208 protein-coding genes, 1 tRNA gene, 1 pseudogene and 5 riboswitches (1 of these 215 only partly in view) are annotated in these 200,843 nt (G+C 41.5%); of the genes and pseudogenes, 78 read left to right on the top strand and 132 right to left on the bottom strand.

Features of this window, described 5'->3' with window-relative positions; all coding sequences use genetic code 11:
* Positions 1-419: 419 nt before the first annotated feature.
* Complete coding sequence (locus tag ACIQXN_RS06180; RefSeq protein WP_402963288.1) at positions 420-608, top strand: hypothetical protein; 189 nt, start codon at positions 420-422, stop codon at positions 606-608.
* Positions 609-650: 42 nt separating this feature from the next.
* On the opposite strand, the gene ACIQXN_RS06175 is transcribed toward ACIQXN_RS06180, so the two are convergent.
* Entirely contained in the window at positions 651-1,541 is an 891-nt protein-coding gene (locus tag ACIQXN_RS06175; RefSeq protein WP_402963285.1) for a DMT family transporter, read from the bottom strand.
* Between the two features lie 139 nt (positions 1,542-1,680).
* Between ACIQXN_RS06175 and ACIQXN_RS06170 the strand changes: the two genes are divergently transcribed.
* The gene (locus tag ACIQXN_RS06170; RefSeq protein WP_402963282.1) at positions 1,681-2,388 is read left to right on the top strand and encodes an MgtC/SapB family protein; all 708 of its coding nucleotides are present in this window, start codon (positions 1,681-1,683) and stop codon (positions 2,386-2,388) included.
* A gap of 117 nt (positions 2,389-2,505) precedes the next feature.
* A tRNA-Ala gene (locus ACIQXN_RS06165) sits at positions 2,506-2,578 on the top strand.
* A 164-nt stretch (positions 2,579-2,742) separates the two neighbouring features.
* On the opposite strand, the gene ACIQXN_RS06160 is transcribed toward ACIQXN_RS06165, so the two are convergent.
* The 8 genes from ACIQXN_RS06160 to ACIQXN_RS06125 form a co-directional block, all read right to left on the bottom strand.
* Complete coding sequence (locus tag ACIQXN_RS06160) at positions 2,743-2,907, bottom strand: hypothetical protein (RefSeq protein ID WP_402963279.1); 165 nt, start codon at positions 2,905-2,907, stop codon at positions 2,743-2,745.
* Between the two features lie 304 nt (positions 2,908-3,211).
* Positions 3,212-4,666, bottom strand: coding sequence for an alanine/glycine:cation symporter family protein (locus tag ACIQXN_RS06155; RefSeq protein WP_402963276.1), 1,455 nt, complete (start codon positions 4,664-4,666; stop codon positions 3,212-3,214).
* Between the two features lie 190 nt (positions 4,667-4,856).
* Positions 4,857-6,509, bottom strand: coding sequence for a glycerol-3-phosphate dehydrogenase/oxidase (locus tag ACIQXN_RS06150; RefSeq protein WP_402963273.1), 1,653 nt, complete (start codon positions 6,507-6,509; stop codon positions 4,857-4,859).
* 243 nt (positions 6,510-6,752) lie between these two features.
* Positions 6,753-8,243, bottom strand: coding sequence for a glycerol kinase GlpK (gene glpK, locus ACIQXN_RS06145; RefSeq protein ID WP_402963270.1), 1,491 nt, complete (start codon positions 8,241-8,243; stop codon positions 6,753-6,755).
* Positions 8,244-8,267: 24 nt separating this feature from the next.
* Entirely contained in the window at positions 8,268-9,092 is an 825-nt protein-coding gene (locus ACIQXN_RS06140; protein WP_402963267.1) for an MIP/aquaporin family protein, read from the bottom strand.
* A gap of 181 nt (positions 9,093-9,273) precedes the next feature.
* Positions 9,274-9,819, bottom strand: coding sequence for a glycerol-3-phosphate responsive antiterminator (locus ACIQXN_RS06135; RefSeq protein WP_402963264.1), 546 nt, complete (start codon positions 9,817-9,819; stop codon positions 9,274-9,276).
* Positions 9,820-10,029: 210 nt separating this feature from the next.
* Complete coding sequence (locus ACIQXN_RS06130; protein ID WP_402963261.1) at positions 10,030-10,476, bottom strand: hypothetical protein; 447 nt, start codon at positions 10,474-10,476, stop codon at positions 10,030-10,032.
* 254 nt (positions 10,477-10,730) lie between these two features.
* Entirely contained in the window at positions 10,731-10,955 is a 225-nt protein-coding gene (locus ACIQXN_RS06125) for an SH3 domain-containing protein (RefSeq protein ID WP_402963258.1), read from the bottom strand.
* 213 nt (positions 10,956-11,168) lie between these two features.
* On the opposite strand from ACIQXN_RS06125, the gene ACIQXN_RS06120 reads away from it, so the two are divergent.
* The 3 genes from ACIQXN_RS06120 (at position 11,169) to ACIQXN_RS06110 (ending at position 13,856) form a co-directional block, all read left to right on the top strand.
* The gene (locus ACIQXN_RS06120; RefSeq protein WP_402963255.1) at positions 11,169-12,179 is read left to right on the top strand and encodes an outer membrane protein assembly factor BamD; all 1,011 of its coding nucleotides are present in this window, start codon (positions 11,169-11,171) and stop codon (positions 12,177-12,179) included.
* Between the two features lie 128 nt (positions 12,180-12,307).
* On the top strand, positions 12,308-12,838 hold the full coding sequence (locus tag ACIQXN_RS06115; protein ID WP_402963252.1) for a sigma-70 family RNA polymerase sigma factor: 531 nt from the start codon (positions 12,308-12,310) through the stop codon (positions 12,836-12,838).
* On the top strand, positions 12,831-13,856 hold the full coding sequence (locus ACIQXN_RS06110; RefSeq protein ID WP_402963249.1) for a DUF4179 domain-containing protein: 1,026 nt from the start codon (positions 12,831-12,833) through the stop codon (positions 13,854-13,856). The genes ACIQXN_RS06115 and ACIQXN_RS06110 overlap by 8 nt, the downstream gene beginning before the upstream one ends.
* 63 nt (positions 13,857-13,919) lie before the next feature.
* Here the strand turns inward: ACIQXN_RS06110 and ACIQXN_RS06105 are convergent, their stop codons facing one another.
* The gene (locus ACIQXN_RS06105; protein WP_402963246.1) at positions 13,920-14,957 is read right to left on the bottom strand and encodes a PTS sugar transporter subunit IIC; all 1,038 of its coding nucleotides are present in this window, start codon (positions 14,955-14,957) and stop codon (positions 13,920-13,922) included.
* A gap of 216 nt (positions 14,958-15,173) precedes the next feature.
* Positions 15,174-15,273: riboswitch (SAM riboswitch) on the top strand.
* A gap of 83 nt (positions 15,274-15,356) precedes the next feature.
* Between ACIQXN_RS06105 and ACIQXN_RS06100 the strand changes: the two genes are divergently transcribed.
* On the top strand, positions 15,357-16,460 hold the full coding sequence (locus ACIQXN_RS06100; protein WP_402963243.1) for a 5-methyltetrahydropteroyltriglutamate--homocysteine S-methyltransferase: 1,104 nt from the start codon (positions 15,357-15,359) through the stop codon (positions 16,458-16,460).
* A 37-nt stretch (positions 16,461-16,497) separates the two neighbouring features.
* Here ACIQXN_RS06100 and ACIQXN_RS06095 read toward each other — a convergent pair whose 3' ends face one another.
* Together ACIQXN_RS06095 and ACIQXN_RS06090 are read right to left on the bottom strand one after the other, a co-directional pair.
* Positions 16,498-17,025: a hypothetical protein gene (locus tag ACIQXN_RS06095; protein ID WP_402963240.1), complete on the bottom strand. Its 528-nt coding sequence runs from the start codon at positions 17,023-17,025 to the stop codon at positions 16,498-16,500.
* 276 nt (positions 17,026-17,301) lie between these two features.
* A complete protein-coding gene (locus ACIQXN_RS06090; RefSeq protein WP_402963367.1) occupies positions 17,302-18,693 on the bottom strand; it encodes an amino acid permease in 1,392 nt (463 codons plus the stop codon).
* 487 nt (positions 18,694-19,180) lie between these two features.
* Here ACIQXN_RS06090 and ACIQXN_RS06085 point away from each other — a divergent pair, with 487 nt between their 5' ends.
* Entirely contained in the window at positions 19,181-19,582 is a 402-nt protein-coding gene (locus ACIQXN_RS06085; protein ID WP_402963237.1) for an SET domain-containing protein, read from the top strand.
* 146 nt (positions 19,583-19,728) lie between these two features.
* On the opposite strand, the gene ACIQXN_RS06080 is transcribed toward ACIQXN_RS06085, so the two are convergent.
* The 4 genes from ACIQXN_RS06080 to ACIQXN_RS06065 all read right to left on the bottom strand — a co-directional run bounded on the left by ACIQXN_RS06080 (position 19,729) and on the right by ACIQXN_RS06065 (position 24,129).
* The gene (locus tag ACIQXN_RS06080; protein WP_402963234.1) at positions 19,729-19,917 is read right to left on the bottom strand and encodes a hypothetical protein; all 189 of its coding nucleotides are present in this window, start codon (positions 19,915-19,917) and stop codon (positions 19,729-19,731) included.
* An 85-nt stretch (positions 19,918-20,002) separates the two neighbouring features.
* Positions 20,003-22,432 carry a bifunctional diguanylate cyclase/phosphodiesterase gene (locus tag ACIQXN_RS06075; protein ID WP_402963231.1) on the bottom strand — a complete coding sequence of 810 codons (2,430 nt, stop codon included), beginning with the start codon at positions 22,430-22,432 and terminating at the stop codon, positions 20,003-20,005.
* A gap of 159 nt (positions 22,433-22,591) precedes the next feature.
* Positions 22,592-23,929, bottom strand: a complete 1,338-nt coding sequence (gene nagZ / locus ACIQXN_RS06070) for a beta-N-acetylhexosaminidase (RefSeq protein WP_402963228.1) — start codon at positions 23,927-23,929, stop codon at positions 22,592-22,594.
* Positions 23,926-24,129, bottom strand: coding sequence for a hypothetical protein (locus ACIQXN_RS06065; RefSeq protein ID WP_402963225.1), 204 nt, complete (start codon positions 24,127-24,129; stop codon positions 23,926-23,928). The genes nagZ and ACIQXN_RS06065 overlap by 4 nt, the downstream gene beginning before the upstream one ends.
* A 346-nt stretch (positions 24,130-24,475) precedes the next feature.
* On the opposite strand from ACIQXN_RS06065, the gene ACIQXN_RS06060 reads away from it, so the two are divergent.
* The 6 genes from ACIQXN_RS06060 to ACIQXN_RS06035 all read left to right on the top strand — a co-directional run bounded on the left by ACIQXN_RS06060 (position 24,476) and on the right by ACIQXN_RS06035 (position 30,120).
* Positions 24,476-24,841 carry a hypothetical protein gene (locus ACIQXN_RS06060; protein WP_402963222.1) on the top strand — a complete coding sequence of 122 codons (366 nt, stop codon included), beginning with the start codon at positions 24,476-24,478 and terminating at the stop codon, positions 24,839-24,841.
* Positions 24,842-24,979: 138 nt separating this feature from the next.
* A complete protein-coding gene (locus ACIQXN_RS06055) occupies positions 24,980-25,918 on the top strand; it encodes an oxidoreductase (protein WP_402963219.1) in 939 nt (312 codons plus the stop codon).
* Between the two features lie 122 nt (positions 25,919-26,040).
* Entirely contained in the window at positions 26,041-27,162 is a 1,122-nt protein-coding gene (locus ACIQXN_RS06050; RefSeq protein ID WP_402963216.1) for a GerAB/ArcD/ProY family transporter, read from the top strand.
* A 40-nt stretch (positions 27,163-27,202) separates the two neighbouring features.
* Positions 27,203-28,693 (top strand): spore germination protein, encoded by a 1,491-nt coding sequence (locus tag ACIQXN_RS06045; RefSeq protein ID WP_402963213.1) that lies wholly within the window; start codon positions 27,203-27,205, stop codon positions 28,691-28,693.
* Positions 28,690-29,895, top strand: coding sequence for a Ger(x)C family spore germination protein (locus ACIQXN_RS06040; protein ID WP_402963210.1), 1,206 nt, complete (start codon positions 28,690-28,692; stop codon positions 29,893-29,895). The genes ACIQXN_RS06045 and ACIQXN_RS06040 overlap by 4 nt, the downstream gene beginning before the upstream one ends.
* A 3-nt stretch (positions 29,896-29,898) precedes the next feature.
* Entirely contained in the window at positions 29,899-30,120 is a 222-nt protein-coding gene (locus ACIQXN_RS06035; RefSeq protein ID WP_402963207.1) for a hypothetical protein, read from the top strand.
* A gap of 38 nt (positions 30,121-30,158) precedes the next feature.
* Here the strand turns inward: ACIQXN_RS06035 and ACIQXN_RS06030 are convergent, their stop codons facing one another.
* Complete coding sequence (locus tag ACIQXN_RS06030) at positions 30,159-30,599, bottom strand: peptidylprolyl isomerase (protein WP_402963204.1); 441 nt, start codon at positions 30,597-30,599, stop codon at positions 30,159-30,161.
* A 159-nt stretch (positions 30,600-30,758) separates the two neighbouring features.
* On the opposite strand from ACIQXN_RS06030, the gene ACIQXN_RS06025 reads away from it, so the two are divergent.
* A complete protein-coding gene (locus tag ACIQXN_RS06025; RefSeq protein WP_402963201.1) occupies positions 30,759-31,751 on the top strand; it encodes an NADPH:quinone oxidoreductase family protein in 993 nt (330 codons plus the stop codon).
* Positions 31,752-31,791: 40 nt separating this feature from the next.
* Here ACIQXN_RS06025 and ACIQXN_RS06020 read toward each other — a convergent pair whose 3' ends face one another.
* The gene (locus ACIQXN_RS06020; RefSeq protein WP_402963198.1) at positions 31,792-33,258 is read right to left on the bottom strand and encodes a PAS domain S-box protein; all 1,467 of its coding nucleotides are present in this window, start codon (positions 33,256-33,258) and stop codon (positions 31,792-31,794) included.
* Between the two features lie 329 nt (positions 33,259-33,587).
* On the bottom strand, positions 33,588-33,857 hold the full coding sequence (locus tag ACIQXN_RS06015; RefSeq protein WP_402963195.1) for a DUF1292 domain-containing protein: 270 nt from the start codon (positions 33,855-33,857) through the stop codon (positions 33,588-33,590).
* Between the two features lie 208 nt (positions 33,858-34,065).
* Between ACIQXN_RS06015 and ACIQXN_RS06010 the strand changes: the two genes are divergently transcribed.
* From ACIQXN_RS06010 to ACIQXN_RS06000, 3 genes are all read left to right on the top strand, one after another.
* Positions 34,066-34,641, top strand: a complete 576-nt coding sequence (locus ACIQXN_RS06010) for a sigma-70 family RNA polymerase sigma factor (protein ID WP_402963192.1) — start codon at positions 34,066-34,068, stop codon at positions 34,639-34,641.
* Entirely contained in the window at positions 34,641-35,339 is a 699-nt protein-coding gene (locus tag ACIQXN_RS06005; RefSeq protein ID WP_402963189.1) for a DUF3600 domain-containing protein, read from the top strand. Before ACIQXN_RS06010 ends, ACIQXN_RS06005 begins: the two co-directional genes overlap by 1 nt.
* 157 nt (positions 35,340-35,496) lie before the next feature.
* Positions 35,497-35,883, top strand: coding sequence for a VOC family protein (locus ACIQXN_RS06000; RefSeq protein WP_402963186.1), 387 nt, complete (start codon positions 35,497-35,499; stop codon positions 35,881-35,883).
* 189 nt (positions 35,884-36,072) lie between these two features.
* Here ACIQXN_RS06000 and ACIQXN_RS05995 read toward each other — a convergent pair whose 3' ends face one another.
* The 8 genes from ACIQXN_RS05995 to ACIQXN_RS05960 form a co-directional block, all read right to left on the bottom strand.
* The gene (locus ACIQXN_RS05995; protein WP_402963183.1) at positions 36,073-36,426 is read right to left on the bottom strand and encodes a hypothetical protein; all 354 of its coding nucleotides are present in this window, start codon (positions 36,424-36,426) and stop codon (positions 36,073-36,075) included.
* Between the two features lie 306 nt (positions 36,427-36,732).
* Positions 36,733-37,002 carry a 30S ribosomal protein S14 gene (rpsN, locus tag ACIQXN_RS05990; RefSeq protein WP_402963180.1) on the bottom strand — a complete coding sequence of 90 codons (270 nt, stop codon included), beginning with the start codon at positions 37,000-37,002 and terminating at the stop codon, positions 36,733-36,735.
* A 45-nt stretch (positions 37,003-37,047) separates the two neighbouring features.
* Positions 37,048-37,197 (bottom strand): 50S ribosomal protein L33, encoded by a 150-nt coding sequence (rpmG, locus tag ACIQXN_RS05985; RefSeq protein WP_402871234.1) that lies wholly within the window; start codon positions 37,195-37,197, stop codon positions 37,048-37,050.
* 223 nt (positions 37,198-37,420) lie between these two features.
* The gene (locus tag ACIQXN_RS05980; protein WP_402963177.1) at positions 37,421-39,112 is read right to left on the bottom strand and encodes a methyl-accepting chemotaxis protein; all 1,692 of its coding nucleotides are present in this window, start codon (positions 39,110-39,112) and stop codon (positions 37,421-37,423) included.
* 335 nt (positions 39,113-39,447) lie between these two features.
* The gene (locus ACIQXN_RS05975) at positions 39,448-39,822 is read right to left on the bottom strand and encodes a nucleotide excision repair endonuclease (protein ID WP_402963174.1); all 375 of its coding nucleotides are present in this window, start codon (positions 39,820-39,822) and stop codon (positions 39,448-39,450) included.
* Positions 39,823-40,085: 263 nt separating this feature from the next.
* Entirely contained in the window at positions 40,086-40,238 is a 153-nt protein-coding gene (locus ACIQXN_RS05970) for a YpzG family protein (RefSeq protein WP_402871217.1), read from the bottom strand.
* A 104-nt stretch (positions 40,239-40,342) separates the two neighbouring features.
* Positions 40,343-40,993, bottom strand: a complete 651-nt coding sequence (locus tag ACIQXN_RS05965; RefSeq protein WP_402963171.1) for a DUF4352 domain-containing protein — start codon at positions 40,991-40,993, stop codon at positions 40,343-40,345.
* 18 nt (positions 40,994-41,011) lie between these two features.
* The gene (locus tag ACIQXN_RS05960) at positions 41,012-42,385 is read right to left on the bottom strand and encodes an alkaline phosphatase (protein WP_402963365.1); all 1,374 of its coding nucleotides are present in this window, start codon (positions 42,383-42,385) and stop codon (positions 41,012-41,014) included.
* A 228-nt stretch (positions 42,386-42,613) separates the two neighbouring features.
* A riboswitch (TPP riboswitch) is annotated at positions 42,614-42,717 on the top strand.
* Between the two features lie 77 nt (positions 42,718-42,794).
* Between ACIQXN_RS05960 and ACIQXN_RS05955 the strand changes: the two genes are divergently transcribed.
* On the top strand, positions 42,795-43,559 hold the full coding sequence (locus tag ACIQXN_RS05955) for a 3-oxoacyl-ACP reductase (protein ID WP_402963168.1): 765 nt from the start codon (positions 42,795-42,797) through the stop codon (positions 43,557-43,559).
* A 3-nt stretch (positions 43,560-43,562) separates the two neighbouring features.
* On the opposite strand, the gene ACIQXN_RS05950 is transcribed toward ACIQXN_RS05955, so the two are convergent.
* Positions 43,563-43,931 carry an AbrB family transcriptional regulator gene (locus ACIQXN_RS05950; RefSeq protein WP_402963165.1) on the bottom strand — a complete coding sequence of 123 codons (369 nt, stop codon included), beginning with the start codon at positions 43,929-43,931 and terminating at the stop codon, positions 43,563-43,565.
* A gap of 62 nt (positions 43,932-43,993) precedes the next feature.
* On the opposite strand from ACIQXN_RS05950, the gene ACIQXN_RS05945 reads away from it, so the two are divergent.
* A complete protein-coding gene (locus ACIQXN_RS05945; RefSeq protein ID WP_402963162.1) occupies positions 43,994-44,314 on the top strand; it encodes a hypothetical protein in 321 nt (106 codons plus the stop codon).
* Positions 44,315-44,482: 168 nt separating this feature from the next.
* On the opposite strand, the gene purT is transcribed toward ACIQXN_RS05945, so the two are convergent.
* Together purT and katA are read right to left on the bottom strand one after the other, a co-directional pair.
* A complete protein-coding gene (gene purT / locus ACIQXN_RS05940; protein ID WP_402963159.1) occupies positions 44,483-45,640 on the bottom strand; it encodes a phosphoribosylglycinamide formyltransferase 2 in 1,158 nt (385 codons plus the stop codon).
* A gap of 719 nt (positions 45,641-46,359) precedes the next feature.
* Entirely contained in the window at positions 46,360-47,814 is a 1,455-nt protein-coding gene (gene katA, locus ACIQXN_RS05935; protein WP_402963156.1) for a catalase KatA, read from the bottom strand.
* A gap of 521 nt (positions 47,815-48,335) precedes the next feature.
* Between katA and ACIQXN_RS05930 the strand changes: the two genes are divergently transcribed.
* The 3 genes from ACIQXN_RS05930 (at position 48,336) to ACIQXN_RS05920 (ending at position 51,705) form a co-directional block, all read left to right on the top strand.
* A complete protein-coding gene (locus ACIQXN_RS05930; RefSeq protein WP_402963152.1) occupies positions 48,336-48,668 on the top strand; it encodes a phage holin family protein in 333 nt (110 codons plus the stop codon).
* Between the two features lie 219 nt (positions 48,669-48,887).
* The gene (locus ACIQXN_RS05925) at positions 48,888-50,033 is read left to right on the top strand and encodes an endonuclease (RefSeq protein ID WP_402963149.1); all 1,146 of its coding nucleotides are present in this window, start codon (positions 48,888-48,890) and stop codon (positions 50,031-50,033) included.
* Between the two features lie 304 nt (positions 50,034-50,337).
* Positions 50,338-51,705 carry an amino acid permease gene (locus ACIQXN_RS05920; protein ID WP_402963146.1) on the top strand — a complete coding sequence of 456 codons (1,368 nt, stop codon included), beginning with the start codon at positions 50,338-50,340 and terminating at the stop codon, positions 51,703-51,705.
* 64 nt (positions 51,706-51,769) lie between these two features.
* Here the strand turns inward: ACIQXN_RS05920 and ACIQXN_RS05915 are convergent, their stop codons facing one another.
* A complete protein-coding gene (locus ACIQXN_RS05915; protein WP_402963143.1) occupies positions 51,770-52,246 on the bottom strand; it encodes a GNAT family N-acetyltransferase in 477 nt (158 codons plus the stop codon).
* A gap of 157 nt (positions 52,247-52,403) precedes the next feature.
* On the opposite strand from ACIQXN_RS05915, the gene ACIQXN_RS05910 reads away from it, so the two are divergent.
* On the top strand, positions 52,404-52,862 hold the full coding sequence (locus tag ACIQXN_RS05910; RefSeq protein ID WP_402963140.1) for a TspO/MBR family protein: 459 nt from the start codon (positions 52,404-52,406) through the stop codon (positions 52,860-52,862).
* Positions 52,863-52,963: 101 nt separating this feature from the next.
* Here the strand turns inward: ACIQXN_RS05910 and ACIQXN_RS05905 are convergent, their stop codons facing one another.
* The 5 genes from ACIQXN_RS05905 to ACIQXN_RS05885 form a co-directional block, all read right to left on the bottom strand.
* Complete coding sequence (locus tag ACIQXN_RS05905) at positions 52,964-56,761, bottom strand: bifunctional 2',3'-cyclic-nucleotide 2'-phosphodiesterase/3'-nucleotidase (RefSeq protein ID WP_402963137.1); 3,798 nt, start codon at positions 56,759-56,761, stop codon at positions 52,964-52,966.
* 206 nt (positions 56,762-56,967) lie between these two features.
* On the bottom strand, positions 56,968-58,515 hold the full coding sequence (locus tag ACIQXN_RS05900) for a BCCT family transporter (RefSeq protein ID WP_402963134.1): 1,548 nt from the start codon (positions 58,513-58,515) through the stop codon (positions 56,968-56,970).
* A gap of 359 nt (positions 58,516-58,874) precedes the next feature.
* A complete protein-coding gene (locus ACIQXN_RS05895) occupies positions 58,875-59,336 on the bottom strand; it encodes a DinB family protein (RefSeq protein WP_402963131.1) in 462 nt (153 codons plus the stop codon).
* 63 nt (positions 59,337-59,399) lie between these two features.
* Positions 59,400-60,227, bottom strand: coding sequence for a GNAT family N-acetyltransferase (locus ACIQXN_RS05890; protein WP_402963128.1), 828 nt, complete (start codon positions 60,225-60,227; stop codon positions 59,400-59,402).
* Between the two features lie 389 nt (positions 60,228-60,616).
* Complete coding sequence (locus tag ACIQXN_RS05885; RefSeq protein ID WP_402963124.1) at positions 60,617-60,778, bottom strand: YvrJ family protein; 162 nt, start codon at positions 60,776-60,778, stop codon at positions 60,617-60,619.
* Between the two features lie 158 nt (positions 60,779-60,936).
* On the opposite strand from ACIQXN_RS05885, the gene ACIQXN_RS05880 reads away from it, so the two are divergent.
* Positions 60,937-61,557, top strand: a complete 621-nt coding sequence (locus tag ACIQXN_RS05880) for a sigma-70 family RNA polymerase sigma factor (RefSeq protein ID WP_402963120.1) — start codon at positions 60,937-60,939, stop codon at positions 61,555-61,557.
* On the top strand, positions 61,550-61,768 hold the full coding sequence (locus tag ACIQXN_RS05875; RefSeq protein WP_402963116.1) for a hypothetical protein: 219 nt from the start codon (positions 61,550-61,552) through the stop codon (positions 61,766-61,768). The genes ACIQXN_RS05880 and ACIQXN_RS05875 overlap by 8 nt, the downstream gene beginning before the upstream one ends.
* 105 nt (positions 61,769-61,873) lie before the next feature.
* On the opposite strand, the gene ACIQXN_RS05870 is transcribed toward ACIQXN_RS05875, so the two are convergent.
* The 3 genes from ACIQXN_RS05870 to ACIQXN_RS05860 all read right to left on the bottom strand — a co-directional run bounded on the left by ACIQXN_RS05870 (position 61,874) and on the right by ACIQXN_RS05860 (position 66,214).
* Entirely contained in the window at positions 61,874-64,240 is a 2,367-nt protein-coding gene (locus tag ACIQXN_RS05870; protein WP_402963112.1) for a penicillin acylase family protein, read from the bottom strand.
* A 423-nt stretch (positions 64,241-64,663) separates the two neighbouring features.
* Positions 64,664-65,101: a hypothetical protein gene (locus ACIQXN_RS05865; protein ID WP_402963108.1), complete on the bottom strand. Its 438-nt coding sequence runs from the start codon at positions 65,099-65,101 to the stop codon at positions 64,664-64,666.
* A 246-nt stretch (positions 65,102-65,347) separates the two neighbouring features.
* Positions 65,348-66,214 (bottom strand): STAS domain-containing protein, encoded by an 867-nt coding sequence (locus ACIQXN_RS05860; RefSeq protein ID WP_402963105.1) that lies wholly within the window; start codon positions 66,212-66,214, stop codon positions 65,348-65,350.
* A gap of 164 nt (positions 66,215-66,378) precedes the next feature.
* On the opposite strand from ACIQXN_RS05860, the gene ACIQXN_RS05855 reads away from it, so the two are divergent.
* Positions 66,379-66,528, top strand: coding sequence for a hypothetical protein (locus ACIQXN_RS05855; RefSeq protein WP_402963101.1), 150 nt, complete (start codon positions 66,379-66,381; stop codon positions 66,526-66,528).
* Between the two features lie 41 nt (positions 66,529-66,569).
* On the opposite strand, the gene ACIQXN_RS05850 is transcribed toward ACIQXN_RS05855, so the two are convergent.
* From ACIQXN_RS05850 to ACIQXN_RS05830, 5 genes are all read right to left on the bottom strand, one after another.
* The gene (locus tag ACIQXN_RS05850) at positions 66,570-67,823 is read right to left on the bottom strand and encodes a methyl-accepting chemotaxis protein (RefSeq protein WP_402963097.1); all 1,254 of its coding nucleotides are present in this window, start codon (positions 67,821-67,823) and stop codon (positions 66,570-66,572) included.
* Between the two features lie 168 nt (positions 67,824-67,991).
* Entirely contained in the window at positions 67,992-68,321 is a 330-nt protein-coding gene (locus ACIQXN_RS05845) for a hypothetical protein (protein ID WP_402963093.1), read from the bottom strand.
* Positions 68,322-68,428: 107 nt separating this feature from the next.
* Positions 68,429-69,613, bottom strand: a complete 1,185-nt coding sequence (locus tag ACIQXN_RS05840) for an MFS transporter (protein WP_402963089.1) — start codon at positions 69,611-69,613, stop codon at positions 68,429-68,431.
* A 148-nt stretch (positions 69,614-69,761) separates the two neighbouring features.
* Complete coding sequence (locus ACIQXN_RS05835) at positions 69,762-71,081, bottom strand: APC family permease (protein ID WP_402963085.1); 1,320 nt, start codon at positions 71,079-71,081, stop codon at positions 69,762-69,764.
* A 497-nt stretch (positions 71,082-71,578) separates the two neighbouring features.
* Positions 71,579-72,406 (bottom strand): undecaprenyl-diphosphate phosphatase, encoded by an 828-nt coding sequence (locus ACIQXN_RS05830; protein WP_402963081.1) that lies wholly within the window; start codon positions 72,404-72,406, stop codon positions 71,579-71,581.
* A gap of 151 nt (positions 72,407-72,557) precedes the next feature.
* Between ACIQXN_RS05830 and ACIQXN_RS05825 the strand changes: the two genes are divergently transcribed.
* Positions 72,558-73,298, top strand: coding sequence for a glycerophosphodiester phosphodiesterase (locus tag ACIQXN_RS05825; RefSeq protein WP_402963077.1), 741 nt, complete (start codon positions 72,558-72,560; stop codon positions 73,296-73,298).
* 72 nt (positions 73,299-73,370) lie between these two features.
* Here the strand turns inward: ACIQXN_RS05825 and ACIQXN_RS05820 are convergent, their stop codons facing one another.
* Positions 73,371-73,574, bottom strand: coding sequence for an alpha/beta-type small acid-soluble spore protein (locus ACIQXN_RS05820; RefSeq protein WP_402963074.1), 204 nt, complete (start codon positions 73,572-73,574; stop codon positions 73,371-73,373).
* Positions 73,575-73,739: 165 nt separating this feature from the next.
* Here ACIQXN_RS05820 and ACIQXN_RS05815 point away from each other — a divergent pair, with 165 nt between their 5' ends.
* Both ACIQXN_RS05815 and ACIQXN_RS05810 read left to right on the top strand, forming a co-directional pair.
* Positions 73,740-75,026 carry a glycosyl hydrolase family 18 protein gene (locus tag ACIQXN_RS05815; RefSeq protein ID WP_402963069.1) on the top strand — a complete coding sequence of 429 codons (1,287 nt, stop codon included), beginning with the start codon at positions 73,740-73,742 and terminating at the stop codon, positions 75,024-75,026.
* A gap of 211 nt (positions 75,027-75,237) precedes the next feature.
* A complete protein-coding gene (locus ACIQXN_RS05810) occupies positions 75,238-76,236 on the top strand; it encodes a potassium channel family protein (protein WP_402963065.1) in 999 nt (332 codons plus the stop codon).
* Here ACIQXN_RS05810 and ACIQXN_RS05805 read toward each other — a convergent pair.
* From ACIQXN_RS05805 to ACIQXN_RS05790, 4 genes are all read right to left on the bottom strand, one after another.
* A complete protein-coding gene (locus ACIQXN_RS05805) occupies positions 76,233-76,637 on the bottom strand; it encodes a YugN-like family protein (protein WP_402963062.1) in 405 nt (134 codons plus the stop codon). The genes ACIQXN_RS05810 and ACIQXN_RS05805 overlap by 4 nt on opposite strands.
* Before the next feature lie 65 nt (positions 76,638-76,702).
* Positions 76,703-77,041 carry a FlxA-like family protein gene (locus tag ACIQXN_RS05800; RefSeq protein ID WP_402963058.1) on the bottom strand — a complete coding sequence of 113 codons (339 nt, stop codon included), beginning with the start codon at positions 77,039-77,041 and terminating at the stop codon, positions 76,703-76,705.
* Positions 77,042-77,165: 124 nt separating this feature from the next.
* Positions 77,166-78,512 carry a glucose-6-phosphate isomerase gene (locus ACIQXN_RS05795; RefSeq protein WP_402963055.1) on the bottom strand — a complete coding sequence of 449 codons (1,347 nt, stop codon included), beginning with the start codon at positions 78,510-78,512 and terminating at the stop codon, positions 77,166-77,168.
* A gap of 146 nt (positions 78,513-78,658) precedes the next feature.
* On the bottom strand, positions 78,659-79,822 hold the full coding sequence (locus ACIQXN_RS05790) for an iron-containing alcohol dehydrogenase (protein ID WP_402963050.1): 1,164 nt from the start codon (positions 79,820-79,822) through the stop codon (positions 78,659-78,661).
* A gap of 199 nt (positions 79,823-80,021) precedes the next feature.
* On the opposite strand from ACIQXN_RS05790, the gene ACIQXN_RS05785 reads away from it, so the two are divergent.
* Positions 80,022-80,255 carry a DUF378 domain-containing protein gene (locus ACIQXN_RS05785; RefSeq protein WP_402963046.1) on the top strand — a complete coding sequence of 78 codons (234 nt, stop codon included), beginning with the start codon at positions 80,022-80,024 and terminating at the stop codon, positions 80,253-80,255.
* Between the two features lie 107 nt (positions 80,256-80,362).
* On the opposite strand, the gene yugI is transcribed toward ACIQXN_RS05785, so the two are convergent.
* Positions 80,363-80,767: a S1 domain-containing post-transcriptional regulator GSP13 gene (gene yugI / locus ACIQXN_RS05780; protein ID WP_402871118.1), complete on the bottom strand. Its 405-nt coding sequence runs from the start codon at positions 80,765-80,767 to the stop codon at positions 80,363-80,365.
* A gap of 331 nt (positions 80,768-81,098) precedes the next feature.
* Between yugI and ACIQXN_RS05775 the strand changes: the two genes are divergently transcribed.
* Both ACIQXN_RS05775 and ACIQXN_RS05770 read left to right on the top strand, forming a co-directional pair.
* The gene (locus ACIQXN_RS05775; RefSeq protein ID WP_402963042.1) at positions 81,099-82,448 is read left to right on the top strand and encodes a sodium-dependent transporter; all 1,350 of its coding nucleotides are present in this window, start codon (positions 81,099-81,101) and stop codon (positions 82,446-82,448) included.
* Between the two features lie 140 nt (positions 82,449-82,588).
* Positions 82,589-82,951 (top strand): helix-turn-helix domain-containing protein, encoded by a 363-nt coding sequence (locus ACIQXN_RS05770; RefSeq protein WP_402963038.1) that lies wholly within the window; start codon positions 82,589-82,591, stop codon positions 82,949-82,951.
* A gap of 161 nt (positions 82,952-83,112) precedes the next feature.
* Here the strand turns inward: ACIQXN_RS05770 and ACIQXN_RS05765 are convergent, their stop codons facing one another.
* Positions 83,113-84,285: an aminotransferase gene (locus ACIQXN_RS05765; RefSeq protein WP_402963035.1), complete on the bottom strand. Its 1,173-nt coding sequence runs from the start codon at positions 84,283-84,285 to the stop codon at positions 83,113-83,115.
* Entirely contained in the window at positions 84,282-84,782 is a 501-nt protein-coding gene (locus tag ACIQXN_RS05760) for an Lrp/AsnC family transcriptional regulator (RefSeq protein ID WP_402963031.1), read from the bottom strand. The genes ACIQXN_RS05765 and ACIQXN_RS05760 overlap by 4 nt, the downstream gene beginning before the upstream one ends.
* A gap of 311 nt (positions 84,783-85,093) precedes the next feature.
* Here ACIQXN_RS05760 and ACIQXN_RS05755 point away from each other — a divergent pair, with 311 nt between their 5' ends.
* Complete coding sequence (locus tag ACIQXN_RS05755) at positions 85,094-85,924, top strand: alpha/beta fold hydrolase (RefSeq protein WP_402963027.1); 831 nt, start codon at positions 85,094-85,096, stop codon at positions 85,922-85,924.
* 44 nt (positions 85,925-85,968) lie between these two features.
* Here the strand turns inward: ACIQXN_RS05755 and ACIQXN_RS05750 are convergent, their stop codons facing one another.
* On the bottom strand, positions 85,969-86,238 hold the full coding sequence (locus tag ACIQXN_RS05750) for a DUF1871 family protein (RefSeq protein ID WP_402963023.1): 270 nt from the start codon (positions 86,236-86,238) through the stop codon (positions 85,969-85,971).
* A gap of 106 nt (positions 86,239-86,344) precedes the next feature.
* Between ACIQXN_RS05750 and ACIQXN_RS05745 the strand changes: the two genes are divergently transcribed.
* The gene (locus ACIQXN_RS05745) at positions 86,345-87,520 is read left to right on the top strand and encodes a MalY/PatB family protein (protein WP_402963019.1); all 1,176 of its coding nucleotides are present in this window, start codon (positions 86,345-86,347) and stop codon (positions 87,518-87,520) included.
* A gap of 43 nt (positions 87,521-87,563) precedes the next feature.
* Here ACIQXN_RS05745 and ACIQXN_RS05740 read toward each other — a convergent pair whose 3' ends face one another.
* A complete protein-coding gene (locus ACIQXN_RS05740; protein ID WP_402963015.1) occupies positions 87,564-88,316 on the bottom strand; it encodes a TraR/DksA C4-type zinc finger protein in 753 nt (250 codons plus the stop codon).
* A gap of 142 nt (positions 88,317-88,458) precedes the next feature.
* On the opposite strand from ACIQXN_RS05740, the gene ACIQXN_RS05735 reads away from it, so the two are divergent.
* Positions 88,459-89,316, top strand: coding sequence for a manganese catalase family protein (locus tag ACIQXN_RS05735; protein ID WP_402963011.1), 858 nt, complete (start codon positions 88,459-88,461; stop codon positions 89,314-89,316).
* A gap of 49 nt (positions 89,317-89,365) precedes the next feature.
* On the opposite strand, the gene ACIQXN_RS05730 is transcribed toward ACIQXN_RS05735, so the two are convergent.
* The 4 genes from ACIQXN_RS05730 to ACIQXN_RS05715 form a co-directional block, all read right to left on the bottom strand.
* Positions 89,366-89,980: a PH domain-containing protein gene (locus ACIQXN_RS05730; protein ID WP_402963007.1), complete on the bottom strand. Its 615-nt coding sequence runs from the start codon at positions 89,978-89,980 to the stop codon at positions 89,366-89,368.
* Positions 89,981-89,994: 14 nt separating this feature from the next.
* Entirely contained in the window at positions 89,995-90,471 is a 477-nt protein-coding gene (locus tag ACIQXN_RS05725; RefSeq protein WP_402963003.1) for a GNAT family N-acetyltransferase, read from the bottom strand.
* A 152-nt stretch (positions 90,472-90,623) separates the two neighbouring features.
* Positions 90,624-90,848 carry a hypothetical protein gene (locus tag ACIQXN_RS05720; protein WP_402962999.1) on the bottom strand — a complete coding sequence of 75 codons (225 nt, stop codon included), beginning with the start codon at positions 90,846-90,848 and terminating at the stop codon, positions 90,624-90,626.
* 117 nt (positions 90,849-90,965) lie between these two features.
* The gene (locus tag ACIQXN_RS05715) at positions 90,966-91,556 is read right to left on the bottom strand and encodes a peptidylprolyl isomerase (protein WP_402962996.1); all 591 of its coding nucleotides are present in this window, start codon (positions 91,554-91,556) and stop codon (positions 90,966-90,968) included.
* Between the two features lie 179 nt (positions 91,557-91,735).
* Between ACIQXN_RS05715 and kapB the strand changes: the two genes are divergently transcribed.
* A complete protein-coding gene (gene kapB / locus ACIQXN_RS05710; RefSeq protein ID WP_402962993.1) occupies positions 91,736-92,122 on the top strand; it encodes a kinase-associated lipoprotein KapB in 387 nt (128 codons plus the stop codon).
* Between the two features lie 40 nt (positions 92,123-92,162).
* On the opposite strand, the gene kapD is transcribed toward kapB, so the two are convergent.
* On the bottom strand, positions 92,163-92,786 hold the full coding sequence (gene kapD, locus ACIQXN_RS05705) for a 3'-5' exonuclease KapD (protein ID WP_402962989.1): 624 nt from the start codon (positions 92,784-92,786) through the stop codon (positions 92,163-92,165).
* A gap of 292 nt (positions 92,787-93,078) precedes the next feature.
* Between kapD and ACIQXN_RS05700 the strand changes: the two genes are divergently transcribed.
* Positions 93,079-94,941: a transglycosylase domain-containing protein gene (locus tag ACIQXN_RS05700; RefSeq protein ID WP_402962985.1), complete on the top strand. Its 1,863-nt coding sequence runs from the start codon at positions 93,079-93,081 to the stop codon at positions 94,939-94,941.
* A 26-nt stretch (positions 94,942-94,967) separates the two neighbouring features.
* The gene (locus ACIQXN_RS05695) at positions 94,968-95,246 is read left to right on the top strand and encodes a SunI/YnzG family protein (protein WP_402962981.1); all 279 of its coding nucleotides are present in this window, start codon (positions 94,968-94,970) and stop codon (positions 95,244-95,246) included.
* Between the two features lie 71 nt (positions 95,247-95,317).
* On the opposite strand, the gene ACIQXN_RS05690 is transcribed toward ACIQXN_RS05695, so the two are convergent.
* On the bottom strand, positions 95,318-95,875 hold the full coding sequence (locus ACIQXN_RS05690; RefSeq protein ID WP_402962977.1) for a DUF5366 family protein: 558 nt from the start codon (positions 95,873-95,875) through the stop codon (positions 95,318-95,320).
* 327 nt (positions 95,876-96,202) lie between these two features.
* On the opposite strand from ACIQXN_RS05690, the gene ACIQXN_RS05685 reads away from it, so the two are divergent.
* Genes ACIQXN_RS05685 through mnhG form a run of 7 tightly spaced genes read left to right on the top strand, consistent with a single transcriptional unit; the run spans position 96,203 to position 101,925 of the window.
* Positions 96,203-98,602: a Na+/H+ antiporter subunit A gene (locus ACIQXN_RS05685; protein ID WP_402962973.1), complete on the top strand. Its 2,400-nt coding sequence runs from the start codon at positions 96,203-96,205 to the stop codon at positions 98,600-98,602.
* On the top strand, positions 98,599-99,021 hold the full coding sequence (locus tag ACIQXN_RS05680; RefSeq protein ID WP_402962970.1) for a Na(+)/H(+) antiporter subunit B: 423 nt from the start codon (positions 98,599-98,601) through the stop codon (positions 99,019-99,021). The genes ACIQXN_RS05685 and ACIQXN_RS05680 overlap by 4 nt, the downstream gene beginning before the upstream one ends.
* Positions 99,021-99,362, top strand: a complete 342-nt coding sequence (locus tag ACIQXN_RS05675; protein WP_402962966.1) for a Na(+)/H(+) antiporter subunit C — start codon at positions 99,021-99,023, stop codon at positions 99,360-99,362. Before ACIQXN_RS05680 ends, ACIQXN_RS05675 begins: the two co-directional genes overlap by 1 nt.
* The gene (locus ACIQXN_RS05670) at positions 99,355-100,836 is read left to right on the top strand and encodes a Na+/H+ antiporter subunit D (RefSeq protein WP_402962963.1); all 1,482 of its coding nucleotides are present in this window, start codon (positions 99,355-99,357) and stop codon (positions 100,834-100,836) included. Before ACIQXN_RS05675 ends, ACIQXN_RS05670 begins: the two co-directional genes overlap by 8 nt.
* A 6-nt stretch (positions 100,837-100,842) precedes the next feature.
* Complete coding sequence (locus ACIQXN_RS05665) at positions 100,843-101,319, top strand: Na+/H+ antiporter subunit E (RefSeq protein WP_402962960.1); 477 nt, start codon at positions 100,843-100,845, stop codon at positions 101,317-101,319.
* Complete coding sequence (locus ACIQXN_RS05660; protein WP_402962956.1) at positions 101,319-101,603, top strand: Na(+)/H(+) antiporter subunit F1; 285 nt, start codon at positions 101,319-101,321, stop codon at positions 101,601-101,603. The genes ACIQXN_RS05665 and ACIQXN_RS05660 overlap by 1 nt, the downstream gene beginning before the upstream one ends.
* Positions 101,587-101,925: a monovalent cation/H(+) antiporter subunit G gene (mnhG, locus tag ACIQXN_RS05655; protein ID WP_402962953.1), complete on the top strand. Its 339-nt coding sequence runs from the start codon at positions 101,587-101,589 to the stop codon at positions 101,923-101,925. Before ACIQXN_RS05660 ends, mnhG begins: the two co-directional genes overlap by 17 nt.
* Before the next feature lie 66 nt (positions 101,926-101,991).
* Here mnhG and ACIQXN_RS05650 read toward each other — a convergent pair whose 3' ends face one another.
* The 6 genes from ACIQXN_RS05650 to ACIQXN_RS05625 all read right to left on the bottom strand — a co-directional run bounded on the left by ACIQXN_RS05650 (position 101,992) and on the right by ACIQXN_RS05625 (position 106,083).
* Positions 101,992-102,378, bottom strand: coding sequence for a hotdog fold thioesterase (locus tag ACIQXN_RS05650; RefSeq protein WP_402963362.1), 387 nt, complete (start codon positions 102,376-102,378; stop codon positions 101,992-101,994).
* Positions 102,379-102,527: 149 nt separating this feature from the next.
* A complete protein-coding gene (locus ACIQXN_RS05645; RefSeq protein WP_402962949.1) occupies positions 102,528-103,091 on the bottom strand; it encodes a 5' nucleotidase, NT5C type in 564 nt (187 codons plus the stop codon).
* 16 nt (positions 103,092-103,107) lie between these two features.
* Positions 103,108-103,320 carry an FAD-dependent monooxygenase gene (locus ACIQXN_RS05640; RefSeq protein WP_402962945.1) on the bottom strand — a complete coding sequence of 71 codons (213 nt, stop codon included), beginning with the start codon at positions 103,318-103,320 and terminating at the stop codon, positions 103,108-103,110.
* Positions 103,317-104,201 (bottom strand): FAD-dependent monooxygenase, encoded by an 885-nt coding sequence (locus tag ACIQXN_RS05635; protein WP_402962941.1) that lies wholly within the window; start codon positions 104,199-104,201, stop codon positions 103,317-103,319. Before ACIQXN_RS05635 ends, ACIQXN_RS05640 begins: the two co-directional genes overlap by 4 nt.
* 16 nt (positions 104,202-104,217) lie before the next feature.
* Positions 104,218-105,318, bottom strand: coding sequence for a bifunctional diaminohydroxyphosphoribosylaminopyrimidine deaminase/5-amino-6-(5-phosphoribosylamino)uracil reductase RibD (ribD, locus tag ACIQXN_RS05630; protein WP_402962937.1), 1,101 nt, complete (start codon positions 105,316-105,318; stop codon positions 104,218-104,220).
* Positions 105,319-105,333: 15 nt separating this feature from the next.
* Positions 105,334-106,083, bottom strand: a complete 750-nt coding sequence (locus tag ACIQXN_RS05625) for a GTP cyclohydrolase II (protein ID WP_402962933.1) — start codon at positions 106,081-106,083, stop codon at positions 105,334-105,336.
* A gap of 238 nt (positions 106,084-106,321) precedes the next feature.
* On the opposite strand from ACIQXN_RS05625, the gene ACIQXN_RS05620 reads away from it, so the two are divergent.
* On the top strand, positions 106,322-106,717 hold the full coding sequence (locus ACIQXN_RS05620; protein WP_402962929.1) for a YuzC family spore coat inner layer protein: 396 nt from the start codon (positions 106,322-106,324) through the stop codon (positions 106,715-106,717).
* Positions 106,718-106,758: 41 nt separating this feature from the next.
* On the opposite strand, the gene ACIQXN_RS05615 is transcribed toward ACIQXN_RS05620, so the two are convergent.
* Together ACIQXN_RS05615 and ACIQXN_RS05610 are read right to left on the bottom strand one after the other, a co-directional pair.
* Positions 106,759-108,264, bottom strand: a complete 1,506-nt coding sequence (locus tag ACIQXN_RS05615; protein ID WP_402962925.1) for a leucyl aminopeptidase — start codon at positions 108,262-108,264, stop codon at positions 106,759-106,761.
* 104 nt (positions 108,265-108,368) lie between these two features.
* Complete coding sequence (locus ACIQXN_RS05610; RefSeq protein ID WP_402962921.1) at positions 108,369-108,902, bottom strand: GNAT family N-acetyltransferase; 534 nt, start codon at positions 108,900-108,902, stop codon at positions 108,369-108,371.
* A 315-nt stretch (positions 108,903-109,217) separates the two neighbouring features.
* Between ACIQXN_RS05610 and ACIQXN_RS05605 the strand changes: the two genes are divergently transcribed.
* Complete coding sequence (locus tag ACIQXN_RS05605) at positions 109,218-109,700, top strand: divergent PAP2 family protein (RefSeq protein ID WP_402962918.1); 483 nt, start codon at positions 109,218-109,220, stop codon at positions 109,698-109,700.
* A gap of 11 nt (positions 109,701-109,711) precedes the next feature.
* Complete coding sequence (locus ACIQXN_RS05600) at positions 109,712-110,500, top strand: cobalamin-binding protein (protein WP_402962914.1); 789 nt, start codon at positions 109,712-109,714, stop codon at positions 110,498-110,500.
* A gap of 58 nt (positions 110,501-110,558) precedes the next feature.
* Here the strand turns inward: ACIQXN_RS05600 and ACIQXN_RS05595 are convergent, their stop codons facing one another.
* The 4 genes from ACIQXN_RS05595 to ACIQXN_RS05580 all read right to left on the bottom strand — a co-directional run bounded on the left by ACIQXN_RS05595 (position 110,559) and on the right by ACIQXN_RS05580 (position 113,624).
* A complete protein-coding gene (locus ACIQXN_RS05595; RefSeq protein ID WP_402962910.1) occupies positions 110,559-111,248 on the bottom strand; it encodes a 3D domain-containing protein in 690 nt (229 codons plus the stop codon).
* A gap of 136 nt (positions 111,249-111,384) precedes the next feature.
* A complete protein-coding gene (locus tag ACIQXN_RS05590) occupies positions 111,385-111,702 on the bottom strand; it encodes a YuiB family protein (RefSeq protein WP_402962906.1) in 318 nt (105 codons plus the stop codon).
* Positions 111,703-111,806: 104 nt separating this feature from the next.
* Positions 111,807-112,286 (bottom strand): NUDIX domain-containing protein, encoded by a 480-nt coding sequence (locus ACIQXN_RS05585; RefSeq protein WP_402962902.1) that lies wholly within the window; start codon positions 112,284-112,286, stop codon positions 111,807-111,809.
* A gap of 120 nt (positions 112,287-112,406) precedes the next feature.
* Positions 112,407-113,624 carry an NAD(P)/FAD-dependent oxidoreductase gene (locus tag ACIQXN_RS05580; RefSeq protein WP_402962898.1) on the bottom strand — a complete coding sequence of 406 codons (1,218 nt, stop codon included), beginning with the start codon at positions 113,622-113,624 and terminating at the stop codon, positions 112,407-112,409.
* Positions 113,625-113,940: 316 nt separating this feature from the next.
* Here ACIQXN_RS05580 and ACIQXN_RS05575 point away from each other — a divergent pair, with 316 nt between their 5' ends.
* Positions 113,941-114,933, top strand: coding sequence for an NAD(P)/FAD-dependent oxidoreductase (locus tag ACIQXN_RS05575; RefSeq protein ID WP_402962895.1), 993 nt, complete (start codon positions 113,941-113,943; stop codon positions 114,931-114,933).
* Positions 114,934-115,114: 181 nt separating this feature from the next.
* Positions 115,115-115,756: an SDR family oxidoreductase gene (locus ACIQXN_RS05570; RefSeq protein WP_402962890.1), complete on the top strand. Its 642-nt coding sequence runs from the start codon at positions 115,115-115,117 to the stop codon at positions 115,754-115,756.
* Between the two features lie 839 nt (positions 115,757-116,595).
* On the opposite strand, the gene ACIQXN_RS05565 is transcribed toward ACIQXN_RS05570, so the two are convergent.
* Positions 116,596-116,958 (bottom strand): HesB/IscA family protein, encoded by a 363-nt coding sequence (locus tag ACIQXN_RS05565; protein WP_402962886.1) that lies wholly within the window; start codon positions 116,956-116,958, stop codon positions 116,596-116,598.
* 191 nt (positions 116,959-117,149) lie between these two features.
* Here ACIQXN_RS05565 and ACIQXN_RS05560 point away from each other — a divergent pair, with 191 nt between their 5' ends.
* Entirely contained in the window at positions 117,150-117,887 is a 738-nt protein-coding gene (locus tag ACIQXN_RS05560) for a DUF2225 domain-containing protein (RefSeq protein WP_402963359.1), read from the top strand.
* Positions 117,888-117,955: 68 nt separating this feature from the next.
* Here the strand turns inward: ACIQXN_RS05560 and ACIQXN_RS05555 are convergent, their stop codons facing one another.
* Complete coding sequence (locus ACIQXN_RS05555) at positions 117,956-118,198, bottom strand: YuzB family protein (RefSeq protein ID WP_402962882.1); 243 nt, start codon at positions 118,196-118,198, stop codon at positions 117,956-117,958.
* Positions 118,199-118,475: 277 nt separating this feature from the next.
* Here ACIQXN_RS05555 and ACIQXN_RS05550 point away from each other — a divergent pair, with 277 nt between their 5' ends.
* The gene (locus tag ACIQXN_RS05550; protein ID WP_402962878.1) at positions 118,476-119,543 is read left to right on the top strand and encodes an NAD(P)/FAD-dependent oxidoreductase; all 1,068 of its coding nucleotides are present in this window, start codon (positions 118,476-118,478) and stop codon (positions 119,541-119,543) included.
* Positions 119,544-119,618: 75 nt separating this feature from the next.
* On the opposite strand, the gene ACIQXN_RS05545 is transcribed toward ACIQXN_RS05550, so the two are convergent.
* Complete coding sequence (locus ACIQXN_RS05545; RefSeq protein ID WP_402962874.1) at positions 119,619-119,945, bottom strand: YuzD family protein; 327 nt, start codon at positions 119,943-119,945, stop codon at positions 119,619-119,621.
* A gap of 63 nt (positions 119,946-120,008) precedes the next feature.
* Between ACIQXN_RS05545 and ACIQXN_RS05540 the strand changes: the two are divergent.
* A pseudogene (locus tag ACIQXN_RS05540) lies at positions 120,009-120,336 on the top strand (NifU family protein).
* 186 nt (positions 120,337-120,522) lie between these two features.
* On the opposite strand, the gene thrB reads toward ACIQXN_RS05540, so the two are convergent.
* From thrB to yutH, 5 genes are all read right to left on the bottom strand, one after another.
* On the bottom strand, positions 120,523-121,467 hold the full coding sequence (gene thrB / locus ACIQXN_RS05535; protein WP_402962871.1) for a homoserine kinase: 945 nt from the start codon (positions 121,465-121,467) through the stop codon (positions 120,523-120,525).
* The gene (thrC, locus tag ACIQXN_RS05530; protein ID WP_402962867.1) at positions 121,464-122,525 is read right to left on the bottom strand and encodes a threonine synthase; all 1,062 of its coding nucleotides are present in this window, start codon (positions 122,523-122,525) and stop codon (positions 121,464-121,466) included. Before thrC ends, thrB begins: the two co-directional genes overlap by 4 nt.
* Positions 122,522-123,820: a homoserine dehydrogenase gene (locus ACIQXN_RS05525; RefSeq protein WP_402962863.1), complete on the bottom strand. Its 1,299-nt coding sequence runs from the start codon at positions 123,818-123,820 to the stop codon at positions 122,522-122,524. Before ACIQXN_RS05525 ends, thrC begins: the two co-directional genes overlap by 4 nt.
* Positions 123,821-124,009: 189 nt before the next feature.
* Positions 124,010-124,927, bottom strand: coding sequence for a L,D-transpeptidase family protein (locus ACIQXN_RS05520; protein WP_402962859.1), 918 nt, complete (start codon positions 124,925-124,927; stop codon positions 124,010-124,012).
* Positions 124,928-125,047: 120 nt separating this feature from the next.
* On the bottom strand, positions 125,048-126,049 hold the full coding sequence (yutH, locus tag ACIQXN_RS05515) for a spore coat putative kinase YutH (RefSeq protein ID WP_402962855.1): 1,002 nt from the start codon (positions 126,047-126,049) through the stop codon (positions 125,048-125,050).
* A 149-nt stretch (positions 126,050-126,198) separates the two neighbouring features.
* Between yutH and ACIQXN_RS05510 the strand changes: the two genes are divergently transcribed.
* Positions 126,199-126,696, top strand: coding sequence for a phosphatidylglycerophosphatase A family protein (locus ACIQXN_RS05510; RefSeq protein ID WP_402962851.1), 498 nt, complete (start codon positions 126,199-126,201; stop codon positions 126,694-126,696).
* 78 nt (positions 126,697-126,774) lie between these two features.
* On the opposite strand, the gene ACIQXN_RS05505 is transcribed toward ACIQXN_RS05510, so the two are convergent.
* Genes ACIQXN_RS05505 through ACIQXN_RS05495 form a run of 3 tightly spaced genes read right to left on the bottom strand, consistent with a single transcriptional unit; the run spans position 126,775 to position 129,322 of the window.
* A complete protein-coding gene (locus ACIQXN_RS05505) occupies positions 126,775-127,542 on the bottom strand; it encodes a TIGR01457 family HAD-type hydrolase (RefSeq protein WP_402962848.1) in 768 nt (255 codons plus the stop codon).
* 24 nt (positions 127,543-127,566) lie between these two features.
* Positions 127,567-128,004, bottom strand: coding sequence for a DUF86 domain-containing protein (locus tag ACIQXN_RS05500; protein WP_402962844.1), 438 nt, complete (start codon positions 128,002-128,004; stop codon positions 127,567-127,569).
* Between the two features lie 22 nt (positions 128,005-128,026).
* Positions 128,027-129,322: an EAL domain-containing protein gene (locus ACIQXN_RS05495; protein WP_402962841.1), complete on the bottom strand. Its 1,296-nt coding sequence runs from the start codon at positions 129,320-129,322 to the stop codon at positions 128,027-128,029.
* Positions 129,323-129,549: 227 nt separating this feature from the next.
* Here ACIQXN_RS05495 and ACIQXN_RS05490 point away from each other — a divergent pair, with 227 nt between their 5' ends.
* Both ACIQXN_RS05490 and ACIQXN_RS05485 read left to right on the top strand, forming a co-directional pair.
* The gene (locus tag ACIQXN_RS05490) at positions 129,550-129,816 is read left to right on the top strand and encodes a DUF3055 domain-containing protein (protein WP_402963356.1); all 267 of its coding nucleotides are present in this window, start codon (positions 129,550-129,552) and stop codon (positions 129,814-129,816) included.
* A gap of 67 nt (positions 129,817-129,883) precedes the next feature.
* Complete coding sequence (locus tag ACIQXN_RS05485) at positions 129,884-130,177, top strand: cytosolic protein (protein WP_402962837.1); 294 nt, start codon at positions 129,884-129,886, stop codon at positions 130,175-130,177.
* A gap of 39 nt (positions 130,178-130,216) precedes the next feature.
* Here the strand turns inward: ACIQXN_RS05485 and ACIQXN_RS05480 are convergent, their stop codons facing one another.
* Positions 130,217-130,492, bottom strand: coding sequence for a YutD family protein (locus ACIQXN_RS05480; RefSeq protein ID WP_402962833.1), 276 nt, complete (start codon positions 130,490-130,492; stop codon positions 130,217-130,219).
* A gap of 124 nt (positions 130,493-130,616) precedes the next feature.
* Here ACIQXN_RS05480 and ACIQXN_RS05475 point away from each other — a divergent pair, with 124 nt between their 5' ends.
* Entirely contained in the window at positions 130,617-131,270 is a 654-nt protein-coding gene (locus ACIQXN_RS05475; protein ID WP_402963353.1) for a YhcN/YlaJ family sporulation lipoprotein, read from the top strand.
* 55 nt (positions 131,271-131,325) lie between these two features.
* On the opposite strand, the gene lipA is transcribed toward ACIQXN_RS05475, so the two are convergent.
* Positions 131,326-132,240, bottom strand: coding sequence for a lipoyl synthase (lipA, locus tag ACIQXN_RS05470; protein ID WP_402962829.1), 915 nt, complete (start codon positions 132,238-132,240; stop codon positions 131,326-131,328).
* Positions 132,241-132,397: 157 nt separating this feature from the next.
* On the opposite strand from lipA, the gene ACIQXN_RS05465 reads away from it, so the two are divergent.
* The gene (locus ACIQXN_RS05465; protein ID WP_402962825.1) at positions 132,398-133,411 is read left to right on the top strand and encodes a M23 family metallopeptidase; all 1,014 of its coding nucleotides are present in this window, start codon (positions 132,398-132,400) and stop codon (positions 133,409-133,411) included.
* Between the two features lie 91 nt (positions 133,412-133,502).
* Positions 133,503-134,252, top strand: a complete 750-nt coding sequence (gene yunB, locus ACIQXN_RS05460; protein ID WP_402962821.1) for a sporulation protein YunB — start codon at positions 133,503-133,505, stop codon at positions 134,250-134,252.
* Between the two features lie 15 nt (positions 134,253-134,267).
* Here yunB and ACIQXN_RS05455 read toward each other — a convergent pair whose 3' ends face one another.
* The 23 genes from ACIQXN_RS05455 to ACIQXN_RS05350 form a co-directional block, all read right to left on the bottom strand.
* Positions 134,268-135,374, bottom strand: coding sequence for an HD-GYP domain-containing protein (locus ACIQXN_RS05455; RefSeq protein ID WP_402962816.1), 1,107 nt, complete (start codon positions 135,372-135,374; stop codon positions 134,268-134,270).
* 143 nt (positions 135,375-135,517) lie between these two features.
* On the bottom strand, positions 135,518-135,820 hold the full coding sequence (locus tag ACIQXN_RS05450) for a YunC family protein (protein ID WP_402962813.1): 303 nt from the start codon (positions 135,818-135,820) through the stop codon (positions 135,518-135,520).
* Positions 135,821-135,881: 61 nt separating this feature from the next.
* Positions 135,882-137,267 carry a bifunctional metallophosphatase/5'-nucleotidase gene (locus tag ACIQXN_RS05445; RefSeq protein WP_402962810.1) on the bottom strand — a complete coding sequence of 462 codons (1,386 nt, stop codon included), beginning with the start codon at positions 137,265-137,267 and terminating at the stop codon, positions 135,882-135,884.
* A 15-nt stretch (positions 137,268-137,282) separates the two neighbouring features.
* Entirely contained in the window at positions 137,283-138,110 is an 828-nt protein-coding gene (locus ACIQXN_RS05440; RefSeq protein WP_402962806.1) for a sulfite exporter TauE/SafE family protein, read from the bottom strand.
* An 84-nt stretch (positions 138,111-138,194) separates the two neighbouring features.
* Complete coding sequence (locus ACIQXN_RS05435) at positions 138,195-139,043, bottom strand: DUF72 domain-containing protein (protein WP_402962801.1); 849 nt, start codon at positions 139,041-139,043, stop codon at positions 138,195-138,197.
* Between the two features lie 247 nt (positions 139,044-139,290).
* Positions 139,291-139,470 (bottom strand): hypothetical protein, encoded by a 180-nt coding sequence (locus ACIQXN_RS05430; RefSeq protein WP_402962797.1) that lies wholly within the window; start codon positions 139,468-139,470, stop codon positions 139,291-139,293.
* Between the two features lie 229 nt (positions 139,471-139,699).
* Complete coding sequence (gene sufB / locus ACIQXN_RS05425; RefSeq protein ID WP_402962793.1) at positions 139,700-141,097, bottom strand: Fe-S cluster assembly protein SufB; 1,398 nt, start codon at positions 141,095-141,097, stop codon at positions 139,700-139,702.
* A gap of 56 nt (positions 141,098-141,153) precedes the next feature.
* Positions 141,154-141,582 carry a Fe-S cluster assembly sulfur transfer protein SufU gene (gene sufU / locus ACIQXN_RS05420; protein WP_402962789.1) on the bottom strand — a complete coding sequence of 143 codons (429 nt, stop codon included), beginning with the start codon at positions 141,580-141,582 and terminating at the stop codon, positions 141,154-141,156.
* Positions 141,572-142,801 carry a cysteine desulfurase gene (locus tag ACIQXN_RS05415; protein ID WP_402962784.1) on the bottom strand — a complete coding sequence of 410 codons (1,230 nt, stop codon included), beginning with the start codon at positions 142,799-142,801 and terminating at the stop codon, positions 141,572-141,574. Before ACIQXN_RS05415 ends, sufU begins: the two co-directional genes overlap by 11 nt.
* Entirely contained in the window at positions 142,801-144,102 is a 1,302-nt protein-coding gene (gene sufD / locus ACIQXN_RS05410; RefSeq protein ID WP_402962780.1) for a Fe-S cluster assembly protein SufD, read from the bottom strand. Before sufD ends, ACIQXN_RS05415 begins: the two co-directional genes overlap by 1 nt.
* A gap of 15 nt (positions 144,103-144,117) precedes the next feature.
* Positions 144,118-144,903: a Fe-S cluster assembly ATPase SufC gene (gene sufC / locus ACIQXN_RS05405; RefSeq protein ID WP_402962777.1), complete on the bottom strand. Its 786-nt coding sequence runs from the start codon at positions 144,901-144,903 to the stop codon at positions 144,118-144,120.
* Positions 144,904-145,336: 433 nt separating this feature from the next.
* Positions 145,337-145,477 (bottom strand): YuzK family famiily protein, encoded by a 141-nt coding sequence (locus ACIQXN_RS21530; protein ID WP_483878334.1) that lies wholly within the window; start codon positions 145,475-145,477, stop codon positions 145,337-145,339.
* A 165-nt stretch (positions 145,478-145,642) separates the two neighbouring features.
* Positions 145,643-146,485, bottom strand: coding sequence for a MetQ/NlpA family ABC transporter substrate-binding protein (locus tag ACIQXN_RS05400; protein ID WP_402962773.1), 843 nt, complete (start codon positions 146,483-146,485; stop codon positions 145,643-145,645).
* A gap of 15 nt (positions 146,486-146,500) precedes the next feature.
* The gene (locus tag ACIQXN_RS05395) at positions 146,501-147,169 is read right to left on the bottom strand and encodes a methionine ABC transporter permease (RefSeq protein WP_402962769.1); all 669 of its coding nucleotides are present in this window, start codon (positions 147,167-147,169) and stop codon (positions 146,501-146,503) included.
* Complete coding sequence (locus tag ACIQXN_RS05390; protein ID WP_402962765.1) at positions 147,162-148,196, bottom strand: methionine ABC transporter ATP-binding protein; 1,035 nt, start codon at positions 148,194-148,196, stop codon at positions 147,162-147,164. The genes ACIQXN_RS05395 and ACIQXN_RS05390 overlap by 8 nt, the downstream gene beginning before the upstream one ends.
* Positions 148,197-148,331: 135 nt before the next feature.
* Positions 148,332-148,443, bottom strand: a riboswitch (SAM riboswitch).
* Between the two features lie 108 nt (positions 148,444-148,551).
* A complete protein-coding gene (locus ACIQXN_RS05385) occupies positions 148,552-149,862 on the bottom strand; it encodes an O-acetylhomoserine aminocarboxypropyltransferase/cysteine synthase family protein (RefSeq protein ID WP_402962761.1) in 1,311 nt (436 codons plus the stop codon).
* Positions 149,863-150,166: 304 nt separating this feature from the next.
* Positions 150,167-150,475 carry a thioredoxin family protein gene (locus ACIQXN_RS05380; protein ID WP_402962757.1) on the bottom strand — a complete coding sequence of 103 codons (309 nt, stop codon included), beginning with the start codon at positions 150,473-150,475 and terminating at the stop codon, positions 150,167-150,169.
* An 18-nt stretch (positions 150,476-150,493) separates the two neighbouring features.
* Positions 150,494-150,844 (bottom strand): toprim domain-containing protein, encoded by a 351-nt coding sequence (locus tag ACIQXN_RS05375; protein WP_402962753.1) that lies wholly within the window; start codon positions 150,842-150,844, stop codon positions 150,494-150,496.
* Positions 150,845-150,906: 62 nt separating this feature from the next.
* Positions 150,907-151,287, bottom strand: a complete 381-nt coding sequence (gene gcvH, locus ACIQXN_RS05370) for a glycine cleavage system protein GcvH (protein WP_402962749.1) — start codon at positions 151,285-151,287, stop codon at positions 150,907-150,909.
* Positions 151,288-151,379: 92 nt separating this feature from the next.
* Positions 151,380-151,736 carry an arsenate reductase family protein gene (locus tag ACIQXN_RS05365; protein ID WP_402962745.1) on the bottom strand — a complete coding sequence of 119 codons (357 nt, stop codon included), beginning with the start codon at positions 151,734-151,736 and terminating at the stop codon, positions 151,380-151,382.
* A gap of 133 nt (positions 151,737-151,869) precedes the next feature.
* Complete coding sequence (locus ACIQXN_RS05360; protein ID WP_402962742.1) at positions 151,870-153,657, bottom strand: acyl-CoA dehydrogenase family protein; 1,788 nt, start codon at positions 153,655-153,657, stop codon at positions 151,870-151,872.
* A gap of 75 nt (positions 153,658-153,732) precedes the next feature.
* Positions 153,733-154,911: an acetyl-CoA C-acetyltransferase gene (locus ACIQXN_RS05355; RefSeq protein ID WP_402962739.1), complete on the bottom strand. Its 1,179-nt coding sequence runs from the start codon at positions 154,909-154,911 to the stop codon at positions 153,733-153,735.
* A gap of 76 nt (positions 154,912-154,987) precedes the next feature.
* Positions 154,988-157,378, bottom strand: coding sequence for a 3-hydroxyacyl-CoA dehydrogenase/enoyl-CoA hydratase family protein (locus ACIQXN_RS05350; RefSeq protein ID WP_402962735.1), 2,391 nt, complete (start codon positions 157,376-157,378; stop codon positions 154,988-154,990).
* A 202-nt stretch (positions 157,379-157,580) separates the two neighbouring features.
* Here ACIQXN_RS05350 and ACIQXN_RS05345 point away from each other — a divergent pair, with 202 nt between their 5' ends.
* Positions 157,581-157,712, top strand: coding sequence for a YuzL family protein (locus ACIQXN_RS05345; protein WP_402962732.1), 132 nt, complete (start codon positions 157,581-157,583; stop codon positions 157,710-157,712).
* 47 nt (positions 157,713-157,759) lie between these two features.
* Here the strand turns inward: ACIQXN_RS05345 and ACIQXN_RS05340 are convergent, their stop codons facing one another.
* On the bottom strand, positions 157,760-158,677 hold the full coding sequence (locus ACIQXN_RS05340) for a proline dehydrogenase family protein (protein ID WP_402962730.1): 918 nt from the start codon (positions 158,675-158,677) through the stop codon (positions 157,760-157,762).
* Between the two features lie 132 nt (positions 158,678-158,809).
* Here ACIQXN_RS05340 and ACIQXN_RS05335 point away from each other — a divergent pair, with 132 nt between their 5' ends.
* Both ACIQXN_RS05335 and ACIQXN_RS05330 read left to right on the top strand, forming a co-directional pair.
* Positions 158,810-159,091 carry a hypothetical protein gene (locus ACIQXN_RS05335; RefSeq protein ID WP_402962727.1) on the top strand — a complete coding sequence of 94 codons (282 nt, stop codon included), beginning with the start codon at positions 158,810-158,812 and terminating at the stop codon, positions 159,089-159,091.
* 13 nt (positions 159,092-159,104) lie between these two features.
* Positions 159,105-159,440 (top strand): spore coat protein, encoded by a 336-nt coding sequence (locus tag ACIQXN_RS05330; protein WP_402962725.1) that lies wholly within the window; start codon positions 159,105-159,107, stop codon positions 159,438-159,440.
* Between the two features lie 42 nt (positions 159,441-159,482).
* Here the strand turns inward: ACIQXN_RS05330 and rodA are convergent, their stop codons facing one another.
* The 5 genes from rodA to ACIQXN_RS05305 form a co-directional block, all read right to left on the bottom strand.
* Positions 159,483-160,652, bottom strand: coding sequence for a rod shape-determining protein RodA (gene rodA, locus ACIQXN_RS05325; RefSeq protein ID WP_402962723.1), 1,170 nt, complete (start codon positions 160,650-160,652; stop codon positions 159,483-159,485).
* Positions 160,653-160,795: 143 nt separating this feature from the next.
* Positions 160,796-161,677 (bottom strand): metal ABC transporter permease, encoded by an 882-nt coding sequence (locus tag ACIQXN_RS05320; RefSeq protein ID WP_402962719.1) that lies wholly within the window; start codon positions 161,675-161,677, stop codon positions 160,796-160,798.
* Positions 161,674-162,597 carry a metal ABC transporter permease gene (locus ACIQXN_RS05315; protein ID WP_402962716.1) on the bottom strand — a complete coding sequence of 308 codons (924 nt, stop codon included), beginning with the start codon at positions 162,595-162,597 and terminating at the stop codon, positions 161,674-161,676. Before ACIQXN_RS05315 ends, ACIQXN_RS05320 begins: the two co-directional genes overlap by 4 nt.
* A 10-nt stretch (positions 162,598-162,607) precedes the next feature.
* The gene (locus ACIQXN_RS05310; RefSeq protein WP_402962714.1) at positions 162,608-163,360 is read right to left on the bottom strand and encodes a metal ABC transporter ATP-binding protein; all 753 of its coding nucleotides are present in this window, start codon (positions 163,358-163,360) and stop codon (positions 162,608-162,610) included.
* Between the two features lie 12 nt (positions 163,361-163,372).
* On the bottom strand, positions 163,373-164,296 hold the full coding sequence (locus ACIQXN_RS05305; protein ID WP_402962711.1) for a metal ABC transporter solute-binding protein, Zn/Mn family: 924 nt from the start codon (positions 164,294-164,296) through the stop codon (positions 163,373-163,375).
* Between the two features lie 306 nt (positions 164,297-164,602).
* On the opposite strand from ACIQXN_RS05305, the gene ACIQXN_RS05300 reads away from it, so the two are divergent.
* From ACIQXN_RS05300 to ACIQXN_RS05285, 4 genes are all read left to right on the top strand, one after another.
* Entirely contained in the window at positions 164,603-164,803 is a 201-nt protein-coding gene (locus tag ACIQXN_RS05300) for a helix-turn-helix transcriptional regulator (RefSeq protein ID WP_402962708.1), read from the top strand.
* Positions 164,803-165,102 carry a hypothetical protein gene (locus ACIQXN_RS05295; RefSeq protein ID WP_402962703.1) on the top strand — a complete coding sequence of 100 codons (300 nt, stop codon included), beginning with the start codon at positions 164,803-164,805 and terminating at the stop codon, positions 165,100-165,102. Before ACIQXN_RS05300 ends, ACIQXN_RS05295 begins: the two co-directional genes overlap by 1 nt.
* A gap of 248 nt (positions 165,103-165,350) precedes the next feature.
* Positions 165,351-166,313: a LacI family DNA-binding transcriptional regulator gene (locus ACIQXN_RS05290; protein ID WP_402962699.1), complete on the top strand. Its 963-nt coding sequence runs from the start codon at positions 165,351-165,353 to the stop codon at positions 166,311-166,313.
* A gap of 227 nt (positions 166,314-166,540) precedes the next feature.
* Positions 166,541-166,723: riboswitch (Lysine riboswitch) on the top strand.
* A 96-nt stretch (positions 166,724-166,819) separates the two neighbouring features.
* The gene (locus ACIQXN_RS05285; RefSeq protein ID WP_402962696.1) at positions 166,820-168,271 is read left to right on the top strand and encodes an amino acid permease; all 1,452 of its coding nucleotides are present in this window, start codon (positions 166,820-166,822) and stop codon (positions 168,269-168,271) included.
* A gap of 53 nt (positions 168,272-168,324) precedes the next feature.
* Here the strand turns inward: ACIQXN_RS05285 and ACIQXN_RS05280 are convergent, their stop codons facing one another.
* The 4 genes from ACIQXN_RS05280 to ACIQXN_RS05265 form a co-directional block, all read right to left on the bottom strand.
* Positions 168,325-170,007, bottom strand: coding sequence for a glycoside hydrolase family 13 protein (locus ACIQXN_RS05280; protein WP_402962692.1), 1,683 nt, complete (start codon positions 170,005-170,007; stop codon positions 168,325-168,327).
* 155 nt (positions 170,008-170,162) lie between these two features.
* Positions 170,163-170,702: a YhcN/YlaJ family sporulation lipoprotein gene (locus ACIQXN_RS05275; RefSeq protein WP_402962688.1), complete on the bottom strand. Its 540-nt coding sequence runs from the start codon at positions 170,700-170,702 to the stop codon at positions 170,163-170,165.
* A gap of 53 nt (positions 170,703-170,755) precedes the next feature.
* Positions 170,756-171,076, bottom strand: coding sequence for a quaternary ammonium compound efflux SMR transporter SugE (gene sugE / locus ACIQXN_RS05270; protein ID WP_402963350.1), 321 nt, complete (start codon positions 171,074-171,076; stop codon positions 170,756-170,758).
* A 46-nt stretch (positions 171,077-171,122) separates the two neighbouring features.
* Positions 171,123-171,219, bottom strand: a riboswitch (guanidine-I (ykkC/yxkD leader).
* A gap of 44 nt (positions 171,220-171,263) precedes the next feature.
* Entirely contained in the window at positions 171,264-171,593 is a 330-nt protein-coding gene (locus ACIQXN_RS05265) for a DUF948 domain-containing protein (protein WP_402962684.1), read from the bottom strand.
* Between the two features lie 273 nt (positions 171,594-171,866).
* Between ACIQXN_RS05265 and ACIQXN_RS05260 the strand changes: the two genes are divergently transcribed.
* The 4 genes from ACIQXN_RS05260 to ACIQXN_RS05245 all read left to right on the top strand — a co-directional run bounded on the left by ACIQXN_RS05260 (position 171,867) and on the right by ACIQXN_RS05245 (position 175,179).
* Positions 171,867-172,406 (top strand): PadR family transcriptional regulator, encoded by a 540-nt coding sequence (locus ACIQXN_RS05260; protein ID WP_402962680.1) that lies wholly within the window; start codon positions 171,867-171,869, stop codon positions 172,404-172,406.
* A gap of 185 nt (positions 172,407-172,591) precedes the next feature.
* Positions 172,592-173,713, top strand: coding sequence for an ABC transporter permease (locus ACIQXN_RS05255; protein ID WP_402962676.1), 1,122 nt, complete (start codon positions 172,592-172,594; stop codon positions 173,711-173,713).
* Complete coding sequence (locus ACIQXN_RS05250; protein WP_402962673.1) at positions 173,713-174,393, top strand: ABC transporter ATP-binding protein; 681 nt, start codon at positions 173,713-173,715, stop codon at positions 174,391-174,393. Before ACIQXN_RS05255 ends, ACIQXN_RS05250 begins: the two co-directional genes overlap by 1 nt.
* A gap of 165 nt (positions 174,394-174,558) precedes the next feature.
* Positions 174,559-175,179, top strand: a complete 621-nt coding sequence (locus ACIQXN_RS05245; RefSeq protein ID WP_402962668.1) for an RraA family protein — start codon at positions 174,559-174,561, stop codon at positions 175,177-175,179.
* Between the two features lie 58 nt (positions 175,180-175,237).
* Here ACIQXN_RS05245 and ltaS read toward each other — a convergent pair whose 3' ends face one another.
* From ltaS to ACIQXN_RS05230, 3 genes are all read right to left on the bottom strand, one after another.
* Complete coding sequence (gene ltaS, locus ACIQXN_RS05240; protein ID WP_402962664.1) at positions 175,238-177,211, bottom strand: lipoteichoic acid synthase; 1,974 nt, start codon at positions 177,209-177,211, stop codon at positions 175,238-175,240.
* A gap of 171 nt (positions 177,212-177,382) precedes the next feature.
* The gene (locus tag ACIQXN_RS05235) at positions 177,383-177,508 is read right to left on the bottom strand and encodes a hypothetical protein (protein WP_402962660.1); all 126 of its coding nucleotides are present in this window, start codon (positions 177,506-177,508) and stop codon (positions 177,383-177,385) included.
* A gap of 531 nt (positions 177,509-178,039) precedes the next feature.
* Positions 178,040-178,999, bottom strand: coding sequence for a siderophore ABC transporter substrate-binding protein (locus tag ACIQXN_RS05230; protein ID WP_402963347.1), 960 nt, complete (start codon positions 178,997-178,999; stop codon positions 178,040-178,042).
* A gap of 262 nt (positions 179,000-179,261) precedes the next feature.
* On the opposite strand from ACIQXN_RS05230, the gene ACIQXN_RS05225 reads away from it, so the two are divergent.
* The 4 genes from ACIQXN_RS05225 (at position 179,262) to ACIQXN_RS05210 (ending at position 184,787) form a co-directional block, all read left to right on the top strand.
* A complete protein-coding gene (locus tag ACIQXN_RS05225) occupies positions 179,262-179,534 on the top strand; it encodes a DUF1450 domain-containing protein (protein WP_402962653.1) in 273 nt (90 codons plus the stop codon).
* A 119-nt stretch (positions 179,535-179,653) separates the two neighbouring features.
* Positions 179,654-181,309, top strand: a complete 1,656-nt coding sequence (locus ACIQXN_RS05220) for a M14 family metallopeptidase (RefSeq protein ID WP_402962650.1) — start codon at positions 179,654-179,656, stop codon at positions 181,307-181,309.
* A gap of 122 nt (positions 181,310-181,431) precedes the next feature.
* Positions 181,432-183,327: a squalene--hopene cyclase gene (gene shc / locus ACIQXN_RS05215; RefSeq protein WP_402962647.1), complete on the top strand. Its 1,896-nt coding sequence runs from the start codon at positions 181,432-181,434 to the stop codon at positions 183,325-183,327.
* Positions 183,328-183,707: 380 nt separating this feature from the next.
* A complete protein-coding gene (locus tag ACIQXN_RS05210) occupies positions 183,708-184,787 on the top strand; it encodes a tetratricopeptide repeat-containing glycosyltransferase family 2 protein (protein ID WP_402962643.1) in 1,080 nt (359 codons plus the stop codon).
* 92 nt (positions 184,788-184,879) lie between these two features.
* On the opposite strand, the gene ACIQXN_RS05205 is transcribed toward ACIQXN_RS05210, so the two are convergent.
* The 10 genes from ACIQXN_RS05205 to ACIQXN_RS05160 all read right to left on the bottom strand — a co-directional run bounded on the left by ACIQXN_RS05205 (position 184,880) and on the right by ACIQXN_RS05160 (position 195,139).
* Positions 184,880-185,431, bottom strand: a complete 552-nt coding sequence (locus ACIQXN_RS05205; RefSeq protein ID WP_402962639.1) for a PepSY domain-containing protein — start codon at positions 185,429-185,431, stop codon at positions 184,880-184,882.
* 65 nt (positions 185,432-185,496) lie between these two features.
* Positions 185,497-186,852 (bottom strand): sensor histidine kinase, encoded by a 1,356-nt coding sequence (locus ACIQXN_RS05200; protein ID WP_402962635.1) that lies wholly within the window; start codon positions 186,850-186,852, stop codon positions 185,497-185,499.
* Positions 186,849-187,544 (bottom strand): response regulator transcription factor, encoded by a 696-nt coding sequence (locus tag ACIQXN_RS05195; RefSeq protein ID WP_402962632.1) that lies wholly within the window; start codon positions 187,542-187,544, stop codon positions 186,849-186,851. The genes ACIQXN_RS05200 and ACIQXN_RS05195 overlap by 4 nt, the downstream gene beginning before the upstream one ends.
* 161 nt (positions 187,545-187,705) lie before the next feature.
* The gene (gene msrA, locus ACIQXN_RS05190; protein WP_402962627.1) at positions 187,706-188,227 is read right to left on the bottom strand and encodes a peptide-methionine (S)-S-oxide reductase MsrA; all 522 of its coding nucleotides are present in this window, start codon (positions 188,225-188,227) and stop codon (positions 187,706-187,708) included.
* A 118-nt stretch (positions 188,228-188,345) separates the two neighbouring features.
* Positions 188,346-188,954: a response regulator gene (locus ACIQXN_RS05185; RefSeq protein WP_402962624.1), complete on the bottom strand. Its 609-nt coding sequence runs from the start codon at positions 188,952-188,954 to the stop codon at positions 188,346-188,348.
* A gap of 11 nt (positions 188,955-188,965) precedes the next feature.
* Positions 188,966-190,087: a sensor histidine kinase gene (locus tag ACIQXN_RS05180; protein WP_402962620.1), complete on the bottom strand. Its 1,122-nt coding sequence runs from the start codon at positions 190,085-190,087 to the stop codon at positions 188,966-188,968.
* Between the two features lie 91 nt (positions 190,088-190,178).
* Complete coding sequence (gene desA / locus ACIQXN_RS05175) at positions 190,179-191,231, bottom strand: Delta(5) desaturase DesA (RefSeq protein WP_402962616.1); 1,053 nt, start codon at positions 191,229-191,231, stop codon at positions 190,179-190,181.
* A gap of 330 nt (positions 191,232-191,561) precedes the next feature.
* A complete protein-coding gene (locus ACIQXN_RS05170) occupies positions 191,562-193,631 on the bottom strand; it encodes a Na+/H+ antiporter (protein WP_402962612.1) in 2,070 nt (689 codons plus the stop codon).
* 287 nt (positions 193,632-193,918) lie between these two features.
* Entirely contained in the window at positions 193,919-194,716 is a 798-nt protein-coding gene (fdhD, locus tag ACIQXN_RS05165; protein WP_402962608.1) for a formate dehydrogenase accessory sulfurtransferase FdhD, read from the bottom strand.
* 66 nt (positions 194,717-194,782) lie between these two features.
* A complete protein-coding gene (locus ACIQXN_RS05160) occupies positions 194,783-195,139 on the bottom strand; it encodes a Na-translocating system protein MpsC family protein (RefSeq protein WP_402962604.1) in 357 nt (118 codons plus the stop codon).
* A gap of 334 nt (positions 195,140-195,473) precedes the next feature.
* Between ACIQXN_RS05160 and fdhF the strand changes: the two genes are divergently transcribed.
* The 3 genes from fdhF to ACIQXN_RS05145 all read left to right on the top strand — a co-directional run bounded on the left by fdhF (position 195,474) and on the right by ACIQXN_RS05145 (position 200,080).
* Positions 195,474-198,407 (top strand): formate dehydrogenase subunit alpha, encoded by a 2,934-nt coding sequence (gene fdhF / locus ACIQXN_RS05155; RefSeq protein WP_402962600.1) that lies wholly within the window; start codon positions 195,474-195,476, stop codon positions 198,405-198,407.
* A 17-nt stretch (positions 198,408-198,424) separates the two neighbouring features.
* Positions 198,425-198,898, top strand: coding sequence for a helical membrane plugin domain-containing protein (locus ACIQXN_RS05150; RefSeq protein ID WP_402962596.1), 474 nt, complete (start codon positions 198,425-198,427; stop codon positions 198,896-198,898).
* 132 nt (positions 198,899-199,030) lie between these two features.
* Positions 199,031-200,080: an Mrp/NBP35 family ATP-binding protein gene (locus ACIQXN_RS05145; protein ID WP_402962592.1), complete on the top strand. Its 1,050-nt coding sequence runs from the start codon at positions 199,031-199,033 to the stop codon at positions 200,078-200,080.
* 57 nt (positions 200,081-200,137) lie between these two features.
* Here the strand turns inward: ACIQXN_RS05145 and ACIQXN_RS05140 are convergent, their stop codons facing one another.
* Positions 200,138-200,843, bottom strand: the 3' end of a protein-coding gene (locus ACIQXN_RS05140) for an FAD-binding dehydrogenase (protein ID WP_402962587.1). The gene runs 950 nt beyond the window's last position; 706 of the gene's 1,656 nt are visible here — the last part of the coding sequence; the start codon falls outside the window, past its right edge — the gene reads right to left on this strand; the stop codon is at positions 200,138-200,140.

Below are 200,843 nucleotides of genomic sequence, written 5' to 3'. Positions count from 1 at the left end.
GAAATGTTTGACTTGCTCATTTTGCTTTTTTAATAGTGTGTGCTCACTCAAAATTTACGTTGGCGCTTTGTTTTGTTCAGTTTTCAAAGAGCAATTTCGTTATCGTTTCTCTCAAAGCGACTTCGTTAGTTTATCATGTTTAATCGCTTTTTGTCAACAACTTTTTTAAAATAATTTTCAACAGCTTGTTGAGCCGTTCAAGTTGCTGTCTTAGCGACAAGAAATAATATACCATGGGCAGAAAATGTTTGCAACATGTTTTTAAAAACTTTTTTAAAAAAGTTTTTCTTCTCTCTTTACTTCTATTGTAAACCTTTCTAAGCTTCCGTTTATTTGATTATCTTTGCCTCCAAATATATCGCATATTTAGTTGGGGTTTTAATATATATAGATTGATATCATTTTTATGAGGTGAAACGATGGACCTTTTATTGATTGCCTTACTCATTTCTTACATCATGGCACTTTATTTATTCTGTACGGCTTTTTATGAAGCCATTAAATTCAGTAAAGAAAAAGGGAAAGTCAACGGCACGACCTTCCTATTCAGTTTCATTTTTGCTTTGATTTTCACAAGAATCACCTATTTATTTTATCCCTATGAATAAAAGCAGTAAGTCGGATTCCCGGCTTACTGCTTTTATATGAGTCTATTTCATTACCACTTTATTTCTTTCTCTTTTTAGAAAAATCATCAGACCAGCCAATATTATGGCGCCTCCGAGAACTTGAGTCCATAGAATTGGCTCATTCAGGATAAAGTACGCAAGGATCGTCGCCCCAACAGGCTCCAATAATATCGCCATTGAAATGGTTGAAGCACTTAGCCATTTTAGTGACCAGTTGAATAACGAATGTCCTAATAAAGTCGGAAATATTGCAAGGAGAATGAAATATATCCAATCAGTAACGGGATAAGGTCCAATAGCCTCCCCCTTTACGAGAACATAGAAGAACAAGGTAACTGCACTCATGCTATACACGACAAATGTGTACGTTATAGAAGAAACACGTCTTACAACACTTTGACCAAATAATAAATATCCCGTTACTAACGCACAAGCTACAAGAGCTAGGATATCTCCCCAAAGTGCCAGACCGCTGATTCGAAAATCTCCCCAACTAATGATAAAACTTCCGGCAACCGCGATGACGCCACTCGCTATCGCTTTCAACGTGAACCTTTCTTTAAAAAAGAAATAAGCCCCGACAAAAGCGAACAGTGGCTGAAGTGTAACAAGTACGGTCGAGCTTGATACCGATGTGTAATTGAGCGATTCAAACCAAAGTATGAAATGGAAGGCAAGAAACACACCTGCCGCAATTGAAAACATCCAGTCCCTCTTCTTAATGAGCTTGAGCTCATGCCGGTACTTCATGAGAAAAACCGGAAACATTAAAAGAACGGTAAATAATAACCGATAAAAAGCAATGATTCCCGAAGGCGCTGATGCTAATTTGACCAGAATCGCCGAAAATGAAACCGTAACGACTCCTATAGCCAAGGCAAAATAGGGATTTATTTTTGGCTTATCTTGCATTCTCAATCCTCTTTCCCTGTGTAATTCCAAGTTTATAGTTTATTTTACTATGGTAGAATTACTAGGGATAGTTAATTTTAAGTGGGCAATAGTGAATAGGTTATTATTTCTTCTATCTTTTTCTTGGGAGCTGAACTATATGGAATGGATTTTCGAACCTCAATCTGAACTGCAAATACTTATGAAGTTAGGGATTTCAGCTGTCCTGGGATTAATCATTGGGTTAGAGAGGGAAATGAAACGGAAGCCAGTCGGATTGAAAACAAGTCTGGTCATTTCCATCGTCAGCTGTTTATTAACAATTGTCTCTTTGGAATCGGCCTATAAATTTCCAGGCAGTGACGATGTTAATATCACGATGGATCCCCTTCGACTTGCAGCGCAAATCGTATCAGGCGTTGGATTTATCGGGGCAGGCGTCATCCTTCGTCGTGACAATAACAGCATATCCGGTTTAACTACGGCTGCCATCATCTGGGGCGCAGCAGGAATTGGGATTGCCGTTGGGGCCGGTTTTTTCCTTGAGGCGATTGCCGGAGTCATTCTGTTAATCCTCAGCGTCGAATTAATTCCTTCCCTGGTCACCTGGTTAGGACCGAGAAAACTGAGGCAAAAGGAAATCTTCTTAAAACTAGAAATTAAGGGTAAAGATGATATCGCTACCGTCCTGAAGAAAATTAAAGAAGAAAAGATTTACATTAAAACACTTCGAATCAAAGATGTTGAAGCAGACCTACACCTATTAACATTAAAAGTGTTGGTCGACTATAAAGTAAAAACATCTGAAGTGTATTACACTGTCTCTAAATTCAGTGAAATATCAAGAGTAGAAATCGAGAATGGCTAAAGTACAAAACCCGTTTGAATCATACCAAACGGGTTTTCTTATTCTCATTACAATTAATGAAATTTATTATTGACTTTTCCCAGAAATCCGAATAGAATAATTATTGTAACATAACCCGGGGGCTTAGCTCAGCTGGGAGAGCGTTTGGCTGGCAGCCAAAAGGTCAGCGGTTCGATCCCGCTAGTCTCCATACTCCAAAACCTTTGCGTAGCAAGGGTTTTTTTTCTGTTTGTTTTTCCCGGTTTATGAATAGACCAATACAATTACACTGGTTATCGCGGAGTGGTCTTTTCACACTCCGCTTTTCTTTTTTCTACTTCATATAGTGATATCTCATCCGAACACACTTTAAAGCTAACTTCTATTCATCATTTTCTTTATCCTTCGTACAGCCGGTAGTAGAATGGCTTCTTGAAACTTCGTGATGCTCAGACCCAATAGGCCAAGTAGCATTAACGCGATAATCAAACCGAATATTAAGCTCAGTATTTCTCCAAGTTCTTTAAGCACAGCAACCATTTCATACGCCTCACTTTACCACCACTGTTATTTTATGTACCTTTCATCAAACTTGGACTTGACGGTTCTTTTCTTTTCCGTGACATTAACTGAACCCACCGATTGATTTGAGATAGTTTCATTATAACCAAATGTATAAAATTGGTCTAATTACCACCTTTAAATGATCTCCCCCTTCTTCTCCCCCACTCCATTTCTTTTCTCATAGTATGTGTTTACATTCCAGCTAATGACATCAAAAAAACTAGCTCAGTAACCCGAGCTAGTTTAATAGGGATATAAATGTTCCTATTCTTCATGTAAATTAAGAAATTTTCTCATCATCTTTTATATATTCATGCTCCCAGAAATCCGCATTTTTAATTCCCAAAGCTTTCGGGTCGAAAACGGGATCCAGTCCTTGTTTCTTTTGCTTCTCGTAATCTCGCAATGTAATGAGTGCCGGTTTTGCGAGAAGTAGAATGGCTGTGACATTGAGCCAGACCATGATTCCTAATCCGGCATCCCCTAATGCCCAAGCCAATTCCGCCGTACGGATCGTTCCATAAAAAGTAGCGGCAAGTATGATGATCTTTAAGACATGCATCGCCCATTTGCTGTTCCGGTTGCGCATGAGATAGGCAATGTTCGTTTCCGCGATATAATAGTAAGCCATGATAGTCGTAAAAGCGAAGAAGAACAGGGCTACAGCAACAAAACCTGCTCCAAATCCAGGAATTACACTATCAATGGCCGCTTGTGTATAACCCGGACCAGGTTCCACCTCTCCTAAGTTATTGACGATAGATGTTCCATCCTCTGCTTGTGTATTATACATACCTGTGAATAAAATCATGAATGCAGTAGCTGAACAAACAAATAACGTATCGATATAAACAGAAAACGCTTGTACAAGTCCTTGCTTGGCTGGATGGGATACTTCAGCCGCGGCTGCAGGATGAGGTCCCGTACCTTGCCCTGCCTCATTCGAATATACCCCACGTTTCACTCCCCAAGCGATTGCCATCCCGATCAACCCGCCAAATGCAGAGTCCAAACCAAAAGCACTCCTGAATATTAATGATAAAACAGCTGGTAATTCTGTAATGTTCATAAATATGATAATAACGGATAATAGAATATAACCGAGTGCCATAAACGGAACGATTAGCTGTGCTGCGTTAGCAATCCTCTTCACGCCACCGAATATGATGAACCCTAGTAAAAGAACAACCCCGATTCCCGTAATGACCGGATCAATGCCAAAAGCATTTTCCACTCCTGCCGCAATCGAATTAGACTGGACCCCCGGCATGAGAATCGCCATCGCGACAAGTGCCGCGACTGCAAAGAGAACGGCAAACCATTTCCACCCTATCCCTTTTTCAATATAATAGGCTGGACCACCCCGATATTGACCATCTTGTTTCACTTTATAGATTTGGGCTAAAGTAGACTCCACAAATGCACTCGATGCCCCGATAAAAGCAATGGCCCACATCCAAAAAACGGCACCCGGACCACCAAAAGCGATTGCAGTCGCTACACCCGCAATATTACCTGTCCCGACACGGCCGGAGAGGGCAATGGATAGGGCTTGGAACGAAGAGACCCCTGCTTCCGAACTCTTCCCCTGGAACATCAGTGTAATCATTTCTTTGATATGCCTAACTTGTAGAAAACGCGTCAAGACGGAAAATAACAATCCTACTCCCAATAAGATATAAATGACCGGCGAACTCCATAATACTCCATTTAAAGCATCTATGAATTCCTTCAATTAAGTTTCCCCCTCTTTATCAATTAGAATATTCAAAATTATATAACAACTAATCATTCTTCACAATATCTTTATGTAACATTTTCTTACATGTCTAGTTATTTGGGCATATTATGGAGGAGGAACCGTATTTCAAGCATAAAAAAAGAACCGCCAGCAATTCTCTGACGATTCTTCTTCCTTATCTCTATTATGAAACGGATGTAGCACCTTGTATTGCTTGTTCTAGTTCTTTTGTTCTTTTCACCGTAACGGATTCGTTCCAACCAAAATATTCAGCCATATATTTGATTACAGCTTCTTTATGCGTTTGAACCAAATCGATATCAAATAGTAGTGTTCCGGTTCTGCGGAAGAAGAAATCTACCGGAGTGGCAATCATTTCATGCTCTAATGCGTATTCCAATTGCAAAAATAACACTTGAGGCATGCCTGTCCGTTTTCCACCGTCTTTTTCATTGATGGCAATATTAAATAACGCCGGAGCATTAGATCCGTACATAGCCAAAACTTTTCTGGATTCTTCAACAGATAGTCCTGCATCCACACCCATTTGGATATGATTCTTAATATATTCAGGGAAGTTGCTCGATCCGCCTACATCCCCACCCGAAACACGGATTTTTTTTGTACTATGATCAGCAAACAGCTTGTTCTTGTCTTCCGAAAACTTCTTGGCCACAAGATCGACTGTCATTTTAGCCATCTTACGGTACCCGGTCAATTTCCCACCGGCAATCGTAATAAGGCCTGAATCGGACACCCAAATCTCATCTTTACGTGAAATTTCAGAAGGGTCCTTTCCTTCTTCAAGAATCAACGGTCTTACACCGGACCAAGTTGATTCGATATCGGCATCCGTAACCTTCACATCAGGGAACATGAAAGCTATCGCCTTTAAGATATAATCACGGTCTTCTTGTGTGACACCCGGATTTACCGGATCTCCCTCGAAGAAGGTATCCGTCGTTCCTACATAAGCTTTACCTGCACGCGGAATCGCAAAGACCATCCGTTTATCTGGCGTATCGAAATAAATAGCCTGTTTCAACGGGAATTTAGATTGGTCGATAACGACGTGAACACCTTTGGAAAGCTTGAGCGTTTTCCCTTTTTTCGAATTATCTTTCTCCCGAATTGAATCTACCCATGGTCCAGCGGCATTGACCACTTTTGTACCAAGGACTTCATATTCTTCATCTGAAAGCATGTCACGAACTTTGACACCTGTAACTTTGCCATCTTCATAGACCAAGTTTTCTACCTTAGTATAATTGATAGGAGTTGCGCCTTTATCAACAGCAGTCTTCATGACTTCAATCGTAAGACGTGCATCGTCGGTCCGGTATTCAACATAATACCCTCCACCTGTAAGTCCGTCTTTCTTTACAAGTGGTTCTTTCTGCAACGTTTCCTCCACAGAAAGCATTTGTCTCCGTTCGCTTCTCTTGACCCCTGCTAGGAAATCATAGACACGAAGACCGATAGATGTGCTGAATTTACCGAATGTACCACCTTTATGCATCGGAAGTAGCATCCATTCCGGCGTCGTTACGTGCGGGCCATTTTCAAAAACGATTTCTCTCTCTTTTCCAACCTCTGCAACCATTTTCACTTCCAGCTGCTTAAGGTAACGTAAGCCACCATGGACTAACTTGGTTGACCTACTTGAAGTTCCTGCAGCGAAGTCTTGCATTTCTACTAAAGCCACTTTCATTCCACGTACTGTAGCATCCACTGCAATACCTGCGCCTGTGATTCCCCCACCAATTACAACTAAATCAAATTTCTCTTTTTTTAATTTATCAATCGTTTCTTGTCTATATTTATTTGAAAACCTCATATCTAACTCCTCCTCTAGGTGTTATCTTGTTGGTTCTTCTTTAATAAGTTCATATTCTATTGTTTTCCCATTCTATATAGTTAATAACCATTTTGAGGATAAAAGTATAAAAAGAGACCACAAATGCACATCATCGATTTCCCGATAACGCATTCATGGTCTCTCCTGTTCTCCGGCCGAGTTATTAACTTGTATTCAGTATATCATAGTGTTGCTTAAATATGAAATGAAAGATTTACTATATTATTTAAAGACCATGGCAGCTTGAACCGCTTTTTTCCAGCCTTCGTATAATTTTTCACTTTCCTTCTCTTCCATGGAGTGTGTGAACGTTTTGCCTATTACCCACTGTTGCGAGATTTCCTCTTGGTCCTTCCAATAACCAACAGCAAGTCCTGCCAAGTATGCAGCACCAAGCGCTGTCGTTTCGTTCAGTACAGGTCTTTCAACCGGAACCTGTAATAGGTCGCTTTGGAATTGCATCAAGAAGTCGTTTTTCACGGCCCCTCCATCCACTCGCAATGTCTTCAAGGCGATGCCTGAATCTGCTTCCATTGCATCCAGGACATCTTTCGCTTGATAGGCCAAGGATTCAAGAGTGGCCCTGACAAAGTGCTCTTTAGTAGTCCCGCGAGTCAGTCCAAATACAGCACCGCGTACATCGCTGTCCCAGTATGGGGTTCCCAGTCCGACGAATGCTGGTACAACATACACACCTTCCGTACTGTCCACTCGTTTTGCATATGCCTCACTATCTTTGGCATCATTAAGCATCCGCATGCCATCACGCAACCACTGGATAGCAGAGCCGGCAACAAATATGCTGCCTTCCAGCGCATACTCCACCTTGCCATTCAATCCCCAGGCAAGGGTCGTCAATAGGCCGTGCTCGGACTCGACTGCTTTTTCACCCGTATTCATCAGCATGAAACAGCCTGTGCCGTACGTATTTTTAGCCATTCCCTCTTTAAAACAAGCTTGACCGAATAAAGCGGCTTGTTGGTCACCCGCCGCTCCGGCGATTGGAATCGACTGGCCAAAGAAATGGTATTCAATCGTGTTAGCGTACACTTCTGAAGATGGTCTTACTTCCGGTAGCATCGATTTAGGAACATCTAATATTTCCAAAATCTCTTCGTCCCACTCCAAATCATGGATGTTATACATTAACGTCCTCGAAGCATTGGAATAGTCCGTTACATGGGCTTTTCCTCCTGAAAGTTTCCAGATTAACCACGTATCGATTGTGCCGAATAACAGCTTGCCTTCCTCAGCTTTTTGACGTGCACCTTCCACATTATCAAGAATCCATTTCACCTTTGTGCCGGAAAAATAGGCATCTATTAACAATCCAGTTTTTTTACGGAACATATCACTATGGCCATTTTTTTTCAAATCTTCACAGATTTCGCTCGTTTGTCTAGACTGCCAAACGATTGCATTGTAAATTGGGACTGACGTTTCCTTATCCCAAACGACAGTCGTTTCACGCTGGTTAGTGATTCCTATTCCAGCAATTTGTTCTGGCTTAATTCCTGATTCCGATATCACGCTTGCAATGACGGCTAAAACCGATCCCCAAATTTCATTGGCATCATGCTCAACCCAGCCTGGTTTTGGGAAATGTTGTGTAAACTCCCTTTGGGCTACATGGACCAACTCGCCCTTTTCATTGAATAAAATTGCGCGTGTACTTGTTGTTCCTTGATCCAAAGATAAGATATATTTTTTCATAGTGTTTTCCCCCAACCCTTTAAATTAACTGGCTATTTTGCTTCTTTCTATTTCATGTGACTGTTTTTTGCCAAATACGTAGGCTAGTACTAATAATATCAGGCTTCCTGCCAAAACAGACCAAAATGCTATCGTAATTTCACCTAAGAAGAATGCTTTATAAAAGACGGCGCCAAGAGCTCCCCCTACAAGCGGGCCGACGACCGGTATCCATGAATATCCCCAGTTCGAATTTCCCTTACCTGGTATCGGCAAGAAGAAGTGTGCGATACGAGGACCCAAATCACGGGCAGGATTTATGGCATATCCCGTTGTCCCCCCTAGGGACATCCCAATCACCACAATCAACAAACCGACGGCAAATGGATTTAAACCTTCCGTGAATTTGTTGGCACCAATAAATAGTAAACCAAGAATAAGGACAAATGTACCAATCATTTCACTCATCAGATTGGAAAAAGTATGCGGGATGGCTGGTGAAGTAGCAAATACACCAAGCTTGGCACCCGGATCATCGGTACCTTTCCAATGTGGTAAATAATGCAAGAATACTAGTGTCGCTCCTATAATCGCACCAATCATTTGGCCTACAATATAACCTGGGACATCTGCCCAAGGAAATTCTCCAATGAGGGCAAACCCTACAGTAACAGCTGGATTTAAGTGGGCACCACTAATCGAGCCGACTGCGAAAACCCCCATTGTTACAGCAAGTCCCCAAGCTATCGTAACGACAATCCATCCGGCATCTTTAGCATAAGACCCCTTTAAGGAAGACCCCGCTCCAATACCTGCACCAAAAAGCACGATAATCATTGTACCTATTACTTCTCCCCAAAATGGCGACATATTAAAACCTCTTCCCTCTCTAGAATGAAATACACATTTAAAAATAAAAGGAGGCCCACAGCAGAACTACCCCCATAAAAATGGGGATTTTCCTTTGTGAGTCTCCTTATCTCCGTCACATCTATTAACTTGTATTGTAGTTTAATATACTAGGTTGTGAAAACGCTGTCAAACGTTTTTTCTATTTAAACATATTCCATAATTCGGTTTTAGAAGTCGTGATCGACGTTGCTCCCGCCTCTAGCGCATTAAGGACTTCATTTGAATTACGTATCAACCCGCCAGCCAAAATGGGCGTTTGTAAATGTTCTTTCACCTCTTTGATCATCCATGGCATGGCACCCGGCAATACCTCGATATAATCTGGCTGGGTTTTCTTTACCAGCTTATAGCTTTTCTCTAATGCATGGGAGTCTATCAAAAAAATCCGCTGAATGGCAACAACGCCTTTTTGCTTTGCTTTTAAAATCACGCTGGACTTTGTCGATATCAACCCATACGGATTGAACTCCTGGCAAATGAACTCAGTCGCATACTCGTCACTTTTAATTCCCTGAATCAAATCGACATGAAAAATCATTTTCTTGTTACGTTGCTTGGCCATCAGGCTTACATTTTTCAACTGTGATATATGTAAATCAAGAAAAACTCCTATCTCATAGGAACTCTCCAAGAATCTCTCAAAATCCTTCATGCTTGCCGAAGCAGGCAAAATCTTCTGATCCATCATATCCCCTCCTCGTAACGCTAACAAACACATCTTAAGCAGAACCTGTCGTAAAAATAATAGGTCTCTTACATCACCCTTAGATGAAAGCTACTATTAACATACCCATTTTACATAACCATTTAACATACCCATTTGCGAATACTAAGCATACAGAAAACCTAAATAAAGAGCTAATATTTAGGTTCATCCTCTTATTATTTTACATAGTTATAGAGACAATTTGATGTTCAGCGCCCCTTCAACCAGCTCAAACGATCTAATCTGGCCTACAGGCACTTTCTTCACAACATCCCACGAATTAAAATCAATCTTAATTCTCCGGTTATGATATTCAAAAAATGGAGGTCTGTTAAACAACTTATTATTGATGAATTTTATATCGAATGGCTTCATGTGAACAAGCTGAAACAGAATCGTTCTTTTATCACTCTGCACCGGTTTCAATGTAATCGTGAACGCGACCTTTTTCGTCAACATCAATTTCTTTATCTCTGTCGTCCCCCGTAACACGATATGCTCTGGAGTAATGTGGACATCGATATCTTTTTCACCTGTTTTCTTCTCTATCAATCCCGCAATCATCTTGGATGTAATCGGTATCGAAAAACCCTCCGTCGCAGCCTTAGTTATTTTATCTTTAAATTTATCAAACATGGTTTCCCTCCCCTTACCAAGAATCCGAAAACTCCGTTGAATCATCTTATTCAAGATTGAGTCTTGGCGGAACAACTTGTATATTGTCCCTATTCTTTTTCCCTTATTTTATCAATACCTCTCCTGATCTAACAGTTTGGTAAACCTTTTTGATTCCCTGACAATCTGCTTTTACGAACGCTTTCTTATATTAAATAAAACTGCCACTCAGGATGAGTGGCAGTTGCCTACTTACTTTCTCTTCTTCAACTCGACTAATTCACTGATTTTGTTTTGGAATAGACCTTCACGTTGGTTCCCTTTTTCAGTGACCCCACTTTTTTTGCCTTGATTGAGGCCTTTTCTCTTACATTCAAATTGCTTGCTGTCACAGTGGCACTTGAGGTACTCGCAGCGTTGGCTGTTGACGTGAACGGAAGTGCCAGACTACAAATGAAAATGATAGCGACCAATGCTTTGATGAATTTACTTACATTCATTTTAATATCCCCCTGATTTCTTTCTCTATATGACATAGGTATTTTATCATAGATGATTTCATGATTATGCTTTTTTGGTAAAAAATGTACGTTTTTTCAATATACTTGGTAACATTTTAGATATTAATTTTCCGAAATCACCTACAATATTTAAATTCTGGTAAAATTTAAATCATACAAAAAAATTCAGACTTTAGGATAGGAGATAATAGGATGTACAAACTCATTTCATTGCCCCTTACTCTCCTCTGCTTATTCGTACTTACTTCATGTTCGAGTGATGGATACCAGGATGCTATGGATAAGGGTATCGAAAAGCTAGGAGAACGGGATTACCATCAGGCAGCCATTCAATTCGAATTAGCCTTAAAGGAGAAAAACGGGGACGAGGATGCCTCTAGCTATCTTGAGCAGGCGAATCATATGGATGAGGCAGTCTCTGCTTATGAGGAAAAAGAGTATGGAGCTTCCCTTGAATCGCTAAACACGGTCCTTGCGAATAAGAGCACGTTGAAAACCTTGCAGACCGAAGCTGAAAAACTAAAAGATGACGTCCTTGCTGATCAGGAAATGACTTCTTCTTTTGAAGACACCATGAAGATGGTGAAAGAACTTATGGCAAAAGAGAACTACAGTTTAGCACGGAAGAAATTGCAGCTTTTAGAAAAAAGTCTGGAATCGAATGACTCACTATCCGACTATCAACCTGAACTGAATAAACTCACGAAACAAATAGACCTTGCCTCGAAAGACCAGGAAGTTGCACAACCTGAAGTAAAGAAAACCGTAGAAAAATCTGATAAGCAGCACGATACGTATCAACTATACGAAAACGGCCGCTACGGGTTTTCCATGTACTATCCCAAAGGCTTAAGAATGGATCCCCCTCCTACCAATGGGGATGGAGCCAGGTTCTATAATGAAGAATTTGAGATTACCGCTTATGCTAGCCATACGAATGTAATCAACGATGAAGAAACAATCGAAATGTATTATGAAGACGATTTGAAAAGCATCACTGAAGAAATCGCCTATCAGCGCATAACAGAAGATTGGTATGTCCTTTCCTACGAAGAAAACGGGAGAATCATCTATAAGAAATTCTACTTTAATGATCAGGTTGGCACGACCTTTATCATTACCTATCCCGCTAGTGAACAAGAGAAGTACGGTCCAATCACTTCTCATATTGCAGAAACCTTTGTTCCATCCGCCAACTCATAGTGATAACAGTGAAGCAAGTTGCCATGACCCGTCTAAACAACTGGACGGATCATGGCTTTTTCGTATTTTTTCTGCAACCGATGTCATGCTTCATTCGACTATATAGTAAAGGGGGGAAAAGTAGAAGAATGGATACGACCTATTTAGTAAAGCAAGCACGAAAAGGCAATGACGAGGCGTTTGAACAATTGATTGCCTCTGTCCGCAATAAACTATACCGAACTGCTTTTTCCTACGTTCGAAATGAGCAGGATGCACTGGATTTATATCAAGAAACCATTTACGAGGCTTATCTTTCTTTAAAAAAATTAAAAAAACCTGGACAATTCCAGAGTTGGATAACAAAAATCATAATATTTAAGTCGATTGATTTTATTAGAAAATCATCTAAACACTTTCTAGCAGCCGACGAACTGTTCGAGCAGTTAATGTCCGTTGAAGGATTTGATAATTTGGATCAATCACTTGATTTAACCAAAGCTTTTGAATCGCTGGACGTAACGTATAAAACGATGATTCTGTTGAGGTATTATCATGATCTTTCTATTAAGGAGATAGCGGAATTCATGGATTATCCCGAAGGAACCGTCAAATCCAATTTACATCGGGCAAAGCAAATCTTACGCCCCATTTTAAAGGAGGGTTATCTGCATGGATAAAGGGGACATCCGCCAGTCTATTGATGACATTTCCATCCCAGAGGAATTATTGAAACAAAGAGAAAAAACAGCCATTTATAAAGCGAAACGAACAAAACGCAAGAATATCAAGAGGCTTTCCAGCTTAATTGCCAGTGGATTGTGCATATCCGTACTTGGAACAGGTTTTCTATCCCCTGCTCTCGCGCAATCTTTATCACATATCCCTATTATTGGCCCAATCTATGCCCAATTCGATGACCTTGCTGCTGAAAAAATCGAACAGAACGCACTAGCAAGTACTATCGAAAAACATGATACCCATGATGGTGTAACAATGAACGTGAAGGAAGCCGTTTATGATGGTGGACGCTTAGTCGTAACCGTCGAATATAAAGGGGATTATTCCAAATTAGACCTAGGAAACGAAGCGAATCAGGGGTTTAGGTACATTACCATTAACGGAAGCGAGCCAAATATCGCTATAGGATCCTCAACATCTGATGACGTAAATTCCAATACGATTATTGAATCTCACCAATATACACTAGCTAATTATGATGAATATGGTGATTCCATTACTGTAGCTGTACATGGGGAAAATTTATTCGGAAGAAAAGGGAAATGGGATGTCTCGTTCCCTTTAGAAAAAGTAGAAGATAAGATTCCAACATTTACGCCAAATGCAAAAGTTCAAACCGAGGATCGTATCTATACATTATCCGTAGATCAAGTATCTTTTCTTCCACTATCCACAAGAATCGATATGACTTTGGATTATCCAACGGAAATGGACGAGAATGACTCATGGCCATCATTTCCTTATATCGTGACAGATGACCAAGGACATGTTTACAAAAATTTAGAACTCCAATATGGACACGTCAATGGGAGTGGACACAAAATTGTCTTAGCTCTTCCGCCTATGAGCACTATTCCTAAAACATTAACCATTCAGCCACACTATGATAACGGAGACCCAGGTACTCCTGATTATGGAGAAATTCTAGATTTAAAGGTTGAAGTCCCATTGAATTAGCCTACCTATCAAAAGAAGCAGCCAGAGCTAAACGCCTGACTGCTTCTTCTAGTGAGTCTCCTTTTATTCAAAATGCAGGGTATAGTCTTCTGCTTTAATCCATTTCAACTTCTTCGAGAAAACGTAAATCAGCACCAGGTTCAACACAATCGGAAGAATGAAGAAAATGATGACCATGATGGATATGTTACTGACAATCCACCCGCCTTCCGCCAGTTTCATGTAGTTCAAGGGACCGACCAATCCCGATAATCCAAATCCAGCACTATACGGGGTCCCTTGTATGTTTAACAAACCAGCCAACGCACCTAGTATCGCTGACGTGATCAGCATGGGAAACGCAATTTTCGGTTTCATGAAGAAATTCCGCATTTGGATTTTAGGAGAACCTAGCACATGCGCTAAAGCCGTTCCGAGTGAGTTCGCTTTGTAGCTTGCAATGGCTAGGCCAACACCAGCTGCCACGATTCCTAGGTTGGCCGCACCAGATCCTATACCTGAGAGCATAATGACCGTCGCCACCCCGACCGTTGAAATGGGAGATAAGATAATGAGACAGAAGATAACAGAAATAATGGCTCCCATCAAAATGGGTTGCAAGGACGTCACGTTAGCGATGCCGACTCCTAATAGTCCCGTAGCGGATTTTACGTATGGCAGAATTAAATATCCAATCATGCCTGGTACCAAGATACTTAAAGTCGGCATTAAAAGAATCGCATACGCCTTTAATTTGTCGCCAATTAATTGCAGGAACAATACGGTCAATGCCGCGGTAATACCAGTATTGATTACTATGCCAATCCCATTAAGGGCAAATAAACCGTCAGCCGTTTTCTGGATGGCACCACTTCCGACCATGGCCGCTATCCCGATGCTGGCCGTTTGAATGGATGATAGCTTGAACGAAATCCCGACCATCACCCCAATCATGACAGGTAACAAGCTCATCACGAAAACGGTGATATCGAATATATGCTGTAACACGGGAAAATATGGAATCAATAGTTTAAGTATTTCCCCTAATAAAGCATTCGGAATTAATGATACGACAATCCCTATGCTCATCCCCGTTAATAATTTACTGAAAAAATCTCTCATTTGAATATTCCCCTATCTCGCTATAATGTACACAATTATAAGAAATATTCTGACAATAGTCAAAGGATTTTTTTAATACTTCACCGCGAAAGTGTATAAAAGTATTTTAACTAAGAGAAACTCACTTTCTAATAACAATTATATTCAAAATTATCTGTTTTCTCTTGACCTTTATTAACACTACCTGTATAGTCGTAATTAATTGAATAGTTCATATTCTTATCCAGAGAGGTGGAGGGACTGGCCCTTTGATACCTCAGCAACAGACTTTACTGTACTGTGCTAATTCCAGAAGTGTAAAACTTGAAGATAAGAAGAGTAAATAAGCATAGCTGATTAAACCTCTTCTTTTTTTAAGAAGAGGTTTTTATATTTTAATAAGGAAAGTAGGAATCTATCATGTCCATCACTTTAACAAAAGCTCCTTTCAAAGCCGATCACGTAGGAAGTTTATTAAGACCAGAAAGTGTCCATCTTGCAAGAAAGCAATATAAAGAAGGAATCATTACCGCAGAACAATTACGCGAGGTTGAAACGAAGGAAATTAAACGTATCGTCGATAAGCAAATAGAAATCGGATTAGAGGCAGTCACTGACGGGGAATTCAGACGCACCTGGTGGCACTTTGACTTCTTGGAGCATTTAAATGGAATCGAAGGGTATGTCACGGAAAAAGGTCTTACCTTTGATGGAATTGAAACAGAACGTTATAACGTTCGGAATACTGGAAAGATTTCTTTTAATCCCGATCATCCCTTTATTAAAGACTTTATTGAGTTTAATGAAATCGTGGACGGACGGGCTGTTGCGAAACAAACCATCCCTAGTCCCAATCAATTATTTGCGGTAGGTATCCATAATGAAGAAATCTACCCTGACATCGAAGACTATGCAAAAGATATCATCAAAGCCTATCAAGACGCTTTACAAGCCTTTTATGATGCCGGTGTACGTTATTTACAATTAGATGATGTATACATAGCCAGACTTTCTGCTCCGGATTTCCAGTTCAAAGAAGGAAAATATACAAGAGAACAATTAATCGATTTAGCATTGCGTGTGATTAATGGTGCCTTGGAGGGAAAACCAGAGGATTTGGTTGTCACGACTCACCTTTGCCGTGGGAATTACCAATCTACTTGGGCTTTTGAAGGAAGCTATGCCCGTATTGCACCGACTCTATTAGCTAAAGAACATGTAGATGGATTCTTCTTGGAATACGATGATGATCGTTCAGGAGACTTTAAACCATTAGAATACATTCCAAATGGCGGTGTGCAAGTTGTTCTTGGCGTGGTTACTTCGAAGAATGGTGAACTTGAAGATAAAGAAGCCGTTAAATCACGTATTAAGGAAGCGGCACAATACGTGCCACATGAACAATTATGCTTAAGCCCACAATGTGGTTTCGCTTCCACTCATCTTGGCAACAAGCTAACGGAAGAGCAGCAATGGGAAAAATTGAAATTCGTTGTGGATGTCGCCAAAGAAATCTGGGAATAAACTGAAAAGGGACAAGCCACCGGCTTGTCCCTTTTATTCAACCACATTGACTATCTTCATCATTCTCTTTCTTCACTACTACATCATCCGTGACCTTATCCTGGAGCTTGTTCTTCAACGTCAGTTCTGCCGCTTTGCCATCGCTTGGCGACCCGTCGGAAAAGTACATCGGAAATAAGGAAAAGAACATGATATAAAAAGAAAAGTAAATGAATTGGTACCAGATGACCGACTTTTCCAAGATATTCTGATAGACCAAGCTATATATAACCAACATGCTAATTAGATTAAAGATGGCTCCCCCTAAATAAATCAACATATTAGTGAATTTATTATCATATTTTAAACCCTTGAATTCACAATGCCCATTCCAAAAGTAATATTTCCTTATTTCTACATTGAAAAAGGAAAATAACTTGTCTCCACATCCGATTAAGATTTTTTTCTCCGTACCTCCAAAAAGCGTCACAAAGAATAAATGCCCACCTAAATGAATCAGTGTGACAACCGGTAAGATTAGAAAAAATGAAAAGAGAAATTTGATGATATCAGACAGACCGAACATTCCAATCATCCTCCTTATTTGAGCTTGGTGTATTCATACAAGTCCTTATTCGAAGGATGATACTCTCTTACCCGGTGTAGATAAGTTATAACTAGTAAATATTCACATGTTTCCATGACCATTCCTTATAAAAGAAAATTTATCCATCCATAAAAAAACTGACAGGTAATCTGCCAGTCCATTATGCGCCCCCCATGAAATGATAAAAACATATTTCACATAAATAAAAACCGGATCATGCCTGTATCCATGATCCGGTTTATCAAAATAAGGTTTTCAGTCATACTTATGATCAAAGTCAAACTCCACTTCTTCAAGCTTAACGAATTTTGTTTTCTTGATCCATTTATAACCAAACCAAAGGCCAAGAAAAAGTGGGATGCCTAAGTAGGCCGCAACCACGCTCCCCCAGTCAATATGGTCCGAAAAGAATGCTTGGATATTTTGAGCTAAAATGACGATAAGACCGATTGAAATGGCAAATATCGTCCCAATTGGGAACCACAAAGCCTTATACGGCAGGCTATCTAATGAATGCCCTTGTAAAACATAAGCCTTACGGAACCGGTAATGGCTTATGGAAATACCTAGCCAGAAAATGAACCCTGTAATCCCTATTGCATTCATTAGCCATAGATAGACTGTCCCATCACCGAATATGGATGCCAAAAAGGCAAGCATCCCGATTGCACAGGTTAAGATCATTCCAGCTACAGGCACACCACGTTTGTTCAGTTTGGCAAATATACGTGGGGCCTGTCCCGCTTTCGCCATTGAATATAACATACGGGTAGATGCATAGAGACTAGAATTACCCGCTGATAGGACTGCTGTTAAGATAACGGCATTCATGAGGGAAGCCGCAAAGGCTACTCCCGCCTTTTCAAATATTAGTGTAAATGGGCTGACCATAACATTCTCACCTTGTAAACTTGCGTTGGTATAGGGAATAAGAAGTCCTATCACAAACATCGCCAATATGTAAAAAAGAAGGATTCTCCAGAATACGCTTTTTATGGCCTTAGGAATATTTTTTGCTGGGTCTTCACTTTCTCCAGCTGCCACACCAACGATTTCCGTCCCTTGAAAGGAAAATCCAGCCGCTATAAAAACGATGAATACTCCCATGAAACCACCCGGAAAAGGAGCATCGTCCACTGTAAAGTTTTTAAAGCCTACCGCTTCCCCTCCCATAATGCCCACTATCATAAGGAGGCCAACAATGAGAAAAATGACAATGGCCGTTACCTTTATGAACGAAAACCAGTATTCCCCTTCACCATATCCTTTCACAGATAAATAGTTTAATAGAAAAATAAGAACTAAAAATGAGACACTCCATAATAGCGATGGACTATCCGGAAACCAAAATTTCATGATGATCGTTGAGGCGGCTAATTCAGCCGCTATGGTCATGGACCAGTTAAACCAGTATGTCCAACCCAAAGCGAAACCAAAAGCCGGATCAACGAACTTGGTTCCATATGTACTAAATGATCCACTCGTTGGCATGAAGGCCGCTAACTCGCCTAGGCTTGTCATGACAAAGTACACCATGGCACCGACTAATGCATAAGCAAGCAATGCACCACCTGGACCTGCGGTATGTATAGCCGCCCCACTGCTTAGAAACAATCCTGTACCAATAGCGCCTCCAATAGAAATCATCGTTAAGTGACGAGATTTCAAGCTTCTGTTTAACTTTTGTTCTTCTTGTGTGTGCTCAATTGAATACTCGAAAGTTTCCTCTTCACGTTTTACTAGCATTTTCTCATCTCCTTTTGCATAAGCGTTAACATTCAGAAAATTCCTATTTCACAAATTATACTACTATAAAGTCACTCATCAAATAGGTTGATTTTACTTTCCTTCGAATTACCCTTATATTAGTAAGCAATTTTCATGCCATTATAAAAAATGTCTCCTCTTCTCGAAAAAAAATCATTTTTCGACAAAACCCATTGCACTTTCCGCCATAATTCTTTGCATCCCATGCCATTCCTTTTTGCAGTCATTCTCTTTGCACTTTATCCTTTTTCATGCAAATATCTATTCATGGCAATATTTAATTCCCTAAATCAGTTGCTTTTCTTCCCATTTGCTGTCAAGCTTATACAATCCGGACTATAAACAATAGAACAAGTAGGTGACGAATATGATCGAAGTTAAAAATTCCACACTTAGTGATGGAGAGTTCAATAGAGGCGTTTTCGCGAAACGTGACATTAAAAAGGGTGAGCTTTTACATGAAGCACCGGTTATCGCTTATCCAAATGAAGAGCATGTTCATATAGAGAAGACATTGCTGGCGGATTATGCGTTTGAGTATGGCATTAACCATACTTGCTTGCTTTTAGGTTACGGCATGCTGTTTAACCATTCCTATACGCCCAATGCGACATATGATATAAACTTTGACCAGCATACATTCGATTTCTTCGCTTATACCGACATTAAAGCCGGAGAAGAGATTACCATCAATTATAATGGTGAGGTCGATAATGAAGATCCGTTATGGTTCAATAAAGAAGATAATGGTGAAGAAGAAACTGAGTAATAGATGACATAAAGCACCTGCCGTGGCTTTTTACCACGGCAGGTGCTTTTTTGATATAAATAGAAAATCCCCTTCAAGGGATCGGTCATGCCTTAGATAAGCCGGCATTTCTCCGATTTCCTGAAAGGGGATCGTTTCATGTTCACTTAATTAGTCGGGGAATAACTTGATTTCGTTTTAGTAAAGGACTGGAGTTGGCTCTTAACCTTATCAATCGTTTCAGGATTAGCAAGTGATTTAATTTGACTCATTGTCTTTTCACGAGTTTCTTTATTACGCATTAGGTAAGCAGCTGCACCCACTAAGACGGTTCCAATCATTTTGTTTGATGGCATCTGAGTTTCCTCCTTTTATTTTAGTATAGTATAGTATTTCCCTATACCCTCTTCTTTAAACAAGGAGACCCAGACTTCCATCCCTTCAAGCGACCGGAAACGCATATAGGTTTCGTAGAAACTTGTCTTCTAATTCGTGTGCCGGTAGCGGTTTGCTGAACATATAACCCTGTACTTGGTTACACTCCAATTCTTTTAAAAAGTCGAATTGCGTTTGATATTCAACTCCCTCTGCAACGATATTCAGCTGCATGTTTTTGGCAAGGCCAATGATGGAAGCTACAATCGCTTCATCCGGACCACCAGTGGCCAAATTTCTGATAAAAGATTGATCGATTTTCAGTGTGTTAATGGGGTAATCCTTTAAGTAAGCAAAGGAACTATAACCTGTGCCAAAGTCATCTATGGCTATCTTCACGCCGAGTTCCCTTAACCTCTCAAAGGTAAAGATGGCCCTGTTCACATTGTTCATCGCCGTGCTTTCGGTTATTTCCAACTCCAGGTTTTTTCCGTCTATATTCCATTTATCCAACATTCGTTTTAACTTTTCAATGAAATTATCCTGCATGAATTGACGTGTAGATATATTGACGGCGATTTGAATGGAATCGAATCCGTCTTTATGCCAGGCATGAAGTTGGGCACAAGCTAGATCCAATATCTTCTCACCAAGTTGGATGATTAACCCCGTCTCCTCAGCTAAGGGAATGAATTCAGCTGGTGACACAAAACCCAACCTTGGATGATTCCAGCGGACCAAAGCTTCAGCACCTGAAATTTTCGCCGTCCTTGTATCAATTTTGGGTTGAAAATGTAAAATGAATTCATCATCCTTATGAATCCCTGTCCGCATTTCTTCTTCAATCTGGATTTTATCCAATCTACTTTCCATGGACTCCGTGAAGAATTTATACGACGAGTCTCCCGTGCCTTTTCCTAAGAACATGGCCAAATCAGCTCTTTTAATAAGTTCGTCGATGTTCAAGCCATCTTGGGGGAAAGCCGATATCCCGATACATGTAGTTGTATAGATGTCATGGGCATTGATCTTGATTGGTTCTTCCAATGAAAGAATCAGTTTTTGGGCGGTTATTTCCGCTTGTTCAAGCCCAGTTACTTTCGGAAGGAGTACGGTAAATTCATCCACCCCGATCCTAGCGAGGATTTCACCTGGTTCGAGGCATTCAGTAAAGCGATTGGAGATTTCTTTTATAAACAGATCACCTTGGCCATGGCCTAAGGTATCATTGATGGTCTTGAATCGATCAATATCCATCAAAAGTAATGCGGCCATTTCTTCCCCTTGTTGTTGAATGAGGATATTCGCCTTTTCCTTAAAAGCTCTCCTATTTGGCAACCCTGTAAGTTCATCATAATAGGCCATATAATTGACTTTGGCCAAAGCCGCTTTTTGCTCGGTGATGTCCTTGGCAATTCCATTGATGCCTATGATTTCGCTATCCACATACACGGGAATGGTCAAAATGCTTAAAGCGACTTTACTGTTATCCTTATGAAGGGCCTCTATTTCAAATGAGCGAAGGGTCCCTCGTAAAGTATCTATACAGTAATTTTTACATTCCTTCCATACCTCTTCAGATACTAGACTCTTCAACGACAGTTTTTGAATGTCCTCTGGTGTATACCCCAAAATCCTGGTAATGGCAGGGTTGATTGTTTCCAATCTTCCTTCCTTATTCATTCTAAAAATGATATCCGGATTATAAGTAACAAGGGAATCAAACTTTTGCTGAGTAAGCCTTAATTCCTTGTTCTGTAAGGTCAGTTTCTTATCAAAACCGATGAAGAAGATGACCAAAATCTGAATGAATAGTATAGCGATTCCAATTCCTAGGGCCAGCAAAAGCGTCCCGATCGGGAGAGCTGAACTGGTTGTATGCATCATGTCGTCACTATGATAAGTGGCAGCGGCCATTCCTGTATAATGCGTACCTGCTACAGCAACCCCCGTGATGTTTGCACTGACCATTTTTTCAACTAACCGACTGGCGCTTTGATGTTTATAGATGAAGCTGATTTTCAGTGCCACTACAGAAGTGACATAAGCAATGACCACTGACAGGAACACCAAGAAGTGATTGTACTGGATGGATGCCGACATGCGCATGGCAGCCATTCCCGTGTAATGCATGGTAAGGATGGCTGTGCCCAGCGCGGCACCGCCAATGAATAGCTGTTTCCGACTCATCGTTTCACGACTGATGAAAAACAAGGACACCCACGAAGCAAATATGGCGATTGCAATTGAAATGAGTACCTTTACATAATCATAAGAAATCGTTTCATGGACCTGTAGAGCCAACATTCCGACAAAATGCATCGACCATATGCCTAAGCCCAGTGTCACGGCTCCGCCTATTAGCCAATATCTTTTCTCTTTCTGCTTCGACTGCGTGATCCTTCCTACAAGGGCCGAAGCCGAATACGAAGCCATAGCCACAATTAAAAAGGACAGAATGACAAGCCCTGTATTATAGCTTCCTTGAATGTGCAATTTTTTTCTCCTTCATCATAAAAAGTGTCTAGTTCATATATCGGTCACATTTCAGTAATTTTAATCTTATCGATCATAAAATATACATATTTACTAGGTAGGACTAGTTTTTATACAGACAGTAAAAAGAACCCGAACGATAAAGTTTCGGGTTCTTTCTCATTCATTCAAATTCAGATTATTGATGTACTTTACACTTTCAGGACTCTTGACCACTTTTGTAGCTTGATCCGGGTCCACGCTCGTTTGTTGAATGTTATTCAATTTATATGTCAGGACGCGCTTTGTGGACTCATCAATTCGCTCCATCGGAATTTCCCCACTTTTAACGGCTTCGATGATCCCGTTGTACACCTCTAGTTGATGTGGATGTTCATGACAAACGAGGACGATGTCGACACCGGCAAGAATCGCTTCTTTTCCCATATCTTTAAAGGAAAAATAGTTTTTCACGGCCCCCATTTCCATATCATCCGTGATGACGATTCCTTTGTAGCCAAGCTTCTCTCGTAACAGGTCTTCGATAATGACCTTGGATAGGCTGGCTGGTTTTTCTTTATCATAAGCGGGATATTTTATATGGGTCACCATCATGAAAAACTTGTCATTATCCATTTCGCTGATGATTTTTTTAAACGGATAGATATCCGAGTTCTCCAGGTCAAGCTGGTTCGCTTCCACAGAAGAAGTCTCGACATGTGGGTCAACATCGCTACGGCCATTCCCCGGGAAGTGCTTTAGTGCCCCTGTAACCGAAGCATCGTTAAGGCCTTGAATCACTTTTTCCCCATATTGATGGGTTTTTTTCGGATTCGTTCCGAATGAACGGCTATCCTTTTTGGATAAATCAAGAACAGGGGCAAAGTTCAGGTTGATTCCCATTGACTCTAGCTCTCTACCGTTCAATTTAGCCACCTGATAGACTTCATCGGCAGACGCTTTTTCCCCTAACTTCTGTTGCGAAGGGATAGGCGAAACCTGTTCCCTCATTCGGATGATGTCCCCTCCTTCTTGGTCAATCGCTACCATGAGCGGGAGGGAAAAACGGCTACCTTCTGCCGATTGCTGCAGCGAGTTGGATAACTCAGCCACTTGTTTAGGCGAACTCATATTTCGGTCAAAGTAAATAATGCCGCCAATATGCTTCTCTTCGATGAACTCCTCGACCTCGGCACTCTTTTCCGTACCAGCGAACCCGATCATCATGAGCTGCCCGACTTTTTCTTCAAGTGTCATCGTTTCAATCAACTTGTCTACCTTTTCATTTGTATCCGTCATTGCATTGATTTCTTTTTCGCTTGCAGTGTCTGTCGTTTCCTTACTTTCTTGATTTTTTTCTTTCATGGATGTGTCCTCTTTTTGGACTTCCGATGTTTCTTTTTTCTCTGCGCTTTCATTTGGAAGATCCGTTTCCCTATTCAACTGGATAAGCATAACAGTTAAAAACGCAAGAAGTGCAATGAAAAAGAGGGTGAGGTATTTATATCTTTTCTTCATTGGACTTCTGTATCCACATGTTCAATGTCGGGATCTGAAAGCTTCCAACCTGAAGATTCCTTCACTACATGCCATTGACCTCTCCACGTTTGAAGTAGCGTTTCTTCATCCTTCCAATCTTCAGAAACCATTTCAAACGAGACGGTCGCCTTGCTATCGGTCATTGTTTCAACTTCTAAATATGACACTTCCTCACTCATATTATCCTCCAAATAATTTATTTTTCCCTTATGGCCTGTACTGAATTTCCACTCATACCTTTTCAACACTAAGAAATTCCAACTCGATGAGATGAATAAATTGCTCTTCATCTAGTTACTGTTGTATATTCCCCCTTGGAAGCAACCTCTAACCTAAGTGCAGAAAGGTTATCACCTAATGTCCACTCTTTACTTATGTATGTCCCTTTATGATTTGATATTCCCAGGCACTCGAAAATAAGAAAAAACCACTCTGTTCCTTAATGGGACAGAGTGGTTTTTGTATAAAGCCAGTGGTGTGTGCCCCATACTACTTGCATGACCCAATAAAAAGGAGAAACACATCATGGATCTAAAATTAAACAACCTTACGGGGAAAGCACAGGTCTCTTTACGTCATGCCATTGAGTATATGAAGGAAAAAATAACTGAACTTACGGGAAGCACCTCCATCACCATTATGGAAATCGCTAGCTATATCCAAAATCAGCCCGAGACGAATCGAGTCGATAAGGAACTCTTAGGGACGCAGTATTCCTTCTATTATTTAAAAAAAGAGGATGCGACCTACCATTTAGAAATGAAAAACACCCAAATCCTCCAGGTGGATGTCCATGTAAAAAATCACGATATCGTCTCCTACCGTTCTTATCGTGATCATTCTAAACTGACTATTCCCATTAAGATTCCTGACACACTCATACCCGAATAAGTCCATTTAGTGGCCCTAGCTTTCATAGGATGGCCACTTTTTATTTTTCTTCAATATTCGCTCCAAAAAACGAGACATATAGGAATAATTTGGGTATATGATAGATAGAGATTGTGCCAGGAAAGGTGTCGATGGTTAATGGGTGAAAAGTGGAATGTCGATGAAATGGTGGATGTTAAGGGTAAAACGGTTGTCATTACCGGGGCGAATAGTGGCCTTGGGTTTGAGACGGCTTTTGCATTGGCGGGGAAAGGTGCAGAAGTCATTCTTGCCGTCCGGAATGCGTCGAAGGGTGAAAAGGCAGTCGATCGAATTACATCGGCCCATCCTAAAGCTAATGTATCCGTGATGCCACTCGATTTAAGTGATTTGAGTAGCATTCATCATTTTACTGATTCCTTTGTGGAAAACTATGATTCTTTGTCCATCCTTATCAATAATGCCGGCGTCATGATTCCCCCTTATTCCCAGACGAAGGATGGGTTCGAAATGCAATTCGGAAGCAATCACCTCGGGCATTTTGCCTTAACCGGCCTGTTGCTGCCCAAGATCCTCTCCACTAGAAACTCTCGGGTCGTCACGTTAAGCAGTCTAGCCGCCATCAATGGATTCATAGACTTCGATAACCTAGATGGAAAGAAACATTATAAAGCCATGAGATTTTATGCTCAAAGTAAACTTGCCAATCTTCTCTTCTCCCGCGAATTGCAGAACAAGTTCGAACAGCACCATTCCGAATCGATTAGTGTCGCCTGCCACCCTGGACTTTCCCATACAAACCTCATGTCACGGGGATCCGGCAAACCCTTGAATAAGTTTGTCCACTACTTGTCCAAAACCATTACGCAACCCGCCAATATGGGTGCTCTTCCTACACTTTACGCAGCAACGGAACCTAGCTTAAAAGGTGGAGAATACATAGGTCCTGATGGTAAAAAAGGTAGAAAGGGCTTTCCTAAGAAGGATGACATCATTGATACCTTATATGATAAGGACATTTCAGAAAAACTATGGGACATCTCAGAAACCTTGACAGGCGTGCATTATGGCTTCACGGCAGACTTACATCAAACATGAACAACGATTTCGTTTTATGAAGGACAGGATTTTTCTGTTCTTTTTATTTTGGCCTTTTTAATGAACCATGCGTAATTTTCCATTTAAGAGAGATACTATAAAAAAATTAATGAGGGACAAATATGCTTGAAAAAGGAAAAATCTCTTCATATCAACTGGCATTGATTATCTATCCAACAATCTTCGCTACGGCCATTTTGACTGTGCCAGCCATATCCCATTCATATGCAGGGCGAGATATGTGGATATCCCCGATCCTCGGCTCGTTGAATGGTTTTTTTACGGCTTATATCCTATACCAATTACATAAGATGTTCCCGAACGAAACGATATTCGAATACAGCCAGCATATCATCGGCAAGTTTCCTGCAAAGGTTCTAACTTGGTTATATGTGTTCTTCTTCCTATACATGTCAGGCTTCCTCTTAAGGGAATATGCCGATTTCATCATTATCACGCTTTTGCCTGAAACCCCAAGAGTAGTCATCATGGGTACCTTGGTCTTGGTTTCTTCCTTCGCCATTTCTGGAGGTTTGGCGGTGGTGGGAAGGACTTCATCTCTGTTCATTCCCATATTCATCATTCCGATTCCAATCATTATGCTCTTCCTATTTCATGACTTTGACACGACACAAATTTTCCCGATTTTAGAAGATGGTCTAATGCCCTCATTGTTGGGTGCTGCCGTTCCGCAGGCCTGGTTCAGTGAAGTCTTTATCATTTCCGTGTTGCTTCCATTTTTGAAAGATCGTAAGAAAGGGATGAAGTGGACCATCATCTCCCTCATCGCGATTATGCTGAGTCTTATTTGTGTGAATTTAATCACCCTATTTTTATTTGGCGAACTCACTAACTACTACACTTTTCCTGTATTCAAGGCTATTCGGTACATCAGCTTCATGGATTTCTTCGAGCACCTTGAAGCGGCAATCATACCCGGCTGGATGCTTGGGGCATATATCAAGTTGACGATTTTCAACTATGTTCTTGTTCTGTGTACAGCTCAATGTTTGAATCTTTCCAGCTATAAATCGCTTATTTTACCGTTGGGATTTTTGATGACTCTGTTCGGTTTATGGGAGTTTTACAATCTTCAGGGTCAGACCGAGTTCACACGAACCGTCTTCCCATTTCTTCTTCCCATCATGCTGACACTAATCCCAACCCTTTTATTAGTGAAAGCTAAGATTAATAGGCGCCATCAACAGAAAAAGGACTTGCCGAGTGATTCATCGCTATCCTAACTAAGAGCCAACCATCAATTAGAAAGGAGATGTCCGTGTCATGAATCAAACTGAGCAAGAGGCATTAAAACAAGACTTGCCGCTTTTTAAGGAACTTTCCAAAAATCGTTCCTATCTAAAGGCTACATATGAAAATTGTGATGATGTCACCTTTCACACCTTTTTCATTGGTGGTCATACAGAGGCTGTCCTCCTTTATATGGAGGGGTTATCCGATACGAAACAAATTGAAAATAATGTGATGGAAACGCTGATGGATGATCAATCCTCTTTTACGAATATCCATAAGACCGTAAAGGAAAAGCTTCACGTCCTTGATGCAAAAGAAATTCATACCTTCACCGATTGCATCACATACGTTTCCATCGGATACTCGATTCTCATGCTTCAACGCGAAGATTGTGCCCTGGCACTTGGTCTTGTGAAAACTAAAAAGCGCCCGATTGAGGAACCTGAAGCAGAGAGTGTGGTTCGAGGTCCTCGTGAAGGGTTTATCGAGGACATAAAAACCAACATCTCCCTTATCCGCAAAAAAATCAGCTCCCCTACCCTTAAAATGCAGTCGTTCAAAGTGGGAAGCTATACAAAAACGGAGGTTGTACTTGCTTATATAGAGGGGAAGGCTGATAAACAGGTATTGGAGAAATTGAAAACCAGGATCAATCAGATGGAATTGGATGGAGTTTTGGAGACGGGATATATTGAGGGCTTCATCAAAGATCATCCTTATTCGCCGTTTCCGCAATTATTAACAACAGAAAGACCGGATGTAGCAGCCGCCAATTTATTGGAAGGCCGTATCGTCATCTTAGTCGATGGGACTCCCTTCATTCTCGTTGCCCCTGTCAGCTTCTATTCCTTCATCCAATCACCGGAAGATTATTATTTTGGGTTTTTAATCGGTTCATCCGTTCGTCTATTACGATACCTGTTCATTTTTTTCTCTGTCACCCTGCCTTCAATATATGTTGCCATCCTGACCTTTCACCAGGAAATGATTCCGACCACTCTGTTAATCACCATAGCCTCATCGCGGGAAGCGATTCCATTCCCTGCTTTTGTGGAAGCAATCATGATGGAAGTGACCTTTGAGGCACTGCGAGAAGCAGGCCTCCGCCTACCTAAACAAATCGGTGCGGCCGTCAGTATCGTCGGGGGACTGGTTATCGGTCAAGCTGCCGTTCAAGCAGGAATCGTTTCCGCTCCAATGGTCATCGTCGTTTCTTTAACCGGCATTGCTTCTTTTTTAGTGCCTCGCTATTCGCAAGGTATTGCTTTAAGGTTATTGCGTTTCCCAGTCATACTCCTTGCTGGGACATTGGGATTATTCGGGCTGATGCTCGGTATCATGACAATCGGCATTCATCTATGCAAGTTGACCTCCATTGGGGTACCTTATCTACCACCTATGAGAAATGGCGCATGGAAGGACATTTTCGTACGGGCATCTTGGCAGTCATTGCAAAAACGGAGCCTTCATGACTCCAATCAGAAAAACCTTGGAATGAGAGGAAAGGACTCCAAAGCATGATGACCATTCTTATTAACCCTATCAAAAAAACCTTTACCGTGATGATGCTCTGTTTTTTCACGTGTTCCCTTTCCGGTTGTTGGGGTAGCAAAGAGCTTTCTAATATGGCCTTAGTCATGGCAACAGGGATTGATTTAACCGATGAGGATAAAGTCAAATTGTCGATTCAGGTATTCATTCCCCGGGCTGCCAGCAGTCAGCAGCAAGGTGCTGGTCCTGGGATGGGTGGAGCGGAAAGCCTGGTCTTGGTTAAATCGGCAACAGGCGAAAATATGGCCGATGCCATGATTAACTTGCAAAAGTTATTTACTCGCCAGATTTTCTGGGGGCATTGTGATGCCTACATCATCGGTGAAAAGCTTGCCCGGAAAGGTGATTTAAATGATCAAATTGATTTTATCAATCGCCATCCTGACCCTCGTGCACGTGCCGATTTATTTATCAGCAAGGGACCAGCCGCCGACCTACTCGGATTGATTCCCTCACTTGAAAGTTATATGGGAGATGTCTTACAAAAGTCATCTGAACTGAATTTCAAGAAACCGATAACGGTAAAGGACTTTCAGGTGATGACAGTCAGCGATTCCAAGGGTGGCATACTCCCGGTCCTCGAAATATCCAAGCCTGACCAACCCAAAAAGGCGACAGAGACCATCACAAAATTTTCAGGGGTAGCCATCTTCAATGGTGATAAAATGGTCGGCACAATTAACGAAGACGTTACGCAGGGATTACTATGGGTCAGGAATCAAAATAAAGTGAGCGCCATTACGGGGGCAACCCCTAGCGGAAAGAAAATATCGGTTCACCCGCTTCGACAATCAACGAAGCTGATTCCCAAGATAGAGAAAGGAAAATGGAGTATCACAGTCGATCTGACCGTAGATAGTTTATTGGTTCAAAATGGGAGCAATTTGGATATCATGAATCCATCTAGCACAAAGCACGCTGAAACCTACCTAAAACGCGCAGTGGAACGAGATATCAAGGCCTCCTTTACAGAGGTGAGAAGTGGCATGAGTACCGACGCCTTCGGTATTGCAGAATCCTTTCACAAGGAATATCCTGAAGAATGGAAAAAGGTGAAAGACCAATGGCAGTACTTCTTTCCCCATGTCAAAGTGAACGTGAATGCCCATATAAAAGTGCGAGAGCCAGGACTGATGACTAAAACTTTAGGTACGATAAAGAGAGGTGATTAGCATTTGAAAGTGGTTGCTATTATAGGGGTAACCGTCTTACTCCTCATTCTCATCCTTATCGAATATCCTACCATCGATCATACGCATAAAAGAGAGAAAAGGACGTTCGCCACATTACTGTCACTCGGTTGGGTGCTAGCCGTCCTCCTTATTCTTTATCCGGAAATGCCAGGTCCCACACATTTGTTGAATTTACTTTTCGAGCCATTAAAGAAGCTGTTATAAAGAAAAGAGGGAGCAAATGCCCCCTCTTTCGTCTTGTATTATTCAGCGTCAAAAACTTCGACTTTCTCCATTTTGTCGCCATTTTTCATTGCTCTAGCTGTTTCAAGACCTGATGTTACTTTACCGAATACCGTGTGAACACCGTTAAGATGTGGTTGTGGTTCGTGAACGATAAAGAATTGGCTTGAACCAGTATCTTTTCCTGCATGTGCCATAGACAGGCTACCCGCTTCATGCTTATGTGGGTTTCCTTCTGTTTCACATTTGATTTGAGTGCCGCTTCCGCCTGCACCTGTACCCGTTGGATCTCCACCTTGGCTTACGAAGCCAGGGATGACGCGGTGAAAGACTACACCATTGTAGAATCCTGTGTTCGCTAAGTTTTCGAAGTTAGCGACTGTGTTTGGTGCTTCGTTAGGGAAAAGATCAAATTCGATTTTTTCTCCGTTTTCCATCAATATGTATCCTTTTTTAGCCATTATAAAACATCTCCTTTAAAATGAACTGATTCAGTCTTAATAGTACCATTTTTAGCAAGAGAAAGAAAAGAAAGCGCTGTGTTTTCAGTTCCAATTATTATACAGCGTACGTTTCATCTCTTATAATAGGGAATATTCACTGTAAAAGGAGGAAAAAACATGACACAGCATTTTGAAGCATTAGTCGTGAACAAACAAGAAAATGACTTTTCCTTATCCATTCAGCAACTATCACTCGGCGATCTCCCTGAAGGTGAAGTGCTTATTCGCGTCCATTATTCCGGCGTGAACTATAAAGACAGCCTTGCAACCATTCCTAATGGAAATATCGTTGCTAGCTATCCGATTGTACCTGGTATCGATTTGGCAGGGGTTGTCGTTTCATCTAAGGATCCCCGTTATAAAGAAGGCGATGAAGTCATCGCTACCTCCTACGGAATCGGCGTTTCACATTTCGGGGGCTATGGCGAGTTCGCCCAAATCCCAGCTGAGTGGGTTGTCCCACTACCTGAAGGTTTAACCTTGAAAGAAGCGATGATAATCGGAACGGCCGGATTCACCGCCGCACTTTCTGTTATGCGTTTAGAGCAAAATGGGGTTACACCTGATTCCGGTAATGTTCTTGTTACAGGAGCCACGGGAGGCGTGGGTAGCTTTGCCGTCTCGATTCTTTCCAAGCTTGGCTATTCAGTGGAAGCAAGCACAGGAAAAAAATCAGAACACGCCTACATAAAGGAACTAGGTGCCACGAAAATTTTATCACGTGAAGATGTCTATAACGGCACGCTTCGTCCACTCGGTAAGCAAAAATGGATTGGTGCCGTTGACCCTGTCGGTGGAGATCCATTGGCCTCGGTCCTTAGTCAAATTATATATGGCGGTTCTGTAGCGGTTAGTGGCTTAACAGCAGGAACAAACCTGCCAACGACTGTCTTTCCATTCATTCTAAGGGGGGTCAACTTACTTGGAATCGATTCAGTGAACTGTCCTATGGAAACGAGGTTGCAAGTATGGAAACGTCTTGCCACCGACTTTAAGCCTTCCCATTTAAAACAGCTCATTCAACAGGAAATTACCCTTAAGGAGCTTCCAACCGTCCTGCCTACCTTACTAAAAGGTGAAGCAAGGGGACGGACGATCGTGAAACTATAAAATTAAAAAGGTGACGAAAGCATTCGCTTCTCGTCACCTTTTAATGTTTCAATTTAGAAGTAGGTAGTATGATTTCTACGGTCGTCCCTTTGCCCACTTCACTCCTGAAGTTGATTTCCCCATGATGCTCCTGGACAATTTTAGAACTGACCATAAGCCCTAGCCCCGTTCCTTTTTCGGTCGTACTATAAAAAGGCTGACCCAGATGCTTCATGCGTTCCTCTGTCATTCCACACCCCGAATCAATAAAACGGATCATCAAGTTCTCTTCGTCATGCTTATCGAGCGAAATATGCAGTTTTCCACCATCTTTCATGGCTTCCATCGCATTATTCACTACATTAGTAAACACTTGCTTTAACAAATTGGATTCACCAAACACCGTGGAATCATCAATTAAGGATTCCTTAGTTATTTCCACATCACAAAGAATCGCTTGAAACTTGGCTAACTTGATTACACTGTCTAAAATAGCGGATAGCTGTATAGATTCGCATGTTTGTAATGGAGGGGATGCAAGCCATAGAAATTCCTCGGTCAAACGTTCAATTTTTTCTACTTCTCTCACTGACAAATCAAGATATTCTTGCTTGCCCGAAGTTTCCCCCATTAATTGCAAAAATCCCTTGATCGCTGTTAGCGGATTCCTGATTTCATGGGCAACACCTGCCGCCATCTGTCCTACTGCAGAAAGCATATTCGTCTTACACAATAATTCCTCTGTTTTCTTTCGTTCGGTAATATCCCTACAAAATACTTGGATGGCTGGATAGCCATTATAAATAATCGGAAGGGCTATCGTCTCCCCATAAAATACTTCTCCATTATAGCGCCTGAACTTTTGCTCCAACAAATCGACCTTTTTCCCTTCATCTCTCATTACATCAATTCGCTGGCTTACAGTGTCTTGAGAATCAGGGTGAACGAACTGAAAAACGGATTTCCCGATGATATCTTTCACACTTTTCATTCCCAGCATCCTTGCACCCTCAGGATTCATATATTCAATGATTCCATTACGGTGCACAAAGATCGCTTCAGGAGATACCTCCACTAAACTGCGATAGCGTTCTTCGCTCTCCTTCATTGCCAATTCCGCTAACTTTTGGTGCGTAATATCCCGGTAGACGAAAGCTAATCCCATCGGTTCATTTTGGTTATCTCTGATGGTAAAAAGGGTGATGCTTACATCAATGAGTTGACCATCTTTTCTTTGACGTACCGTTTCAAAACCCTTCTTTTGTTCACCTGACTTTACCTGTTCATGCAGTTCATCAACAGATTCCTTCAAGAAATCTGGGATGATCGGGTAAGGTTCACCAAATACCTCATCATTCTTCCAACCAAAAAACTCTTCAAAAGTAGCATTAACTTGAAGGGTCCTACCTTCTAAATCAACGATAGAAATGGCATCCGCGCTTTGTTCCATGAAGGATTGAAGTTGCTTTGTAATATCATCAAATTTACCTTCCATTTGCCCTTGTCTATAATTAATTAGCTTTTTCACTAGATTTTTTCCTTTCCAATTCCGAAAATTCACTTACTCAATTTTACAGTAGCAGTAAATCAATTACCAGTATTTTATAGTAGTTTTCATCACGAAGATAGTAGAAACTGTAAAAAAAGCTAAACCAAGTAGATTTAGCCTCCCCTTTTTTTCCTATACCCAGTGAATTGAAACCCTATATTGAAGTCAGGTTGGATGGCACGCGTGGCTGTCATGGTATTCGGCGTAGGTGGTGCTATTACTGATTCTTACATAGGATTTTGTAATTGGAATTGTGGATTATGGACATAAAAAAGACGACACATAGGTGTGCCGCCTTTTTTAGCCAATCAATCTTTTGGATCGAAAGCCGCTTCAAATGCAGAAGATACCTTTTCGAACTCCTCGTCCGTCTCGATATCATTCAGCTCTCCTTCGCCTTCAACTCTGAAAAAGAAAATATCGATATCTTCCTCTGTATCCTCTTCGATATCTTCCAATAAGCCTACAGCTACATATTCTGTTCCTTCAACATCCAATGTTCCTAGAACCTCAACCTCATGCTCTTGATCACTGTCGTCAGTAAGAGTGAAAACTTCACCTTCGCGAATGCTTCCCATGAAAATCTCTCCTCTCATGTCCATTTAAAATGGGTTTGTTTCCATAGTATATCTACAATTCCATACAGAAACAAATTTTTGCTTTAAAAAAGATAAATTCTTTTTCTTTTCAAAAGAAAATACAGTAAAGTGGAAAAATAATCTAAAATTTCGAACGAAATGTAAACTTCTTACCAATATATAGTATAGAACGGAAGGAGGTAATAGAATGGTTGAACAACCTGACTTGTTGGATACCATCACCCGTTTTTTAAATGGAGAAGCGGAGGCATACGATGACTTATATGAAATAACCATCCAAAATGTCTATAAAAACGTCCACTTTCTTATAGATGAAAAAGCTGATGTCGATGATGTTGTTCAAGATATCTACATACAAGTTTATAAGTCTCTAAGTAAGTATGATCGTGAAAGACCTTTTAAACCCTGGTTGACGGGAATTGTCATCAAGACAATTCAAACGTACCGACGGAAAAGATGGACGCGTCTTCGAATTTCCAAAAAAGCCGAAGAGACTAAACAAGTCACGGTACCCGACTTTTCCAATGATATTGTAGATAAAATCTCTAATCAACACCTTGTATATTTAGTGAACCAGTTGCCCTACAAGCTCAAACAGGTCGTGATCCTCCGCTACTTAAATGATTATTCTCAAGAAGAAGTGGCCCTTATATTAGATATCCCAATTGGGACCGTCAAATCCCGTATCCATGCTTCTTTAAAAAAATTGAGTGCTCATGGGAAAGAGAGCCTTTTATTCTTAGAGAAAGTGAGGAATGTATAATGAAGAACTTTCATACTCAGTTAAGGGAATCGCTACAAGAAGAAAGTATGGGCGTGAATGCTCCGCCTGAACTAAAAGTAAAAGTAATGAGTAAACTGACCACTTATCGCGGAAAAAGAAAAAAACATCTGATTACAGGAATTCTCATTGCCTCATTATTACTCCCGACAAGCGCTTTCGCCTATCAAACTTATTTAGCGGATGAGTTATACGGGTCTTTCGACTATCTAAAAAAGCATGTAGCTAATGCCACGATGGAGGGGTACTTCCTTTTGGACGCAAAACTATCCCAAGCTAAAGGCGATTTGGGAAAAGAAGAGTATGGACAATTTAAAGAAGACTTGCAAGTATTAACCGCAGCTAAATTGGAATATGGCAATTCAAACGGGAATATCGACTACGACAAGATACCTGCAAATAAAGCTGAGGAACTGAAAATTATATTAATGGATTTACAACCCTATTTCGATAAACTGAACGGCCTGGTATCGAGCGAAGAACTATTATCGAGCGAGGAATACGAAACATATATCGAGGCCCTTATGACTTATGAAAAAATCACGGTTCAGAGCGGAACCGATGCTGATGTACCTAATGACGCTGAAAGCTTACCTCCTTCCCTCCAAGCAGACTTTCAAGAAGCATTAGACACCATGGACTACGTAAACGAGAAACAAATGCCCGAAGATGCCTTTTAAATACTTGTTAGACAATCCGTAAAGGGTTGTCTTTTTTTGTACCAGCCTAAGTACTCATTTCTTATAATAATCAGATTATTTCGTTTACTTTGCTGTTTTTTTATATCGAATCATATATACTAATCTTGCTTATCTACAACACGAAGGAGGAACCCCATTGGCTAGGAAAAAAGTCGATCATATCGGCATCGTTGTTAGAGATTTAGAAACATCCATCTCCTTTTATCAGGAAGTATTGGATTTGAAATTGAAAGCACGTGTTCTCCATACGAATGGTGTCATTCAACTTGCCTTTCTTGGCTACGACGGTACTGACGAAACCGAAATTGAATTAATTCAAGGATATAGTGACTCGTTACCATCCGAAGCAACGATTCATCACTTTGCCATTACTGTAGATGATATCGAGGAAGAATATGCCCGCATTCAAAAGCTCGAAAACGTCAAACTGATTGATGAAGAAATCATCACCCTACCAAACGGCTATCGCTATTTCTACATATACGGACCGGAGAAAGAATGGATTGAATTTTTCCAGAGATAAACATAAAAAGCAGAGCGATCAGCTTCTGCTTTTTTAGTGAGTTATTAAACTTCATCTACAGGCAATCAGGATTGCTCTGGTTCCACCCTCCGCCTTGTTCCACGGATCGATCGAAATTACTGTCCCTATCCCCGTCAATCTAAATCCTCTTCCCATTTGCCAATGTCCAGGACCTTAGTGGCCCTGTTTCTAGAAAGCATATCGATATATCCCATAATATAACGGTCCGAGTGTAATAATTAGTGTGACCCCGGTAAGGATACTTTTCGTACTTTCTGACAAACCTTCTAGTGCATCTTCTCCGTCGTCATGTTTACCGATATAACTGAAAAGAACATCCCACAGTAATCCACACACAAACACGATTTTCCATACAAGAGGGTTGAATATCGATGTATTCGTCACAAATCCAAATAGTCCGATCCACGTTATAATAGATATAACAAAGTCCACTTTTAAAGAAAGGGTTCTTAGACCTTTGACCAAAAAAGCAATGGCCACCGTTCCTAATATCCCTAAATATATTGTCCAAAAAATATGCATTGCGCCATCCTTCTTCCCCTAAGATTCTTCAATTATATGAAGAATAGGATAAAAGGGGAATACAATAACGGCATTCTCTTAAACTAGTGCATATATCCCGCTATTTACTTTTTTGGACTTACCTGGTTAAATTTTCGAGTGATGATAAAGGTTAGGAGCGAAGAACAGGAAAATTTCCGCAGGAACGACCGAGAAAGGAACTTCAACAGAATTATCGGAGGTTTGAATAAGAGAGTATCAAATGTTAGAAGAACGTGATTCCGGGTGTAAGTGCCCATCGAATCACCTTCTTCCTTTTATCTCAGATTACCAGCTTGCCTTTTTGATGCCCGCGATTTGCCCGATATGTGCAAGGTCACGGAAAACGATCCTGGACATGTTGAATTTCCGCATATATCCACGTGGTCTTCCCGTAACTCCACACCGATTGTGAATACGTGTTGGTGAAGCATCCCTTGGGAGCTTGGCCAATGCTGCATAATCTCCTTTCACTTTAAGTTCCCATCGAACCTCTGCATACTTTTCTACTGTTTCCAGCTGTTTTTTTGCCTTTGCTATCTTTGACTTTTTTGCCACCTTAGTTATCTCTCCTTCTATAATAATGTTTATATTGTACCCGGATTACTTTGTTTCACGGTGAAGCGTGTGTTTCTTTAAGCGCGGGCAGTACTTTTTCAATTCGATTCGATCGGGATGGTTCCGCTTGTTTTTCGTCGTTATATAATTCCGGTCCCCCGTCTCTGTACATGCCAAGGTAATGTTTACTCTCATGTATGTTCCCTCCTAAATGTTTTATAAATATCATTAATCGTCATGATTACGTTTTATGACGTTTATTTCTATATGATAAAGCGTAATGATTACTATTTGCAAGTTTTTTCGTAAACTTTTTCGATTTTTCCTTGGTTCCCTGCTCAACTTCAAATATCTACATAAAGAAAAAGCAGGCTTCCCGATCATGTCAGGAAGCCTGCTTTTTTTAAAAAATCCAGCTTTAAATCTGGAATTTACGAACCACTTGCTTCAGTTCTTCCGCCATAGATGTCAATGAACGCACAGTTGAATTGATTTCTTCCATCGATGCTAGTTGTTCTTCCGTTGAAGCCGCCACTTCTTCTGAATTGGCTGCATTCTCCTGAGCGTGTGCAGTTATTTTATTGGATGATTCCGATACTTCGTCCACACTCACTGAAATCTGTTGAATGGAAGCCGTGATTTCTTCGATTTTTGGTGTAATATCTCTCGTACTTTGAAGGATTTGGGCAAATTTATTGGACGTTTCCACCGAAACCTTCACACCCTGTTCAGCATTTTCCATCACTTCTTTCATAATCGCAACGGAACTTCTTGTGTCATCTTGCATTCCCATGATCAAATCCGTAATCAACTTGGTAGAATTCTGGGACTGTTCAGCCAGTTTCTTCACTTCATCGGCCACTACGGCAAATCCCTTACCGTGTTCGCCGGCCCTCGCTGCTTCAATTGCTGCATTCAATGCTAGTAGATTCGTTTGCCCCGCAATTCCCGTAATGACATCAATAATATTCCCGATTTTATTGGAGCGTTCTGCTAAAGAATCGATAACCTGGTTCGATTGGTTAACCGAGTCATGGATGAATTGCATTTGCTTCAAGTTCTCCTGTACAAAGTGGCTTCCTTCTTCTGCCTGCTTCTCTGTTTCTTTAGACAGTTCCGACATACTAGCCGTACTTTCCGAAATCCGCTCCACTCCCTGGCTCACTTCATATAGGGAACCGAGACTACTCTCCAGTTGCCGTGTTGAACTATCAGAGGCCCCTGAAATTTCCTGTATGGAAAGGGCAATTGTTTCTGCTGCTTCTTTAGATTGTTCGGAACTGACACTCAACTGCTCAGCAGAGGATGTAACTTTATTCGTATTGGTAGAAATGGCCGTAATCGTATGGTGCAGGTTTTGCGTCATTTTTTCAAAGGATTGATTTAACACATAAATTTCGTCCCGGGTTTTCACATCGACTTTTTCTATATTCAAATCTCCTTCTGCGACTCGATTGGCCATTTTGCTCAACTTCTTGATTGGTTTCGAGATGACATTAGAAATCAGCAATCCATCTGCCATCGCAAGCAGGAACGCTACCAAACTTAGAATGAAAATCTTCCTTGTTGCCGCTTTTGAATTTTCTTGAACCTCTGTCACCTTTTGAACCATAACCTCGTCTTTGATCCATGTATATAATGCATTCGTTTGCTCTACCATTTTAGTACTGATGGGAACAACTTTATCACGGGCCAAGACCCTCGCCTTTTCTGGATCTTTCGCTACTGTCTCTACTGATTTCCTGCTTTCCTCTATCCATGCATCATTCGACGCCTGGATTTCATCAAAGCGTTGGTTCATTTCATCTCGGGTAGCCAATTTCCTGGCTTCCTTTATTAAATTATTAATATTCTCATTCGATTCATACATATTCTCTTTCATATCCGGGGTTTCATATAAAAGATACCCCCTCAAATACGTTACTTGACGCGCTGACTCCGTCTGGATACTTTGAGTGATTGATTGGACTTCGCTCGCATTACTAAGGATATAGTCATATGACTCATTCATATCTTTCATACTCGTATAAGATATGAAAGCAGCCACTCCAAAAATGGTGGAGACAAGTAAAAAGCTTACTAGTAACTTATTCTTTATTGATAATTTCATTCTGTTAACCCCTCTGGTTTTATATGTAATAGCTTCTATGTTCTTCCCTTTCAATATAAAAAGCCCACAATCAAAGTGGACATCGAATTTAGTATTCCCAGGACTGAATATATAGCTTCCTTTACTTTTATCGGTTGAGGAGTAGAATAATTAACTGATTTGTAATAGTAAAATAGGTTAAAGGACCTAAAAAGGGGCTGTCCCCAAAAGGGTAGTTAAACCTAAATTGTATAAATAGAAAGAGGCAGAAATGTTGATTTAACAACATTTCTGCCTCTTCAATTTTGCGTCATTTTACTCGAAAAAGGACTTATGAGACAGCCCCTTTTTAACTATTACTTATAAAACACTTTATCAATGTTGTACTTAGCATGAAGCGTGTTGATGATGTACGTTTCATAAATGTCACGTTCCATCGCGTCTTCTACGAAAATCGCCTCAATTTTCTTCACTTCATTACGGTGTTCTTTAATCGGGGATACGTTATCCTCGAAATGCTTTTTAACTCTTTGTCTTAGTTTGCGTGCTTTACCGACAAAGATCACTTCATCTTTTTCATTATAAAATAGGATGATGCCGCCTTTATCACGGGGAATCAGATGAAAGTCGATGAATCCGTAAATTTCCGGGATGATGGCTTCATCTCCCTCAATCACTTGTTTTCTTTGTTTAATGCTGATATCCGCTTCTGGGATTTTAATATTTATCATAAAAAATCACGTCCTCTATTTGTATATATGTAAGTGAGTGTAAGTAACTTTCCCCCTTACACGATTGTGTCACGGTTGGTATGTTCAAACTACTTTTATTACTTGTTCTGCGTTGTCCTTAAAGGTAGATGGTATCATAATCTTGAAGGAAAAGCCATGTCTGAACTTAGTGTTTGCGTAAAAGGTTCTTGTCACATATACCTTTTATCAGGAAAAGAAGAAGACCCATTAAGAGTCTCCTTCTCATTGATCAGAAATATCCGTTACCACCTATGGGCCTTAGCATTGCTTCTTAGTATAATGTTCGTTTGCGATACTTCCGTATGGCCATTTACTTGAGATTTAGAACGCTTAGGTCTTGTCCAATTATGGTGAAACTTTTGAGAATGTGGATCTAATTGATCTTTATAACTCATGTTGTATCACCTCATCGTTAAGATTAGGATATTCTTTTCAAAGCAATAGGAGGTTCCTATCACATTATTAGTATGGATTGGATAAGGATAAACATACCCGAACTTTAAAAATAAAATTCTACCGTTTCACCTTTTGAAATCACTTTTCCCTCATCATCTATCACATCGCTAGTCAAAAGCGAAATCTCCTTCACACCTTCTTCTTTTTGAAGAATGAACCCTACATTCCCTTGTTTTGAATTCTTTGCTTTTACTTCTCCATTCAGATTTTCTAAGTAAATATCATCTTTCCAAGTCAAATGTTCCCCACCATCTGTTTCAAGAAAAGCGACTGGAGAAAATTTGACATTATCGGCAGTGGGATTTTCAACTTTCACGTTTATTTTCACAATATCGAATGCGTGTTCATGGGTATAGCCATGAAAGAAATCAATCATGCTATAATCCGGTATCACATGCATGACCTTGATATCCTTGATTACTACCTGTATGGGGCCGACCTTCACCGTCTCATTTACTTGCTTATACTCTTTTAAAGACAATTCACCTTTTGAATCGGAAACTTGTTGACCGACCTGTATCAATTCACGATCATCCGGAATTTGGGGATTTGGAACATACACTTCCTTCTTCACCAATGGTTTGGCACTTTCCTCTGTTTTTTCTGTCACGTTTGATTCTTCATCAAAGGCTGGCTGAGTGTTGAGTGCACCAAATGTGGTCAATAAAAAGGCACATAATAGTAGTTTGTTCACCGAATCCCTCCCAGTATTTTAGTTTAATAAATCAAAGATGATGGTGGCTTGGTCGGTGTTATCGACCTGTTCGGCAAAACGCTCCTTATATGGTCCGTATGCATAAACGGGTACATCTTCCCCCGTATGTCCCCCGGTTGTCCAAGCCGTATTGGACCTGTTATCAAAGATGGTCTCAATCGCATTGTCGATGGTCGTAATATTTTTACTCGTGACAGCATCTTTGACTGATTCTATTTCCTCTTTCGTTAGCTTCATTTCATCTTGATCAATATACTGTTTCAAGGTTTTTTCGACATCCGCTCCCTTTACGATTGCATCCGCCATAAAGTCAGGTGTCCGTTTGGCAGCTTTAATCGGCTCGCCGGACCAGTTATACACTCCCTTTGCCCCAATTGAAAAGCCTCCCGTCGAATGGTCAGCCGTCGCCACGACTAAGGTGTGCTTGTCTTTTTTCGCGAAATCAATCGCTGCTTTGTAGGCCCTTTCGAAATCCTCCATTTCACTCATGGCGCCGACAATATCGTTATCATGGCCAGCCCAATCAATTTGGCTTCCTTCCACCATCAAGAAGAATCCGGCCTTATTCTTATTCAAGCGTTGAATCGCCGAGTCTGTCATTTCTTCCAGTGAAGGCGTTTCGTGGGTGCGGTCAATCATTTTAGGTAGACCTTCTTTAGCGAACAATCCAAGAACCTGTTTGTTTTTATCCTTTAACAGCTGTTTTTTATCCGTCACATAACTATACCCATCTTTTTTGAATGCTTTTGTCAAATCGACATCGGGCCGTACGAAATTGGATTGACCTCCACCTAAAAGAACGTCGATTTTATGTTTGCCATTTACTAAATCCTTGTAATAATCGTCCGCGATGCCATTCATGTTCTTTCGGTTTTCGTCATGCGCACCAAATGATGTCGGGGTGGCATGGGTGATTTCTGATGTTGCAACAAGGCCAGTAGATTTCCCGCTTTCCTTAGCCGCTTCCAATACCGTTTTGATTTCTGTCTTATCATTATCGACAGCAATGGCTGCGTTATACGTTTTCACACCGGCTGACATCGCCGTTGCTGCTGAAGCAGAATCCGTGATATTTTGTGTAGGATCTTCTGGGTATGTCATCTGCTGCCCCACCAGATATTTATCAAATGCTGTCTTTTCAGCTACAGTCGTAGCAGGTCTGTCTTTCAAATACCGGTAAGCGGATGTATAGGAGACTCCCATTCCATCGCCTATCATGAAAATGACGTTTCTGATTTCGGCTTCTTTCTTAGGCTTCCCTTTTGCCAAAGCGTCGTCATCTGTACCTCCCCACGATACACTTCCAAGGGCTAATGCAGTAATGATGGCAACCGGTAAGATTCTTTTACTGAATGTACGTCTCAAAAAAATGACCCCCTACTCATTTAATGGAATATTCAATTAAAATATACATCAAGAACATGAACCTACTATTAAGAAGATGTAAACATATAGGGATCTTATGTAAACGATTCGTAAATGCACCCCCTTACTGTAAACGTTTAATATCCATACTATCCCTCTTAAAATGGATTATAAAAGTAAAAAAAGTTATTTAGGGCAGCTTTGACACTTATGCTATAATTTTAAGAAATTCATAAAAAACACTAGGGGAGCCTTTTTGGCTGAGAGGAGTGGCAACACTCTGACCCTTTGAACCTGATCTGGCTAGCACCAGCGGAGGGAAGTGGCATTGAAATGAAATTTGTCTCATTCAAGGTCACCCCTCTACTCGGGTGATCTTTTTTTATGGGAAAAATGAAGTAAGGGAGAGAGTTTTATGAAGATAAGCTATCAAATTGTATTGGTGACAGGGAGCAGTAGGGGCCTTGGTTCCGCCATCGCTCAAGGGTTCGGACGGGAGGGAGCCCGTGTCGTGGTCAACTATTTTCAAAGTGAAGATAAAGCACAACAGGTGGTTGAAAGAATAGGGGATGATCGGGCGATCGCAATTCGCGCTGATGTAAGAAACCAGTCGGAAGTCCACGCCATGTTTCAGAAGGCGAAAGAACACTTTGACCAGCCCATCACAACGATTGTAAATAACGCGTTAGTAAACTTCAGTTTTGATTCCGCCTCCAGAAAAACAGCCGAGACGGTTTCATGGGAAGATTATCAAGCCCATTTCGAAGGGACCATAAAAGCCGCATTGAACACTGTACAGGCCGGTCAAAAAGACATGATCGAAGGGAAATTCGGACGGATTATCAACATCGGGACGAATCTCTTTCAAAATCCCGTCATCCCCTACCATGACTATAATACCAGCAAAGCCGCCCTCCTTGGATTCACAAGAAACATGGCAAGTGAATTAGGTAAAGCCGGAATCACCGTCAATATGGTTTCAGGGGGCCTGCTGATGAAAACCGACGCAAGTGCTGCAACTACAGAGGAAGTCTTCCATCTAATAGAAGAAAGTACACCGCTGAAAAAAGTAACCACTCCAGAAGAGGCAGCTGATGCCGTATTATTCTTCGCCTCTCCATGGAGCAGGGCCGTGACCGGTCAAAACTTGATTGTCGATGGCGGATTGGTGATGGGGTGAATACTATGCTGATAAATCGGGATGTCTCTTTTTTTGATTCGTTCGATGGTTCAAGCATTTAAATAATGGCGGCAACGTCACATATACCATTAACACCCTGAGAACCTGAACAGCAACGACAAACATCGGGTCCGATTCAAGGGCAACTGAAGTGGCGGTCATTTCCGCCACTCCTCCTGGCGCAAAAGCCAATGAGGTTGTCATAAAGGTCATTCCAGTCATTCTGGAATCGATATATGCACAAAGGATCATCATGAATATGAAAGCAACGGTACTCAAGGAAGACACGACCAGAATTTTTTTCATGCCTACGAACATGGCCTTATGAATTTCGTTCCCACACTTGTACCAATCATGTGTATTAACTTCCAAATTTCACTATAATTGATTTTAACAATCCTTTGATATGGACGCAAAGAAAACGAGGGGATGACTTGCATAAAATTGTAATTAAATTACTTTTAGTTTTGGGAGTCGTATTTTTAATGACCGGTTGCGGAGAAGATAAAAAAGAAATCACAGAAAAAGCAAATGAAGCAGCTATTAATTATTTAAAAGAAGAAAAAGATATAGCATTTGAACCTGAAAGTATCGAATTTACATCTGCTATAGGTGGAGGCACTGTCAGCGTAAATGGTTATGACAAAACTACATTGGAAAAATACAATGTATATGTTAATTATGGTGATGAAAAAGGGTATTGGATCAGTGGTTATGGTACGGGAGAAGAAGTGGAAACCGAAGAGGTAAATTAAGAACAAAGACTAACTCTATTAGAATAGAAGAAGGGGCTGTCCCAAAAGGGGTAGTTAAGCCTAAACTAATTAAATAGAGAGAGGCAGAAATGTTGATTTAACAACATTTCTGCCTCTTCAATTTTGTGTTATTTACTCGAAAAAGTGCTTATGAGACAGCCCCTTGATTTATCCTTCTATCTTCATACAATCCAATGCACGTGTCGCAACGTCCCTCGCCGTCTCGACAGAATCAGCTGCCGATAATGCCACAGCTACCCTTCTGCCAACCTTCGTGACTGGCTTTCCGAAAACGCGCACCTGCGTATTCGGCTGAGCCAAGGCTTGATCCACCCCGACTATAGAATATTCCGATAACTCAACAGGTGCTTTCAAGGGACGGCTTGCTCCAGGTGTAATTAATGAGATTTCAGGAATCGGGAATCCTAAAATCGCTCGAACATGCAGGGCAAATTCGGATAAATTTTGGGTGACCAATGTCACTAACCCTGTATCATGCGGACGTGGTGACACTTCACTGAAATAGACTTTATCCCCTGATAAGAACAACTCCACTCCAAATAAACCATATCCCCCAAGTTCATCTGTAATCTTCTTGGCAATCCTTTTTGCTTCAATGATTTGTCCTTCTGTCATAGCATGTGGCTGCCAAGATTCTATATAGTCCCCGCCCTGCTGGACATGACCGATTGGTGCACAAAACATCGTTCCATTCACGGCACGGACAGTTAGCAACGTAATTTCCGAATCAAAGCGAATAAATTCCTCGATGATCACTCTACCATTTTGGACCCGGCCGCCTTCCATCGCCATTTGCCAGCACTTCTCTAAGTCCTCTTCCGTTCGGCAGACACTTTGCCCTTTTCCAGAAGAGCTCATCAGCGGTTTAACGACATTAGGAAAACCAATAGCTTTTGCGGAATGAATAAACTCTTCATATGTATTAGCAAATCGATATGCAGCCGTTGGTAGCTTTAACGTTTCAGATGCCAACCTTCTAATTCCTTCACGATCCATCGTCAACTTAGCCGCTCTTGCTGTTGGAATGACCGAGAACCCTTCTTCCTCCAACTTAACCAATTCAGAAGTAGCAATAGCCTCGATTTCGGGAACGATTAAATCAGGTTGTTCTTTTTCAACGATTTCCCTAAGCTGCTTCGTGTCAAGCATATCAATCACATAACTTCGATGGGCCACTTGCATGGCTGGTGCGTGTTCATACCGGTCTACAGCAATGGTCTCCACACCAAGCCGCTGTGCTTCCAAAATGACTTCCTTGCCTAATTCACCTGAACCCAATAATAATACCTTCTTTGTTTTATACATTTTCAGCTTCTCCCCCTCCATGTGTTCAAAATCATTATATACGAACTATAACACAATAAAAACAAATATTTATTCGTCTTTTAATTAAATTTATTAGCTAAAATTACGTTTACAAGTATTTTTTTCTGTTTTTACATAAAAGGGATGAATGGTGAGGGAACTATTAAAAAGGGTGGGAATCAGGTATGGTGAACAACCTCAGCCACTATCTTCATTGGCATGGACAACCAACTGATATGAATGGAGGCGTATTATTTTCCACATGTCGAAATTTGCATTACGATACCTTTTGTAGATGTAAGCGCTTTCCATTATAATGAAATTAGGTTGGATGGCATGCGTGGCCGTCAAAGTATGTGGCGTAGGTGGGGCCCATACTAGCGTTAAAAGGAGTAATCGCTTTAACGCACAACTATTAGCACTCCTTAAGATAAGGGCTTTTTACGAGTCATAAGAGTTACTTTTAAGATTTGAACACCGTACATAGTCATTGATAAGGGAAATCTACATCTGCCCTCGTCTTTGCAGGTAGCCCTCATCTTTTCTAGTCTAATAGTTTATAAGACTAAAAGCTCTTCCTCTGAAATATCAGAGAAGAGCTTTTTCGTATGCACCTATTTATTTTCCAGATTCCCTATCTCTTCAGGAGATTACCCAAAAAAATAGCAGGCATTCATTGAATTAATGAATGCCTGCTCAGGTGATTTCATGCCTACCTCTTATACTTCTTGTGGTACTGCCAAGCCAAGACCTTCAGCAATACGAGTTCCGTATTCTGTATCTGCTTTGTAGAAGTGACCGATTTGGCGAAGTTTGATTTCTTCTAATTCTACCGGTTTCATGGCACCCACGACAGTTTCTACTAGACGTGTTCTTTCTTCCTTGCTCAACAGGCGGTATAAGTCTCCCGCTTGTGTATAGTGATCGTGGTGATCATAAGAAACTTGTGCAGCTTGTCCAGACACTTCAAACGGAGTAAGTTTGTTTTCGTGAGATTCCGTTGCTCCACCGAAGCTGTTCGGTTCGTAATAGACGGAACCTTTTCCATTATCATCCGCACGCATGAAGCCATCGCGTTGATTCGTATTCACTTCCGATTTAGGACGGTTAACCGGAAGTAGGTTGTGGTTTGCACCCACACGGTAACGATGGGCATCGCCATAAGCAAATAGGCGACCTTGAAGCATTTTATCTGGAGAAGCTTCAATGCCAGGCACGAATGATCCTGGGGAGAAAGTAGCTTGCTCTACTTCAGCAAAATAGTTGTCAGGGTTTCTGTTCAATTCCACTCGTCCAAGTTCAATTAATGGGTAATCTTTTTGCGACCAGACTTTAGTCACGTCGAATGGGTCAAAGCGGTAAGTATCCGCATCTTCCAAAGGCATGATTTGAACACATAATTTCCATGCTGGGAAGTCACCGTTTTCAATCGCATTGAAAAGATCTTCCGTATGGTAATCCGGATTTTCACCTGCAAGTTTAGCAGCAAGGTTCACATCCAGGTTTTTAATGCCTTGTTCTGTTTTAAAGTGGTATTTCACCCAGACAGCTTGTCCTTCTTCGTTCACCCACTTGAAAGTGTGGCTTCCGAAACCGTGCATATGGCGCCATGTTGCTGGAATCCCACGGTCAGACATTAATGTAGTTACTTGGTGTAGTGATTCTGGTGAATGAGACCAGAAATCCCATACTGCCGTCGGGTTTTTCAAGTGCGTTCTAGGGTCCCTTTTTTGTGTGTGTATGAAATCAGGGAATTTGATTGCATCTCGAATGAAGAATACAGGTGTATTGTTCCCAACGATATCGTAGTTTCCTTCTTCTGTGTAGAATTTGACTGCAAACCCACGCGGATCACGTAATGTATCAGCAGAACCAAGTTCCCCAGCTACCGTTGAAAAACGGATGAACATATCCGTTTCTTTCCCTACGCCGTTAAACACTTTGGCTTTTGTATATTTTGACAAATCATTTGTCACGGTGAAAGTACCAAATGCCCCGCCGCCTTTAGCATGAACGACACGTTCTGGAACGCGTTCACGATTAAAATGAGCCAGTTTCTCTAATAAGTGAACATCTTGTATAAGAACTGGACCACGTGACCCAGCAGTAATTGAATTTTGGTTATCGCCAACTGGAGCACCCCAGCTAGTTGTAAGGTTTTTCTTATTCGACATAAATGAACCACCTCTTCATAAGTTTTAATATATATAATAATATAGTTTCTTAGAAAAAAATCAATACTTATTTATAATAATTTTAATATAATAATAAACGTCATTAAGTATTATTTCTTCTCAAAAAGGTATTAAAGTGAGAAATAGTTAATATTCTAATGGGTGTTTAGCTAGTTAATGAGGTTTTTACTATCTGTATATTGATATAATTCACGAAGTTTTATATCCACCTATTGTTCAACCTTTATCAATTGCATAAGGGTTATCATGGTAATCGAGAATATCGGAGGGTAAAATTGGGAGGTTTATCAATTAAAACGATTTGTTATCTCTCATTTTATAGTAATTCGCGCCAAAAATCAGTGAATTTTCTGTGAATTACGGTAACACTCTAATACATCGCTAATCCGTGAAAGAACCCTCCAAATATTATGGATTTTTTGTGCCAATTCAGCAAATTCCCACCTGATTTATAAAGTCATTTAGTATAATAGATGGTAGTAGTGCTTTAGGAGGTTTTCATGAATATAATTATGCGTTTGCTTGCCAATGGATTGATATTGCTTTTCATAGACTGGCTTCTCGATTCCATCACGATAGATTCTTACGGCATAGCTTTGCTGGCAATGTTCATCTTATCGATTATGAACATGTTGGTTAAACCTATTCTTCAGCTTATCACTTTACCGATCACAATCCTGACATTCGGGCTGTTCTCCTTCGTCATCAATGCTTTCACTTTTCTGATTACATCCTATGTGGTCAGCGGCTTCGTCATTCATACTTATTGGGGAGCTCTACTCGGGTCATTCTTATTAACAATCATCCAAAGTTTAATCGTAAAGAAAGAGTAGGAACAATCGTCAGTCGACATGCTGACGATTTTTATTTTGCCTGTGACTATATCCATAACACCATTCGATATTTCCTGGGCTATTTCCCTAATTTCTGCTAATCCATACTAGCTGTATTCACTCATTTTCCATAAACATAAAGGAGATTACACTGTTTTCGCCTAAGTTTAACTGTACATACGCTAGTTAATGGTATGAATCGGATTATGGAGGAATGACATGTACACCATATGTAAACCAAGAATTCTAGTCTCCCTCATGCTTGTGCTCGCTTTCTTTATTCCTGCTTCATCCTTTGCAGCTACCGGTGATGGAAGCCCATCATCTCCTTACTCCGTCACACAGGCTATCACGAACCAAAATAATTCCGTTCAAACAGTCAGCGGATATGTAGTCGGTCAACCCACTTCTGCCACGGTTGTCGAATTCAGCAACTATCCCAGTGATTATGCGTTAGCTATTTCAGATAACGCCAAGGAAACAAATCTATCAAATATGGTATATGTCCAGATTCCCTCTTCATTTCGTTCTAAATTCGGATTGCAAACGAATCCTTCTTTAAAAGGGCAAAAAATCACCATAACTGGAACACTGACCCCCTATTTTTCTCACGCAGGCTTGAAGGATACTTCAGCCATGGTAAAAAACGAAAGTACAGTAACTCCTGAAATTCCTGAGACCGTTTCTTATTATGACGCGGCTATCGGCAAAACCGGGAGTGCACTAAAGGATGCTCTGCATACGATCATCGATGAGCATACGGAAATTTCCTACGCAAATGTTTGGGGCGCTTTGCAAGAAACCGATGAGGACCCAAATAATTCTGATCATGTCATTCTTCTTTATACAGGACGTTCCCAAGGAAAGACCGCCTATGGATCAGGCGTCAACGACTGGAACCGTGAGCATGTATGGGCAAAATCCCATGGGGGATTCGGCACATCCATGGGTGCTGGCACCGATTTACATCACCTGCGGCCAACCGATGCCTCCGTCAATAGCACGCGTAATAATCTCGACTTTGATATTGGGGGGACCGAGCATTCCGAAGCGAAGGGGAATTATTACGACTCCGATTCTTGGGAACCCCGCGACAGTGTAAAAGGCGATGTAGCACGGATGCTGTTTTACATGGCTGTTCGATATGAAGGGGATAGCGGAGAATTGGATTTAGAGTTGAATAATCAAGTAAATAACGGCTCTGCTCCCTACCATGGAAAGTTGGACGTTCTACTTGAATGGCATGAACAGGACCCGGTGGATGCGTTTGAACGTAATCGGAATGAAATCATCTATAACGACTACCAACATAATCGTAATCCTTTCATTGATCACCCCGAATGGGCTTTTTCTATCTGGGAATGAGGAATCCTTTGCTGCCCATCTTCATGGGCGGCTTCTTTTAAGGTAAATAAACAGAAAAAATAAACAATTAGTTTTACCTATATAATAATATCATTCACAGTTTATATGATTTCTTTAGAATATACATAATTCCCCTTTTGTAGAAAGCGTTTTCATTTTTTTCTTTACAAACAAACTATTAGAATATATTATTTAATTGTAATATTTTGAGAAAAAAAAGACACATAGTATGCTCTCAACTCTACTAGTGATAAAATAGTAGAAGTATTCAAAACCACATTCCAATATAGAAAAGAGGAAAACTATGCAAAACTCCAAAGATTCTCAATTACATAGAGGATTGGAAGAAAGACACATCGCATTAATGTCCCTTGGCGCAGCCATTGGAGTGGGGTTATTTCTCGGATCGGCATCAGCCATTAAATTAGCTGGTCCAGCTATTATTTTAGCTTATGCCATTGGAGGATTGATCATTTATTTGATTATGCGGGCGTTAGGCGAAATGGCCATTAAAAATCCTGTAGCAGGCTCCTTCAGTCGTTATGCAAGCGAATTTATCGGTCCTTTGGCCGGATACATAACAGGTTGGAATTACTGGTTCCTTTGGATCGCTACATGTATGGCGGAAATTACAGCCGTCGGAATTTACATGCAGTTTTGGTATCCAGATACCGCACAATGGGCTTGGGCATTAGCAGCACTAGTGATTATGACTACCATTAACTTTCTTGCCGTAAAAGCTTATGGTGAATTAGAGTTTTGGTTTTCATTGATTAAAATTGTAACGATTATAGTCATGATTGTTTTAGGGTTCGGAATGATTTTCTTTGGTATCGGCAATGCTGGAGACGCAATTGGATTCAGCAATCTGTTCTCACATGGTGGGTTTTTCCCTAATGGGATTTCAGGCGTTATCCTTTCCTTCCAAATGGTTATGTTTGCTTACTTAGGCATCGAAATGCTCGGTGTGACCGCGGGAGAAGTTAAAAACCCCGAGAAGTCTCTTAAACGGGCTATCAACACCGTGTTTTATCGGATTATGCTTTTTTATGTCTTGGCTCTCACTGTCATCCTTTCGATCACTCCATGGGATCAAATGACCGGGGAGGACAGTCCGTTCGTCATGATGTTTGATAGAATCGGTATTCCAGGAGCAGCAGGAATCATCCAGTTTGTCGTACTGACAGCAGCCCTTTCCTCTTGCAATAGTGGAATCTTCAGTACAGGCAGAATGCTGTTTAACCTTGCGCAACAAGGCGAATCTCCTAAAAGGTTCGGCCGTGTCACTAAGAATGGCGTGCCAGGCACGGCCATTATCGTATCGGCCATCGTTCTTCTTTTTGGCGTCTACCTGAATTATATGGAAGCTGAGAAAGTCTTCACATATGTAACAAGCGTGGCGACATTCGGAGCCCTTTGGACGTGGGGAACCATCCTTGTCACACAGATCTGTTCACGAAAGAAAATGAGTTTGGAAGAAAAACAGAGCTTAGCATACAAAATGCCGTTTTTCCCGCTCACTTCATATTTCGCACTAGCTTTTCTCGTATTCGTGATGATCGTTCTCGGCTTTTCTCCAGATACAAGAATCGCTTTAATCGTAGGTCCAATCTGGATTATCCTGCTTGTCGTGTTATACTATGCCACTGGATTACATAAGCGAAAAAAATAAAGAACCAAAAAGGATGCCCATTACATACGGGCATCCTTTTTTGAATGATACGGACAATAAAAATTCAAAGAAATAATTCCATTTCACAACCTTTTTCGGTAAAACCCATCTTATCGTATAGATGTTTCCCATTTTCGGAGGAATGCAGCCAAATCCGTTTAACATTATTTTTTTTACTTTCATTTATACAATGTTCAAGTAAACGTCTCGCCAGTCCATATCCTCGATACTCCGGGATTGTATACATATTAAGTATGTAGGCTTCAATCCCTTTCAGATTTTCTAAATAGGGCGGTCTATTAAATAAAACCACTCCACTGACACTTACTGCTTTTCCATCGGTTTTTGCCATATAGGATATAAATTCATTGTTTGAAAGAGCTTTTTGTAAATACTCTCTTGTTGATATTTCCATAAGATTTTTCTCTTCTATGGTTTTTATCTCACCTAGTTCTGTTAAAAGTGCTAATCGCAAACCAATTATCTGTTCCGTATCATCAATAGAGGCCCTAGTCACATTAAATTCATTACTTGGATTCATTCCAAACACCTTCTTCCTATTAAGAGTCGTGCCTCCCACTCTGACAATGAAATGGACCAACCTTACACTTGCTAGCCCATTTAAATGTTTTATTTGGGTGATTAAAGGCAATGGTATAACAATAACCAAATTATGTAGAAAGATGGTGGAGAAACATATGGATTATCGAAAATTAGCCAAGAGTGTTTTGATTCCTGTTGTAGGAGGTTCCATTGTTGGCGCACTTGCCACAAGGAACTCCAAAGAAATTTATAATGATCTTAAGAAACCTTCATTCGCTCCCCCCTCCTGGGTTTTCCCCGTCGCTTGGACAGGCCTTTATACCGTCATGGGAATTGCAAAGTACCGTATATCCGCAAAAGAAAAGAATACCCAGTCACCTGAACTTCTTTATGACACTCAACTTGGTCTGAACTTTTTATGGTCTTTTCTATTCTTCAGATGGGGCTTGCGCGGAACAGCTTTCATTGAAATGGCTGTCTTATTGACGCTGATTACTTTGACGGCCTTCGAGTTTTACAGCATTGATCGTACAGCTGGCCTCGCTATGGTCCCTTATATTGGCTGGGTGACATTCGCTTTAGGCCTTAACTATTCCATGTTTAAAAATAACTGATAATGAAAGAGAGCGTTCCATGTCGGAACGCTCCTTTTTTGAACCGACCGATAAAAACTCATGTTGACCGATATATCCCAAAATTGACCGATTAGGCTCTTTTAATTATTGATATTCGTAATTCTACCTTCCGTAACTGCAGTGATTTTTCCACCTTTAAAAGTGTTTTTCACATATTCGACGAACGCTTCTAAATCAGCATGTCCGAATACGCGCTCCTTACCTTTTAACACGGTATAGTTGTCGCCACCGCTTGCCATGAAGTCATTGACAGTCACTGTATACGTTTTAGCATCTTCGATTGGGGTTCCATCAGCTTTCTTCATTTCAGTGACACGTTCAGCAACTGGCTTGCTGAAATCAGCCTTATAGCTCAATCCTGAGATTTGTAGCGTTTTCGGATTGCCTTCAACGACCCACTGCTGTTGCAGCAATGTTTTCACTTCAGCACCCGTCAATTCAAGTTTAACCAAGACATTTCCGAATGGCTGAATTTTCGCCAAATCGGCATATGTCACTTCTCCTTGTGGAATGTCTGCACGAATTCCACCTGGATTCATGAAAGCGAAATCGGATTGTAAATCGGCTCTCATAGAATCCGCGATTAAATTCCCTAGAGCCGTTTCCTGGGTATAGGCATTCGCTCTTAAAATCTTTTCATCCGTCGTACCTAGTGGAGCTTTCAACTCAGGGAACTGATCCAAGTATGTGTTAATGAACTTGGTTGTTTCAGCATCCGGTGTGATTCCGTCTTGAGTGACGGTAACGATTTCAGCTGATTTTTTAACGATGTCCTTTGTTTTCGGATCGATTTCTAAATCAATATCCTCGAAGGCCGTTCCATAAGAGTAGGCTTGTACGATTAATTTTCCATCGACCGTACTGTTATTCTTGGCATGATTATCTCCAGCCAGGATGACATCGACTTCATCATCGATATCTTTTGCCAGTTCTGCCACTTCTCCTGTTATGACTCCATCTTTCTCAGTGCCTGGATCATGTGAGACAACGACAATCGATTTAACGCCTTTTTCCTTCAGCTCATCAACCGCTTTATTGACGGCTGGAGCCTGCTCGATGAATTCTACGTTCTTGATGCCTGCCGGACTTACCTTTTGTGGCGTTGAATTCGTGACGACACCAATAAATCCGATTTCCGTACCGCCGACTTTTTTAATCACATATGGGTCCAATATTGGCTTTTTCGTGTCTTTGTACACGACATTGGCCACCACATACGGGAAGTTCAGCTTATCAAACACGACATCTGAAGTGGGAGACTTCCCGCCATTAATTTGGGCCATCAATGTTTCGACCCCTTTGTCGAACTCGTGATTTCCTACCGTTCCTACATCAAATCCCAAATTATTCATAAACTGAAGGGTTGGTTTATCCTGTAATAAGGATGAAACGGGAGCACTCGCACCAACCGCATCCCCAGCTGAAATTAACAATGTATTTTCCGGGTTCTCTGCTTCACGCTTTTTCAAGTGTGCAGCTAAGTAATCGGCACGCCCTTGCTTGACTCCTCCAAACTCAGAGGTAGTATCCATTTGACCATGAAAATCATTGATGCCCAACAATTGGACTTGAATGTTGTTATTGGCTAGATTGAATTTGTAGATACCAAAACCTTTATCATCGGTTTTTCCTGTATACGAAATGGCACTATCTTCATTCAAATACTCTGCACCTTTTGGTGAAGAAGTAAATGTAACATTCACCTTGTCGGAAATCGGGGCAATCGACCAGTTATTATCAGCAGTCGGATTGATTTCCTTCTCTTGTGTAATGTAATCCATCAAGATCTGACGGTTTTCATCAGCGGAATCGACAATATATTCACTGCCTTTAACGCCTGGGAATTTTCCTCCGCCTGATGCACGATAATTATTCGTTATGACGATGAAATCTTGATCTGGATCAACTGCTTTCCCTTCATATTTCAAGTTCGTGATTCTGCTTGAATCTGATAACTTTTCACCTTTTTCATCATAACGTGGAGCTTTCGTGACATCGACTTGGTACGTCACGCCATCAATCACGTCAAAGTTATAGACCGCAAACTTGTCATTCAATAATTTTTGTTCCTCCGTTTTTGCAGGATCGATGGTATTGAATTTCCCTGCGGACATTTCAAGCCATTCTTTGACCACGGAGCCTTTGATTTTGATGGCTTTTAACGTATTATCGTACAAATATAAATCGCCGGCGCTACGAATCGTTAAATCACCTTTTTTGATATCGGTGTATTCCTCTACTCCATTGCGACCAGCCTTAAATGGTGCACCTACTGAAAGAATCGGTAAGTCCTTATATTCAGGTCGATTGTTTTTAAGGTAATTTTCAACATACCATTTTTGTGCACTTGTCACGACCTGGACAGAAGGATCATCCTGCACAAGGGCAAAATAACTGTGGATCGGTGCAGTTGTTTTACCGATTGGCGTGTTAACATACTTAACCGTTGCGTCGTGATCTTTCTTGACCGCTTTTACGACAGCCGCATCTTCAGGAGCTTTTATACCGGTTACTTTGTCATTGATTGCCCGGGTTGAAGAATCTGAGTTGATGACTTTCCATTTTCCCTTAATATTCTGAATATCAAGGTCGATGATGCCCAGATTACTTCCACCGTATCCTGCTTGGACCGCTGGTACCCCATTGATCGTTCCCTTTTTATTATCTACGCCTGGAAGTACTTTGTTTTGACTGTCTTTGAACAAGTTGTCCAATGATGCCTCATCTTGAGCCGGGAAGACTTTATGAGTATGTGAGAACGTGATGGCATCGATATTGGCCACTTTACTTAATGAATAGATAACATCCTCCGTGTTTTTGGCGTCGCCGCTAAAACCGGAATGTGTAAGTGCCACGATGACATCTGCACCCTTTTTCTTCATTTCAGGGACAAATTTATTGGCTGTCGCGACGATTTCCTTGGCCACGACTTTTCCTTCAAGATTTGTTTTATCCCAATCCATGATTTGTGGTGGGGCAAATCCAATATAGCCGATTTTCACGGATTTTTCATTGCCATTTATATCTTTCACTTTCTTCGTCACGATCTTGTAAGGCGTGTATTTATTTTTATCGTTGTTTGGATTTTTGTCTTTGTCTTTTTTATAAACGTTTGCATTTACATAGGGGAATTTCGCATCATTGATGGCTTCATCCAAATAGGGTAAGCCATAGTTGAATTCGTGGTTACCGAATGTAGCCACATCATAATCAAGTAGATTCATCGCTTTATAGACCGGGTGCACTTCTCCCTTTTTAAGCGGGGCTATATTCGCTTTGTATGTACCAAGCGGTGTTCCTTGAATGAGGTCCCCATTATCTACTAACACGCTATTTTTGACTTCTTTTCTTGCCTGTTTGATCAAGCTAGCCGTGCGGGAAAATCCTACCGTATCAGATACGGCATTTTTGTAATAATCATAACTTACTAGATTGGTGTGTATGTCTGTCGTTTCCATGATCCTCAATTCAAAGGGGGCATCGGAAACCGAATTGGCGAGGCTTGTGCCGAAATTACTCGTTTTTCCATTATAATTGGAAACGACAGATACCTTGATCCAATATCCAGACTTGTACGTGTTGAAGTGAGCGGAAAACTTTTGTGCTGTTTTGATGTCGGTTTCTACAGCTGATTGAGAAACGACTTTTGACCCATTCATTAATTGAAAGACAACGGCTTCTTTTCCCTTATGACCCTTTTTGGGTGTAACGGTCACAGTGGCTTTTGCCCCGTTTGTGTAACTTACGGAAGGAGAAGATAATGCAAACGATTTCGCTTTGACGTCTCCTTTCGCGGATGCATCCACCGGCAGGGCAAATGGTGCTGTAATTAAGCTGACAGCAAGGGCAGGGACTAGCATTTTCGACTTGAACGACATACTTCACAACCTCTCAAATTTTATCAAATTCTAGAATAATATAACATATTTTATCTGAATTTTTACATATTTTACTACGATATTACATTTTTTGATAAAATAATTCTTTTGAACCATTTATCGATTGACAAAAAGAGAAACACACTATTTAATAATCCTGCAAAAAGGCCGGTTCATAGAATGAACCGGCCTACTACTCTATTTCATTATCTTATGCTTTCCTCTTCTTTTCCCTTTCTTTTTCTCACTGATGCAGGTATTGGCACCCTTCTAAAATCCTTAAGAAGTGTTTTATAAAAGGCCAACATGATGAGCAGGAGAATGATCGTGAGTGGCAAGGCTGACACGACTGAAGCCGATTGCAACCCAGTCAACCCACTCGATAAGAGAAGGACTAACGCAATGGCGCCCATCAACACTCCCCAGATGACTCTGACGAAAATCGGGGGATTCAAACTGCCATTGGTCGACATCGAGCTTAGTATATACACAGCTGAATCAACTGATGTCACAAGGAAGGTCAAAATTAATATCAAGACGAATCCTGTAACTACAGGTGTGAAAGGAAGCCCTTGAAGCATGGTGAAAAGGGCACTTGTGATATCTTTATTCACAGCAGTTGCGATATGCGTCCCTTCAAACAAGTCCATATGGAGAGCTGTTCCTCCGAAAATAGCAATCCAGACCAATGCTACTGCTGGTGGAGCAACCATCACTCCCAGGATAAACTCACGGATCGTGCGCCCTCTCGAAACGCGAGCAATGAATGACCCGACAAACGGCGACCAAGCAATTGCCCAAGCCCAATAAAAGATGGTCCATTTGTAGACCCAAGGATTTCCGGTATATGGATTCAGCCTTAGACTATACGATACGAAATGGGAGATATAATCACTAATTCCCAAAATGAATGTATCTAGGATGAATTGAGTCGGTCCCGTAATGAAGATGAACAGCATGATCAAAAATACTGCAAATAAGTTAAAGTTACTTAACCATTTCATCCCTTTGTTTAACCCGGTAATCGCTGACGTTAAGAAAAGGGCTGTCATGCCAATTACAATGACAATCTTTATCCAGTTTTCGTCCGGCACATGATAGGAAAAACGCAAACCGCCGTCGATTTGCATGATTCCTAATCCTAACGAAGTGGCTACCCCCATGATCGTGGCGGTAATGGCAAGAATATCAACGATGTTTTTTATAGGTTTTACGTGCCTCCCCTTTCCGATTATAGGAGAAAGGGTGGTTGATACCATACCATTTTCATTTTTCCGAAATTGATAATAAGCCATGGCAAGTCCCACGGTTGCAAATATGGCCCATTGGCTCACGCCGTAATGAAAGAAGGAATATCCCATGGCCAACCGAGCACTTTTTGTCGTTAATGGCTCGACATTATTGTATGGCGGTGTAAAGAAGTGGGTCATCGGTTCCCCTATCCCATAAAAAACAAGAGCAATACCAAAACCACAGGAAAATAACATGCCAATCCAGGTGAACAAAGGGAATTCCGGGCGTTCGTCCTCCCCACCCAAACGTATCTTTCCGTATTTGCTAAAAATGAGATAAATCATAAAAATGACGAATAAGAAGACGGCAGCCAAAAATAGCCACCCAAAAGAAGATGTAGTAAAGGCAAGGGCAGCATTGGCTCCATTTGCAAAAGTTTTAGGAATCATTGCTCCTATGATGACGACTAGCGTGACAATAAATGCAGAAATCCAAAAAACACTATTTAATTTAAAGCGCATCGATTCTTCCTTTCTAAAGTTGCAAGGGTTTTTTATTGAAATGAGTAGGTTATACGAATGGTCATTCGATGAGATAGAATTGGATGGAAATAAGAGGACATAAAAGGAGCTTGCCTATAAACAAAAAACTCTAGCCTACGTTGCTTATTTCATTCTCGACAGAACATGGGAAATCTTAGAATCCAACAATCTCCTACGTCCCTTCTAACAAAATCAATTCTTTACTATAACTACCATTTCTAGACTCTTAGAAAACATCTCAGTCTAAATATCTATATACCCCCTTTTTCAAACGGTAATCATAAAACAGAAAAAAGAACGGGTATCCAAGGCGCGTTTCCCCGTTCTTTTAAAGGCATTTATAAATGGCGGTCAATCAAACTGGCGGAAATCGGTTTAATCCCCATTTCCCTCGACCAGATCGAGAGCTGCCCGATATGATGAATTTCATGGGCAATCAAGTGTCTTAGTATCATGCCCTTTTCATAACTACCCTTCATCCATGGAGCCTCTATCAAATCATGCTCCATGGCAGGTGACCACGTTTCCAAAAACTCTCTTACTTCCGGATGATACCTACTAGACAAGTCCTGAATCTCTTCGACTGTGTGGAAATCATCTAAGTCTATTTCAACGTCCGGCTTCCCCTGTATTGCACGAATCCAACTATACTCGACATCGATGACATGGGCGAACGTCTTAATAAAATTACCCATTCCCCCGTTCCGCTGTCTCAGCCATTCATCGGGATTGAGCTTCAGACACCATTGAAACCAATCTCTTCTAACTTGCCAGTTATAGCTAAAAAGTGTTAGCAGCACTATCATCTCCTATACCGAAAATACTCTACATCAAATGAGAAAATGGAGCATCAAACCGAAGATTCACCCATTCCCTTCCTTATACTCATAATAATCCTGCCGCTGCATGGTCCTGAATCCACAATTTTCATAGAGTCCCAGAGCACGCGCATTCTTCGCTTCCACTTCAAGAAAAATATCGTAGCCAAGATTATGCTGTTCAGCCACTATCTTACTCAGCACCTTTTTGCCAATGCCTTTTCCCTGATATTCAGGAAAAATCGAAAAGCCATAAATCCACGCTTCCCCATCACTATGATCGACACGGATTTTACCGACCGTGATTCCATCTGCCTCGATCATCAGGGTTTTTAACGTATCTTCATATTGAATGCGCTGATAATATTCCCTTGCTTCCTTTTCCAGAAACTGAAAACATTGAATATCCAACTGGATTTCTATTTCCGCATCCGTTATCCGTGAAGGGCGAATGATAATATCTTCATGGTCAGACAGTTCGGTAAGCGACCATTTCATTTGGTATTCCGAAAACGCAAACTCACATGGGATTCGTTTCAAGAACTCTTTTCCGGAATCAGATGGACCCGGAGCATTCAGGATTATCGCTCTTGCTTCCCTTCTTAATGCAGCTTCTAAAGCTTCATTCACCAAGTCCGTGAAAATCCCCCGTCTCCGGAAATCCGGGTGAACCATTCCACACATCTCCAATTTACTGCCGAAGTCATATAAACCGACAAATCCAACAAGTTGATTTCCTTCGTAATGTAAAAAATCATTTTGCAAGACGCCATTCCGGCTCCGGAGTGTCTCCCAGTTCAGCTTCAGCGAAAAATCCCCTTGTTCACTTTCCAATTGCAATTGTTCGAGATCCTTAAGTTGTTTCCTATTCAAAAGAGCGCCCCCTATCCTAAAATTTCATTTTATTACCAATTTACGAAAAATACAGCATTTTTGAATAGAATAATGCATTTTTTTTCGTATAACGTAAAAATGTTGTTTTTTCAAAAGTATTTTCACTTTACCTTATAAAACAAAATACGTATGAGAGGAGGCTTTTCACTAATTCTAAGGTCCGATGAGTTATATTAATAAAATGATTCTATATGAGGATTATTTTTACCATTTTTTGTGTTATATTCCAGACTAGGAAGACATAATATCCTATTCGGGCAAAAATAAGAATTGGAGGGCTCACCTTCAACCCTTTATTTTCACTATCTAGATTTTGGATTCCATAAAGAAACGGAATCCAAAATCCGTTTTTCAACTAGCTCCTTATGTCAGCTTCTCTTTTTATGACCGGTCTTCTTTAGGTTCTCTACTTCTAGAGTCAGTTCATTTAATTTTTTTCCGAAGCGGAAGAGCAAAAACATTGAAACGACGAATGGATAGCCAAAATCGCTAACTAATGATACCCACACAGTAGCATCCTCAATCATCATCCTCTTCACCCCTTTTCTTGTATCTATTAACTAAAGTGAATAATGTCCGAGCAAAATCAATCTAGCCCTATCGGTTTATGGTAAAAAGAACAAATGTTCGTATATAATTGATTTATTCCCCTTGTCCATCACTTTATGAATTTAAGGAGGGATAATAAATGAACAAGTTAACCGCTCATTTCTTTTCTCATTCACTTGATGTGTTACATCAAAGATACACTTCATTCTTTGAACAACCCATCATCCAGGTTTTTTTACAAAACCCTGACCATATGAAGATTTTCACGGATACACTTGAGTCCCCATCCTCAAACAACATTTGTCATCTCAACGAGACATTCCAAATTTTCTATTATAGGGCCAAGGTATACAAATACTTATGCTCACTAATTTATTTTTTCTCCGTTGACTATGATAAAAGAGCGCGAAAACAAAGGGAACGTTATCAAATGGACCTCGAGATGACCTCGGATAGTGGCGGGATCATCGATCGAATCGGAAGCCTGGATATTCAACTTGAAAAGATGGGGGAAACCGGCGACCTTTCTTCCCATATAGGTGACGAGGAATTGGTAAAAGCCCTCCAGAAGCTGACGCCGAAACAAAATCAGGTACTGACGATGGTCTATTCCTGCGGCCTTTCCAACAAAGAAATTGCAGCTTATTTCCATGAATCGCCTCAAAACATATCAAGTATTCGCAAACAGGGACTCAAAAAACTGAGAAAACACTATATGGATGAGATTTATGCTAGGAAGGAGAACAGGCATTGTGGATAACAAACTTTCAAAACAAGAATTGATGGAAATGATCGATTCTCTCGATCCTAAAATAAAAAAATCCTTAAAGAACACACATTATCAAGACAGAAGTGACCTTGAACAAGAAATCAAACTCAAAATCATAGAATCCTATGAAAAGATCGCTAGCATCGAAGCTCCCAATTTCGAGGAATTTCTTACTGAATTCCTGAGTAAACAGAAACGGTAGGGGCTGCCAAGTTGGAGTACACACTCGCCTTTGACATTTTTTTGTGTAAGATATACGTTTCGTGACAGACAAAGGACCTCACTTCTAAAGTAAGGTCCTTTTCATCTACTCTGGTTTTAATGTCAGCTTATCGCCTTTTGGTTTGTCCAGTATCGTTTTATGATAGGTTCCATCCGCCCAATCCTCAAGCTGATCATGATACCATTTGCTTTTGACATTTCCGGATTGGCCCGGGCCGACAAGATGATAGGCTTGATTCGTATCAGATAGATCGATGACAAATCTCCAGGAACCACCATGATTGACGGTTCCATCCTCAAGAAATGCGGCTGCCTGGACAGTGACACTGCTGCCACCAACTGGAATCCCTCCGTCGCTGTTGAATAAATAGTTCAATGGTGAAACACTGGAAAGTGGATGATCAAACCTGACTTGGTGGTAATCTCCCCACTCCCAATCGGTTAAATCAGAACCTTGCGTTTTCTCCAGTTCTTTCAACGTCTGCTGCAACGACATCCCCAAGACCTGCTCAAGCCCCCCGGCCTCTTCAATCCACGGACCTGGTTTACCGTTCAGTGCCTCACGCAGCAATTCATCAATCGCCGATTTTCTTCCATTAAAAAGTTTAAGCGTTTCCTCAGGAATCTCGTCCGTCAGCAGGACATCACCGATTTTCTTCATCCACACATTAAAGATCATCGGTGCAGCGGCATCTGCAGAATCTATCTGATTCCATTTCTGTAAAATTTCTAGCGCCTGTTCTTCCCGCTTTCCGGACGAGCCATTTAATATTTTTAAGAATTGCGGGACGAATTCTCTCGCTTGCAGGTTCATCTGATCCATCTGCAGGCTTTGCATATCCTCTGCAGTCAGTTTCTTATTGGCTTGTAAAAACTCCTGAATCCTCATTTGACGATATGGCTGTGCCCAGTTATTACTGATATGGTACGGATAATCGTCGGAAATGACCTTATTATTCGCCGTTGAAATGAAACCTTCTTCTGGGTTGATGGTTTTCGGAAGTTCATCAAATGGAATATAACTCTTCCATTCATATTCATCCGTCCAGCCCGGAACCGGCAGCATGCTATCACCTTTTTTTCGGATAGGAATCTTCCCGTTCGCCTTATAGGCAATCGTCCCGTCGGTAGAAGCGAAGACAAAATTCTGTGCCGGCGTTTCAAACTTCAGGAGCGCCTTTTCAAATTCATTCCAATCTTTTGCCTTATTCATATTCAATACCGCTTCCAGTTCAGCTGATGGATCAAGGGCCGTCCATCTTAATGCTAGGACAGAGTCCTTCCCGCTTTTACCCGCGAACTCGGAAACGACCGGTCCATGCCGTGTAATCGTCACTTGATAATCAATCGTCTTGCCGTCTTTCATCTTGATCGGTTCATCGACTATCTTCGCTTCTTCCCATTCATCCTTGTAAGCAAATTCATTCTCATTCTTTGGGTTTCTCTTTTCGATATACAGATCCTGAACATCCGGTCCCGTATTCGTCACACCCCAGGCGACGTTTTCATTATGACCGAGTATGATTCCGGGAATCCCAGCAAATATGACCCCGCTCACATTGACGGTCGGTGCCTCCAGATGCATTTGGTACCAAACGGAGGGTGTCGCCAATCCGAGATGGGGATCATCGGCTAGAAGCGGTTTTCCGGAATCCGTTTTCGCACCGGATACGACCCAGTTATTACTGCCATTGAATTCATAAGGAATAACGGCACCAGCAAAGCTCTTCTCAATATCCAGATCTTCCTTGCCGATGATATATGGCGCGTCCTTTGGATAATCCGGGAATAAGTCATAGGCCTTTTCCTTCGGGAAAGTTTGCAGTAAATACTGTCTGAACGCCTGATCTTCCCAGTTCCCACCTAAATCAAATGCCATATACTTTCCAATGGTCAGAGAATCCGTAGCTGTCCAAGGCTCCGGTTCATAGCCTAGCAACGTGAACTCGACTGGCCATTTCCCGCTTTCCTGCAATTCGGCGATATACCGATTCACGCCTTCCGCGAATACATCCAACGCTTCCTTTCCTTCACTTGTATAAGCGTCGTAAGAAGATTCGGCAGCCCTCCTTAACCCAAGAGTCCGAAAATATTTATCATTTTTAACGGCCTTCTCACCAATCACTTCGCTTAATTCACCGGATGCCTGACGCCTGCTTAGGTCCATTTGAAACAAACGGTCCTGCGCCTGGATATATCCTTGAGCCAAATACAGATCATGCTCATTTTCGGCCGTTATATGTGGAACGCCACTCGAATCCCGCACCACTGTAACCGGTTTCAAAAGACCAGGCAATACTAAATCCCCTTTCGTTTCAGGAAGCGATCTTGATAAAAATACATTTGCCGCAATTACTGCTAGCACTACTAGTAAAAGTAGTGCTCCGGAAAACCACAGGACACGTCTTTTCCATTTTCGTTTTGGCTTTGGCTGAGGTAAGACTGCTTCCATTGTTTCATCTCCCTTTTCTTAAAACTCTCTCTTTCTACTTTAAAGTATTCGCTTTTCTACCCGACTTCCCTACCAACATCCTAATATTTTCTACTTTGTTCCAGAAGGAATGAAGGTATTCCTCTCATTTTCCTATGTAGTGCAAAGAAAGAGACCTTCTAAACGTAAAAGAAACGCATCGATAAACCGATGCGTTAGTTTGTAGACAAAAGTGGATTGGCGGAAGGTACGAGACTCCTGCGGGAAAAGCGCGTCTAGAGGAGACCCCAGAGGCGAAGCCGAGGAGGCTCCCTGACCGCCCGCGGAAAGCGAGTGCCTGAAGTGGAAATCAACGTTCATATTGTACAAGCCATATAAATAGACAATTCCATTTTCATCGAGTTTGTCTACAGTCTGACGCATCGCTAAACGGATGCATTTCTTTTAGACCTTATGGTTAAGAAATTCAATCACTTTCTCTAGATCATCCGTGTATAGAAGAGATTTATCGAAGTCATGGACGGCCTTCGCCTCCGCTTCCATGTAGTCATATCGGGAAATGAGATTCAGGAACCTTTTCCATTTATGTTTTTCCTGCAGAAGCTTCTTTTCCCTTTCAATATCCTCCGAAATCACTTCGTTTATAATGAAACAGGGATCAGTTAGCACCGGGTTCTCGAATCGTTCGTGTAAGGTTTTCAGTTTTTCTTTGTCCCATTCAACCCTGACCAGGTCTGATACGGCCCCTACGTTATCGACTGAATCAAGGATACGCTTTGACAATGCGTCATATTCTTCATATTCTAATCCATGGTCTGTCAAGATACCTATACTGAACCATTTTACATGTGGATGAAGATCATTTTTCTGCTTAAATGCCAAGATTTATTCATCAACCTTTCGTTTACGTAACACTGATATTTTTTAAACCTGAGCATGTACGAATTATTTCTCGGTTTCTTCATTTCTATGCCGAGCCAACGTGAGGGCAATCCTAAGACCATATCATGATTCGTCAAAATTAAAAAATATCGGTCACCTTTATCTCTATTTTTTAAAAGGTTATCCTCCCCTAGAAGCACCACTACATCCTATAAAAAAAAGATATCCTCATTCATCAGGATACCTTCATTCTGCGTACTGGACCGTAATCCCTCTCCGTTTAACAATATGTTCCATAGCCTGAGCAAATGATAAGAATGATTTGACCTGGTGAGAGAAATCAAGCTTGATAATTTGCCTGACCACAGCTGGCGTAAACCCGACAAACATCGTTTCCGTACCCATCAATGCTAGCGCCCCCACCAACTGATCAAGTAGGGAAAACATATTATCATCTTTCGTATAGGTGATGCCGGAGAAATCCAAAATCAATACTTCAGCATGAAAATCGGTACTTTTTTGCAGGACCGTCGATTGCATGGACTCCATTCGCCATTCATCGATGCGACCAATTAGTGGTACGAGCAGAACATCTGGTAACATAGTTTGGACAATTGGCGTCGCCAACTCTTCCATGACTTCTTGGTTCTCTTTTATTTTCTTTAAAGACTCATTTGCCGATTTGGCTATTTCCTTATAATAATTCACATAACTCACACTCATGCAATAAAGGAATTCGTCCAAGATGGCATCGATCATCGAACTCGCTTTTAACAAGACTTCGATTGAATAGTGGCGATTGCTGACTTCCTCTTCAATAAAACTCCAAAACAGGTTACGGCCTAACTGAATTTCGGCGATAATTTTGTCTAACGAAACTCCGATTTCCATAATTCGGTTACCAATTTTCATCCCGAATTCTTTCATGCTTTCCATCGCTTGTCTTTTTCCATAAATTAAAGCATCCGCATGAATTTGGATGATTTGTGCTCGAACCACTTTGCTCGCTTCCAATTCATAAGGCGAATCTTCTTCGAACAGTTCGATATGCTCCACTAATATATATTTGAATTTTTCAATTTTCTCGCCAATTAATTTTAATTCTTCATCCATAACGACAACACACCCCCGGACATTTCTTGATTTAAATATCAAGCCTTTTTTCAATTTTAGCAAATTTTTATTAAAAAAGGATATAAAAACCTTATATTACCAATCAGATATAAGAGTTTAGGTTACGAAGAAAAAGGGTAACACGATAACTTGGAGGGATTTCAATGAAAAAAAATCAGCAAGACTTTGAAGCAGAAAATATGAGTGACTTAGTCGAACTTATCAATAGTAAAAACAATAGCCGTAGAATCTTAGATGTACTTCGTCGTAATAAGAAGGATAAAAGTAAAAGTGTAGATAAAAACGGCAAATGAAAACCCAGGCCAAAAAGGTCTGGGTCTTCATTTTGATTGGGTTAAATTTTGAATGTATGGATGGCATCATCCATTTCCCTTGCCAACTTCCGCAGATGTTCAGCAAAGGCACTGATTTCCTCTATCGCGGCGGATTGTTCCCCAGTAGCAGTCAAGACATTTCGTGTCGCCGCCTCTGACTCGGTAGCTACACTTGATATCATGTCCATCGACTCTACTGCAACCCGCGTCCCTGCTTCCATTTTTCCAATCGTCTCTTCCACCTGTCCCACTTGATCAGAGAGTTCATTTATGGAGTGGTGAATTTCTACAAATGTGTCTCCAGCTCCCGTCATCACCTTGATTCCTTCGCTTACCTCATGATTGACAAACCCCATTTGCTCGGCAACCTGTTTTGTTTCTTTTTGGATATGGCTGATAATTTCACTAATTTGCTGAGTTGCATTGCTCGATTGCTCGGCAAGGTTCCTCACTTCATTGGCCACCACAGCAAAACCCTTTCCTTGGTCACCAGCACGCGCAGCTTCTATGGAAGCATTCAGGGCCAATAGATTCGTTTGGGCCGCTATTCCTGTAATCACTTCGACAATTTTCCCTATTTCAATGGAACGTTCCCCTAAACCATTTACGACTCTAGCCAATTCATTCACATTGGAATAAATAGATTCCATTTGTTTACCAGCCTGTTCGATTGATTTTGTTCCTGCATTGGCTTTCTCCAATGACTTATTGATGGAGCCGGATACCATCTCCGCCCCAATCGTTACGTTCGCAAGGCTGGACGACATCTGATAAATCACCTCAGTTGTCTCGTTCACTTCCTTAGCCTGGTTTTTGACTCCTTCTGCGACAGCTTCCATGGAACAAGAGATTTCTTCCGTAGCCCTGCTCGTCTGATGCGCCCCTTCAGCTAATTCAGTTGAATAAGTGCTCATATTTTTTGACGCGTCCTGAACCTTTTTCAACACGTCACTCCAAGATTCAACGGTATGATTGATATTAATTGCAATCGTTTTCAAGAAACCTAGCTGCTCTTTACTTATCCTTTGTTCAAGGTCACCATCGGCAATTTTCTCTAGATAACGATTTATCAATCCAATCGGACGAATGAACCTTCGATGGTTTATCATGGAGGAAACAATTCCAACAATAAAACCGCAGATTGTCATGAAAATTAGATTCCATATCATGCGAGTTCCCGAAATACCATTTATGAGACAAACAATCAGCCCAATTATAAAGGTACCAGGCACCACAACCAAGCTTGTCCGGATGATATATTGAATAAGTCTCATTATATTCACTCCTAAAAAATCTTTTTTAATTGTTCACAAAAATATCATACTATTCTCCTAGTCGTTTTTCCACTTTTATACTAAAATAGAACTAATTTTATCCAAAATAAAAAGCTGATTTTGTTTGTTAAGGACAAAATCAGCTTCCTATCCATCTATAAAATGCTGCTATCTTTTTCTTTGTATGGTTTTAACTTCATTACCCTCCGAAGAGATATAGACCGTTTCATCTACCCTATATGATAAATAGCGATCGCAGTCTATTTCCAATATTTTACCGTTATCGAACTTCATTGCACAGTTCGACCCCTCTTCCGTCTTACTCACATCAATGACTTCGTTCGTTTTAAAACCAATCGCCTTGCCATCGGAAAAATGAGGGTAGTATTTCTCGACAATCACCACTTTATCCAATCGACCTGGACCTGATAAATATACAACCAATAATATGATTAAAACGGCTATTAAGCCACCAAGAATTACTGTTTTTCGTTTCACTCTATCTATTACCCCTTTTTCTCAATCTATTACTTAATATCCTTTTTCAATAGATTATATTCAGAAATCTAGTAAATATGATAGAAAAGAGAATTTGAGTTTTCCATTCATGTTTCCTTCTTCAGCAACAAAATGCATACTGCCGCCAAAAGGATCAATAGGGATACAACAGCAACGACTCCTCCCCAGCCGAACCGGATGAGGAAGATCCCGCCAGTCGCCCCCACGATACTGGAGCCGCCATAATAGAATAATAGGTAAATGGCGGAGGCTTGGGCCTTTTCACTTTTATCCGCCACTCTTCCAACCCAACTGCTCGCGATCGAATGGGCCCCAAAGAAACCAAAAGTAAAGAAGGCGAGGCCTGTTATTTTCATGGAAAGAGGAACAGCCAAAGTTAAGAGCGCCCCCGCAAGCATGATGAGAATTCCAGATAGCAACACATGCCCCCGGCTATACCGGTCCGCAAGTTTCCCCATCCACGTTGAACTGAAGGTCCCAACTAGATAGATAATGAAAATGAAACCGATTAGCGTTTGTGATAATTGATAAGGCGGTTCCATCAGCGGAATCCCGACAAAGTTATAAACGGTCACAAACGAACCCATCAGTAAGAATGCCATGCTAAATAGTAATAATAACTGTGGATTCTTAAAGTTATGATGTAATGATACTTTTATTCTGGACAGAGATATTTTATTGCTTAGTGAATGCTTGGAAGATGGGAGCATCCACCAAAAGAACAGGCTAATTAGTAAACTTAACGCCCCAAGGCTCCCAATCGCTACATTCCAAGAGTAGTGGTCGGTCAATATCCCGACAATCAGTCTACCTGCTAGCCCTCCAATGGACGAACCACTCACATAAATCCCCATCACATACCCTAGACTCTTCGGATGGAATTCTTCATTGATGTAGGCCATGGCAATCGCAGGGAACCCAGCAAGAACGGCACCCTGGACTGCCCTGACAGCGATTAAGGTGGTTATGCTATCCTGGATAAGACTGACGCTGATCGATAATGCAGCGGATACGGTCAGGGCCACGCCCATTATCTTCTTCCGATCAATATTCTCTGAAAAAAAAGAAACGAGCAATAAACATATGGCAAGCGTCCCTGTTGCAAAAGACAATGTTAGACTGGCCATTGCCGGCGAAACGCCGAATTGCTTCGCAAATACCGGGATGACCGGTTGCGTGCTATATAAATCAGCAAATGTTACAAAACTTCCAAGAAATAAAGCTAGTATCGTTTTTCGAAATGATTTGCCCGCAGGCTCAATATAATTCAATTCCGCTCAAACCTTTCAAACTTAACTTACCTTCTATGTTAATACGTCCTGACTAAGTTGTCTATTTTACAGAAAGTCGAAGAATTCGAACGTTTTACCAGTATAAAAAAAGCCCTTCACAGATTCTGTGAAGGATTTTCGTCAATCGTTAATTCACTTGTCTTTCTTTACTTTCATTTTTTATCATCAGCCAATATACAGGTAAGCCGACTAGCAAAATAATCACGGAGTAGAGAGCATCCATCGGTGTATCGATTAATGTGCTAAACACTATATACACTGCACCGACTATCGCCAGGATAGGGATGAACGGATAAAGAGGCACTTTATACGTTTTGGCATCCGGATCTTTCTTACGTAGAATGAAGACTGCAAAGAAAGCTAAACCATAGAAAGAAAAGACGGAGAATATTGCCATATTCGAAAGCTTATCGGGATCCGTCACGACCATCATGATAATCGCAATGACCACTTGTAGAATCGTTGCATTGACAGGCGTCCTGAATCTAGGTGAGATCTTCCTTATCTGTCTATGACCAGGCACCATTTTATCTTCAGCCATCGCAAGTGTAATTCTTGGGAAGGTTAAAAGCTTGCCGTTCAAACACCCGAAGATAGAGATTAAGATCCCAATCGCAATTATTTTTCCGCCCAGCTCACCAAAAAGAACCGTCGCTGCAACATTAGCGGAATTCGTTCCATTCGCAATGATTCCTTCCGCACCAAGGACATGTAGCATGGCCAGGTTTACAGCTAAGTATGCCACCATGACCACGACTATCCCCGTAATGATCGCCCGGGGTAATGTTTTCTGGGGATTTTTCATCTCCCCTGCCATGAAGCCCACGTTGATCCATCCGTCATATGCCCATAGCGTTGCAAGTATCGCACCCGCCATGCTTACCTTCACTGTGGTCTCAACATCCATGTTAAAGACAGGCATTTCGCCTTGAGCCACGCCGAATACGGCAATGAAGACGATGGGAATCAATTTTGCAACGGTGGAAACCGTTTGAATCAACCCGCCATATTTCGTCCCCAACAAGTTCATCGCGGTCAGAAATACAATGGTGACTATTCCAATACCCATTGTATAATCCATAGATATATTAAATAAACCGGCCACCAACGCACCGAAATATAAACAAAGCGCGCCCATTACTGCAGGTCCATATACCAATGTTTGGACCCAGCCACAAAGAAATCCCCACATCTTTCCATACACTTCTTCTAAATACGCATATAAACCGCCCGTTTTAGGAATTCGTGTACTCACCTCAGCGATTGTCAATCCGCTTGCAAGCGTTATCAAACCACCAATCAGCCAAGCCAATAAGGACATCGTTGAATTACCACTTAACTCAAGTACCACGCCAGGCTTCATGAAAATACCGGAGCCTATGACTGTACCCACTACTATAGATGTTCCAACCCAAAAGCCAATCGTTTTTTTCAATTGATCATTCATTCAATGTCCTCCTTTCGCGTACACATCTTCTATTTTCTCAAAAAAATTATACCACGAAAAGTATATAAGAATAATTTATTGAATACTCAGAATAATAAATTATATCAAACGAGAGGTTATTCCATCTATATTGGTAGCGCATACATTTTTTTATTATTTTTTAGTAAAAAATAATATTTTCCCTCTTAACTTTAGCAATATAATGAGAAAAACCCACTAAATACGAATCATTATAGAAAATATCTTATTTATTATTCGTATTTTATCCTTTACCTTTATTGTTTCACCATTAATAATCCTCTGAAAGAGATGAAGCAATCTATGTCGAGTGACCCCACCCTTATATCCTTAAATAGGAAAATCACCTATAGGAGTATAATACTAAAGTTTGTCTACCTTTGTCCTATCTCCCTCTACCGATGATTGGAAGACTCCCTTTCTTTGCTCCCTCTTTTCGCACAAAAAAAACCACCCCTTTTGATAGGGATGGCTGGATTTTACCAAACAATGAATAATAGCACAATCGCTAGGACTATTCGGTAGATGGCAAAAGGAGTCAACTTCACCTTATTAATTAATAATAGGAAGAAGCGGATGCAGAATAACGCAAAAATAAAGGCGCTGATGAATCCTGCGATAAAGAATGGTAGCACTTCAGGCGTGAAGTATTCCCAGTATTTTATAATTTTCAGCAAACTGGCACCTGCCATGATCGGCACGGCCATAATAAATGTGAAATCGGACGCCGCACGATAACTCATGCCAAGAAGCACACCGCCGGATATCGTCGAACCCGAACGGGAGAATCCTGGCCAAAGGGCTAGACATTGGATTAACCCAACACCAAGAGCTTGTTTATAGGTGATTTGGTCAACCGTTTCCGCTGTCAATTTCGGTCGGAACCTATCCGCCGCAATCATCAGTAAAGCACCTACGAACAATCCGATGATAACCGTCTTTACCGTGAATAAATGTTCATCGATATAATCCTCGAACAGTAAACCCAATACGGTCGCAGGTAGCAACCCTACGATGATTTGGAGCAAATTCAGCTTTTCCCCTGCCACAGCAGAAGAGTTCTTGATTTTTCTTAAGCCAAGCAAGTCCATGAAACGCCCCCAAAAGAGCACCACTACAGCAAGTATGGACCCAAGCTGGATGACGACCTTAAAAGCATTGGCCACTTCACTACCAAAAATTTCAGTGGATTTCAGCCATAAATCATCTACTATGATCATATGGCCCGTAGAGGATACCGGTGCAAACTCCGTTAGACCTTCCACAAGGCCAAGGATAACAGCCACAAAAATTTCCCAAATATTCATTATTTTCACCTCGAAATTTGTCCGCATATAAATGGAAATACCATTTGTATTTTACTCGTTGTTTAAAATATTGTCTATTAATCGTTGCTGAAAAAAAGGACTGTACCATGTATCATAGACTCAAGATAATCAAAAAGAAGGAGTGACGCTCGTGAGAAACATCCAGATTTTTGCTCATCGTGGCTCGAAAGGGACACATCCGGAAAATACGTTCCTTGCATTTAAAGAAGCTGTACGGGTCGGGGCCGATGGCATTGAATTCGATGTCCACCTTAGCTCGGACGATGAATTGGTGGTCATCCATGATGAAACACTTGACCGGACCACCACATTATCCGGTTATGTCAAAGATTTTTCTAGAGAAGAATTAAAGAAAGCAGATGCCGGTTGCAAATTTTCCGAGGAGTTCAGTGGAGAGAAGATACCTTTCTTAGGAGAGATTTTCGAATGGGCTAAGGAACATGCATTAACGATGAATATAGAACTCAAAACGGATAAGATCGCGTACGAAGGAATAGAAGAAAAGGTCGTGGATTTAATCAGGGAGCATCATATGGAACGTCGGGTCATTCTATCTTCCTTCAATCATCAATCGATTGAAAAAGTGAAGGAGCTGGCCCCCGAATTGGAACGGGCTTTATTATTCGAAGGTCTCCCTCCTAACATAGAAGAAATATTAGCTGGTAGAAAAGAAACTGGTTTCCATCCTGATAGAAAAAGCCTGACCGAACCCATCCATGCATCTGCGAAAAAGCTGGGATACAAAGTCCGCCCCTGGGTCGCCAATAACCAGGCTGATATCGAAAGACTTGCCGATATCGGGGTCGACGTCATCATGACCGACTTTCCTGAAAGAGCCATCTTGCTCCTGAACGATAGGGCATGCCAATAAGCTCATACGGATAAATTGCGAAAGAGAAGGGGATCATTCCCCTTCTCTTTCTAATCCATATTTATTCAATTATTAACGAGCTGATCCGCCTAATTGTTGTTCAGCCATTTGCACTAAACGTTTTGTAATTTCTCCACCAACTGATCCGTTAGCACGAGCAGTTGTGTCAGCACCTAAATTCACGCCAAATTCATTTGCAATTTCATACTTCATTTGTTCTAGAGCTTGTTCTGCGCCAGCTACTACTAGTTGGTTGCTGCTGTTGTTGTTTGCCATGTGTCTCACCTCCTTATATATATTTATTTACATCTTCAGCTTAAATTATTATTTCCAATTTATTGAATAATCGTATCTTTTGAACGATAACTTCAGGCTCTCTATCATGAATTCATTCTTATGCTCATAAACTGTTAGGAAACTTTCAGTAAGGGGGAAAAAGACGTGCAAATTCATGTGGTTAGGCCTGGCCAAACGTTATTTGGCATTGCCCAGACGTATAGCGTGAGCGTTGACCGGATCGTGGAAGCAAATAAAATTCCTAACCCAAATAACCTGGTCGTCGGGCAGGCCATCGTCATTCCAATAGTCGGAAGTTATTATTTTGTCCAGCCTGGTGACACCTTGTTTTCGATTGCTCAGAAGGTCGATGTCCCATATCAAGAATTAGCGAGGATCAATGGCATTTCCGACCAGGAATCGTTAACCGTCGGATACCGCCTTTATATTCCTGCCCGAAAAAAACGAACGGCCGAGTTCAACGCCTATGTCGAGCCTCGCGGTACGTCAGTTGCTCCTGCCCTTGAAACGGCTGCCAGGGAAGCAGCTCCTTATTTGACCTACTTAGCTCCATTCAGCTTTCAGGCGCTCCGTGATGGCTCCTTGAAGGAACCATTGCTCAATAACTTTCCAACCATTGCTCAAGAAAATAAAAATGTCCTCATGATGGTCATTACCAATCAGGAAAACGATCAATTCAGTGCCGAACTCGGACAAATCATCCTTAACAATACGTCCGTGCAGAATAAGTTCCTAAACAACATTGTCACAACAGCTAAAAAATATGGATTCAGGGATATACATTTTGACTTTGAGTTTTTACGTCCGTCCGATAAAGAAGCTTATAATCAATTTTTACGTAAAGCAAAGGAACGTTTCAAAAAAGAAGGCTGGTTCATTTCAACAGCTCTGGCACCGAAAACCAGTGCTGAGCAAAAAGGGGGCTGGTATGAAGCACATGATTATAAAGCGCACGGGGAAATTGTCGACTTTGTTATTATCATGACGTACGAATGGGGATACAGCGGGGGTCCCGCCCAAGCTGTGTCTCCAATTGGCCCGGTACGTGATGTACTCGAGTACGCCATCACCGAAATGCCGTCCAATAAGATTCTCATGGGGCAAAACCTATACGGCTATGACTGGACATTACCCTTTGTCCAGGGCACAATCGCCAAGGCCGTCAGTCCGCAGCAGGCCATCCAGATTGCTGCCGCAAATAATGCATCCATTGAATATGATGAAAAAGCACAGGCCCCACATTTTACCTACACAGCTGCTGACGGTAAACAGCATGAGGTTTGGTTTGAAGACGCCCGTTCCATACAGGCGAAGTTTGATTTAATCAAAGAATTGAACTTAAGAGGAATGAGTTATTGGAAGCTCGGTCTTTCCTTTCCGCAAAACTGGCTTCTCATCAGTGAGAACTTTAACGTTCGAAGACGGGTCTGAGGACATTTTTGGAATATGCATCGTGATTCCTGCATATGATTCAGTATTGAGCATAAAGTCCATCTATTGGATACGTGACTCCCCATGATAAAAACCTTCCGTATCCTTAGGAAGGTTTTTATCTGTTTATCTTCTTATATAAAGATTGTCCGGCAAATCCTTATGAGTTGACCTCCTTTTGTCCATACTAAAAAGACTTAGGGGGGATAATATGATCAAAAATAATCCATTCAGCAGCCACGTATTCCAACGGTTTCCCCGTTTACTGAAGTTGCTTTTTACCATCCTCCTGTTTTTATTTTTCTTCGGATGGCTAATTCATATAATTGAACCTGATAACTTCCCTTCGATATTTGAAGGAATCTGGTGGGCCATTGTCACAACATCCACTGTCGGCTACGGGGATTTCGTCCCGCTGACGAAACTCGGGAGAATGATTGGGATTCTCCTCATTTTGTCCGGGGTCGGAGTCATCACATCATATTTTGCCTATATCGCCAAAATGTCCATCTCAAGCGATCAACAATTCCTCACCGGACGAAAGGAATTCAGCGGCACCGGTCACTTTATTATCATCGGTTGGAATGGACGATCGAAACGAATCATTAACAACATTCATGAACGCGTGCATAATCAGCACATTGTCTTGATTGACGATACATTGAAAAAACACCCTTTACCACGGACGAACATCCATTTCGTGCAAGGAAAGGCGAGTTTGGATTCCGTTTTACTGCAGGCCAATATTAAACAAGCTGAGCGGGTCCTCATTACGGCCGACCTTCAACAAAATGAACTGCAAACGGACATGTTTTCCGTGTTAACCTTACTTGCCGTAAAAGGGTTGAACCCCCATGTATATTGCCTTGTTGAAATTCTAACGCAGGAGCAGAAAGAAAATGCCTTACGAGCCGGAGCTGATGGAATCATTGAAACGAATAAGTTTGCGAGTGACTATATGGAAGAATGCCTATCGAGGGGAATGGATGTGAAATGGGCAGAGAGTTTCACAAAGGAAAAAGGTCTGAAGATTGAACAGATTCCGATGGAATTCGATTGGAAAGGTAAAACATTCAAACAATTGGGTGTTACCTTATTAGAAAAGGACATCCTTTTGATTGGCATCATTTCTGGAGGCGAGACTCTCATCAAGCCCCCATCAGATGCCGTCATCCACCAAAACGATATCTTGCTCATCGTTGATCGTTAACCCAGTAGTATCTTTTCCAGATCCCGAACGAGAGATTTTCCATAAGCGATATAATCCTGTGGAAATTCTGCATCGGGATCTTCCGGCTCCGCAAATTGATTAAAAGAAGCGGAAAGGTTCCCAATATTCCCTTCCCGGTCGATGCCATCCTCATACTTATGAGATAATAAATACGGAGTCATTATTTCGACCATCACCCCATCGGTATCCAGAGAGCCATCGACAGCTTTGAAAGGCACGCGTAAAAATTGATACCCATCCTTTTCATCAATCTTAAAGTCGAAAGTACCATGGTCATAATCCCAGCCACCACCAATCATATATCCCTCTGGTTTAAGCTTCGTTTCTAAATCAAATAGCCCAAAAGTTTTCCCTTCCAACTTAGAAGAAATTTCAATCATGTTAAAACCTCTTTTGCTAATTTTAATAATTAGCTTACCCAATAGTCTAAAAAAAAACCTAATGCTTACTCGTCCTCTTTCGATTGAGCAAAAAGCAAATTGGTTCTGTCACTGATTTCCAGGCTGTCCTTTTGTTTGGGGGTGGTCACCTTCACTTGCGTGGCTCCCTTATTTTCCTCTGCTTGCAGTTGCTGGATTTGCATGGATAGTTGCTGCATTTCTTTCTGCAACTGCTGGACCTTCTCTTGCTTGGCTTCGGCGGTATCATCCGATTGGTAAGCTTCTTGAATATCTGCCTGCAATTCGGCTTTCTCTTGTTCCAAATCATTGATGGCGCTTTGAGAGCTCCTTGATGTGCCATTTGTATTTGTCGCATAATTATTAGTGGATGACGATATTTGCATTCATGGCTCCTCCATTCTATTAATAGGTGTGGATGTAAGTATCACCCTTTTCCCTTAACTTTTTCTTAATATGACAAAAGGCATCAAGCAGGACACGATATGTCCAGCTTGATGCCTTTTTATCTTATAAACGTTTTTCTAGTTCTGCTTTTTTCTCTTCGAATCCTGGTTTCCCTAGTAGGGCGAACATGTTCACCTTATACGCTTCGACACCAGGCTGATCGAATGGATTGACTCCCAATAAATAGCCACTCATCGCACAAGCCTTCTCGAAGAAGTAAACAAGGTAGCCGAATGTGGATGCATCAAGTTGTGGCACCGAAAGGATCAGGTTCGGTACATCGCCGTCTGTATGAGCTAGCAACGTGCCTTCGAATGCCTTATTATTGACGAATTGAACGGTTTCTCCAGCCAAATAGTTCAAACCATCCAAATCGTTTTCGGCCTCTTCGATCGTGATTTCATGTCGTGCCTTTTCTACTTTTATGACTGTTTCAAAAAGGTCGCGTCGTCCTTCCTGTACATATTGCCCCATCGAATGCAGGTCCGTGGAGAAGTTGGCCGATGCCGGGAAGATCCCTTTTTGGTCTTTCCCTTCACTCTCACCGAATAACTGTTTCCACCACTCAGAAAAGTATTGCAGACCAGGTTCATAGTTGATCAACATTTCTATGGTTTTCCCTTTATTATAAAGAACGTTACGGACGGCCGCATATTGATAAGCCTGATTTTCAGAGAGCTCCGAGGAACTGAATTCCACTCTCGCACGTTCCGCCCCTTCCATGACTTGATCGATATCCGCACCACTCACGGCAATTGGAAGCAAGCCCACTGCGGTTAAAACAGAATACCTGCCACCGACATCATCTGGAATGACAAACGTTTCATAGCCCTCTTCCGTTGCCACTGTCTTCAAAGCGCCCTTCTCTTTATCAGTTGTGGCAAATATCCTTCCTTTCGCTTCTTCCGTTCCATACTTTTGCTCAAGAAGCTTCCGAAAAATTCGGAAGGCTAGTGCCGGTTCCGTCGTCGTACCCGATTTAGAGATGACATTGATGGAAAAATCTCTGTCCGCCAATACGTCCATGACATCTTGCATATATGTAGAACTTATGTTGTTTCCAACGAATATGATTTGCGGAGTGTTTCGTTTATCAGAAGGCAAAAGGTTATAAAAACTGTGTTGCAGCATTTCAATGGCCGCACGTGCCCCAAGATAAGAACCACCAATTCCGATAACCAATAATACATCCGAATCTTCCTTTATTTTTGCAGCAGCTTTCTTGATCCTGAGGAATTCCTCTTTATCATAATTCTTAGGTAAATCAAGCCAGCCAAGATATTCATTTCCTGCACCGGTCTGTTCGTGTAGAGAATGGTGTGCCACTTTTACAGCATCCTGTAAGTAGGTCATTTCGTGCTTTCCAAAAAACGGTAGAGCCTTTGAATAATCGAAACGTATTTGGGACATGCCAATTCCTCCTTTAATCTTTGGTTACCTTTTCACTTTATCTGATGTCTATATCAGAATCAAGAAAACCAGAATGAAAAATCCGTTTTTATAGACAAAACTCCCACTAACCGGTTAGTGGGAGCCTAATGTCTTCTTTTACCTTATTATAATGATGCACGCAGAATGGCAAGAACATCTTCGCGGTTGAGCACTTTAAATCGACCGAATTCCCCTTTGCTCATCGCTTTATCGGCAATGACCTCAATCTGTGAATCATCGATATCATAATCTGCAAGACGAGTTGGAGCGCCTAAACTGCTCCAGAATGACTGTAGGCGTTCAATTCCCTCAAGCGCAACCTCTTCACTTGATTTGCCTTCCGGATCGACCTGGAAGACACGTACTGCAACTTGCTTAAAGCGATCTACATTTTCATGGAGCACATGTTTCATCCAATTAGGGAATAATATCGCCAGACCTCCTGCATGAGGAATATCATAGACTGCAGATACGGCATGTTCAATATTATGAGTCGCCCAGTCGCCAAGGTAACCTACCCCGAGTGAACCGTTTAACGCTACATTCCCCGCATATAATATCGTAGCACGGTGCTCATAATCCTCTAGGTCTTCCAGTAACTTAGGAGCCGTTTCCATGACCGTCACTAAAAGTGATTCACAAAAACGGTCCTGAAGTGGCGCATGCGTTTCTTGGTGGAAATACGTTTCGAAAACATGTGACATCATATCGACCATTCCATAGACCGTTTGGTTTTTCGGAAGGGAGAAAGTGTTCTCCGGATCCAAAATGGAGAATTTAGGGAATACCAAAGGGCTGCCCCATCCGTACTTCTCTTTCGTTTCCCAATTTGTAATGACGGAACCCGAATTCGCTTCAGAACCAGTTGCAGCTATGGTAAGGACCGTTCCGAATGGAAGTGCTTCCTTGACGGGTGCCTTTTTGATGACAAGATCCCATGCATCTCCTTCATATTTAGCACCTGCAACGATAGCTTTTGTAGCGTCAATCACGCTTCCGCCACCTACCGCAAGCACAAAATCAATATTGTGTTCCTTACACAACTCTGCACCTTTACGGACAGTCGTGATACGCGGATTTGGTTCAACTCCTGCCAGTTCGAATACCTCAACTTCAATCTCCTTCAAGACAGCCATGACTTTATCGTACAGGCCATTTTTCTTGATGCTTCCACCACCGTATACGAGCAGGACCTTATTTCCATAGGTAGGGATTTCAGATTTTAGGCTATCCAATTGATTCTTACCAAAAATGATCTTGGTAGGATTCTTGTATGTGTAATTTTCCATTTTATCTTCTCCTTTAAAATTGTCCTCTTTTCGAGCGGCCCAAGGACCATTAAGCCTTGGATGTTTTATTTCTCCATTATGACGAATGTTCCATATAAATACAAAATATCCGTTTAGAAGTTTTTTCGGTTGTGTATATTATTATCTTCAAAAAGCATGATAAGTAAAGAAAGATGCTTAAAAAAAAGGAGGCAATATAATGAGTGGGATACAAAGAACCGCACTTGTTTTGACAATTATCGGTGCCATCAACTGGGGTCTGATAGGCTTTTTCCAATTCGATCTAGTCGCAGCGATTTTTGGCGGACAAGATGCTGCGTTGGCCCGTATCGTTTATGGCTTAGTAGGGATTGCCGGTCTTGTCAACCTTGGTCTTCTCTTCAAGCCAAGTCCCGAACTGTCCCGTGAACCCGAAACTAAACCAACTCGATGAATTTCAAAAGCAAAATAATAAAGCCGGTTCATGAAAGACTCATGTCCCGGCTTTATCCTTTTTCATAAAAAAAACCGGAGGGTCCAAGGACCTTCCGGGTAAAAAAATTATTTTTTGATTAAGTCTTCGCGTTCTGATTGGTCGATCCACGCTTGAAGTTTGTCTTTCAAAGAATTGAATCCTTCAGTAGACTCGATGTGTGAAGTCGCTTTAACAGATGCTTGGCGTTTTTTTGGAGCTTTCTTAGGAGCTTCAGTACGCTCAGGAGCTTCTTCTGTTGCGCGGATTGATAAGCCGATTTTTCCAGCTTTAGAATCGATAGAAAGTACTTTAACTTTTACTTCATCGCCCACTTTTAAATGTTCGTTAATATCTTTTACGAACCCGTGAGTAATTTCAGAAATATGAACTAAACCTTGAGTTGAATCATCTAGAGCAACAAATGCACCGTATGGTTGAATACCAGTTACTTTACCAGTAACTACTGCACCAATTTCGAATTTTTCAGACATGGTAACACTCCTATTTTATATATATTTTTTCGGCTTTTCACGCAATACAAAATTATATCACAGAACTGGAAATAATCAAAGTTAAGTATACCATACTTTTTCCGTTATAACTTAAAAAATTTGTAATTAAACATCCCTTTCGATATATGAGTATTATTTATAACTTATCCTAAAAGTTTTCATTTAAACCTAGGCTTCACTTTTCCAATCACATATTTTTCGAAAAATTATAATAACAAAATACTATCCATTTCAGATTAACCGTAGTAAGATGGAAAAATGTTTATCTCTACCTACATATGTTTCTATACCTTTAAAGGAGTTTTTCACCATGGCCAAACAAGAGCAATGGTCTTCTAAAATCGGTTTCATCCTTGCAGCGGCTGGTTCCGCTATTGGATTGGGTGCCATTTGGAAGTTCCCATATATGACAGGGACAAATGGAGGAGGCGCGTTTTTCCTCTTATTTGTGATCTTCACCCTATTGATCGGTACACCTCTACTCATCGCTGAATTTACCATCGGACGGAATGCACAAAAGGATGCCATTCGTGCCTATAAACACATTGCACCGGGAAAACCTTGGGTGTTATTGGGATATGGTGGGGTGCTTGCGTCCATCATCTTACTGTCCTTCTATAGTGTGGTTGGTGGATGGATCCTTTCCTATTTATGGAGAAGCTTTACAGGAACCCTATCTAATTTAACCCAGGCGGAATACAGTGATCGCTTCAATACCATTATCAGTAGCCCATATGAAACGGTTATCGCTCAGTTTCTTTTCATGATTTTGACGATTTGGGTCGTACAAGGGGGCGTATCCAAAGGGATTGAAAAAGCAAATAAATATATGATGCCTTCCCTGTTCGTACTTTTTCTCGTCCTTCTCGTTCGCTCTATGACACTGGATGGTGCAATGGAAGGCGTTAAATTCTTCTTGAAACCGGATTTTTCCTCTTTGACAGAGCAAACCATTTTATTAGCGCTCGGCCAATCCTTCTTTGCACTGAGTGTGGGCATTTCTGTAATGGTCACCTATGCTTCGTACTTAAGCAAGAAGGAAGACATCACTAAGTCGGCTTTATCTGTCGTTGGATTGAATATTTTCATTTCCTTGCTAGCAGGCTTAGTCATTTTCCCGGCGGTATTCGCTCTTGGCTTCGACCCTTCTAGTGGGCCAGGGCTTGTCTTTGTCGTATTGCCTGCAGTCTTTAATGAAATTGCCTTAGGTGGCATCTTCATGACGATTTTCTTCATATTATTATTATTCGCAACACTGACTTCTGCGTTCTCGATTCTCGAAATCATCGTAGCCTCCATGATCAAAGGCGATGGAACGAAACGACGGAAGTCCTCATGGATGGCTGGAATTTTGGTTTTCTTAATAGGGATTCCGAGCGCATTATCATTCGGCGTGCTGGGCGAAGTGAAGATTTTCGATTTAACTTTTTTCGACCTTGCCGATTATGTGACAAGCAACATTGCTTTGCCTGTCGGCGCCCTGTTCATTTCGCTTTTCATTGGTTACCAAATGAAACGGATCTCAGTGCAAAAAGAGTTCGAACAGGGGTCAAGTCCAGGCTTTTCTTTCTTTAAAATTTGGTATTTCCTGATTCGTTACATTGTTCCGGTAGCTATCATCCTCGTATTTTTCAGTTCGATTGGTCTTTTTGACAAATAAGGCATTCTTGCAAAAACGCCGCAACGGTATCCGTTGCGGCGTTTTCTTTCACAGAATATCCATATCATTACACTGTTCATAAGTTAAAATATGGTAAAATAAACATATTACTAATATTTCCTGAAAAAGGAGTGCTGATCATGTCAAACCTCGCAAAAAATATTCGGCAATACAGAGAAGAGCATAACCTTACTCAACAAGAGTTGGCTTTGAAATTAAGGATGGGCACAAAGAAAATCGAAATGTATGAATCAGGTGAAGTGACCCCTGATACCCAAACCATTTTGCGGCTTTCCACCGTTCTTGATATTCCTGCATCAGAACTGATTCAAAGTAGTCCTATCATAAATACTTCAGGGGTGGATGAGGAATTGGCCGAACTCATCCGGGAAATTGGAGTCAAGCACGCTAAACTCATCCTGCGTACCGCGAAAGACTTCAGTGAAGAACAAATCGTGAAAGTCATGCATCAGCTTTATGATACAAAAACTAATATCCAATAAAGTTTCATAAAGGGAGTATTTTTTTTCAATTAAATGGATATACTATGATTAACACTTTCTATGTTAATCCATTAAGATTAACTCTTTTTTCTAATTCCCCCTATGGAATAGGGATTCATCGTATACTACGATTGAATCCCTATTTTTTTGCGTATGGAATTTTAGTACCTACTATATTTCTTCATGAACCGTTCCATTCTTTTTATAGCTTCCTGGAGCTGTTCCATGGAGGAAGCATAGGAACAACGGATATGCCCCTCACCACTTTCCCCGAATACATCTCCCGGTACAACGGCGACCAGTTCTTCTGTCAGCAATTTCTCGGCGAATTCCATCGATGTCATGCCTGTTTTCTCGATTGACGGAAAGGCATAAAAGGCCCCTCCAGGATTATGGCAATCCAAACCGATTTCGTTAAGTGACTTAACAATATAATTGCGTCTTCCCCTGTAGCTGCGACGCATATCCTCCACATCTTGCATCCCATTTTTCAAAGCTTCCAATGCCGCATGCTGTGCCATGGTCGGTGCGCACATCATCGCATATTGATGAACCTTGAGCATCGCCTCGGAAATTTCCGTGGGTGCACATACAAAACCAAGACGCCATCCGGTCATGGCAAAGGCTTTAGAGAATCCGTTGATGACGATCGTCCTCTCCAGCATGCCATCGATGGCTGCAAAAGAAGTATATTTTTCATCATAAGCAAGCTCCGCATAAATTTCGTCTGAAAGGACCAATAAATCATGCTTTTGGACGATTTCAGCAAGTGCAGCTAACTCTGATTTCCCTAACTGCGTCCCAGTCGGGTTATTCGGCGAACAAATTAAAACCGCCTTCGTCCTAGGTGTAATGGCGGCTTCTAGCTGTTCAGGCATCAACTTGAAATCGTTTTCCTTCGACGTTTGGACGGTGACCGGCACTCCGCCTGCCATCGTTACCAAAGGTGCATAGGCAACGAAACAAGGTTCGACGACGATGACCTCCTCACCTGGGTTCAAGACGGTTCTCAGAGCAATATCAAGAGCCTGGCTAGCTCCCACCGTAACGATGATTTGATTCTGAGGATCATACGAAACCGCAAACTGCTTTTTCATATACCCACTGATTTCCTGCCTTAATTCCATCAAGCCGGCATTAGCTGTATAAGAAGTATACCCTTCTTCCAATGAGTTGATTGCCGCTTCTCGGACTCCCCAGGATGTAACGAAGTCCGGTTCCCCCACTCCAAGTGAGACGACTCCTTCCAGATTGGCAGCCAAGTCGAAAAATCGGCGGATGCCTGATGGTTTTAGCTCTGAAACCGTTCTTGATACGTAACTCGTTTTAATCATGGTGATACCACTATCCTTCTGTCTTCTTCTGTTTGTTCAAAAATCGTACCGTCATGCTTATATTTTTTCATAATAAAGTGTGTTGTCGTCGAAATGACCGAATCAAGCGTCGAAAGTTTTTCCGATACGAACCTTGCCACTTCATTCATTGATCGCCCTTCTACGATGACAGAAAGGTCATACGCACCGGACATCAAATAGACGGACTCCACTTCTTTAAATCGGTAAATTCGTTTGGCCACCTCATCAAAGCCCACTCCCCGTTTCGGGGTCACTTTGACATCGATCATCGCTGTCACACCATGGTATTCATCTACTTTTGCCCAGTTAATGACTGTCAAATAACGGACAATCACGCGCATGTCTTCCAGTTTCTTTAACGTTGATTCAATGTCGGCTTCTGATAAATCGGTCATTTTCGCCAAATCTTTTTGATCGATCCGGCTGTTATTTTCAATGATTCTTAAGACTTCCAATTCCCCTTCATTCAAATGCATTGGAAAACCTCCCTAGTAGAATTCACTAATTTCAGACATGATGGTTAGGCTGGCAGAAAGTCAATATTTCTTTATAAAGGCATGTATGACACTATTAAATTAATAAGTCCTATTCTGTCAGGATAAACTTACACTATTATATCAAAGTTAATCGATTATCTGTTATAGTAATTGTATTTTTTTATGGGTATAATTTCTTCTATTGTTATGCAACAGCATATCCAGGAATTTTATTGATAATAAGGAAGTTACCAAACAGACTGCCTACGGTTTTCTTATTCTCATCAGTATATGTAGAGGAGAGCGCAAACATGGAAAATTATATAAAAAAAGACATTGAGCAAGTCGGGGACATTGATTTGTATTATGAACACATCTTTATTCATGACTCTTTGCCTACCCTGGTATTGATTCATGGTTTTTTATCATCAAGCTTCAGCTTCCGGAAATTGGTGCCTCATTTAACTAAGGACTATAATGTCATCTCGGTAGACCTGCCCCCTTTCGGCCAAAGCGGTAAAACCAATCACTATACATACTCCTTCCGGAACTTCGCAGATTCCCTCGTACAACTTTTAGAGGGAAAAGGCATCAAGCATTTCAGCATCATTGCACATTCCATGGGAGGACAGGTTTCTTTGCAACTCATAAATGCCTATCCAGACCTGGTCGAACGCGCCGTCCTTCTTGCCGGATCGGGGTACGAGCCGAGCTTTCCGAAAAAAATGAAAATGCTCAGCTACCTTCCATTCTTTTCTTTTGGGGTAAAGGGGTATCTGCAAAGGTCAGGGATTGAAAAGAACTTAAGGAATGTCGTCCATGACCAAACGATGATCGATGATGAAATGCGTCAGGGATATTTGGACCCTTTCATGAAAAGCCATGATATATTCCGTGCCCTAGGTAGGATGTTGCGTGATAAGGAAGGGGATTTATCTTCAGAAGAGCTCCATTCGATCCATACCCCCTGCCTGCTTGTTTGGGGAAGGTATGATAAGGTCGTACCGCTCGACATCGGGAAAAGGCTGCATGAAGACCTCCCGAATTCAAAGCTCATCGTAATGGAAAACACTGGCCACCTCCTTCCAGAGGAGAAACCTGAAGAAGTGTATCATTTAATCAAGGGGTTTTTAGAAGACTGAACATAGTAAAAAGGGATGGCTCTACTTGGAGTCATCCCTTTCATCTAAAGTGAACAGCTGGCATCGTTTTTAATGATCAGCAGTTTTTGCGCAACCTGTAAACAGCGTTTCAGTTGAACGGGTTCATCGAATGCGTATTCGTAGATGGATTTTATTTTCTCCGCTAGTTCCTGAAGGTCATCTATATCGCGAATTGCCACGACCGTGTCGGCAATCTCTGGTTCATACAGCTCCCCGCCAATCCCAAACGGATCCCATTCTTGTAAAGTAGTCACAAACGCTATATTCATTTGTTGTGTATCGATTATAATCACCTGCTCCATAATTTCGGAAAGAACATGTTATCATAGTATCATATCAAATATCTTTTCGTTAAGACAGAATCAAAGCATGGCAAAAAATTAATTGGCGGTGAATATCTTGAACAAATCTATTTTTGATGAACATATCAACAGGGAAAATACTGGTTCGGTAAAATGGGACAAACCGGCCCTACAATCCATATATGGCAGCGAAGACGTCCTACCTATGTGGGTCGCCGACATGGATTTCCCATCTCCTGAACCCATTCAAAAAGCATTGATCGCCCGATTGAATCATCCTGTTTTCGGCTATACCGTCCCTTCCGAATCCATTTATAGCGAGATTCAAAAGTGGGTGAACAACCGACATCAATGGTCGATCACAAAAGACATGATTTCGTTTAGCGCTGGAGTCGTATCAGCCATCGGTACTACCATCCAAGCTTTTACGGAACCAGGAGATAAGATCCTTGTTCAATCCCCTGTCTATACACCTTTCTTTGACATGATTAAGAACAATGGACGGGAAGTGGTCAATAGTCCACTTCGTTTGGAAGAGAACCGGTTTGCCATTGACTTCGAAGATTTCGAAGAAAAACTGAAGACTGGCGTGAAGGTATTTCTTCTTTGCAGCCCCCATAATCCAGGTGGCCGTATTTGGACGAAAGAGGAATTGTTGCGGATAGGTGAACTTTGTTTAACCTATAATGTCATCATTGTCAGTGATGAGATTCATGCAGACCTCTTCCATTCAACAGCGAAACACTACCCTATCGCTTCATTAACGGAAAAGTTAGCTGATATCACCGTCACGCTAATGGCGCCGAGCAAAACCTTCAATATCGCTGGCATGCAAGCTTCGTTCTTGATTACGAGCAATAAAGATCTACAGGTCAAACTGCAAAACGCCCAAACAAGACAGGCTTTTCATGGACTGAACATTCTGGCCTTAACGGCCATGGAATCCGCTTACCGCGAAGGACTGGGCTGGCTCAATGAGTTGACCGAATATATCGAAGGTAATGTAAAAATGGCGGAGGAGTTCATCGCATCCGAGATTCCAGGTCTGCGCGTCATGCATCCTGATGCGTCATATCTCTTGTGGATAGACTGCCGTGACCTTGGCCTCTCCGATAAGGAAATTCAAGAACGATTGATTCATAAAGGAAAACTGGCCTTAGAACCGGGAACAAAATATGGGCCTGGTGGAGAAGGTTTTGTTCGAATGAATATTGGTTGTTCACGGAGCCTGCTGACAGATGGACTTAATCGCCTGAAACTGGCTTTTTCATAACACAGATAAAGAACCAGGGCTTAGCCTGGTTCTTTTCTTTTGCTTATTGATTTTCTTCTTCCACATATGGATCTTTTTCATACCGTGGCAAATCGCCAAACGGGGTCTGGCTATCCTCTTCGATAAGCGTATCTTCTATTTCCTGGTACTGTACATTATGGTAGACCGTTAAGTTTTTTCCATATATATCAACGCCGGCTATATTTTCATAATTCTCGACGAACCCTACATCTTCGTACGAATCGATATACGTATGTTCGTAATCACTCGGTGGATAAGCAAAGTCTGAAGGGGATTCTGATGTCCCGTATCTGGCTACGTCCTGCCAGCTATCTTCCCCGTCATATCCCACAGAACTGGTCCCATCGCAATCATACGTGCTGAAGCTTGGACCGAGCGCCTCTTCTTCGACAGGTCGATTATGGGAGGTCTCTTGAGAGGGACTATGTTCCACACAATAAGTCGTGGTCGGAACGATTTTCAATCGTTCTAGAGGAATTTCAACTGAACAAACCTCGCATTTCCCATATTTACCTCCATCAATGGCCTGAAGTGCACGATCAATATCCCTGACCTCATCGCGATAATGCTCTCCTAACGCCAAATCTTTTTCACGTTCGAACAAATCCGTACCTTGGTCTGCTGGATGGTTATCATAAGAGGACAATTCACCTGTCGAATCCTTGATATTCCTACTTAAACCGAGATCTCCGGAGTCAAGTATTTGCCCTTCCAACCGCTGCTTTGTTTGCTGCAGTTGCTGTTTGAAACCATTTAGTTGCTGATTGGATAGCATGTTCAACACCCTTTCATAATCAACCTTCCCCTAGTATTTCTCTCTTTCCAGCATTCCATAAAGGTATTTTCTTCCTCAAGAATAAACTGGACGATTCTACAAAGGCTAACTAGGAAACATTAATATCAAAGGGGGCATTTCCTTGTATTTTTATAAAGAAGATTTAATTAACATGATAGTTCCGGACAAACCGGATCCAAATGCTGCCAAAGTTCTCCAAGAAGCACTCGGTGGACAATTCGGTGAAATGCGGACGTTAATGCAGTTTTCTTTTCAAAGTGCGAACTTCCGTGGCAAGGATAAGAAATATCGGGATTTAATCCGAGGCGTATTTCTAGAGGAACTAAGCCATGTGGAGCTAGTTCAAACAACAATCAATCAGATGCTCAATGAGGCAGGTGGCGACCAACCCGGTAATTCAGGTCCGAATGGCGCACCACTTGAAGATGTAATCCAATCTGGAGCGAACCCTCACCATTTTATCATGGGGGCAAAATCTTCCCTCCCTGTAGATGCAGGTGGAAACCCTTGGAATGGCTCATGGGTGTACGACCACGGAAACTTAATTGCCAATCTTCTTAACAATGTGGTGCTTGAATCGACAGGCGTCCTCCAAAAATCGAGAATTTATGAGATGAGCTCCAATAAAACACTTCGTGAAACAATCGCCTTTCTTATGGTACGTGATAACGCCCATCAGAATGCATTTGCCAAGGCACTGGAAACACTTGGAGTCGATTGGGGTAAAATTTTCCCTGTACCGAACTATGACCTCAATAAATATCCGGAATGCCGAAAATATGTAGATTTAGGTTTCCATAATGCCCAGTTCAACTTCAGGCTTGACCAAACCCAAATAGGTGATATATTCCAAGGGAAAACACCAAGCCGGGATGGTGGCGAACTTTTCGTTACAGAACCACCGAAAGGTTATCCAGTTCCGGAAAGGCCAGATATGCCAAGTGAACATGCTCCTGGCACAGATGACCTAAATAAATAAATAAATGAATAAAAGAATAAGCGGACACAGCAATGTGTCCGCTCCTATATTAGTTATTGATGTATTTCTCGAATACAAACCCGAAATCTTTAACATGATATTTCTTGCGGCTATCCATCAGCCAGTCAAATGCAGCGGCATTGATATCCTTGAAGCTGGACACCATCTGAGTGCCATCTGTCCGGACTTGATTCAAGGTCGATGAAGCCAAGTTCACGCTCTGTTGGGCATATTGAAGCGCATAGGCATTTTCATGGCAAATTTCAGAAATCTTCACAAGGGATTTAAATAAGTCTTTCAGTTCCTCGATGAATTTCTTATGAACATCAATCGAGAAGGTTTTAGCACCAATCGAGAATTTAATTTCAGCATCTAGATCTACGGTTCCAGCCGTTTCAAGGGTTACATTCGAAAACTCATACTGGCTATAGCTGTACCTGGTCAGCATCCGTTTTTTGCTTATGGCACTTGTTCCGTCCAGATGGATGAATGCTTGGTTGGTGAAACAGTATTCATCCGTTTTCGATTTGATCAGGAAATAGATCTTTTCGTCATCTTCATGCATGATGTAATCATCCGCATCCACCTTATCATAATCAACCGGCTTTATCACACTTCCAATATCGCTTAGACCCAGAGCGTCTGCCGCCATTTTCTTAAACATATACATTCCTCCTATTACAATAATTTTTCCAGAATGATTTCATCACGGATGGGAATGCCGTCTTTGCTGTAAAATGGGATTTCCGGTTTGGTTTTCCTTGATTCTTCCACTGCATTCCTCACAATGTCCGAAATAACATAACCCCGTTTTTGAAAGAATTTCAATGCTTGCAGATTATCATTTGTAGTAATGGCCTTAATCGAGTGGCAATTCTTTTCCTTAGCGAGATTTTCAATCACATAAAGCAAAGACGAACCCACGCCCTGTTTCTCATGTTCGCTGTTCAGGGAAATGATTTCACATTGTTGGTCCAGTATCTTATACGTGGCCATCCCCGTTATTTCGTCGTTCTCATCCATTACTGCAAATCCCTCGAGTTCCGCATAATGAAACTTGCCGATTGAAAAGACAACGTGTGTCGTCTCCCAATGTTCCACAAAGAAACTCTTGACCGTATCTGCCGCTATCATTCTTTTTGCTATGATTTGCATAACACTTCCCGCCCCCAAAACTATCTCTATAGCTTCTAGTATAAAATGCTTATGCCAATATGGGAACTAGTTTGTTTATTCCATACCATGCAATTATTTTCTGTAATGGTCAAGAGACATCTGCGCTGTCAGTTAGGGTTACTGAATCTTCTTCAAGAAAGGGAATCGTCTTTTAGATGTCGATTCCTGTTAGTCACTTCATCTTCGAATTTTTTCGTTTTCAGTTCTTCTTTTTTTGAATACTTAATGATCGCTCTCATTGTGAAAACGGCAGCTATCAAAAAGATCATACAGGTAATGCCAGCCGGGATGTATTCACTCTTGTCTTCTGGGAAATATAGAAACATACCTAAAAATGTATGTGTAAGGAAGTCCATTTATATCTCCTTTCTTAAATTTGATTATTTTACCCATTATAGCAATTACTGGTCCTAATCGTCCATTAAACCTAAAAAAAGCGAGAGGCTCATGCCGCTCGCTTTAGGATAAATCGATTATAGGATGGTAATGCCTTTAATGACTACGTCAACAGCTGGTTTGTCTCCGGCAACTGTCTCTACGTTGGCAATCGTGTCGACAACGTCCATGCCCTCGATGACTTGTCCGAAAACAGAGTGTTTGTGGTCAAGCCATGGTGTGCCACCATTTTCCATATAGGCGCTGATGATTTCTTCCGGATATCCGGCTTGTTTCATTTGTTCACCCATTCTGCTGTCTACATGTTGCGCTTGAACGATGAAGAATTGGCTTCCGTTCGTTCCCGGGCCGGCATTCGCCATCGAAAGAGCCCCGCGCAGGTTGAATAATTGCATAGAGAACTCGTCTTCAAAGTTAGAACCCCAAATGCTTTCTCCACCCATTCCCGTTCCTGTCGGGTCTCCACCTTGCAGCATGAAATCCTTTATGACACGGTGGAAGATGATTCCATCGTAATATCCATTCTCTGCATGTGTTAAGAAGTTTTCTACTGTTTTAGGAGCATGCTCCGGGAACAGTTTGATTTTAATATCGCCTAGCGTCGTTTGCATGATGACCGCTTTTTCATTTTCCAGTACTTCAGTCGATAATTGTGGAAATTGTGTCATTGTCATAACCTCTTTCTTTTTTAAATAAATGGCTCATATCTCCATTCTCTAACCTTCATTTGTACACTTTACACGATTTCATAAAAAAAAGCACCTTTGATCCAGCAAACAGTTTCACTGTGAAAAGTCCTTGGACTTATGTATCATGGAGGAAGTTGAAAAGAAAGGTGGATGAAGTAATGTCAGAGCATGAATTCAAGGTTGGCGACAAGGTGACCGCCATCTATAAAACGGGGAAATATATCGGGGAAGTCACCGATATCCGGCCTGCTGCATATCTTGTAAAAGTATTGGCCGTCATGAAGCATCCTATGCAGGGAGATCTTCATAATCCGAAGCAAACGGAAGTGTCCATGTTTCATCAACGACGCGCCCTTGCGTTCCGTGAACAAACCAATGTCCCGATGAATATGGTCAGGGTCCATGATGGGGACATTCCGGATTATAAGGAATCCTTACGGGAAGCTGTCGAGAAAATGGCACGCACTTTAAAAGAAAGCCAAACAGAATGGAATGAAAAAAGCTTACAACTACTCGAAGACCTAGCAGCGGATTATTTTAAATAAAACATGATAAAAGCCAAATCAATAGAAATTGATTTGGCTTTTATAACGCGAGATGATTCAATACTTTTGATAAATCGATACGGTCACCGATTGTCGTTGGTTCATGGTTTTTCATATAACTCTTATCTTTCTCGACCAGCTTAAAGATATTATACGTGGTAATGGCATCATCAAGGGCCCTGTGGTGCTTACCTGTACCTTCTTTTCCATAGGCCTGTACGGCCTTCCATAACCCCGTTTGGTTTTGGTCTCCGAAGAAACGCTTATATTCCAAGCAGAGATCGCTCTGTTTACCCGTGAAAGGAAACTTTAGACCTGCTTTCTGACAGTTCTGACGGAGCACCTTCATATCCATGTTCCCCCAGGTGACAATCGTCGTTGGATGCTTCTGATCAAGCTTCCGTAAAAAGGAAACCAATTCTTCAAATGAAATTCCACGGTCCACCTGATCTTGGTTGATATTCAAGAATTTCTTACAACGATTCGTCAACACCGGAAACCTCGACGGGTTAACGTAGGAAGAAAATTGTTCCTGCACTGTATCATTCACGACCGCAATCAAACCTACCTCAATAATCTCAGGATAGAATCCGACTGGGTTTGCCTTCCCTTCAGGCATCGTAAATTCAAAATCAATGAATACATACTGCTGTTGTCCATCCATTTCCGAACCCCCTTCTTATTCATGACATCTTTCCATCGACTAAATTTTGGCTATTGTTTTCTATGAGAATATTATAACAGAAGATTTAGTCAGTTATTTAATTTGATTTCATTATGCAACGTCCATTGCCTAACACATTTTTCCCATTTTCATTTTTAACAACTTCTGAAGAAACTCTTTATTGTCTACCGAAATTGGATTATGATGGATAAACAAAGCGAAAGAACCACTCTTTATTACCTATATTATTTCCATGAAGTTACTAAAAATATATTAGTTAGGAAGTTGGACTATGCGCACGTATCTTGGCTATATCACGATTTTCTTCTTAATTCCGGTCTTGTCCATCTTTATCTTTCTATCCTATCAAGAGTGGTCTCTAGCTGAAACTCCCCATCACGTTTTGGATGAAAGGATTCCCCTCGATAAGGTTGACTTGGCTCAAACCAGTTATATGACGGCCGGAAATGGCAAAGTGATCAGTGAAATTTCCAATGGAGAAAAACGGATTTATTTGAATCTTGACGATATACCAGTATTCCTTGAAGACCTATTCATCGTCACGGAAGATCAAAAATTTTATGAGCACCGTGGAATTGATGTAACTGCCATCAGTCGGGCGCTGCTCGTCAATTCTCAAAAAAGTGACATTGCACAGGGCGGAAGTACCATCACCCAGCAGCTGGCCAGGAATGTTTTTCTTACCCATGATCGAACGTATAACCGGAAGCTGAGTGAACTCTTTTATGCCTATCAGCTCGAACGAAATCGATCCAAGTCGGAAATCATCGAACTCTATATGAACGCCATCTATTTCAATAACGGGGCCTATGGAATCGAAGCGGCGTCCCAATTTTATTTCAGCAAATCAACCACAGATTTATCAAAGGCTGAAATCGCCTTTCTTGCTGCCATTCCTAATAATCCTGAACTCTATAACCCTCTTAAACACTTTGATAATACGAAAAAGCGTCAGGAGCGAGTTTTAAAACAGATGGTTGTCCAAGGTAAATTAAAGCAGAAGGAATGCGATAAACTCATTAAAAAGAAAATCAGGTTAGACTTGTCCACCAACATCGACTTATACCCTGATTATGTGACCTATGTCCATCAAGAGCTGAAAAACCTTGTGGCCTCAGCTAGCGGCCTGACGAAATTGCTGACAAGCTCGGACGAAGGCACACGTAATCAAGCGGAAGTGGAATTGAACAAACAGGTCACAAAGCTTCTGAAATCTGGCGTAACCATTCACACTGCACTGGATATCAATCTACAAACCCAGGCTAAGTCGGCCATGCAATCGCAAATCGGGTTAAATGATATCGAGGGAGCTTCAGTAGTTATACAGCATCATACGCACCAGCTTGTCTCTTTGATTGGGGGAAAGGATTATAAAAAAAATTCTTTCAATCGCGCTTACCAAAGTTACAGGCAACCTGGTTCAACGATAAAACCGCTTCTGGATTATGCACCCTATATAGAAGAAACCGGGGCGGACATCAATCAGCTCGTTAGCGGGGCAAGTTATTGCAGCACTAGCTACTGTCCGAGAAATTATAACGGTGCCACCTATGGGCTGGTCTCTATAAAGAAAGCATTCGCACAGTCCTATAATACGCCGGCAATCAGGCTTTTTGAAAAAACCGGCATTGAAAAGAGCTTCCAGTACCTAAATAGCTTTCAATTTAAAAAGGTTTCCATCCATGATCACCATCTCAGTTCCGCCATTGGTGGATTTGAATATGGGATGAGCCCACTCGAGCTGACCAACGCCTTTACATCATTCAATGATGGAAGCTACCAACCGGCGCGGGCGATTATTAAAATAACAGACCGGGAAGGAAATATCCTTTATAAATGGAAAGATCAATCAAAAAAGGTGTGGAACAAAGAAACCGTCAGCAAAATGCGCCAGTTGCTTCATGAAGTCACCATAAATGGGACGGCACGCCGGGCCTATTTCCCAACCGGATATATCGGTGGGAAAACAGGTACAACCAATGATGCCAAAGACATTTGGTTCGTCGGCCTGACAGGAAACTACACAACGGGTGTCTGGGTTGGAAAGGATAAGCCAGCCAGCCTTCAAACCGTCTATTCCCGCCAGCCCCAGATATCGATTTGGAAGACCATCAGCCAAGCCGCTGAATATTGAAACTGAAGACAATCGGAGGGATAACCATGATAGGAATTTCCATTCAATTATCAAATGACCACTTAATCATTAAATGGCAACTATCCAGGATAGAAATACCCGTTTCAGACATTGTAAAGGTGACTCGAGATGAAACATATGCGGGTGAAGGTACCAATGCCATCAGGATTGGTACCCCTTATGGCACAACAGATCGAATCGTAATCAAGACGAAATCTGATACGTATATCTTGTTCACTACAAATGCAACTTCCATGGAAAACAAGATCACCTCAATGATAGATGGAAGTGATAGATGGAAGTGATAGCGTGCACTAACAGAAAGAGCTGCCGAGATTTTCTTGGCAGCTCTTTCTTTCATACGGATACGCTTTTACTAGATCGGCAAACTGGCAATCACGCTGTTATACAGTTTCAATGCTGAATAGGCGACGATGGCCACTAATGCAGTCCAAACAAAGATGGGAAAGAATATCAAGCCGACAAGTCCGGATACATTCACACTTGAGCTCAATTTATATACGAAGTAAATCAAGGCCACCACATTCGTGACAAGGAAGATAGAAATGAGGCCTAATAGGTATTGAACACTAAATAGTGAACATGCACCACCGATTACGTAAATGACCGACCCCATCCTGATGCTCGTCAATGCTTTTCCATCCGAATCTTTGGAAAAGAACAATAACGAAACTTCAATGACCGTATCCGATATCAACTTCAACGCCGCAAACACCATGAACATGACCAACAGCAGCACAATCATCAAGGCAAGCTTAATCCCTGTCTCAGAAAAAAACTCCAGCATGCCCTGATAGATTCCCAAATTCCCGAATAATACAAGAACCTGCATCTCTCCATATATCGCAAAGGATAGACTAAACAGCAAAATCGCAATGATTGGGAAATAACTAAGTAAATATGTATTTTTCATGTTTTCTCCATCCATATATCTTTTATCCTATATTATGCAAGATACACTAAGATTTCTCAATGTAATTTACAGGTATCCCCCTTTTTTTCGTGCTTTTCAAAAAAATTTCAAAACCCTTTTTCTCTCCTTTTCTACCTATATATAAAACTCTATTTTAATAAGTATCCCCGGCTCTTTAAGCCATGCAAACCCTCAAAAAGTGGGTTATACTTTTAAGAATGACAAGCAACATAAATAAAAAAACAATCAACGAAGATTCAGCACCGTCTAAGATTGTGTAAAAAAAAGCATAATAAGGCGATGACTTCGTTTATAAGGGGGGAGTTTATGTCTTTGCTTCATTGGGCGGTATTATCACCTTTTCTATTGGCCATTTTAATACCGTTCTTATACAAGTACTTGCGTCAAATACATACTGGTTGGTTTGTACTGATTTTACCCGTTCTTCTCTTTAGCTATTTTTCTCGTTTTATTTCTCTGACGAAACAGGGAGAAACCTTAACGGAACGGGCTACGTGGATTCCTTCTCTCGGAATCCATATAGATTTCTATGTGGACGGGCTGGGACTATTGTTCGCCCTCCTCATCACGGGAATTGGTTCACTCGTCATTTTGTATTCCATCTTTTATTTATCAAAAGAAAAAGAAAAACTGAACCAGTTTTATGTCTTTCTCTTACTATTCATGGGAGCCATGCTTGGTGTGGTCCTTTCTGACAATTTGATCGTTCTCTATTCATTCTGGGAATTCACGAGTTTGTCATCCTTTTTACTCATTGGATATTGGAACGAGAGGGAGCGGTCTCGGTACGGAGCTCAAAAATCGCTACTGATCACCGTTTTTGGCGGATTGAGCATGCTTGGGGGAATCGTTCTCCTTTCCATCATGGGAAACACATTCAGCATAAGGGAACTGATTGCAGGAAGCGGCGAACTGTTACATCATCCGCTTTTCACTCCTGCTCTATTGCTGATTTTACTCGGTGCCTTCACTAAATCGGCTCAGTTCCCCTTCCATATCTGGCTTCCTGATGCGATGGAAGCACCGACACCCGTCAGTGCTTACCTCCATTCTGCAACGATGGTCAAAGCCGGGATTTACCTGGTTGCCCGTCTAAGCCCGGTATTTGCTGAATCCGGTACCTGGTTCTGGCTCGTTTCGATCGCTGGTTTGCTCACCTTATTCTGGGGTTCATTCTCTGCCGTGAAACAGACAGATTTAAAAGGAATTCTCGCATTCTCCACCATCAGTCAGCTAGGCTTGATCATGTCGCTATTGGGACTTGGAGCCGCGGCTCTTCACTATGAAACCCTAGGTGACAATATATACCTGGCTGCGACAGTCGCCGCCGTCTTCCACTTGATTAACCACGCAACCTTTAAAGGAAGCTTATTCATGGTTGCCGGGATCATTGACCACGAAACCGGTACAAGGGACATCCGCAAGCTGGGCGGTTTGATGCAACTGATGCCCATCACCTTTACGGTAGCCGTCATTGGTGCCTTTTCGATGGCAGGACTGCCTCCTTTCAATGGGTTCTTAAGCAAGGAGATGTTTCTTGCTGCCATGGTGAATGTGTTGGAACTCGATCTATTCAATATGGACACATGGGGAGTATTGTTCCCGGTAGTGGCTTGGATCGCGAGTGTTTTCACTTTCATTTACAGCATGATCGTCGTTCTCAAGCCTTTTACAGGTAAACTTCAGCATTTGGATAAGAAACCGCATGAAGCGCCGATTGGCATGTTGATTTCTCCGATGATCCTTGCTTCTTTGGTCATCGTATTCGGGATTTTCCCTAATCTACTGTCTTCGTCAATCATCGAGCCGGCTGTGGCGAGTATACAGCCAAGCTTGGTAGACCCGGAATTTCATGTTCATATTGGGTTCTGGCATGGATTCACACCGGAACTATGGATGACGATCGGGATCATTGTGGTCGGGATCATTTTATACAAAACATTATCCAAATGGAGCGGAATCTATCACTCAGTTCCAGAACGTTTCTCGTTAAACGCACTTTATGACCTTGGGTTAAAATCGTTGGAACGTTCCGCTTCTTCCATCATGAAATTTCTGATGACCGGCTCGATTCGGAACTATTTATTATCCATTTTCCTTTTCTTCATCCTCTCCTTGGGGTTTTCCCTTTATTGGAAGGATGCATATACATTCGAGACAGGAAACTTTGCCCCATTCGGGTTATATGAAGTCGTTTTAGCGGCAATCATCGTGATTGGATCGATTGCCATTCTGTTTGCCAAGTCACGGTTAACATCCATCATCATCTTAGGAGCCGTCGGTTATACGATATCCCTATTTTTCGTCTTACTCCGCGCACCGGATTTGGCATTAACGCAACTGGTCATTGAAACCATCTCCGTCGCTCTTTTCTTGCTCTGTTTCTTTCATTTACCCTTACTGGCAAGTAGAAAGGAAGAGCGGATCACATTCAAGCTGAATAATGCCTTGATATCGATTGGGGTAGGGGCCGTCGTCACCTTGATTGCTTTATCCGCTCATAGCACTAAGCTATTTGATTCGATATCTAGTTATTACCTTGAAAATGCGTACAAGGAAGCCGGAGGTAAAAACGTCGTCAATGTCATTCTCGTGGACTTCCGTGGACTTGATACGATGTTCGAAATAAGTGTTCTCGCCGTTGCAGCACTTGGAATCTTCGCGATGATTAAATTGCGGATGACGGGGAGGAAAGATAAATCATGAAACAAAATGACTTGATTCTTCAAACCGTGACGAATGTAGCCGCTTTTGTCATCCTGCTTTTTTCCGTTTCCATCTTTTTAGGCGGCCACTACTCGCCTGGGGGCGGATTTGTCGGCGGCCTGATGACATCAGCGGCGATTGTCTTACTGTTGCTTGCTTATGATATTAAAACTGTTACCGAAATCTTGCCGATCGACTATAAACTGATGATAGGTGTGGGCTTATTCATTTCGGCCCTGACGGTAGCCGGTTCGCTTCTGTTCGGGGTCCCGCTCATGACCCATGTGTATCGATATATCGACCTGCCTATCCTTGGACATATCTCGCTTCATACAGCGGTACTATTTGATTTAGGGGTTTACCTTGTGGTTGTTGGTGTCACGATGACCATTATTCAAACGATAGGGGAGAGTGAATAATGGAACTTTTAATGGCCATTGTCATAGGAATTCTATTTATGTGTGCAACCTATTTGATGCTTTCCAAAAGCATTTTACGGATCATCATCGGTACAGGGTTGCTTAGTCATGGGGCCCATCTTTTGATTTTAACGATGGGTGGTTTAAAAGGCGGATCTGTTCCATTGCTTGATGATGAAGTGGCATCTTATGTTGATCCGCTTCCCCAAGCACTCATCTTAACGGCGATCGTCATCAGTTTCGGCGTCACTTCCTTCTTACTGGTGCTCGCCTACCGGACTTATCAGGAACTGGGGACGGATGATATGGAAGAAATGAGAGGTACGGACACAAATGATTAATCTACCATTCATGCCTGTTTTATTACCACTTTTTACAGGCATCATCCTTATTTTATTCGCCAAGAATATTAAGCTTCAAAAAGGGATCTCGCTAATTTCCTCCCTTATTGGAATTGCGATAGCCGTTTATTTAGTCAGCTCCGTGTACAATCAAGGCATTTTGTCACTGGGAGTCGGTAGCTGGAAAGCGCCTTTCGGCATTGTGATTGTCGCTGACATGCTTTCTTCCCTACTCGTTTTAACGACCAATATCATTGGTTTGGCGATATTGATTTATTCGTTTTACTCCATTGGTAAAGAGCGTGAAGAACATTATTATTACCCCATTTTGCAGTTTTTGCTGATTGGTGTGAACGGGGCATTCCTTACCGGAGACCTTTTCAACCTGTTCGTCTTTTTTGAAGTGATGCTGATGGCTTCCTACGTCCTCCTTGTATTGGGTGGGACGAAAATCCAGCTGAAGGAATCTCTGAAGTACATTATCGTCAATGTTCTTTCTTCAGCCTTTTTCGTCATCATGGTTGCCTATCTGTATTCCATCCTTGGCACGTTGAACATGGCCCACCTGAGTCAGCGGATAGCAGAGGCTGGACAGCCTGCAATCCTATCGGTCATCGCCATCGGTTTCTTGATTGTGTTTGGCTTGAAGGGAGCCATCTTCCCATTATTCCAATGGCTTCCGGGTTCTTATTACGCTCCGCCCATCCCTGTGATGGCCTTATTTGGAGCCTTATTGACCAAGGTTGGGATTTATTCCATTTTCCGGACCTATACACTCATGTTCCATCATGACCAGAACTTTACGCACCTGTTCCTTGAAATCCTTGCGATTTTAACGATTATCGTGGGTGTCATCGGTGCAATCGCCTATTGGGATGTTAAAAAAATCATCATCTATAATATCATCATCGCCGTCGGTGTCATCATCTTTGGTATCTCCTTGATGAATGAGCCAGCCTTATCCGGTTCGATCTTGTATATCATTCATGATATGTTGATCAAAGCGGCACTCTTCTTATTGGTGGGCATCATGATCAAAATCAGTGGATCCGATGATTTAAGGAATATTGGCGGCCTGATCAAGCAATATCCGGGCCTTGCCTGGACATTCTTCATCGCAGCCATATCATTGGCGGGCATCCCTCCCTTCAGTGGGTTCGCCGGCAAGCTGATGATCCTTCAAGGAGCAGCCGAAAAAGAAGCCTATATTGGATTGGCGATGGTCTTACTATCCAGCTTGATGGTCTTATATTCGGTGATGAAAATTTTCATACACGGTTTTTGGGGAACCCCGAAAGTCGCGTATACCCTAGGTAAGGCAACGGTCAACAAAATGCTTGTCCCTGCGGTCCTGCTTGTCGCCATTTCCGTCTTATACGGAGTGGGAACAGAAGCGGTTTACCCCTATATTGCACAAGCCGTTGACACATTAATGAATCCCGATATTTATATCGATGCGGTTTTAAAGGAGTAATGCCTGATGTCCTTTCAAATATTACTGAATGTGTTCCTGGCGATTATCTGGATGTTTCTAAAAAATGAATTCAACGGAAGCACCTTTATTATTGGCTATGCTTTAGGGCTTGGCATCATGTTTATCTTCCGTCATTTTTTCACCAGCCGTTTTTACCTCAACCGGGTGTATGCCGTCATCCGGCTGATCTTGATTTTTGCCCGGGAACTATTATTATCCAATATTAGCGTACTTAAAGTCGTATTGAAGCCACGGCTCGATATGAAGCCGGGTATATTCGCATACGAAACGGTACTCACGAAGGATTGGGAGATTACGATCCTATCAAATTTAATCACCCTGACCCCAGGTACACTGGTAGTCGAGGTTTCGGAAGACAATCGCATCCTTTATATCCATGCGATGGATATCGCTGATAAAGAGGAAGCCGTTGACAGCATTAAACATACATTTGAAAAAGCGATCATGGAGGTGAGCAAATAATGTTTGCACTTTTACTGAAAATCGCATTGCTTGGTGTCTCACTATCCATGCTTGGATTCTTGTACCGGTTAATTAAAGGTCCTTCCGTTCCTGACCGCGTCATCGCCCTTGACGCAATGGGAATCAACCTCATCGCACTTGTTGCTCTCGCATCCGTAGTCATGGATACGAAGGCTTATCTCGAAGCCATCCTGTTGCTCGGAATCTTGTCGTTTATCGGAACGGTCGCTTTCGCTAAATTCCTGGAGAAAGGGGAGATAATCGAAGATGACCGAAATCGTTGAGATCCTTTCAGCTGGTTTTATTTTGATCGGTGTCTTTCTGTTTTTAGTCTCGGCCTTCGGTATCATCCGGCTGCCTGACGTGTATACAAGGAATCACGCCGTATCCAAAAGTTCAACCCTTGGTATCATGTTCATCTTGCTTGGTACCCTTCTTTATTTTTATTACAAGCATAGTCACTTCGATTTTCGTGTCTTACTGGCCATCTTCTTCATTTTCATGACCAGCCCCGTAGCGGGACATTTGATCAACCGCTCCGCCTATCATTCCGGCGTCAAAATGTGGGATCAAAGTGTCCAGGATGATTTAAAGAAAAGACGATGAAATCCATTCAAAAAGAGCTACCGTTAGCAACGGTAGCTCTTTTATCATTCCATGCATTTTAGTTCCTCACTTTGGCAAGTCAATGACTGCCAAAGTACACCGCGACACACAGACTAGTTTTCCATCTTCATCCCGAATCTTTACGTCCCATATCATTGTGGTTTTCCCACGGTGAAGGATGTTACCTTCTGCCGTAACAACCCCTGAGCGTACACTTCTAATATGATTGGCATTGATTTCAAGCCCTACCACCGCTTGTTTTGTGCCATCTACCAGTTGAAAACCACCGATGCTTGCCACCGATTCCGCCAAAGCGACCGATGCGCCCCCATGCAATAAACCAAAAGGCTGTTTTGTACGTTCATCCACAGGCATTGTCGCAATGACTTTTCCATTGCTCAATTCTTTCATCTCTATCCCAAGCGTACCTATCAGCGAACCTTCTACATTCATATCCATTGTTAATCCTCCCTTCCCTAATCATCTACCTTTCATACCATTCTACCTTGTATTCATCAGTTATAACAGAGAAAAATGAATAACCATTCATTTTTTCAATAAAAAGGATGACCTGACACCTTTCAAGTCATCCTTCATTTCATTCACTTGGAAAAAATCTGTTTCAGTTCTGACCAGTTCGTCAGTCTGGGGATGGTCATTTCCCGATTATAGGAATTATCGATGGCGTAAACCTTCGTTGGAATCCCGACCAATGTTTCTAGAACTGCCGGTTTATCATCGAAATAATAGTCCAATTCCAATTTCTTAATCGTTTCGATTTTTTCATGATCTTTCATGCCGCAATAGAAGTGGTCGTCTTTTACAGGAAATCCATTTTCAATCATCCATTGTTTCGTCCGTTCACCATGCTCGGATTTCCTTGCCGTGATATAAAAAATGTCATGTCCTTCACTTTCAAGCTCTTGTAAGGTTTCCACTGCCCCCTCGAATGCTGGACAGGATGAATAATAGATTTCTTCGGCAAGACTGTTCCACATTTTTCCGCCTTCTTCTTTACTCATCTCGAACAGTTCATGAATCTCCAAGGTTTTCAAGGCCTTGAATTTCGTTAACTCTACATTTTTATTGAGCTTTTCATTATATAACTGGAATGCGTATTCCCTTAAGTTAATCAGAGTATCATCTATATCAAAACCAAATCTCATCTTCTTCACTCTCCATTTAAACATATGCGGTAAACAAGGATTCATAAGAATTCTCCATGTCCACCTGCAAGGCCTGTAGCTTTTCAATATAGGCTCTTCTTTTTGGCTCCGCCCTTTTCAGACCGGTTAATCCGGTATCTCCTCGTAGGATGTGATCGCGAATTTGCTGGGCCAGTAACTCAGCGTCCCCCAGGGCACAGTTGAGACCGAAAGCACCAGTGGGCGTCATTGTATGGGCGGCATCCCCCAATAGACAACGCCATCTTTTGTCCACGTTTCACACTGGCAACTATGAACGTCCAATAAAATGAAATCCTGCCAAGATTGGATATGTTCCCGGACCATACCCGCTAACTCAGGGAAATTCATGATCAATTTTTCAATGAAAGGTTCAAAAGGCTGTTTCCGAAGCTGGGAGTACGACCCATGATCAATATTCCATCCAATCTGGATCAAACCTCCCGCCTGGGTGAATAGGGTCAGCTGGGAACCATTGACCAATGCATTCTTGATGGAAGGCTTCCATCCGTAAGGGGCCGGTATTTTAGCCCAGAGTAAATCATAGCCGTGGTTTTTGACCACCACAGGGATTTCCGCTTTTTTTCTAACCGTTGAAAACCTTCCGTCCGCACCGATGATCAATGGGCTTTGAATGATGAGCTCGCTCCCATCCTTCAAGGCTTTCACACCACAAAACTGCCCCGCTTCGTCCTGAATGAGATCAGTCATCCTCGTATTCAACATCAATTGAAAGGAATTCAACTTTTGGGCTTCATCGACGATCACCTTCAGGAGATGATTTTGGGGCACATGGATACCAAGATTATCTTTGTGAGCATCAGGAAAAATTTCTTTTACAAGTTGACCATCCTGCCAATATTCAATCTGTTCCATCCTAAGTAAACCCAAGTCTTCCACTTTCGGAAACAAGCCAAGCTTTTTAAGGATGCTCTCTCCTTCTTCGTTCAAGAACTCACCCCGGAATTCCCGTGCGACTCCCAAGTTCCGCTCAAGTAAGATGACTGAAATGTTCTGTTTGGCCAAAAGGTAGGCCAAGAGTGCTCCACCGGGACCTGAACCTACAATGCATACATCCGTTTTGACCATCATGCTTTTCACCTGTTGTCTATTTAAATTTAGGATAAGCCGTTATACGGATGTCCTCCCCAAACGTATCGACATGAGAGATGGAGACATCCAAGGCTTCATCCATTGTATCTACATCGTACCCTGTAAATGGAGTAAGCGAATTTCTCCCGCCTAATAATTTAGGAGCCACATAGATTAAGTATTTATCAATGAGTCCCGCCCTTAAGAATGAAGCATTCACCTCGCTACCACCTTCAAGCAGGATATCCGTTATCCCTTTTTTGTAGAGTTCGTCCATCAAGATTTCTAAGTCCAATCCCGTATCTGTTTTGGGGACCATAATGATTTCAATTCCCAGCTCGCTTAAGGACGCAATTTTTTCTAATGAGGCATTTTCATGTGTGACAATGACCGTTTTGGCTTCCTCTACTTGGACGACATTCGACTCTAAGGGAACACGGAGCTCACTATCCAAAATGATGCGGATTGGATTTTTGCCACCGCCTTCAGGAAGCCGGGTCGTCAAGGCTGGATTATCCGCCAGTACCGTTCCGATGCCTACTAGAATCGCATCGACTTCACTACGCAGCAAATGGACCGAGTGGCGGGATTGTTCCCCGGTAATCCATTTTGAATGTCCAGTGTGCGTCGCAAGTTTGCCATCAAGCGTCATCGCATATTTGGAAAGGACAAAAGGACGATTTGTCGTCATATTATGGATAAAACGCTCATTCAGCCTTTGTGCTTCCTTCTCCAAAACGCCTACTTCCACTTCGATGCCCGCATTTCTTAGGAGGGCGATCCCTCTCCCTGCCACTGCTGGGTTTGGGTCTTCCATCGCCACTACGACCCGCTTAACCCCCGATTCCTTCACCAGGTTTGCGCATGGCGGCGTTTTTCCATAATGGGAGCAAGGTTCGAGGGTCACATAAAGGGTAGCACCTTTGGCATACTCTCCAGCCATCTTAAAGGCATGAACCTCCGCATGCGGTTCACCCGCTTTACGATGGATCCCCGTTCCGGCAATCACGCCGTCTTTCACTATAACAGCCCCGACAATCGGGTTTGGATTCGTTTTGCCTTTAGCACTAGAAGCTAATTCCAAGGCCAGCTTCATGTAAAATTCATCAGTATTCATCAGTACAGCTCCCCTTCACACAATTAAAGTAGGATCCTCTTGCGGTATATGTCCGGACTTCTTGATTTTCGTGTCCAAGTAGAAACTATTCGTCTCGGTCAAACCGCCCCAAAGCGGGAGATGATTCTTTGCGGTAAGACCATGCTCTTTCAAGGCAGCCAGCTTTTTAGGATTATTCGTAATCAATGTCACCGGTTTTTCACGCAGGGCTTTCAGTACAGTAATTGCTCCTTCATAAGACCTTGTGTCATCTTCGAATCCCAACGCATTATTCGCTTCCACAGTGTCAAATCCTTCTTGCTGAAGCAAGTAAGCCAGTGACTTCGTAAATAAACCAATCCCTCTTCCCTCATGGTCCGCAAGGTAAAAAATTGCACCGGTCCCGGCCTCGACGATCATCTCCATCGACTGATGAAGCTGGTACCCACAATCACATCGTTGACTGCCGAATATGTCCCCCGTGTGGCAGATGCTATGCATACGGACGAGCGCATCCTCCGCTTTCTCGAAATCACCATACACCAATACCGATGATTGCTGGCCAAAAGCTAAGTTAGCACTAGAAAGTGATTCGAGTACATCTTCGTTCTCATTGCCATCCCCTTCGAGCTGAAGCCATGTATACCATTGGAAGACAGCTGAAAAGTCCCCTTGCTTAACAGGTAGATTAACAGGGCCCACTAGGCACAGATCATCCTTACCCGGGGTTTTCAAGATGTTCATTTTATCTAATAAAAGGTTTTTGATTTGATTCGTTATTTTCATAGTAAAATCACCTATTTTTTTAGTTTATTGGCAAGATATCTCCTTACTTAATGTAAGTAAGTATATCAAGTATACCTCTCGATGCAGAAATTCACAAATAATAGTGTGCACTTGTTTCAATTTTACGAAAAAGAAATGGGAATTCTAAAACCTCTATCATAAACTTCAAGATTCATTCATATTTTAACCTATATAATGCCCCTGTCTATAGTAAGACTTGGGAAAGGGAGGCTATCTTTTGGGTGATACCCCTTATTTTTTTACCGATCCGGATGGATTTCGCACAAACGGTGATGAGGAAGAGAATTATACATCAGAAGGTCAGTTTCCCCGACCTACCTCCTCTAGGAACCCTGACCTCCTCATTCAATCAGCGAAATCTTCGCAATCTTTAATGGACGATGCAAAAAAAGTCGTGGATATGATAGCTTCATCCAAACCATTTTCCACACGGCTCATGGCTGCGGCCCAAGCATCAAATATGGCTACCGTCACAGACATGATAAAAAAAACGGGAATTAAAACGACACCCGATATCAAGTACAATCCTGATGGTATCCGCTTCGATTTTTATCCGAAGACAGGGGAAGTAAACTGCCATATCATCATCAATTTAAAGTGGAGCAATATGTAGCATAAAAAAACCGAAGCCCTTTCCGGCTTCGGTCATTGATGCTAGTCCTGCTCAGGATTGAAAGTCTCCACCAAAAGGGCAAGCGTCCTTGCCATGACTCCAGTCGCACCGGCAGTTCCCAATTCATTCGCACTCGCTGACGTGGAGGTTCCAGCAATATCGAGATGTACCCATGGTGTCGATTCGGCAAATTCACCGACAAAGGCACCACCCATGATGGCATGCCCCGCTCCACCTGGCGAATTATTCAAATCCGCAATCTTGCTGTTGCGTACACGCTCTTTATCTTTTTCGGTAATCGGCAGACGCCACATCGGCTCTCCCGCTTCCTCAGAGGCTTTTTGGACTTGTTCATAGAATTCCACGTTATTGGTCATGGCTCCTGTCATATCATTGCCTAAGGCCGTTATGACGCCACCCGTTAAGGTTGCTACATCGACAAGGTATTCTGCACCATGATGCTTCGCATACGTCATGGCATCCGCCAACACAAGCCGTCCCTCGGCATCTGTATTCAGCACCTCGATGGTCTTACCGCTCATGGCCGTAATCACGTCATCTGGTTTAAAGGCATTTCCGCTGATCATGTTATCGGTAGAAGGAATGACGGCTACGACATTTTGATCCGGACCAAGTTCCCCTATGATTTCCATCGCACCCAAGACCGCTGCTGCACCACCCATGTCCGTTTTCATTCCTACGATTCCGGCCTTCGTTTTCAACGAGTAACCTCCTGTATCGAAGGTAATCCCTTTCCCGACCAACCCGATTACATCTGTCCATTCTTCTTTTCCTTGATATTTGAGGACGATCATTTTCGGTGGTTCGACCGATCCTTGATTCACCGCAAGAAGGGCCCCCATGCCAAGCTTCAGCATATCTTCCTTCTCGAGGATTTCAACCTCGAATCCATACCGGTCACCCAAGTCTATGGAATAGTTCGCTAAATCCGTGGAAGTCAGTAAGTTGCCAGGTGTATTAACCAATGTCCTCGCTGAATTCGTCGCTTTCCCGAATACCCGCCCAACATGCAGGGCCGCCCCTACTTCTTCCATTTCGCACTCACTATAAACCGTGATCGATTCAATATTTTTTTCTACCTGGTTCGATTTCTGTTTGTAGCCTGCAAATTTATAGCCAGCCAGTTCAAATGCTTCTGAAAAAGCATGTGCTGCGTCCAGTGCACCCAACTGTTCAGTCGTAAAGGTGTCCAAAGCGATGCTCATTGTCGTAAGCCTTGAATCAGCCACCATTTTACGTGCCTTCCCTAAAGCTTCCCTTAAGGTCTCAAAAGAAAGGTCCTTTTCTTTTCCCAATCCGACGAAGATTAACTTCTTCACGCCTAATTTGCCTAACGTATGTATTTTCGTGACTGATTTTTTTTTGGAAGAGATTTCACCCTCCTTCACCAATTGTGTAAGGTGTCCGGATAATTTTTCATCCGCTTCCTGGCCGATGCCCGTAAATTTAATAGGTCGATCAAACACACCCATCAACAAGCATTCTTCTGTCATATCTAAGTTCAAGGTATTTTTCACCGTATACATTCCCTTACCGCCTCCATTCAATTATCCCTATTATAACGAAATTCCCCGAAATTTCCGAATTCGTTGTACAACATAAATTAGAAAAAACATGAGAAGAACAATTCCTACACCAATTTGTACATTAAGATATCATCAACATATTCATCTTCATTCATCTTAAATTCTTTAACCTTGCGCCCTTCTTCAATGAACCCCATTTTCTTGTACAAAGAAATAGCCCCGTGATTCGTTGCGAAAACACCTAGACTCACTTTTTCAATCAATGGATGGTTCTCTGCCCAATCCAATAATGCTTTTAGCAGCATGCTGCCAATTCCTAGTCCCCTGTAACTTTTACTTATCATCATGCCAAAGTTTCCTGTATGAGACAGTCGCATTCTATTTTTGGACATTTGAAATACGATCCAACCGATGACTTCTCCCTCTTTTTCAGCTACTAATAATGTTTCTTTTTCATTTTCCAATATGCTTTGAACCCACTCTTTTTGTTGAGAATATGTTTTGGTGAACTCTGAAGCTAATGGGATAAGAAACTCGCCTTCTGAAACGACGGATTTCTGTATGTCTAAAATCGCCTCGGAATCTTCTATTGTTCCAGTACGAACAATAGACCTAACACTATCTTTTGAAATGGACAATAATATCTCCCCTTATAAAACATACTATTAAAATACATATTCGATTTACGGTTAAAAAAATCCTTTTCAGATCCTTATTGCGACACTTTTATAAATGTCGCAAACCTTCATACATCAGAGCTTTATTTCACATGCCCACAAAAGAAGTAGTTTAGAAAGCCTCCCTTTAGAGAAATAGTATAAGAAAGACCATATTTTCTCTAATAAGCAGGGAATTTACAGGATATGATGGAAGTAGTATAAGGATTACACAAAACCTGCTTCCTTTAATTAAGTCTCGACGTTACTTTATAAATGGAAAGAAGGCTGAAACTTTTGGAATTTTTCATGAACTTCCCCCTGATTGCCGCTTTAATTGCCATTTTCTTTGCTCAATTCATTAAAGTGCCGATTCATTTCATTGCCTTTCGTAAATGGGATTGGTCGCTGATCAACTCTACCGGCGGTATGCCCAGTTCCCATTCTGCGGCCGTGACTGCACTTACCGTAGCCGTGGGAATCGAAATGGGCATGGACTCACCCGTCTTTGCTGTTGCCACTGTTTTTGCCATCATCACCATGTTTGATGCAACAGGAGTAAGGAGGCAGGCGGGAGAACAGGCTGCCGTTTTGAATCAACTTGTCACAGACTTTAATCTGTTTGTTGAACAAGCGAAGAAGTGGCAGAAGAAAGAGGAAAAACAAAAGAAGCAGCAATTAAAGGAACTACTCGGCCATAAGCCGATTGAAGTCTTTTTCGGAGCTTTGACCGGGGTATTCATTGCACTTGTTCTTCATTTTTTTATTTTTCAAGGGTAGGTGACTAAAAGATGAAAATTATTTCTCTATGCCCAAGCAATACCGAACTCTGTACATATCTAGGAATCGAAGACCAATTAATCGCCATCGATGACTATTCCGATTGGCCTGCCTCCCTACAACATCTGCCCAAAGTCGGCCCTGACCTATCCATCAATATCGATTTAGTAGAATCATTACGTCCTGATCTAGTACTTGCGTCCCTTAGCGTCCCTGGAATGGAAAAAAATATCGAAGCACTCAAAAAGCGTCAGATACCCCATATCATTTTCAATCCGCAAACGCTTGAAGACATTGCCCAAGATTTACTTACCCTGGGGGAGGCCGTTCATGTACAGGAAATGGCCTCGATACAGGCTGCCAAATTCCGTTCAACGATCCAGCAATATAAAACCGTAGCGGACAGCATTGAAACCATCCCCTCCCTATATTGGGAATGGTGGCCCAATCCCCTTTTCAGTCCAGGCGGGGTCAACTGGTTAACGGAAATCAGCCGTTTGGCCGGAGGGTATAACCTTTTTGAAGAAGTGGACATGGCAAGCATTCAGGTCCCTTCCGAAGAAGTGCAAAAGAAGAACCCCGACCATATTTGTTTAGCATGGGTCGGTGTCCCTTTACACAAGGTAAACCCTGAAATAATCAAAAGAAGGGAGGGCTGGTCCGAAATGAAGGCCATCCAAGCCAATAGAATTCACATCATGGAAGAACCCTTATTTTGCCGTCCCTCTCCCAGATTGCTAGAGGGGTTATCCAAACTTGCCCTGACGCTCCATCCGGAAGCCTACCTTCATATCCTTTAAGGGTTGACGCCAAAAAGCTGACTCAGTCATTGAGCCAGCTTTTTGAATATTCATTGGTTTAAAAGGCAAATGAAGATAGTTTTTTATCGGATGCTTTTTCAGCAATGGTCAAAACTTGTCTCGCTTTCATTTCATTCAACTTATGTAATTGTTCTTCAGAAAAGCGCCCATCCCCTTTTTGCACCAGATACACCTCAAGGGTTTTCTTTCCCCATTTTTCATAAACATCTTGAACCGTTTCGTAATATAGATCAAGATGATTCCCTTTAATCGCCCCGCCTTTGTCTGCCACCACCCCAAATCCATAATCAGGAATCCACAGGATCGTTCCTAATGGAAACACGGAAAGATCGGCCGCAATCGTAGAAAACATATCCCTTTTTACCTTTACCCCTGAATAGGTAATGCCATAAGATTGGCTCTCCGGATATTTTCCGGTTGATTCATGGCCGGCTGTATACCCTGTCGCCAATACCTTATGTCTAGGATACTTTGAAAGCTCAATTGCCTCTTCTATCGTGGCAGGTCCCCCACTTTTTTTCGTGGCCGACGCTACGATTGTCGCCCTATGGCTCCCTTTATGAAAGGCTTTGTATTCGTGCCCGAACACTGTATTTTTCCTGATTGTTTCTTCCAATGGATGAACTTCAGGCATGGCACCGAAAACATGATTCACGGTTGATTCAATAGCTAAGATAAACAATAGGATAATGGCAATCCGCAAAAATAATGTACGTATGATCTTCATATGTATGTTCTTCCACTCCTCTCACAAGGATATTTCTTCCCTATCCTGAGAGAAAGTATTCATTCAGACGTTAAAATGACCACATATCACTATAAAAATAGAAAAAAGACCGTCAATAACTGACAGCCCATCATATTTAAAACATTTGGTATCCCTTATTTCTCAATATCTTAATCGTAATTCCTGCTCCGATGGCACCAATTAAACCACTTGATAAAATCATTACATCCGCTGCATGAAGAGATGCCAAACTCGTCCCTAGTTCGGAAAATGAATCTCCTGGTTGTCTGAAATATTCAATCAACTTAGCTTTATTGACTATGACGATGAAGACGATTGGAAAAAGGATGACCATGATCCATGACGATCGAAAAAGCATGTTAAGCAAAAAGCCTATCCCGAAAAACAATACAAAAAATAAAAGGATGGAGATAATCAAAACTGGTAATGGCATAATATGCTAGACCTCCTTGAAAGAACCACTTTTAGTTTACAGAATACATAATTGGTACGTCAACGACATAATACCAATTAATTCCTAAAAAAACGACATGACCTTCACATAAATAATTTATACGACGTATATCCGAACTGATTGCCGGGATTAACCCCGTCAAGCATCGTCTGCATTCTCTCCTTCTTAAAGGCTAAAAGTTGTTCCAATAAAACAGACTGCTTGCCTTCGGCGATTAGGGCTTCTGGATCATAAAACCGGGCTTCATATAATTCATTCAATTGCGGGGACACATCAAAACTAAGTGGCTTGAGTAAAAAAACCAACATGTTATCACTTATCTCCCCTTTGATGACACCGCTTCTGACCCCTACCATCCCTTCAATTTCCGTATGAATGCCAGTCTCCTCCTGTACTTCTCTAACCACTGCCTCATCTACCGTTTCATCGTGTCGAACGAAACCAGCAGGAAGAGACCATTGACCTTCTAATCCTCCATACCGTTTATTGACGACAAGCCATTCGCCTTTTTCGGAAATCACGAGTCCTGATACGGCCAGCCAGACATTTTTGCAGCGTTCCACTTCTTCCACTTCCTTATTTATCGTTATTTGTAGTATAAACCTTTTTTTCCAGTGATACACAATAGAAAAAAGCCATCCCTGGAAAAATCCCTGAATGGCCCCAATCCTATATTATAACAATTACAAGATGTTGAATTTACCCTTTTTCGCCACCAATGACGCGCCGCCAATCAACAATAACGCCCTGTTATCCACCATCTTCTTCATGAATGAAGCGGTTTTTCCCGTCACCTTCTTACCAAATACAACCCCAATCGCATCATGCTCACCAAGTGAACAAACTGTTCCTTTGTTTTCGAAGGTGAAAGTTTCCAGGTCGCTTTGATTACGGACTAATTTGGTTATGTTCTTCGCAATGACTTCACCTTGCTGCATGGCAATCTGTGCAGTCGGAGGATAAGGACGGTTGATTTCTTCGTTGATGATCAATGAACAGTCACCCACAATGAAGATATCATCATGGCCGGGCGCACGCATATCAAGGTTCACTTTTATACGTCCACGCATTGCATCAAATCCTGAAGCTTCAATGACAGAATTACCACGGACTCCCGCTGCCCAAACCACCGTCCCCGCTTTGATTTCCTCGACTTCCTCTTCTCCCTTGGCTACGATGATTCCTTCAGGAGTAGCTCCCTTGATTGGAGTGCCGATTTTGAATTCTACACCTTTTCTCTCCAGGTAAGAAACCGCATAATCCACTAATTCAGGATCGAAACCTGGAAGGACGGCGGGGGCAGCTTCTACACAGTACATACGGACTTTTTTGGGGTCAATATCATATTCCTTACACAACTCAGGTACACGGTTGGCTAACTCCCCAAGGAATTCAATACCGGTAAAACCGGCCCCACCGACAACGATCGTCAGACGATCCTCATTTTTTTCAAGCTCTGAGCTATAGGTGGCAAATTGCAATTGTATATGGTCGCGTATTTCCCGCGCCGAGTTCAAATTGGAAATCGAGAAGGCATATTCCTTCAAGCCTTGAATGCCAAACGTTTCTGATTCTGGACCAAGCCCCACCACCAGGATGTCGTACGAAACTTCTCCATTTTCAAGAATCACTTTTTTCTGTTCCGTTTTGATTTCTAAAACGGAATCCTGAATGAAGTGCACTTTGTTCTTATTGATGACATTCTTGATCGGATAGCGTACACGATCGTGGTGAAGCGTTCCAGCAGACGCTTCATGTAACCAAGTTGTTTCATAATGGTAATCATTTTTATTAACTAAAATGAGTTCTGCTTCATTGTGTCCCAATGCTTTTTGCAATCTGGTTACGGTCATTAAACCTCCATAACCTGCCCCCAAAACAACGATAGTTGGTTTTTTCAAGTAATCTTCCTCCTTTACGATATTTTCTTAACCAAATCATTCGATAAGCTTAATTTCCATTAAAAAAGGCAATTCTATTCATATGTGATTTTTTTCACTAATTGACGTTCTCGAAAAGTTCTAAAGTTCCATGGACTTTATTTCATTTCGCTTTTTTCAAGGAATCTGTTTTTCCCCATAGTCTTCTTTATATAGTATGCTTCATCAATCGACTTAAATTTCTCATTCTTCAAAAAACTTATTCATTTTCTTTAACTTCAACTATGTTAAAATAAAGAAAGAATTTCCATAAATCTAGAATATCGGAGGGATAGCGTTGGATGTAAATGAAAAAGTATATGATATTACCATTATCGGCGGAGGACCAGTAGGCTTATTTACAGCTTTCTACGGCGGCATGAGGCAAACTTCAGTCAAAATCATTGAAAGTCTTCCCCAATTGGGCGGACAATTATCAGCACTTTATCCTGAAAAATACATCTATGATATCGCAGGTTTTCCTAAAGTCCTGGCTCAGGATTTGGTCAATAATTTAAAAGAGCAAATGGCTAAATTCAATCAAACCATCGTCTTGGAACAAGCCGTTCAAGAAGTGGAGAAACAGGCCGATGGAGTTTTTAAGTTGACTACCGATAAGGAGATTCACTATTCCAAAACGATCATTATCACAGCTGGGAACGGAGCATTTCAACCTCGACGCATCGAACTCGAGAAAGCACAACAATATGAAGGCACAAACCTTCACTATTTCATTGATGACCTTAATCATTTCGCAGATAAAAAAGTGGTGGTCTTCGGTGGCGGCGACTCCGCAGTGGACTGGGCACTAATGCTCGAGCCTATCGCCGAAAAGGTAACGATTGTGCATAGAAGGGATAAATTCCGCGCCCATGAACATAGTGTCGAAAATCTCAAAAATTCTACAGTAGAAGTGAAAACTCCTTACATACCCGCAGATCTAATTGGCATTGAAAACCAAATCCATACGGTCTTGCTCAAGAATACAAATGGAGAAGAAACCGAAACGTTGGACGTCGATGCAGTCATCGTCAACTACGGCTTTATTTCCTCTCTTGGTCCCATTAAACAATGGGGACTCGATATACAGAAAAACAGCATCTTAGTTAACTCCAGAATGGAAACAAATATCCCCGGAATCTATGCGGCTGGTGACATCGCAACATATGATGGCAAAGTGAAGCTAATTGCAAGTGGATTTGGCGAAGCACCAACGGCAGTCAATCATGCGAAGCAATACATTGATCCAAAAGCAAAAGTGCAACCCATGCACAGCTCTTCCATGTTTTAGCATACTCCAGAACGTTAAAACCCGGCTCTCAACACAGCCGGGTTTTAATTTTATCCACACTTTTAAATTGTGGATAATTTACAAAGACCCGTTATCCACAATGTGCTGAAAATGTTTTCTTCCCATTTAGTAAAGGGTAAGAGGAGTAAGAGAAGAAAGTAAAAGAAAGGAGCTTGCATTCATGAATATCTTAATAGCAGGTGCGAATGGTACGACCGGTAAGAAAATCATCCAGGAATTATCAAAAGATCAAAAGAATACGGTATATGGGATGATTCGAAAAGAGGAACAAGCACAAGGAATCAAAGATCTGGGCGGACAACCTGTACTCGAAGATTTGGAGGAAAATGTGGATAAAGCGGTGGATAACATGGACGCCATCGTGTTTGCTGCTGGTTCGGGACCAAAGACCGGACCTGATAAAACCACAGCTGTGGATAAGAATGGGGCCATCAAGCTGATCGACGCCGCTAAGAAAAAAGGCGTTGAACGCTTTGTCATGTTAAGCTCAGTAGGTTCCGATCAACCGCAACAAGGTCCCGAAGGAATGCAGCACTACCTTGAAGCCAAGCATGATGCGGATGAACATTTGAAAGCAAGCGGTCTCACTTATACCATTGTTCGTCCAGTCGCGTTGACCAATGAACAAGCGGCGGGGACAATCAAGGCCGATAAAAAAGTTGACCATGCCGATACTTCCATCCCAAGAGCGGATGTCGCCTCGGTTCTGGCCCATGCCATCTCCGAGAAAAACACCTTCAATAAAACATTCGAAATCCATAGTGGTAATGACACCATCCAGGAAGCCTTGAACAACATTTAATCCAACACTAAAAAAGGGGGCCACAAATGTTAACGGGTTCGGTTACTGGGGAGAAAACATTAAATAGCAACGTTATTGGGGACATAATTCACATATGAATTGGTGTCCCCATTTTTGTAGTTATATCTATGTTTTTGCAGATTTAGCACACTAATTCGCATACCAATTGGAGGAATCACATAAATTTATGCGGTGTTGTTGAACCTGTGCTAAAACCATTGTGAAGATGATAATGGAAAGACCTGCACAACGATTGGGGATTGCAAATAAAATATTTGATTTAAAAGTCATAATTTATCTAAGGTAGCTCGCTTGAAATCAAGCGAATTTTTTAAAAAGGATAATTGGATATTTATGTTAAAATATTAATGTAGTAAAAGAAACGGAAATTTTAGTTAATAGTAACGTCATAATATTAAGTTAATTGAGGAGGAAGATGATGGGGTTTTGGTATTTCTTGATATTATTTTTAGGTTTATTTTTAGTGATTAAAGGGATATTCGGGAAAAAAAGATTTGTTTTGATACTCATGGGATTATTATGTATATCGTTCTCAATATTTATGTTTTCTCCAGGAAGCGATGAAATCATTTCAAGGTTGTTCAATTTGTAATTAAAGTGCAGTTTTTTTTAGTTAAATAAGTACAGTAAATAATACCAAAAAACGCTCAGATTAAGAAACCACTGAGCGCTTTTGCTTGCCATTCACATTGTCAATTTACTGTTAAAACTTTTAAAAATTGAGCTGTTAATTGCATCACTTTTAGTATTTTTCTCTCAATCAACCGAACCCGTTACACGAATGTGCTCCCCTTTTTTCAATGGTTCATACCTATTAATTAACAATTCTCTGGTGTACCTTTTTCAGTAGCCGTCCTGAAAGAAGATCCGCAACCGCAAGACGCAATTGCATTTGGGTTTTCGATTGTGAATCCTCCACCCATCATGGTTTGTTTATAATCGATTACCGTTCCATTCAAGATGGCCGCATCTTCATTATCCACAAGAATCTTGATCCCAAATTGCTCCAGCTTATCATCTTTCTCGCCAGGCTCTTGTTCCAATCCCATCCCGTAGGATAATCCACTACAGCCCCCGCCTTTGACAGCCACTCGTAAAAAGGATCCCTCTTCTTCATTTTGCTTCATCATTTCTTTTATCTGAAAAGCAGCAGCTTCCGTTATCTGTACAACTTCACTCATATTAAATCGCTCCCTCTCCTAAAGATGTGAGATAGAATCTTTCTTATTTATAGTATATACCAAAGAAATTACCCCGCTCAATTTTCTAGCTTGAAAAATTATTTTTTCCAGATGCCCATTCCCCCATAGTTTATTAAAAAACTGGATTAAATTCCGAATGATAGGTATAATTACCTGTGTAATTAGACACAATAAAGATTTTACTTAAGGGGGTAATCTCTATCGAAGAATTACAGCCTCTATATGACAAAAGTATAGAATGTCTTCATTGTAAAGAACCATCAACAACTAAGAAAATACGCTCTCGCTTTATTAAAGTGGCTCGCTATGATACTGATTTTTGTCCCATATATAAGAATCCGACTGCCAACGCTCTTTACTATTATATTCATGTCTGTCCTCACTGTGGTTTTTCCTTTTCCGAAGATTTCTCGCGCTATTTCCCACCTACCACGCAGGAAGACATCGAGGAAAAAGTCTGCTCTAAATGGAATCCCCATCATTTCAGCGATGAGCGTTCCATCGAAGATGCAATCAAGACCTACAAGCTTGCAAGCTATTGCGGTGCATTAAAAAAAGAAAAGCATATTATTCAGGCGGGGATTCTTTTACGGATTGCCTGGCTATATAGATTTCAAAAAAAACAAGAACAGGAAAAAAGATTTCTAAAGCTTGCCCTTCTGGAATATGAAGCATCCTATTCAACTGGGGACTTCAGCGGTACACAAGTATCAGAAGTCAGAATTCTATACCTTGCTGGAGATATATCCAAGAGAATCGGGAATACGCAGGCAGCGGTCAAGTATTTTTCCATGGTACTCGAGAGGCAAAAAAATGCCATGGAAGCGTCCATCATCAAAATGGCGAGAGACCGCTGGCATGAAATCAAGGAAGAATCGGTCACAAGCAATCTCGCCGCACATGCCTAATATCCTCTCCAACTTCCCTATAAAGAAGGCTGCTCATGATTGAGCAGCCTTCTTTCATTTAATGATGATTAAAACATTTGATTTTGATATTCATCAATGAATGTATATATATTCTTTACCAGTTCATCCGTTGTATCTCCAGAAACCACTTCGCCATTCACAAGGGCATATAAGGAACTGGAGCATTTACCGCAATATCCTAGACATCCATATTCGATAATATCTAAATTAGGATCCTTCTCTAATCTTTCGAAAGCCTCCTGTGCCCCACTGGCCAGATTACTTACGCAGAATTCAATGATTGGATACATCGTTCCACCTCGCTATCATTAACAGTTTATCCTAAACCTTTTCAAACTTACAGTCAATAAATACGCACAAAAATACGCCGTTTTTAAGATATCGGTTGTGATTTCCCCTTATATTCGTTATACTTTTGTCGGGGTATGTAAAACTAGAAAATCATCTAATATTATATGTATTCACTTGGTTCCATAGGATACATGGGGAATCCTATGTGGGATATTTATTTTAACAAGTGAAATATTTAACAATTATTTTTAGAGATTAAACAAAGGGGAAAAACATATGAAGAATTTAGTCATACTTGGTGGTGGGTATGGTGGTATGCGCATGTTGCAAAGATTGCTGCCTAATCAGCTTCCCGAAAACGTGAGCATAACACTTATCGACCGCAATCCTTATCACTGCTTAAAAACGGAATATTATGCTTTAGCAGCAGGTACTATTCCTGACCAGCACATTCGTGTTGCATTTCCAGAACATCCTCGCTTAAAGAACGTATACGGAGAAGTACTTTCCATCGATATGGAGAACAAACAAGTCATTATCGAAAATCAAGAACCTGTCGCTTACGATGATTTAGTTATCGGCCTTGGTTGTGAAGATAAATATCACAATATTCCAGGAGCGGACACACACACTTATAGCATCCAGACGATTGATAAATCACGTCGCACCTATTCAGCTTTGAATAATTTGGGCGCCGGTGCTACCGTGTCAATCGTAGGGGGAGGCCTTAGCGGTGTCGAATTAGCCAGCGAATTGATTGAAAGCCGTTCAGATCTAAATGTTAAGTTATTCGACCGTGGACCACATATTCTATCTGCTTTCCCAGAAAGACTAAGTACTTTTGTCGAATCATGGTTTGATAAACATACCATTGAAATCGTTCATCATTCTAATATCACCAAAGTTGAACCTAATCTCCTTTACAACGGGGAAGAAGCTGTTCAAAGTGACGTTATCGTCTGGACAGCGGGCATTCAACCGAGCAAGATAATCCGCGACATGGATATTGAAAAAGACCGTCAAGGAAGAGCCGTTCTTACACCTCAGCATTTCCTTCCTACTAATGACAGTATTTTTGTAGTTGGCGACTGCGCGAGTTTGCCACATGCGCCTAGTGCTCAATTAGCAGAATCTCAAGCTGAACAAATTGTACAAGTCCTTGTGAAAAAGTGGGCAAATGAACCACTTCCCGAAAGCTTCCCTCCCGTGAAATTAAAAGGAACCCTAGGTTCTCTTGGGAAAAAACAAGGTTTCGGTCTTGTGGCTAATCGCCCGATAACGGGAAGAGTGGCACGCCTAATGAAATCAGGAATCCTGTGGATGTACAAATACCATAACGGTTAATCTAAAATTTCATAAATCCTGTTTTCATGAACTGACTCAAAAAGCTGCGGTAAGCTTCCTCCTGGGTCAGTTTTTTTAATTCCTCTCATATCCGTTATTTTCCATGATATCCACTATCTTTTTAAGAGAGACGTTTCCTTCTGCCACGATTTCGTTCTCGATGATGACTAGTGGATAAAATAAATCTTCTTCAATCATCTTCGCTGCAAAGTTTTTTTGCCTATCCATTTCTGGCGGGTTGAACATATCAATATAAGCAATGGAAAACGGCTGGTTGGGAAACTTTCTTGTCAATGCTGCTTCAAGCCACTCATATGTATCCTTGGATGAGGGGAGATTAACACAGGAGGCACATACTTGTTCCGCCCCAAATACTTCTATTTCAATTTTTTTCTTTATCATGCGCTACCTCCATCAGGAATTTTTCACTGTACTTTTGGAATCATTCACCTATTTCCGCCAGACATGAAAAAAATAGATTTAATTTCCGCAAAGTTACAGTTGGATTTTTTACTATGTTCGCATTATAATATGATTAGGAAAGGAGTCGATTGCAATGTCTGAACAACAAATGGAAACACAAGTTCAAGATGTCCTAGATAAACTTCGTCCGTTTCTTCTTCGTGATGGCGGTGACTGTGAACTAGTTGACGTAGAAGATGGAATTGTAAAATTACGATTACTGGGAGCATGCGGAAGCTGTCCAAGTTCAACCATTACGCTAAAAGCTGGGATTGAGCGCGCGCTTCTTGAAGAAGTTCCCGGGGTAGTTGAAGTTGAGCAAGTTTTCTAATTAGCCTTATATAATGCGTTGAATATTCTCTTAAACGGGAATTACAAATTCAACCATATTAGATACAACACCCGCAGTCTAAAGAAATTTAGACTGCTATAGAAAATAAAGCTGACTCCACTTTATCAGTCCTATCAATTCATTGATACGGCTTAAAGGGAATCAGCTTTTTTACTGTTGTACAACTTATGTGATATAAAAGCTCCATTCCTTCTTTTCTTCCTCTGATAACATAGACGTCTGACTGCCTTCATTATCGACCTTCAACTGTTTCACCTGAAATTCAGGGAACGCTTCCTTTAAACTCCTTAACAATCGTCCTGTTTCTTCTGCAGATACAAGACAGAGCACCGTCGGACCCGCTCCACTCAGTGCTGCACCATATCCACCTTCATGACGGATGATTTTTTCCACTTCGGCTAAATGAGGCACTAAACTTGCACGATATGGTTGATGAAAGCGATCGTTCTGCATCATTTGACCGACTAGGTTCCAATCATTCGTCAAGATTCCGGCAAGTAAAACATTAGCTGCTGCACTTCCGTTTATCGCTTCCTTATAGGGAAGGAACTTGGGAAGCACATTCCTTGAATCCTCTGTCAGCAATTCAAAATCAGGAATAACTGCAATCACATTCACTCCTTCGATAGGAAATGAAAGAACATCCGTTTTTTCTTCCGTATGCAAACCAACGACTAAACCACCGTAAACGGAAGCCCCTGCATTATCTGGGTGTCCTTCAAACGAAGAAGCATGTCTGTTTTTTTCCTGATCGGATAAGTTCAGCTGAGCGACAAGATTTGCTAGCTCTATGCCTGCTACAATGGCTGACGCACTGCTTCCCAATCCCCTCGCAAGCGGAATTTCGCTTGATACATGAATACGGCATGGGGAAAGGTCTTTTCCATAGTATGCCGCTGTTTTCTTCGCAATTTGCACGATGTAATTACTGTCATCCTTAGGGAATACAGACATTTCCTCAGAAACCGGAATGACCTCCCAACGATTCGATAAGGATCCGCGTATCTCCAAGTATAGCCCTAGTGCAAGTCCAATGGAATCGAATCCTGGCCCAAGGTTAGCCGTACTTGCTGGCACGCGGATCAGAAACATCTCGGATTCCGCACTCATGCCTGTTTCACACCTTGTAGATGTTCTAATATGATTTTTTCATCCATTGGCAGCAAAGTAGGATGAATCGAACTAGTATCGACAGCGACATTCGGATCCTTCAATCCATTCCCCGTTAGTACAGCTACAATTTTGCTTCCTTTGCTGATTTCACCACTTTTTAATTGTTTATATACCCCCGCAATGGATGCACACGATGCCGGTTCAGCAAAGACGCCTTCCTTTTTAGCAAGAAAATGATACGCTTCAAGAATCTCTTCATCCGTCACCTCGTCAATTTTGCCGTGGGATTCGCGTGCCGCTTCCACAGCAAAATTCCAGCTGGCAGGGTTCCCAATGCGTATCGCCGTCGCGATTGTTTCCGGATTCTCAATCACCACATCACGGACAATCGCTGCGGCACCTTCCGCTTCAAACCCCCTCATTTCAGGCAGCCCCGTTTGTTTTCTTTCATTGTATTCCTTGAAACCTTTCCAGTAAGCGGTGATATTCCCCGCATTCCCAACTGGCAACGCCAAAATGTCAGGTGCCGACCCAAGAGCATCACAAATTTCAAAAGCAGCCGTCTTCTGCCCTTCGATTCGATATGGATTAACCGAGTTTACAAGAGTGATAGGTGAATGTTCGCTAAGGGAACGGACGATTTTTAAGGCTTGGTCAAAGTTTCCTTCAATCGAAATGATCTCCGCTCCATACATGACAGCTTGTGCAAGCTTGCCCATCGCGATTTTGCCCTCTGGGATGACAACGATACAGCGAATGTTAGCTCGTGCTGCATAAGCTGCAGCCGCGGCTGATGTATTCCCGGTGGACGCGCAGATAATCGTATCACTACCAGCCTCGATCGCTTTGGCTACAGCCATGACCATCCCACGGTCTTTAAATGAGCCGGTTGGATTGGCTCCTTCATATTTTACATGAAGGTCAATTCCCCATTCCTCTGATAAACGGTTCAATTTAATCAAAGGCGTGTTTCCTTCTAGTAGGGATAATGCCGGTGTGTTTTCATTTACAGGTAAAAATTCTTTATATTCGCTAATTAATCCTTGCCAGCTCATTTGTTGTCCTCTCCTTCGACTCGGTATGTGCTCTTCACTTCTCGAACCATATTATAATCGTTTAACTTGTTCTTGATTTGATCAAAAGCAGCCATTGGGGCTTTATGCGTGACCAATACGATTTCGGAGGATTCTTTTACATCCAGCGGAAGCTGAAGGATTTTATCGAAACCGACCCCATGCTCTGCGAATAAATTCGTGATCCTGGCTAGAACCCCCACTTCATCCTGTACGTGCAGGCGAATAAAATACTTAGCCAAAATTTCGGTAGGATCTTTTAATTGTTTTGGGTATTGTGGCGAAACAGCGCTTCGGCCATTCACACCCAATCTCATATTCTTAATGACTGTCACCATATCTGAAACAACGGCGGTCGCTGTTGGTAGACTACCTGCTCCAGGGCCATAGAACATCGTTTCCCCTACCGCTTCCCCATAGACATACACGGCATTATATTCATTGTTAACAGAAGCAAGTGGATGTTCCTCCGGAAGCAAGGTCGGCTGCACGCTGACTTCGACCCTATCACCGGTCCTTGTCGCTACGCCGATCAATTTCATTGTATATCCTAGCTTTTTGCTGTACCTCAAATCCTCTTCGGATATTTCAGTGATCCCCTGCACTTCAACATCATGCAAGCCAATATTCATGGAGAAACCGAGAGTGGATAGGATGGCCATTTTCCGTGCCGCATCCAAACCACCAACATCCGCTGTTGGGTCGGACTCCGCAAATCCTAGCTCCTGGGCTTCCTTCAATACATCTTCATAAGCCCTGCCTTCTTTGCTCATCTTGGTTAGAATGAAGTTTGTCGTTCCATTCACGATCCCCATCATTTTTGTGATTCGATCCGAAGACAGACCATCGACTAGACCGCGTAATATCGGGATTCCTCCTGCAACACTGGCTTCATAGAATAAATCACATTGATGCTCCGTGGCTAACTCCAGCAACTCTGGACCATATAGCGCCATCAAATCCTTATTGGCCGTTACGATATGTTTTTTATTCTTCAGCGCTTCGATAAGATATTCCCGCGTTTCTTCAATCCCGCCCATCACTTCTATGATCAAATCGATCTCCGGGTTTGAAAGAATATCCTCTGGATTGGCCGTCAGCATACTTTTATCAACGTCTACGAGCCGTTCCTTTGTCGTATCTTTTACGAGTATCTTTTTAATACTGATGGAACAACCCACTTGGTGCATGAGTTTGTCTTGATGACTTTCAATAATCTGTACGACTCCTGATCCGACAGTACCTAGCCCCAATAATCCGATCGAGATTTCTTTCATTTTGCTTCCCCCTTTAAAACATCTGTTTTTCTAGAAAAAACATTTGTATTTATATAGTAGACATTATATGTTTTATCCAATCAATTATCAATAGTTAGAATATACAGTTTTTTTATTTTTTCTGCAGTTCTTGATAGTTCAAGGCTGCATGAAGCAAATTTTATGAAGGGTACACCTTCATCATCATATTTATTTAACAGATTTCAAGGCATCGTTCGTCCCCATGATGACATGTGGATGTTTAACGGGATCCATCCACTTCAGCAAACTCAGGACATTCTTCTCGGAAGTAGCGGTGCAACCCGCTGTCGGCTTATTTTCCCCCCTCCAGATGTGTAGAAAAATCGCACTGCCCTTTCCCTTTACAATTGGATTCGTATTATAATTGATGACCGCTCCATATTTATATAGTTCATGGTTCATCTTTTCAAATGACTTCCATTTCGTATAAGGATTCTTCCCCTTATACGTAATCCACTTGTTATAGTCCTTGGATGTCTTATCATCAATCCAGTAATCATATTGGGTTGTTCTCCTATAATCCAGCTTCACCTTATCCGGCTTGGGTGGACTACCAAATGCCGTTCCAAAGGAATAGATGCCAGCAGGCGATTTTCCGTCTCCCTCTTTCTTATCCTTGGTAAAGCCATTCTTTCCAATGACCCCCTTCATATTCCCCAAAGCTCGCCGCCACTCGCCTTTCTTCTTCTCGTACGTCCGGATCGTCACCTTCGTCCCACTCATCGTTTCCCCTGTGACTGCCACAATTTGGCTGACTTCCTTTCTCTTATCGAATTTCTTGAGTGTCACCTTCTCACTCGAGCTGAAGACTTCCCTGGCATCGTTCACGTCGATATAGGCCGTCGTTTTTGAAAAGCAAACCTTATACCAGTTTCCCGTTCTGCCACTGACCGATAATTCTTTATTTTTCTGATAGGTCTTTAATGTCTTGCTGTCTATCGATGCCTCCTCCTTCAAATCCGATGTTGACTTAATGACAATCTTGAATTGGGTCGCATCACAGCTTTCTTTAACTACGGCCTTAGCAGAAGCAGCGACTGGAAAAACAAGTAGTACTATCAAGATGGCCAGTATCTTTTTCTTCATTACATACATCCTTTCATTCCTGGGACCAGAAGCGCATTTAATTCAAACTATTCTAAAAAATCATGTCATTATCATAACATAGTAAAGAGGTGGAATCATGTTTCTTCCAGTTTTTTTATTCTAAATCCAATCAACCTTCGGAAGGTTAAAATGATTAGCCGGGATCTCGGCCAATTCGTAAAAGTGTTTGAGAAAGGCTTCATATTGTTCTGATGTTTTCGTAATCGTGGAAATCTTGTCTTCGAGTTCATTCGACCTTGCTTCTGATACCTTTGAAAAATACTCTTCAACCGCTTCAAAGTAATGAATGGGAAATAACATTCGCGAATACAGTAAGCGTGCGGAAAAACTGGAGAATGGCTCAATACTCTGGTACTCATGAAGGAAAGTGGATATGCCACGTTGGTGCGTATGGACATTTTTAAAGTAATGCTCCCTCACCCATTCAGCTGCATCCCGCGTCCCATGGTCAAATACCCAATCGAACGGGTTTTTCATCCACTTATTCCTTCTCCAGGTATCATCTAAAAAGCGTTCATAACATACCGTTCCGGCATCGATGACTTGTGGGGTATCATCGATTTCCGTGTCGACTAAATATTGAATCGCATTTTCACCTAACACCATATAATAGGGAAAGGTTTCTACAAACATCTTTTCAAAGGGATTATCCGGGTGGGCTTTTAATTTATCTCTCCAAATATTCTCCAGTTGGTCGATTCTTTGCTCCCATAGCTCTTTCCATTTACCAATTCTTGAGCATGACCGAATCGTCTCCGCTATATCTCTTCCACGTTGGTGGAACCTTGCGATGCGACGGCCAGGGTTGAAATTTTTCGGCCCTTCCAAATCCTCATTAGCAAGGAGGATGAATAATTGATCTTCCGCTTCCGACACAAAACTGCCGTGATTGGCGAGTACGAAGGCTGAAACATGGCGATCTCCTTGGGCAATCATATGTTGCGCCATTTTATGCCGTTCTGCCAATTCCTCCTGTTCCCTACCTTCTAACGGAACAATGCTGTAAATGAAAGGACCCGATCGAAAGCTAGGAAAGCGGCTATTCGCTTCCTCCCGCTCTACCTGTATTCCATAATTATTAAAAATGATTTCTTCTATCATATCTTTTTCCTCCCCCATCAGATGGATACAAAAAAATTGTATATCATATACTTATATATATGAGGAATCACTCTTTTTCTGAATAACTATCGAAACCTAATATTTTTCGCAGGAAAAATTTAATCCAATTATGGAGAATGGATGATGACATGACTAATATAAATCAATCAATGTCTGAACAAACGGCACGAAGATGGCTTAGTGAACGAGGAGTAAAGCTCGAAGATATCGCAGAGCTGGTCATGTATCTACAAGCAAGTTATCATGATGATTTACAAATGGCCGACTGTCTCCACAATGTGGAACGGGTCATCTCGAAACGCGAGGTCCAAAATGCCATCCTTACCGGCATCCAACTGGATATGCTAGCGGAAAAGAAAATGCTGGAGGAACCCCTTCAAAGCATCATTGAGATAGACGAAGGACTTTATGGAGTCGATGAGATATTGGCTCTATCGATCGTCAATGTGTACGGATCGATTGGCTTTACCAATTATGGATTTATCGACAAGCAAAAACCAGGCATTCTAAAATACTTGAACGACAAAAGCACCGGAAAGGTCCATACCTTTTTAGATGATATTGTCGGTGCCATTGCGGCAGCTGCCTCGAGCCGTCTGGCACACCGGATTGAAAACGTGGAATAAAATGCTCATGAATGAGAGCGGGGAATCTTAGAGGAAATCATAAAAAATCCAGGTCTGCTTCTGCAAACCTGGATCTTTTTATTCAAACTGCCATAAATCAAGGGTATCCACAACAAAGGTCGGCTGTTTTTCATATTGCATCAACCGTTCCTTCGTCGTTACGCCCGTATGTACAAGTAATGTATCGATTCCAGCATTAAGCCCTGCTAAAATGTCCGTGTCATAATTATCTCCGACCATGATGGTCTGTTCTTTAGGCACACCCAATACTCTAAGGGCTTGCTCCACGATGACTGATTCCGGCTTGCCAATGAAAATCGGCTGAACCTGAGTCGAAACGGCGACCACAGAAGTCAATGCTCCATTCCCAGGTAAAAGACCCTGTTCGGTAGGAATGGCGATGTCACCATTCGTCGAAATGAAAACGGCTCCATTTCTGACCGCAAGGCATGCTTTTGTCAACTTCTCATAATTCACACCACGATCAATGCCCATGACGAGGAAATCAGGGTATTCATCTACAAGTGTCATCCCCTTATCTTTCAACGCCTCTGTAATCCCTTCTTCACCCACCACATAGACTGAAGCATTTTCCTTTTGTTCAGCAATGTAGTTGGCTGTAGCCATGCTCGTCGTGAAGACTTGAGCATCTTCAGTAGGAATCCCGATACTGCGTAACTTTTCAGCAACTTGCCCCGGTGTCCGGGATGAATTATTCGTCACGAATAGATAAGGGATGTCTCTTTTTCTCAATTCATTAATAAAGCCCGCCGCTTCCGCGATTTGTTCGGTACCACGGTACATTGTGCCATCTAAGTCTATCAAGTAACCTTTGTACGATTTCATGTATAGTCCCCCTATTTAATCAAATTAGTTTTTAAAAGCTGAAACTGGGCCCAATTCGTTAATTAAATAGTTTCGTACTAACTCAGGGAATTGCTTGAAGGCCTCGATATTCTCCTTGAAAACGGCAAGAAGTTTCGTATGATCCACTTCAATGAAATCTTGAACGAGCATCTTCCTTAATGGCAACGCCTTTTTGAATTGTATGGAAATAGGTTCGCTGATGACTTTTTCATCAAGCAAGATATCGACAATATCTTCGTAACTGCCTGGGTCACGCATAATAAAACCATCGATCACTGCATTCCCCACATCCAATAACGAATCGATAGAGGTTTGTATAATCCTCTCGACGCTATGTTCTAAAAGTTCCCCATTCCAACTTTCCTGTCCTTCGAAAAGCTCTAATTGTTTTTCAAGATATTCCAAAATCCGTCCGATCTTTTGTCGATCTACAAAGTACATACTCCCAGATCCTTTCTGATTCTTAAGATGATATAGAAATTTTATCTACTGTTGAAGGTCTAGCGTAGTAATACCCCTGCGCCAAATCAACCCTATTCCTTGATAATACCATAGCTTCTCCTATACTCTCAATTCCTTCGGCTACGACAACGGATCCCGTCTCCTTGGCAATCAGTAAAAGTCCCTTTAACATCGACTCTTTCACGGAATTATGATCGATATTCTCGATAACCGATCGATCGATCTTTATGATTTCCGGCATGATTTCTATAATGGCATAGAGACTTGAATAACCGGATCCGGTATCATCTATCGCCAAGCGAAAGCCCATTTTACGCAATCCTTTTATATTCTCGACAAATTCTTTTATATTTAGGATCGGGTCTCTTTCCGTAATTTCAATGACGATTTGATTAGCGTACACACCTTTATATTTACGTAGCATATCCTCTACATCCTGTAGGAATCGCGGATCGCTGAGCGTTACCGGGGTAAAATTGATGAACACGTTTTGTGGGGATTCATTCTCTGAAATCTGTTTAAAGGACTTTTCGAGAACGACTTTTTCTAAATCATATAACTGCCCCGTCTGCCTAGCTACAGCAAAAAGGGACAATGGACTCTCAAGTTCCGTACCACGAGGTCCCCGGGTGAGCACTTCATATGCCCTTATTTTATTGGTTGCGACGTCGAAAATAGGCTGGGCCAGTAAATTGATTTCCCCATTATCGATAATTTGAGTAATTGTCTCTTGCATTTTGTTCATGGGTGACGCAGCTTCTGCCATTACAACGGCATTTCGTTGCGCTGTATCGATGGCCCCTTCCGTTGGATAATGCTCATGCTTCACAAACATGTAGCCTGTACTCAATGTAACCGAGGTAGAATGGACACGAATCATCCCTTGCCTCACCTCATCAGAAATGGAGCTGATCAAGTCGTCCATATAGGTCAGTCGTTTTGCAGATTCTTTCATGTTCATTAAAACGGTAATGCCATCCGCATAATAGTCATGTATCGACAATAAGTTTCCCTCATGGACTTTATCTATTACCACTTCTTTAAATATTTTTTTCAAACAGGCATTCAACTGGTTGAACTTCTCCTGTTGCCCACTTTCTTTAAGTTCGAGCAATTCTTTAACATGAAAAACTATGACTGCCACTTCATATCCGTGAGAAAACGAAGCTACCACCGCACGGACCATAGGCTTTCGTATGGTGAACTGTGGCGGGTAGAAGCGAAGTTTAGCTGATGGGGAAAATAACCTGAACCATTTTCCTAGTGATATAGACCATTTACCCTGTAATGATGTCATAGACTCGTCCTCTATTCCGGGTTATTTTTCCTATATTCTAACATAAATAGGGATTTTTAAAGCCTAAAACAGTAATTTTTTATCTTTTTATCAGAAACTTCATACTAAATACTCATTTCAGGATAATCAGGTAACTTGGTGGATGCCTTAAAATGTCTGTTTCCCTATGAGAGCCATTTTGTTATGATGGAACTACCAAAATGAGTCGAGGAGAAGGGTGTGGTACGATGGAAGACCGTTTTTATTTATATAATGATTTAGTTGATACGAAAACCCGGTTCATTAGTTTTATGGGGGATGAATCAAGATACGACTTAGCCATTACGATGACCGACCGATTTTATGGAAAGAAGCTTGTGTTAAACATGCAGAGCAATCGTTTTGCCATTATTGGACCGGATGATTTGGAAGAAGAAGGCTACCTGGAGCATGCCTTTGCACTGACAGAGGCAGAGGCGGAAGAACTTTCCCACTTTTTAATGGAAATCATCTAAGCGCGACCTTTTTTTTCTTTATCAGGTTAACCTACTGAATGTATGAGTACATGAGGAGGGGTTTGGATTGGACAAAAAAGAGGAAACATACCATGACTTTTCAACGGTGGAAAAACAACGGGACTTTTTAATTCCTGAGGAGTTTCCAGAAGGACCTTTCGGATCGCCCATCAATCAAGATGCTCCCGTTGAGAATAAAACCACACCATGGCAAGAAGGACAGCGCTACCAAAGTGCTTTTAATTATGAAAATAAATCGCTACACGAGGACTTACCACGAAAATATCCCGGAGCTCATCCTACACATGATGACCCGGAAAAACATGTTCAACCGCCTTACAAAGGTTATGGAAATTCATAATCGAGAAATAAAAAAGGCCAGAATCCATTCTGGCTTTTTTTACTTTTTAATTTTCTTAACCACGAAGTATGGACAGCCAAAATTACAGTATTCATATAGATATTCGCTGAGCGTGCTTATTTTCGTGTCAAAAGTGGCTTTCTGATTATTATCGTCGAAAAACCCCCGGAGTCTTAGTTGACCATAACCCCAATCCCCGACAATATAATCATACTTCGTTAAAATCTCACTGTATCTCGCTTTAAAGGCCTCTTCATTATAGCCTTCTCTTTCATCTTCAATGATTTCATATGTCAGGTTATTGATGTTGATCATTCTTTTCACCTCTTCAAAAATACATTCCTTCTTTAAATTATAACTGATTCGCCATTAATTACTAAGCGAAAAATCTAGAAATATGTTCACCCTATTAGATAAGGGGGTGTTTCCGTTGAAAAAAATGATCCTAACAGTAGGTTTAAGCTCGATTATTGCTCTGACGGGCTGCTCCGGCAATCAAGATCAAAGCAACGGTAGAATGAATCATGACAAAAGTGCAGGTAACCCGCAAAATGTAAATAACCCGTCGCAGTATTATGACGAGGATAATCGTAATCAAAAAAACCATAGTGAAGACTTTGGCTTTACCCGCACGAATAAGGCAACGGTAGATGGAAAAAACATCGCCAATAAAACGGCCTCCATCGATCGGGAACAGCTAGCTGATATGATTTCAACACTAAGCGTTCAGCTACCAAATGTCAATGATGTCGCGACTCTCGTTACCGATGAGGAAGTGCTTGTCGTTTACGATACGGATACGAAAAACCGTACGGAAACAGCTGACCAAGTGAAGCGTACGGCAATGGGCGTCGTTCCCCGCTACTATCATGTCTACGTGAGTGACGACAGGACACACGCACAGGACATTGAGAATTTCGCTACTTTGGATTCTGACAGCAGAGGAATGGATTACACGATTGAACAAACCATTAAAAACATGCTCAAGTCCCCTCAAGGATATAAGATGAGTGAGGTAGAAAATGAAAATGGTGAAATGGTGAATGACAAAAGGGATCGCCACGATAATATCCATCAAAAAACCATGGATTAAGCATATGGGCCGTTAACAAGGTAAAGGACCGAATCGGATTCGGTCCTTTTCCCATCTATTTCAGCAACTCTTCACCTTGTGTTTGTTTATGCTTGGCAGCAGCATTCACCTGTTCATCCGCATGATAAGAAGACCGGACGAGCGGACCGGATTCGCAATGGCTGAACCCCTTTTCCAACGCCCTTTCCTTTAATTCAGCAAACTCTTCCGGGGTGTAGTATTTCAACACCTTTAAATGCTTCTTGGTCGGTTGTAAATACTGACCAATCGTCATGATATCCACATTATTCGCTCTAAGGTCATCCATCGTTTCGAGGATTTCTTCCCTGGTCTCCCCAAGGCCAACCATCAAGCTTGACTTGGTCGGGATCTCCGGTTGCAATTCTTTCGCTCTCTTCAGAAGCTCCAATGACCGCTCATACTTCGCTTTAGCCCGAACTTTATCTGAAAGGCTTCTTACAGTTTCTATATTATGGTTCAGGATATCAGGCTTAGCTTCCATCAACATTCTTATATTGTCATATTCGCCGCCCATATCGGATGGTAAAACCTCTATCGATGTAAAAGGGTTTTTACGACGGATCGCCCTGATCGTTTCTGCAAAAACAGCGGCTCCCCCATCCTTTAAATCATCGCGGGCAACAGCCGTGATCACGACATGCTTTAAGTTCATCAAAACAACGGAATCTGCAACACGTTCAGGTTCTGCCCAATCCAATTCGTTGGGAAGACCTGTTTGGACCGCACAAAACCTGCAAGCTCTCGTACAAATCTCGCCTAAAATCATAAATGTGGCTGTCCTTCTGACTGACCAACATTCATGAATATTAGGACATTTTGCCTCTTCACAAACGGTATGAAGATTTTTCTCCCGCATCATATTTTTTAGACCAATATAATTTTCATTGGTATTCAATTTAATTTTCAACCAGTCTGGTTTACGAAGAATTTCTTTATTAGTAGTAGACAAACAAAGTCACTCCATTCTGAGAAATTGAGACACCCTACTTTAACAATAATAACGCATATATACAAGTTATAGGATAATTACCAGTATTTATTTTTCATGTTTGAAGCTAAATCAGTAAAACTATAGGAGAGAATAATAAACGGTAGGGTCAAAACAAATGTCTAAGAAAGGAGCTGCCTCTTTGAAAAAAGGATTACGTTTCTTACTGACCTGTATGGTTTTATTAAATAGCCGGCTGCCAACCGCTTCGGCAGCGGAAACTCCTGACCCTTATCCAGGGAGAATGGAGCTATATAAAAATATGGAGGCGACCTTGCAAATTCCTTGGTATTACCTTGCGGGAGCTGATCAATATGAACATAACCTCCGACTTTCCCGTAACGATTTAGAGCCTGCCAAGGGCTTGATAGGGATTCATATTGAACCATCTAGATGGATAGGGGCCTTGAATCCCAAATTAACCGATACCAATCCGTTATCCATCGCCTTTTTCGGAGGATTAGGGCAGGATGGTAATGGGGACGGAAAAGCCGACCTTGAAAATGACACAGATCGTTTATATGCCTTTGCAAAACATCTCCTCTACTATGGTACGGATGAAGATAATATCCGAATTGGATTATTTGATTATTATCAGCGGGATAAAGCCGTCAGCATCATCATCGGTCATGCTCATATCTATAAAAAATATGATAGGTTGGATTTACAGGAGAAGGCCTTCCCTGTACCTGTAAGGACTCATTATACGTATTTAAATACTTGGGGAAGCGCTCGGGGATGGGGAGGCCGAAGGATTCATGAAGGAACGGATGTATTTGCGGACTACGGTCTCCCAGTTCGGTCGACGTGTTATGGAATCATAGAAATGAAAGGCTGGAATAAATTTGGAGGATGGCGGATCGGGATTCGGGACCTGAATAATACGTATCATTATTTCGCCCATTTAAGTGGTTTTTCTGAAGGATTGAAGGTCGGACAAATCGTTGAGCCAGGGCAGGTCATCGGGGGTGTAGGGAGTACAGGCTATGGTCCTCCCGGGACGTCCGGTAAGTTCCCCCCACACCTCCACTACGGAATGTACAAAGACAACGGAATCACAGAGTGGAGCTTTGATCCCTACCCATATTTAAAAATGTGGGAAAGAAAAGATTTAGCCAAAAAACAAAAGTGAGCAGCGTAAGATCCCTACGCTGCTTTTTGTTTTTTTATCGAACATAAACCCTTGAACTTTATGCATAAGTATTAGTAAAGGGGGCTAAAGCGTGTTTCGAAAAAGATTCCGCCCAAAAAAATTCCGCAAAAAAGGACCTCTTCCTACCAGGAAGGTATTTCTATACTCTTTCATCCTCTTCATCCTATCAAGCATCTTGACGCTTCGGTATGTTGATAAAGAGATTGAACCGGTTATCATGAATGTGGCAGAAAGTGAAATCAAACGTATTGCAACAGAGACTATCCATGAAGCAGTCGATGATAATATATCCACTATCAATTTGGAAAAGATCATCATCACAAACAAAACGGATGATTCCAACCCTTCCTATAGTTTTGATCCTGGAATATATAATGAATTACGTTCTAACATTACAAAGGACATTCAAAATAACCTCGGAATAAAAAAAGGGAACCCTTTTAACAAAAAGGGCCCCGCCGAACTTAACGAGGAACAATATAAAACGGTCGTATACTATATCCCCCTCGGCGTCGTGACCGGCAATAGCCTTCTTTCCAATTATGGACCTAAGATTCCCGTGAAAATGTCAGTCATCGGAAATGTCCAGTCCGATTTAAAAACCAAACTTACGAATGCCGGCATCAATAACGTGTACTATGAGCTGGCCGTGGATTTTAACGTCAACATCCAAATTGTCATCCCCTCGTTAACAAAAGAGACCAAGGTGAGTCAGGAAGTGAAGGTGGGCAGCATATTAATGCAAGGAGATGTACCAAGTTATTATAGCAACGGAAATGGCTCGATCCCACCAGCCATCATGAAGGACGATAAAAAATAGAAAACAGCTTCGCCTCTATAGGGGTAAGCTGTTTTTGGGTACATTCAAACATTCCTTGATCAGTAAATGGAGATTAGTCTTTAAATCCACCTCATATGGATTCACTAACTGTTCCTTATTTTCCTCAAGGATTCGTACAATGGGCCGATCACCTATTCCTGCATTCTGAGAAGATACGATACCTTTTCTCCCATCATTAAGTTCCACGGTCATTCCGTTAGGATAAATGGCCACCGACCGCCGAAAGGCTTCGATTATTTGAGTATCAAACTTCGTTCCTGAACCTGCATAAAGGATTTCCAATCCCTCATGGGGCAGCATCGCCTTACGGTAAACCCGATTGGAAGTAACCGCATCGAACACATCAGCCACCGCAATGATCTTTCCGTAATAATGAATCTCATCCCCTTTGGCCCCACGGGGATATCCGGATCCATCCAACCTTTCATGATGCTGATAGGCACAATTGGCAACGATGAGTGAAATGGTATAAACGCTTTTAATAAGCTGAAACCCATACTCGGCATGCTTTTGAATTTCCACAAACTCTTCCTGAGTCAACTTGCCTGGCTTACGCAAAATCTCCACTGGCACAAGCATTTTACCAACATCATGTAAAATGGCACCTAATCCGAGGATCTCCAATTGCTTTTTTTGTAGTTTCAGCTCCATCCCTAAAGCAAGTGTGTATAACGTCACATTAAAGGAATGAATGAAAATATAATCATCATATGTATAAACGTCAGATAATAAAGTCAACAGTTCGTCGCTGTCTTTCAATTCTTCCAATATGTTACCGACTAGCGAAGTGAATTTTACCGCAGCCTTCTCAATCGCAAACGATCCATCCACCTTGACGCCGTTTTTTATTTCTTGAAAAGTGGATTCTATCGAGTGAATAGCCTCTCTCCTTAATTCCCCAGAGATTGGTGGCCTAGGTATTATGTCATCCGTTCTAGAATCTTGAATATAAACAAAGGGTACGTTTAGGGAAACTAATCGATTGATCATTTTTTGCGTTAACGTTAACCCCTCGCTCAAAAGGACATTGCCCCGCTCATTATAGATGTTCATACCGAGACGCTCTCCCGGGGTAAGCGACTCTGTAATGGATAGCTTCATACTAATACTCCGTTTCGGATTCAAGATTTTAAATGGTTCCTTATAAGGAATATCGGCTATTCTTTGGAAAATTCAACCTAATAGTGAATATTTTTTACCCGAAAAATAAAGGCCCCCTTCTAATTAAAGGAAAGCCCCATTCATTATATCATTTTCATCAAGGCCTTCCTTCCGATCATCCCCCGATAAATGCCCTTCTCTTCAGCCTCCAAAGTAACGGTTTCGAGAGGTGCATCCAGTAACTCTTCTATCGTTTTAACGCCTATTGCCCTTCCTGCAAGGATTTTGCGATCTTTTAGCGTGTTATTTAAGAGTCCGACGTCTAATGCTCCACACATGATATATCCTTTTTCGGACGCTACAGCAAGTAGATTCGTTTTGGGCAGTTGGACGGAAATGGCCATGAATGTCTGATTTTCTATATTTATTGGCATCATGTTAATCAATTTGGTACTCCCCCCTCTTTCTCATACTTTATGAAAAGGAGAGGGGAATCGTGATATATACCTAGTCTTCAGGATACATTTTTTTCAGCTTCCATAATAAGATATCCCGTAAAAATTCCGGCATTAAGTACTCTTTTCGTTTCGAGCGTTGAATGCTTGGAAAGAAGTGTCCAAACGTAAACATATCGGGAAGAGCCAATTTATACGTTTGCTTCGGTTGGATTTTCTTCCCTTTCACCAGGATTTCCTTGACGAATCCCTTTTCCCTTACCTTAAACTCTATTTGATCATAGTGCATGACACCCATGATTTTTCCACGGAAGCCGAAGCCCTTCACCTGGATATGTGGCCATTCCTCGTTTCGCGAAAGCAGGAGGATTTCCTTCAATTCTCGACCATTCACTTCAACGATGCACGGATTGATTGGATGTGGACAGATTTTATGAATATCTCCTATTGTGACGGGCCCCTGCGGTAACCCGTCGAGTAACAGTCCAGCATTCACAAAAGAACAGTCGGCTTCACACCACTCCCTCAATGCTTCTCCCATGATTTCCGTGAGCGGCGACACCGTAAACCATTCATTTTTCAACGTTTCAGGTAAGGATAGAGCGACTTGATTCAGGGCATCTCCCCCAGCCTGGTACATCTCTTCAATCCAGCTACGCTCACCTTCCAATTCGGGAAGATCGTTGGTGTCATAGAGCATGGCGGTCTTTTTGCTGACTTCTTTTTTCTCATTTATGGTCAATTCCACTTGTCCAATGAAATAACCATATTTTCCTGCCCCACAAAGAAGTGCTTGATTGACCATTTTTCCTTGATGAAGGATATGATGAGTATGCGCACCCAGAATGATATCAATTTCAGGAAAGTCTTCTGCCATTCTTTCGTCATCATGAATGCCTAGGTGAGAAAGAACGATCACTACATCCGCCATACCTTTAATCTGTTTTAACTGTCTTTGCAATTCCACAAACGGTTCGGTTATATGCCAATCCAATGCTCGATAAAACTTTTGGAAAAAGGCGGTTAACCCGATCATGGCAAGCTTTGTACCTTTTTTTGTTGTATGTATCCAATAAGGGAGGGCCCAATCCGGCCTTGTATCATCCAAATAATAAATATTGGCTGCCAATACCTTGAAATGGGCGTCCTTATATAACGTGTCCAATGCTTCATGAGGCACGGTAATCCCTTCATTATTGCCGATGGTTGCATATTGATAACCAGCTTCATTCAGCAGGTCAATATTCCCCTTCCCCATTGTGCCTTCTGAGAATGGGTGCCAACGATCAACATGATCTCCTATGTCTAGTATGACCGCTTCCTCTCCCGTTTCTTGATGAAGTTGTCTTCTTTCTTTAAGAAACTTATCAATACGAGGCCAATTTTCAAAATGACTGTGAAAATCATTGGTGTGATATAAATGTATGATTTCTGACATCATTTTTCCTCCTCGTTATCCTGTTATACCTTGATAAATAAGACGTATACCGATAATGATCAAAACAATTTTCAGCATATTTTCAAGTGCTGAACTGTTCAGGCGTGTATTGATGTAAGCCCCAAGTTTAGCACCGATCCAAGCTCCTGGAATCAAAGCAAATGCATATGGCCAATTCACATTACCAAGAGAGATATGTGTAATCGAATTCGTAATGGAGGACAAGAACACCATGAACATTGACGTGGCTACTGCCACATGAGGAGGGAAGAAAAACACCAGCATCATGACCGGTACCATCAACGAACCTCCTCCAATGCCAAATAGCCCGGAACTGATTCCAACGACAAAAGAGATGGAAATGGCCACTAACGGATGATAGCCATAAGTGGATGCCTGGCCTTTTTTGTTTTCATACGTCTTGATGATCTTCCCATTCCCTGGTTTGAAGACCATTGGCCGCAATCTGTCTTTCACCAATAAAACGATGGCCATTAAAATCATAAAAAGACCGAAGTATAGCGAAAATGCATCCACATTCAGGATTTTGTTCACATAAGCACCGATGATACCACCAGGGGCGCTCCCTGCAAAGAAAATCAGACCGGCTTTATAATCCACTACCTTGTGTTTCAAGTAGGTTAATGTGGATGCCAATCCCGTGAAAATCATGATGACCGTTGATACACCGACAGCCACTTGTGGCGTCAAGTCACCCATAATGTCTGTTGCGCTACCTAGAAATAATAGCGAAGGTACGATGATGATTCCCCCACCTAATCCAACAAGGGACCCGATTGTCCCAGCTAATAAACCAACGCTGATTAATAGTAACCATATCATGAAGAAATCCGCCTTTATCGATTTGTGAGCTCGAGCCCTTCTTCTAGTTTGCCCACCCAGTCTTTATTAATTATATCGTTCCATTTAAAACAATCCAAGTTGCTTAGGCGCCAATCCTTCATATGTAATGCCTAGCAAATCGATAAACTGTTTGGCATTGTCCGCGGCGTCTCCACCTGAGTTATTATTGAATAAAACATAGACATCCTTGCTCTGCTTTTCTAGGATGCGAATTTTCTCCACCCATTCTTCTAATTCCTGTTTGTTGTACCTATATAAATAGCGCACCTCGCGCCAATTAGCTCCAGAAGCTGGTTTTTGCCATCCGTGGATATTGCGGCCATGAAAGCGCACCAGGGTTTTGTCGGGATGCGTAGCCTCGAGTACGAGGGGAATAGAACCCTCTCCTGCCTGTGGCTCATCACATACCGTATGTATCCATCCCTCTTTCCGTATGAATTCGAGGGTTTGTTGGATCAAATTGGGACGATACCAACTTTGGTTCCGAAATTCAATGGCTACAGGAATATTCCCCATCTCAGCTTTACACCAGCGAAGATAATTAACATTCTCCCGTTTACAATCAAACCATGGTGGAAATTGAAACAGGACCATCGCGAGCTTGCCGGATTCACGGAAGCCTTCAAGTGAATCCCGGAATGCTGCGAACATCTCTTTCTTACTCTCAAAAGGAATCTCACCCCGCATGTGACCTGTCATTCCCTGATAGGCCTTTACAATAAACTGAAAGGAACCAGGTGTCTTTGCAACCCACTTCTCGATATTTCTTTTAGGCTGAATTGCGTAAAAGGATGTGTCCACTTCAACAGTTGGGAAATGTGCTCCATATACCTTCAATTTGTCACGGCTAGGAACTTTATCCATAGACAATGAATCATGGTCACCCCATCCTGTCAAACCAATGTATATCACGTTCACCCCTCCTAAACCACATTACATTATACTTTTTTTACCCTTTCCCTTCTGACTTCAATCCATATAAGTGCTTAAGCATAAAATGTTCTCTCCCGTTCCATCATGCCTATTCTTTTATCCTTTTATTGTATCATGTTCCATCTACATGAATTCTGTTATTTCACTGGATTGGCAAACAGTGGACGGTATTAGCGAAAAGACCCAAAAAGGGTCTTTTAACGTTTCTTATGTAATGGCATTTAAATTAGTCATCGTGATGCCTGACTACACCATTATGATCCCTTCCATGACTCTTAGAACGTCCACCTGAAACAGGCTGGGAATGAGGTTCTCCCTTTTTTAGGTATATTCCTGTCATAATTAAAACGGTAGCCAAACCAATTCCACCAAAAACCCATTCTTTATTCTGGATTATCCAATCCACAAAAATCCACCTCTAACTAGTATGTATGACGACCTACTGATATTTACACTGTTTTAGACAAAAAAAGCACCTTTTTAATGGCACTTTCATTCATTAAAACAACCTGAAATCAAATAGAAGGAGACGAACTCAAAAAGTTCGTCTCCTTCCTGCAGAAAATCTGAAATGGCACAAAGTCTGCACGATTGTTTCTTCACTTCTAACGTTGATATTGCAACACTAAAAGAAATTATCCAATAGAGCCTTCCATTTCAAACTTGATTAGACGGTTCATTTCGACCGCATATTCCATTGGAAGTTCTTTTGTGAATGGTTCGATGAAGCCCATCACGATCATTTCCGTTGCTTCTTGCTCAGAGATTCCGCGGCTCATCAGATAGAACAATTGCTCTTCTGATACTTTGGAAACCTTCGCTTCATGCTCAAGGGAAATGTTATCATTTAGAATTTCATTATAAGGAATTGTATCAGATGTAGACTGATTATCCATGATTAATGTATCACATTCGATGTTTGAACGGGCACCTTCGGCTTTACGTCCGAAATGGACCACACCACGGTATGTTACTTTCCCGCCTTGTTTAGAAATCGACTTCGATACGATTGTTGAAGAAGTATTAGGTGCAAGGTGAATCATTTTCGCTCCTGCATCTTGATGTTGGCCTTTACCAGCAATGGCTATGGATAATGTCATACCACGAGCGCCTTCGCCTTTTAAGATGACGGCTGGGTATTTCATTGTCAATTTAGAACCGATGTTGCCATCAATCCATTCCATTGTTGCATTTGCATCACATACCGCACGTTTCGTAACCAAGTTAAACACGTTGTTAGCCCAGTTTTGAATTGTTGTATAACGGCAATATGCATCTTTCTTGATAACAATTTCAACGACCGCGCTATGAAGGGAATTGGTTGTATAAACAGGTGCTGTACAACCTTCTACATAGTGAACGGAAGCTCCTTCGTCAACGATGATCAGCGTACGCTCGAATTGACCCATGTTTTCTGAGTTAATACGGAAGTATGCTTGAAGGGGAGTATCCACCTTCACGCCTTTTGGAACGTAGATGAATGATCCACCAGACCATACAGCTGAGTTCAATGCAGCGAATTTATTATCGGTCGGCGGAATTGTTTTACCGAAATGCTCACGGAAGATATCTTCATTTTCACGAAGAGCGGAGTCCGTATCCTTGAACACAATACCCATATCTTCTAATTCAACCTTCATGTTGTGATAAACAACTTCAGATTCATATTGAGCAGAAACCCCTGCCAAATACTTTTGCTCTGCTTCAGGAATCCCTAATTTATCAAACGTTTGCTTGATTTCATCAGGTACTTCATCCCATGATTTCTCGGATTTCTCAGAAGGCTTTACATAGTATGTGATTTCATCAAAGTTTAAGCTTTGTAAGTCTCCACCCCATTGAGGCATTGGCATATTGTAGAAATGCTCTAATGATTTCAAACGGAAATCAAGCATCCATTGTGGTTCACTCTTCATGCGTGAAATTTCTTCCACGATTTCTTTTGTTAAGCCGCGCTTTGAACGGAAGATAGAAATATCTTTATCCGCAAAGCCATATTTATAATCGCCAATCTCAGGCATCTTTTTAGCCATAGCTTGTATTCCTCCATTTCAAATGGCTGAATCTACAACAGCTCATTTAAATTTAATTATTCCTTTAAACCTTTTTCCATGGCCTTCCAGGCTAGAGTCGCGCACTTAATTCGTGCAGGGAACTTGGAGACCCCTTGAAGTGCTTCAATATCGCCAAGATCGATTTCATCATCATACTCTTTTCCTTGTATCATCTCTGAAAAAGTCTGGGACATCGCTAAAGCCGTATCTACATCTTTTCCTTTGATGGCTTGAGTCATCATAGACGCTGAACTCATCGAGATAGAACAGCCATCACCATCGAATTTAACATCACTGACCATATTGTCCTCGATTTTCATCGTTAAACGAATACGGTCACCACATGTTGGATTGTTCATATCAATGGTCAAACTTCCATCTTCAAGCATACCTTTGTTACGAGGTTTCTTATAGTGGTCCATGATGACCTGACGGTAAAGTGTATCTAAGTTATCAAAAGACATTACTGAAATACTCCTTCGTTTTGACAAGCCCGGACACTAGCTTATCGATCTCTTCTTCCGTGTTATAGAGATAGAAACTTGCTCTTGCTGTCGATGATACGTCCAGCCATTTCATTAAAGGCTGTGCGCAATGATGACCGGCACGGACAGCGATTCCATCTGCATCTAGGACGGTAGCCACATCATGTGGATGGACGTCATTAATATTAAAGGTTACTACACCTGCACGTTTTTCCGGATCTTTTGTTCCATATATCGTGAGGCCTTCCACTTCAGACAATCTTTCGATCGCATAGGCAGCAAGTTTGTGTTCATGCTGCTCGATTTGATCCATGCCAATTCCTTCTAAGAAATCAATAGCAGCGCCAAGGCCGATGGCACCTGCTATGATTGGAGTCCCGGCTTCGAATTTCCAAGGGAGTTCTTTCCACGTAGACTCATATAACCCTACGAAGTCAATCATCTCTCCACCAAATTCAATCGGCTCCATTTTTTCAAGAAGTTCTTTCTTGCCATATAATACACCGATTCCAGTAGGACCGACCATTTTATGACCAGACAGGGCAAAGAAGTCACAATCCAGATCACGTACATCCACTTTCATGTGCGGTGTACTTTGCGCTCCGTCCACAACCATGATTGCATGATGTTCATGGGCAATCTTTGCAATTTCCTTGACTGGGTTAATAACGCCAAGCACATTAGAAACTTGCATGACAGAAACGATTTTCGTAGCATCCGTGATGGTAGCTCTCACGTCATCAAGCGAAATTGTTCCATCCTCTTGAAGAGGAATATATTTCAGTACAGCACCTTTTTCTTTAGCCAGCTGCTGCCACGGAATGATATTGCTATGATGCTCCATATACGAGATGACAATTTCGTCACCTTCTTTAATGTTTGCACCACCGTAACTTTTCGCTACGGTATTTAAAGATGTGGTTGTTCCTCTAGTGAAAATGATTTCTTCAGTAGAGGAAGCATTAATGAATTTACGAACCTTTTCACGTGCACCTTCATACGCATCCGTAGCTTTTGTTCCCAGTGTATGCACCCCACGGTGAACATTAGAGTTGAAACCGCGGTAATAATCTTCAATCGCTTCAATAACAGCAGCCGGTTTTTGAGAAGTAGCCGCGCTGTCTAAATATACTAATGGCTGACCATTGACTTCTTGATCTAATATCGGAAAAAGCTTACGAATTTCGTATGGGTTCATTACTGTACTTTCCTTTCAATGACCTCGACAAGTTGCTTTTTAACTCCTTCAATCGGGAGTTGGTTAACAACAGGGGCCAAGAATCCGTGAATGACAAGTCTTTCAGCTTCTGTTTTCGAGATACCGCGACTCATCAAGTAATAAAGTTGCAGCGGATCAACACGACCAACAGATGCAGCATGTCCTGCAGTTACATCATCTTCATCAATTAGAAGGATTGGATTAGCGTCGCCACGTGCTTTTTCACTTAACATCAATACGCGTGATTCCTGTTCAGCATTAGCCTTAGTCGCACCATACTCAATTTTCCCAATACCATTAAAGATTGTGGATGCACTATCCTTCATGACACCATGCTTAAGGATATAGCCTTCAGAACGCTTACCGAAATGAATAACGGCTGTCGTGAAGTTTTGTTTTTGCTCTCCACGTCCAACTACTACTGATTTTGTATCTCCGTAAGAGCCGTCACCCATCAGATATGTTGTATTATCTGAAATCGTATTTCCATCGTTCATCAAGCCAAGTGCCCACTCAATACGCGCATCACGTGCAGCTACCCCACGGCGATTCACATACGTTGTGAAACCTTTAGAAAGAGTATCAACAGCACCGTATTCCACTTTAGCATTTGCATTTGCGAACACTTCCGTTACGATATTAGCGATGCCTTCGTTAGATTCAACAGCCGAGAAGTAATTCTCTACGTATGTTACAGAACTATTATCTTCAGCCACGATCAATACGTGATTAAAAAGTGTAGTTTCAGGATTATCCACCAAGAATACTGCTTGGATCGGATCCTTGATTTCTACATTTTTCGGAACATACAAGAATGCTCCTCCGTTAAGTAGTGCAGCATGTAAAGCTGTTAAACGGTGTTCATTAACTTTAACGCCATCTTTCATGAAATATTTCTGAACTAGCTCAGCATGGTCGCAAGCAGCCGTGAAAATATCCGTGAAGATAACGCCTTGTTCTTTAATTTCAGCTGACAAATTAATATGTGCCGGCGTATTGTTGCGTTGGATATATAAGTTATCATTTTCTTCAATGATGGATTTAATTTCTTTTGGAAGCTCTTCTAAAGAGGCAAAAGCTTCACTTTCAACCGTATGTGATTGGAAAGAAGAAAAATTCCATTTATCTATTTTCGTTTTATCCGGTTTAAGCATTGGAAGCTCTTCTATGCCTGAAAAGGCTTTGATTCGAAGCTCCGATAGCCAAGATGGCTCATTATTTTTTGCTGAATAAGAGTTTATGTCCTCTTTTTCAAGCGATAATTTCATTTCTGTAGTCATTGCAAATCCTCCTACTTACGCTTCTTCGCCAACAGTTTCGTCTTCAATGCCTAATTCTTGTTTAATCCAGTCATAACCTTCTGCTTCTAATCGTGCAGCTAATTCAGGACCGCCAGATTTAACGACGCGACCTTGCATCATAACGTGTACAAAATCAGGTGTGATGTAGTTCAATAGACGTTGGTAGTGAGTGATGATCAGACAACCAAAATCTTCTCCGCGCATTTCATTGATACCTTTTGAAACGACTTTAAGTGCATCGATGTCAAGACCTGAGTCAATTTCATCCAAAATGGCGATTTTCGGTTGAATCATCATTAACTGAAGGATTTCGTTACGTTTTTTCTCTCCACCGGAGAATCCTTCATTTAAGTAACGTTGTGCCATATCTTCATCCATTTCAAGGAACTCCATGTTTTTGTCCATTTGACGGATGAATTTCATAAGTGAGATCTCGTCGCCTTCTTCACGGCGTGCATTGACAGCTGAACGCAAGAAGTCCGCATTTGTAACACCGCTGATTTCACTTGGATATTGCATAGCAAGGAAAAGACCAACACGAGCACGTTCGTCAACTTCCATCTCCAATACATCTTCCCCGTCAAAGGAGATGCTTCCGCTTGTTACTTCATATTTCGGGTGGCCCATGATTGCTGAAGATAAAGTGGATTTACCTGTACCATTCGGTCCCATGATTGCATGGATTTCTCCGCCTTTTACTTCTAGGTTAACCCCTTTTAAAATCTCTTTGCCTTCTATTGATACGTGAAGATCTTTAACCACTAATGTTGAACCTGACATAATAATACCTCCGTGAACTTAATTCCTATTTTATTACAGAAAGTAAAAAATCACTTTCTTATATAGTTTTCTTGAAAAATCATTCTCAATTTATTCTCATTACAATTTTATAACAAATCCAATTTAGAATCAACTAATATAGACGGGGGTTTTTACTCGCTTCGGAGTGAAAACCTGTCCTATTGTTGCAAAAAGACCATCTAAAGGCTTTTCTGTGCATATTATGCCCTTATTTTAGCTTTTCTTAATGTAAGTTAATTATTCGAGGGTTCCTTCCTTATAAAATATTCCCGAAACATTTTATTGGAAGACAGTTGGCCCTTAAAATAAAAAAACGGCCTGCATGAGGATGTAAGTTGATCCACTTCGTACATTAGATCACTTCTCATTTTACCTCTACAGACCAGATTTTAAAAGACTCTGTTATATATGATTATGCGTGTATTTGACGCTGTAGTTCTCGAACCATTTTATTGCATTGCTCATGTTCCCTATCTCTTACTTTTTCAACCTCGATACGAAGGTCTAAATTTCTGCTGTACTCACTGTACCCAACCCCATGTGATAACTGCATAGCTTTTTCCATTTCGCTCGTTACGTTTAAATCTAAAGTATTGATAGTGAACCATCCTTTCAAATTTGTGAATCAATTTTGTTACTTCGTTTATTCTATACCCTAGGATTTTAACTTTAAACCCCCAAAAAACGACCAGGAAATTCCAGGCCGTTTTTGATTGCTTTACTCATTTGCAGGTACGACTGCTCCATCGTACTCTTCAAGGATGAAATCTTGGATCTCTTTAGAATGTAACACTTCTACAAGGGTTTTGATTGCTTCTTTGTTTTCGTCCCCTTTGTTCACCGCGATGACGTTCACGTATGGAGATTTGGAATCTTCAATGGCAATAGAATCTTTAAGAGGATTCAAGCCAGCATCGATCGCATAGTTGGAGTTGATCAAAACAGCATCACCTTCGCCGCTTTCATAGATTTTCGGAAGCAATGCCGCTTCATATTCTGCATCAAATTTAATCTTTTTCTTATTTTCCACGATATCTTTTTCAGTTGCCGTCGTTTTATCTATGCCTTCTTTAAGCTTAATCAACCCATTCTTTTCTAAAAGCGATAGCGCACGTCCATGGTCTGCCACAGAGCTGCTTAATATAATGGTTGCTCCTTCAGGAAGCTTATCAATGCTTTTATATTTTTGAGAATATAACGCAATCGGTTCGATATGGATGCCTCCTGCATTAACAAAATCATATCCGTTTTCCTCAATTTGAGACTCTAGATAAGGAATGTGTTGGAAGTAGTTGGCATCCAATTCTTTATTGCTCAGAGCCTTGTTTGGCAAGATATAGTCTTGGAATGTTTCCACTTCCAATTCAATGCCTTTCTCTTTAAGAAGTGGAATCGCTTTTTCGAGAATTTCAGCATGCGGTACATTCGATGCTCCAACCACTATTTTCTTGGAATCTTTTTCTGAATCGCCACTGCCTGTATCTTTCTCTTTATCCGTTCCGCAAGCCGCAAGTGCAATCGATAATACTAGAACTAATGCAAATCCTAAAAACTTTTTCATACGTTTCATCTCCCCTTATCGTTTATCCAATTTAGTTGTAAACACATCTCCGATAATCTGAATGACGAAGACGATAATTAATATGACAATCGTCGCTACCAAGGTAACGTCGTTGTGATTCCGTTGATAACCGTCTAGATAGGCTAAGTTACCCAACCCGCCTGCTCCGATGACACCGGCCATTGCCGTGTATCCAACCAATGCAATCGATGTGACCGTAATCCCTGAAATGAGTGCAGGCATCGATTCTGGAAGAAGGACTTTAAAAATGATGGTACTTGTTTTGGCCCCCATTGATTTGGCTGCCTCTATGACACCTTTATCAATCTCACGCAGGCCGATTTCAACCAATCGTGCATAAAATGGAGCGGCACCGATAATAAGGGCCGGTAACGCCGCATTCTCTCCAATCATGGAACCGACGATCGATTTGGTGAATGGTATCAATAATACAATCAAAATAAGGAACGGAATGGAGCGGAAAATATTAACGAAAGCACTCAGCACTCCATTAATGCCCCGATTCTCCCACATATTACCCTTACCTGTTAAAAAGAGAAGCAGTCCTAATAGTATGCCTATAAAAAAGGTGGCTACAACCGAGATACTTGTCATATATAGCGTTTCTTTCGTCGCTTCCATAATGTCTTCCCAATCTACATTCGGCAATAATTCTTCAAGCATGAGTAATCACCTCCACGCCTACTTGCTGTGCTTTTATGAATTCGATTGCGCGGAGCATTTCATCTTCTTTGCCATCAAGGTGGATAAACAATGTTCCATATGAACCGCTTCTAGTTTGAGAGATTTTTCCTTGGACGATGTTGACTTCCAACTCGAAATTACGAACCAATTTGGTGATCAACGGGCTTTCTGCATGATCCCCTACAAATGTCAGCTGAATCACTTTTCCAGCTGGATACCGTTCAAACAAATGCTCCATCGTTTCTCTTGTCTCTTCTGGTTCTGTTACCTGTTGGACAAAACGCTTGGTCATTTGTTCTTTCGGATTTCTGAAAACGTCCAAAACAGCTCCTTGCTCCACTACCCGGCCATTTTCCATCACCGCCACCCGATTGCAAATCTTGCGGATGACGTGCATCTCATGTGTAATCAACACAATCGTCAATCCCAGTCGCTGGTTGATGTCCACAAGCAATTCCAGGATAGAATCGGTTGTTTGGGGATCCAAAGCAGATGTCGCTTCATCACACAATAGCACTTTCGGGTTATTGGCAAGGGCCCTGGCTATACCTACCCTTTGTTTTTGACCACCACTAAGCTGTGATGGGTAGGCCTTTTCCCGACCTTCCAGACCGACTAACTTTATCAGTTCATTGACACGTTTCACACGCGCTTGTTTCCCCATTCCTGCAATTTCCAAAGGAAAGGCTATGTTCTCCTGAACGGTCCTTGACCATAAAAGGTTAAAGTGTTGAAAAATCATGCTAATCTCTTGACGAGCCTTTCGAAGCTTAGACCCTTTGATTGTTGACACTTCATTTTCCGCAACGACCACCGATCCTTCAGTAGGCGTTTCCAGGCCATTAAGCATCCGGATAAGCGTGCTTTTCCCCGCTCCACTGTACCCGATGATCCCAAAGATTTCGCCTTTATTTATCTTTAAATTCACACTATTCACAGCATGAATCGTTTCATTGTTTCCTTTTCCTGTTCGAAAAAGCTTACTAACGTTTGACAAAGTAATCATCTATGCTCACCTCTTTATCCAATAAAACCTATGAATTTAGTTAATTTATCTTTGTAGCATCCTACCATTTATGGTTGTAAAGAAATAGAAAAAGCCCTTCTGCATGAGCAGAAAGGCAGGGAAAAGCAGGCCTTCCTCTCATCTCCCAAAGCAAGTACGCTTTGTGTGAATTGGCACCTTTCCAAGGAAATTCCTTGTCGGTTGCCGGGTTTCAACGGGCACATCCCTCCACCTCTCTTGATAAGAGCTATATATGGACTATTCTTTTATCATTAAGTTCACTTTACTATGGTGAAATTCTATCACAGATAAAAAAGGAGTGCAATGGATAATTACTGAGACACTTGGATTGCCATTATACTGTCTTAGAGTTAACCGATACGATATTCGTCGCTTTTTCGATGGCCTGCTCTAAATCCTCGATCAAGTCTACAACATTTTCAATCCCGATTGATAGCCGTACCTGATCTGCACTGACGCCCGCCTGAACCAAACCTACCTCGTTCAATTGTTGGTGGGTAGTACTCGCTGGGTGAATGATTAAGCTTTTTGCATCTCCCACATTGGCAACATGCGACCATAATTCCACTGAATTGATGAGTGTCGCCCCCGCTTCACGTCCACCTTTAATACCAAATGTCACCACAGATCCGGGTCCCTTAGGCATGTATTTATCCGCAAGGGCTTTATCAGGGTGATCATCGTTACCCGGATAAGAAACCCAGGAGACCGCCGGATGGTTTTCCAAGAACTGAATGACTGCCCTCGTATTCAAAAGGTGCTCTTTCATCCTTACATGGAGTGTTTCTAAGCCTAGAGTAAACTGGAATGCACTTTGGGCACTTAACGTCGGTCCCAAATCCCGAAGCAATTGCACACGCGCTTTGGTGATAAAGGCAGCCGGCCCTACCGCTTCGGAGTAGACAAGCCCATCATAACTTGGGTCAGGTTCGGTAAAGCCTGGATAGTTAGGGGAATTCCAGTCGAATTTACCTCCGTCAATAATGACCCCGCCTAAGGTGGTACCGTTGCCCAAGAGCCATTTTGTGGCTGAGTGGATGACGATATCCGCTCCGAAATCTATTGGCCTGCACAGATATGGTGTCGCAAAAGTGTTGTCGATAATCAATGGGACACCGGCCTCATGGGCAATATCCGCCACCGCTTCAATATCTAAAACCCTTAAACTTGGGTTGCCAATTGTTTCAGCGAAAATGGCCTTCGTTCGTGGAGTGATGGCTTGCTTAAAATTTTCCGGGTCATCAGGAGAGACGAATTTCACTTTAATTCCGTATTTAGGAAGAGTATTTTCAAATAAATTATATGTGCCACCATATAATGTAGAAGCCGCAACAATCTCATCTCCCATAGTAGCGATGTTTAGGATGGCAAGTGTTATCGCAGCCATGCCACTTGCCACTGCCAATCCACCAATTCCCCCTTCCAACAGGGCCATTCTTTCTTCAAAAACGCTGACAGTTGGATTGTGAAGCCGAGTATAGATATATCCACTTTCCTTTAGTCCGAACAGATTCGCTGCATGATCTGTATCTTTGAACAAATAAGCATTGCTTTGATAAATGGGCACAGCACGGGCGCCCGTTTCATCAACCTTCAGACCCCCATGCACACTCAATGTTTCAAAACGGAAATTTTTTTCTGCCATCATTTTCTCCCCTTTTTTCTATGGTTTAAGTTGGAATTGGTAGTGAATCTTTCTCATTGCTTATGAAAAAAAGAAGTTTGAACCTTCCTTCGTCCAGAATCCTCCCTCTGATGGAATTAGCGTCCTTTATAAAGAGGATTCGAAGATATCTTATCCTTCTCGTTTACGATTTTGCATATACTTATTACAAAATATACTACTTTAGTAGTGCACAGTCAATAAACTATTAGAATATTCAATTATTTATTCAAACGCCATTTTCCTTTTAAATACAACAAAAAAACCAATCCTACAGGATCGGCTTTTAGCTTATTTCTTTCAGCAATCCATACAAATAGGGTACGGACTGAAATGCATATATTTTTTCGGTCAGCTTCCCTTTTTTAAAAAGCAAAAGGCAAGGTACACTCTCAATTTCATATTCTTCAGCCAGTGGCTGGACATAATTCATGTTCATTTTTCCCGCCTTCATTTCCGGGAACAGTTCCAGTGTTATGGTAAGCATCCTGGAAGCCACCTGGCAGGTGCCGCATAAAGGCGTATAGAGATATAAGCTAAAGGTATCCCCTTGATCCACAGCTTGCTTAAAGTCTTCTTCTTTCCATTCCTCCATCAGTTACTCTTCCATCCTTTAACTTAAGAATTTTGCTTTCACCTTCATATTCGCGGTCATTAGCACGGAAGCGATGTGATGTTCTGGGGTATCCTCCACTTCCTTGTACATTTTTTCAATGTACAAATGGCTTGCTTCCGGCAGTTCCCGACGAAATTGTTTTCTTAGCTTTTCCCCTGATTCATCTGCATCAAAAAGGATATACACTTCCTGGCCCATCAATTCATCCACCAATTCATCCAGCTTAGTCAATGAGATGGTGCCATTGGTACATCTAATTTCCACTTCTTCGTCCAATACGGATGCCACTTTTCGTTTATCGGAAAGGCCTTCGACAATAATCACTTTATCAGGAATATCCCACTCCATCTCATCACCCCGTCTCGAATTGAAAAAAGAGCAGGCTTGATTAAAGCCTCCCCTCACTTTCTTTAACCGTTTATCAGGCTTTCATATTCATTGGCACTCATCAGTTTTTCTATCTCACTACTATCTGATGGTTCAAGAACAATCATCCATGCTTTTTCAAACGGAGATTCATTAACGAATTCAGGATTGTCATTAAGCTCTTCATTCACTTCAATGACCTTTCCACTGATAGGAGCATAAAGTTCAGAAACCGTTTTAACAGATTCTACACTGCCAAAAGGCTCGTTCGCTTTCAGTTCTGATCCAGTCTCTGGTAGTTCCACGAATACGATATCCCCCAGTTCGGACTGAGCAAACGCCGTAATGCCAATGCGCACTTTACCGTCTTCCGTTTTGACCCATTCATGTTCTTTCGTATAACGAAGTTCTTTTGGTGCTGTCATCATTAACTCCCCCATCTTACAGTATATTTCTATTACATTATAAGGTAGATTCTTTATTATGATAAGGAATTATCGAAATCTTTTGTAAAGTGCTAGTTCCAAGTCTGTTCGAATTGCTCTTCTTTAAAACCTACTGTCACTTTCGAGCCATCTGTAACAATCGGTCTTTTCAGAAGCATACCATCCGTTGCCAGGATATCTAGCATTTCTGCTTCAGAAGCTTCTTTCAGCTTGTCTTTTAACCCTAGCTCCCGATATTTTTGCCCGCTAGTATTGAAAAACTTCTTCAATTCTAATCCACTACTTTTATATAGTTCTTCAATCTCTGCCCGAGAAGGGGGATTCTCTACAAGATGAATCGCTTCATATTGCAATTCATGACTATCCAGCCACTTCTTTGCATTGCGGCATGTGCCGCATTTTGGGTACCAGTATAATGTTAAGCCCATTGTTTCACCACCTACCATTAGAATACCCGTTTTTTAGGGGCAATACAACGAAATGCACTCTCGTACTATCCCACATGAAATAAAGGGAATGCCCGATATCGGCATCCCCTTTAATGTGCACTTTTTTTAATGATTAAAGTGCGTATTTTTCATTTTCGATTACTTTTACGGAAGCTTCGCGTTTTTTCGCAATGACATTGATTGGGTTATGTCTAGTCAACTTGCGAAGTGAAGAAAGCATGATGCGAAGTGTATCGCCAGTTTCCACAGCAATCAATGTTTCTTTTGCATGCTGTTCGATTTCATTGAAAGCTTCTTGTACGAAGATTTCAGTGTATAGCACTTTTTGCTGGTTCTTTTCTAGACCTGTAGTCGCGATTGCTTTTTCTGTACGTAAAACCACTGACTCAGCTGCATAAGCAAGCGAAACGATATCGGCAATATTAGAAAGGATTTCTTGTTCTTGATCAAGTTTTTTACCGAACTTTTGTGCAGCAAGACCTGCAGCCAATATACCAATTTTCTTAGCATTTCTAACCAACATTTTTTCTTGTGCCAATGGCTCGTCACCTGGCTCTTCCGGCATCATCATCATTAATTCTTCTTGTAGACCTTGAGCCTTTTGAAGAAGAGGAAGTTCACCTTTTAGGGCCTTTTTCAGGAATGTACCTGGAACCAGCAGACGGTTGATTTCATTTGTTCCTTCAAAGATGCGGTTGATACGAGAATCACGATACGCTTTCTCAATTTCGTATTCTTGCATGAAGCCGTAACCGCCATGAAGTTGAACCCCTTCATCAGTTACATAATCCAACACTTCTGAAGCGAAGAATTTATTCAATGAGCACTCGATTGCGTATTCGGCAACTGCTGCAGCCATGGATTTCCCATCTTTTACTTGCTCATCAGTCAGCTTGCTTTGTCGTTGGTCATAAAGGCCGACCGTACGGTAAACGGAGCTTTCCGCTGCATAGATCTTAGAAGCCATCGTCGCTAATTTTTCTTTCGTTAGGTTAAAATCGGAAATTTTCGTTTTGAACTGTTGACGCTGATTCGTATAAGTAGCTGTAAGTTCAAGAGCGCGTTTTGAACCGCCGACTGCGCCTACACCCAATTTATAACGCCCAATGTTCAAGATGTTGAAAGCGATGACGTGACCTTTACCAGCTACACCAAGAAGGTTTTCAACAGGAACGGCTACGTCTTCAAGAATTAAAGTACGTGTAGAAGAACTCTTAATACCCATTTTCTTTTCTTCAGCACCTGTAGAAACACCTGCATATTCACGTTCTACGATGAAAGCAGAGAATTGTTCGCCATCAATTTTAGCGTAAACACAGAACACATCTGCAAAGCCTGCATTGGTGATCCATTGCTTTTCTCCGTTCAAAATGTAGTGAGTGCCTTCTGCATTCAATTTTGCTGTCGTTTTTGCTCCCAACGCGTCAGACCCCGAGCTTGGTTCAGTTAAAGCATAAGCCGCAATCTTTTCGCCTGTTGCAAGTAACGGAAGGTATTTTTGTTTTTGCTCTTCATTACCGAATAATACGATTGGCAAAGACCCAATCCCTACATGAGCACCATGTGTAATTCCGAACCCGCCGGCAAGTGCCATTTTTTCCGTGATTAACGCTGAACTGATTTTATCAAGACCAAGTCCGCTATATTCTTCCGGTACGTCAGCACCTAATAAGCCGATTTCCCCAGCATGCTTCAGTAACTTTACAGAACGGTCAAATTCATGGTTTTCTAAATGCTCAACTTGTGGAAGAACTTCATTCATTACAAAGTCTTCGGAAGTCTTGGCAATCATTTTATGCTCATCCGTGTAATCCTCAGGTGTAAACACTTGATCATACGTAATATCTTCAACTAAAAAGGCTCCACCTTTAATCAGGTTTTCTGTTGTTTGATTGGACATGAAAAATTCCTCCTATATGCTAATTTTTATAAAGGCCCGGATACAGATACCGTACCTGCATCCGGATAAAAAAGCTTATGCTAATAATTCGAAAACTCCAGCAGCACCCATACCGCCGCCGATACACATTGTAACGACCCCGAATTGTTGGTTTCTGCGTTTCATTTCATGTAACAGGCTTAATGTCAATTTAGCACCCGAACATCCAAGGGGATGACCCAAAGCAATAGCTCCTCCATTGACGTTGACAATCTCTTCATTCAATCCAAGTTCACGAATGATCTGAATCGATTGAGAAGCGAACGCCTCATTCAATTCGAACAAACCAATGTCTGAAAGCTCAAGCCCTGCAAGTTTTAGAGCTTTAGGAATTGCAGCAATCGGTCCGATTCCCATGATTTCCGGCGGAACTCCCGCTACAGCAAAGGAGCGAAACTTACCAAGTGGCTTCATGCCTAATGAGGAAGCTTTTTCACCATCCATGACCATGACAGCAGCGGCTCCATCACTTGTTTGTGATGAATTTCCGGCGGTAACGGATCCGGTAACAGAGAATGCCGGTCTTAGCTTTTTGAGCACATCGACCGTCGTCCCTTCACGAACGCCTTCATCTTGGGTGAACTGGAATGTCTTTTCCTGTAATTTCAAATCCGTGCCTACAGAACGAAGAGTTACGTCGACTGGAACGATTTCATCGGAAAATTTCCCTTCTGCAATGGCTTTTGCCGCTCTTTGATGGCTACGTACAGCAAACTCGTCTTGATCCTCACGGGATATCCCATATTTATTCGCAACCGCTTCCGCTGTGTGTCCCATGCCCATATAATATTCAGGCGCCGTTTCAGCAAGATTCGCATTCGGACGGGTAACGTGCCCCATCATTGGCACTAAACTCATGGATTCTGCGCCACCAGCGATGACCGTATCACTTTGTCCGAGCATGATTCTTTCCGCTCCATAAGCAATACTTTGCAATCCACTCGAACAGTAACGATTAATCGTAATGGCCGGTACAGTGTACGGCAAGCCCGCCAATGCTCCGATATTCCTTGCCATATTCAAGCCTTGCTCTGCCTCAGGCATTGCACAACCAATGATCAAGTCATCGATATTGCCTTCATAATTCCCTGCACGCTTTAATGTTTCCTTGACTACAATAGCCCCTAAATCGTCTGGACGAACGTTAGCAAGAGAACCTTTTTTTGCTCTTCCTACCGGAGTCCTTGCTCCAGCTACTATTACTGCTTCTTTCATGAGGATCCCCCTTACTTCATTTTTAAGCTCTTAACCTATTGAACTATAGTTTTTGGACTCTATCTTTAACAATCAGTTAGTTACGAAGTGGTTTTCCCTTAACAAGCATGTGCTGCATCCTTTGTTGAGATTTCGGAGTGGAAATCAATTTTAAGAATGCTTGTTTTTCTAGGTCCAGGATATACTGTTCATCTACTTCTGTACCGAAAGGAAGTTTCCCACCAGCCAGAACATATGCAAGCTCCTTAGCAATGACCAGATCATGGTCAGATAGGAAGCCTGATAGACGCATCGATTCGGCTCCTAAAAGGAGTGCTGCATAACCAGTTTCACCAACCACAGGTATTTTCGTGCGAGTCGGTGCTGTATAACCTTGATCATACATAGAAATGACGGACTGCTTGGCATCATATAACTGGTGGTCTGAATTGACACTGATTCGATCGGAAGAATTAAGGAAATTATTTTCCCGTGCTTCTTCAGCAGAAGTCGACACCTTGGCCATAGCAACGGTTTCAAATACTTGATTCGCTACCTTCTGTAAATCAAAGTCGACGCCTTTTGGCATACTCTTCAATGTTTTCACATAAAGTTCTTTTGTTCCGCCACCGCCAGGTATCAAGCCTACGCCCGCTTCGACTAGACCCATATACGTTTCTGTCGTTGCCTGGATACGAGCAGCAGGAAGTGAAACTTCCGCGCCACCGCCAAGCGTCATATTAAATGGCGCCACTACGACAGGGACCGCACTGTACTTAATCTTCAACATAGCTTTTTGGAATTGGCTGATCACCATATCCAATTCGAATATATTGTCATCCTGCGCTTCCATCAACATCATTGCGATATTGGCACCTACACAGAAGTTTTTGCCTTGATTTCCGATGACAAGGCCTTTATAGTTCGCTTCGGCTTCGTCGACAGCAGCATTGATCATTTGCATGATATCAAGACCAATGGCATTGTTCGGTGACGTGAACTCCAGTAGTGCCACTCCATCGCCAATATCAATCAAACTTGCACCGCTGTTTTTCTTGATTACACCTTTTTGCTTCTTGATTGCTTTAAGGTTGATCACCTTTGGATTCTCTTGAAGTTCTTTATATTCACCATTGTGATAGTAGGAAACTACACCGTTTTCCTCTTTGTAGAAAGAAGTAATGCCTTTTTCAAGCATATCCTTCACCCATTGTGGAACAGCTACCCCTTCTTCTTCTAGGCGGGCTACTGATTTTTCAACACCAATTGCATCCCAGGTTTCAAAGGGACCTGTAGACCAGCCGAAGCCCCACTTCATCGCTTGATCGATTGCCACGATATCATCCGCAATGTCTCCAAGCAGCTGAGCAGAATACACAAGGGCTGGATTCAACACATTCCAAAGCAAAAGACCTGCGCGATCCTCACTGTAAACAAGCGCTTTCATTTTATTAGAAAGACCTTTTGCCTGTTTAGCCATTTCAACCGACGGTGCCTTTAATTTTTTCCGTGGTTCATATTCAAGTGTCTCAGGATTCAATTCCAGGATTTCCTTGCCTTTTTTCAGGAAAAACCCTTGTCCAGACTTGCTTCCAAGCCAACCGTTTTCTAGCATTTTGCTCATGAAATCAGGAATGCGGAAAACTTCTTTTTCTTCTCCTTCAACCTGGTCATACACGTTCTTAGCTACATGAGAAAAAGTATCCAACCCCACTACATCAAGTGTACGGAATGTTGCGCTCGACGCTCTTCCGATTAAAGGCCCTGTTACTGAATCGACTTCACCCACGCTGTATCCACCTTTTTTCATTTCACGCAGGGTGACTAGCAATCCGTAAGTACCAATCCGGTTAGCGATGAAGTTGGGTGTATCCTTGGCTTCGACAACGCCTTTGCCAAGAACGTCTTCGCCAAATTGCTTCATGTATTCAAGCACTTCAGGTGCAGTTGCTTTAGTTGGTATGACTTCTAAAAGTTTCAAATAGCGTGGAGGATTGAAAAAGTGGGTCCCTAAGAAATGCTTTTGGAAATCTTCAGAACGCCCCTCCGCCATTGCTTCAATAGAAATGCCCGATGTATTGGAAGAAATGATGCTGCCCGGTTTACGATATTTATCAACCTGAGCAAAAACGCTTTGCTTCACATCAAGTCGTTCGACGACTACTTCAATCACCCAATCGACTTCATTCAATCGGCTTATATCATCTTCCAGGTTCCCCGCTTCGATTAAGGCAAGATTTCCTTTAGCAGATAACGGAGCTGGTTTTTGTTTTAAAAGTTTAGTAATCGCAGTTTGACTAATGCGGTTACGTACTTGTTTATTTTCTAAAGTAAGACCTTTTTTCTTTTCATCCTCTGTTAGTTCACGAGGTACAATATCCAATAATAAAGTCGGAATGCCGATGTTAGCAAGGTGTGCAGCAATCCCTGATCCCATAACTCCTGACCCTAGAACAGCAGCCTTTCGTATTTGTCGAACCAAGTTCATATCCCCCTTACGCAGTATATTGAATGAATACTCATTCATTTTTGTCCCAAAAAATTTTGAATATTTTTTCTTATTACTAATATAGAATAAATTTGGAAATTCTGCAATGATTAAACAGGTAAAAATTAATTTTTTATCTAAAAACTCCTGGTTAGTTTTCATTGTTTGGAAGAAAATAACGAACAGGAGGTGACGTATACTCATGAAGCATAAAAACAATCCGTCTAAAGGAGCCGTAAGCGCCGCAAGCGTGAAAGGAAATGCCGGCCCTGGCGGTGAGCGAACCAATGGAAAGAATAAGGTGAACAGCCAGAACAATCAGTTTAAAAAATAGAATCTTAAGTGGAGTAGCCGTCCCTTATCCGGGGCGGCTCTCGCTTGCTATTTTTTCAATAGCCCCTTTAAGACGAAAGCAACATTGGCAGGCCTCTCTGCTAGACGGCGCATAAAGTAACCATACCAATCCGTTCCATATGGGACATACACCCTAACTTTGTAGCCCTCTTCTACCAAATCTAGCTGCTTATCGTTTCGGATGCCATATAACATTTGAAATTCAAATCGATCCGTAGGAATTCCATGCTTCATGACGAGATTTTTCGTGTAGTCAATGATTTTATCATCATGGGTGGCGACAGCTGTATAGTTCCCATTCAGCATATGCTTTTTTATGATTTTCTTAAAGTTTGCATCCACTTCGCTTTTCTCTGGAAAAGCTATCTCTCGTGGTTCTTTATAGGCGCCTTTAACCAGTCGGAGGTTTGGATGCCATGCATTCAATTCTTCGATATCTTTCTCCGTCCGATGGAGATACGCTTGTATAACCGTTCCAATATCATTATATTCAGCTTTCAGTTTTTTGAACACTTCCAATGTCGGCTGACAGCGCGGAAAATCTTCCATATCCAGCGTTACGAATACTTGCTTCGCTTTGGCCTCCTCTAAAATCTTTCTCATATTTTTCATGACAACCTGTTCTGAAATATCCAAGCCCATCGAAGTCAGTTTCAAGGATACCTGAGAGTCGAGTTGATTGTTCGAGATGATTCGAATCGCTTCGAGACATTGGTTAGCCCTTTCTTCTGCTTCGTGCTGATTATCTATGAATTCCCCCAAATGATCGATGGTCACAGATAGTCCTTTCCGGTTTAACTCGGAAATGATTGCCGCAGCCATCTCCAAAGATTCTCCAGCTACAAAGCGGGCTGCCCCAAAACGCAAACCATATCTCCTCGCAGCCTTTGTCAGGTGTTCGTTCTTTGATAGAAAAAGAAAAAAGTCCCTCAAAATTCGTTCCACGGCCTTCCCTCCAACTCTTTGTTTGGAAAAACAGTTGCCTTGTAATTTATATTCGGACATTTACCCTAATCGAATATAAAAATTAAAAATGGGGAAATTAATCTCGATCAGGCCATATGAGGAGGTAGAGTGATGGAACAACAAAATTCAATCAACAGTCAGCAACAAACTACCGGTTTTATGAAACAACCACCGGACATGGTATCCGTAAAAGACAGTTTATACCTTACCGATATGCTTTCCTGGAATTTGATCGCGATTAAAAAAGCACATTTTTTCGCGGCCCAATGTACAGATCCTCAAGTTATTAATGCATTAACTCGTTGCGGACAAATGCACCAACGCCATTACGACACGATTTTGTCCCATTTAGATCCAAACCAACAGCAAAATCAACAACAACAATTCCAGTAAAGGAGGTATCTCGATGCCCAATCAAAACAAAGTCCAAAATCCTGAAACACCGATCGCTAAGACGCCAGAGATGAATGATCGCGACTTTTTAAATGATATGCTGGCAACAGAGAAGTATTTCTGTAACTCTTTTTCAGTTGCACTTCATGAATTGAGCAATCAAGCTCTATTTCAAGACATCTTCTCAGTTTCAAAAGAAAACCAGGAAATGCAACGGGAACTTTATAATCTCATGTTCGAAAAAGGCTGGTACAGCTTGGAAAAAGCGCAAACAGATAGCTTAAGTCAATCCTATCAACAATTCTCTGGGTATAAAAATCAACTACCATATGGCTCCAATATTCAGTAAAGATAAAAATAGCCGGCCACAATAGAGTGGGCCGGCTTCATTTTATATATCCGTCGAAAACATATACTTTTTATAGTGATAGCGTATGCTGAATATTAAGCCCATGGCCATCATATTCCCCATGAGCGAACTTCCTCCATAACTGATAAATGGAAGGGGAATCCCCGTAATCGGTAATATCCCGACCGTCATTCCGATATTTTGGAAAACATGAAATGTCAACATGCTGATGATACCAACGCAAATATATGTATAAAAGTTATTTCGTGTATCCATTCCTGTTTTTGTAATATGGTACACCAGTAGGAAGAATAACGAGATGATGATACTTGATCCGATGAATCCGAATTCTTCCCCGATGATACTGAAGATGAAATCCGAATGACTTTCCGGTAAATACACTTCCCTTGACCCTATACCCTTACCGGTGGTCTGACCCGATCCTATGGCTAGCAAGGACTTCGTCAAATGGTACCCTTCGGAGCTCGCGTAATTATAAGGATCCAACCAAGAGTAAATACGGCCGAACTGATATGTTTTCACACCTATTTTTTCAAGCAATTCCGGATGCCATAGTACGAAATACATAATTGTGGAGATGGCGACCATTCCTACAGATACAATAGGAAGCAATATTTTCCATGATATTCCAGATATAAAGATCATTCCGATCATGATCGACAGTATGACAAGCGATGTACCTAAATCCGGCTGTTGCATGATTAACAGTAACGGTGCGCCTGTAACAAGACCTATTTTCACGAGGAGCCATAGGTCCGTTTGAATCGTTTTTAACGTATTTTTAAGATGATGATTTGAAATGACATTCGCTAAAGCCAAAATAAGAAAAACTTTCATGAATTCCGAGGGCTGAATGGAACCAAGTGGTTTGATGATGAACCAACTTTTCGCACCATTACGAACGGGAGCAATGGAATCTGGCATAATTAGCAATAATAATAATAGCAATAATCCGAATCCATAGGCATACCAGGATATCTTTTTCAACTGATCTGAATCCAATGTGATGATACCCAGAACAATCCCTACTCCAACCGTATACCAAAAAATTTGTTTTATTAGGAAATTTTCTTCGTATTGTCCAGTAGTCTGAGCACTATATATCGCCAAACAGCTACCAATACATAACAACAGCAATATCGTGACCAAAGAAAAATCTATTCGCGATGAAAATTTATTTTGTTCTTCCATAACTAACTCTCCCTTTAACAAGGTTCCTGCTTCTTTAAATTACACTTACTCATTATACTTTAAACAAATAAAATCACAACTATATCGAAGGATAGTTTAGAGGCTGCATGATGAGAAATCATGCAGCCTCTAAGTGAAAGGTGCTATAAATGTTTTTCCCTTGCCCTACTCCGTTTCAAAAGCCTCGTGACTACACCGTTGCTCGGTGAAAAAAGGAAAGCTGAACCGAACAAGAAAGCCGCCGCACCGACCATGCATCCTGAAATGGAGGCATCAAGAAAGGTTGCCGAATAATACCCGATGACCGAACTCAATATCCCAACCCCAATGCTGACCAAAATCATCCGACTTAACCGTTCTGAAAGTAAGTAGGCCGTCGCGGCTGGAATAATGAGCATCCCCACTACCAAAATCGAACCGACGCTGTCAAAAGAAGCAACGGTCGTCAACGATACAAGTCCCATCAGTAAATAGTGAAAGAATAAAACGGGTATCCCCATCGCCGCAGCAAGAGAGGGATCAAAAGAGACTAGCTTAAGCTGCTTGAAGAAAAGGAAAAGTAATAGAAGGTTAAGTAGGAAACAAGAGCCTACAATCCAGATGGCCTTTGGCCCCGCCTCTACTCCACCAATGGATATGGTATTCCATGGAGAATAAGCAATCTCTCCGTACAAGACATGATCAAGGTCGAAATCAATTTGCTGCGTAAACAAACTTACCAAGACGATTCCCACAGCGAATAGAGAAGTAAATACGATCCCTATCGCTGCGTCGGACTGAACTCCGGACGATTGAAAAAGCTGAATCAAGAACACTGTAAGTAACCCGAGCGCTGCTGCACCAATTAGCATTGGGACGGAATCACGGGAACCCGTTATTAAAAAGGCCACTACGATACCGGGTAAAATTGAGTGACTGATTGCATCGCCAATCAAGGTCATTTTTCTTACTATTAAAAAACATCCCAGCACACTACAGGAGCTAGCTACAAGTGCCCCGACTAAGATAATCCAGAAATCGTTCATGATGGATGGCTTCCTTTCTTTTTATCCTGTTCAAGTGAATATTTCTTTTTCGCCGAGAACCTTCTCCATACTGAGGAAATCACTCCGCGTTTAGGAGCAAAAAGCATGGAAAAGAAAAACCAGGCCGTTGCCGACAAAACAATCAATGGGCCTGTTGGCAGATTATTGACCGATGTACTGATCAGTGTCCCGGAAACGCCACTCAGCATCCCGAATATGCCAGAAAGGATGACCATGATATGCAGGCGCTCTGTCCAATACCTGGCAGAAACCGCTGGCGTGATCAACAAGGACGCCATCAATACTACACCTACAGCTTGAATGCCGATTACAACTGCCGCCACAATCAGCATCATGATGAAATAGTCGAGGAAAACAACCGGCAACCCCATTCCCTTAGCAAATCCGGGATCGAAGGACAATAGTTTAAATTCCTTGAAAAATAACGTACAAGTGACAATGAGAATAAACGAAACGGTCATCATCATATACACATCGGACATGACCATCGACGCCGTTTGTCCGAATAGAAAAGTATCCAATCCACTCTGGTTTCCATATTCACTTTGCTGGATCTGGGTTAGCAGCACAATGCCAATTCCAAAGAAAGAAGTTAACACAATGCCAAGTGCCGCATCCTGTTTAATTTTGCTGTATCCCGTCAGTATGCTGATTAAAAAAACCGCCACTAAGCCGGCGACAGCCGCTCCAATCAGAAAGAACGAAGTGGACTTCACCCCTGTTAACAGGAACGCTACGCAAATCCCAGGCAAGGCCGCATGTGCGAGCGTGTCACCCATTAACGACTGTTTTCTTAAGTATGCAAAACTTCCGATGACTCCGCTGCTTAATCCAAGGAACATGGTGCCAAGCAATATCCATCTTGTATTGGGATCGGCTATAATATCCGATACGTTCATTCTGAACACCTCATTTTAATAGCAGACCCGTCTCTGCATCTGATAAAATCGCCAATCGTCCCCCATATGTCTCCTGTAAATATGCAGGAATGAATACCTCTTCTGTTGGTCCGATTTTCATCACTTTTTTATTTAATAACATCGTCCAATCGAAATATTCCTTAACAGTCGACAAGTCGTGATGCACAACCAGAACCGTCTTCCCTTTTTCTTTCAGCTCCGTCAACAACTGGATGATTGCTTTCTCAGTCGCAGCATCAACACCCACAAATGGTTCATCCATGAAATAGATGTCCGCCTCTTGTGCTAAAGCGCGGGCCAAGAAGATTCGTTGCTGCTGTCCGCCGGAAAGCTGGCTGATCTGGCGATTAGCATATTCAGCCATCCCCACCTTCTCCAGGCACTCCATTGCCTTCAGTCTTTCATTTTTACCAGGACGCTTCAACCAGCCAAGATGCCCATACCTACCCATCATCACGACATCAAGCGCATTTGTCGGGAAATCCCAATCCACTGACTCCCGCTGTGGTACATACCCGATACTCTTCCTCATCGATTTATAAGAAGCACCATTAATCGTCACCTTTCCAGCAAGCCTAGGGACCAGTTCAAGAATGCCTTTAATCAAAGTGGATTTCCCCGCCCCGTTTGGACCGATGATACCAATCAAGTTTCCTTCCGGCACCTCGAATGTAACATCTTCAACCACTGGTTTTTTATGATAAGCTATCGTTAGATTTTCAACCTTCAACGCGTAATTCATCCTGTATCCTCCTCATTTCAAAGCGTTCACGATCGTATCAGTATTATGACTGACCATACCGATATATGTTCCTTCTTCCGTACCTTTTTCCCCCATTGCATCCGAGAATAGCTCACCGCCGACTTTCACAGTATGACCTTGCTTTTTTGCTCCCTGGATTACCGCTTCGATTGCCTTTTTTGGCACGCTTGACTCCATGAATATGGCTTTAATTTCATTTTTCACAAGGTAATTCCTCATATCCGTTACATCCTTCGAGCCATATTCCGAAAGCGTATTAATTCCCTGCAGCCCTTTTACATCCAACCCGTAGGACTTGCCGTAATACCCGAAAGCATCATGCGCCGTGACGAGGACACGCTGGTTTTCTGGGATTTTATTGATTTGGTCATGGACATACTGATCAAGTTCCTTTAACTGCTGGACATACGCTTCATAGTTTTCTAGATAACTGGCTTCATGGTCTGAATCATTGGCGATCAACTCTTCCTTTACTGTTTCCGCTGCCACCATCCACAGCTTCACATCAAACCAGACATGGGGGTCATGCTCAGATGCACTAACTTTATGAAGCTGCCCCTCCTTGAAATCCTGCGTCACCGCAATTGTCGGTTTCTCTTTGCTCATCATTTCAAAGATATCCGTCATTTTCCCTTCAAGGTGCACGCCGTTATAAAAAATCATGTCAGCCGAGTCGAGTATTTTCACATCCCCTTGTGTTGCCTTATATAGATGAGGATCGACTCCCGGTCCCATTAAACTAGTGACCTCTACATGTTCACCGCCAATATTCTCGACCAAATCTCCGATCATCCCCGTTGTTGCGACGACATTTAACTTACCATTATCTTGATTTCGCTCGGACGATTCATTGCCACAGCCTGTTAAAATGAGCACTGCCGCAAGCAAGATTCCCACCGGTTTTAAAAGCCCCATTAATATCCCTCCGTTTTTTTAGCCATATATAAAAATGTTTACCAAGGGCAAAACCTAGATAAAAAAATTTTCTTCTAACTTTTTTCCTAATCACTAAAAAGTTTCCTTACTGCAACTTATTTTATACTATACACATTTATTCGTAAAAAGTGCAACTTTTATAAATTTTTGGCTTGTCCACTTCGGTGTCAGATAACTCCCAAAAAAACTTTATATAAAAATACAGTAAACTATTAACATTTTAAGTTTTGTAAAGTATACTTTACGTATAGTTAGCTTTACATTTTCTAGAAAGGAGTAAAAAATTTGAAAAATAACTTACGGGAATTGCGCAAATCTCACCATATCACACAAGAAAAGCTGTCCGAACTTACAGGCGTTTCCCGACAGACAATCATTTCTATAGAAACAGGAAGATTCGACCCATCCATCAAGCTTGCTTACAAACTGGCAAAAGTGTTCGATATGACTATTGAGGATATATTTCTTTTCGAGGAGGAAATGTAATGGATTTTAATTGGTGGGCTTTTTTAGGTATTATCCTTGGAATTACCGGAGGGCTGGCTGGATTATGGGGAGGACGCCGTGCCGCTGCCAAACAACGGGGATTGGATGAACGGTTTACCCTCATCCGGACTAAGGCACGGGCAACCAGCTGGTTTTACACCCTTTTCGGGTTATATGTCTTTTTCTTCTTACTCCTTTTTGGGGTGAAACTCTCTGTTGCCCCCATTCTAGGTATTCTATTACTTCTTCATCTTGGCTCCTGGGCAATCTCCGTTTTTTATTACGAAGCAAAGCTTTAAATCATTTTTTTGATTGTGATTGTACAGCAAGATAAGCTAATCCCAACTCGATCGCACAAAGCATGATCAAATAAAATAAAGTAGTTAACATGTTCTCCCCTCCCCTAAGACTTTTATTCATCTTAAAGGATGAAACCCATACCAGAACAAGACCTTATAAGAAGGAATTTTCTCTACACTTTTTCCCTTCTCTTGCTATGAAATGGGTTTCATAGATTACATTGTAAAAAAGGAAAAATGGTGATTGAATGACGAATATAAAAAAAATTGCTGAATATGCAGGTGTGTCGATTACGACCGTATCTCGCGTAATGAATAACCATCCTTATGTAAGTGAGGAAAAGAGGAAGTGTGTGCTAGAGGCCATCCAACAATTAAACTATACAAGAAATATCAATGCCGTCCATCTTTCAAAGGGCAAGACTCATCTGATCGGCGTCATCATTCCATACACCAACCACCCCTACTATGGAGCAATCATTCAGGGCATTAACAAACAGGCCAATTACCTTGGGTATCATATCGTTATCTTTCAAACACAATATGAAAGAGAGAAAGAAATCCAAGCATTGAAAATGTTACAAATGAAGCAGCTCGACGGCATCATCGTCTGTTCGAGAATATCAGAAATGAAAGTTCTCTTGCAATATCGGGACTACGGTCCGATTATCTTATGTGAAGATACCATGCCATCTGAGTTTTCCTCTATCAGCATCGACCATTATGCCGCCTTTTCCTCGGCCCTCGAATACTTGGTAACCAAAGGGTATAAAAGAATAGGATACAGTCTCGGGCGAAGAAAAAGCAGAAATAGTTCCCTCCGGACAAAGGCGTTCCAAGATACTTTGACAAAGTACCAACTTACAAGTAAAGATGAATGGCTGTTTGAAGGCAGTTACTACATTAAGGACGGAGAAAAAATCTTTCGGGAGTGGGCTTCCATGCACGATAAGCCGGATGCCATCATCATAACTAACGATGATACGGCTGCAGGATTTATTATTACCGCCCAAAAGTCGGGAGTGAAGGTACCTGAAGATGTCGCCATCCTCGGTTTCAATAACGATACGATCAGTGAGATGCTCGGTATCACGACCATATCCCTGCCCCTTGAATCGATTGGGAGAATGGCAGTTGACCTTTTCGAAGAACCCCAAATGATCAAGCATGTAAAGCTCGGCTTCAGTCTCGTTAAACGTAGAAGTGTATAACAATTAGAAATATCAGAAATCTCATTATATACATATATTAACCAGGAGAATATTCTAAGGGGTTTGATTCTTATCAAATTAGGGAAAAAGATACTTGAAAAATAAACATTGCGCTCTCTAGAGGAATATTTTATAATTTTAATATAGCAAATTTCATTCATTGACGATTATTTTTAAGACGGCACTGGAAATTCGCATATTTAATAATTGAATACTTCCTCATTTACCGATGAGTTAGAGGCTGCGGCTTATAAAAGTAAAACGGACGAGATTCAGGAAAGTTGACGACTCCGTTTGAAAGGATAAGTTGCCGAAGTTTAGAAATATTCCTTGTATTTCTAGGCTGGCGATGTTTTCGAAAAGGAACATCACTGTCACGTTTTTATAAAACGTGGGGAGCTATCTTCGGAAGGATTAAACGGGTTTATTATAAACAGCCGTCGATCTTTTTCGACTGCTGTTTTTTTTTATTTCGTTCCCTTCCAGAAAAAGGAGTGTAACATCAATTGGAAAATCCACAAAAAAAATCAAACCCCAGTGAACTGAAAAGGAGCCTGAAAGGTAGGCACCTCATGATGATTTCCCTGGGTGGAACAATAGGTACCGGGCTCTTTTTAGCAAGCGGAGGTGCCATTCATACAGCTGGTCCCGGGGGAGCCTTGGTAGCTTATGCAGTAATCGGCATGATGGTTTTCTTTTTAATGACCAGTCTTGCCGAAATGGCTGCGTATATGCCGGTTGCCGGTTCATTCCGTGTCTATGCATCTAAATTCGTCGATCCTTCTTTCGGTTTTGCGATTGGATGGAATTATTGGTATAACTGGGCCATCACAATAGCGGCAGAACTTGCGGCCGTTGTCCTGATCATGAAATTCTGGTTTCCCGACACTCCTTCTTTTATTTGGAGTGCCATTGCTTTAATCATCATGTTCCTCATTAACTATATGTCTGTTAAGGGATTTGGCGAAGCCGAATACTGGTTCGCTATGATTAAAATCGTGACTGTTATTATTTTCTTAATTACTGGGTTTTTAATCATTTTTGGCATCATGGGTGGAAAAGATCCGATTGGCTTTTCTAATTTCACCATGGGAGAGGGTCCATTTAATGGAGGATTCTTCACCATTCTAGGAGTCTTCATGGCAGCCGGCTTTTCCTTCCAGGGAACGGAATTGCTTGGAGTGACAGCCGGGGAAAGCGAAAATCCGGAAAAGAACATCCCTAGAGCGATTAAATCCGTTTTTTGGCGCATCATCCTTTTCTATATCCTTGCAATCTTTGTCATAGGGATGGTCATTCCATTCACGGATGCTCGCTTGTTGAGTGAAGATGTTGCAGTCAGTCCATTTACACTAGTATTTGAACGTGCAGGCCTTGCTTTTGCCGCGGCTGTCATGAATGCTGTCATCCTATCTTCCGTCCTTTCAGCCGGGAACTCAGGTATGTATGCATCAACCCGTATGCTATGGGATTTAGCACGTGATGGAAAAGCACCAAAATTCCTTGGCAAGCTTGATAAAAGAGGCGTCCCTGTGAATGCCCTTATCGTGACTTCCCTAGTTGGCTGTCTTGCTTTCTTGGCTTCCTTTTTCGGTGACGGCGTCGTTTATATTTGGTTACTGAACGCTTCAGGAATGGCCGGTTTCGTCACATGGGTCGGAATTGCCATCGCTCACTATCGATTCCGTAAAGCTTATGTGGCACAAGGACTTGATATAAAAGACCTGCCATACCGATCAAGACTGTTTCCGTTTGGACCGATTCTTGCCCTTGTCCTTTGCCTCTTCATTATACTGGGACAAGGCTATCAAGCCTTCAGCACCGACGGAATTGATTGGAACTCGATGTTCGTTTCCTATATTGGGCTTCTTTTATTCTTTGTGATATGGTTCGGTTATAAAATTAAACATAAATCCAAAATCATTCCACTTAAGGAATGCGACCTAAAAGTAAAATAAACATTATAGAAAGGACCTGACATTCTCTTAGGAAGAGAAATCAGGTCCTTTTCTTATTTCAGATGATAGACACGGCATTCAAATGCCCGTAAGGGTTCGGAGGAAATCCCTTTGTCCATGTCCTGTTTATAATTGCTGATTAATAAAGTGGCCGATTGTGGATCTAATTCTTCCGGTAAGTTAAATTGCCCATCATATCCTTTGAAGTTGCATAGTACAAGAAGCTTTTCCTCACCAAGCGTTCTCGTATAGGCAAATATTTGTTCATCATCAGGACAAAGCAAATCATAGTGCCCATACACGATAACATCATGTTGTTTACGTAGCTCAATGAGCTTTTTATAAAATTGAAAAATGGATTCCTGATCATTATAGGCCTTCACTGCATTGATTTCCGGATAGTTTGCATTCACCCCGATCCACGGAGTTCCCGTTGTAAAGCCAGCATTCCGGCTGTCGTTCCACTGTACGGGTGTCCTTGCATTATCCCGACTGCGAGCATGAATGGCAGCCATCATCCTTTCTTCCGACCACCCGTAATTATTAACCAAATCTTCATGGGAATTCAAGGTTTCAATATCCCGGTAGTCTTCAAGGCTTTCAAATTTTATATTCGTCATGCCCATTTCTTCACCTTGATAAATATAAGGGGTTCCTTTTAGCATATGTAGGCAGGCCGCAAGCATTTTTGCACTTTCGACCCGATATGCTCCATCGTCCCCGAACCTGGATACGACCCTTGGCTGGTCATGGTTATTCCAATATAGGCTGTTCCATCCCCCATCTTCCAGCCCGTATTGCCACTTAGAAAGTATCCGCTTTAAATCACTCAGTTCCCATTTTGAGTTATTCCATTTCCCTTCCGGTCCTGCTCCCAAATCCATGTGCTCGAATTGAAAGACCATATGTAGTTCATTCCGATCTTTCCCTGTGTACAATAATGCCTCTTCAGGATTGACACCCGGCATTTCACCTACCGTGATCAAATCATAATGTGACAGAACACGCTGGTTGATTTCTTGTAAAAATTCATGGATACGAGGCCCATTCATGAAATAAGGGCTTCCATCGCCATACTGTTTCCCATCCGCAACAACACCGTCCAAATATCTCTGATCCTTCGAAAGGAAATTAATGACATCCATCCGGAAACCATCTATCCCTTTATCGAGCCACCACTTCATCATGCTATAGATTTCTTCTCGCAGATCTGGATTTTCCCAATTTAAATCCGGTTGTTTTTTACTGAACAGATGTAGATAATACTCGTCCGTCACTTCATCATATTTCCAGGCAGAGCCTTTGAAGACGGATTCCCAGTTGTTCGGTTCCTTTCCGTCCTTTCCTGGTCTCCAAATATAGTAATCTCTCTTCGGATCATCAACGGAAGAACGGGAAGCCATGAACCAAGGATGTTCATCTGATGTATGATTGATAACCAGGTCCATCATGATTTTCATTCCCCGTTCATGGATGGCGCTTAATAACCGATCAAAATCTTCCATCGTACCAAACTCTTTCATAATTGACTGATAGTCACTGACGTCATATCCATTATCATCATTTGGGGATTGATATATAGGTGAAAGCCAAATCACATCCACACCAAGCGTCTGTAAATAATCAAGCTTTACTAAAATTCCTTTCAAGTCACCTATCCCGTCTCCATCACTATCCATGAAGCTTCTAGGGTACACCTGATACACGACCGCCTCTTTCCACCAAGTTTTATCCATGTCATCCACTCCCCTACTTAGGTTTTACATAATTATACAACAACCTTTCTATTATAAAGAGTGAAACTTCAGATTATTACAAAAAACATACTTTCATTCAAAAAAACTTACCCCATCTATTTTGTTGTAAATAGACGGGGTAAGTCTTGAGCTTATCAGCGTTGAGACGGAAAAACCCTGTTCACGAGATCCTTAAATTCATCCGTGAATCCTTCAACCGGTTTTCCCTTTTTAACATCCTTTACATAACGATCCATCTTCTCGACAAATTCTGGGTTCGTCGATACACGGACGCCTTCAATGGATGCATCCGCATTTCTTATGACATTGGCAATTTTATTTTTTACATCCGTTTTAAGCTTTCCTTTTTCAAGTACAGCACCAACATATGCATGATGATCGGTCACGATTACACTAGCTCTCTTTACTTCTTTCAAGTCTTCAATATGTCTAGCCAGATCCTCGTGGACCATGAATTGATTGTTTGTATCCTGATCAGGATTATTGATTTGATTGATATTTGTTCTGTCATTTACATTTCTCGTTGGATTATAACCACTTTCACTTAAATCTCTATCTTGATTGGTTCGATTCAACCCAAGGTTTTCATTTGCTCCTTCATTTTCATTGGCTGAACAGCCTGTAATGAATAAAGCAATCATCGCACTTGATATCACTGCTTTGTATTTTTTCATCTTTTCACTCCTCACAAATGGTTTCTCTTTACTATTTGCGAAGAGTGAATCGTTTATTCAGAGGAGGTGATTTTCAACCCTAGTATCCCCACTACAATACACCCAACGAAAACTAGGCGCATCGCATCTTTTGGTTCGTTAAAGGCGATGATTCCCACCAATACTGCGCCGACTGCTCCTATTCCTGTCCAGATTGCATACGCTGTCCCCATCGGCAGAGTCTTGATAGCCGAAGATAGAAAATAAAAACTAATGATCATGCCCACAATCGTAATCACAGAAGGAACTAATTTCGTGAAACCTTCCGTATACTTCAAACTTGTTGCCCAAACCACTTCAAATAACCCTGCAATAACCAGTTGAATCCAAGCCATCATTTCCCCTCCAAATACAGAAAAAGCCCGAAAGGTCACAAACATAACCTCCCGGGCTTTTATCCCTCCGTGTACGCAACGTTACTGCGCGTCTCTCTCGGACCAGACCGGTCATGGACCGCGGAACCCTAGAGACTTTTTATTACTTGTACTATAGCATTACTCTTAAAAAGGAGTCAAACCTTCCTTACCCATTTCGTCTGCTTATAAAGGTTCTTTTTTCCCCTTTAATGGTATGCCAGATATTTTTAAATGGTTCAGGGGTTTGCTTAGCAGCGTCCACCGTATATTGAACCGCTTCTTTTTTATATTGAACATCTTCTGTGATATCCTGCTGAGTTTCCGCGAGTTGATCTGTTTCCGTTTTAATCTGCTCCGTTTTCGCTTGAATGCGAGTGACGGTTTCCGTTACATTATCAATGGTCGGTTTAGAATCCTTAAATGTCTTGAAAGCGAAAAAAGCTAAATAAATGATGGATCCAATAAAGAGGGCAAGACTTATATATACAATGATCACGTATCGTTTCCTCCTTCTTCTCTTCTTTCCTTTACTATACCCAATATACGGGTTAGAAAACAGTGGCCTTCCAATATTCCCATAAGCTGAAACATGGCTGGCAAACCTCTTTTAAGACCTGATATGCCCATTGTTTATCTGATCATTCACCTGGGAATCCTTTCTCCTGTTAGACACCAGAAGATTCGTCACTTATATCTGTCCACTCTCGCTATAGATTTATTGTAAAACATGCTACTATTAGGGGAGGATATCATCGGAAAGGGGCCCATTATGGATACTCGATCACTCATTTTACTTGGATTACTTATGGCCCAGAGTCAACATGGCTACCAAATCAATGAGTTCATAGAAAGAAACCTAAGCACCATTACAGATATGAAAAAGCCAACCGCCTATGCGACACTCGATAAATTAAGTAAACAAGGCTACATTGAGGTACATACGGAACAAGAAGGCAACAGACCACCTCGTAAAGTGTATTCCATTAACGAAAAGGGAAAACAGTATTTTTACGAATTGCTCATTCAAAACCTTTCCACTGCAGAAAGTGTGAAATTTACTGGAGATATCGGCCTGATGTTCATTGACCACCTGCCATTGGAAAAAGTCATCCCAGCTCTTGAAAACAAACTGGCCGAAAATTCAAAGCTAATTAGTCTGTTTAAAAAAACTCCCGTACATGGTTCAGGGCACGGAGTCGATTTTGCCGTTGCTCATAAGATTGCCATGCTTGAAGCAGAAACTGAATTTATCCAGAAAACCGTAATGACCCTTACTGACCAGTTGAAAGAACTAGACAACAATATATAATACAGTTCAATCCCCGCCAAGTAGCGTGCAATTTCCTACTCGGCGGGATTTTTTTCGTATTCTACATACCAACCTTAAATGAACGTCAGAAATTCTATTTGACTATTAAATTGGCCAGTACTATACTTTAGAATGATTAGTCAGAACTGATTAATCATAATTTTAATAATAAAAGAGGTGTCACTATGTATCTTGCTATAAAGGAACTCAAGCACGGAAAATTACGTTTCATGATGATAGGTATCATTTTAGTGCTCATATCGTGGCTAGTCTTTATCCTTTCAGGGCTCGGCAATGGCCTTTCGACATTAAGTGCTGCATCGTTCAAGAATATGGAAGCCGATTATGTAGTCTTCGAAGAAGGATCGCGAAATTCGATGACACGTTCCATGTTTAGTGGAGATCTTGCCGATGCGTTAAAGGAATTCCCCGAAGTCAAAACTGTTTCTCCTATGGGACATGCAATGGCAACTGTATTAAAAGGAAATACAAAGGCCATTGAAGAAAAAACGGATATTGCTTTTCTAGCGGTAAATCCCGGTAGCTTTTTAGAGCCAGAAGTCATCGAGGGACATGCTTTATCTAAAGATCGTCCAGATGGTGTGGTCGTAAATGATTCATTCAAGGAAGCAGGCTTTAAGCTTGGCGATACCCTCGAAATTGAAGGAACGACTGAGAAAGTTACGATTGTTGGTTTTACAGAAAATCAAACATACAATCATGTTACATCTGTGTTTACAACATTCGATAAATGGCGGAGCATTCACTATGCCGCCCCTGGTTCCGATAACGGAGTCAATGAACCTGTTAACGCCATTATGCTTCAAGGCAAGGATATCGATCTCGAAGCAATAAATAAAGAATTCACGGGATATGATATCGTTACAAAATCCGAAGCAGTTCAAGGGATGCCAGGTTACGTTGAAGAAAATGGGACAATAATGATGATGCTTGTCTTCCTTCTTGCGATTTCAGCTTTCGTCTTAGGTGTATTCTTCTATGTACTAACGCTGCAAAAAACCAACCAATTCGGTATCATGAAAGCGATGGGAGCAAGCAATGGGTTCCTTGGCAAAGCGATCGTTTCCCAAGTGTTCCTATTATCCCTTATCAGTATCATCGTAGGTATACTTTTAACATATGGTACGGCGCTTATCTTCCCAGCAGGCATGCCATTTGAACTGGATACGAAGTTAGTGATCATCTACAGCATAATCTTACTTATCATATCCGTTGTAAGTGCAGGGATTTCAGTTCGTAAAATCACGAAAATCGATCCATTGCAAGCTATTGGGAGGGCAGAATAATGACTGGATTAAAACTTGAACATGTAACAAAATATTATGAAGAAGGTGGCCATAAGATTGCGGCCCTTCAAGATGTTTCTTTGTCCGTCGAACAAGGTGAATTCGTGGCCGTCATTGGCCCATCCGGTTCTGGTAAAAGTACCTTCCTTTCCATCGCAGGAGCTCTCCTTCAAGCTTCTGCAGGCACAGTCAGCCTAAATGGTAAGGAGCTAGGTGACCTCAATGCGAAAGAACTGGCCAATGTCCGACTGAACGATATCGGCTTCATTTTACAAACGTCGAACCTTGTACCGTATTTAACGGTGCTAGACCAATTACTTGTCGTAAAAAAAATGGCAGGTAAGATTACAAAAGAAGATAAAGCATTTGCTAATAACTTACTTACCGATTTAGGACTAGGAAGTAAAGTCGGTAAGTTCCCAAACGAGTTATCAGGCGGTGAACGCCAACGGACAGCCATCGCTAGAGCCTTCATGAACCAGCCCAATATCATCCTTGCTGATGAACCAACAGCAAGCCTTGATTCCAAACGCGGACATGAAGTCGTCCAACTTATTGCAAAAGAAGTCAAATCACGCAACAAAGCTGCTATCATGGTAACCCATGATGAACGCATGCTTCAATATTGCGATAAAGTGTACCATATGGAAGACGGACAATTATCACTCGTATCCAACTAATAGTAAAGCCCATCCTTATTACAGGGGATGGGCTTTACTATTGGACATATCCTGGGTACCTGGCATGAATCCTATATAATGAACGGACGAAATTAAATTGTCCGAAAATTATGATAATGTGTATAATTAGGTATGTTCATTCAAAATTTATAGGGAGATGAAGGCATGGATCATTTAATTAATCAGTTTAAAGGGATTCCTACCACAGCCATTTCAGATGCAATGGAGGGAATGAATAACCTAGATTCAGACATTAAACCATTAAGGGAGGAATTCAGGTTTGCCGGACGTGCTTTAACCGTACAATTACCTGTTGGAGATAACTCAGCTGTCTTAAAAGCAATCAGTGTGGCCCATCCGGGGGATATATTGGTGGTCGATAGCAAAGGGGATACATACCGGGCCATCGCAGGTGATTTCGTGATTGGCATGATGAAGACGATGAACATTGGCGCACTCGTCGTAGATGGTGTGATACGTGATCTTGAGGCTGTTAAAGAACTCAATTTCCCTGTATTCAGTAGAGGCACCACTGTTGCCTCAAGTGGTAAAGCGGGACTGGGAAAAATAAATCTGCCTATTTCCTGTGGTGGAGTCACTGTAAACCCTGGTGACTTGATTACCGGAGATGCCGATGGAGTGGTGGTCATCCCACAGTCGAGATGTGAAGAAATCATAGAAAAGGCAAAAGATAAATTACTGAAAGATGAACAACGTGCTCAAAAATATGCCGGAAACCCGGAAGCTATTCTAAAGTACATTGAAATGATGACATCTAAATCTTAACAATCCTTTATAAAAAAACAAGGTAGGAAGCATCTGCTTCCTACCTTGTTTCCGTTCATTACTTTTTATCAGAATCCACCTGGTTGGTTTCTTCTTCTTGGTTTGTGTAATCATAATCTGCTGGATCAATTGGTTCAAAACCATTCGGCGAATAGAAGCGTAACAAGTCACCATTCACGACTTGGTCAGATAAATTAAGCATGGTCTCCACTCTAGTCTTAGAGTTGAGGATGTCTTCATTTTCTTCGACTATTTCTCCAGTTTTTGAATCATAGTACTTCCCTTTAATTGAAGTGACTTCTGGCGTTACGAAATCTCCATTCCGGAAAGGTACGATTTCATTATGATCTTTGGACAATAGATCTGAACCGAATTGTACATAATCATTTGATTCTATTCCTAGGAGGTGCAGCATAGTTGGAAGAAGATCGATTTGACCTCCGTATTGGTGCATTTCCCCACCTTCGACACCTGGAACATGAATCAATAGTGGTACACGCTGTAGTTGAGCATTTTCAAAAGTGCCCACTTCTTTATCAAGCACTTGTGACATGGCATCTGTGTGATTTTCCGAAATACCATAATGATCTCCATACATGATGATTACTGAGTTATCATACAAACCTGATTCCTTCAGATATTTGAAGAATTCTTCAAGAGCCTCGTCGGCATAGCGTGCTGTCTGGAAATAGCTATCAACTGAGGCATCCCCAGTTGTATGTTTTTCGATTGTCGTTTTCTCTTGATCCATCGCATATGGGAAATGATGGGATACCGTTATGAATTTCGAATAGAAAGGCTGTTCAAGCGTTTCTAACATAGGAATCGATTCTTTAAAGAAAGGCTTATCCATTAATCCATAACTTAGCACTTCATCTTTATTCTCCATATTATAATGCTCTGCATCAAAGAACTTATCAAAACCAAGTGACTTATACATCTTATCCCGGTTCCAGAAGGATTTATAGTTACCATGGAATACGGCAGAAGTGTACCCATTTTGTCCTAGGATTGCCGGTGCTGCTTGATACGTATTCTGTGATTGGGTCGTGAATGCTGCTCCTTGCGGCAAACCGAACAATGAATTTTCAAGCATGAACTCTGCATCCGCTGTCTTCCCTTGACCAACTTGGTGGAAGAAGTTATCAAAGTACATGAAATCGGATTTATTATGTGCAAGTGAATTCAGGAAAGGCGTGACCTCTTCTCCATTCAACTTATAGTCGATCAAGAAATTCTGCATGGATTCCAAATGTAAATAAATAACATTTTTCCCTTTTGCTTTACCGAAGTATTCCTGATTCGGCTCAGCACTTGTAGCCTTGGTATAGTTGACGACTTCTGTAATATCCGAACTGTTTGCCGTTGCACGCTGAGCGTACGTTTTAGTGTTTTGAACGGCATCATATACAGTATAGTTAAACATCCCAAGATATTTAACAATGTAGTTTCGATCAAATGTTCTTGATAATAATTGTGGACGATCCTTTTCAGCCAGTCCCAAATTAATAGCGAAAACCACAAGTCCAGTCAGGTAAACCATTGCAATCGTACGACGTTTGATTTTAACGTTTTCAAGTTTATAGTCTTTAAATTTATATAAAACCATTAAAAGAGCAGTATCCAGGAAATACAATAAGTCGTACGATTTAAATAATGCTAAAACACTCGGTCCTAAATCTCCGGCATTATTTTGCAACTGTGTCAACGTTGGCAGTGTAATGAAATCCGTAAATGAACGATAGTACACGATATTAATGAATAACCATAAGGACATCAGTAAATTTAATCTGATAACCCATTTGAATGACTTTTTACCTCTCACCAATAACGCCAAGCCGAAAATTAAGATAGCTGAACTTATCGGGTTAACAAAAAGTAAAAACTGTTGCAGTCCATTTTCTATCCCTAAATTGAATTCAATTCGATAACTAATATAGGTTTTGATCCAAAATAGGACTACAGCAATAACAAAAAAGCCTAGTATATTATTTGCAAATACATGCTGGCCTTTTTTCAAGTAATTTTTCATGCTTTCACCTCTATTAAACTAGTGGTATTATAGTAAACTTTTACTTACTTACAGAAGACGGAAATTCGCAAACCTTATGATAGCATTCTTTTACTTAAATAGTCAAGAATGCATAAAACCTTCGTATGTCAGCTTGTTTTTCTTACCTAAGTTCTTCCCGACTACAAAATACTAAAAATCGATACCTTTAAATATATAGGAAGCCACGGTCATATTCCAATAAATATTACTCTTGATTTCTGGCAATGGTGGATGAGATATCCTTCCCTTTTTTCCGTTCTTCCAAGCTTTACTCATTATAAACGACTCCACACGAAAAGGCTATAGCTTTACAAAATATGTAAATGATTAATTTTTTGAAACTGAATTTTTCTAACTTTAAGGTTTTTCGGTATTTCTTTTTTTCTCACCTACAATTCGACAACTTGTAAAAAACCCATCATATGACCTTCAATCCTATACCTTTTACTCCCTCGAGAGCTTTCGAAGGCATAACCTCTAATGTCTTTCATCGACAAGAATCTCCTTTTTCATACATTCTTCAAATTCATCTGGACATTCCCTAATATATACGGATAATCCTTAAAAATGATTCATTTTGGATAAAATAATATATTTGTAATTTTACTATTCGCTTTTATAAAAAGGGTAGGCCACTTAGTTTTCAGCAAAATCCAGGATACATATATAATAGGAAGAAAAAAATTCACTTTGATGCTTTTTTGTTTCACGTTTACTTACCTGTAGGCTTCCTCCCATCCCTTTACTTACTCAATAAAAAAATGCCTACTCTCACATAAAGTGGGAGTAGGCATTTTACATTCAATATTACTTAAGACCTTCAGAAATTTCTTTCACCATTTCATTAACAGACTCTACTCCGCCACCTGATAGGTACCAGTAGTTAGGATCTAAATAAACGATATGGCCATCTTTATAAGCGTTTGTGTTCTTCACAATGTCATTTTCCACTGTTTCTTTTGCAGCATCCCCATCACCCACTACCGCATCTCTATCGATAACGAAAAGATAATCAGGATTTTTCTCAGCGATATACTCGAAAGAAATACTTTGACCATGCGTTGAAACTTCTAATTTATCGTCTACCGCAGGAACTCCGAATACATCATGGATGATGCCGAATCTTGAGTTAAGACCATATGCACTTACTTTTCCACCATTAGCAAGGACGATTAAACCCTTTTTATCAGTAGGCACTTCTTTTTTCAAAGCATCAATCTTTTCTTCAACGCTCGCAAGTTCTTTAGCAGCTTGATCTTCTTTACCGAAGATTTTACCTAATAACGTGACATTCTCTTCAAATGATTCCATATATTTTGTAGTATCCACCCCTACGAATACAGTTGGGGCAATTTCACTTAACTCTTCATATGCTTCCGATTGACGGCCAGAGATCAAAATTAAGTCTGGGTTCATTTCGTTGATTTTTTCAAAGTCAGGTTCTTTCAAACCTCCGACATTTTCTGTTTTTTCTTTGTAAGCAGAAAGATACTCAGGAAGGCCATCATGAGGGACCCCTGCTACTTCTACATCTAATTTATCTAGAGTATCAAGCGTACCCATATCGAATACGACAACTTTTTCGGGATTCGTTTTAACTTTTGTTTCACCTAATTGGTGTTTTACCGTGAACTCTTCACTTTTAGCCGTTTCACTAGTAGTTGTTTCTTTCTTTGTACTTGATTCTTCTTTTTCATCATTAGAACCACAAGCTACAGCTACTACTGCTAACATTGCCAATAAAAGCAACATAGATAATTTTTTCAACATTGAATAGTCACCTCGGAATTTTTTTTATATTTGAAATCATCTTAGAACCTATAGCTTGGTCACATTTATCTTCTATACCACTTAATAGTTGACCATATCCTGGGCGCCTGCCAACTTAATAAATCAAATTACTTGGGTAAAATGTAATCATTTGGATTGGGTTATATTAAGCACATATAACTCCAACTATGCAACCCACTTCGCCAATGATAAAATGAAAATAACATATATTTACTCTTCTAACGAAAGTAGCGATATAATGAAAACCTTTCTTTCTAAACTCTTCACTAAAAAAGAGAATGTACAAATAGAATTTTGCCAAAATAATATTGATCGGTTCCTTGATGAAAAAACTTTAGAGGTCTATGGTGCATTTTTAACCAATCCACGGATTCAATACAAAGAATATGAATGTTTAAGTGAATGTGCGCTTTGCAAGAAATCCCCCTATGCCAAGGTAAATGGACAAGTGCTAGTCGGAGCGGATCCAAACGACCTTTTAAATCAGTTGCAAAACAAATTAAAAGAATAAAGGCTACGTTTAGTCTAGGTTGATATTACTATTTTTTACCATATGATAACTTTAAGCTACTTTTCCTGTACAGTTTATGATAATTTATGGAAAGTAACTTATTTTTTGGAGGGCTGTCTGTGAAAAAAAGTGTTCCTGCTATTACTTCTATCGTATCTCTTAGTCTTGCTGCTGGCTTGCTGAATCCCAGCTCCGTTGTTCAGGGAGAAGAATTTACCCCTTATTATGGGACCGGTCCAAGTTATACTCAACCTGATAATCTCTCCTATCTCTTCCCTGTCCCTAATACTTCATTCAAAACACCGGCCTTTCAACAAGACAGACTCGCTTTTACAAGCCAAGAAGAAATGAAAACATTCATCAAGAGCTTGTCCCACAAAAATAAAAACATTCAATTGAAAACGATTGGTCAATCGACAGAAGGCCGCGATATTCCCATGCTTCTGTTCAGTAAGGATACCAAAAAAATGCAGAAGCATTCGAAAAAGCCATTGATTTGGATTCAGGGACAAATTCATGGCAACGAACCTGCGGCCGGGGAATCCACATTGGTGATCGCCCAATGGCTTGCTGAAGGTAAGCTAGGCAATGTACTCGATAAAGTGAATATTGCCATCGTCCCACGCGTCAACCCAGATGGATCCTATTACTTTAAACGGAATACTGCCGAAAACCTGGATGCCAACCGTGACTATTTAAAAGTGGAACATCCTGAAGTACAGATAATCCATCGAGCGATCAACGCCTACGAACCAGATGTCATTCTTGATGTACATGAATACACGGTCAATCCCGGCCCACTTAAAAATGTCGGAACAAATGGATCAATTGCTTCATATGACTTGCTCATCTCTTCAGCCAAGAATTTAAATATCCCGCAGGCATTACGAAAAACTTCCGATGAATTGCTTTTGCCGAAGGTCTTTAAGACTTTGAAAAAAGAAAATCTCTCCTATCATGACTACTATACGCTGGCGACCTCTGAAGACGGGGTTCTGACGGCGACCGAAGGAAGCACGGAAGCAAGGATTGGACGCAACGCCCTAGGGTTAAAAAATACGATGTCTTATTTAATAGAAACAAGAGGAATCAATATTGGACGTACAGATTTCAAACGACGCGTTTTTGCTCAGGCTACTGCGCAGGCTGCCTTTATTAAAGCAACAGCTGATCAGGCCAGCAAAGTGAAGAAAGTGGTTCGGCAATCTGAAAACGAAGTCGTAAGAAATGGGCAAAAGGCCAATGACCGAGATAAAATAGTCATCAAAAGTGAAAATAAACTAATCAAGGACCAGAAATTAACGGTCATCGACCTAGCAAAAGCAAGAAAGGTGGATACACCCATCGATTGGCTCGATTCGACCGATGCCTACCCTACACTTGTTAGAAATCGGCCAACGGCTTATATCCTCCCTGCCGAGTACAAAGAGGTAGCAAAAAAGCTCGAACGATTGGGTGTTCAGGTTAACCGATTAAAGAGATCTGTCACCGTACCGGTTGAAAGCTACAAAGTAACGGATTTAAAAGTTTCTGAAGAGCTTGAAAACGGGCATGCGACAAAAGAAGTGACGACATCTGTCTCGACCAAAAAACAAAGCTTCGAAAAAGGTAGCTACGTATTCAGCATGGCTCAACCTGACGCCAACTTCATCGCCCTGGCCCTTGAACCAGAGGGCATAGACAGTTACGTGACCTTTAACTTCATCCCAGCTATCAAAGGGAACGAGCTTCCGGTTTACCGCTATATGAAACAAGCCTCCTTACCGGTTAAATAACGTTGAACCTATTCCTAACACGCTTGAGCGCTAATTGCTCAAGCGTGTTTTATTTTCTTTTGGAATGCTTCTTGGATTCTTGAATAGATATGTAAATGGATGATTTGAAAGGGGGAAGGCCTTTGAGCGAGCAAGTATATATGGAGATCAACCGTCTCGTTAACCGTTTGAAACAAGATCAGGCACCGGATGGCTCATGGAATTATCCTTTTGATACGGGGATTACGGCTGATGCCTATATGATTATATTACTGAAAATATTACAAATAGAAGATGAACCGCTTATAGAAGCCTTAGTAAAGAGGATTGAAAGTAAGCAAACTGAAAATGGTTCATGGAAACTCTTTCAAGACGAAAAAGACGGCAATCTATCCGTCACCATCGAAGCCTACTATGGACTTCTCTATAGCGGCCTCTGTAAAAAACAAGATCCACATATCAAAAAGGCGAAGCAATTCATTCTTTCTCATGGCGGAATCAAGCAGGCAAAAATGTTAACAAAAATGATGCTGACTGTCACCGGACAATACAAATGGCCTCTCATTTTTCCGCTGCCTCTCGAAGTTATATTATTACCACCCATTTCTCCCATTAATATATATGACCTCTCCGTTTTCGGACGGGTGAACATGATTCCATTACTTCTTCTTGGTCATAAAAAATTCCAGATTAAATCCCCCATCACACCGAACCTAAAAGATTTATATCACACACGGGAGGAACGTTCGAAAGAACATGTTTGGGAAGAGTATCGAACCGAGGAATACCGCTCCTTCTTTTCTACCGTACAGAATGCAGTCAAATCTTTGATTGGTTTTCCGGATTATCTGCATTCCCTAGCCCTTGAATCTACAAAACGCTATATGATTGACCGACTTGAACCCGATGGCACACTCTACAATTATTTCGGCTCTACCTTTTTCATGATATTTGCCCTACTTTCAGTCGGCTACTCGAAAAAAGATCCCGTGATTCTAAAAGCTGTTGCCGGATTGAAGAAGATGGCCTGCTCAATTGATGGCCATACTCACATCCAGTTCACCACCCCGCATGTATGGAATACGTCTTTGATCAGCTACGCGTTACAGGAAGCGGGACTGCCTTCAAAAGATCAAACGGTGAAGGCAGCCAATCAATATTTGCTAACCCGTCAGCATCACATATTCGGGGATTGGCGAATTCACAACCCAAAGGCAGTTCCTGGCGGCTGGGGATTTTCCGATTTGAATACCATGAATCCTGATGTGGATGATACGAGTGCTTCATTAAGAGCCTTAGCAAGCGAACTAAAGCATAATCCGGCGAATCAGGACAGTTGGCAACGTGGGGTCGCTTTCATGATTTCCATGCAAAATGACGATGGCGGGTTTCCTTCATTCGAACGTAATAACGATCATAAATGGTTGCATTTCGTTCCTTTCGAAGGATCCAAATACCTTTTAACGGATCCCTCGACACCCGATTTGACAGGAAGGGCACTCGAATTTTTAGGGAACTATGCCAATATGAAGAAACCTGAAAAAATCAGCAAAAAAGCCGTCAATTGGCTTTTGGATAATCAAGAACCGGATGGGTCGTGGTATGGCCGATGGGGAATTTGCTATCTTTACGGGACCTGGTCTGCACTGACAGGATTAAAGGCAGCTGGTCATTCTTCAGAGCACCCGGCCATCAAACAATCCATAGGATGGTTAAAAAAAATTCAAAATAAAGACGGTGGTTGGGGAGAATCCTGCTATAGTGACATTCGGGAAAAGTATGTTCCACTTGGAACCAGTACTTTGACCCACACGGCATGGGCAGTGGACGCCCTCATTTCGACATCGGATGAACCAACTCCTGAAATCAAAAAGGGGGTTTCCTATCTCGTTCGCGAAGGTCAAAAAGATCGCTGGACCAATGATTATCCTGCTGGTCAGGCGATGGCCAACTTTTTGTACATCCATTATCATAGTTATCGATATATTTATCCCTTATTAACATTAAGCCATTACAAAAATAAATTCATGTCTGATTGAAACCGGTTATCCACTCTTTTCGAGATGCTAAACACAATTTGTGGATGGGTTGTGGAAAAACCTCTCAGATTCCGTTTCGGTTATCCACAATCCTTGGTTATCCACATCAATTGCAGTTGAATAGTTACCAAACGACGCACTTATCCACATATTCCGATTATTCATCTACATTTTACAAATCCCAAGTCGGAAATCATGCACATTTTTTCTTCTGGAACATTGAACACTTGTAGATTTTGTGGATAGATTGGGGATGGTTTTCTGTATACCACTTGATTTCCCCTGATAAAAATTACTTTATTAAATCGTAGTGCCCTTTTTCCCTCCCTTACAACACCCCTATGTGCGGAAGCTAATATGCTGTTAGCGGAGGTGAAAAAATGGCTAACATTTCAATTAGTCTTTGCATGATCGTAAAGAACGAAGAAGACACGCTTGCTGCCTGTCTTACTTCTGTAGGTGAAGTGGCAGATGAGATCATCATAATCGATACGGGGTCTACAGATAAAACGAAGCAAATTGCCGCTAGTTTCACAGATCATGTGTATGATTTCGAATGGATTGATGATTTTGCCGCAGCAAGGAATTTCGCTTTTTCCAAGGCGACGAAAGACTATATCCTCTGGCTTGATGCAGATGACATTGTAACCAAAGAGAACAAGCAGAAAATCTTAGCACTCAAAAAAACGCTTCCGACTGATGTTGATTCGGTCATGATGTCATATCATCTTTCATTTGATGAACGCGGAAACCCTAGCTTTAGCTCCCGTCGAAACCGTCTCGTTAAACGGGAAAAGAACTTCAGATGGATTGGATTCGTTCATGAATACCTCGAAGTTTGGGGTAACATTCTTCAATCCGATATTGCCATTGTTCATAAAAAGGAAAAGGTCCATAACGACCGAAATCTGAGAATATACGAAAAAGCACTGGAATCAGGGCACTCTTTCAGTCCACGCGATAAATATTATTTCGCAAATGAATGCAAGGACCACGGTCTCCACGAAAGAGCCATTGAATGGTATCAGAAATTCCTGGATGAGGGCAAGGGCTGGAGCGAAGATAATATTCAAGCATGCGGTAAGATGTCCGATTGTCTCATCCAGACCAAAGAATGGCTGCCGGCAATCCGGAGTTGCTTAAAATCATTTGAATATGATACGCCTAGAGGAGAAAATTGCTGCCGGCTCGGTTCCATTTATCTACAACGACATGATTACGAACGTGCAATTTTCTGGTACAAATTAGCGACACAAGTTGACCTTCCAGAAACCAAAAGTCCCTTTATTGAACGTAGCAGCTATACATGGCTGCCACATTTACAGCTCTGCTTGTGCTATGACCGAGTTGGAAAACAGAGTGAAGCTAACAAGCATAATGAGTTAGCCGCTGAATTCGTACCTAATCACCCTGCTGTTCTCTATAATCGGAAATACTTCGAAGACCTTGAAGGAAAATGAAAACACCCCCGTTTCTGTAAACGGGGGTGTTTTCATTTTTGATTATCTCTTTCTGCTCAACCGTTTTCTTTTTAAAAACAAAATTGAATCAGTTAATTATCCATGTCCACCTTTAAAACTTTACCCGTATTCGCATCGATGTCTATATCATATTCCTTCTGGTCTTCTTTGATTTCCAATTCATAAATAAGAACGCCATTTTCCATATCCGCTTCCAAATCGGTTATTTGGCCCTCGACCTGCTTCAATGCAATCTTTTCAGCTTCTTCCATGCTGATTTTTGCCGTTTTCATAGCTTCCTCGATCAATGCGTCTTCATCTTGATCATCGTCAATCTCTTGATCAAGAACCTTTCCCTCTTTTGCATCGACTTCTACGTCTTGATAGCCTTCTTCCGTTTTAACGGTCATGTCATAGGTAACCGGATATTCGTCCCATTCTTTTTCGACTTGGACAACCTCTCCACCGAGTTCTCCCGAGATCACTTTAATCGCCTCTTTTTCAGAAAGCGTCCCCTGATTGACCGCATACACTGCCGTACCGGCCACACCTCCGAATAGTAAAACGGCTGCTGCCGAAATCGTCATAAGTAGCTTTTTCCTTTTTATGATGTTTTCTTTCATATTACTCCATGTCTCTTTCATGAATGGATTCCTCCTTTAAGTTGTTACCTTAAGGATAACCGGTCACTATGAGGTCAAAATGAATGCTAGATTAGAATTTGATGAGAAAGGCTAATCGTGACGGTTGTTCCCATTTCCAATTCACTTTGAATTTCCAACTTCCCGCCAAGGGACTCGACAAGGGAGCGAGCAATCGAGAGCCCGAGTCCATTCCCCCCCGTTTTCCTTGCCCTTGACGAGTCCACCCGATAAAAGCGCTCAAACACGTGTGGCAAATGCTCTGCCGAAATGCCAACGCCCTGGTCCTGCACATCTATTAATAGTCTGCTTTCCTTCTCATGTATGAAAATATCAATGACAGAGTCACTGTATTTCATCGCATTGTCCATTAAAATGACGAGCACTTGTTCAAGTTGGCTTGAAACCGCCTCGATATGGATGGTTGTACGTTCAGACGTGACATTCACTTCGCGTTCCGTAGTCCGTCTGAACGTTTGGGCAATCTGTTCGCAAAATGAAATCAATTCGATTTCTTCTTTCACGTCGGCTGAGGATTCCATCGGGGAAGCTGCCTTCAACAGATGACCCGTCAGCTGCTTCATGCGGAGGGCTTCATGATGAATCGCCTCCACCCCCTCTTCTAGAATCGCTTCATCCTTCATGCCCCAGCGTTTTAATAGGGAAGCATAGCTTTCTATCACGGTTATCGGCGTTTTCAGTTCATGGGAGGCATCCGATAGAAATTGCTGCTGCTGGTCAAAGTTCCGTTCGAGTCTGCCAATCATCCTGTTAAAGGCAATGCCCATCACCTGTAGCTCATCCTTTGATTTCTCCTGCAGGGGGATCTCTTTGAATTCCCCGCTTTCTTCGATATCCGCCATGGTTTGGCTCATGATGGAAATCGGTTTAAGGATTAGGTTTGCCAGCCACTTCCCGGCGATAACCGATAAAAGAATGACAAAAAGCGAAGAACCAACAAGCACAAGCGCCAGCAAGGATAATTGTTCAAGGAGAGCGTCCTGTGTTTGGGTGACTTCTATCATCCCAACTGGGACGCCCTTTTCCGGATAGGGTGCACGATAGGTCAATGCGTACTCTCCATCCACTTTTGCAAAGTTATACCCTTTATCGGTAAATGATTTCACCGGTAGCTCTTCAAGCCCATCTTCATCAACAAAACGATTGACCAGAGAACCATTCGACTGGAATATCCGCACCATTCCATCATCTGGCGTGTAGGGTTCAATCACCTTTGAACCTCCAGCTAATAAATCCTTCTCCTGGACATTTTCTTCTATGAGCTGTGCCTGGTTTTCGAGCATATCCTGTTCACGCTCTATCGAAATCCATAGAAAAGCGCTAAGGACGAAGACACTTAGCAAGACCAGCATGATGGTCAAAAACAAGCTTGAGTACCATTGTATTTTTGAACGAATTTTCATTGTGGCTCCTTCAAGCTGTACCCCACACCGCGATACGTATGGATGAGAGGCACATCATAGGGATAGTCGATTTTTTTCCGTAAATATCGGATATACACATCCACCACATTCGTATCCCCCGAAAAATCATATCCCCATACATGGGAGATGATCTGATCTCGTGACAAAACCTGGTTTTTATTTTCCATTAGATAAACCAGCAAATCAAACTCACGCGATGTCAGCTCAATCCGCTTGCCAGCACGTTGGATATCTCTCGTTCCTAGTTCCAATTGTAAATCGTGGACCCTTAAAATATCCTCTTGTGCAGGTTCCATGCTACTCCCAGGATGGCTACGAAAACATGCACGGATCCTTGCCAGCAACTCTTCGATTTCAAATGGCTTGGTTACATAATCATTCGCACCATGGTCGAGCCCGTTCACCTTATCCGGTACCGCGTCCCTCGCTGTCAGAAGGATGATCGGGGTATGATTGTCCTTTTTCCTGAACCGCCTTAATACTTCGATGCCATTTAATTCAGGCAGCATCACATCTAGTAAAATCAAATCCCAAACTTGCGATTCGGCCATTTCAAGTCCTGCTTTTCCCGTAAAGGCCGATTCGGTTTGATACCCTTCATGGTTGAGTTCCAATGTAAGCACCCTTGCGATTTTTTCTTCATCTTCTATGATCAAAATCCGTTTATCCATCATTCAACACCACCTAATTCTTAGTGTACTGAAGAAACATGAAAATATCATGAGAAATGGCCGATTCCCGCTTAAAAAGATATCCACATAGAAAACAGCCCATCTTTAAAGGAAGAGGGCTGTTTTCACATTGAAACAAGAGGATTGAAAATCGTGCTTAATTATTTACCCGTCCAATTCTGACTGATAAATTCATCACGGCCGGATTTCTCACGGTCCTCTTTATAATGTTTCTTGTTTTTCTTATGATAATCCTGGTGATATTCCTCTGCAGGATAAAAAGTTTGGGCCGGGAGGATTTCCGTAACGATCGGTTTCTTGAATTTCCCGCTGGCACTTAGGCGCTCTTTGGATTCAAGAGCTAATTGGTGCTGTGTCTCATTATGATAGAAAATGGCCGTCCGATATTGGCTTCCTCTGTCATGGAATTGTCCTCCATCATCGGTTGGGTCAATTTGCTGCCAATACAATTCAAGCAATCTCTCATAGGCAAAAACATGAGGATCGAACGTAATTTCAACAACTTCATAATGCCCGGTTGTCCCCGTTTTCAACTCCTCATAGGTAGGGTTTTCAACCTGTCCACCTGAATAACCGGAGATGATACCCTCTATACCTGGCAGTTCATCAAATGGTGTAACCATGCACCAAAAACAACCGCCGGCAAATATTGCTTTTTCCATACCAATCGTCCCCCTTTATTCATCTAATGTAATAAAAACCAATATACCATAACCATTTGTTTTATGTAGTGGTTGCTGATTGTATAAGAAATAGGATAAGCTCCAAGGCCCATCCTATTTAATCTTTAGACCAGCCTTTTTCCTTGAACCGAACAATGGCTTCCACACGATTGCTGACATCCAGCTTATCGAGAATGACTGATATATAGTTACGGACCGTTCCATTGGTCAGAAAAAGCTGATGGGCAATTTCCTTAGTATTCTTACCATCTGCTATCAATCCGAGCACTTGGGTTTCTCTTTCAGTCAAGGGGTTTTCTTCTTCGAAAGCCATATCGACAAGCTCCGGTGCATATATGCGCCTTCCATCCATAATGATACGAATGGAGTTGGCCAATTCCTCACTCGGACTATCTTTCAATAGGTATCCACCCACTTTGGCTTTTCTGGCTCTTTCAAAATAACCAGAGCGGGCAAATGTTGTTAAAATGATGACTTTGCATTGAATCTCTTTGTTCTTAATCTCCTCCGCCACATCTAACCCGGTTTTCACTGGCATTTCTATATCTGTTATACAAATGTCAGGGTGAAGTTGGTTTACGAGATTCATTGCTTCTTCCCCATTGCTTGCTTTCCCGACAACCTCCATATCCTCTTCTAAATCGAGGATAGACCCAAGAGCGCCAAGCAACATCCGCTGGTCTTCAGCAATCACAATTCGAATCAAATTAATCCCACCTATTCATTAATTTTTATAGCATTCGGTATCCTTATATATACGATGGTGCCATTGGTTGAATCAATCTCCAGGCTACCATTCACAAACTCCAATCTTTCTTTCATTCCTTGAAGTCCATTTCCTTTATAGAACTCTGTTTTTTGGGAAAGACCGACACCATTATCTTCGACTTTAATCGTCACGCCTGTCTTCATTTCTTCAATTGAAACCTTGCATAAATCTGCATGACTATGCTTCACGATATTTGTCACGGCTTCTTTCAGGCACATACTCAGAACGGTTTCAGCAAATAAGGGTGTAGCTTGTAAATCCGTTGAACCATCCAATTCAAAATCAATTTGCGCGGCTTTCAAAATCTGCTTAACCCGTATGACTTCTTCGCTAAGCTTCGCCCCACGCATTTCCGACACCATTTCCCTTACTTCTTTTAATGCCGTCCTCGCTGTTTGACGGATGTCCTTGATTTCTTTCTTAGCCGCCTCTGGATTCAAATCAATCAACTTCCCAGCAAGGTCACTTTTCAACCCGATTAGTGAAAGCTTCTGCCCCAGAGTATCATGCAAATCCCGAGCGATACGCTGACGCTCTTCTATCTTTCCGAGTTCCGATATTTGTTTATGGGCATCTTCAAGCTGTTCTTCTAGCTTATCTCTCTTATTTCGATTATACGTATTGAACGGGAGCAGGATCACGCCCACTATACAAATGAGCATAAACGGAAACTGTGAAAAGAAAATGGGATCTTTCAAAATAAAGCCAATATTAACAGACACGATAGTAGCCAAAAGCTGTACCGAATATAATACAAAAAAGCCTACCTTATTTTGAACATTGCCAACGAAGAACGCTAGAAAAAGAGAAAAGTAAATGAAACCGAAAAATATGGTCATTGATATGGAAATAGCGATTTGAATCCCTGTCCAAACATATACAGGCCATCCCTTTGATGCGAATGAAAGACCGTAAGAGATGAAAAATAAAATGATCATGATAATGCCAAAGATGATTTCCAACATCGAGGATGATTTAAAAATGAAATAAAAAGGAAGAATACAAAAAATAATCCAGACATACGGGCTTAATCCAGTATTCTTCGGAAAAATATGATACCAACTTTGCATAGCGTCCCTCTGTTTCTTTTCCTCCTAGTATATACTACGAAGTTTTATCAAAAAACCATTCAATCGAAATTGAATGGTTTTGTACGGATATTTATTTCTCTTGTAAGCTTGGTCGTTTTGCATTCATTTCAATGTTAGACTTCGCTTTATTCAAACGGTCCTTAATCTCTTTAAAGCTTACAAACGTTTTATTTTCTCCGTCATATAAGCGGAAGCGAAGAGATTTTAAGCTTGAGCCAATCGTAATCGTCGTTGCCTGTTGTAAAGGCAACGTGGAATCATGGACTTTCTCAAGATTATAATTCGGCACTCTAGGGCTTAGATGATGCACGTGATGGAAACCGATGTTACCGGTTACCCATTGTAATACCTTTGGAAGTTTATAATAAGAACTTCCATCTATCGCTGCCTTCACATAATCCCATTCGGATTCTTCTTCAAAATAAGAATCTTCGAACTGATGTTGCACATAGAACAACCAAATACCCAGTGAACCCGATACAAATAGGATAGGCAATTGAATCATAAGGAATGCCTGCCATCCAATGGCCCAGCATAAAAGACCATAAATCAATACGATAGCCGCATTAGTGAAATGCGTATTCATACGTTCTTTTTTTCTCGCACCTTTTACATTCAAACGATTGGTTACAAGGAATAGATAAAACGGTCCTAAGCCAAACATGACAATCGGATTCCGATATAAACGGTAAGCAAGGCGTCCCCAGAATGAAGCGGCTACATACTCATCGACCGTCATGACCCAAATGTCGCCTGTGCCACGTTTGTTTAGATTACTACTTGTTGCATGGTGAATCGAGTGACTGTGCTTCCATTGTTCATAAGGAAATAAAGTGACAATCCCACTGATCGTACCTAGGATATTATTCGCTTTCTTGCTTTTGAAAAACGAGGAATGACAGCAATCGTGGAAAATGATGAAAATCCTGATGACGAACCCTGAAGAAAGAATGGCGAATGCCAGTGTCAGCCAATAGGAAATGCTCAAACTCTGATATGCCAAGAACCAGAGTAGAAAAAATGGTGGAAATGTATTGATGATCTGCTTCACGCTTGATTTCGTATTCGACTTTTCAAAAGGCGCAACTTCTTTTCTTAACTGCTTTTGATCGTGTTTACTCATAGTTTCCTCCTTAAAATGTTAAAAAAATGGAGTGTTTCAATAACGTTCATTCAATGGCATGAATCAACTTCTATATAGTAGTGATGAATGTTTTCTTTTCTATATTTCAATTATAGTTACAATCTTCAACCTCCTGTAGTCATAAACGTCAATGAACTCATATGACATCTGTCATATACCAGTCTTACAACGGCATTTAACTACCCTATTATTTCCTTTTTTTCTTATTTTACGCATAAAGTAGAGGAAATACTAAGTACCTACATGATGATAATCCAGAAGAAAAGCAGATTCACCTCAAACGGGAAACACATACTTGGAATCATTATTTTATTGACTTTGGATCATGAGCATTTCATCATAAACTAAGTTTTGTCTAAGCTCCGTTGCGGTTTTAGTGGATATTTGATCCTCTTCAACCATTTGCTGAATGATATCACGTTCGATTTGCATCGCATTCAATTGAAAACGACTGACCATCTCTTCGAAACGATTTACTTCTTTTTCACTTAGTGTTCCGAATGGATTCAAATAACGATTATATCTTTGAATGACCAACATGACTTCATGACGGTTTTCTGGAGTAGTTTGTTGTTTGATTAATATCATCGCTTCTTTTTGTGCTTCTTTTTGTGCTTTACGGAACTCCCGGATCAGGTCCGCATTACTATTAATGGAGTTCTCTAATTTCGTTTCCCATTTTTTATCCCATTTGACATTAATCTTGTTTTTGATAAAGAGGGTCTTCCAATTAATCCATGCTCGTTTCAAAGGTGATTTTTGCATATAGTTTAACGTTCTTGAAAGATACACCTTATAAAGCTCAAAAGTTGTTTCAGAGATAGCCCCTTTTTGTACTAACCCAGAAACGACTTCCATTTCCTTGCTGGCCCCTAGCTTCATCAAATCCTTTATGGTCCGATTATCCGGCCTTTTCGTTATTCCCCGTTCCAAATCTATTAATTGTTCATTTAAATCTTCTATAACTTGATGAATCGCTTTCTGATTATCCATGGTTGTCTCTTTACTCAACAGTTGGATTGTCTTATTTAACACAATTTTATAAGCTTCTTCAGTAGTAAGACGCTCATCATCAGATCCAGTCGGTTTCTTTATTAATATCGGTAAAAGAAATGTAGCCAAAAAGACGCTTAACAAAATTACACATGCCGCGATAAATAAGACTGTATTACGCATCGGGAACATCGTGTCATCCGGCATTAAAGTTGGTATGGATAAAGCGGTGGCTAAAGTAATCGTACCATGAATGCCACAAACTGATGCCAAAAGGGCATATCGTGATTTTGAAACATTCTTATCATCCACGACGTTGTTATCTTCAGGATGAACCCTGGACATAATAAATTGCTCTAATGGATTCACTCTGATTTTCGTGAAAGTATCATGAAGAATGTATACCCAAATAAAACGGATCACCAATAATAAAAGTACAATCAAGACGCTAATTCCAAAAAGAGTTCCCTTATTTAAGTTGGACTCAATTTCCTGATAAACACTCGGTATCATAAATCCTAATAAAGTAAATACAAGACCATTCAAAAGATAACCTAATACAAACCATGTATTCGTAGATATAATTTGCAACTTGGTTGTGGAACTCTGAAGGCGATCCCGCTCAATGCCATGAATGACTCCTGCGGTAACCACTGCTAAGATTCCAGAAACATAAATCTCTTCAGCAACCATATAAATCACAAATGGTGTAATCAGCTCAATAACAATGGACATAGAAATTTCCTCTAGTCCATGAACCCGTAGGAACAATCGCAATTTAACGATTAAATAGCCCAGAAGGAGACCTATAATAATCCCACCTAAAGACACAAATAAAAAATTAAGCGAAGCATCTTTTATAGAAAAAACGCCAGTCAATGCAGCTGCCAATGCCACTTTAAAAGCAACGATTCCCGCTGCATCATTGAAAAGCGATTCTCCTTCAAGGATGGGCATCATATTCCCGGGCAATTTCAAGCCTTTTGTTATGGATTGTACCGCTACTGCATCCGTTGGAGTAATGGTGGCTGCTAATGCAAAAGCCACAGCCAAAGGCATATCTGGAATTAACCAGTGGATAAAAAAGCCACCTGCAAAAACAGTTACGAATACTAACCCAAAAGCCAATAACAGAATAGGCTTACGCAGCTCAAGCATTTCTTTCCGAGAAGTGTTTTTCCCTTCTGTAAATAGGAGAGGAGCAATAATACAAATCATAAATAAATCAGAATGAAATTCTAATGATAAGTGAAGTGGTAAAAATGAAATGACTGCCCCCATGGCTATCTGATAGATTGGGAGCGGAATACGAGGCCATTTAGCATGTAATATTGTAGCGACTATTGTGGATACCAATAATCCGAGCAAAGTGATTAAAAATGACATAGAATCCTCCTATCTTCTATTATTTTGTACGATTGCCTCTAAAAAGGTAAAAAAGCAGAGATATTTTAAAGTGATTATCATCACTTTTAAAAATAGTCCCTACTTATAAGGTGTTTTAAAAGAAACTCTCTAATTAATATATTTAGTTGTATTAACGATAGTTGATATACCCCTTAGTTATTCATTACAAACAGTTTTAACAACTTTCAAGAGTCATTTTATTAGCTAAAAGACGTCAAAAAAATAAAACCCGAGTGGATCAGCAATCCATTCGGGTCTAGTAACTTCTATTCATTTAGTTGAATCCTGTCCGGACACGTATATATGTTCATTGAATCATTACGGATAAAGCCGACGGTTGTTATGCCTAGTCCCTCTGCCAACTCCAACGCTAATTCAGTTGGCGCGGACTTAGAAAGGATAAGTTCGCAACCGATTTTTGCCACTTTCAACAAAATTTCCGATGAAATGCGGCCACTGAATACAATCGCTTTTCCTTCTATAGATATACCATTTTTCAAACAATACCCATAAATCTTATCGAGTGCATTATGGCGCCCAATATCCATCCGGCTTAAAACGAGCCCATTCACATCACATAATGCGGCATTATGGACACCACCGGTATTTTGAAACGTCACAGCAGATTGTTGCAGGTCCTTCATTAAGCGGAAGCAATCATCCGTAGTTAGCTTTACCGACATATTCTCCATCTTCTTGGCAGTCAGAGCATCGTTTACAAAGACGAAACCTTGTCTGCTTCCACCACAGCATGATGTAATATATCGTTTATTTTGAAACTCTTGGTAATAGGGATTTAGCTTATCCGTTTTGACGTGAACATATCCTTCTTTTTCTTGGTACCAGATCTCTTTGATTTCTTCATATTTCCGGATGATCCCTTCCGAAGCTAAATAACCGATGACCATATCTTCGATGTACTCGGGTGTACAAACCATCGTCACGAACTCTTGCCCATTTATCTTCACGGTGACGGGAAATTCCGTCACCACCGTGTCTTCGGTATGTTGGACCCCTCCTTTGCTAATGCGGATAATCCCCCGTTTTTTTTCTATCTCCTTCATGCCTTCACTCCTCTTTATCTAGACGACCCTTTTAACCTTTATATTAAGGATGTAGTACGATTTAGTTCAATTTAATTTTCCTGCTATATCCTGGTCAAATACAAACACCGAAATGGCTATATTTTCCTTCACTTTGATATCAGAAAACAAATGAACCAGGTTCGCACCGACCAACTCTTCCATTCCTTCAGGAGGCGCAACCGAATAAACATCTTGAATCATTTTTGTCCTTGCTGAATGGACCATGTCTTTGCCCTCTTCCGTACTTGAAATGAATATTTCCGTCGGAGTCAGATTCCCATATAGCGTAGAAACAGCCATATTATCTACAAACACCGTATGAATCCGCTCTGGCCCTTTTCCGAATAGTTCTTTTCGGAGCTTTCGAATCATATCATTGAATTCATGGATTACTTTTGACATCTTGATTTCGCTCCTAACATATGATATTTCATCTAGTGTTTCCTTATCATAAAGCAATAAGAATAAAAAAAAAAGTTTATTGAAAATAACTACTTTTATCATATGATTGTTTCTTTTAAAAAATAAAGGTATAATATCTTTGTGAAAGTTGGTCACATAATATGATTTGTTATGTTTCTATCTTTTATCCATCATTCAAATAATGGTCTGGATTGGTATATTGGCAAGATTTGCTATTAAACTATTCCACCATGACTTACATCACTGTTCAGAGACAGAGGTGTAATCATGGTGGTTTTTTTCGCGTTTTTTGGTAATAAGAGGGGGAATAATTGTGAGCGATTCAATCACTATTAAAATCAATGGCTTGGATTATAAAGCACAAACTGGATCGACAATCTTGGAAGTTATCAATCAAAATGAGATACCTCATCCACAGATTTGTTATGTTCCTGAAGTAGATCCGATTCAAACATGCGATACGTGTATCGTAGAAGTGAATGGAAAACTTGTTAGATCATGCTCGACAAAAGTTGATAGCAGCATGGATATTTCATTGGATTCAACAAGCGCAAAGGCAGCGCAAAATCAAGCGATGGACCGCCTGCTTGAGAATCACCTATTATATTGCACAGTTTGTGACAATAATAACGGCAACTGTAAACTGCACAACACTGTAGAATTAATGGAAATTCCGCATCAAGATTTCACACCTAAAACTACACCGGAATTGGCTGTGGACATGTCCCATCCATTCTACCGCTATGATGCGAACCAATGTATCGCTTGCGGACAATGTGTAGAGGTCTGTCAAAACCTACAGGTTAATGAAACGCTATCCATCGATTGGGAAGCAGAACGTCCACGTGTTATCTGGGACGAAGGAACTGAAATCAATAATTCATCATGCGTGGGCTGTGGACAATGTGTAACAATCTGTCCATGTAATGCGTTAATGGAGAAATCCATGCTTGGAGAGGCTGGCTTCATGACAGCCTTGAAAGAAGATATTATGGAACCAATGATCAACCTTGTTAAAGATGTTGAGCCGGATATGAGCGTAATCTTCCCTGTTTCTGATATTGAAGCAGCGATGCGTGAAACGCGTACGAAGAAAACGAAAACAGTATGTACATTCTGTGGTGTCGGCTGTTCATTCGAAGTTTGGACAAAAGGGCGCAAAATCCTTAAAGTTCAACCTACACACGAAGGACCTGTTAATGCAATCTCCACTTGTGTTAAAGGGAAATTCGGTTGGGACTTCGTAAACTCTGAAAAACGTATCACTAAACCATTGATCCGTAAAAATGGTAGGTTCGTAGAATCAAGCTGGGATGAAGCTCTTGATTTGGTTGCCTCAAGACTTGGTTCAATCAAACAGCAATACGGTGGCAATGCCGTAGGATTCATTTCTTCATCTAAAATCACGAATGAAGAAAACTATGTGATCCAAAAATTAGCACGTCAAATGTTCGAAACAAATAACGTCGATAACTGCTCTCGTTACTGTCAATCTCCTGCTACAGACGGATTGTTCCGTACAGTAGGTATGGGTGGAGATGCTGGTACAATAAAAGATATCGCAGCAGCAGGTCTTGTCATTATCGTTGGTGCAAACCCAGCCGAAGGACATCCTGTTCTAGCTACACGCGTAAAACGTGCTCATAAGCTACACGGACAAAAACTGATTGTGGCCGACGTACGTAAAAACGAAATGGCTGAACGCTCTGATATCCATATCAGCCCTAAACAAGGTACAGACCAAGTTTGGTTAATGGCCGTAACAAAATACATGATTGACCAAGGTTGGCACGATCAAGCCTTCATCGATGAAAATGTGAATTTCTTCGACGAATATAAGGAACTACTAGAAAAATATACCCTAGAATATGCAGAGCTAAACACAGGAATTTCAAAAGAAACATTAATCCAAATCGCAGAAGAGATTCGCGATGCAGATGGTACATGTATCCTTTGGGGAATGGGTGTTACACAAAACACTGGTGCTTCCGATACATCGGCAGCCATTTCCAACCTTCTTTTAGCTACAGGGAACTACCGTCGTCCAGGAGCGGGTGCGTATCCTCTTCGTGGTCATAACAATGTTCAAGGTGCTTGTGACATGGGAACTTTACCTAACTTCCTACCAGGTTACCAACATGTTAACGATGATTTTGCTCGTGCTAAATTCGAAAAAGCTTATGGTGTTAAAATTGATGACAAACCAGGTATGCACAATATCCAAATGCTTGATGCCATCGAAAAAGGTGACATGAAAGCTATGTACCTTGTCGGTGAAGATATGGCACTTGTGGATTCTGATGCAAACCATGTCGATAAAATCCTATCAAGCTTAGATTTCTTTGTTGTTCAAGATATCTTCCTTTCTAGAACAGCACAATATGCGGATGTAGTATTACCGGGAGCACCATCTCTTGAAAAAGACGGTACATTCACGAATACAGAACGTCGTGTACAACGTTTATATAAAGCCCTTCCTACTTTGGGAGATTCTAAAGCGGACTGGGAAATCACCCAAGAAATCGCTAAACGCCTAGGTGCAGATTGGAATTACACTCACCCTAGCGACATCTATGATGAAATGGCTAGCCTTTCTCCAATCTTCAGCCAAGCGAATTACGAAGTTCTTGAAGGATGGAACAGCTTCCTATGGGGAAGTCATGACGGATCAAGCACACCGCTTCTTTATGTGGATGGGTTCAACTTCCCGGATAAAAAAGCTCGCTTTGCGATAGCTGACTGGGTAGAGCCGCATAAATTCCCAGAAGAATTCGATCTTCATATCAATAACGGACGTATGCTTGAGCATTTCCACGAAGGAAATATGACGAATAAATCGAACGGAATTCAATCGAAGGTTCCAGACATTTTCGTTGAAGTTTCTCCGGAGCTTGCTAAGGAGCGCCAAGTGAAGGATGGCGGATTGGTTCGTCTGGTATCACCATATGGTGCCGTTAAACTGAGAGTGCTAATAACAGACCGAGTGAAGAAGAATGAACTATTCCTACCGATGAACTCCGTCGACAAGGATTCAGCCATCAACTTCCTGACTGGTCCTATCTATGATCACCGTACAAGTACACCTGCTTATAAACAAACCAAGGTACGTATGGAAGTGCTTAAAGAAAGCGGAGAAATTCCATTGCCAGGATCTAACCCACGGAATAAAAAACGCCATCCTCAAAATGGTGTCGAGGTTCAACGTAAGTGGGCACGTCCAGGTTATGTACACTTAACAGATAAATAATAAGGAGGGTGAAGATCATGGCAGCTCCCATTACGGAAATCCATAATCCTATAACTGAGGAAGATATAAAGCTACAAAAAATCGAAGAGTTAAAAACGCTAGTCACCGATAACGAAGATGTGTTAAACAGCTTGTTTGACATCCTTGGTGATCTGAACGACTCCGGCGTGCTTGATGCCGCTAATTCGATGCTTAAAGGAAAAGAAAAAATTGCAAAAGTCGCTCTTGGACAAGTAACCAGAGAACCCGTGACCAAATTGATCAACACGCTTATGGGTGCAACTGGAGCCTTGATGAAGGCTGATGCCGACCAAGTGACAAAGCTCCTTACAAGTGCCCTTGCCGGCATGGACGAAGGCAGTAAATTCATTGAGACCGACAAAAAAATCGGTGTCATGAGCTTAGTAAAAGTATTGAACGACCCCGACATTAACCGAGCGATTGGTTTCGGCGTCCATTTCCTAAAAGGAATGGGTAAAGAACTGAAATAGTAATAGTAATAGTAATAATTTAAACAGACTATCCCCAAGTCGAATGTAAACAATAAATTAGACTGAAGGCTTAAAAGAGGTACTGCCTCTTTTGAGTCTTTTTTAAACTCATGATGAAAAAGGACGGATGAAATGATTACACAAGAAAACGTCATAGATGCCTTAAGACATGTTGAAGACCCTGAACTGCATAGAAGTATCGTAGAACTGAATATGGTCCGCGACGTTAGAATCATGGAAGGCCATGTGTCACTAGAAGTTGTCCTTACCATTCAAGGATGTCCATTAAAAAACAAGATTCAAGAAGATATCGAAAACTCGTTACGAAACATCGGGGCTCTAAGCGTATCCTTGAAATTCGGAGCCATGACTCAAGAAGAACGCGAAACCTTGACGAAAGTATTAAAAGGCAATGCGACGACCGAAACAGGCATGCCAAAAATGCTCGCTCCTGATTCTGGAGTGAACTTCATTGCCATCACAAGTGGTAAAGGCGGCGTCGGTAAATCCACCGTTACGATCAACCTTGCTGTCGCATTAGCACGCATGGGCAAACGAGTCGGGATCCTGGATGCCGATATTTACGGTTTCAGCGTACCGGCCATGATGGGCATCACCCAAAAGCCAACGATGATCGACCAAACCGTCATCCCGGTTGAGAGCCATGGTGTGAAAGTCATGTCGATGGGCTTTTTCGCGGCCGATGACAATCCTGTCATGTGGCGTGGACCGATGCTGAATAAATGGATCAAAAATTTCCTTGTGAACACGCATTGGGGAGAGCTAGATTACATGTTGCTTGATCTACCTCCTGGTACGGGCGACGTAGCGATTGATGTGGCAGCCATGATTCCACAAGGCAAGGAAATCATTGTAACTACACCACATAATGTCGCTTCTTTTGTCGCTTCAAGAGCAGGTGCCATGGCTAAACATACTAAACATGAAATCATGGGCGTTATCGAAAACATGGCCTATTTCGAAGAACAAGATGGATCGAAGAACTTCCTATTTGGTAAAGGCGGCGGAGAAATACTGGCTAAACGTCTTGAAACAGAAGTGATTGCGACCATCCCATTCTCTAATCGTAAAGAAAATAACGATGCTAATGTATTTGATGAAGAATCGTATATCGGCGAAGTATTCAATTCAATAGCGGAAGACATCATCAATCAATCATAATCGTTAAAGGTTGACTCAATTCGAGTCAACCTTTTTCATTTTCAAAAGGTAAATTCGTCATTCTATATGCTTCGCAATCGCACGTCCGGCCTGTCTCCCCGAGAATAAACATCCGCCTAGAAATGTCCCTTCCATGGATCGATAGCCGTGGACACCGCCACCTCCGAAGCCTGATACCTCCCCCGCGGCATAAAGCCCTGGCACGGGTTTTCCTTTTACGTTAAGCACCTGACCAGATAAATCCGTCTGCAATCCTCCAAGCGTCTTTCTGCTGACTATATGTAATCGTACGGCGATCAGTGGTCCCTTCTTTGGATCGAGAAGTTTATGAGGGGAAGCCACCCTCACAAACCTGTCACCGATATAACTTCGTGCACCACGCAGAGCTGTGATCTGCAAGTCTTTCGTGAATTTGTTCTCCATCTCCCGGTCCCTCGCTAAAATTTGCTTTTCTATATGTTCAGCAATCAATAAATTCTCCCCAGTGATCTTATTCATGCCGTCGACGAGTTCTGATACAGTATGCGCTATAACAAAGTCCTCTCCCTTATCCATAAAGGCTTGTACAGGAGCCGGGGCACCCGGCAGTACACGAGATAAGACCTTTCGAATGCTCTTCCCTGTCAAATCAGGATTTTGCTCGGAACCAGACAAGGCAAACTCTTTTTCAATGATTTTTTGCGTCAAAATGAACCAGGAATAATCATATCCAGTCTTCTGGATTGCTTCCAGAGTCCCCAATGTATCGAATCCGGGAAAATTC

Source organism: Peribacillus sp. NPDC097295 (genome assembly GCF_044761665.1).
GTDB lineage: Bacteria > Bacillota > Bacilli > Bacillales > DSM-1321 > Peribacillus.
This window is presented reverse-complemented; position numbering and strand designations above follow the sequence as displayed.

Coding starts and splice junctions, on each gene's coding strand:
- ACIQXN_RS06180 (WP_402963288.1), top strand. CDS start 420: ATGGACCTTTTATTGATTGCCTTACTCATTTCTTACATCATGGCACTT.
- ACIQXN_RS06175 (WP_402963285.1), bottom strand. CDS start 1,541: ATGCAAGATAAGCCAAAAATAAATCCCTATTTTGCCTTGGCTATAGGA.
- ACIQXN_RS06170 (WP_402963282.1), top strand. CDS start 1,681: ATGGAATGGATTTTCGAACCTCAATCTGAACTGCAAATACTTATGAAG.
- ACIQXN_RS06160 (WP_402963279.1), bottom strand. CDS start 2,907: ATGGTTGCTGTGCTTAAAGAACTTGGAGAAATACTGAGCTTAATATTC.
- ACIQXN_RS06150 (WP_402963273.1), bottom strand. CDS start 6,509: ATGAGGTTTTCAAATAAATATAGACAAGAAACGATTGATAAATTAAAA.
- glpK (WP_402963270.1), bottom strand. CDS start 8,243: ATGAAAAAATATATCTTATCTTTGGATCAAGGAACAACAAGTACACGC.
- ACIQXN_RS06140 (WP_402963267.1), bottom strand. CDS start 9,092: ATGTCGCCATTTTGGGGAGAAGTAATAGGTACAATGATTATCGTGCTT.
- ACIQXN_RS06135 (WP_402963264.1), bottom strand. CDS start 9,819: ATGGATCAGAAGATTTTGCCTGCTTCGGCAAGCATGAAGGATTTTGAG.
- ACIQXN_RS06130 (WP_402963261.1), bottom strand. CDS start 10,476: ATGTTTGATAAATTTAAAGATAAAATAACTAAGGCTGCGACGGAGGGT.
- ACIQXN_RS06125 (WP_402963258.1), bottom strand. CDS start 10,955: ATGAATGTAAGTAAATTCATCAAAGCATTGGTCGCTATCATTTTCATT.
- ACIQXN_RS06120 (WP_402963255.1), top strand. CDS start 11,169: ATGTACAAACTCATTTCATTGCCCCTTACTCTCCTCTGCTTATTCGTA.
- ACIQXN_RS06115 (WP_402963252.1), top strand. CDS start 12,308: ATGGATACGACCTATTTAGTAAAGCAAGCACGAAAAGGCAATGACGAG.
- ACIQXN_RS06110 (WP_402963249.1), top strand. CDS start 12,831: ATGGATAAAGGGGACATCCGCCAGTCTATTGATGACATTTCCATCCCA.
- ACIQXN_RS06105 (WP_402963246.1), bottom strand. CDS start 14,957: ATGAGAGATTTTTTCAGTAAATTATTAACGGGGATGAGCATAGGGATT.
- ACIQXN_RS06100 (WP_402963243.1), top strand. CDS start 15,357: ATGTCCATCACTTTAACAAAAGCTCCTTTCAAAGCCGATCACGTAGGA.
- ACIQXN_RS06095 (WP_402963240.1), bottom strand. CDS start 17,025: ATGTTCGGTCTGTCTGATATCATCAAATTTCTCTTTTCATTTTTTCTA.
- ACIQXN_RS06090 (WP_402963367.1), bottom strand. CDS start 18,693: ATGATTTCTATTGGAGGCGCTATTGGTACAGGATTGTTTCTAAGCAGT.
- ACIQXN_RS06085 (WP_402963237.1), top strand. CDS start 19,181: ATGATCGAAGTTAAAAATTCCACACTTAGTGATGGAGAGTTCAATAGA.
- ACIQXN_RS06080 (WP_402963234.1), bottom strand. CDS start 19,917: ATGCCATCAAACAAAATGATTGGAACCGTCTTAGTGGGTGCAGCTGCT.
- nagZ (WP_402963228.1), bottom strand. CDS start 23,929: ATGAAGAAAAGATATAAATACCTCACCCTCTTTTTCATTGCACTTCTT.
- ACIQXN_RS06065 (WP_402963225.1), bottom strand. CDS start 24,129: ATGAGTGAGGAAGTGTCATATTTAGAAGTTGAAACAATGACCGATAGC.
- ACIQXN_RS06060 (WP_402963222.1), top strand. CDS start 24,476: ATGGATCTAAAATTAAACAACCTTACGGGGAAAGCACAGGTCTCTTTA.
- ACIQXN_RS06055 (WP_402963219.1), top strand. CDS start 24,980: ATGGGTGAAAAGTGGAATGTCGATGAAATGGTGGATGTTAAGGGTAAA.
- ACIQXN_RS06050 (WP_402963216.1), top strand. CDS start 26,041: ATGCTTGAAAAAGGAAAAATCTCTTCATATCAACTGGCATTGATTATC.
- ACIQXN_RS06045 (WP_402963213.1), top strand. CDS start 27,203: ATGAATCAAACTGAGCAAGAGGCATTAAAACAAGACTTGCCGCTTTTT.
- ACIQXN_RS06040 (WP_402963210.1), top strand. CDS start 28,690: ATGATGACCATTCTTATTAACCCTATCAAAAAAACCTTTACCGTGATG.
- ACIQXN_RS06030 (WP_402963204.1), bottom strand. CDS start 30,599: ATGGCTAAAAAAGGATACATATTGATGGAAAACGGAGAAAAAATCGAA.
- ACIQXN_RS06025 (WP_402963201.1), top strand. CDS start 30,759: ATGACACAGCATTTTGAAGCATTAGTCGTGAACAAACAAGAAAATGAC.
- ACIQXN_RS06015 (WP_402963195.1), bottom strand. CDS start 33,857: ATGGGAAGCATTCGCGAAGGTGAAGTTTTCACTCTTACTGACGACAGT.
- ACIQXN_RS06010 (WP_402963192.1), top strand. CDS start 34,066: ATGGTTGAACAACCTGACTTGTTGGATACCATCACCCGTTTTTTAAAT.
- ACIQXN_RS06005 (WP_402963189.1), top strand. CDS start 34,641: ATGAAGAACTTTCATACTCAGTTAAGGGAATCGCTACAAGAAGAAAGT.
- ACIQXN_RS05995 (WP_402963183.1), bottom strand. CDS start 36,426: ATGCATATTTTTTGGACAATATATTTAGGGATATTAGGAACGGTGGCC.
- rpmG (WP_402871234.1), bottom strand. CDS start 37,197: ATGAGAGTAAACATTACCTTGGCATGTACAGAGACGGGGGACCGGAAT.
- ACIQXN_RS05980 (WP_402963177.1), bottom strand. CDS start 39,112: ATGAAATTATCAATAAAGAATAAGTTACTAGTAAGCTTTTTACTTGTC.
- ACIQXN_RS05975 (WP_402963174.1), bottom strand. CDS start 39,822: ATGATAAATATTAAAATCCCAGAAGCGGATATCAGCATTAAACAAAGA.
- ACIQXN_RS05970 (WP_402871217.1), bottom strand. CDS start 40,238: ATGAGTTATAAAGATCAATTAGATCCACATTCTCAAAAGTTTCACCAT.
- ACIQXN_RS05955 (WP_402963168.1), top strand. CDS start 42,795: ATGAAGATAAGCTATCAAATTGTATTGGTGACAGGGAGCAGTAGGGGC.
- purT (WP_402963159.1), bottom strand. CDS start 45,640: ATGTATAAAACAAAGAAGGTATTATTATTGGGTTCAGGTGAATTAGGC.
- katA (WP_402963156.1), bottom strand. CDS start 47,814: ATGTCGAATAAGAAAAACCTTACAACTAGCTGGGGTGCTCCAGTTGGC.
- ACIQXN_RS05930 (WP_402963152.1), top strand. CDS start 48,336: ATGAATATAATTATGCGTTTGCTTGCCAATGGATTGATATTGCTTTTC.
- ACIQXN_RS05925 (WP_402963149.1), top strand. CDS start 48,888: ATGTACACCATATGTAAACCAAGAATTCTAGTCTCCCTCATGCTTGTG.
- ACIQXN_RS05920 (WP_402963146.1), top strand. CDS start 50,338: ATGCAAAACTCCAAAGATTCTCAATTACATAGAGGATTGGAAGAAAGA.
- ACIQXN_RS05915 (WP_402963143.1), bottom strand. CDS start 52,246: ATGAATCCAAGTAATGAATTTAATGTGACTAGGGCCTCTATTGATGAT.
- ACIQXN_RS05910 (WP_402963140.1), top strand. CDS start 52,404: ATGGATTATCGAAAATTAGCCAAGAGTGTTTTGATTCCTGTTGTAGGA.
- ACIQXN_RS05905 (WP_402963137.1), bottom strand. CDS start 56,761: ATGTCGTTCAAGTCGAAAATGCTAGTCCCTGCCCTTGCTGTCAGCTTA.
- ACIQXN_RS05900 (WP_402963134.1), bottom strand. CDS start 58,515: ATGCGCTTTAAATTAAATAGTGTTTTTTGGATTTCTGCATTTATTGTC.
- ACIQXN_RS05885 (WP_402963124.1), bottom strand. CDS start 60,778: ATGATGATTGAGGATGCTACTGTGTGGGTATCATTAGTTAGCGATTTT.
- ACIQXN_RS05880 (WP_402963120.1), top strand. CDS start 60,937: ATGAACAAGTTAACCGCTCATTTCTTTTCTCATTCACTTGATGTGTTA.
- ACIQXN_RS05870 (WP_402963112.1), bottom strand. CDS start 64,240: ATGGAAGCAGTCTTACCTCAGCCAAAGCCAAAACGAAAATGGAAAAGA.
- ACIQXN_RS05860 (WP_402963105.1), bottom strand. CDS start 66,214: ATGGATGAAGAATTAAAATTAATTGGCGAGAAAATTGAAAAATTCAAA.
- ACIQXN_RS05855 (WP_402963101.1), top strand. CDS start 66,379: ATGAAAAAAAATCAGCAAGACTTTGAAGCAGAAAATATGAGTGACTTA.
- ACIQXN_RS05850 (WP_402963097.1), bottom strand. CDS start 67,823: ATGAGACTTATTCAATATATCATCCGGACAAGCTTGGTTGTGGTGCCT.
- ACIQXN_RS05835 (WP_402963085.1), bottom strand. CDS start 71,081: ATGAATGATCAATTGAAAAAAACGATTGGCTTTTGGGTTGGAACATCT.
- ACIQXN_RS05830 (WP_402963081.1), bottom strand. CDS start 72,406: ATGAATATTTGGGAAATTTTTGTGGCTGTTATCCTTGGCCTTGTGGAA.
- ACIQXN_RS05820 (WP_402963074.1), bottom strand. CDS start 73,574: ATGGCAAACAACAACAGCAGCAACCAACTAGTAGTAGCTGGCGCAGAA.
- ACIQXN_RS05810 (WP_402963065.1), top strand. CDS start 75,238: ATGATCAAAAATAATCCATTCAGCAGCCACGTATTCCAACGGTTTCCC.
- ACIQXN_RS05805 (WP_402963062.1), bottom strand. CDS start 76,637: ATGATTGAAATTTCTTCTAAGTTGGAAGGGAAAACTTTTGGGCTATTT.
- ACIQXN_RS05800 (WP_402963058.1), bottom strand. CDS start 77,041: ATGCAAATATCGTCATCCACTAATAATTATGCGACAAATACAAATGGC.
- ACIQXN_RS05795 (WP_402963055.1), bottom strand. CDS start 78,512: ATGTCCCAAATACGTTTCGATTATTCAAAGGCTCTACCGTTTTTTGGA.
- ACIQXN_RS05790 (WP_402963050.1), bottom strand. CDS start 79,822: ATGGAAAATTACACATACAAGAATCCTACCAAGATCATTTTTGGTAAG.
- ACIQXN_RS05785 (WP_402963046.1), top strand. CDS start 80,022: ATGAGTGGGATACAAAGAACCGCACTTGTTTTGACAATTATCGGTGCC.
- yugI (WP_402871118.1), bottom strand. CDS start 80,767: ATGTCTGAAAAATTCGAAATTGGTGCAGTAGTTACTGGTAAAGTAACT.
- ACIQXN_RS05775 (WP_402963042.1), top strand. CDS start 81,099: ATGGCCAAACAAGAGCAATGGTCTTCTAAAATCGGTTTCATCCTTGCA.
- ACIQXN_RS05770 (WP_402963038.1), top strand. CDS start 82,589: ATGTCAAACCTCGCAAAAAATATTCGGCAATACAGAGAAGAGCATAAC.
- ACIQXN_RS05765 (WP_402963035.1), bottom strand. CDS start 84,285: ATGATTAAAACGAGTTACGTATCAAGAACGGTTTCAGAGCTAAAACCA.
- ACIQXN_RS05760 (WP_402963031.1), bottom strand. CDS start 84,782: ATGCATTTGAATGAAGGGGAATTGGAAGTCTTAAGAATCATTGAAAAT.
- ACIQXN_RS05755 (WP_402963027.1), top strand. CDS start 85,094: ATGGAAAATTATATAAAAAAAGACATTGAGCAAGTCGGGGACATTGAT.
- ACIQXN_RS05740 (WP_402963015.1), bottom strand. CDS start 88,316: ATGCTATCCAATCAGCAACTAAATGGTTTCAAACAGCAACTGCAGCAA.
- ACIQXN_RS05730 (WP_402963007.1), bottom strand. CDS start 89,980: ATGTTTAAGAAAATGGCGGCAGACGCTCTGGGTCTAAGCGATATTGGA.
- ACIQXN_RS05725 (WP_402963003.1), bottom strand. CDS start 90,471: ATGCAAATCATAGCAAAAAGAATGATAGCGGCAGATACGGTCAAGAGT.
- ACIQXN_RS05720 (WP_402962999.1), bottom strand. CDS start 90,848: ATGGACTTCCTTACACATACATTTTTAGGTATGTTTCTATATTTCCCA.
- ACIQXN_RS05715 (WP_402962996.1), bottom strand. CDS start 91,556: ATGACACAATTTCCACAATTATCGACTGAAGTACTGGAAAATGAAAAA.
- kapB (WP_402962993.1), top strand. CDS start 91,736: ATGTCAGAGCATGAATTCAAGGTTGGCGACAAGGTGACCGCCATCTAT.
- kapD (WP_402962989.1), bottom strand. CDS start 92,786: ATGGATGGACAACAGCAGTATGTATTCATTGATTTTGAATTTACGATG.
- ACIQXN_RS05700 (WP_402962985.1), top strand. CDS start 93,079: ATGCGCACGTATCTTGGCTATATCACGATTTTCTTCTTAATTCCGGTC.
- ACIQXN_RS05695 (WP_402962981.1), top strand. CDS start 94,968: ATGATAGGAATTTCCATTCAATTATCAAATGACCACTTAATCATTAAA.
- ACIQXN_RS05690 (WP_402962977.1), bottom strand. CDS start 95,875: ATGAAAAATACATATTTACTTAGTTATTTCCCAATCATTGCGATTTTG.
- ACIQXN_RS05685 (WP_402962973.1), top strand. CDS start 96,203: ATGTCTTTGCTTCATTGGGCGGTATTATCACCTTTTCTATTGGCCATT.
- ACIQXN_RS05680 (WP_402962970.1), top strand. CDS start 98,599: ATGAAACAAAATGACTTGATTCTTCAAACCGTGACGAATGTAGCCGCT.
- ACIQXN_RS05675 (WP_402962966.1), top strand. CDS start 99,021: ATGGAACTTTTAATGGCCATTGTCATAGGAATTCTATTTATGTGTGCA.
- ACIQXN_RS05670 (WP_402962963.1), top strand. CDS start 99,355: ATGATTAATCTACCATTCATGCCTGTTTTATTACCACTTTTTACAGGC.
- ACIQXN_RS05665 (WP_402962960.1), top strand. CDS start 100,843: ATGTCCTTTCAAATATTACTGAATGTGTTCCTGGCGATTATCTGGATG.
- ACIQXN_RS05660 (WP_402962956.1), top strand. CDS start 101,319: ATGTTTGCACTTTTACTGAAAATCGCATTGCTTGGTGTCTCACTATCC.
- mnhG (WP_402962953.1), top strand. CDS start 101,587: ATGACCGAAATCGTTGAGATCCTTTCAGCTGGTTTTATTTTGATCGGT.
- ACIQXN_RS05650 (WP_402963362.1), bottom strand. CDS start 102,378: ATGAATGTAGAAGGTTCGCTGATAGGTACGCTTGGGATAGAGATGAAA.
- ACIQXN_RS05645 (WP_402962949.1), bottom strand. CDS start 103,091: ATGAGATTTGGTTTTGATATAGATGATACTCTGATTAACTTAAGGGAA.
- ACIQXN_RS05640 (WP_402962945.1), bottom strand. CDS start 103,320: ATGACGCCCACTGGTGCTTTCGGTCTCAACTGTGCCCTGGGGGACGCT.
- ACIQXN_RS05635 (WP_402962941.1), bottom strand. CDS start 104,201: ATGATGGTCAAAACGGATGTATGCATTGTAGGTTCAGGTCCCGGTGGA.
- ribD (WP_402962937.1), bottom strand. CDS start 105,318: ATGAATACTGATGAATTTTACATGAAGCTGGCCTTGGAATTAGCTTCT.
- ACIQXN_RS05625 (WP_402962933.1), bottom strand. CDS start 106,083: ATGAAAATAACGAATCAAATCAAAAACCTTTTATTAGATAAAATGAAC.
- ACIQXN_RS05615 (WP_402962925.1), bottom strand. CDS start 108,264: ATGTATACGGTGAAAAATACCTTGAACTTAGATATGACAGAAGAATGC.
- ACIQXN_RS05600 (WP_402962914.1), top strand. CDS start 109,712: ATGAAAATTATTTCTCTATGCCCAAGCAATACCGAACTCTGTACATAT.
- ACIQXN_RS05595 (WP_402962910.1), bottom strand. CDS start 111,248: ATGAAGATCATACGTACATTATTTTTGCGGATTGCCATTATCCTATTG.
- ACIQXN_RS05590 (WP_402962906.1), bottom strand. CDS start 111,702: ATGCCATTACCAGTTTTGATTATCTCCATCCTTTTATTTTTTGTATTG.
- ACIQXN_RS05570 (WP_402962890.1), top strand. CDS start 115,115: ATGAATATCTTAATAGCAGGTGCGAATGGTACGACCGGTAAGAAAATC.
- ACIQXN_RS05565 (WP_402962886.1), bottom strand. CDS start 116,958: ATGAGTGAAGTTGTACAGATAACGGAAGCTGCTGCTTTTCAGATAAAA.
- ACIQXN_RS05555 (WP_402962882.1), bottom strand. CDS start 118,198: ATGTATCCAATCATTGAATTCTGCGTAAGTAATCTGGCCAGTGGGGCA.
- ACIQXN_RS05550 (WP_402962878.1), top strand. CDS start 118,476: ATGAAGAATTTAGTCATACTTGGTGGTGGGTATGGTGGTATGCGCATG.
- ACIQXN_RS05545 (WP_402962874.1), bottom strand. CDS start 119,945: ATGATAAAGAAAAAAATTGAAATAGAAGTATTTGGGGCGGAACAAGTA.
- thrB (WP_402962871.1), bottom strand. CDS start 121,467: ATGAGTGCGGAATCCGAGATGTTTCTGATCCGCGTGCCAGCAAGTACG.
- thrC (WP_402962867.1), bottom strand. CDS start 122,525: ATGAGCTGGCAAGGATTAATTAGCGAATATAAAGAATTTTTACCTGTA.
- ACIQXN_RS05525 (WP_402962863.1), bottom strand. CDS start 123,820: ATGAAAGAAATCTCGATCGGATTATTGGGGCTAGGTACTGTCGGATCA.
- ACIQXN_RS05520 (WP_402962859.1), bottom strand. CDS start 124,927: ATGAAGAAAAAGATACTGGCCATCTTGATAGTACTACTTGTTTTTCCA.
- yutH (WP_402962855.1), bottom strand. CDS start 126,049: ATGATAGAAGAAATCATTTTTAATAATTATGGAATACAGGTAGAGCGG.
- ACIQXN_RS05510 (WP_402962851.1), top strand. CDS start 126,199: ATGACTAATATAAATCAATCAATGTCTGAACAAACGGCACGAAGATGG.
- ACIQXN_RS05505 (WP_402962848.1), bottom strand. CDS start 127,542: ATGAAATCGTACAAAGGTTACTTGATAGACTTAGATGGCACAATGTAC.
- ACIQXN_RS05500 (WP_402962844.1), bottom strand. CDS start 128,004: ATGTACTTTGTAGATCGACAAAAGATCGGACGGATTTTGGAATATCTT.
- ACIQXN_RS05495 (WP_402962841.1), bottom strand. CDS start 129,322: ATGACATCATTACAGGGTAAATGGTCTATATCACTAGGAAAATGGTTC.
- ACIQXN_RS05490 (WP_402963356.1), top strand. CDS start 129,550: ATGGAAGACCGTTTTTATTTATATAATGATTTAGTTGATACGAAAACC.
- ACIQXN_RS05480 (WP_402962833.1), bottom strand. CDS start 130,492: ATGATCAACATCAATAACCTGACATATGAAATCATTGAAGATGAAAGA.
- ACIQXN_RS05475 (WP_402963353.1), top strand. CDS start 130,617: ATGATCCTAACAGTAGGTTTAAGCTCGATTATTGCTCTGACGGGCTGC.
- ACIQXN_RS05465 (WP_402962825.1), top strand. CDS start 132,398: ATGTCTAAGAAAGGAGCTGCCTCTTTGAAAAAAGGATTACGTTTCTTA.
- ACIQXN_RS05455 (WP_402962816.1), bottom strand. CDS start 135,374: ATGAAGCTATCCATTACAGAGTCGCTTACCCCGGGAGAGCGTCTCGGT.
- ACIQXN_RS05445 (WP_402962810.1), bottom strand. CDS start 137,267: ATGTCAGAAATCATACATTTATATCACACCAATGATTTTCACAGTCAT.
- ACIQXN_RS05440 (WP_402962806.1), bottom strand. CDS start 138,110: ATGATATGGTTACTATTAATCAGCGTTGGTTTATTAGCTGGGACAATC.
- sufB (WP_402962793.1), bottom strand. CDS start 141,097: ATGGCTAAAAAGATGCCTGAGATTGGCGATTATAAATATGGCTTTGCG.
- sufU (WP_402962789.1), bottom strand. CDS start 141,582: ATGTCTTTTGATAACTTAGATACACTTTACCGTCAGGTCATCATGGAC.
- ACIQXN_RS05415 (WP_402962784.1), bottom strand. CDS start 142,801: ATGAACCCATACGAAATTCGTAAGCTTTTTCCGATATTAGATCAAGAA.
- sufD (WP_402962780.1), bottom strand. CDS start 144,102: ATGACTACAGAAATGAAATTATCGCTTGAAAAAGAGGACATAAACTCT.
- sufC (WP_402962777.1), bottom strand. CDS start 144,903: ATGTCAGGTTCAACATTAGTGGTTAAAGATCTTCACGTATCAATAGAA.
- ACIQXN_RS21530 (WP_483878334.1), bottom strand. CDS start 145,477: ATGCAGTTATCACATGGGGTTGGGTACAGTGAGTACAGCAGAAATTTA.
- ACIQXN_RS05400 (WP_402962773.1), bottom strand. CDS start 146,485: ATGAAAAAGTTTTTAGGATTTGCATTAGTTCTAGTATTATCGATTGCA.
- ACIQXN_RS05395 (WP_402962769.1), bottom strand. CDS start 147,169: ATGCTTGAAGAATTATTGCCGAATGTAGATTGGGAAGACATTATGGAA.
- ACIQXN_RS05390 (WP_402962765.1), bottom strand. CDS start 148,196: ATGATTACTTTGTCAAACGTTAGTAAGCTTTTTCGAACAGGAAAAGGA.
- ACIQXN_RS05385 (WP_402962761.1), bottom strand. CDS start 149,862: ATGGCAGAAAAAAATTTCCGTTTTGAAACATTGAGTGTGCATGGGGGT.
- ACIQXN_RS05380 (WP_402962757.1), bottom strand. CDS start 150,475: ATGGAGGAATGGAAAGAAGAAGACTTTAAGCAAGCTGTGGATCAAGGG.
- ACIQXN_RS05375 (WP_402962753.1), bottom strand. CDS start 150,844: ATGGAGTGGGATATTCCTGATAAAGTGATTATTGTCGAAGGCCTTTCC.
- gcvH (WP_402962749.1), bottom strand. CDS start 151,287: ATGACAGCACCAAAAGAACTTCGTTATACGAAAGAACATGAATGGGTC.
- ACIQXN_RS05365 (WP_402962745.1), bottom strand. CDS start 151,736: ATGGGCTTAACATTATACTGGTACCCAAAATGCGGCACATGCCGCAAT.
- ACIQXN_RS05360 (WP_402962742.1), bottom strand. CDS start 153,657: ATGTCCAATCAAACAACAGAAAACCTGATTAAAGGTGGAGCCTTTTTA.
- ACIQXN_RS05355 (WP_402962739.1), bottom strand. CDS start 154,911: ATGAAAGAAGCAGTAATAGTAGCTGGAGCAAGGACTCCGGTAGGAAGA.
- ACIQXN_RS05350 (WP_402962735.1), bottom strand. CDS start 157,378: ATGAACTTGGTTCGACAAATACGAAAGGCTGCTGTTCTAGGGTCAGGA.
- ACIQXN_RS05345 (WP_402962732.1), top strand. CDS start 157,581: ATGAAGCATAAAAACAATCCGTCTAAAGGAGCCGTAAGCGCCGCAAGC.
- ACIQXN_RS05335 (WP_402962727.1), top strand. CDS start 158,810: ATGGAACAACAAAATTCAATCAACAGTCAGCAACAAACTACCGGTTTT.
- ACIQXN_RS05330 (WP_402962725.1), top strand. CDS start 159,105: ATGCCCAATCAAAACAAAGTCCAAAATCCTGAAACACCGATCGCTAAG.
- rodA (WP_402962723.1), bottom strand. CDS start 160,652: ATGGAAGAACAAAATAAATTTTCATCGCGAATAGATTTTTCTTTGGTC.
- ACIQXN_RS05320 (WP_402962719.1), bottom strand. CDS start 161,677: ATGAACGATTTCTGGATTATCTTAGTCGGGGCACTTGTAGCTAGCTCC.
- ACIQXN_RS05315 (WP_402962716.1), bottom strand. CDS start 162,597: ATGAACGTATCGGATATTATAGCCGATCCCAATACAAGATGGATATTG.
- ACIQXN_RS05310 (WP_402962714.1), bottom strand. CDS start 163,360: ATGAATTACGCGTTGAAGGTTGAAAATCTAACGATAGCTTATCATAAA.
- ACIQXN_RS05305 (WP_402962711.1), bottom strand. CDS start 164,296: ATGGGGCTTTTAAAACCGGTGGGAATCTTGCTTGCGGCAGTGCTCATT.
- ACIQXN_RS05295 (WP_402962703.1), top strand. CDS start 164,803: ATGGATTTTAATTGGTGGGCTTTTTTAGGTATTATCCTTGGAATTACC.
- ACIQXN_RS05290 (WP_402962699.1), top strand. CDS start 165,351: ATGACGAATATAAAAAAAATTGCTGAATATGCAGGTGTGTCGATTACG.
- ACIQXN_RS05280 (WP_402962692.1), bottom strand. CDS start 170,007: ATGGATAAAACTTGGTGGAAAGAGGCGGTCGTGTATCAGGTGTACCCT.
- ACIQXN_RS05275 (WP_402962688.1), bottom strand. CDS start 170,702: ATGAAAAAATACAAAGCAGTGATATCAAGTGCGATGATTGCTTTATTC.
- sugE (WP_402963350.1), bottom strand. CDS start 171,076: ATGGCTTGGATTCAACTGGTTATTGCAGGGTTATTTGAAGTGGTTTGG.
- ACIQXN_RS05260 (WP_402962680.1), top strand. CDS start 171,867: ATGGATACTCGATCACTCATTTTACTTGGATTACTTATGGCCCAGAGT.
- ACIQXN_RS05255 (WP_402962676.1), top strand. CDS start 172,592: ATGTATCTTGCTATAAAGGAACTCAAGCACGGAAAATTACGTTTCATG.
- ACIQXN_RS05250 (WP_402962673.1), top strand. CDS start 173,713: ATGACTGGATTAAAACTTGAACATGTAACAAAATATTATGAAGAAGGT.
- ACIQXN_RS05245 (WP_402962668.1), top strand. CDS start 174,559: ATGGATCATTTAATTAATCAGTTTAAAGGGATTCCTACCACAGCCATT.
- ltaS (WP_402962664.1), bottom strand. CDS start 177,211: ATGAAAAATTACTTGAAAAAAGGCCAGCATGTATTTGCAAATAATATA.
- ACIQXN_RS05235 (WP_402962660.1), bottom strand. CDS start 177,508: ATGAGTAAAGCTTGGAAGAACGGAAAAAAGGGAAGGATATCTCATCCA.
- ACIQXN_RS05225 (WP_402962653.1), top strand. CDS start 179,262: ATGAAAACCTTTCTTTCTAAACTCTTCACTAAAAAAGAGAATGTACAA.
- ACIQXN_RS05210 (WP_402962643.1), top strand. CDS start 183,708: ATGGCTAACATTTCAATTAGTCTTTGCATGATCGTAAAGAACGAAGAA.
- ACIQXN_RS05205 (WP_402962639.1), bottom strand. CDS start 185,431: ATGAAAGAGACATGGAGTAATATGAAAGAAAACATCATAAAAAGGAAA.
- ACIQXN_RS05200 (WP_402962635.1), bottom strand. CDS start 186,852: ATGAAAATTCGTTCAAAAATACAATGGTACTCAAGCTTGTTTTTGACC.
- ACIQXN_RS05195 (WP_402962632.1), bottom strand. CDS start 187,544: ATGGATAAACGGATTTTGATCATAGAAGATGAAGAAAAAATCGCAAGG.
- msrA (WP_402962627.1), bottom strand. CDS start 188,227: ATGGAAAAAGCAATATTTGCCGGCGGTTGTTTTTGGTGCATGGTTACA.
- ACIQXN_RS05180 (WP_402962620.1), bottom strand. CDS start 190,087: ATGCAAAGTTGGTATCATATTTTTCCGAAGAATACTGGATTAAGCCCG.
- desA (WP_402962616.1), bottom strand. CDS start 191,231: ATGAGTAAACACGATCAAAAGCAGTTAAGAAAAGAAGTTGCGCCTTTT.
- ACIQXN_RS05170 (WP_402962612.1), bottom strand. CDS start 193,631: ATGTCATTTTTAATCACTTTGCTCGGATTATTGGTATCCACAATAGTC.
- fdhD (WP_402962608.1), bottom strand. CDS start 194,716: ATGAAGGAGATAGAAAAAAAACGGGGGATTATCCGCATTAGCAAAGGA.
- ACIQXN_RS05160 (WP_402962604.1), bottom strand. CDS start 195,139: ATGTCAAAAGTAATCCATGAATTCAATGATATGATTCGAAAGCTCCGA.
- ACIQXN_RS05150 (WP_402962596.1), top strand. CDS start 198,425: ATGGCAGCTCCCATTACGGAAATCCATAATCCTATAACTGAGGAAGAT.
- ACIQXN_RS05145 (WP_402962592.1), top strand. CDS start 199,031: ATGATTACACAAGAAAACGTCATAGATGCCTTAAGACATGTTGAAGAC.